Source organism: Streptomyces sp. NPDC055287 (assembly GCF_053646035.1).
On the sequence record NZ_JBSHNE010000008.1, the window covers coordinates 88,183 to 290,649 of the forward strand.

Annotated in this window: 184 protein-coding genes, 1 tRNA gene, 2 pseudogenes and 2 riboswitches; of the genes and pseudogenes, 114 read left to right on the forward strand and 73 right to left on the reverse strand. The window is 71.2% G+C overall.

Going from position 1 to position 202,467, the window contains the following annotated elements:
* The 3 genes from ACWIHY_RS15270 to ACWIHY_RS15280 all read left to right on the forward strand — a co-directional run.
* Positions 1-1,256, forward strand: a 1,256-nt coding sequence (locus ACWIHY_RS15270; protein WP_454376124.1) for an SUKH-4 family immunity protein, incomplete at its 5' end; no start/stop codon positions are given.
* A gap of 335 nt (positions 1,257-1,591) precedes the next feature.
* Positions 1,592-1,807, forward strand: a complete 216-nt coding sequence (locus ACWIHY_RS15275; RefSeq protein WP_454376125.1) for a hypothetical protein — start codon at positions 1,592-1,594, stop codon at positions 1,805-1,807.
* Positions 1,808-1,914: 107 nt separating this feature from the next.
* Entirely contained in the window at positions 1,915-2,808 is an 894-nt protein-coding gene (locus ACWIHY_RS15280; protein ID WP_454376126.1) for a cellulose-binding protein, read from the forward strand.
* A gap of 122 nt (positions 2,809-2,930) precedes the next feature.
* On the opposite strand, the gene ACWIHY_RS15285 is transcribed toward ACWIHY_RS15280, so the two are convergent.
* From ACWIHY_RS15285 to ACWIHY_RS15300, 4 genes are all read right to left on the reverse strand, one after another.
* Positions 2,931-3,320: a thiol-disulfide oxidoreductase DCC family protein gene (locus ACWIHY_RS15285; protein WP_454376127.1), complete on the reverse strand. Its 390-nt coding sequence runs from the start codon at positions 3,318-3,320 to the stop codon at positions 2,931-2,933.
* Positions 3,321-3,437: 117 nt separating this feature from the next.
* Positions 3,438-5,090 (reverse strand): sodium/solute symporter, encoded by a 1,653-nt coding sequence (locus ACWIHY_RS15290; protein WP_454376128.1) that lies wholly within the window; start codon positions 5,088-5,090, stop codon positions 3,438-3,440.
* Positions 5,087-5,473: a DUF485 domain-containing protein gene (locus ACWIHY_RS15295; protein ID WP_454376129.1), complete on the reverse strand. Its 387-nt coding sequence runs from the start codon at positions 5,471-5,473 to the stop codon at positions 5,087-5,089. The genes ACWIHY_RS15290 and ACWIHY_RS15295 overlap by 4 nt, the downstream gene beginning before the upstream one ends.
* Positions 5,474-5,696: 223 nt before the next feature.
* The gene (locus ACWIHY_RS15300; RefSeq protein WP_454376300.1) at positions 5,697-7,229 is read right to left on the reverse strand and encodes an MFS transporter; all 1,533 of its coding nucleotides are present in this window, start codon (positions 7,227-7,229) and stop codon (positions 5,697-5,699) included.
* A 467-nt stretch (positions 7,230-7,696) separates the two neighbouring features.
* On the opposite strand from ACWIHY_RS15300, the gene ACWIHY_RS15305 reads away from it, so the two are divergent.
* From ACWIHY_RS15305 to mfd, 3 genes are all read left to right on the forward strand, one after another.
* Positions 7,697-8,485, forward strand: a complete 789-nt coding sequence (locus ACWIHY_RS15305) for an ABC transporter ATP-binding protein (protein ID WP_454376130.1) — start codon at positions 7,697-7,699, stop codon at positions 8,483-8,485.
* On the forward strand, positions 8,482-11,064 hold the full coding sequence (locus ACWIHY_RS15310; protein WP_454376131.1) for an ABC transporter permease: 2,583 nt from the start codon (positions 8,482-8,484) through the stop codon (positions 11,062-11,064). The genes ACWIHY_RS15305 and ACWIHY_RS15310 overlap by 4 nt, the downstream gene beginning before the upstream one ends.
* A gap of 296 nt (positions 11,065-11,360) precedes the next feature.
* Entirely contained in the window at positions 11,361-14,891 is a 3,531-nt protein-coding gene (gene mfd, locus ACWIHY_RS15315) for a transcription-repair coupling factor (RefSeq protein ID WP_454376132.1), read from the forward strand.
* A 55-nt stretch (positions 14,892-14,946) separates the two neighbouring features.
* On the opposite strand, the gene ACWIHY_RS15320 is transcribed toward mfd, so the two are convergent.
* The gene (locus ACWIHY_RS15320) at positions 14,947-16,260 is read right to left on the reverse strand and encodes an SGNH/GDSL hydrolase family protein (protein WP_454376133.1); all 1,314 of its coding nucleotides are present in this window, start codon (positions 16,258-16,260) and stop codon (positions 14,947-14,949) included.
* 180 nt (positions 16,261-16,440) lie between these two features.
* Here ACWIHY_RS15320 and ACWIHY_RS15325 point away from each other — a divergent pair, with 180 nt between their 5' ends.
* Together ACWIHY_RS15325 and ACWIHY_RS15330 are read left to right on the forward strand one after the other, a co-directional pair.
* Positions 16,441-17,211, forward strand: a complete 771-nt coding sequence (locus ACWIHY_RS15325) for an HNH endonuclease family protein (protein WP_454376134.1) — start codon at positions 16,441-16,443, stop codon at positions 17,209-17,211.
* Positions 17,212-17,264: 53 nt separating this feature from the next.
* Complete coding sequence (locus ACWIHY_RS15330; RefSeq protein ID WP_454376135.1) at positions 17,265-18,011, forward strand: N-acetyltransferase; 747 nt, start codon at positions 17,265-17,267, stop codon at positions 18,009-18,011.
* A 148-nt stretch (positions 18,012-18,159) separates the two neighbouring features.
* Here the strand turns inward: ACWIHY_RS15330 and ACWIHY_RS15335 are convergent, their stop codons facing one another.
* Complete coding sequence (locus tag ACWIHY_RS15335; RefSeq protein ID WP_454376136.1) at positions 18,160-19,005, reverse strand: DUF4190 domain-containing protein; 846 nt, start codon at positions 19,003-19,005, stop codon at positions 18,160-18,162.
* Positions 19,006-19,205: 200 nt separating this feature from the next.
* On the opposite strand from ACWIHY_RS15335, the gene ACWIHY_RS15340 reads away from it, so the two are divergent.
* The 3 genes from ACWIHY_RS15340 (at position 19,206) to ACWIHY_RS15350 (ending at position 23,654) form a co-directional block, all read left to right on the forward strand.
* Positions 19,206-21,293 (forward strand): N-6 DNA methylase, encoded by a 2,088-nt coding sequence (locus ACWIHY_RS15340; RefSeq protein ID WP_454376137.1) that lies wholly within the window; start codon positions 19,206-19,208, stop codon positions 21,291-21,293.
* Positions 21,294-21,444: 151 nt separating this feature from the next.
* A complete protein-coding gene (locus ACWIHY_RS15345) occupies positions 21,445-22,131 on the forward strand; it encodes a hypothetical protein (protein WP_454376138.1) in 687 nt (228 codons plus the stop codon).
* Positions 22,128-23,654: a protein kinase domain-containing protein gene (locus ACWIHY_RS15350; protein WP_454376139.1), complete on the forward strand. Its 1,527-nt coding sequence runs from the start codon at positions 22,128-22,130 to the stop codon at positions 23,652-23,654. The genes ACWIHY_RS15345 and ACWIHY_RS15350 overlap by 4 nt, the downstream gene beginning before the upstream one ends.
* A 37-nt stretch (positions 23,655-23,691) precedes the next feature.
* Here the strand turns inward: ACWIHY_RS15350 and ACWIHY_RS15355 are convergent, their stop codons facing one another.
* The gene (locus ACWIHY_RS15355; protein WP_454376140.1) at positions 23,692-24,603 is read right to left on the reverse strand and encodes a class I SAM-dependent methyltransferase; all 912 of its coding nucleotides are present in this window, start codon (positions 24,601-24,603) and stop codon (positions 23,692-23,694) included.
* A 63-nt stretch (positions 24,604-24,666) separates the two neighbouring features.
* Positions 24,667-27,255 carry a YfhO family protein gene (locus tag ACWIHY_RS15360; protein WP_454376141.1) on the reverse strand — a complete coding sequence of 863 codons (2,589 nt, stop codon included), beginning with the start codon at positions 27,253-27,255 and terminating at the stop codon, positions 24,667-24,669.
* Positions 27,256-27,455: 200 nt separating this feature from the next.
* Here ACWIHY_RS15360 and ACWIHY_RS15365 point away from each other — a divergent pair, with 200 nt between their 5' ends.
* The 13 genes from ACWIHY_RS15365 (at position 27,456) to ACWIHY_RS15425 (ending at position 41,400) form a co-directional block, all read left to right on the forward strand.
* Positions 27,456-28,427 (forward strand): glycosyltransferase family 2 protein, encoded by a 972-nt coding sequence (locus tag ACWIHY_RS15365; RefSeq protein WP_454376142.1) that lies wholly within the window; start codon positions 27,456-27,458, stop codon positions 28,425-28,427.
* Positions 28,424-28,873, forward strand: coding sequence for a GtrA family protein (locus ACWIHY_RS15370; RefSeq protein WP_454376143.1), 450 nt, complete (start codon positions 28,424-28,426; stop codon positions 28,871-28,873). Before ACWIHY_RS15365 ends, ACWIHY_RS15370 begins: the two co-directional genes overlap by 4 nt.
* A 71-nt stretch (positions 28,874-28,944) precedes the next feature.
* Positions 28,945-29,601: a SurA N-terminal domain-containing protein gene (locus tag ACWIHY_RS15375; RefSeq protein ID WP_454376144.1), complete on the forward strand. Its 657-nt coding sequence runs from the start codon at positions 28,945-28,947 to the stop codon at positions 29,599-29,601.
* Between the two features lie 85 nt (positions 29,602-29,686).
* A complete protein-coding gene (locus tag ACWIHY_RS15380) occupies positions 29,687-30,685 on the forward strand; it encodes a nucleoside triphosphate pyrophosphohydrolase (RefSeq protein WP_454376145.1) in 999 nt (332 codons plus the stop codon).
* Positions 30,686-30,777: 92 nt separating this feature from the next.
* A complete protein-coding gene (locus ACWIHY_RS15385; RefSeq protein ID WP_454376146.1) occupies positions 30,778-32,049 on the forward strand; it encodes a cytochrome P450 family protein in 1,272 nt (423 codons plus the stop codon).
* Positions 32,050-32,161: 112 nt separating this feature from the next.
* Positions 32,162-33,127, forward strand: coding sequence for a transglycosylase family protein (locus ACWIHY_RS15390; RefSeq protein ID WP_454376147.1), 966 nt, complete (start codon positions 32,162-32,164; stop codon positions 33,125-33,127).
* Positions 33,128-33,395: 268 nt separating this feature from the next.
* A riboswitch (cyclic di-AMP (ydaO/yuaA leader) is annotated at positions 33,396-33,567 on the forward strand.
* 3 nt (positions 33,568-33,570) lie between these two features.
* Positions 33,571-34,269, forward strand: coding sequence for a transglycosylase family protein (locus ACWIHY_RS15395; RefSeq protein WP_454376148.1), 699 nt, complete (start codon positions 33,571-33,573; stop codon positions 34,267-34,269).
* Between the two features lie 394 nt (positions 34,270-34,663).
* The gene (gene eno / locus ACWIHY_RS15400) at positions 34,664-35,950 is read left to right on the forward strand and encodes a phosphopyruvate hydratase (protein WP_069928446.1); all 1,287 of its coding nucleotides are present in this window, start codon (positions 34,664-34,666) and stop codon (positions 35,948-35,950) included.
* Between the two features lie 113 nt (positions 35,951-36,063).
* The gene (locus ACWIHY_RS15405) at positions 36,064-36,540 is read left to right on the forward strand and encodes an FtsB family cell division protein (protein ID WP_454376149.1); all 477 of its coding nucleotides are present in this window, start codon (positions 36,064-36,066) and stop codon (positions 36,538-36,540) included.
* A 60-nt stretch (positions 36,541-36,600) separates the two neighbouring features.
* Positions 36,601-37,158, forward strand: coding sequence for a DUF501 domain-containing protein (locus tag ACWIHY_RS15410; protein ID WP_454376150.1), 558 nt, complete (start codon positions 36,601-36,603; stop codon positions 37,156-37,158).
* A complete protein-coding gene (locus tag ACWIHY_RS15415; protein ID WP_454376151.1) occupies positions 37,155-38,096 on the forward strand; it encodes a Ppx/GppA phosphatase family protein in 942 nt (313 codons plus the stop codon). The genes ACWIHY_RS15410 and ACWIHY_RS15415 overlap by 4 nt, the downstream gene beginning before the upstream one ends.
* A 347-nt stretch (positions 38,097-38,443) precedes the next feature.
* Complete coding sequence (locus ACWIHY_RS15420) at positions 38,444-39,838, forward strand: NAD(P)/FAD-dependent oxidoreductase (RefSeq protein ID WP_454376152.1); 1,395 nt, start codon at positions 38,444-38,446, stop codon at positions 39,836-39,838.
* A 251-nt stretch (positions 39,839-40,089) separates the two neighbouring features.
* Entirely contained in the window at positions 40,090-41,400 is a 1,311-nt protein-coding gene (locus ACWIHY_RS15425; protein WP_454376153.1) for a class I SAM-dependent methyltransferase, read from the forward strand.
* Between the two features lie 77 nt (positions 41,401-41,477).
* Here the strand turns inward: ACWIHY_RS15425 and ACWIHY_RS15430 are convergent, their stop codons facing one another.
* Positions 41,478-44,024, reverse strand: a complete 2,547-nt coding sequence (locus tag ACWIHY_RS15430) for an ABC transporter permease (RefSeq protein WP_454376154.1) — start codon at positions 44,022-44,024, stop codon at positions 41,478-41,480.
* A 59-nt stretch (positions 44,025-44,083) separates the two neighbouring features.
* On the reverse strand, positions 44,084-44,860 hold the full coding sequence (locus ACWIHY_RS15435; protein ID WP_454376155.1) for an ABC transporter ATP-binding protein: 777 nt from the start codon (positions 44,858-44,860) through the stop codon (positions 44,084-44,086).
* 390 nt (positions 44,861-45,250) lie between these two features.
* On the opposite strand from ACWIHY_RS15435, the gene ACWIHY_RS15440 reads away from it, so the two are divergent.
* A tRNA-Leu gene (locus ACWIHY_RS15440) sits at positions 45,251-45,335 on the forward strand.
* Positions 45,336-45,395: 60 nt separating this feature from the next.
* Here ACWIHY_RS15440 and ACWIHY_RS15445 read toward each other — a convergent pair.
* Positions 45,396-45,602 carry a hypothetical protein gene (locus tag ACWIHY_RS15445; RefSeq protein ID WP_454376156.1) on the reverse strand — a complete coding sequence of 69 codons (207 nt, stop codon included), beginning with the start codon at positions 45,600-45,602 and terminating at the stop codon, positions 45,396-45,398.
* A gap of 193 nt (positions 45,603-45,795) precedes the next feature.
* Here ACWIHY_RS15445 and ACWIHY_RS15450 point away from each other — a divergent pair, with 193 nt between their 5' ends.
* Positions 45,796-46,827, forward strand: a complete 1,032-nt coding sequence (locus ACWIHY_RS15450) for a LuxR C-terminal-related transcriptional regulator (protein ID WP_454376157.1) — start codon at positions 45,796-45,798, stop codon at positions 46,825-46,827.
* Positions 46,828-46,833: 6 nt separating this feature from the next.
* On the opposite strand, the gene ACWIHY_RS15455 is transcribed toward ACWIHY_RS15450, so the two are convergent.
* The 11 genes from ACWIHY_RS15455 to ACWIHY_RS15505 all read right to left on the reverse strand — a co-directional run bounded on the left by ACWIHY_RS15455 (position 46,834) and on the right by ACWIHY_RS15505 (position 58,478).
* Positions 46,834-47,397, reverse strand: coding sequence for a hypothetical protein (locus ACWIHY_RS15455; RefSeq protein ID WP_454376158.1), 564 nt, complete (start codon positions 47,395-47,397; stop codon positions 46,834-46,836).
* Complete coding sequence (locus tag ACWIHY_RS15460; RefSeq protein ID WP_454376159.1) at positions 47,394-47,621, reverse strand: chorismate mutase; 228 nt, start codon at positions 47,619-47,621, stop codon at positions 47,394-47,396. Before ACWIHY_RS15460 ends, ACWIHY_RS15455 begins: the two co-directional genes overlap by 4 nt.
* Before the next feature lie 74 nt (positions 47,622-47,695).
* On the reverse strand, positions 47,696-49,036 hold the full coding sequence (locus tag ACWIHY_RS15465) for an MFS transporter (RefSeq protein ID WP_454376160.1): 1,341 nt from the start codon (positions 49,034-49,036) through the stop codon (positions 47,696-47,698).
* Positions 49,037-49,081: 45 nt separating this feature from the next.
* On the reverse strand, positions 49,082-49,861 hold the full coding sequence (locus tag ACWIHY_RS15470; RefSeq protein ID WP_454376301.1) for a cyclase family protein: 780 nt from the start codon (positions 49,859-49,861) through the stop codon (positions 49,082-49,084).
* 13 nt (positions 49,862-49,874) lie between these two features.
* Positions 49,875-50,822 carry a branched-chain-amino-acid transaminase gene (gene ilvE / locus ACWIHY_RS15475; RefSeq protein WP_454376161.1) on the reverse strand — a complete coding sequence of 316 codons (948 nt, stop codon included), beginning with the start codon at positions 50,820-50,822 and terminating at the stop codon, positions 49,875-49,877.
* Positions 50,823-50,849: 27 nt separating this feature from the next.
* A complete protein-coding gene (locus ACWIHY_RS15480) occupies positions 50,850-52,511 on the reverse strand; it encodes an FAD-dependent monooxygenase (RefSeq protein ID WP_454376162.1) in 1,662 nt (553 codons plus the stop codon).
* A complete protein-coding gene (locus ACWIHY_RS15485; protein ID WP_454376163.1) occupies positions 52,508-53,818 on the reverse strand; it encodes a tryptophan 2,3-dioxygenase in 1,311 nt (436 codons plus the stop codon). Before ACWIHY_RS15485 ends, ACWIHY_RS15480 begins: the two co-directional genes overlap by 4 nt.
* Positions 53,815-55,053, reverse strand: a complete 1,239-nt coding sequence (locus ACWIHY_RS15490; RefSeq protein ID WP_454376164.1) for an aminotransferase class V-fold PLP-dependent enzyme — start codon at positions 55,051-55,053, stop codon at positions 53,815-53,817. Before ACWIHY_RS15490 ends, ACWIHY_RS15485 begins: the two co-directional genes overlap by 4 nt.
* Entirely contained in the window at positions 55,050-55,847 is a 798-nt protein-coding gene (locus tag ACWIHY_RS15495) for a tryptophan 2,3-dioxygenase family protein (protein WP_454376165.1), read from the reverse strand. The genes ACWIHY_RS15490 and ACWIHY_RS15495 overlap by 4 nt, the downstream gene beginning before the upstream one ends.
* Before the next feature lie 10 nt (positions 55,848-55,857).
* Positions 55,858-57,117, reverse strand: coding sequence for an ATP-grasp domain-containing protein (locus tag ACWIHY_RS15500; protein ID WP_454376166.1), 1,260 nt, complete (start codon positions 57,115-57,117; stop codon positions 55,858-55,860).
* Positions 57,114-58,478 carry a hypothetical protein gene (locus tag ACWIHY_RS15505; protein ID WP_454376167.1) on the reverse strand — a complete coding sequence of 455 codons (1,365 nt, stop codon included), beginning with the start codon at positions 58,476-58,478 and terminating at the stop codon, positions 57,114-57,116. Before ACWIHY_RS15505 ends, ACWIHY_RS15500 begins: the two co-directional genes overlap by 4 nt.
* 460 nt (positions 58,479-58,938) lie before the next feature.
* On the opposite strand from ACWIHY_RS15505, the gene ACWIHY_RS15510 reads away from it, so the two are divergent.
* The 9 genes from ACWIHY_RS15510 to ACWIHY_RS15550 all read left to right on the forward strand — a co-directional run bounded on the left by ACWIHY_RS15510 (position 58,939) and on the right by ACWIHY_RS15550 (position 67,885).
* A complete protein-coding gene (locus ACWIHY_RS15510) occupies positions 58,939-59,508 on the forward strand; it encodes an NADPH-dependent FMN reductase (RefSeq protein ID WP_454376168.1) in 570 nt (189 codons plus the stop codon).
* Between the two features lie 12 nt (positions 59,509-59,520).
* Positions 59,521-60,795: an ATP-grasp domain-containing protein gene (locus ACWIHY_RS15515; protein WP_454376169.1), complete on the forward strand. Its 1,275-nt coding sequence runs from the start codon at positions 59,521-59,523 to the stop codon at positions 60,793-60,795.
* Complete coding sequence (locus ACWIHY_RS15520) at positions 60,792-62,300, forward strand: anthranilate synthase component I family protein (RefSeq protein WP_454376170.1); 1,509 nt, start codon at positions 60,792-60,794, stop codon at positions 62,298-62,300. Before ACWIHY_RS15515 ends, ACWIHY_RS15520 begins: the two co-directional genes overlap by 4 nt.
* Positions 62,297-62,923 carry an anthranilate synthase component II gene (locus tag ACWIHY_RS15525; RefSeq protein ID WP_454376171.1) on the forward strand — a complete coding sequence of 209 codons (627 nt, stop codon included), beginning with the start codon at positions 62,297-62,299 and terminating at the stop codon, positions 62,921-62,923. The genes ACWIHY_RS15520 and ACWIHY_RS15525 overlap by 4 nt, the downstream gene beginning before the upstream one ends.
* Positions 62,920-63,945 (forward strand): anthranilate phosphoribosyltransferase, encoded by a 1,026-nt coding sequence (trpD, locus tag ACWIHY_RS15530; protein ID WP_454376172.1) that lies wholly within the window; start codon positions 62,920-62,922, stop codon positions 63,943-63,945. Before ACWIHY_RS15525 ends, trpD begins: the two co-directional genes overlap by 4 nt.
* 28 nt (positions 63,946-63,973) lie before the next feature.
* A complete protein-coding gene (gene trpC, locus ACWIHY_RS15535; protein WP_454376173.1) occupies positions 63,974-64,801 on the forward strand; it encodes an indole-3-glycerol phosphate synthase TrpC in 828 nt (275 codons plus the stop codon).
* Entirely contained in the window at positions 64,798-66,057 is a 1,260-nt protein-coding gene (gene trpB, locus ACWIHY_RS15540; protein ID WP_454376174.1) for a tryptophan synthase subunit beta, read from the forward strand. The genes trpC and trpB overlap by 4 nt, the downstream gene beginning before the upstream one ends.
* The gene (trpA, locus tag ACWIHY_RS15545) at positions 66,054-66,884 is read left to right on the forward strand and encodes a tryptophan synthase subunit alpha (protein WP_454376175.1); all 831 of its coding nucleotides are present in this window, start codon (positions 66,054-66,056) and stop codon (positions 66,882-66,884) included. The genes trpB and trpA overlap by 4 nt, the downstream gene beginning before the upstream one ends.
* Positions 66,885-67,012: 128 nt before the next feature.
* Complete coding sequence (locus ACWIHY_RS15550; RefSeq protein ID WP_454376176.1) at positions 67,013-67,885, forward strand: Bax inhibitor-1/YccA family protein; 873 nt, start codon at positions 67,013-67,015, stop codon at positions 67,883-67,885.
* 79 nt (positions 67,886-67,964) lie between these two features.
* Here ACWIHY_RS15550 and ACWIHY_RS15555 read toward each other — a convergent pair whose 3' ends face one another.
* Positions 67,965-68,195, reverse strand: a complete 231-nt coding sequence (locus ACWIHY_RS15555; RefSeq protein ID WP_454376177.1) for a DUF4287 domain-containing protein — start codon at positions 68,193-68,195, stop codon at positions 67,965-67,967.
* Positions 68,196-68,295: 100 nt separating this feature from the next.
* On the opposite strand from ACWIHY_RS15555, the gene ACWIHY_RS15560 reads away from it, so the two are divergent.
* Entirely contained in the window at positions 68,296-68,649 is a 354-nt protein-coding gene (locus tag ACWIHY_RS15560) for a hypothetical protein (RefSeq protein WP_454376178.1), read from the forward strand.
* Between the two features lie 80 nt (positions 68,650-68,729).
* Here ACWIHY_RS15560 and ACWIHY_RS15565 read toward each other — a convergent pair whose 3' ends face one another.
* The 3 genes from ACWIHY_RS15565 to ACWIHY_RS15575 all read right to left on the reverse strand — a co-directional run bounded on the left by ACWIHY_RS15565 (position 68,730) and on the right by ACWIHY_RS15575 (position 72,414).
* Positions 68,730-69,584 carry a hypothetical protein gene (locus ACWIHY_RS15565; protein WP_454376302.1) on the reverse strand — a complete coding sequence of 285 codons (855 nt, stop codon included), beginning with the start codon at positions 69,582-69,584 and terminating at the stop codon, positions 68,730-68,732.
* A 268-nt stretch (positions 69,585-69,852) separates the two neighbouring features.
* Entirely contained in the window at positions 69,853-71,073 is a 1,221-nt protein-coding gene (locus ACWIHY_RS15570) for an acetyl-CoA C-acetyltransferase (protein ID WP_454376179.1), read from the reverse strand.
* A 339-nt stretch (positions 71,074-71,412) separates the two neighbouring features.
* Positions 71,413-72,414 (reverse strand): SGNH/GDSL hydrolase family protein, encoded by a 1,002-nt coding sequence (locus ACWIHY_RS15575; RefSeq protein WP_454376303.1) that lies wholly within the window; start codon positions 72,412-72,414, stop codon positions 71,413-71,415.
* Between the two features lie 165 nt (positions 72,415-72,579).
* On the opposite strand from ACWIHY_RS15575, the gene ACWIHY_RS15580 reads away from it, so the two are divergent.
* Complete coding sequence (locus ACWIHY_RS15580; RefSeq protein ID WP_454376180.1) at positions 72,580-73,974, forward strand: cystathionine beta-synthase; 1,395 nt, start codon at positions 72,580-72,582, stop codon at positions 73,972-73,974.
* Positions 73,975-74,330: 356 nt separating this feature from the next.
* Here ACWIHY_RS15580 and ACWIHY_RS15585 read toward each other — a convergent pair whose 3' ends face one another.
* Positions 74,331-74,747 carry a hypothetical protein gene (locus ACWIHY_RS15585; protein ID WP_454376181.1) on the reverse strand — a complete coding sequence of 139 codons (417 nt, stop codon included), beginning with the start codon at positions 74,745-74,747 and terminating at the stop codon, positions 74,331-74,333.
* A 360-nt stretch (positions 74,748-75,107) separates the two neighbouring features.
* Between ACWIHY_RS15585 and ACWIHY_RS15590 the strand changes: the two genes are divergently transcribed.
* Positions 75,108-75,746, forward strand: a complete 639-nt coding sequence (locus ACWIHY_RS15590; protein WP_454376182.1) for a LysE family translocator — start codon at positions 75,108-75,110, stop codon at positions 75,744-75,746.
* 42 nt (positions 75,747-75,788) lie between these two features.
* On the opposite strand, the gene ACWIHY_RS15595 is transcribed toward ACWIHY_RS15590, so the two are convergent.
* Positions 75,789-76,268: a MarR family winged helix-turn-helix transcriptional regulator gene (locus ACWIHY_RS15595; protein ID WP_454376183.1), complete on the reverse strand. Its 480-nt coding sequence runs from the start codon at positions 76,266-76,268 to the stop codon at positions 75,789-75,791.
* Positions 76,269-76,319: 51 nt separating this feature from the next.
* Between ACWIHY_RS15595 and ACWIHY_RS15600 the strand changes: the two genes are divergently transcribed.
* The 12 genes from ACWIHY_RS15600 (at position 76,320) to ACWIHY_RS15655 (ending at position 89,590) form a co-directional block, all read left to right on the forward strand.
* A complete protein-coding gene (locus ACWIHY_RS15600) occupies positions 76,320-76,952 on the forward strand; it encodes a TIGR03086 family metal-binding protein (RefSeq protein ID WP_454376184.1) in 633 nt (210 codons plus the stop codon).
* 529 nt (positions 76,953-77,481) lie between these two features.
* On the forward strand, positions 77,482-77,727 hold the full coding sequence (locus ACWIHY_RS15605; protein ID WP_454376185.1) for a helix-turn-helix transcriptional regulator: 246 nt from the start codon (positions 77,482-77,484) through the stop codon (positions 77,725-77,727).
* On the forward strand, positions 77,727-78,290 hold the full coding sequence (locus ACWIHY_RS15610; RefSeq protein WP_454376186.1) for a hypothetical protein: 564 nt from the start codon (positions 77,727-77,729) through the stop codon (positions 78,288-78,290). The genes ACWIHY_RS15605 and ACWIHY_RS15610 overlap by 1 nt, the downstream gene beginning before the upstream one ends.
* Before the next feature lie 184 nt (positions 78,291-78,474).
* Positions 78,475-80,313, forward strand: coding sequence for a hypothetical protein (locus ACWIHY_RS15615; RefSeq protein WP_454376187.1), 1,839 nt, complete (start codon positions 78,475-78,477; stop codon positions 80,311-80,313).
* Positions 80,300-80,683, forward strand: coding sequence for a hypothetical protein (locus tag ACWIHY_RS15620; RefSeq protein ID WP_454376188.1), 384 nt, complete (start codon positions 80,300-80,302; stop codon positions 80,681-80,683). Before ACWIHY_RS15615 ends, ACWIHY_RS15620 begins: the two co-directional genes overlap by 14 nt.
* Before the next feature lie 3 nt (positions 80,684-80,686).
* A complete protein-coding gene (locus tag ACWIHY_RS15625; protein WP_454376189.1) occupies positions 80,687-81,628 on the forward strand; it encodes a serine/arginine repetitive matrix protein 2 in 942 nt (313 codons plus the stop codon).
* Positions 81,629-81,769: 141 nt separating this feature from the next.
* Positions 81,770-83,272, forward strand: coding sequence for an aldehyde dehydrogenase family protein (locus tag ACWIHY_RS15630; RefSeq protein WP_454376190.1), 1,503 nt, complete (start codon positions 81,770-81,772; stop codon positions 83,270-83,272).
* 129 nt (positions 83,273-83,401) lie between these two features.
* The gene (locus tag ACWIHY_RS15635) at positions 83,402-84,934 is read left to right on the forward strand and encodes a GMC family oxidoreductase (RefSeq protein WP_454376191.1); all 1,533 of its coding nucleotides are present in this window, start codon (positions 83,402-83,404) and stop codon (positions 84,932-84,934) included.
* A complete protein-coding gene (locus ACWIHY_RS15640; RefSeq protein ID WP_454376192.1) occupies positions 84,934-86,007 on the forward strand; it encodes a quaternary amine ABC transporter ATP-binding protein in 1,074 nt (357 codons plus the stop codon). Before ACWIHY_RS15635 ends, ACWIHY_RS15640 begins: the two co-directional genes overlap by 1 nt.
* The gene (locus ACWIHY_RS15645; protein ID WP_454376193.1) at positions 86,004-88,016 is read left to right on the forward strand and encodes an ABC transporter permease; all 2,013 of its coding nucleotides are present in this window, start codon (positions 86,004-86,006) and stop codon (positions 88,014-88,016) included. Before ACWIHY_RS15640 ends, ACWIHY_RS15645 begins: the two co-directional genes overlap by 4 nt.
* A gap of 51 nt (positions 88,017-88,067) precedes the next feature.
* Positions 88,068-89,042, forward strand: coding sequence for an ABC transporter substrate-binding protein (locus ACWIHY_RS15650; protein ID WP_454376194.1), 975 nt, complete (start codon positions 88,068-88,070; stop codon positions 89,040-89,042).
* A gap of 83 nt (positions 89,043-89,125) precedes the next feature.
* Positions 89,126-89,590: a hypothetical protein gene (locus ACWIHY_RS15655; protein ID WP_454376195.1), complete on the forward strand. Its 465-nt coding sequence runs from the start codon at positions 89,126-89,128 to the stop codon at positions 89,588-89,590.
* A gap of 13 nt (positions 89,591-89,603) precedes the next feature.
* Here ACWIHY_RS15655 and ACWIHY_RS15660 read toward each other — a convergent pair whose 3' ends face one another.
* Positions 89,604-90,128 carry a carboxymuconolactone decarboxylase family protein gene (locus ACWIHY_RS15660; RefSeq protein WP_454376196.1) on the reverse strand — a complete coding sequence of 175 codons (525 nt, stop codon included), beginning with the start codon at positions 90,126-90,128 and terminating at the stop codon, positions 89,604-89,606.
* A gap of 47 nt (positions 90,129-90,175) precedes the next feature.
* Between ACWIHY_RS15660 and pdxR the strand changes: the two genes are divergently transcribed.
* On the forward strand, positions 90,176-91,576 hold the full coding sequence (gene pdxR / locus ACWIHY_RS15665; protein ID WP_454376197.1) for a MocR-like pyridoxine biosynthesis transcription factor PdxR: 1,401 nt from the start codon (positions 90,176-90,178) through the stop codon (positions 91,574-91,576).
* 266 nt (positions 91,577-91,842) lie between these two features.
* Here the strand turns inward: pdxR and ACWIHY_RS15670 are convergent, their stop codons facing one another.
* Entirely contained in the window at positions 91,843-92,706 is an 864-nt protein-coding gene (locus tag ACWIHY_RS15670; RefSeq protein ID WP_454376198.1) for a DMT family transporter, read from the reverse strand.
* Positions 92,707-92,834: 128 nt separating this feature from the next.
* Here ACWIHY_RS15670 and ACWIHY_RS15675 point away from each other — a divergent pair, with 128 nt between their 5' ends.
* On the forward strand, positions 92,835-93,119 hold the full coding sequence (locus tag ACWIHY_RS15675) for a hypothetical protein (protein WP_454376199.1): 285 nt from the start codon (positions 92,835-92,837) through the stop codon (positions 93,117-93,119).
* Between the two features lie 37 nt (positions 93,120-93,156).
* The gene (locus tag ACWIHY_RS15680) at positions 93,157-94,350 is read left to right on the forward strand and encodes a glutathionylspermidine synthase family protein (protein ID WP_454376200.1); all 1,194 of its coding nucleotides are present in this window, start codon (positions 93,157-93,159) and stop codon (positions 94,348-94,350) included.
* Positions 94,351-94,469: 119 nt separating this feature from the next.
* Here the strand turns inward: ACWIHY_RS15680 and rocD are convergent, their stop codons facing one another.
* A complete protein-coding gene (gene rocD, locus ACWIHY_RS15685) occupies positions 94,470-95,675 on the reverse strand; it encodes an ornithine--oxo-acid transaminase (RefSeq protein ID WP_454376201.1) in 1,206 nt (401 codons plus the stop codon).
* Positions 95,676-95,794: 119 nt separating this feature from the next.
* A riboswitch (ZMP/ZTP riboswitch) is annotated at positions 95,795-95,883 on the forward strand.
* A 40-nt stretch (positions 95,884-95,923) separates the two neighbouring features.
* Between rocD and ACWIHY_RS15690 the strand changes: the two genes are divergently transcribed.
* On the forward strand, positions 95,924-97,210 hold the full coding sequence (locus ACWIHY_RS15690; protein ID WP_454376202.1) for a serine hydroxymethyltransferase: 1,287 nt from the start codon (positions 95,924-95,926) through the stop codon (positions 97,208-97,210).
* Between the two features lie 310 nt (positions 97,211-97,520).
* On the opposite strand, the gene ACWIHY_RS15695 is transcribed toward ACWIHY_RS15690, so the two are convergent.
* Together ACWIHY_RS15695 and ACWIHY_RS15700 are read right to left on the reverse strand one after the other, a co-directional pair.
* The gene (locus ACWIHY_RS15695; protein WP_454376203.1) at positions 97,521-98,456 is read right to left on the reverse strand and encodes a hypothetical protein; all 936 of its coding nucleotides are present in this window, start codon (positions 98,454-98,456) and stop codon (positions 97,521-97,523) included.
* Positions 98,449-99,060 carry an RNA polymerase sigma factor gene (locus ACWIHY_RS15700; RefSeq protein ID WP_454376204.1) on the reverse strand — a complete coding sequence of 204 codons (612 nt, stop codon included), beginning with the start codon at positions 99,058-99,060 and terminating at the stop codon, positions 98,449-98,451. Before ACWIHY_RS15700 ends, ACWIHY_RS15695 begins: the two co-directional genes overlap by 8 nt.
* Positions 99,061-99,114: 54 nt before the next feature.
* Between ACWIHY_RS15700 and trpS the strand changes: the two genes are divergently transcribed.
* Both trpS and ACWIHY_RS15710 read left to right on the forward strand, forming a co-directional pair.
* Complete coding sequence (trpS, locus tag ACWIHY_RS15705) at positions 99,115-100,128, forward strand: tryptophan--tRNA ligase (protein ID WP_454376205.1); 1,014 nt, start codon at positions 99,115-99,117, stop codon at positions 100,126-100,128.
* A 132-nt stretch (positions 100,129-100,260) separates the two neighbouring features.
* Positions 100,261-100,854, forward strand: a complete 594-nt coding sequence (locus ACWIHY_RS15710; protein ID WP_454376206.1) for a 2'-5' RNA ligase family protein — start codon at positions 100,261-100,263, stop codon at positions 100,852-100,854.
* Positions 100,855-100,996: 142 nt separating this feature from the next.
* On the opposite strand, the gene ACWIHY_RS15715 is transcribed toward ACWIHY_RS15710, so the two are convergent.
* A complete protein-coding gene (locus ACWIHY_RS15715; RefSeq protein WP_454376207.1) occupies positions 100,997-101,752 on the reverse strand; it encodes a decaprenylphospho-beta-D-erythro-pentofuranosid-2-ulose 2-reductase in 756 nt (251 codons plus the stop codon).
* Positions 101,753-101,799: 47 nt separating this feature from the next.
* A complete protein-coding gene (locus tag ACWIHY_RS15720; protein WP_454376208.1) occupies positions 101,800-103,167 on the reverse strand; it encodes an FAD-binding protein in 1,368 nt (455 codons plus the stop codon).
* Between the two features lie 183 nt (positions 103,168-103,350).
* On the opposite strand from ACWIHY_RS15720, the pseudogene ACWIHY_RS15725 reads away from it, so the two are divergent.
* The 3 genes and pseudogenes from ACWIHY_RS15725 to ACWIHY_RS15735 form a co-directional block, all read left to right on the forward strand.
* A pseudogene (locus ACWIHY_RS15725) lies at positions 103,351-103,860 on the forward strand (phosphatase PAP2 family protein); the annotation flags it as partial.
* A 94-nt stretch (positions 103,861-103,954) separates the two neighbouring features.
* Positions 103,955-104,968, forward strand: coding sequence for a decaprenyl-phosphate phosphoribosyltransferase (locus ACWIHY_RS15730; RefSeq protein WP_454376209.1), 1,014 nt, complete (start codon positions 103,955-103,957; stop codon positions 104,966-104,968).
* Positions 104,969-105,149: 181 nt separating this feature from the next.
* Positions 105,150-106,241, forward strand: coding sequence for a YihY/virulence factor BrkB family protein (locus tag ACWIHY_RS15735; RefSeq protein ID WP_454376210.1), 1,092 nt, complete (start codon positions 105,150-105,152; stop codon positions 106,239-106,241).
* On the opposite strand, the gene ACWIHY_RS15740 is transcribed toward ACWIHY_RS15735, so the two are convergent.
* Positions 106,189-107,511, reverse strand: coding sequence for a D-alanyl-D-alanine carboxypeptidase family protein (locus tag ACWIHY_RS15740; RefSeq protein ID WP_454376211.1), 1,323 nt, complete (start codon positions 107,509-107,511; stop codon positions 106,189-106,191). The genes ACWIHY_RS15735 and ACWIHY_RS15740 overlap by 53 nt on opposite strands.
* Before the next feature lie 133 nt (positions 107,512-107,644).
* On the opposite strand from ACWIHY_RS15740, the gene ACWIHY_RS15745 reads away from it, so the two are divergent.
* A complete protein-coding gene (locus ACWIHY_RS15745; protein WP_454376212.1) occupies positions 107,645-107,896 on the forward strand; it encodes an SCO4848 family membrane protein in 252 nt (83 codons plus the stop codon).
* Positions 107,897-107,898: 2 nt separating this feature from the next.
* Positions 107,899-109,281: a metallophosphoesterase gene (locus tag ACWIHY_RS15750; protein ID WP_454376213.1), complete on the forward strand. Its 1,383-nt coding sequence runs from the start codon at positions 107,899-107,901 to the stop codon at positions 109,279-109,281.
* 46 nt (positions 109,282-109,327) lie between these two features.
* On the opposite strand, the gene ACWIHY_RS15755 is transcribed toward ACWIHY_RS15750, so the two are convergent.
* Together ACWIHY_RS15755 and ACWIHY_RS15760 are read right to left on the reverse strand one after the other, a co-directional pair.
* A complete protein-coding gene (locus ACWIHY_RS15755; RefSeq protein WP_454376214.1) occupies positions 109,328-110,005 on the reverse strand; it encodes a response regulator in 678 nt (225 codons plus the stop codon).
* A gap of 1 nt (position 110,006) precedes the next feature.
* A complete protein-coding gene (locus ACWIHY_RS15760; protein ID WP_454376215.1) occupies positions 110,007-112,010 on the reverse strand; it encodes a sensor histidine kinase in 2,004 nt (667 codons plus the stop codon).
* Between the two features lie 120 nt (positions 112,011-112,130).
* Here ACWIHY_RS15760 and ACWIHY_RS15765 point away from each other — a divergent pair, with 120 nt between their 5' ends.
* The gene (locus ACWIHY_RS15765; protein ID WP_454376216.1) at positions 112,131-112,847 is read left to right on the forward strand and encodes a hypothetical protein; all 717 of its coding nucleotides are present in this window, start codon (positions 112,131-112,133) and stop codon (positions 112,845-112,847) included.
* Between the two features lie 206 nt (positions 112,848-113,053).
* Positions 113,054-114,610, forward strand: a complete 1,557-nt coding sequence (locus ACWIHY_RS15770) for an ABC transporter substrate-binding protein (RefSeq protein WP_454376217.1) — start codon at positions 113,054-113,056, stop codon at positions 114,608-114,610.
* Positions 114,611-114,663: 53 nt separating this feature from the next.
* On the opposite strand, the gene ACWIHY_RS15775 is transcribed toward ACWIHY_RS15770, so the two are convergent.
* Genes ACWIHY_RS15775 through ACWIHY_RS15785 form a run of 3 tightly spaced genes read right to left on the reverse strand, consistent with a single transcriptional unit; the run spans position 114,664 to position 116,227 of the window.
* Entirely contained in the window at positions 114,664-115,368 is a 705-nt protein-coding gene (locus tag ACWIHY_RS15775; RefSeq protein ID WP_454376218.1) for a TetR family transcriptional regulator, read from the reverse strand.
* Between the two features lie 11 nt (positions 115,369-115,379).
* Entirely contained in the window at positions 115,380-115,814 is a 435-nt protein-coding gene (locus ACWIHY_RS15780; protein ID WP_454376219.1) for a thiol-disulfide oxidoreductase DCC family protein, read from the reverse strand.
* 5 nt (positions 115,815-115,819) lie between these two features.
* Positions 115,820-116,227, reverse strand: a complete 408-nt coding sequence (locus ACWIHY_RS15785) for a hypothetical protein (RefSeq protein ID WP_454376220.1) — start codon at positions 116,225-116,227, stop codon at positions 115,820-115,822.
* Between the two features lie 144 nt (positions 116,228-116,371).
* Here ACWIHY_RS15785 and ACWIHY_RS15790 point away from each other — a divergent pair, with 144 nt between their 5' ends.
* The 3 genes from ACWIHY_RS15790 (at position 116,372) to ACWIHY_RS15800 (ending at position 118,922) form a co-directional block, all read left to right on the forward strand.
* Positions 116,372-116,860 (forward strand): MarR family winged helix-turn-helix transcriptional regulator, encoded by a 489-nt coding sequence (locus tag ACWIHY_RS15790; RefSeq protein ID WP_454376221.1) that lies wholly within the window; start codon positions 116,372-116,374, stop codon positions 116,858-116,860.
* A 75-nt stretch (positions 116,861-116,935) separates the two neighbouring features.
* Entirely contained in the window at positions 116,936-118,423 is a 1,488-nt protein-coding gene (locus ACWIHY_RS15795) for an MFS transporter (RefSeq protein WP_454376222.1), read from the forward strand.
* Between the two features lie 40 nt (positions 118,424-118,463).
* Positions 118,464-118,922 (forward strand): pyridoxamine 5'-phosphate oxidase family protein, encoded by a 459-nt coding sequence (locus tag ACWIHY_RS15800; RefSeq protein WP_454376223.1) that lies wholly within the window; start codon positions 118,464-118,466, stop codon positions 118,920-118,922.
* A gap of 43 nt (positions 118,923-118,965) precedes the next feature.
* On the opposite strand, the gene ACWIHY_RS15805 is transcribed toward ACWIHY_RS15800, so the two are convergent.
* The 6 genes from ACWIHY_RS15805 to ACWIHY_RS15830 form a co-directional block, all read right to left on the reverse strand.
* A complete protein-coding gene (locus ACWIHY_RS15805) occupies positions 118,966-119,469 on the reverse strand; it encodes a hypothetical protein (protein WP_454376224.1) in 504 nt (167 codons plus the stop codon).
* A gap of 169 nt (positions 119,470-119,638) precedes the next feature.
* Positions 119,639-120,406 carry a succinate dehydrogenase iron-sulfur subunit gene (locus tag ACWIHY_RS15810; RefSeq protein ID WP_454376225.1) on the reverse strand — a complete coding sequence of 256 codons (768 nt, stop codon included), beginning with the start codon at positions 120,404-120,406 and terminating at the stop codon, positions 119,639-119,641.
* Positions 120,406-122,160, reverse strand: a complete 1,755-nt coding sequence (gene sdhA, locus ACWIHY_RS15815; protein ID WP_454376226.1) for a succinate dehydrogenase flavoprotein subunit — start codon at positions 122,158-122,160, stop codon at positions 120,406-120,408. The genes ACWIHY_RS15810 and sdhA overlap by 1 nt, the downstream gene beginning before the upstream one ends.
* Before the next feature lie 24 nt (positions 122,161-122,184).
* Complete coding sequence (locus tag ACWIHY_RS15820) at positions 122,185-122,658, reverse strand: succinate dehydrogenase hydrophobic membrane anchor subunit (RefSeq protein WP_454376227.1); 474 nt, start codon at positions 122,656-122,658, stop codon at positions 122,185-122,187.
* 7 nt (positions 122,659-122,665) lie between these two features.
* Entirely contained in the window at positions 122,666-123,046 is a 381-nt protein-coding gene (gene sdhC / locus ACWIHY_RS15825) for a succinate dehydrogenase, cytochrome b556 subunit (RefSeq protein WP_454376228.1), read from the reverse strand.
* Positions 123,047-123,194: 148 nt separating this feature from the next.
* Positions 123,195-123,812, reverse strand: a complete 618-nt coding sequence (locus ACWIHY_RS15830; RefSeq protein ID WP_454376304.1) for a 2-oxo-4-hydroxy-4-carboxy-5-ureidoimidazoline decarboxylase — start codon at positions 123,810-123,812, stop codon at positions 123,195-123,197.
* A gap of 180 nt (positions 123,813-123,992) precedes the next feature.
* Here ACWIHY_RS15830 and ACWIHY_RS15835 point away from each other — a divergent pair, with 180 nt between their 5' ends.
* From ACWIHY_RS15835 to ACWIHY_RS15850, 4 genes and pseudogenes are all read left to right on the forward strand, one after another.
* Positions 123,993-125,624 carry a beta-N-acetylhexosaminidase gene (locus ACWIHY_RS15835; protein ID WP_454376305.1) on the forward strand — a complete coding sequence of 544 codons (1,632 nt, stop codon included), beginning with the start codon at positions 123,993-123,995 and terminating at the stop codon, positions 125,622-125,624.
* Between the two features lie 59 nt (positions 125,625-125,683).
* Positions 125,684-126,075: pseudogene (locus ACWIHY_RS15840) on the forward strand (DUF4328 domain-containing protein).
* A 34-nt stretch (positions 126,076-126,109) separates the two neighbouring features.
* Complete coding sequence (locus ACWIHY_RS15845; protein ID WP_454376229.1) at positions 126,110-126,616, forward strand: hypothetical protein; 507 nt, start codon at positions 126,110-126,112, stop codon at positions 126,614-126,616.
* Between the two features lie 97 nt (positions 126,617-126,713).
* Positions 126,714-127,301: a hypothetical protein gene (locus tag ACWIHY_RS15850; protein WP_454376230.1), complete on the forward strand. Its 588-nt coding sequence runs from the start codon at positions 126,714-126,716 to the stop codon at positions 127,299-127,301.
* Positions 127,302-127,409: 108 nt separating this feature from the next.
* On the opposite strand, the gene ACWIHY_RS15855 is transcribed toward ACWIHY_RS15850, so the two are convergent.
* Positions 127,410-130,124, reverse strand: a complete 2,715-nt coding sequence (locus ACWIHY_RS15855; protein WP_454376231.1) for an FG-GAP-like repeat-containing protein — start codon at positions 130,122-130,124, stop codon at positions 127,410-127,412.
* A 176-nt stretch (positions 130,125-130,300) separates the two neighbouring features.
* On the opposite strand from ACWIHY_RS15855, the gene ACWIHY_RS15860 reads away from it, so the two are divergent.
* From ACWIHY_RS15860 to ACWIHY_RS15890, 7 genes are all read left to right on the forward strand, one after another.
* On the forward strand, positions 130,301-130,816 hold the full coding sequence (locus ACWIHY_RS15860) for a GNAT family N-acetyltransferase (RefSeq protein ID WP_454376232.1): 516 nt from the start codon (positions 130,301-130,303) through the stop codon (positions 130,814-130,816).
* Between the two features lie 121 nt (positions 130,817-130,937).
* On the forward strand, positions 130,938-131,303 hold the full coding sequence (locus ACWIHY_RS15865) for a hypothetical protein (protein ID WP_454376233.1): 366 nt from the start codon (positions 130,938-130,940) through the stop codon (positions 131,301-131,303).
* A 94-nt stretch (positions 131,304-131,397) separates the two neighbouring features.
* Positions 131,398-131,886 (forward strand): hypothetical protein, encoded by a 489-nt coding sequence (locus ACWIHY_RS15870; RefSeq protein ID WP_454376234.1) that lies wholly within the window; start codon positions 131,398-131,400, stop codon positions 131,884-131,886.
* Positions 131,887-132,027: 141 nt separating this feature from the next.
* Positions 132,028-132,657, forward strand: coding sequence for an RNA polymerase sigma factor (locus ACWIHY_RS15875; protein WP_454376235.1), 630 nt, complete (start codon positions 132,028-132,030; stop codon positions 132,655-132,657).
* On the forward strand, positions 132,654-133,598 hold the full coding sequence (locus ACWIHY_RS15880) for a hypothetical protein (RefSeq protein ID WP_454376236.1): 945 nt from the start codon (positions 132,654-132,656) through the stop codon (positions 133,596-133,598). Before ACWIHY_RS15875 ends, ACWIHY_RS15880 begins: the two co-directional genes overlap by 4 nt.
* Before the next feature lie 315 nt (positions 133,599-133,913).
* Positions 133,914-134,657 (forward strand): RNA polymerase sigma factor, encoded by a 744-nt coding sequence (locus tag ACWIHY_RS15885; RefSeq protein WP_454376306.1) that lies wholly within the window; start codon positions 133,914-133,916, stop codon positions 134,655-134,657.
* Positions 134,657-135,724: a hypothetical protein gene (locus tag ACWIHY_RS15890; protein WP_454376237.1), complete on the forward strand. Its 1,068-nt coding sequence runs from the start codon at positions 134,657-134,659 to the stop codon at positions 135,722-135,724. Before ACWIHY_RS15885 ends, ACWIHY_RS15890 begins: the two co-directional genes overlap by 1 nt.
* Positions 135,725-135,943: 219 nt before the next feature.
* On the opposite strand, the gene ACWIHY_RS15895 is transcribed toward ACWIHY_RS15890, so the two are convergent.
* The gene (locus ACWIHY_RS15895) at positions 135,944-136,861 is read right to left on the reverse strand and encodes a L,D-transpeptidase family protein (RefSeq protein ID WP_454376238.1); all 918 of its coding nucleotides are present in this window, start codon (positions 136,859-136,861) and stop codon (positions 135,944-135,946) included.
* A 200-nt stretch (positions 136,862-137,061) separates the two neighbouring features.
* On the opposite strand from ACWIHY_RS15895, the gene ACWIHY_RS15900 reads away from it, so the two are divergent.
* The 5 genes from ACWIHY_RS15900 to ACWIHY_RS15920 all read left to right on the forward strand — a co-directional run bounded on the left by ACWIHY_RS15900 (position 137,062) and on the right by ACWIHY_RS15920 (position 143,973).
* Complete coding sequence (locus tag ACWIHY_RS15900) at positions 137,062-138,642, forward strand: acyl-CoA mutase large subunit family protein (protein ID WP_454376239.1); 1,581 nt, start codon at positions 137,062-137,064, stop codon at positions 138,640-138,642.
* Between the two features lie 182 nt (positions 138,643-138,824).
* A complete protein-coding gene (gene leuE / locus ACWIHY_RS15905) occupies positions 138,825-139,481 on the forward strand; it encodes a leucine efflux protein LeuE (protein WP_454376240.1) in 657 nt (218 codons plus the stop codon).
* A 63-nt stretch (positions 139,482-139,544) separates the two neighbouring features.
* Positions 139,545-139,964 (forward strand): dihydrofolate reductase family protein, encoded by a 420-nt coding sequence (locus ACWIHY_RS15910; RefSeq protein WP_454376241.1) that lies wholly within the window; start codon positions 139,545-139,547, stop codon positions 139,962-139,964.
* 218 nt (positions 139,965-140,182) lie between these two features.
* A complete protein-coding gene (locus tag ACWIHY_RS15915; RefSeq protein ID WP_454376242.1) occupies positions 140,183-141,658 on the forward strand; it encodes a hypothetical protein in 1,476 nt (491 codons plus the stop codon).
* A complete protein-coding gene (locus ACWIHY_RS15920; RefSeq protein WP_454376243.1) occupies positions 141,655-143,973 on the forward strand; it encodes a glycosyltransferase in 2,319 nt (772 codons plus the stop codon). Before ACWIHY_RS15915 ends, ACWIHY_RS15920 begins: the two co-directional genes overlap by 4 nt.
* A gap of 128 nt (positions 143,974-144,101) precedes the next feature.
* Here the strand turns inward: ACWIHY_RS15920 and ACWIHY_RS15925 are convergent, their stop codons facing one another.
* Both ACWIHY_RS15925 and ACWIHY_RS15930 read right to left on the reverse strand, forming a co-directional pair.
* Complete coding sequence (locus ACWIHY_RS15925; RefSeq protein ID WP_454376244.1) at positions 144,102-145,460, reverse strand: alpha-2,8-polysialyltransferase family protein; 1,359 nt, start codon at positions 145,458-145,460, stop codon at positions 144,102-144,104.
* Complete coding sequence (locus ACWIHY_RS15930) at positions 145,460-146,449, reverse strand: glycosyltransferase family 2 protein (protein ID WP_454376245.1); 990 nt, start codon at positions 146,447-146,449, stop codon at positions 145,460-145,462. The genes ACWIHY_RS15925 and ACWIHY_RS15930 overlap by 1 nt, the downstream gene beginning before the upstream one ends.
* Before the next feature lie 187 nt (positions 146,450-146,636).
* Between ACWIHY_RS15930 and ACWIHY_RS15935 the strand changes: the two genes are divergently transcribed.
* From ACWIHY_RS15935 to ACWIHY_RS15985, 11 genes are all read left to right on the forward strand, one after another.
* The gene (locus ACWIHY_RS15935) at positions 146,637-147,929 is read left to right on the forward strand and encodes a DUF6716 putative glycosyltransferase (RefSeq protein ID WP_454376246.1); all 1,293 of its coding nucleotides are present in this window, start codon (positions 146,637-146,639) and stop codon (positions 147,927-147,929) included.
* Positions 147,926-149,176 carry a cytidylyltransferase domain-containing protein gene (locus ACWIHY_RS15940; RefSeq protein ID WP_454376247.1) on the forward strand — a complete coding sequence of 417 codons (1,251 nt, stop codon included), beginning with the start codon at positions 147,926-147,928 and terminating at the stop codon, positions 149,174-149,176. The genes ACWIHY_RS15935 and ACWIHY_RS15940 overlap by 4 nt, the downstream gene beginning before the upstream one ends.
* 25 nt (positions 149,177-149,201) lie before the next feature.
* The gene (locus ACWIHY_RS15945; protein ID WP_069927283.1) at positions 149,202-150,128 is read left to right on the forward strand and encodes an N-acetylneuraminate synthase family protein; all 927 of its coding nucleotides are present in this window, start codon (positions 149,202-149,204) and stop codon (positions 150,126-150,128) included.
* Between the two features lie 41 nt (positions 150,129-150,169).
* The gene (locus ACWIHY_RS15950) at positions 150,170-151,249 is read left to right on the forward strand and encodes a hypothetical protein (RefSeq protein WP_454376307.1); all 1,080 of its coding nucleotides are present in this window, start codon (positions 150,170-150,172) and stop codon (positions 151,247-151,249) included.
* A 245-nt stretch (positions 151,250-151,494) separates the two neighbouring features.
* A complete protein-coding gene (locus tag ACWIHY_RS15955; RefSeq protein ID WP_454376248.1) occupies positions 151,495-152,733 on the forward strand; it encodes an amidohydrolase in 1,239 nt (412 codons plus the stop codon).
* Between the two features lie 137 nt (positions 152,734-152,870).
* Positions 152,871-153,914, forward strand: coding sequence for a BMP family lipoprotein (locus ACWIHY_RS15960; protein ID WP_454376249.1), 1,044 nt, complete (start codon positions 152,871-152,873; stop codon positions 153,912-153,914).
* A gap of 237 nt (positions 153,915-154,151) precedes the next feature.
* Complete coding sequence (locus tag ACWIHY_RS15965) at positions 154,152-155,678, forward strand: ABC transporter ATP-binding protein (protein ID WP_454376308.1); 1,527 nt, start codon at positions 154,152-154,154, stop codon at positions 155,676-155,678.
* Positions 155,678-156,790 carry an ABC transporter permease gene (locus ACWIHY_RS15970; RefSeq protein ID WP_454376250.1) on the forward strand — a complete coding sequence of 371 codons (1,113 nt, stop codon included), beginning with the start codon at positions 155,678-155,680 and terminating at the stop codon, positions 156,788-156,790. The genes ACWIHY_RS15965 and ACWIHY_RS15970 overlap by 1 nt, the downstream gene beginning before the upstream one ends.
* On the forward strand, positions 156,790-158,052 hold the full coding sequence (locus tag ACWIHY_RS15975; RefSeq protein WP_454376251.1) for an ABC transporter permease: 1,263 nt from the start codon (positions 156,790-156,792) through the stop codon (positions 158,050-158,052). Before ACWIHY_RS15970 ends, ACWIHY_RS15975 begins: the two co-directional genes overlap by 1 nt.
* A complete protein-coding gene (locus tag ACWIHY_RS15980) occupies positions 158,049-158,471 on the forward strand; it encodes a cytidine deaminase (RefSeq protein ID WP_454376252.1) in 423 nt (140 codons plus the stop codon). Before ACWIHY_RS15975 ends, ACWIHY_RS15980 begins: the two co-directional genes overlap by 4 nt.
* A 6-nt stretch (positions 158,472-158,477) precedes the next feature.
* Complete coding sequence (locus ACWIHY_RS15985; RefSeq protein ID WP_454376253.1) at positions 158,478-159,755, forward strand: thymidine phosphorylase; 1,278 nt, start codon at positions 158,478-158,480, stop codon at positions 159,753-159,755.
* Between the two features lie 61 nt (positions 159,756-159,816).
* Here the strand turns inward: ACWIHY_RS15985 and ACWIHY_RS15990 are convergent, their stop codons facing one another.
* Positions 159,817-160,383: a GDSL-type esterase/lipase family protein gene (locus ACWIHY_RS15990; protein ID WP_454376254.1), complete on the reverse strand. Its 567-nt coding sequence runs from the start codon at positions 160,381-160,383 to the stop codon at positions 159,817-159,819.
* Between the two features lie 114 nt (positions 160,384-160,497).
* Here ACWIHY_RS15990 and ACWIHY_RS15995 point away from each other — a divergent pair, with 114 nt between their 5' ends.
* From ACWIHY_RS15995 to ACWIHY_RS16035, 9 genes are all read left to right on the forward strand, one after another.
* Positions 160,498-160,767, forward strand: coding sequence for an STAS domain-containing protein (locus ACWIHY_RS15995; RefSeq protein WP_454376255.1), 270 nt, complete (start codon positions 160,498-160,500; stop codon positions 160,765-160,767).
* 334 nt (positions 160,768-161,101) lie between these two features.
* Positions 161,102-162,217 (forward strand): glycosyltransferase, encoded by a 1,116-nt coding sequence (locus tag ACWIHY_RS16000; RefSeq protein WP_454376256.1) that lies wholly within the window; start codon positions 161,102-161,104, stop codon positions 162,215-162,217.
* A complete protein-coding gene (locus ACWIHY_RS16005) occupies positions 162,214-163,650 on the forward strand; it encodes a sugar transferase (RefSeq protein ID WP_454376257.1) in 1,437 nt (478 codons plus the stop codon). The genes ACWIHY_RS16000 and ACWIHY_RS16005 overlap by 4 nt, the downstream gene beginning before the upstream one ends.
* 2 nt (positions 163,651-163,652) lie before the next feature.
* Entirely contained in the window at positions 163,653-164,975 is a 1,323-nt protein-coding gene (locus ACWIHY_RS16010; protein ID WP_454376258.1) for an O-antigen ligase family protein, read from the forward strand.
* Entirely contained in the window at positions 164,972-166,648 is a 1,677-nt protein-coding gene (locus ACWIHY_RS16015; protein ID WP_454376259.1) for a lipid II flippase MurJ, read from the forward strand. Before ACWIHY_RS16010 ends, ACWIHY_RS16015 begins: the two co-directional genes overlap by 4 nt.
* Positions 166,638-167,396, forward strand: a complete 759-nt coding sequence (locus ACWIHY_RS16020) for a polysaccharide deacetylase family protein (RefSeq protein WP_454376260.1) — start codon at positions 166,638-166,640, stop codon at positions 167,394-167,396. Before ACWIHY_RS16015 ends, ACWIHY_RS16020 begins: the two co-directional genes overlap by 11 nt.
* Positions 167,393-168,568, forward strand: a complete 1,176-nt coding sequence (locus ACWIHY_RS16025) for a glycosyltransferase (RefSeq protein WP_454376261.1) — start codon at positions 167,393-167,395, stop codon at positions 168,566-168,568. The genes ACWIHY_RS16020 and ACWIHY_RS16025 overlap by 4 nt, the downstream gene beginning before the upstream one ends.
* Positions 168,565-169,281, forward strand: coding sequence for a lipopolysaccharide biosynthesis protein (locus ACWIHY_RS16030; RefSeq protein ID WP_454376262.1), 717 nt, complete (start codon positions 168,565-168,567; stop codon positions 169,279-169,281). Before ACWIHY_RS16025 ends, ACWIHY_RS16030 begins: the two co-directional genes overlap by 4 nt.
* On the forward strand, positions 169,281-170,504 hold the full coding sequence (locus ACWIHY_RS16035; protein ID WP_454376263.1) for a GNAT family N-acetyltransferase: 1,224 nt from the start codon (positions 169,281-169,283) through the stop codon (positions 170,502-170,504). Before ACWIHY_RS16030 ends, ACWIHY_RS16035 begins: the two co-directional genes overlap by 1 nt.
* Here ACWIHY_RS16035 and ACWIHY_RS16040 read toward each other — a convergent pair.
* The gene (locus ACWIHY_RS16040; protein ID WP_454376264.1) at positions 170,458-171,852 is read right to left on the reverse strand and encodes a glycoside hydrolase family 26 protein; all 1,395 of its coding nucleotides are present in this window, start codon (positions 171,850-171,852) and stop codon (positions 170,458-170,460) included. The genes ACWIHY_RS16035 and ACWIHY_RS16040 overlap by 47 nt on opposite strands.
* A 268-nt stretch (positions 171,853-172,120) precedes the next feature.
* Positions 172,121-173,401, reverse strand: a complete 1,281-nt coding sequence (locus tag ACWIHY_RS16045) for a cytochrome P450 (RefSeq protein WP_454376265.1) — start codon at positions 173,399-173,401, stop codon at positions 172,121-172,123.
* A 142-nt stretch (positions 173,402-173,543) separates the two neighbouring features.
* On the opposite strand from ACWIHY_RS16045, the gene ACWIHY_RS16050 reads away from it, so the two are divergent.
* The 3 genes from ACWIHY_RS16050 to ACWIHY_RS16060 all read left to right on the forward strand — a co-directional run bounded on the left by ACWIHY_RS16050 (position 173,544) and on the right by ACWIHY_RS16060 (position 175,612).
* Positions 173,544-174,050 carry a hypothetical protein gene (locus ACWIHY_RS16050; protein ID WP_454376266.1) on the forward strand — a complete coding sequence of 169 codons (507 nt, stop codon included), beginning with the start codon at positions 173,544-173,546 and terminating at the stop codon, positions 174,048-174,050.
* A 141-nt stretch (positions 174,051-174,191) separates the two neighbouring features.
* The gene (locus ACWIHY_RS16055; protein WP_454376267.1) at positions 174,192-174,731 is read left to right on the forward strand and encodes a tyrosinase family oxidase copper chaperone; all 540 of its coding nucleotides are present in this window, start codon (positions 174,192-174,194) and stop codon (positions 174,729-174,731) included.
* 20 nt (positions 174,732-174,751) lie between these two features.
* Positions 174,752-175,612 carry a tyrosinase family protein gene (locus ACWIHY_RS16060; RefSeq protein WP_454376268.1) on the forward strand — a complete coding sequence of 287 codons (861 nt, stop codon included), beginning with the start codon at positions 174,752-174,754 and terminating at the stop codon, positions 175,610-175,612.
* Positions 175,613-175,724: 112 nt separating this feature from the next.
* Here the strand turns inward: ACWIHY_RS16060 and ACWIHY_RS16065 are convergent, their stop codons facing one another.
* The 3 genes from ACWIHY_RS16065 to ACWIHY_RS16075 all read right to left on the reverse strand — a co-directional run bounded on the left by ACWIHY_RS16065 (position 175,725) and on the right by ACWIHY_RS16075 (position 178,671).
* Entirely contained in the window at positions 175,725-175,988 is a 264-nt protein-coding gene (locus ACWIHY_RS16065; RefSeq protein WP_454376269.1) for a chaplin, read from the reverse strand.
* Between the two features lie 229 nt (positions 175,989-176,217).
* Entirely contained in the window at positions 176,218-177,201 is a 984-nt protein-coding gene (locus ACWIHY_RS16070) for a sigma-70 family RNA polymerase sigma factor (RefSeq protein WP_454376270.1), read from the reverse strand.
* 153 nt (positions 177,202-177,354) lie between these two features.
* Complete coding sequence (locus tag ACWIHY_RS16075) at positions 177,355-178,671, reverse strand: MFS transporter (RefSeq protein ID WP_454376271.1); 1,317 nt, start codon at positions 178,669-178,671, stop codon at positions 177,355-177,357.
* A gap of 62 nt (positions 178,672-178,733) precedes the next feature.
* Here ACWIHY_RS16075 and ACWIHY_RS16080 point away from each other — a divergent pair, with 62 nt between their 5' ends.
* On the forward strand, positions 178,734-179,687 hold the full coding sequence (locus tag ACWIHY_RS16080) for a LysR family transcriptional regulator (RefSeq protein ID WP_454376272.1): 954 nt from the start codon (positions 178,734-178,736) through the stop codon (positions 179,685-179,687).
* Between the two features lie 70 nt (positions 179,688-179,757).
* On the opposite strand, the gene ACWIHY_RS16085 is transcribed toward ACWIHY_RS16080, so the two are convergent.
* Positions 179,758-180,858 carry a calcium:proton antiporter gene (locus ACWIHY_RS16085; protein WP_454376273.1) on the reverse strand — a complete coding sequence of 367 codons (1,101 nt, stop codon included), beginning with the start codon at positions 180,856-180,858 and terminating at the stop codon, positions 179,758-179,760.
* A gap of 79 nt (positions 180,859-180,937) precedes the next feature.
* Between ACWIHY_RS16085 and ACWIHY_RS16090 the strand changes: the two genes are divergently transcribed.
* On the forward strand, positions 180,938-181,225 hold the full coding sequence (locus ACWIHY_RS16090) for a hypothetical protein (RefSeq protein ID WP_454376274.1): 288 nt from the start codon (positions 180,938-180,940) through the stop codon (positions 181,223-181,225).
* 174 nt (positions 181,226-181,399) lie between these two features.
* Here the strand turns inward: ACWIHY_RS16090 and ACWIHY_RS16095 are convergent, their stop codons facing one another.
* The gene (locus tag ACWIHY_RS16095; protein ID WP_454376275.1) at positions 181,400-182,170 is read right to left on the reverse strand and encodes an alpha/beta hydrolase; all 771 of its coding nucleotides are present in this window, start codon (positions 182,168-182,170) and stop codon (positions 181,400-181,402) included.
* A gap of 102 nt (positions 182,171-182,272) precedes the next feature.
* On the opposite strand from ACWIHY_RS16095, the gene ACWIHY_RS16100 reads away from it, so the two are divergent.
* Together ACWIHY_RS16100 and ACWIHY_RS16105 are read left to right on the forward strand one after the other, a co-directional pair.
* Complete coding sequence (locus tag ACWIHY_RS16100; protein WP_454376276.1) at positions 182,273-183,427, forward strand: adenosine deaminase; 1,155 nt, start codon at positions 182,273-182,275, stop codon at positions 183,425-183,427.
* A 126-nt stretch (positions 183,428-183,553) separates the two neighbouring features.
* Complete coding sequence (locus tag ACWIHY_RS16105; protein WP_454376277.1) at positions 183,554-183,910, forward strand: ATP-binding protein; 357 nt, start codon at positions 183,554-183,556, stop codon at positions 183,908-183,910.
* Between the two features lie 87 nt (positions 183,911-183,997).
* Here ACWIHY_RS16105 and ACWIHY_RS16110 read toward each other — a convergent pair whose 3' ends face one another.
* The 5 genes from ACWIHY_RS16110 to afsQ1 all read right to left on the reverse strand — a co-directional run bounded on the left by ACWIHY_RS16110 (position 183,998) and on the right by afsQ1 (position 187,733).
* Complete coding sequence (locus ACWIHY_RS16110; RefSeq protein ID WP_454376278.1) at positions 183,998-184,189, reverse strand: PspC domain-containing protein; 192 nt, start codon at positions 184,187-184,189, stop codon at positions 183,998-184,000.
* Between the two features lie 92 nt (positions 184,190-184,281).
* On the reverse strand, positions 184,282-184,836 hold the full coding sequence (locus tag ACWIHY_RS16115) for a VanZ family protein (RefSeq protein ID WP_454376279.1): 555 nt from the start codon (positions 184,834-184,836) through the stop codon (positions 184,282-184,284).
* Between the two features lie 85 nt (positions 184,837-184,921).
* Positions 184,922-185,521, reverse strand: a complete 600-nt coding sequence (locus tag ACWIHY_RS16120) for a hypothetical protein (RefSeq protein ID WP_454376280.1) — start codon at positions 185,519-185,521, stop codon at positions 184,922-184,924.
* A complete protein-coding gene (locus ACWIHY_RS16125; protein ID WP_454376281.1) occupies positions 185,518-187,059 on the reverse strand; it encodes a sensor histidine kinase in 1,542 nt (513 codons plus the stop codon). The genes ACWIHY_RS16120 and ACWIHY_RS16125 overlap by 4 nt, the downstream gene beginning before the upstream one ends.
* Positions 187,056-187,733, reverse strand: a complete 678-nt coding sequence (afsQ1, locus tag ACWIHY_RS16130; RefSeq protein ID WP_176733210.1) for a two-component system response regulator AfsQ1 — start codon at positions 187,731-187,733, stop codon at positions 187,056-187,058. Before afsQ1 ends, ACWIHY_RS16125 begins: the two co-directional genes overlap by 4 nt.
* 171 nt (positions 187,734-187,904) lie before the next feature.
* Here afsQ1 and ACWIHY_RS16135 point away from each other — a divergent pair, with 171 nt between their 5' ends.
* Entirely contained in the window at positions 187,905-188,657 is a 753-nt protein-coding gene (locus ACWIHY_RS16135; protein ID WP_454376282.1) for a SigE family RNA polymerase sigma factor, read from the forward strand.
* A gap of 137 nt (positions 188,658-188,794) precedes the next feature.
* On the opposite strand, the gene ACWIHY_RS16140 is transcribed toward ACWIHY_RS16135, so the two are convergent.
* Positions 188,795-189,472, reverse strand: coding sequence for a uridine kinase family protein (locus tag ACWIHY_RS16140; RefSeq protein WP_454376309.1), 678 nt, complete (start codon positions 189,470-189,472; stop codon positions 188,795-188,797).
* A gap of 72 nt (positions 189,473-189,544) precedes the next feature.
* On the opposite strand from ACWIHY_RS16140, the gene ACWIHY_RS16145 reads away from it, so the two are divergent.
* The gene (locus tag ACWIHY_RS16145) at positions 189,545-189,958 is read left to right on the forward strand and encodes a hypothetical protein (RefSeq protein WP_454376283.1); all 414 of its coding nucleotides are present in this window, start codon (positions 189,545-189,547) and stop codon (positions 189,956-189,958) included.
* A 114-nt stretch (positions 189,959-190,072) separates the two neighbouring features.
* On the opposite strand, the gene ACWIHY_RS16150 is transcribed toward ACWIHY_RS16145, so the two are convergent.
* From ACWIHY_RS16150 to deoC, 3 genes are read right to left on the reverse strand one after another with little or no spacing between them, the layout of a single operon-like run.
* A complete protein-coding gene (locus tag ACWIHY_RS16150; RefSeq protein WP_454376284.1) occupies positions 190,073-190,987 on the reverse strand; it encodes an aldehyde dehydrogenase family protein in 915 nt (304 codons plus the stop codon).
* Positions 190,980-192,416 carry an aldehyde dehydrogenase family protein gene (locus tag ACWIHY_RS16155; protein WP_454376285.1) on the reverse strand — a complete coding sequence of 479 codons (1,437 nt, stop codon included), beginning with the start codon at positions 192,414-192,416 and terminating at the stop codon, positions 190,980-190,982. The genes ACWIHY_RS16150 and ACWIHY_RS16155 overlap by 8 nt, the downstream gene beginning before the upstream one ends.
* 5 nt (positions 192,417-192,421) lie before the next feature.
* Positions 192,422-193,378, reverse strand: a complete 957-nt coding sequence (gene deoC / locus ACWIHY_RS16160; RefSeq protein ID WP_454376286.1) for a deoxyribose-phosphate aldolase — start codon at positions 193,376-193,378, stop codon at positions 192,422-192,424.
* Between the two features lie 89 nt (positions 193,379-193,467).
* Here deoC and ACWIHY_RS16165 point away from each other — a divergent pair, with 89 nt between their 5' ends.
* Positions 193,468-194,121, forward strand: a complete 654-nt coding sequence (locus ACWIHY_RS16165; protein ID WP_454376287.1) for a PH domain-containing protein — start codon at positions 193,468-193,470, stop codon at positions 194,119-194,121.
* 25 nt (positions 194,122-194,146) lie between these two features.
* On the opposite strand, the gene ACWIHY_RS16170 is transcribed toward ACWIHY_RS16165, so the two are convergent.
* The 4 genes from ACWIHY_RS16170 to ACWIHY_RS16185 form a co-directional block, all read right to left on the reverse strand.
* Positions 194,147-195,355, reverse strand: a complete 1,209-nt coding sequence (locus ACWIHY_RS16170; RefSeq protein WP_454376288.1) for a hypothetical protein — start codon at positions 195,353-195,355, stop codon at positions 194,147-194,149.
* Between the two features lie 152 nt (positions 195,356-195,507).
* Complete coding sequence (locus ACWIHY_RS16175) at positions 195,508-197,160, reverse strand: phospho-sugar mutase (protein WP_454376310.1); 1,653 nt, start codon at positions 197,158-197,160, stop codon at positions 195,508-195,510.
* Between the two features lie 332 nt (positions 197,161-197,492).
* On the reverse strand, positions 197,493-198,323 hold the full coding sequence (locus ACWIHY_RS16180) for a purine-nucleoside phosphorylase (RefSeq protein WP_454376289.1): 831 nt from the start codon (positions 198,321-198,323) through the stop codon (positions 197,493-197,495).
* 102 nt (positions 198,324-198,425) lie between these two features.
* Positions 198,426-198,863, reverse strand: coding sequence for a gamma-glutamylcyclotransferase (locus tag ACWIHY_RS16185; protein WP_214970098.1), 438 nt, complete (start codon positions 198,861-198,863; stop codon positions 198,426-198,428).
* Between the two features lie 192 nt (positions 198,864-199,055).
* Here ACWIHY_RS16185 and ACWIHY_RS16190 point away from each other — a divergent pair, with 192 nt between their 5' ends.
* Positions 199,056-200,495 carry an NAD(P)H-quinone dehydrogenase gene (locus tag ACWIHY_RS16190; RefSeq protein ID WP_454376290.1) on the forward strand — a complete coding sequence of 480 codons (1,440 nt, stop codon included), beginning with the start codon at positions 199,056-199,058 and terminating at the stop codon, positions 200,493-200,495.
* A gap of 168 nt (positions 200,496-200,663) precedes the next feature.
* On the forward strand, positions 200,664-201,644 hold the full coding sequence (locus tag ACWIHY_RS16195; RefSeq protein ID WP_454376291.1) for a DeoR/GlpR family DNA-binding transcription regulator: 981 nt from the start codon (positions 200,664-200,666) through the stop codon (positions 201,642-201,644).
* 13 nt (positions 201,645-201,657) lie between these two features.
* Here the strand turns inward: ACWIHY_RS16195 and ACWIHY_RS16200 are convergent, their stop codons facing one another.
* On the reverse strand, positions 201,658-202,215 hold the full coding sequence (locus ACWIHY_RS16200) for a TetR/AcrR family transcriptional regulator (RefSeq protein ID WP_454376311.1): 558 nt from the start codon (positions 202,213-202,215) through the stop codon (positions 201,658-201,660).
* Positions 202,216-202,467: the final 252 nt, after the last annotated feature.

Sequence of the window (202,467 nt, forward strand, 5' to 3'; positions counted from 1 at the left end):
GGGTCCCGCAGCCGCCCGGCCCGCCCGGTGCTCCCCAGCCCCCCGGCCCGCCCGGTGGTGGGGTGCACCACGCCGCGACCATGCTGGCCGGTCCCACCCCGGTCGGTCCGCCGCCCGCCGCCCCGCAGCCGCCCGGCCCGCCCGGTCCTCCCGGCGCGGCGCCGGGGATGCCGCCCGGCGCCGCGCCGATGGCGCAGCCCATGCCCATGCCGCAGGCACCGCAGCCGCAGGGGCAGGCGTACGGCTACCCGCAGCCGCAGCCGACCGGGCTGCCGACCGTCGGCCCCGGCTATCAGGCCGTACTGCGCTACCGGGCCCAGGACGGCAGCGAGCAGCAGCTCATCCGCCGCTCCGCGCCCGGCACTCCGCACCCGGAGTGGCAGATCCTGCACGAGCTGCGCGCGATGAACGTGCCGCCGCAGCAGGTGCTGGAGCTGCACACGGAGCTGGAGTCGTGCGAGCTGCCCGGCGGTTACTGCGCCCGCATGATCCGGGAGACCTGGCCGCAGGTGCGGATCACGAGTGTGGCGCCGTACGGCAAGGATCACGCGAGCCGTCAGCTGGGCATGCGGCATCTGCTCACCCACCAGGGCGAGTTGCACCAGGTCGCGGACGGCCCGGCGCGCCCCGCGCCGATGCGGGTGCCGTTGCCGCCGCCGGGTCAGCTGATGCAGGCGCCGCCGATCCCGCCCGAGGGCATCGCGCACGAGCTGATGGGGGCCTTCGGGCCGCAGGGCATCTTCCGGTTCGACCAGGGCGCGGTGTCGCGTCAGGGCGTACCGGAGATCGTGGCGCGGACGCTCGTCTGGGCCGGACTGCCCGTCGATTTCGGGCCGTTCTTCTGGGCGCAGGCCGTGCCGGGGCAGCCGGTGCCGACGCTCGCGGAACTCGCGGCACAGCGCGGCGTGCAGCCGGCGTCGGACGCGGGCTCGTACCTCGTCATGGGCAGCGACTTCGGCCGGGCGATCTGTGTGCAGTACGGCACGGCGAACATCGTGGCCGTGCCGGTGGAGGCGGGCCCCGGCGGTCAGCCCGTGCCGCCGCAGTTCGTCAATACCGGGCTGCCGGAGTTCACCCGTTCGCTGGCGCTCCTGGGGCACATGTGGCGGCTGCGCTTCGGTCTCACGCCTGAGCAGGCCGGTCGCTGGACGGTCGATTTCCAGGCGCAGTTGGCCGCGCTGGACCCGGCGGCGCTGGCGTCGCCGGAGAGCTGGTGGTCGGTGCTGCTGGAGCAGATGTGGGACGGCCTGCTCTGACGGCGTGACAGCGTGACGCCTTGAGGGCGTGAACGGGCGGATGTGCGGGGCGCTCGACCTGCGGGACGGGTCGGGCGCCCCGATCGTGCTCCTGTGGCGCGTCGCCGGACGGGCCGGACCGAGCGGATCGCGTCGACGAGAAGTCGGGGGGCGGACTTCGACGCGGGTGCAGGAGAGGGACTGCGTACGTGCGCTCGCGTATGTGCGGGCCCGTTACTCCGAAGCCGGAGGGTGACCTGGGGCGGGTGAGGCGGCGGCGGCAACTGGTCGGTGCGGTGGCGCGGGAGGCGACGAGCGGGTCCGTGGCGCTCGGTCCGTGGGCGCTGATCCCTTTCGTGCGCGCTGCTCTCTCGGCGGTCACGGTGGAGCGGGGCGCGGTCACGGTGGAGCGGTGCGCCGATGCCGGGGAGCCGGCCACGCCGGCCCGGAAGGGCGAGGGCCTGTCGGGCGGCAGCAGCCGCGGTACGACGGAGACTGTGCCGGTGGCGGCCGAAAAGCTCTTCGGCGCGCCGCGCGACGACCCGTCGATTCCGACTTCTGACAGCAATTGACGCATCCTTGGCCGGGCAGCCGGGGCGGAGTGTCGGGTTTTGAGCGCTTGAACCTGATCCGCCAAGATTGCGACGATTGTGTTGAGCGTCGGAGAGAGGCTTCAAGGATGAGTGCATCGGTTTCACCGTCACCTCACGGCTTCGTCGCCGGACGAGGCCGCGGCTACCGTCCGGATCAGGTGGAGCGGTACGCCGCAGGGCTCTCCCGGGACCGCGACGCCGCGTGGGAGCGCGCCGCGCGCCTCACCGTCCTCAGCAAGGAGATGGAGGCCGAGGCGGCGCGGATGCGCGCGCGGGCCGACGGGCTCGCTCCCCAGACGTACGAAACCCTCGGCATGCGGGCCCAGCACCTCCTCGCGATGGCCGAGGAGGAGGTCGCGGAAGTGGCGGCCACGGCACGCGACCGGGCCCAGGCGCTGCGCGACGAGTCGGCGACGGCCGCCGCCGCCACCCGGGACGCGGCCCGCGCCCACGCGGAGGAGGTCCTGGCGGACGCAGAGGCCCGCGCCCGGCAGATCCTCCTCGGCGCCCAGCGCGCCGCCGACGAGACCAGGACCGGGGCCCGCAGCGACGTGAAGGCGTGGCGGGGCGAGGCGATCGAGGCGCTGAAGGACATGCGCCGCCGCAGCGCCGCCCTGCTCGCGGACCAGGAGAAGGAGCACGCGGAGCGCTGGGAGGGCGCCGAGCGCGAATTCGCCGCGCGGGCAGCGGAGTTGGACGCCCGCCACGCCGAACTGGCAGCCCACGCCGAGGGCGGTCTCGCGGACGCGAAGCGGGCCCTGACCGAGGCGGAGGAGGCGGCCCGGCACGGCCAGGAGAACGCGGAGGCGCGCGCCGCCGAGCTGCTCGCGGAGGCGCGGGTGCGCGAGGAGCGCGTGGTGCGCGAGACGGAGCGCGTCCTGCGCGAGCACGACGACGTGCGCGAGGAGATGCAGGCCCACATGACCCACGTCCGTACCAGCCTGGCCACCCTGACGGGCCGCGCCCCAGCGGAGGGCTGAGTCCGGCCCGGGACCTCCCGGCGGAGGGTGGGGGCGCCGGACCCGGTGGGGCGGGCCGGACGCGTGGCAGGCCCCAGAGGCGACAGGCCCCAGTGTGGCGGGAGGCGCCGGCCCGAGTCCGCTCAGGCCGGTGGGCGCCGGTCGGCCGGCAGCGCGCAGGCAGGTGTGCCGCCCGGCAGGCGGCCACGGTTGTTCGCGATCAGCCGGTACGCGCCGTGGGCCGCCCAGCGCAGGGGCGGCAGCGTGAGCAGCGCCCCCAGCGCGGCCCAGCCCCGGCCCGCGCTCAGCAGCAGCCGGGCGACGGCCTGCGCGCCGCCGTGCACCGCGCCGGCCGGGGTGACCCACAGGGCTTCGTGCTCGGCCCGATGCCGGGTGACGCCGAGGGCGCCGAGGTCCGTGAACTGCCACGGAGTCATCTCGCATCGTGGCCGCAGCCACCGCTCGGCGAAGTTCACCGAGGTGGTGCAGAAGGCGCAGTCGCCGTCGTACACGAGCACAGGTCCGGTCCGCATGACTCCATGGTGCCTGAGGGGGCGACGGCGGATTCGTGTCTGCGCTGGTGACTGCGGTGGTGTCGCACCGCCGCGTGGGTGGCGGTCGCGCGCCGGTCTCCGGGGGCTCGGCCTTTCTCAGTGCGGCCGGGCCGGTGTACTCGACTGCTTCGCGGGCGCGTCGACGGTCTCGCCGCCCCCTGCCCCTGCCAGGATCCACGCCTCGACCGACTCGTACTGGCGGCGCTGGTGCTCGCCGGAGCGACGGTGGCTCAAAAAGGTACCGAGCCAGCCCATGAGGAAGCCGAAGGGGATCGACACCAGGCCCGTGGTGGTGAACGGGTACCAGTTGAAGTCCTGCGCCGGGAACACCGAGTGCGGTGCGCCCGAGACGAGGTTGGTGCCCGTCATCAGGACCATGACGCACAGCGTGCCGCCGATGAGGGTGCACATCAGGCCCGTGCGGGTGAAGCGGCGCCAGAAGAGGCTGTAGACGAGGGCCGGGGCCAGTGCGGAGGCTCCGATGCAGAAGGACAGGGTGACCAGCGGCTGTACGTTCCAGTGGCGGGCCAGTACCGCGAGGGCGATCGTGGGGATGCCGACGCCGATGGCCGCCGCTCTCGCCAGCGCCATCTCTGTCGCGTCGCGGGCCGGGGACGTGCGGATGCCGTGGGCGAAGACGTCGTGGGCGAGGGAGTTCGCGCAGGCCAGGATCATGCCGGCCACCGAGGCGAGCAGCGTCAGGAAGATCGCTGTCGTGACGGAGGTGAGGACGAGGGTTTCGAGCGCGGACGCGTCGCCGCCGACGAGCGCCTGGCTGACCAGCAGGATCGCCGTATTGCCCTGCGGGTCGGACCCGGTGATCGTCTCGCGGCCGACGAGCGCCGCCGCGCCGAAGCCGATCACCGCGATGAGCAGGCAGAAGGCGACCACGGTCGAGACCGCCCAGGACATGGAGCGGCGTACGGCGAGGGCGTCGCGCGAGCTGTACATGCGCATCGTGATGTGCGGCAGGCAGCCGGCGCCCAGGACGACCGTCAACTCGGAGCTGATCATGTCCAGTTCGCTGCCGCCGAACTGGAGGCCCGAGCGAAGGTAGGCGTCGCCCGCACCGCTGCCGGTTTTCGCCGCGCCGAGGAGCTGCGCGGTGCTCCAGTCGAAGCGGCTGAGGATCAGTACGGCGAGGATCACGCCCGTACCGAGCAGGAAGACGGTCTTGATGATCTGGATGAGGGCGGTGCCCTTCATGCCTCCGACGGCCGCGTAACTGATCATGAGTACGCCCAGTACGACGATGCAGCCGGTCCTGAAGCCCGAGCTTTCGAAGCCGAGGATGAAGGACAGGAGATGGCCCGCTCCCGACAGCTGTACGACCATCATCGGGACCAGCGCGGCGAGGGTGACGGCGCCCGCGGTGATGCGTACGGCGCGGCTCGGCGCGCGGCGGGCGAAGGCGTCACCCATGGTGAACCGGCCCGCGTTGCGCAGGGGTTCGGCGAGCAGGAACATCAGGAGGACGAGGGAGAGCGTGGTGCTCAGGGCCAGTACGACGCCGTCGTAGCCGGTGAGGGAGATGACGCCGATGGTGCCGAGGACGGTGGCGGCCGAGATGTAGTCGCCCGCTATGGCGAGGCCGTTGCGCAGGGGGGACAGCGAGCGGTAGCCGGTGTAGAACTCGGCGAGGTCGTCGCGGTCGGGGCCGGTCATGACGCACAGGAGGAGCGTCACCGTGGCCACCGCGATGAAGGCGACCAGGGAGATCTGCTGGGCGGAGTCGCTGAATCCGGTCATTGCGCCCGTCCTCCGCGGCCCTGTCGGCGCAGTTCCCCGGCGAGCGGGTCGACGCGGTGGCGGGCGGACTGCTCGTACACGGCGATGGCGACCAGGGTGACGGGGAGCTGGCACAGGCCCAGCAGGAGGCCGGTGTTGAGGCCGCCGGGCAGCTCGCTGCCCATCAGGCCGGGCGCGAAGCCGGAGAGGATGAGGAAGAGCGTGAAGTAGCCGAGGGCGGTGAGCGTGGCCACGCGGCGCAGCCGCCGGTACGCCGAGCGGAGTCTGCGCAGGTCGCCGTGGTGGCCGGGAACGCTCTGGTGGGTGGGGGCGGGCTGGGGGAGGGGCGGCGGGTCGGGCCGGGAACTCTGCCAGGGGTACAGGTATTCCGGGTAGGGCGACATGTGCGGGCTGCTCCTTGCGCGGCTGGGTCCGAGCGGACTGCAGGGAGAAGCGCGACCGTGGCCGGGGAGCGGCGGCGGGGCGCTGGTGGGTCGCGTACGTTACCCAGCGGTATCGGTGGCGGGGAGGCTTTCGTGCGAACTCGTGCAGGAGTTCCGTCATTTACCGCCGGTAATGCGACGCGCTCAGATCCTTACTTGCGGTAACCAGCCCAGTGGGTCGCTTTCACTCGGCAGGTGTTTCCTCGGTGAGGACGGGGAAGCGGCGCGGTGCCACGAAGACGAGGGCGAGCAGGGCCAGGGCGGCTGCCATGGCCGCGCCGATGTAGACGTGGTCGACGGCCGTGTCCACTGCCCGGCGGAGGTAGTCCGCTGCCTCCGTGGTGAGCGAGCCAGGGTCGGCCAGCGCGTGCGAGACGGAGTCGAGGTCGTCGGGGAGGCCCTCGCTCAGGGAGTCGGGGGCGGCGGCGAGCCGGGACGCGAGGGTGGCATTGGCGACCGCGCCGAAGAGGGCCGCGCCGACGGACTGGCCGACCTGGCGGCAGAAGAGTACGGACGCTGTCGTCGTACCGCGCTCCGCGTACCCGACCGTCGACTGCACGCCGACGATCAGGGGGAGCTGGAAGAGGCCGAGCGCCGCGCCGAGCAGCAGCATGATCAGCGCGGGCTGCCAGGCCGCTCCCGGGAACGGGAGGAGCGGGAAGGCGAGCAGGATCAGCATGGAGCACGCGATGCCGGTGATCGCGGTGAGGCGGAAGCCGATCCGGTTGTACGCGTGCTGGCTCAGCGCCGCCGAGAGCGGCCAGCTGAGCGTCATGACGGACATGACGAAGCCGGCGGCGATCGGGCCGAGTCCGAGGACCGCCTGGGCGTAGGTGGGCAGGAAGACCGTCGGGGCGACCATGAGCAGGCCCAGCGCGCCGAGGGCGAGGTTGACGGCGGCGATGGTGCGCCGGCGCCACACCCAGCCGGGGATGATCGGCTCGGCCGCGCGGCGTTCGACGACGACGGTGGCGGCGGCGAGCAGCGCGCTCGCGCCGAAGAGCACGAGCGAGGGCGGGGACAGCCACGGCCAGGCGACACCGCCCTGGACGAGGGCGAAGAGCAGCAGGCCGCCGCAGGCGAATACGGCGAGGGCGCCGGCCCAGTCGATACGGGGTGCCCTCCTGTTCTTCGGGCGGGACGGTTCGTGCAGGTGGCGGGCGATGAGCCAGAGGGCGATCGCGCCGACCGGCAGGTTGATGAGGAAGATCCAGCGCCAGTCGGCGTACGCGGCCAGCAGCCCGCCGACGGCCGGGCCCGCGATGGCCGACACCGCCCACACGGTCGACAGTTTCGCCTGGATCTTCGGGCGTTGCTTGAGGGGGTAGAGGTCGGCGGCGATCGTCTGGACCGTGCCCTGGATGGCGCCTCCGCCCAGACCCTGCACGATGCGGAAGGCGATCAGGCTGCCCATGTTCCAGGCGCAGGCGCACAGCAGTGAGCCGACGAGGAAGAGGGCGATGCCCGTGATCAGGACCGGCTTGCGGCCGAAGGTGTCGGAGAGCTTTCCGTACACGGGGAGGGTGACGGTGACGGCGAGGAGATAGCCGGAGAAGAGCCAGGAGAAGACGGCGAAGCCGCCGAGGTCGCCGACGATCTGGGGGACGGCGGTGGAGACGATGGTGCCGTCGAGCGCGGCGAGTGCCATGCCGAGCATGAGCGCGGCGACCACGGGGCCGCGGCGGGCGTCGGCTGCGGCGAGGGGGCCGCCGGATATCGCGCCGGTGCTTCCGGCGGTGGTGGCGGCGCTGCTGTCGTCGGGGCTGTCGCTGGTGCTGTCCGCGTTTCCGGTACTGCCCGCACTGCTTCCGGCGCCGCTCACCAAGATCCCTTCACCGTGCACGTATCTGGTCCTCGACACCTTCTCACTTGCAGGTCACGCAGGGGGAGGGTGCAGGCTGCCCGGAGTCGGCGTCCACCTGTGGGTGGACAGCCCCTAGGGGGTTCTCCTCATTTCTGGCCAGGGGCTGTTCGTCCCGGTGGAGGACGAGGAGAACACGCCTGTTCTTTAACTTGGTCCTACGGGCTGCCCGCACCTCGGGGGTGGGGCTGGCCCCAGGGCGAATACGGAGATGCGCACCAGTGTGCGGGGGGTTTCCGGCCGCCAGACTCGCAGTACTCGACCGCCGCCCGTCTCGCGATGTGCGCGGCTCATACGGGCTCATACGACTGAGGAGATTCACCGTGACAACGGCTATGACCATTCCCAGGCACGGGGGCACTGGAGGGCGTACCGCCGTTGCCGCGAGGGCGCGGCAGGTTGTGAAGGCGTACGGGTCGGGGGAGACCCGGGTCGTCGCGCTCGATCACGTCGATGTGGACATCAACCGGGGGCAGTTCACCGCCATCATGGGCCCGTCCGGCTCCGGCAAGTCCACGCTGATGCACTGCCTCGCCGGCCTGGACACGGTGACCTCGGGCGAGATCCACCTCGACGAAACCGAGATCACCAAACTCAAGGACAAGAAGCTCACGCAGCTGCGCAGGGACCGGATCGGCTTCATCTTCCAGGCCTTCAACCTGCTGCCCACGCTGAACGCCCTGGAAAACATCACGCTGCCGATGGACATCGCGGGCCGCAAGCCGGACGCGGCGTGGCTGAACCGCGTGGTGGAGACGGTGGGCCTCGCGGACCGACTCAAGCACCGTCCCACCCAGCTGTCCGGCGGCCAGCAGCAGCGCGTCGCGGTCGCACGGGCCCTTGCCGCACGCCCCGAGATCATCTTCGGTGACGAGCCGACCGGAAACCTCGACTCCCGTGCCGGGGCGGAGGTGCTGGACTTCCTGCGGAAGTCCGTCGACGAGCTGGGCCAGACCATCGTGATGGTCACCCACGACCCGGTCGCCGCCTCCTACGCGGACCGCGTGCTGTATCTCGCGGACGGCCGGATCGTCGACGAGATGTTCTCGCCCACCGCCGACCAGGTCCTCGACCGCATGAAGGACTTCGACGCGCGCGGGCGGACGTCATGACCGTCGTCAAGACCTCCATGCGCAACTTCCTGGCGCACAAGGGACGGATGGCGCTCTCCGCCGTCGCGGTCCTGCTCTCGGTGGCGTTCGTGTGCGGCACGCTCGTCTTCACCGACACCATGAACACGACCTTCGACAAGCTCTTCGCCGCCACCTCGGCCGACGTCACCGTCAGCCCCAAGGCGGCCGAGGACGACAACGGGCAGCGGACCGGCAGGCCCGAGGCGCTCCCCGCCTCCGTCGTCCAGCAGGTGACGAAGGCGGACGGCGTGAAGTCCGCCGAAGGCGGCGTCGTCAGCATGTCCGTGACGGTCGTCAACAGCGACAACAAGAACATGGGCTCCGACAGCGGCGCCCCGACGATCGCCGGCAACTGGACGCGCAACGAACTCAAGTCGATGGACATCACCTCCGGGCACGCGCCGCGCGGACCCACCGAGGTGATGGTCGACTCCGACACCGCCGACAAGCACGGCCTGAAGCTGGGTGACGAGCTGCGCACCATCGCCGTCACCGGCGACATCAACGCCAAGATCTCCGGCATCGCCTCCTTCAAGATGACCAATCCGGGCGCGACCGTCGTGTACTTCGACACCGCCACCTCGCAGCAGAAGCTGCTGGGCAAGCCGGACGCCTTCACGCACGTCGCCGTGACCGCCGAAGACGGCGTCAGCGACTCACAGCTGAAGCAGCGCGTCGCGGGAGTGCTCGACGGCGCGAACGGCGGCCCGTACAAGCTCCAGACCGCGAAGGAAGCGGCGGACTCCGGCCGCGAGGAAGTCGGCTCGTTCCTCAACGTGATGAAGTACGCGATGCTCGGCTTCGCCGGAATCGCCTTCCTCGTCGGCATCTTCCTCATCGTCAACACGTTCTCGATGCTGGTCACCCAGCGCACCCGCGAGATCGGCCTGATGCGGGCCATCGGCTCCAGCCGCCGGCAGGTCAACCGGGGCGTGCTGCTGGAGGCGCTGCTCCTCGGCGTCTTCGGCTCGATCCTCGGCGTGGGCGCCGGTGTCGGTCTCGCCGTCGGCCTGATGAAGCTCATGGGCTCCATGGGCATGGAGCTGTCCACCAAGGACCTCACCGTCGCCTGGACCACGCCGGCCGTCGGGCTCGCGCTCGGCATCGTCGTGACCGTCTTCGCCGCCTACATCCCGGCCCGGCGGGCCGGCAAGGTCTCCCCGATGGCCGCACTGCGCGACGCCGGGACCCCGGCGGACGGCAAGGCCGGCTGGATACGGGCCGGGATCGGCCTGGTCCTCACCGGTGGCGGCGGGGCGCTGCTCTACCTGACGACGCAGGCGGACAAGGCGAAGGAAGGCTCGCTGTTCCTCGGCGGCGGTGTCGTCCTCACCCTCATCGGCTTCATCGTCGTCGGCCCGCTCCTCGCGGGCGTCGTGGTCCGGGCCATCAGCGCCGTACTGCTGCGGATGTTCGGCCCCGTGGGCCGTCTGGCCGAGCGCAACGCGTTGCGCAACCCGCGGCGTACGGGAGCGACGGGCGCCGCACTGATGATCGGCCTCGCGCTGGTCGCCTGCCTCTCCGTCGTCGGGTCCTCCATGGTCGCCTCGGCCACGCAGGAACTCGACAAGTCGGTCGGTGCGGACTTCATCGTCCAGAGCGGTCCCAGCGGCCCGATCGTGCCCAAGGCCGAGAAGGCTCTGCGTGCGGCTCCCCACATCGAGCACTTCACGAGCTACAAGGCGATCGAGGCCGAGCTCACCTCGCCCGACGGCAAGTCGCAGAGCGAGGAGCTGGTCGCCGCCGAGCCGACGTACGTCGAGGACCTGCGGCGCGAGACCGTCGCCGGCGAGCTGGGCGCGGCGTACGGCAAGGACGCCATGTCCGTCGGCAGCGACTACGCGCAGGAGCACGGCGTCAAGGTCGGCGACAGGCTGACCGTCGCGTTCAAGGGCGGCGAGACCGTGAAGCTCAGGGTCGCGGCGATCACCTCGGACGAGTCGAACGTCGACAAGGGGGCGATGTACACCAACGTCACGACCGCCGCGCGCCACCTGCCGGCAGACAAGCTGCCGCCGAACCTGATCATGTTCGCGAAGGCGGTGGACGGCAAGGAGAAGGCCGCGTACGCGGGGCTCAAGAAGGTGCTGGACACGTACCCGGCGATCAAGGTGCAGGACCAGACCGACTTCAAGCAGGACCTCAAGGACGAGATCGGCCAGCTGCTCAACATCGTCTACGGCCTGCTGGCCCTCGCGATCATCGTCGCGGTGCTGGGCGTGGTGAACACCCTCGCCCTGTCGGTCGTCGAGCGGACCAGGGAAATCGGCCTGATGCGGGCCATCGGCCTCTCGCGCCGCCAGCTGCGCCGCATGATCCGGCTGGAGTCGGTGGTCATCGCCCTCTTCGGCGCCCTGCTGGGCCTCGGCCTGGGCATGGGCTGGGGAACCACGGCGCAGAAGCTGCTGGCCCTGGAGGGGCTCGGTGTCCTGGAGATCCCGTGGGCCACGATCGTCACGGTCTTCGTGGGCTCGGCCTTCGTCGGACTTTTCGCGGCGCTGGTCCCGGCGTTCCGGGCGGGCCGGATGAACGTACTGAACGCGATCGCCACGGAGTAAGGGGTGGCGGAAGCCGTACGGTGACGGGCCCGGCCCCGGGGTGTTCCTGCGAACACCCCGGGGCCGGACTGCTGTCCTGGCCGGGGATCCCGGTGCTGAGGGGGCCGGCCGGCCTGCTTGTAGACCGTGCCCAGCGCTTGCCCGGTCCGGCAGCGGGCGTAGCCTGCACTCCGCCTACCGGGCCACAGCGTTCCCTCGCGCGGGTGACGCACAGGCGTCGTAGGCTGGAGCCCCCGGCCCGTGAGACGTGTCGGGCCCTTCGCGTTGTCCCCTCGTCACCCGGACGGAAGCCCTTCATGAGCCTGCACGGTCTGCTGGATGCCGTAGTACGAGACCCGGCGCTCGCCGAAGCGGTGAAGACCGCCACCGACGGCAACCGCATGCACATCGACCTGGTCGGCCCGCCCGCCGCGCGCCCCTTCGCCGTCGCGGCGCTGGCCCGCGAGACGGGGCGTACCGTCCTCGCCGTGACCGCGACCGGCCGCGAGGCCGAGGACCTGGCCGCCGCGCTGCGCACGCTCCTGCCGGAGGAGGGGATCGTCGACTACCCGTCGTGGGAGACGCTGCCGCACGAGCGCCTGTCGCCGCGCAGCGACACGATGGGCCGGCGCCTCGCCGTCCTGCGCCGCCTCGCGCACCCCCGCGCCGACGACCCGTCCGCCGGCCCGGTGAGCGTGATCGTGGCCCCCGTAAGGTCGGTGCTCCAGCCGCAGGTCAAGGGCCTGGGCGACCTGGAGCCGGTCGCCCTGCGGACCGGGCGGAGCGCGGACCTGGGCGAGGTCACGGCGGCGCTGGCGGCAGCGGCGTACTCACGCGTCGAACTGGTCGAGAAGCGCGGCGAGTTCGCGGTGCGCGGCGGCATCCTCGACGTCTTCCCGCCGACCGAGGAGCACCCGCTGCGCGTGGAGTTCTGGGGCGACGACGTCGAGGAGATCCGGTACTTCAAGGTCGCCGACCAGCGTTCCCTGGAGGTCGCCGAGCACGGCCTGTGGGCGCCTCCCTGCCGCGAGCTGCTGCTGACCGACAGCGTGCGGGAGCGGGCCGCGGCCCTCGCCGAGGCCCACCCCGAGCTGGGGGAGCTGCTCGGCAAGCTCGCCGAGGGCATCGCCGTGGAGGGCATGGAGTCGCTGGCCCCGGTCCTCGTGGACGAGATGGAGCTGCTGCTCGACGTACTGCCCAAGGGCTCCATGGCGCTGGTCTGCGACCCGGAGCGGGTGCGGACCAGGGCGGCGGACCTGGTGGCGACCTCGCAGGAGTTCCTCCAGGCGTCCTGGGCGGCAACGGCGGGCGGCGGCGACGCCCCGATCGACGTGGGCGCGGCCTCGCTGCGCGGGATCGCGGACGTCCGGGACCGGGCCCGTGAACTGGACATGCTGTGGTGGTCCGTGGCGCCGTTCGCCGCCGACGAGGAGCTGTCCGAGGACACGCTCAAGCTGGGCATGCACGCCCCGGAGGCGTACCGGGGCGACACGGCGAGAGCGCTCGCCGACACCAAGGGCTGGCTGGCCGACGGCTGGCGCACCGTCTACATCACGGAGGGCCACGGCCCGGCGGCCCGCACCGCGGAGGTCCTCGGCGGCGAGGGCATCCCGGCCCGCCTGGAGGCGGACCTCGCCGAGATCACCCCGTCGGTCGTCCACGTCGCGTGCGGCTCGATCGACAACGGCTTCGTCGACCCCGGCCTGCGGCTGGCCGTACTGACCGAGACCGACCTGACCGGCCAGCGCACCGCCACCAAGGAACTGGGCCGCATGCCGGCCCGCCGCCGCAAGACCATCGACCCGCTGACGCTCCAGGCGGACGACTTCATCGTCCACGAGCAGCACGGCGTCGGCCGCTACATCGAGATGGTCCAGCGCACGGTCCAGGGCGCGACCCGCGAGTACCTGCTCGTCGAGTACGCCCCCGCCAAGCGCGGCCAGCCCGGCGACCGCCTCTACATCCCCACCGACCAGCTGGAACAGGTCACGAAGTACGTCGGCGGCGAGGCCCCGACCCTGCACCGGCTCGGTGGCGCCGACTGGACCAAGACGAAGGCGCGCGCGAAGAAGGCGGTCAAGGAGATCGCCGCCGACCTGATCAAGCTGTACTCGGCGCGCATGGCGGCCCCCGGCCACACCTTCGGCCCGGACACCCCGTGGCAGCGGGAGCTGGAGGACGCCTTCCCGTACGTCGAGACGCCCGACCAGCTGTCCACCATCGCCGAGGTCAAGGAGGACATGGAGAAGTCCGTTCCCATGGACCGCCTGGTCTGCGGCGATGTCGGTTACGGCAAGACGGAGATCGCGGTCCGCGCGGCCTTCAAGGCCGTCCAGGACGGCAAGCAGGTCGCGGTCCTCGTCCCCACGACGCTGCTGGTGCAGCAGCACTTCGGGACGTTCTCCGAGCGGTACGCCCAGTTCCCGGTCGTGGTGAAGGCGCTGAGCCGCTTCCAGTCCGACGCCGAGGCGAAGGCGACCCTGGAGGGCCTCAAGGAGGGCTCGGTCGACATCGTCATCGGCACGCACCGGCTCTTCTCCTCCGAGACGAAGTTCAAGGACCTGGGCCTGGTCATCGTCGACGAGGAGCAGCGGTTCGGTGTCGAGCACAAGGAGCAGCTCAAGAAGCTCCGCGCCAACGTCGACGTACTGACGATGTCCGCCACCCCCATCCCCCGTACGCTCGAAATGGCGGTCACCGGCATCCGCGAGATGTCGACGATCACGACGCCGCCGGAGGAGCGCCACCCGGTGCTGACCTTCGTCGGCCCGTACGAGCAGAAGCAGATCGGCGCCGCGATCCGCCGCGAACTCCTGCGCGAGGGACAGGTCTTCTACATCCACAACCGGGTCGAGTCGATCGACCGGGCGGCCGCGAAGCTCCGCGAGATCGTCCCGGAGGCGCGGATCGCCACGGCGCACGGCCAGATGGGCGAGAGCGCGCTGGAGCAGGTGGTCGTCGACTTCTGGGAGAAGAAGTTCGACGTACTGGTCTCGACGACGATCGTCGAGTCCGGCATCGACATCTCCAACGCCAACACCCTCATCGTCGAGCGCGGCGACAACTTCGGTCTCTCCCAGCTCCACCAGCTGCGCGGGCGCGTGGGCCGTGGCCGCGACCGCGGCTACGCCTACTTCCTCTACCCGCCGGAGAAGCCGCTGACGGAGACCGCGCACGAGCGGCTGGCGACGATCGCCCAGCACACCGAGATGGGCGCGGGCATGTACGTCGCCATGAAGGACCTCGAAATCCGTGGCGCGGGCAACCTGCTGGGCGGTGAGCAGTCCGGTCACATCGCGGGCGTCGGCTTCGACCTGTACATCCGCATGGTCGGCGAGGCCGTCGCGGACTACCGCGCGGCGGTCGACGGCCAGGTCGAGGAGGAGCCCGCGCTGGAGGTCAAGATCGAGCTCCCGGTGGACGCACACGTTCCGCACGACTACGCGCCGGGCGAGCGACTGCGTCTCCAGGCGTACCGGGCGATCGCCTCGGCGAACTCCGAGGACGACATCAGGGCCGTACGCGAGGAGCTCACCGATCGCTACGGCAAGCTCCCCGAGCCGGTGGAGAACCTGCTGCTGGTCGCCGGGCTGCGGATGCTGGCGCGTGCCTGCGGCGTCGCGGACATCACCCTGGCCGGGCCCAACATCCGCTTCGGCCCGGTGGAGCTGCGCGAGTCGCAGGAGCTGCGCCTCAAGCGGCTCTACCCCCGTACGGTGCTGAAGCCGGCGACGCACCAGATCCTGGTGCCGCGCCCGACCACCGGCCAGATCGGCGGCAAGCCGGTGGTCGGACGGGAACTGCTGGCCTGGACCGGGGAGTTCCTGACCACGATCCTGGGGTCGTAACGGGAGATGCGCCGGGCGGGGCTCCGGGTGCCTCGGCCCCGTCCCGGCCGGTCCGTCAGAGCGTGTCGAGGTCGAGCGCCTCGGCCATCGCGCGGTATCCGGCGTCGCCCGGGTGCAGGTGGTCGCCCGAGTCGTAGGCCGGGAGCAGGCGGTCCCCGTTGCCGGGGGACGGGTCGGCCAGGGTGCGGTCCAGGTCGACCACGGCGTCGTACTCACCGGACGTACGGATCCAGTGGTTGACCGCGTCGCGCTTCTTCTCGTTCGCATCGGTGTCGTAGATCGAGCCCCGGATGGGCGTCAGGGTCGCGCCGACCGCCTTGATGCCCTTGGCGTGCGCCTGGCGGATCAGTGAGCGGTGCCCGTCGATCAGCTGCGCGACGGACACCTCCGGGGTGGGGCCGCCAGGGAGGCCCGGGCCGCTGCCCCCGATGTCGTTGATGCCCTCCAGCACGATGACCGTGCCGACACCGGGCTCGCCGAGCACGTCCTCCTTGAAGCGGGCGATGCCCTTCTCCCCGGCCCAGGTGGTGTCGTTGACGACCTGGTTGCCGGCGATCCCGTGGTTGAGGACGCTGCGCGGCCTGCCGGTCGCGGCGAAGCGCTCCGCCAGCTCGTCGGGGTAGCGGTTGTCCGTGGCCGGGGTGGAGCCGACTCCGTCGGTGATGGAGTCGCCGAACGTCACCACCCCGTCCCGGCGTGCGGGCCTGTCGCCACCGCTGACCTCGAAGCCGGTCAGGTAGTACCAGGAGTCGCTGGTCTCCTTGAACGCGGCGCCGCCGCGGTCCGAGCGGTGGTCGCCGTCGGCGCGGTAACTGGTGGCCGCGGCGAACGTGTGGAAGGTGGCGGGGCCGGTCGGCGCCGCCAGATACAGCGTGACGGTCACCGACTCCAGTGCCCCGACCTTGAACGGGACGCCGTCGCTGTACGCCGTGCCGCCGAGCGGGATCGTCAGCGACCCCGCCTTGTCGAAGGTCAGCCGGCGGACCGAACCGGCCTTCACCGACGCGCCCTTGTCGGTGCGGGCCACGGTGGCCCCGGTGATGCGCAGCGGCGACTTGCCGTAGCGGTTGGAGAGTTCGATACGGGCCTTGGTGCCGCCCTTGGTGACGCGTACGACCTGCCGGACGGTGTGGTTCGAGAAGCCCTCCTCGGACCAGTTCGGTGCGAAAGGAGCGGTCGGCGCCTGCGGCGACGTCGCCCAGCCGCCCTGCCAGCCCCCCTTTCCGTGCCATGACGTGATGCTGTGTCCGGCCGCCACGGCACCGGCCGAACCGGTCAGTCCCTGGGCGCCGACGACGGGCAGTGCTGCCAGCGTGGTGGCAGACAGCAGAGCAACTGCCGTTCGCCGTATGGAAGTTGTGAATGTCATGGTCCCCACCCCTGTCGTGTTCCGATGTGCGTGCTGTCGGTCGTGCACACGAAACGATCAAGCGTGGGCCGCGTTCCGCTATTCCCGGACGCGGTCAGTCGCCGCTCTTGAGCATCGCGGCGGCCGACGCCCGGAAGACCTCCTCCGGAGGGTGCAGCACGTCCGTGGGACTCTGGGGACATGCATACCGACGCGCCCCGACGGACCGCCTCGACACGGATACGTACGCTCGGGGCGGCCCTCCCCGCAGCCGCCCTGTCCGCCGCTCTCGCCGTGACCGGCTGCACTCCGGAGGTGACGAGTGGCGGCAGCGGCGGGGGACGGGCGCCGGGCCCGGCCGGGTCGGCACTCGCCGCCGCCGAGACGCTCACCGTCAAGGGGCGCGCCCCGAGGACCGGTTACGAGCGCGAGGCCTTCGGGAGCGCCTGGGCCGACACCGACCAGAACGGGTGCGGCACCCGCGACGACATACTGAAGCGGGATCTGGCCGACGTGCGGCTCCGGGGCGGCGGCGGGGGCGAGGGCTGCAAGGTCGCCGCCGGGACGCTCACCAAGGACCCGTACACCGGGCAGCGCGTGACGTACGTGCGCGGACGCAGCAAGGTCGACATCGACCATGTCGTCGCGCTCTCCGATGCCTGGCAGAAGGGCGCCCAGAAGTGGCAGCCGCGCAAGCGCGTCGCGTTCGCCAACGACCCGCTGAACCTGCTCGCCGTCGACTCCTCCGCCAACCGCCGCAAGAGCGACGGCGACACGGCGACTTGGCTGCCCGGGAACAAGGCGTACCGCTGTGTGTACGTGGCCCGGCAGGTTGCCGTGAAGAAGAAGTACGAGCTGTGGGTCACCGGCGCCGAGCGGGACGCCATGGGGCGGGTGCTCTCGAAGTGCCCCGACGAGCGGCTGCCCGCGGGCGGCGCACCGACCGAGGCGCCCGCCCGCTTCGGCCGCTGAGAGTGCCGGAAAAGCCCTTGGACCGCCGGGAGCCGGCGATCTAGCGTGCCGGTGTGAAACTGACCGTCACCACCCTCGCGGAGCGGCCGCAGCTCCAGGACTCCATGTGGCACATGCCGGACAGCTGGCCCCGGTTCGTCCAGCACGATCCGGTGGGCTGGGCCAACATCGGGCGGATTGTCGCCGAGCTGCCCGAGTACGTACTGGTGGCCACCGGCGCCGACGGCGCCGTGGTGGCACGGGCGTTGAGTGTGCCGTTCGCGCTGCACACGCAGGGGCGCGAGGAACTGCCCGCACGGGGCTGGGACGAGGTGCTGATGTGGGCATTCTCGGACCGGCGGCACGGCCGTACCCCCGACACGGTGAGCGCCATCGAGGTAACCGTCGCGAACGGGTACAAGGGGCACGGCATTTCGGGGAAGATGCTCGCCGCGATGCGTGAGAACGCCCGGGGGCACGGGTTCGGCGAGGTCGTCGCACCGGTGCGGCCCAGTGCCAAGCACGAGGAACCGCTCGCGCCGATGGCCGAGTACGCCTTCCGTACCAGGCCGGTGGACGGCCTGCCGCACGACCCGTGGCTGCGCGTCCATGTCCGGACGGGCGGAGTCGTCGAGGCCGTGGCGCCTGCCTCCATGACAGTGTCCGGCTCACTCGCCCAGTGGCGGGAGTGGACCGGACTGCCCTTCGCCACGGAAGGGCCGGTGGAGGTGCCGGGGGCACTGGTCCCGGTTCACTGTGAACCGGTGGGCGGGTACGCCGTCTACGTCGAGCCCAATGTGTGGGTGCGCCACCGGCTGTGACGCGGGCGGGGAGGCCGTCCCCCTCCGACGGCCTCCCCGGTCCTGCGGTCCTGCGGTCCTGCGGTCCTGCGGTCCTGCGGTCCTGTTAGGCCTGCGGTATCGCGGCCTGCGGCAGTTCAGCGCTGCGGTGCTGCGGTGCTGCTCGTGGTCAGAGCTTCAGGTCCCACTGCGAGGCTTCGTGGGAGAAGTCGGGGGAGATTTCCACGACCAGGTTCTTGGCGGCGGCCGGGGTGTCGAAGCCGTACACCACGGTGGCCTTCTTGCCGGGCATGACCGTGCCGGTGAAGACCTCGCCCACCTTGTCGTCGAAGATCTGCTCGGCCTTCACGCCGTCCTTGCCGGCGCGGGCCTCGGCGGTGACGAGGGCGGCGTCGAACTTCTCCTTGCCGGCGTTGTCGATGACGACCGTGACCTTGTAGGCCTTGTTGCCCTTGGTGTGACCGATCGCGTACTCGCTGGGGGAGTAGGCCTCGGGGGCGGACGCGGTGACGGTCAGCTTGTCGTCGTAGACGGCCGAGTCGCCGGCTGCCAGCGTCTCGGAGTCCGCGTCCGTGCCGCCGGTCGTGCCCGAGCCCTTGCCGCTGCCCTTGCCCTTGTTCTTACCCTTGTTCTTCGTGGAGCCGTCGCCCGACTCCTTGGTCGCCGACGAGCCGCTGGTCGCCTTGTTGATGTCGTCCACCGCGTCGTCCACGGCCTTGAACAGGATCACCGCGCCGACCACCGACATGATCAGGGAGATCAGGCCCAGGACGGCGCCCGCCAGGGCGACACCCTTGTTGGTGGCTCCGCCGCGCTTGGCGCGGCCCCGGCCGGCCAGGCCCATGATCAGGGCGATGATGCCGAGGATGCCGGCGAGCCAGAAGAAGAACGGGATCAGACCCGACAGCGCGCCGATGATGCCGAGGATCAGGGCGGCAGTTCCCAAACCGTTGCGGGCCTGTGCGGCCGGCATCGGAGCCTGCGGGAACTGCGGCTGCTGCGTGTACTGAGACATGGATGTCCTCCGGACAAGGTGTGTGCGGGACTGCCTTGCCGCCCCGTTCTGCTGCGATGGGTCAATCACAACAGAGCTTGTGAACCGAGTCAACACGATTGGCGTGGGAAGTTGGATTCACGCCGTGAAATGGCCTCTCTTGCGTCCACCGCTATGCTCGGTGCCACAAGCAGGTGCAGGTGTACGAGGGGAGCCGGCCGGTGTCGGACAACGCAGCAGAGGTGACCGCCGCCGGAATCGCCCGGCTCGCCGGGGTCGGCCGGGCCGCGGTGAGCAACTGGCGCCGTCGGCACACCGACTTCCCCAAACCCGTCGGCGGCACCGAGACAAGCCCTTCCTTCGCCCTCGCCGAGGTCGAACAGTGGCTGCGCGACCAGGGGAAAATCGCCGAAGTACCCCTGCGTGAGCGTGTCTGGCAGCAGCTCGCAGGGCACCCGGCAGGCGCCGTCCAAGCCCTGATCCACGCGGGCTGCGCACTCCTGCTCGTACGCGACAGGCCGACCGCGTGGCTCCAGCTCTCCGCCGTCTCCGACGAGAAGCTAGCGTTCCTCCTGCCGCCTGCCCTGGAGGAGATCCTCGTCCCGCGCTTCGGCCCGCACCGGGTTGTTCACACGCCGGGCACGCCCGAGCTGGCCGCCTCCGTACTCCTGCTGCGCGCGACCGCCGAGCTCGCAGCCGAGTGCGGCGCCCGTCAGACGTACGAGTTCCTGCTCGGCCGCCACCTCGACGCGAACCCGCGCCAGTACACACTCACCCCGCCGGGCCCCGCCGCCCTGATGGCGGCCCTGACCGGCAGCCCCCGCACCGTCCTCGACCCGGCCTGCGGCACCGGCTCCCTGCTGCGCGCCGTCGCCCAGTCCACCGGGGCCAAGTCCGCCGGCGACCGGTCGTCCGGGGAGGGCGCCCAGGAGGAGCGGGCCGTCCACGGCCAGGAGGCCGACCCCGACCTGGCCGCCCTCGCCGCCCTGCGCCTCGCCCTCCAGACCGAGGCCGGCGCCACGGAAGTACGGGTGGCCGCCGCCGATTCGCTGCGCGCCGACGCCTTCCCGCACCTCGCCGCCGACGCCGTCCTCTGCCACCCGCCGTTCAACGAACGCAACTGGGGCCACGACGAGCTGGCGTACGACGCCCGCTGGGAGTACGGCTTCCCGGCCCGTACGGAGTCCGAACTCGCCTGGGTCCAGCACGCCCTCGCCCGCCTGCGCGAGGGCGGCACCGCCGTCCTCCTCATGCCTCCCGCCGCCGCCTCCCGCCGCTCCGGCCGCCGCATCCGCGCCGACCTCCTGCGCCGGGGCGCCCTGCGCGCCGTCGTCTCACTGCCCGCCGGCGCCGCCCCCCCGTACGGCATCCCGCTCCACCTGTGGGTACTGCGCAAGCCCGCGCCCGGGGGCCGGCCCTCCCACGAGCTGCTGCTCGTCGACACCGCCGACCTCTCCGCCGCAGGCCGCGACAAGCTCGACTGGCAGGCCCTGCACACCGCCGTCCTCGACACCTGGCAGACCTTCGACCGCCACGGCACCGTCGAGGAACGCCCCGGCGTCAGCCGCTCGGTGTCCGTCATCGAGCTGCTCGACGACGACGTGGACCTCGCCCCCGCCCGTCACCTGCCACCCCCGGCCGCGGGCGGAGGCGCCGCCGAACTCGCCCGCGTACGGGAGCGGCTGGCCGAGACGCTGCGGCAGACCACCGAACTCACTCCCCCCGCCGGGGAGTCCGCTCAGCCGGCGCACTGGCCCACCACCACGGTCGGCGAACTCGCCAGAGCGGGCGCCCTCGTACTGCGCGCGGGCGGCGCGGGCGCCGGTTCCGCGGTGCCGGTCCTCAGCGAGCAGGACGTGCTCGGCGGAACCGCACCCTCCGGCACCCTGCCCGAAGGCCCGGCGGAGGACCCCGTGCTCGTCGAGGCGGGCGACGTCGTCGTGCCCGTGCTCGGCGGCGGCTCGGTCGCCCGCGTGGTCGACGAGGCCACCGCGGGCGCCGCCCTCGGCCGCAGCCTCCAGTTGCTGCGCCCGGATCCGGCGGCCCTCGACCCGTGGTTCCTCGCCGGGTTCCTGCGCGGCACCGCGAACAACCGCCAGGCCAGCAGCTACGCCTCCACCTCGACCCGGCTCGACGTACGCCGCCTCCAGCTGCCCCGGCTGGCGCTCGAGGACCAGCGGCAGTACGGCGAACGCTTCCGCACGCTGGCGGACTTCGAGGGCGCGCTGCGGCGGGCGGCACGCCTCGGTGAACAGCTCGTGCAGGGGCTGTACGACGGCCTGACGGACGGGACCGTACGCCCGGAGTGAGACCGGCGCGAGACCGGAGTGCCGGCGAAGTGAGCCGCGCCACATCGATTCCGTACAACCCGTGGGCCGTTGTCGGTGTCGGTGTATACGCTCAAAGCTCATACCGCACCGAGTGTCCCCAGTACGTCTCACCAGGTCTTCAGGAGCAGCCATGCACGGCTCCGGCACCACGCCGCCAGTCCGCAGTGACGGCGTCGTCATCACCATGCGTGTGCTGTTCCCCGTCTGCGCGGTGTTCAGCTGCGGGCTTCTGTCCTGCGTTCCGCTGTTCCGGATCGCGATCCTGCGCGGTCGCTGGTTCGACTGGGTGGCGGCCTGGGCGAGCATCCCGGCGGCGATCGCGGCCTTCGCCGTCGTCGGAGCGCTGCCCGAGGCGGATGCCAGGACCGACGTAGCCCTGTCGTGCATCCTGCTCCTCGGTGCCGCGACCGCCGGGTACTTCCTGGTCTCCGACATCCGGTACTACGCCCGGCTCCAGGTCACCGGCGTCCCGCACGCCGCCACGGCGCCCCGCGCTCCCTACGGGCCGTACGCCGCACAGCCGCAGCAGGCCCCACAGGCCCCGCAGCCCCCGTACGTCCAGGCAGCCCCGCCGCAGTACGGCTACCCGAACCCGTACGCGAGCACCCCCGTGGTCAACCCGGCGCCGGTCCCGCTGCCCCAGCAGCAGAATCAGCCGCCCCAGCAACAGCCGCCCCAGCAACACCCCCACGAGAACCCTCATCCGCACCAGCACCCCCACCAGCACCCTCCCCACCGCATGGACCAGGTCCGTGCCGAGCTCGACGAGCTGAGCGACCTCCTGCGCAAGGACCAGCGGGGTGACCAGGACCGGTGAACGGACGGATCATCGCGGGCCGTTACGAGCTGTCCACCGTCATAGGCCAGGGCGGTATGGGCCAGGTCTGGACGGCGTACGACCAGCGCCTCGACCGCCGCGTCGCCGTGAAGCTGTTGCGGCCCGACCGGATGGCCGCCGCCACAGCGGCCGAAGAGATGCGCCGCCGCTTCGTGCGCGAGTGCCGCGTCACCGCCCAGGTCGACCACCCGGGCCTCGTCACGGTCCACGACGCGGGCAGCGACGACGACGACCTCTACCTGGTCATGCAGTACGTCAAGGGCGCCGACCTTGCCGACCACCTCGCCGAGCACGACCCGTACCCCTGGCAGTGGGCCGTCGCGGTCGCCGCCCAGCTCTGCGCGGTGCTGTCCGCCGTGCACGCCGTGCCGATCGTCCACCGCGACCTCAAGCCCCGCAACGTCATGGTCAAGCCCGAAGGCACCGTCACCGTCCTGGACCTCGGCGTCGCGTCCGTCCTCGACACCGACACCACTCGCCTCACCCACACCGGCTCGCCCATCGGCAGCCCCGCCTACATGGCGCCCGAGCAGGCGATGGGCGGCGCGGTCGGCCCGTACACCGACCTCTACGCGCTCGGTGTCCTGATGCACGAACTCCTCAGCGGCAACGTCCCCTTCGCCGGATCGACGGTCCTCGGGGTCCTGCACCGCCACCTGTACGAACCGCCGCTTCCCGTACGCCAGCTCCGCCAGGACATCCCCGAGCCGCTCGAAGCGCTGGTCCTTCGCCTGCTCGCCAAGGATCCGCAGCACCGCCCGTCCTCCGCCCAGGAGGTGTACGAGGCCCTCGTCCCGCTGTTGCCGGCGCACGGTGGCGTACCGTCGGGCCCGCTCGACCCCACGCGCCCCTTCCTGCGCCCGCACGCCCCCTGGCCAGACCGCGCCACCACCCCGCCCGTGGCCCAGCCCACCCCCGTCCAGGCGCAGCCCGACGTCGCGGGCGCCGTCGACGAGGTCAAGCAGCTGCTCGGCGAGGGCCGGATCACGCAGGCCGTCGACATCCTCGGCGGCATCCTCCCGGCGGCCGCCGCCCAGCACGGCGAGCGCTCCCCGGTCGTCCGCATCCTGCGCAAGCAGTACGCCGCGACGCTCCTGGACGACGGCCAGTACCGCCGCGCCCTGCCCGAGCTCCGCCGGCTCGCCGACGACCGCGCCGCCGAATCGGGTCTCGCCGACCCACAGGCGCTTCAGTTCCGGTACGACGCGGCACAGTGCCTGGAGCAGCTGGGCGAACCGGCCGCGGCACTCGCCGAGTACCGCGGCCTGCTTCCGTACTACGAGAACCAGTACGGGGGCGCCGCGGCCGATTCCGCCGCCCGCGCCTTCGACATCCGCCACCGGATGGCGAACCTGCTGCTCGCGATGGGCGACCACGCCGCCGCGCAAGCCCAGTTGCAGAGCCTGCTGTACGACGCCGAGCTCGTGTACGGCCCGTACCACCCGCTCCCGGCCGATGTGCGCCGCGCTCTCGACCGGCACCAGCGGATGCGCAACGCCTGAGAGGGACCGCCGGGGGGCAGGCTGCCGCGCTGGAAGGTCAGCCTGCCCGCAGGAAGGCGGACGTGGCGACCCGGCCCACCATCGTGAGCCGGCTGTCGCCGCCCGCCAGGTGCTTGTCCAGCGCGTCCTTGACCCCGGGCCAGCGCCCGTCACCGTAGTCGTCGAGGACGACGACCCCGCCCGGCGCCGCGATCAGTTCCACCCACTCCAGGTCGGCGAGGACGCCCTCGAAGGAGTGGTCGCCATCGACGACGATCACGCCGTACTTCCGGTCGGAGACCTCCGCCCGCACCTGCGGGTCCTCCGAGAACCCCCGCCGGATGCGGGCCTCGATGCCCGGACGGCCGCCGCCGAGTGCCAGGTTGGCCCGTACGACGTCCTCGCGCACCGGCGTCCCCGTCGGCTCCTCGTAGTCGGAGGTGCCCGGCTGGAGCTGCGAGCCCGCCAGCGGATCGACGATCGTCAACGTCGCCTCGATGCCCGTCCGGTGCAGCATCCGCATCAGAGCCGCCGCGAACAGCCCGTGCAGTGTGCCGATTTCCAGTACGTGGAGTACGGGCCGGTCGTTGCCCTCGGGGCGCGCGAGCAGCGGGACGGTGGCGAGCTTGCCGCACACGTTGGAGGTACCGCCGGCCATCCGGCCGACGCCCAGCGCCTCGAGAGCCACCACATTGCGGTAGGCGACGGTCACATTGCGGCGGGCGCGCTCGCCCGCGCCCGTCGTGGCGTCGACCTCACGTACCAGTGTGCCGATCTGGTCGGGCGTCGGCATGCGGTGCTGACCGCGACCGGTGCGGTCGAGCAGCATGGTGAGGCCGTGCTGTTTGCGCCGCAGCTCGGTGACTTCGCGGCGGAGCCCGGCGGTGTGACGTGAGATGCGCTGGTCGACGAGCGCGGCGACGGGGCGCAGGGCCCACTTCGTCAGCCGGTTGCTCAGCAGAGATGGCATGCGGTTTCGCCTCTGGCCTCGGTCCTGTGGGTGGGGGGCAGGCGGCCGACCGTACGCCGCAGCTCATGCCGTGCGGGCCACGAGCCGATGGTCGTGGGGTGAAGTCTTCGTGTGCCTCCTGCGACGCCGGGCCAGGGCCCGGGGCAGGACGCCCACGGCGATGAGTACGAGCAGTGACAGCCCGCCCACGAGTCCGCCGGCGCGCAGCCCCGGTGGGCTGAACGCGCAGGTCACGGTGGATGTGCTGCCGTCCAGGGGGACGGCGACCAGCCCCAGGTGGGAGTCGGCGGGCCGCGCCTGGGCAGCGTTCGTGCGACAGCTCCAGCCGGCGATGCCGGGCATGGCGAAGACGGCCGTACCCCGGCTGCCGGGCGGCAGCGCCGCCCGTACGCCGCTGTCGGTCACGCGCACCGACGTCGCGCCGCCCGCCCGGAGCCCGTCCACGGCGGTGGCCAGCCGGTCCCGGTCCAGGCAGCCGACGCTCTGGCGCGGCAGCTTGCCGGCCCCGGCGCCCTCGAGCGTGATCGTGACGCGGCCGTCGCGCGGGACGGCTCCGAGCGGCTGCATCGCCGCGCGCCGCGCGGGCACTCCGCCGCGCAGTTCGCTCTCGGTACCGGCGCCGCCGCCGAGCCGTGCCGTACCGGAGAAGCCGGGGGCCCAGAGGAAGACCTCGCTGCGGGCGGGACAGGTGGCCGTCAGCGAGCCGCCGCGCAGGGTGGTGGGCGGGAGGGTGTAGACGCGGGCGCCGAGGAGCTTCTCCTGGTTGCGGAAGGGGGACGCGACGAACCGCGGCTCGGGGCCGGGCGGCCGCACGGTGACCAGTTGCGGCACCGCGGCGCGCGTCACGGTCACCTTGCGGTCGTCGGGTCGTGACCAGCGCTGATGCGGATCACGCGGCATGTGCACGCGTGCGCCGACGGAGAAGAGGGCGTCGGTCACCGGGTTGTCGAGGCCCTGGACGGCGCGTCCGTTGGACGTCCAGCCGGCGCCGAGTGCGGCGAGGGTGCGGGTGAGGACGTCGGGGGTGTGGCTGCTGTAGTACGCCGCGCCCTGGCCGCCCACGGTCATCGGGTCGTTGGCGGTGGTCTGTTCACGGCCCGGCTCGGTCCGGTACGCGGGCCAGCCGTCGGCGTCGGCGACCGCGTCCGCCTGGGCCTGCTGGCGGCTGCCCCACGACGCGTAGTCGTCCAGATCGGCGAGACGCCGGCGGTCGGCGTAGGCGGTGGTGAGGGCCGCCTGTGCGATCTGGGCGCCGACGAGCAGGAGGGCGGCGGCCACGACCGGCGTCCGGCGCCGCAGGGCCCCGGACCCGGTCGCACGTGGCGCCCGGGTAGCGGGACGCCGGGTTGCGGGCCCGGTCGGCCGTCCCGCCGCGCGTCGGGCCAGCACCAGGGCGCCCACCGCCGCCGCCACCCCTGTCAGGGCGAGCGGGTACGTCCAGGTGGTGATCCGCGGGCTCGCGGCGGCGCCCACGGCGATGAGCGCGACCACGCCCGTGCCGCCCAGCAGGGCCCGCCGCCCCGGCCAGCCGTGGGAGAGCGACACCCAGGCCGTTGTCACCAGGACACCGGCGAGCACGAACGTCTGCCGGTACGGGCTGCCGTTCGGTGTGGCGAAGACATGCCACACCAGGTGCGTCGGCCCCCACTGCATCGACACCGCCACCCCGACCACGAGCAGCGTCCACGCCCGCCGCTCGCGCCGGGGCGCCGCCCGGTTGAACAGCAGCGTGCCCGCGAGCACCAGCCCACTCGTGCCGAGAAAACCGGCCGGTGTGAAGAAGCTGTACGTCGCAGGGAGCGCCCGAGCGAACACGTCCGCCCAGCCCGAGGGCGCGAACTCCCGCGTCCAGCCCGGGTACGCGTGCTTCGACCCGAGGAAGACGACGGCCAGCAGGGGCGCCGCGAGCCCGATGCCGAGCACCGTCGTGCCGGCCGCGCGCAGCAGTACGCGCAGGCGCTCCCGTGCCGGCGCGGAGGCGTCGTCGGTCAGCAGCCGCAGCAGCAGGACGAGCCCGGCGCCGAGCGTCGCCATGTACGCCGTGTAGAAGTTCGCCGCCCAGGCCAGGGCCACGATCACGGGGCCCAGAACGCGACGGCGGCCCGTACGCGCCCACTCGCCCACCAGGCACAGGAGAGGGAACGCGATCAGGCCGTCCATCCACATCGGGTTGTAGACGGCTTCGGTGACCGCCCACCCGCACAGCGCGTACGCCGAGCCGAGCACCCCGGCGGCCCACCAGAGCCCGCCGGCCCCGCGCCGCAGGGCGAGCAGCAGCACGGTCATGGCGGCCGCCGCGGCGGCCATCTTCAGCAGGGTGATCACGTACACGGCGAGGTCGATGCCGTCGCGCGGGAAGAGCCCGACCAGCAGCGCGAAGGGGCTGCTGACGTACGTACCGATGTCGGGCAGGAAGCTCGTGCCGTACCCGGACTGCCAGTTGACCAGGGCCCCGCCGTCCGCGCGCCCGTGCAGCAGGTCCCACAGGCGGGCGTGGTACGGCACGAACTGGTTGCCGAGGTCATTGACCGCGCGCGTGCGCGGCCCGAAGGGGAAGGAGCGGGCGAGCGCGTCGCCGGCGCACACCGAGACGACTGTGATCAGCGCGGACAGCATCGCCGCCCGGCCCCCGGCCGCTTCCGTATTCGACATGTTGATCCTTCTACTGCGCCCGATACCGAATAAGCCAGCATGGGACGGAAAAAGAGATCTGCTGACACTGTGGCCGTCTAAAAGCACACAAAGTGCGGCGAGTTCATGTATTCGTCGCCGACACGACATGTGGAGAGTCGGAATCCGCCATTTCTGGCGGCTGTCCTTCGCTGAGCTGTACCGACCCCTGGGGGAGAGCCGTGCTCATCTCGATTGTCGTCCCGTGCTTCAACGAAGAGGAGATCATTCGCCGCTTCCACGATCACGTGACGGAAGAGCTCGGCACTCTCGGTCACCCGGTCGAACTCGTCTATGTCGACGACGGAAGCAAGGACCGTACACTCGCGGTCCTCCAGGAGATCGCGGAATCCGATCCGCGCACGCGCTATCTCTCCTTCAGCCGCAACTTCGGCAAGGAGGCGGCGATGCTGGCCGGTCTGCGCAACGCCTCGGGCGAAGCCGTCGTCATCATGGACGCCGACCTCCAGCACCCGCCGGAGCTGGTCCGCCGCATGGTGGCGCTGCACGAGCAGGGCTTCGACCAGGTCGTGGCCCGGCGCGGCAGGAAAGGTGACAGGGTCACGCGTACGCTTGCCGCCCGTGCGTACTACCGGCTCATCAACCGTCTGGTCGACGTCGAACTCGTCGACGGCGTCGGCGACTTCCGCATGCTGTCGCGCCGCAGCGTCGACGCCGTACTCGAACTCACTGAGTACAACCGCTTCTCCAAAGGCCTGTTCGCCTGGGTCGGATTCAGTACCGTCACCTTCGAGTACGAGAACGCCGTACGCGAGGAAGGCCGCTCGAAATGGTCCTTCTCGAAGCTGCTCAACTACGGGCTCGACGGCCTTTTCTCCTTCAATGACAAGCCGCTGCGGGCCGCGCTCTATCTCGGTCTCTTACTGGTCGCCGTCGCGATGGCGTATTCGACATGGATTGTCGGTGACGCCCTCGTGAACGGTGTGGAAACCCCTGGCTTCGTCACGCTGCTCGTCGCCGTCACCGCGCTCGCCGGAGTCCAGATGCTGCTGATCGGCGTTGTCGGCGAATATGTCGGCCGCATCTATTACGAGGTGAAACGGCGGCCGCACTTCCTGGTCCGGGCGACCAATGTGGACCCGGCGCGTGCCGCCGCCCCCGGGCGGGAGAGCCGGGAGCTGGTACGCCGGTGATCCGTCGCCAGCTGGTCAGGTTCGCCCTGGTGGGAGTGGTGAACACCGGGACGTACTACGCCTGCTACCTGCTGCTTCTGACCTGGCTGCCGTACGTCGCCGCGCACGTCCTGGCCTTCGCCGTCAGCATGACCGGCTCCTTCTTCCTCAACTGCCGCTTCACCTACGGCACGCGCCCCACCTGGCGGAAGTTCCTGCTCTTCCCGCTCACCAACGCGGCGAATTTCGTGATCACCACAACCGGCGTCTATCTCCTCGTGGACGTCCTGCGGCTCGACAGCACGTACGCCCCGCTGATCGCCGCGACCGCGGCGATACCCATCACGTTCGTCGTCTCCCGCATGATCATGCTCGGCGGTCCCGCCCCGGACTCCCGGGACAGCGCATCCACGAACACGAACGAATCGTTGGGCGAATCAGTGGCCCGGACCACTCCGACTGCCTAACATCGATCACCGCAAGGTCGTTCGTCGCACTTTCGTTGCTATGCCGCACGATCACCGCCGGGAGGCACCCTTTGCACCGCCGCCGTCGCACCGCGCTCTCCGTGTCCGCCGCGCTCCTGGTCGCGGCGCCGTTCCTCGCCGCGTGCGGCAATGAGGCGCATCCAGGAGCCGCGGCCGTCGTGGGTGGCGGCCGTATCGAGGTCTCCGCCCTCCAGGCGCAGGTCAAGGACGTCCGCCAGGCCCAGCAGACCTCGCCGCAGTCCGCCCAGCTCATCGGCTCGACCGGGCAGCTCGGGCGCGCCAAGCTCTACGACCTCATCGTGGACAGGGTCGTCCAGCGGGCGGCGGACGACGCCGGGGCGAGCGCGAGCCGCAAGGACGTCCAGAAGGCGCGGGTGAACGCGGCCCAGCAGGCCGGGGGCGAGGAGCAGCTCGTCGCGATGTACCTCCAGCAGCGCGGTGTCGCCCCGGACCAGATCGACGGAGCCCTTCGCCGGGACGTCCTGGTCGGCAAGCTCGCCGCGAAGATCGGCGCGACGAACACCCCCGAGGGCCAGCAGAAGGTGAACGAGGCGTTCGTCGCCGCGTCGAAGGCCCTCGACATCGACGTGAACCCGCGTTACGGCACGTGGGACGACGAGAAGATGCAGCTCGGCGACTACAAAGCGCCGTGGATCACCCAGGTGACCAAGGAAGCGGCCGCGCCGGACGCGCAGGCGGGCGCGTAGCACCGAGCGGCGCCCGGTCTCTCGCCGCCGGACGGGGCCGGGGGCTGGGCCCCGGCGTGTCGGGCCGGCGAGGTACGTTCGACAGGTGACCAGCGAAGCATCCGCACCCGCGCCCGCCGCCCCCGGCCGCATCGTCCTCCTCACGGCCAGCCACCGCGTCGCGCCCGGGCTGCTGTCCTGGCCCGCCTGGCAGACGCTGGGCGCCGCCGACCGCGTGCTGTGCGCCGACGCGGGCCACCCGCAGCTGCCGTACCTGCGCGAGGCGGGTGTCACCGTCGAGCAGGCGGCGCCGACCGCCCAGGAGCTGGTCGACGCGTGCGAGGGCGGCCGCACCGTGGTCGTGCTCCCGTCCGGCGAGGGCGACCAGGCGCTGACCGACGGCCTGGCGCGGCTGGCGGGCTCGGGGCGGGTGCAGATGCCCGACCTGGAACTGCTGCCCGGCTCGTACGACCTGCCGGGCGCCCGCCTCCTGGATCTGGTGCAGGTCATGGACCGCATCCGTCTCGAGTGCCCGTGGTCCTCGCAGCAGACCCACGAGGGCCTCGCGAAGTACGGCATCGAGGAGGCGTACGAACTCGTCGAGGCCATCGAGGACGGCGACCGCGACGCACTGCGCGAGGAGCTCGGCGACGTACTCCTCCAGGTCGTCTTCCACGCGCGCATCGCCCAGGAAGGCCGTCCGGAGGACGGGTCCGAGCCCTTCTCGATCGACGACGTCGCCGGCACCATCGTCGAGAAGCTCATCCACCGCCACCCGCACGTCTTCGGCGACGACACCGCCGAGACCCCGGAGGACGTCAAGGAGCACTGGTTCCGTACGAAGGCGATCGAAAAGCAGCGCGACTCGACAACCGACGGCGTCCCTCTCGGCCAGCCGGGCCTGGCCCTCGTCGCCAAGCTCTCTTCACGCGTACGCCACGCGAACCTCGACGTCCCCCTCCCGACGGGCGAAGGCATCGGCTACGAACTGCTGGCCATGGCGGTACGGGCGGAGGCAGCCGGCGTCGACCCCGAGGCGGCGCTCCGCGCGGCGGCCCGCACATACCGCGACGCGATCCGCACGGCGGAGGGCCACACCGACTAGCTCCCGGCTGTGGCGCGGCCCGGCCCGTCACGGGCGCCTGCGGGGCAGTGTGGGCGGTCGGTGGTGGTGGGGGAAGGGATACGGTCGACCGCGTGCCGCACCACCAGAACCATCCCGCATCCCGGTCCGAAGGCCCCGTGCCCGAGCTCTTCACCTGGGAGTTCGCGACCGACCCCTATCCGGCGTACGCCTGGCTGCGCGAGAACTCGCCCGTGCACCGGACGTCGCTGCCCAGCGGGGTCGAGGCGTGGCTGGTGACGCGGTACGCCGACGCGCGGCAGGCGCTCGCCGACCAGCGGCTGTCCAAGGACCCGGCCCACCACGCAGGCTCCGCGCACGCCAGGGGCAGGACGGGCATCCCGGGCGAGCGCAAGGCCGAGCTCATGACGCATCTGCTGAACATCGATCCGCCGGACCACACGCGCCTGCGGCGCCTGGTGTCCAAGGCGTTCACACCGCGCACGGTGGCCGAGTTCGCGCCGCGGGTGCAGGAGCTCACGGACCAGCTCATCGACAGGTTCGCGGCGGAGGGGAGCGCCGACCTCATCCACGACTTCGCCTTCCCGCTGCCCATCTACGCGATCTGCGACCTGCTCGGCGTACCGCGCGAGGACCAGGACGACTTCCGCGACTGGGCGGGCATGATGATCCGGCACGGCGGCGGGCCGCGCGGGGGAGTCGCGCGGTCGGTCAAGAAGATGCGCAACTACCTCGCCGAACTCATCCACCGTAAAAGGGAGGAACCGGGCGACGACCTCATCTCGGGGCTCATCCGCGCCAGCGACCACGGCGAGCACCTCACCGAGAACGAGGCGGCGGCGATGGCGTTCATTCTGCTCTTCGCCGGATTCGAGACGACGGTCAACCTCATCGGCAACGGCGTGTACGCGCTCCTGCGCAACCCGGAGCAGCGCGAGCGCCTCCAGCGCGCGCTGGCCGAGGGGGACACGGAGCTGCTCGCCACCGGTGTCGAGGAACTCCTGCGCTACGACGGGCCCGTGGAGCTCGCGACGTGGCGGTACGCCACCGAGCCGCTGACCCTGGGCGGCCAGGACATCGCGGCCGGCGAGCCCGTACTCGTCGTGCTCGCCGCCGCCGACCGGGATCCCGAGCGCTTCAGCGAGCCGGACACACTCGACCTCTCGCGCCGCGACAACCAGCACCTCGGCTACGGGCACGGCATCCATTACTGCCTCGGCGCCCCGCTGGCCCGGCTCGAAGGGCAGACGGCGATCGCGACGCTGCTGCTGCGCCTGCCGGATCTGCGACTTGCGGGGGATCCTGACGATTTGCGGTGGCGTGGGGGCCTCATCATGCGCGGACTGCGCACCCTGCCCGTGGAGTTCGACGCCGAAAACAAGTGACGCTGCGTCAATTCGAGACCTTCACGTGATCTGCGCTGCATCGACTTGTGACAAACGTTCGAGTACCGCTACCTTCACCGTCAACCTCAGCCGTCACTCGAAAGGCAACCGCATGCGCTCCGGGAACGGTAGACACCGCCGCCCCCGTCAGGCTCCAGCTCTCGTCGTCGCGGCAGGAGTCGCCGGATCGGCCATCGCCATCCCGCTGCTCGGCGCGAGCGGCGCGTCCGCTGCCGAAGCCACGACCTGGGACCGGGTCGCCGATTGTGAGAGTGGCGGCATGTGGAGTGCCGACCTCGGCAACGGCTACTACGGCGGACTCCAGTTCTCCCCGGAGACCTGGCAGAAGTTCGGCGGTACGGCGTACGCGCCGCGCGCCGACCTCGCCAGTCGCTCCCAGCAGATCCAGGTGGCCGAGAAGGTGCTCGCCGAGGAGGGGCCGCAGGCGTGGCCGAGCTGCGCCCTCATCTCCGGCCTGACGGAGGGTGACGACGCGGCTCCCGGCGACGGCGCGAGCGCCGAGCCCACCGCGGAGTCCAAGGCCGACACGTCGGACACGGTGTCGGAGGGCTCCGGGAACCCGGAGTCGTCCGAGTCGACGGAAGACAAGCCCGCCGGGTCCGCCGGTGAGGGCGTCAAGGACGGCAAGGACGGCAAGAGCGGCTCGACGAAGTCCGCCGAGCCGACGTCGCCCCCGGCGTCCGGGACGTCCGAGGAGTCGGGCGGAGCCTCCAAGAGCCCCGCGCCGCCGGCCGCCGAGGAGGGTGCCTCCAAGGGCAAGCACCGCGGCGAGGTGGCCCGGGAGGGCGCTGACGCCGTATCCGGCGAATCGGGCATCGAGCGCGAATCGGGACGTCACGCCTCGCGGGGTGACGGGTCGACACGTGAGTCGGCCAAGACGGACGGCGCCGAGGCCGCCGACGGCCACTACACCGTCCGTACCGGCGACAACCTCTCGGCCATCGCCGCCGAGCACGACCTGCGCGGCGGCTGGACGGCTCTCTATGCGGCCAATGAGGAGACCGTCGGGTCCGACCCCGACCTCATCGTCCCTGGCCAGAACCTCGATCTGAGCTGATTTCGAAGGGCAGTTCGGGCCGCTATGTCCGGATTGAAGCAAGTGAGACAAGGGTCTCTTTGCCTCAACTCGCGTACGCGGCCCGGACGATCCCCTCGTGTCACCCCTGACCTGCGCAGATATGGACGAAGTGAAGGCAGGGAAGGGCGAAATCTCCCTGATGGGCCTTTTTGAACATCAAGGGCTCATGTGTTTACCGTCGGACCGCTCGCCACCGCGGGCCCCGTCGACCGTCACGCCGAATCCTGCCGTCGGTCGGGGGGAACTGACGCGTAAAGCGCCGTAGGCAGGAGCGGGGGACCCAGGTAGGTCGCCGGGCCCGTACGTCGAAAGACGAACGGAACCGGCTTGGGGTTAAGCCGCGCGACGCAGGTCGCGCGCCGGGCACTCACTTGGCCCGAACCCGACAGCTCACCTCGTAGGCGTCGGTGAGGAGATGTCGCATGCTGTTTTCCAGCAACGCCAAGCACCGTCGCCCGTCCAAGGCCACTCGGTTCGCCGCGCTCGCCGGTGTCGCCGGCGCCGCTGTAGCCGTCCCGCTGATGGGTGCGACTTCGGCCTCCGCCGCCTCCGTCGAGACCTGGGACGCTGTCGCCCAGTGCGAGTCCGGCGGCAACTGGTCCATCAACACGGGCAACGGCTACTACGGCGGCCTGCAGTTCTCCGCGTCCAGCTGGGCGGCGGCCGGTGGCACGCAGTACGCCCCGACCGCCGACAAGGCATCCAAGGCGCAGCAGATCGCCACGGCCGAGAAGCTTCTCGACATGCAGGGCCCCGGTGCCTGGGCCTGTGCGGGCGCCGGCGGCCTGACCAACGACGGTGTCGACCCGGGTGTCGACACCTCCGGTTCTTCGGCGAAGCAGGAGCAGCCGCAGCAGCAGGCCGCCCCGCGCGCCGCCGAGCAGCCGGCCTCGCGCAGCGAGGTCCGTTCCGCGCCCAAGGCCGAGACCGCGAAGCCCGCCGCCCCCGCCAAGATCGAGAAGGGTGACGGCGAGTACAAGGTCAAGGCCGGCGACACCCTCGGCAAGATCGCCGACGCCGAGAAGGTCAAGGGCGGCTGGGAGAAGCTCTTCAAGCTGAACAAGGACATCGTCGACGACGCCGATGTCATCTACCCCGGTCAGCAGCTGCACCTCAGCTGATCCGGCTCGCGGCGCCCAGGCCGCTCCGGCTCGCCGCGCCCCGCCGAGCGGGCGCGCGGCACTCCGCCGGGCAGGCCGCGGCACCCGCGGAGCAGTCCGCGGCATTCGGCCGATCGACCGTGCTTTTCCGGCCGATCCCCCGCGGAACCCAGAGCACCCCGGTCCGGCGCGCTTCCCCCGTACGCGCCGGGCCGGGGTTTCGCCGTCAGTTACTGCCCAGTAGTCCCAGTACGTGGCACGTCCCGCCCGGAGTTACGTCCGCTGTTGCGGGCATTCGCACCTCTTCTTGTCCCAGGGGGCGGGCGAACGGCCGATCGATGCCTCCGAGCCGGTTAGGCTCTTGTCGCAAGGCCAAAGTGACCCTGCACCCCATAGCGTCACATCCCAGAAGGAGATGCTCGTGCCGTCCATCGACGTCGTCGTAGCCCGGGAAATCCTGGACTCCCGAGGCAATCCCACGGTCGAGGTCGAGGTCGGCCTCGACGACGGCAGCACCGGTCGTGCTGCTGTTCCGTCCGGTGCCTCCACCGGAGCGTTCGAGGCCATCGAGCTTCGCGACGGTGACCCGAACCGCTACCAGGGCAAGGGTGTCGAGAAGGCCGTCCTCGCCGTCATCGAGCAGATCGGCCCGGAGCTCGTCGGTTACGACGCCACCGAGCAGCGCCTGATCGACCAGGCCATGTTCGACCTGGACGCCACCGAGAACAAGGCGTCCCTCGGCGCCAACGCCATCCTCGGCGTCTCGCTCGCCGTCGCGCACGCCGCCTCCGAGGCGTCGGACCTGCCGCTCTTCCGCTACCTCGGTGGCCCGAACGCGCACCTGCTGCCCGTTCCGATGATGAACATCCTCAACGGTGGGTCGCACGCCGACTCCAACGTCGACATCCAGGAGTTCATGATCGCGCCGATCGGCGCCGAGTCGTTCTCCGAGGCCCTGCGCTGGGGCACGGAGGTCTACCACACCCTCAAGTCCGTACTGAAGTCCAAGGGCCTGTCCACCGGCCTCGGCGACGAGGGCGGCTTCGCCCCGAACCTGGACTCCAACCGCGCCGCGCTCGACCTCATCCTCGAGGCCATCAAGCAGGCCGGTTACGTCCCCGGTGAGCAGATCGCGCTCGCGCTCGACGTCGCCGCGTCCGAGTTCTACAAGGACGGCTCGTACGAGTTCGAGGGCAAGTCCCGCTCGGCCGCCGAGATGACGGAGTACTACGAGGAGCTCGTGGCGGCGTACCCGCTCGTCTCCATCGAGGACCCGCTCTTCGAGGACGACTGGGCCGGCTGGAAGGTCCTCACCGACAAGCTGGGCACCAAGGTCCAGATCGTCGGCGACGACCTCTTCGTCACCAACCCGGAGCGCCTGGCGCGCGGCATCGAGGAAGGCGCCGCCAACTCGCTGCTCGTCAAGGTCAACCAGATCGGTTCGCTGACCGAGACCCTGGACGCCGTCGAGCTGGCGCAGCGCAACGGCTTCAAGTGCATGATGTCGCACCGCTCCGGTGAGACCGAGGACGTCACCATCGCCGACCTCGCCGTCGCCACCAACTGCGGCCAGATCAAGACCGGCGCCCCGGCCCGCTCCGAGCGCGTCGCCAAGTACAACCAGCTGCTGCGCATCGAGGAGATCCTCGACGACGCGGCCGTGTACGCCGGCCGCAGCGCGTTCCCCCGCTTCAAGGGTTAAGCGCGGCAAGGGTTAAGCACGGCAAGGGTTGAAGGCCCCAGCCTCCATACGTCCCCGCACGCGGTCCCGTACCGTGTGCGGGGACGTATGTGCGTACAAGGGGAGGCGGAGACATGGCCGGGAAGGACCGGGACCGGTTCTCCACTGCGACCAGGATTCGGCTGATCGGCGAGCAGACCGCCGCCCGTGTCTACCGCTCGCAGACCCGCCGTCAGGCCCGCCGCTCCCGGCTCACCGGCCGGGCCGCGCTGCTCGTCCTGGTCCTGTGCTCGCTGATCGTGGCGCTCGCCTATCCGATGCGGCAGTACGTGTCGCAGCGCGGCGAGATCGCCGATCAGCAGCGCAAGATGCGGGAGGCCGGCCGGCGCGTCGAGGAGCTGCGGGACGAGAAGGCCCGGCTCAAGGACGACGCCTACATCGAGCGCCTCGCCCGCGAACACCTCCACCTCGTACGGCCGGGGGAGACGGGCTTCACCGTCATCGACCCCGACGCCCGCGGCAAGCGCCGCGAGGACCAGGGCGGCGCCGACCGCCCCTGGTACACGAACCTCTGGGACGGCGTGGACCACGCCGACCGCCCGGACAAGTAACGACCCATCAGCACGTCATCGACCCGAAGTCACCCCCAACACGAAGGCACGAACGCACGCATGGACGCCGCACCCCCGACCACCCCGCGCACCGAGCCCACCGAGGCGGACATCGAAGCGTTCAAGCTGCAGCTGGGCCGCCCGCCGCGCGGTCTGCGCGCCATCGCGCACCGCTGCCCCTGCGGACAGCCGGACGTGGTCGAGACGGCCCCGCGTCTGGAGGACGGCACGCCGTTCCCGACGCTGTACTACTTGACCTGCCCCCGCGCGGCAGGCGCGATCGGCACCCTCGAGGGCTCCGGCCTGATGAAGGAGATGCAGGACCGCCTCGCCGAGGACCCGGAGCTGGCCGCCGCCTACCGCGCCGCCCACGAGGACTACATCGGGCGCCGCGACGCGATCGAGGTGCTCCAGGGCTTCCCGAGCGCCGGCGGCATGCCGGACCGCGTGAAGTGCCTGCACGTCCTGGTCGGCCACTCGCTGGTGGCCGGCCCCGGGGTGAACCCGTTCGGCGACGAGGCGCTCGCGTTGCTGCCCGAGTGGTGGGCGAAGGGCCCGTGCGTGACACCGTGCGCCGGGAGCAAGACGGACGGCACCGTCCAGGGGGAGGCCAAGTGACCCGGGTCGCCGCCGTCGACTGCGGTACGAACTCCATCCGCCTCCTTGTCGCCGACACGGACCCGGCAACCGGCGAGCTGGTCGAGATCGACCGCCGCATGACGATCGTGCGGCTCGGCCAGGACGTCGACCGCACCGGCCGGCTCGCCCCCGAGGCCCTGGAACGCACCTTCGCCGCCTGCCGCGAGTACGCCGAGGTCATCACGGCGCACGGCGCCGAGAGGACCAGGTTCGTCGCCACGTCCGCCTCCCGCGACGCCGAGAACCGTGACGATTTCGTACGCGGTGTCCTCGACATCCTGGGCGTGGAGCCCGAAGTCATCACCGGCGACCAGGAGGCCGAGTTCTCCTTCACCGGCGCCACCAAGGAGCTGACGGGCCGCGAGGACCTGACGGGGCCCTACCTCGTCGTGGACATCGGTGGCGGCTCCACGGAGTTCGTCGTCGGCGACGGCCACGTACGGGCCGCCCGCTCCGTCGACATGGGCTGTGTGCGGATGACCGAGCGCCACCTCGTACGGGACGGCGTCGTCTCCGACCCGCCCACCCAGGCCCAGATCGCCGCCATACGGGCCGACATCCGGGCAGCGCTGGACCTCGCCGAGGAGACGGTGCCGCTCCGCGAGGCGCACACCCTCGTCGGGCTCGCGGGATCCGTGACGACCGTGGCCGCGATCGCGCTGGGCCTGGAGGCGTACGACTCGGCGGCGATCCACCACTCCCGCATCCCGTACGAGCGGGTCGAGGAGATCACCGGTGACCTGCTCGCCGCGACCCACGACCAGCGGGCCGCGATCCCGGCCATACACCCGGGCCGCGTCGATGTGATCGGGGCCGGAGCGCTCGTACTGCTGGAGATCATGGAGCGGACCGGGGCCAGGGAAGTCGTGGTCAGCGAGCACGACATCCTCGACGGAATCAGTTGGTCCATCGCCTGACGGAGGAACTTCGTGAAGTTCTTCACAAGGAATTGGGGGCTCTGGGCCTACGAATGTGGGTCCGCAGCTCCTCTTGAGGCTCAACTTGGGTGTGCGGCTCGCATTTCGGGCGGTTCCCCGAGCGTTGCGCCGGTGTGAACCCGGTCCGCCGCGGACCGGTGGTACACCCCCTGAAACCCCTCGTGCGTCCAGCTCACGGGGGGTTTGCAACGTCCGGTCGTACACCGTGGTTCCCCCGCCGCGCCATGACCTGGGTCACGTGGGCGGCGGAGTGTAGCAGAGGTACTCAAGGAGCTTGTGAAGGGGCTCACGAGCCACCCCCGTCCGAGGGGTGGATACTCGATGGCATGAGCACCACGGAGCGTCCCAGGATCCTCGTAGTAGGCGGTGGGTACGTAGGCCTGTACGCAGCACGGCGCATTCTCAAGAAGATGCGCTATGCGGAAGCGACCGTCACGGTTGTCGACCCGCGCTCGTACATGACGTACCAGCCCTTCCTCCCCGAAGCTGCCGCCGGCAGCATCTCGCCGAGGCACGTCGTCGTCCCCCTGCGACGCGTCCTGCCCAAGGCCGAGGTGCTCACCGGGCGGGTCACGACCATCGATCAGGACCGCAAGGTCGCCACGGTCGCGCCGCTCGTCGGCGAGGCCTACGAGCTGCCCTTCGACTACCTCGTCGTCGCCCTCGGCGCGGTCTCCCGCACCTTCCCGATCCCCGGCCTGGCCGAGCAGGGCATCGGCATGAAGGGCGTGGAGGAGGCCATCGGCCTCCGCAACCACGTCCTGGAGCAGCTGGACAAGGCCGACTCGACGACCGACGAGGACGTCCGCCGCAAGGCGCTGACCTTCGTCTTCGTGGGTGGCGGCTTCGCCGGCGCCGAGACCATCGGCGAGGTGGAGGACATGGCCCGCGACGCGGCCAAGTACTACACCAGCGTCAAGCGCGAGGACATGCGCTTCCTGCTCGTCGACGTGGCCGACAAGATCCTCCCCGAGGTCGGGCCCGAGCTCGGCAAGTGGGGCAAGGAGCACCTCGAGAGCCGCGGCATCGAGGTCTACCTCAAGACCGGCATGGACTCCTGCGTGGACGGCCACGTGGTGCTGAACAACGGCCTCGAGGTCGACTCCAACACCATCGTGTGGACCGCCGGCGTGAAGCCGAACCCGGCGCTGGCCCGCTACGGCCTGCCGCTCGGCCCGCGCGGCCACGTGGACACCCAGACCACGCTCCAGGTCCAGGGCTCGGACTACATCTGGGCCGCGGGCGACAACGCCCAGGTCCCGGACGTCGCCGCCCGCAAGGCCGGCGTCGAGAACGCCTGGTGCCCGCCGAACGCCCAGCACGCGCTGCGTCAGGCCAAGGTCCTCGGCGACAACGTCGTCTCCGGCATGCGGGGCTTCCCGCAGAAGGAGTACAGCCACGCCAACAAGGGTGCGGTCGCCGGTCTCGGCCTGCACAAGGGCGTCGCGATGATCGTCATGGGCAAGATGAAGATCAAGCTCAAGGGCCGTCTCGCCTGGTACATGCACCGTGGCTACCACGGTCTGGCCGTGCCCACCTGGAACCGCAAGATCCGCGTCGTCGCCGACTGGACCCTCGCGATGTTCCTCAAGCGCGAGGTCGTCTCGCTCGGCGCCATGGAGACTCCGCGCGAGGAGTTCTACGAGGCCGCCAAGCCGGCGCCGGCGCCGGCCGCCAAGGCGAGCGCGCCCGCGGGCAGCGAGAAGGCCAAGGCGTCCTGACGCTCTTCCGCCGGTGAGCATCCACCGGTAAGCAGTACGCAGTGAAGCGCAGCCCGAAGGGGCCGCCCGCCATCCGTGGTGCGGGCGGCCCCTTCGGCGTTCCCGCCGGACCTCGCGTGCGGCCAGTGCGTGCAGTAGCCATTCACTTTGCTGATCCCTTGCCCGGCACCGGGATGCTGCGGGGTGTCCGGCGGTGTTATCTGGGGTGAACGCTCAGTGATCCGGGCAACACTGTCACGGAGGTGTGCACCATGGCCGACGCCGCCCTGCGGCTGACCACGATTGCCGAGGAACTCCTCGGAACCCCACTACCTGTACGTATCCGCGCCTGGGACGGCAGTGAGTCCGGCCCTTCCGACGCCCCGGTCCTCGTCGTCCGCAGCCGCCGCGCGCTGCGCCGCCTGCTGTGGAAGCCCGGGGAACTCGGCCTGGCACGCGCCTGGGTGGCCGGTGAGCTCGACATCGAGGGCGACGTGTACGAGGCCCTCGACCGCGTCGCCGGGCTGCTCTGGGAGCGCGGCGCCGAGACCAAGTCCATCGTCCACCCCGTGCGCGACCCCCGCCTGCGCGCCGCCGCCCGCGGCCTGATCGCTGTCGCGGGGCCCTGGCCGCCGCCGCCCCCGCCCGCCGAAGAGGTCAGACGCCGCACGGGACCGCTGCACACCAAACGCCGTGACAAGGAAGCGATCAGTCACCACTACGACGTGGGCAACGACTTCTACGCGCTGGTCCTCGGCCCCTCGATGGTCTACTCGTGCGCGTACTTCGACGATTCCGCCGAGGGGCTGACCCTCGAGGAGGCCCAGTACGCCAAGCTCGACCTGATCAGCCGCAAGCTGGCCCTGCGGGAAGGGACGCGGCTGCTGGACGTGGGCTGCGGCTGGGGCTCGATGGCGATCCACGCGGCGCGCGAGTACGGCGCCCACGTCACCGGCGTCACGCTGTCCAAGGAGCAGGCGGCGTACGCCCGCAAGCGGATCGCCGACGAGGGACTGACCGACCGCGTCGAGATCCGGGTGCAGGACTACCGGGACGTCAGGGACGGTCCGTACGACGCCATCTCGTCGATCGGGATGGCCGAGCACGTCGGGTCGGTCCAGTACGGGGAGTACGCCGACGACCTGTTCGCCCTGCTGAAGCCGGGCGGCCGGCTGCTGAACCATCAGATCGCGCGGCGCCCCGAGCCGAACGAAGAGGCTTACCACGTGGACGAGTTCATCGACGCGTACGTCTTCCCGGACGGCGAGCTCGCACCGGTCGGCCGGACCGTGGGGACGCTGGAGGACGCGGGCTTCGAGGTGCGCGACGTCGAGTCGATCCGCGAGCACTACGCCCTGACGCTGCGCCAGTGGGTGGCCAACCTGGAGGCGAACTGGGCGGCGGCGGTGCGGGCGACCTCGCGCGGGCGGGCCCGGGTCTGGAAGCTCTACATGGCGGCCTCCGCGCTCTCCTTCGAGCACAACAAGATCGGCGTCAATCAGGTCCTCGCCGTACGGCCGGGGGAGGGCGGTGCGTCGGGGATGCCACTGCGCGCCCGGACCTGGAATCCGGTGGTCCGGTAACGGCCACGGTGAAGGGCCGGCCCTCCGTGGGCCGGCCCTTCACCGTGTGCGTACCGCGTCTGTCGTGCCGGCCGGTTCTACTCGGCCTTGATCGCCGCCAGCGGGTTCAGCCGCGCGGCGCTGCGGGCGGGCCACATCGCGGCCAGCACACCGACCAGCGCGGCCAGCGCCAGGAAGACCGCGATCCGGCCGAACGGGATCTGCATGGTGTACGTCTTCACCGAGTCGCTGATGCCGCTGCCCGCCGCCCAGCCCAGGAAGATCCCGAGGCCGATGCCGAGCACCGCGCCGAACAGGGAGATGACGACCGATTCCAGCCGCACCATCTGCTTGACCTTCGACCGGTCCAGGCCGATGGCCCGCAGCATGCCGATCTCGTGCCTGCGCTCGAACACCGACATGGCCAGCGTGTTGATGACACCGAGCACCGCGATCAGGACGGCCATCGCCAGCAGCCCGTACAGCATGTTGAGGATCAGGTTGATGGCACCACCGACCTCGTCGCTGATGGACTGCTTGTCCTGGATCTTGATGGCGGGGTTCTCTCCGAGCGCCTTGACGATGGAGTCCTCGGCCCGGTCGGAGGGGCCGTCCTTCATCTTGAGCAGGACCTGCTCGTCGGCGGTCTTCTCCAGGTGCGGGTCGACCACGGCGGTCGGCGTGAACAGACCGTTGAGCATGTCGTTCTCGCGGTAGACACCCGCGACCTTCAGCCGGGCCGACTTGCCGTCGTCGAACTTGACCGTGGTGGTGTCACCCGCCGTCAGGCCTTCGCGGTCGGCGGTGTCGTGGTCCACGATCGTGGTGCCGGCGGTCAGGGCATCGAGCGAACCGCTGGTGAAGTCGAGGTTCAGCAGCCGGCCGATGTGCTTCTCGTCGACGCCGGCGATCCTCGTGAACGTACCGTCGACCTCTCCGTAGGCGACGCGCAGCGGGCTGCTCGCCTCGACGTCGGGGAGGGCGGCCAGCTTCTTGTTCACCTCGGGGGAGAGCGGCTGGTAGTTGGCCATGGAGACGGTGTAGTCGGACTTCAGGGAGTCCGCCGCCATCTTGTTGATGGCGCTCTGCATCGAGGTCGCGATCACCGTCATGGCCGTGATCAGGGTGAGCCCGATCATCAGCGCGGCGGCGGTGGAGGCCGTACGGCGCGGATTGCGCAGCGAGTTCTGGCGGGCCAGCTTCCCGGTGACGCCGAACGGCTTCAGGAGGGGCGTGGCGGCGGCGATCACGGGACGCGACAGCAGCGGCGTGAGCACGATGACGCCGATGAGGATCAGCCCGGCGCCCAGCGCCATGAACGGCATGCCGTCGGTGCCGCCGGTGGAGACGCCCATGAACAGGGCGCCGATCCCGAGTGCGGCGATGACCGAGCCGATGGTGTTGCGTACGACCAGACCGCGCACGGTGGGCGTGGCGTGCACGCTGTTCATCGCGGCGACCGGCGGGATCTTCGCGGCCCGGCGGCCGGGCAGCCAGGCGGCGAGCATGGTCACGACCACACCGATGACCAGCGCGACGAGGATCGTCGTCGGGGCGACGACCAGCGGACCGTCCGGCAGCGAGGCGCCGATCGAGTTGATCAGCGACCGCAGGCCGACCGCCACACCGATGCCCACGGCGAAGCCGGTCACCGCGGCGATCAGGCCGACGAGGAACGCCTCGGTCAGTACGGAACGGGTCACCTGGCGGCGCGAGGCACCGATGGCCCGCATCAGCGCCAGTTCCTTGGTGCGCTGGGCCACCAGCATCGTGAAGGTGTTGGCGATGATGAAGATGCCGACGAAGAGCGAGATGGCCGCGAAGTACAGCAGCGTCTGGCTCAGCGCGCTGGTCTGCTCGGCGATCATCCGGTCCTGCTCGTCGGCGAGGGTGTCACCGGTGACGGCGGTGGTGTTCTCCGGCAGGACCTTCTTCGCCGCGCTCTTGAGGTCCGCCTGGGACGTGCCGGCGGCCGCCTTGATGTCGATCTCGTCGTACTCGGTCTTGCCGAGCATCTTGCGCGCGCTGTGGTTGTCGAACAGCACCAGGCTGCCGCCGGCGACCACATTGCCGTTGGAGGTGTCGAAGATGCCGCTGACCGTCTGGCGCGACACGGGGCCGTCGGTGGACAGCCGGGCGGTGTCGCCGACCTTGTAGCCGGTGCGCTCGGCGGTGCGGCTGTCGAGCGCTATCTCGCCGGACTTCCGGGGCGCCGTTCCGTCGGTGAAGGTGTAGCGGGAGTCCTTGCCGTCGGCCCCCGGGAAGTGGTTGGCGCCGATGGTGCCCCAGTTCTGGCCGACGAGCTTGCCGTTCTTGTCGGCGAGCGCGGTGAAACCGGACATGTCGCCGATGACGGACGAGGCTCCGGGGAGCTCCCGCATCTTCTTCAGCAGGGCGTCGGTCAGCCGGGGCTGCTGCTTGGCGTTCTGGCCGTCCCCGCCGGAGGAGTCGGCGGAGTGGTCGGGCTGGACGGCGACCGACACATGGTCGAAGCTCTTCGCCGACTTGTTCTTGTAGGCGTTGCCGATGGTGTCGGAGAAGACGAGGGTGCCGGAGACGAAGGCCACGCCGAGCATGACGGCGAGCACCGTCATCAACAGCCGGGCCTTGTGCGCGAGCACATTGCGCAGGGCGGTACGGAACATGATTCTGTCAGTCCTGGGGTGGGGGCGGCCGGAGAGGTGAGGGCGGTCTGACCAGCGGATCAGCTGGTGCGGCCCTTGGAGTCGAACTCCTTCATCCGGTCGAGGACGCCGTCCGCGGTCGGGCTGAGCATCTCGTCGACGATCCGGCCGTCGGCCAGGAAGATCACACGGTCCGCGTACGACGCCGCTGCCGGGTCGTGCGTCACCATGACGACGGTCTGGCCCAGCTCGCGGACCGAGTTGCGCAGGAATCCGAGGACCTCGGCGCCGGAGCGCGAGTCGAGGTTTCCGGTCGGCTCGTCACCGAAGACGATGTCCGGCCGGCTCGCGAGGGCGCGCGCCACGGCCACTCGCTGCTGCTGGCCGCCGGAGAGCTCGGTGGGCCGGTGGCTGAGGCGGTCGGACAGACCGACCATGTCGATGACCGTCTTCAGCCAGTCCTTGTCGGGCTTGCGGCCGGCGATGTCCATCGGCAGCGTGATGTTCTCGGCGGCGGTCAGCGTCGGCAGCAGGTTGAACGCCTGGAAGATGAAGCCGATCTTGTCCCGGCGCAGCTGGGTGAGCTGCTTGTCCTTGAGGGTGCCCAGCTCGGTCTCGCCGATCCGTACGGAGCCGGAGCTGAAGGAGTCGAGCCCCGCGACGCAGTGCATCAGCGTCGACTTGCCGGAGCCGGAGGGGCCCATGATCGCGGTGAACTCGCCCTGCCGGAAATCGACCGTGACGCGGTCCAGGGCGACGACCTGGGTCTCGCCCTGCCCGTAGACCTTGGAAAGCTCCGTGGCGCGTGCGGCCACCGCGGTGGCGCGGTGGGCGGTGGCGGTGGGGGTGGTGGTCACGAGAGGGCACTCCTGTCGGGGACGTTTGAAGGGACCCCTTCATCGTCCCGTCCGGCCGGCGCCCGCGGATCAGCCCTCGTGCCCGTTCGTGTGGCCCTCTTGAGTCGCATCGCCGGGCACGCCCGTCCTCCTTTGGTATGACGTCGTCCCCGACGTGCTGCCAGGGGCCGTCCCGGACCCCGGCGAGGGCGCGCGCAGTCGAGTTTGCGCCTTTCCCGCAGGCGGCCCCTTGCGCCCGTCCACCGCGCCCGGCATGTGCCTACAGCGCATTACGCGTGCTGACACACCCTCAGGCATCAATAAAATAAGACAACATCGCCCGGGTGTTCCGCTGTTCGGGGGAAGCGTCCGGATAGGCTCTGACCCGCGAATTGCGGAGCCGCGCACCTTGCCCGGATGGTGGAATGCAGACACGGCGAGCTTAAACCTCGCTGCCCCTCGGGGCGTGCCGGTTCAAGTCCGGCTCCGGGCACCAGCCTTCGTACGGGCCCTTCTCGGGTACCGGAGCCGGTGACGATCGTCCGGAAGGACTGGTCTAGGACCAGCCGTTGTCGAGCAGCGTCGCGGGGCCGGTGGCGGACCAGCCGTTGTCAAGCAGGACCGCCGGGCCGGGGTTCGACCAGCCGTTGTCGGCAACGACCCGGTCAGGGGTGGACTCGACGGCGGAGTGACCGATAATGAGCGCCAGTGCCGCGGCGAAACCAGAGACGATCAGGGCGATTCGAGCAGAGAACGACTGCATGTGGAGTGTCCTTTGTGAGAATCCTGATGGGGTCAGACAGGGCGTCGCTGTGCGTCGTTGTGCCGCTGTTTCAGGTCTGGCCGTAGGTTCCGGCTGCCTTTGACGCCGTCAGCTTGCCGTGATTGACGGCAGCTCGGCAGAGCATCTGACCCGCTGTATTCACGCCTGTCGCAAACACGAAGGGTGGAAGGCGATGGAGTACTTGGAGGAGGGGGCCGCGGCCGCGGAGCTGACCCCCGACGGCCTGAGGCTCTACGAGTACGCGTCCGGGGTCGCCTCGTTCACGCCGTCGGAGGCCCGCTGCACGCTGGGCATGGACGAGACGGAACTTTTCTCGGCCGTGCAGCGGCTGGAGGGCATGCGGCTGCTGCGGCGGGACGCCGAACACCCGGACCGGCTGACCGTGGTCTCGCCGCAGTTCGCGGCCGGCCAGCTGCTGTGGCCGATGGAGCACGAGATACGCCAGCAGTCGGAGAGCGTCGAGCGCATACGGACGGCCCTGGCCGCGTTGGGCCCCTGCTACCAGAACGGCCGGCAGCGCCAGCAGTCCAGGGAAGTGGAACTGCTGACCGATCTCGCCGACGTACGGCGGCTGATCGACCAGCTGACGGACAGCTGCCGGACCGAGGCGCTCCACGTGCAGCCGGGCGGCGCCAGGGACCCGGAGGCGCTGCTCAAGGCGCGTGGCAGCATGGGCCGGCTGCTGGACCGCGGGGTCAGCAGCCGTTCGATCTACCAGCACCCGGCCCGCTACAGCCAGCACACGGTGGAGTTCGCCGAGTGGATGATGGAGCGCGGGGCCGAAGTGCGGACCCTTGCGGACGGCCCCGACCGGATGCTGATCTACGACCGCAAGGCGGCCGTGGTCAGCGTGCAGGGCGACTCCGCCCACGCTGTCGTCGTGTACGAGCCCAACCTCGTGGCGTTCATGGTGTCCTCCTTCGAGACCGCCTGGCGGGCGGCCGAACCCTTCCCGGTGGGCTTCGACCGCGAGTGGGCCAAACAGGTCTCCGACGATCTGCGCCAGTCGATCGTCCGGCTGCTCACCGAGGGGCTGGACGACAAGGTCATCTCCCGCCGCCTGGGCATGTCGGTGCGGACCGTGCAGCGCCACGTCGCCGAGATCATGCGGTCGCTCGACGCGAAGAGCCGTTTCCAGACGGGCTATCTGATCGGTCTGGACAAGGGGGGCGCCCCGCCCGTGGAGGCGGGCGCGGTCACCTAGGGCGGCTCACCACGGCGCGGCGGCCGCGCTCCGGGGCCGGCCGACGCCCCGGCGGCTGTGTCCGAGGGTCAGTGCGCGGACCACGCTCGGGGTGATCTGTCCTTCGAGCAGCGGCTCCAGGACCGTGCCGAGCGCCGTCGCGACGTGCAGGTTCTCGTCGTCCTCGGCGTGTGCCCGGGCGCGGGCGACGGCCAGTTCCAGCCAGTCCAGGCCGCCCGGCGGGGCGCCGGGCAGGGTCATCACGTACTCGTACTCGCTCTCGTAGGGGCCGCTGTGCGGCGCCCGGATCCACCACGGCGGGGGAAACACCGCCCCGGCCGCCCCGGGCTGCCCCAGCGGCGGCACCGGCGGGATGACCAGGCAAGGGGCCCGGCCGGTGAGCCGGGCCACGGCGCCCAGCGCCGCGTCGGCCGGGTCGGCGTCCCCGGGCAGGTGCTCGCTGGGCAGTTCGAGACCGCCGCCGGGCAGGACGCCGAGCAGCCAGGGCTGCCGGGCGTCCGGGCCGGGCGTACGGACGTACACGAAACAGCGCAGGCCCAGCACAGGGGCGGCGGCGTGGACGGGGGTCACCGGGTCGGCAGCCGGTCGGAGAGGCCGAGCACCAGAAGGGCCAGGTTGACCCCAGGCCGGCCGAGTTCCTCGCTGTAGCGGTCGATGACCACGTTCTCCTCGGCGAGCGAGGTCCGGGAGCTGCCGGAGCTCACGCGGGCGTGGGTCTGCTGCCGGGCGGCGGCCGCGCGGCGGCCGACGAGCTGGATGATCTGCTGATCGAGGGTGGCGATGTCGTCGGACATGGTGGGCTCCAGTTCCGTTTCGTGGTCGGCGCGTGGGGTCGGTGGGGTCGGTGGGGTCCGTGAGGTCGGTGGGGTCAGCCGGCGGGTACGAGATCCGGGTCCGCGGGGGCGGAGGCGGCGCCGCGCGTCTTGCGGCGCACGGTGGTGAGGGCGACGAGGCCGCAGAGCGCGGCGAGTGGCAGCCACACCCAGGCGGCGTGGTCGAGGGAGATCAGCGCGACGCCGATCGAGGGGCCGAAGAACATGCCGACGCCCATCATCGAGTTGCACAGGGCGCTGGCGCGGGTGAGTTCGCGGTCGGGAACTTTGGAGATCAGCCAGGGATGGAAGGAGCAGGAGTACGCGCACTCGCCGAGGGCGAAGAGGACGGCGTACGCGAGGAGTCCGGTGAGCCGCACCGGCCCCGGGCCGAAGGCGGTGAGGCCGGCCACCACGAGGCCGGCGGCCCACAGGGCGACCGCGAGGCGCAGCCCGTGTTCCTCGGGGCGCTTCTCCAGCAGCTTGGTGACCGGCCGCTGGACGGACACGATGACCACGACGTTGAGGGTGAGCATCACGGAGATCCAGCCGATGCCCGTGTCCATGAGGTGGTCGGCGACCAGAGGGGCGGTCGCCTCGAACTGGCTGTAGCCGATCAGGTAGGCGCCGAACTGGAAGAGCGCGGCGCCGAGCGCGACCTTGATGAGCATGCCGGTGCCGAGGGCGGAGACGGCCGCTCCGGTGGACTTGCCGGAGGCCTGCGCGTCCGTGGTCCCGGCGGACGCGGTGGTCTCCGCGGAGGCGGCGGTCCCGGCGGTCTCCGTTGTCTCCGTCGGCTCCGCGATCTCGGGGACCTTGCGGGCCAGCCCGAGGGCGAGAGCCACGGGCAGGTACCCGATCGCGTTCGCAACGAGCAGCCAGGTGATGGCCTCCCGGGAGAAGACGGTGAGGAGGAGGCCGGCCAGCAGTGAGCCGGCCGCCAGGGTGGCGTTGAGGATCTGGTAGCGGCGGGCGAAGACCTGACGGCGCTCCTCGGGCGGCACAAGGGAGTTGACGATCGGGATGATCGCGGCCATGAAGCAGCCCTGCCCGGCACCGCCCAGGACCGCCGCGGCCGCGGCGGTGGCCAGGTTGTCGCCCCGGGTCAGGAGGAGGAAGCAGCTGAGCCAGAGCAGCAGGCCGGCGATGCCGAGAGCGTGCCGGGGGAGCCGTACGGCCGCCGAGGCGAGCAGCAGCGAGACGGCCAGGTTGGCCAGACCGGAGACGCCGTAGTAGACGGCGACTCCGGCGGTGCCGATGTCCGGCTGGGCGGCCAGGTGGATGCCGATGAAGGGGAAGACCATGCCGTAGCAGAACGACGACAGGCCGTGCAGGACCAGGATGCGGTTGACCGACCTGCGGCGCAGCGCGGCCAGGCCGTCGGGCGTCCGGAGCATGGGCGTACGAACCTTCCGTGGGATCAGCGGGATCAGCGGCAGCGGTCAGCGGGACACGAGGGCGAGCACCCGCGCCGGGCTGCCGGAACCGCCGACGATGGGCAGCGGCGCGGCGATCAGGACGGCGCCCTGTGCGGGGAGCCGGTGCAGGTTGCGGAGCTGGGTGATGCCGTACTTGTCCGCGCCGTGGAAGTACCAGTGGCAGGGGTACGGCTGGTCCTGGAATTCCCCGGCCTGCCCGGCGTCGGTGCCGACCGTCTCCACGCCGACGCCGATGATCTCGGTCTCCTCGGCCAGCCACTGGGCGCAGGCGGGGGAGATGCCGGGCGTGTGCCGGTCGTTGAGGAAGGTCTCCTGAGAGACCTGCCGGGACTCCCAGCCGGTGCGGTAGAGCAGCCAGCCGCCGGCGGCGAGCGGACCGTGCCGCTCCTGCCAGCGCTCGACGTGATGGCGCTCCAGGAGGAAGTCGGGGTCGGCGGCCGCCTCCGCGGAGAAGTCGAGTACGGAGGCGGGGCCGACCAGGCGCTGCGGCGGGACCTGGGAGACGTCGTCGAGGTCTTTGCCGGTGAGCCAGTGGATGGGGGCGTCGAAGTGGGTGCCGGTGTGCTCGGAGAGGCGGATGTTGTTCCAGTAGACGGTGGGTCCCGCCTCGTCGTAGTGGCTGATGACCTCGCGTTCGAAGGCCCACGGCTGACCGCGCTCCGGCGGGAGCTGGATCAGGGGGGTCTCCTCGGACAGCGGCGAGGTGAGGTCGACGACCTCCACGGAGCCGTCGAGCAGGCCGGTCAGCAGGGGGGCGGTCGGGCTGGAGGGCTGGGTGTCCATGTCGGCGGGCATGTCACTTCCCCCCGGTGGTGCGGGCGATGGTGGACCAGTGCCGGTACTCGGGGTGCCGGCCCCTGACCACCGCGTCGTACAGGTCCTGGAGCTTGCGGACCATCACGCCCGGGCTCCCGTCGCCGACCGGTATGCGGTCGAGGCTGGTGACGGGGGCGATCTCGGCGAGGGTGCCGGCGACGAAGATCTCATCGGCGGTGTAGAGCTCGGTGCGGTCGATCTCCCGGCGCTCCATGGGGATGCCGAGTTCCCGCCGGGCGAGCTCGCCGATGGTGGCGACGGTGATGCCTTCGAGGACGCCGCTGGTCCCGGGCGGCGTGACGAGCTTGCCGTCGTGCAGCATCGCCACGCAGGAGCCGGGGGCCTCGGAGACGCTGCCTCGTTGGTTGAGCAGGAGCGTGGTGTCGTAGCCGTTGCGGATGGCCTCGTGGTGGGCGAGACGGCTGTTGTGGTAGTTGGCGCCCGCCTTGATGCGCGGCGGCATGGAGTCGTCGCTGATGCGGCGCCAGGAGGAGACGGTGGCGGCCAGGCCGTCTTCGAAGCCCCGGCCGCGCGGGGCGCGGGTGGAGGTGATGTGGACGCCGGCGTCCTCGGTGTGGCTGAGCGGGTCCGCGTTCGGACCCATGTTGAAGTACGAGACGACGCAGATGTGTACGTCCTCGTCGAAGCGGTTGGCCTCCAGGACGTCGAGTACGCCCTGCTTCAGCTGCTCGTCGGAGAAGTCGATCTCCATGCGCAGGCTCTTCATCGAGCGGCGCAGCCGGGCCAGGTGCTCGTCGATCCGGAAGACCGCGAGGCCGTCACCGTCGGGGCGGCGGTAGGCGCGCAGCCCCTCGAAGACGTTGGCGCCCCAGAAGGCTCCCTGGGAGCGGGCGTGGACGGTGCACTGGTCCCAGTCGACGACGGTGCCGTTGAGCCAGGCGTGGGTGGGCAGTTCGGGTGTGGTCACTTCGTGCTCCTGCGCGGGGTAGGGGGGTCAGACGGCGGCGGGCACGCGCGGCGCGGCGGCCGGGGCGGCGGCGGGAGCGGTGGCCGCGGCGCAGCGGGCGAGGGTGGCGCCGAACGTCTCGGGGCGGCCGGCGTCGGCCAGTGCGCCGATGTGTCCGTCGGGGCGGACGACCAGGCAGGTGCCCTCGTCGGCCCGGTACGCCTCGCGCAGCACGCTGTCGCGGTCGCGCAGCACGGTGACGCCGTCGGGCAGGTCCGCGGCGGGACCGGCGGCCGGTACGGCCAGTTCGCCCTCGCGCAGGACCACGATCAGGTTCGCGGTCAGACCGCGGGTGTCGGCGAGCGCCCGCTCGGCGAAGGCGCGCGCGGTGTCCCGGTCCGGGGCGAAGTACAGCCCGGTGAAGCCGGCGCCGTACAGCTCGCGGACGCGGGTGGCGCCGGGGGCGTCGATCCGTGCGTCGGGGGCGAAGGCGCCCATCAGCGGGTGGCGGCCGACGGGTTCGACGACGGGTGAGTCGACGTAGGTGTGGGGCTCGGCCATCCTGCCGCTGTTGACCTTGTCGCGGGCGCCCTGGAACGGCCGGGAGAGGGACAGCAGCACCTTGCGGGCGAGCCGGCGCACCAGGTTCGGCGGCACCATGAACTTGATGGTGGCCTCGGTGACGGCGAGGTTCTCCTTGGCGGCGGCGTAACGCTCGTCGTGGTAGGTGTCGAGGAGCGAGTCCTCAGCCTTGCCCTGCATGACCAGGGCCAGCTTCCAGGCGAGGTTGTCGGCGTCCTGGATGCCGCTGTTCATGCCCCGGGAGCCGTACGGCGGCAGGGAGTGGGCGGAGTCGCCGGCGAAGAAGATCCGGCCGATGCGGAACGCGTCGACCACGCGCTGGTGGAAGCGGTAGGTGGACAGCCAGTCGATCTCGTAGTCGACGTCGCCGATGACGGCGCGGACGCGGGCGTCGAAGCGGCCGTCGGCGCGCTCGGCCTCGATGTCGGTCTCGGGGGCGAGCTGCCAGTCGATGCGCCAGATGTCGTTGGGCTGCGGGTGCATGACGAGCTGGCGGCCCGGGTTGAAGGGCGGGTCGTAGTGGAAGTGGCGCTCCTTGGCGAGCGGCAGCCTGACCTTCAGATCGGTGATCAGGAAGCGGTCCTGGTGGCTGTAGCCGGTCCACTCGACGCCGGTGAGCTTGCGCATCGGGCTGCGGACACCGTCGCAGGCGACCACGTACTGGCAGCGGTAGTCGCGCGGGCCGTCCGGGGTGTCGGCGAGGACGGTGACCGTGTCGCCGTCCTGCTCGACGCCGGTGATCTCGTGGGCCCAGCGGACCTCGGTGAGCGGCTCGGCCTCGACCTTCTCCAGCAGGAGCTGCTCGATGCGGTACTGGGAGATGTTCACGAACGGGCCGTAGCCGATCCGGCGCGGGTACTCGGCGGCGCGGATCTCCTTGCCGCGCACATAGGTGCGGGCCGTGGTCCAGGTGACGCCCTCGGCGCCGATGGTCTCGGCGCAGCCGAACTTGTCGAGTACTTCGAGCACATCACCCTGGATGAGGCAGGCCTTGGAGCCCTGTCTGCGCAGCTCGGGGTCGCGCTCGAAGAGGACGCTCGGGATGCCGAAGGAGGCGAGGCGGGCGGCCAGGGCCATGCCGACGGGACCGGCACCGACGATGCCTACCGGGATCAGGTCGCTGTTCATGCTGCCTTTCCTCTCTCTGTACGGGGTGCGGTGTCGGTGGGGGTGTCGGTGGGAGCGTCGGTGTCCGTGGCGTCGGCGTCGGGCGTTTCGGTGACGCTGCGGAAGACAGGGATCTTCCGTACCGAGCTGAGGTACGGGGTGCCTTCGGTCGCGCCGGTGCCGGAGCGGGTGCCGAGCATCCGGACGGCGATCCGGTAGTGCGTCTGGCGCCAGCGGCGCAGGGCGCCGGCGAAGCCGAGCATGGAGGCGGTCAGCAGCTCGCGGTCGGCGGCGCTGAAGCGGGTGTCCGCGAGGGCCGCGCCGCACGCGTCGTCGAGGGTGGGCTGACCGGCCAGGATCCGCCCGCGCACCTCCGGGGTGGAGCGGTAGGCGGAGGAGTCCAGCCGGTCCTGGTCGGGGACCCGGCACAGGGACTCGACCAGCTTGTAGTTGCGTGACTGGATGGCGCTGGCGCCGTCGGTGAACTCGCGGAAGGTGCGGAACGATTCGACCTGCATGGTGGCCAGCAGCGAGAACAGCGGGGCCGACTCGGCGAGCACGGTCTCGGCGACCGCGAGGTGTCCGGTCGCGTCCGTGGTCCGGGCGCCGTCCAGGTCGCCGATGGCCGTACGGATGCTCAGGGCCAGCAGCGCGAAGGTGGTCTCGAAGGTCTGCAGCACCCGGATGAACATGTGCTCGTCGTGCGATATGTAGACCGGCAGCAGGCTGAGCTTCAGTACCTGGCGCTCGTGCGGGTCCAGCAGCTCGCCGTCGACGAACTCCCACAGCTGGGCGGCCTGCTGGGCCGGCTCGGCGGCGGTGAGCCGCTCGCCGTACCCGAGCCTGACCAGCGCGGGCTTCGCCACCCGGACGGCGAGCCGGCAGCGCTTCTCCACCAGCCGGGCGTCGGGCCGCATCTCCGGGAGCCACGCGGTGCGCCCCTCGGCGGCCGCCAGCTCGAACCGCAGCAGGTCGGCCAGGAGCTGCACCGTCAGCCGGTCCCGGGTGACCCGGGCGGCCGCGGTGGCGGCCGGTCCGTCGTCGGCGGTCGGCAGGCCGAGCACGCTGAGCGAGGTGTACGTGGGGTAGTCGTACCGGCCGTCCCACTTGTCGAGTGCCGTGTCCAGGAACCGGTCGAGCAGCAGCCGGGGGGCCGTGCCGGCGGGAGTGGGCGCCACGGGGGCGAGCCGCTCCCTGGCCAGGGCCAGGGACTTCAGGATCTCGTCCGGGACGAAGTGCTTGCCGACGCGGTGGAACTCGTGGATCACCGCGGGGTACGGAAACCGGCTGGGAATGGGATCGGCCAGCCAGTCGGTCAGCTCTTTCACGCTGCGGGTCTCACCTTCGGGAGCGGGACGGGGGCGGGGCCGGTCAGCGCGCGGAACTCGCGCATGGCCTGGCAGAGGGCCTCCACGTCGTCCGTGGAGTTGTAGTAGTGGAAGGACAGGCGGACGACGGGACCGCGTGGGCTGACGGCGATGCCCTGGCCCGCGAGCCAGCCGGTGAGGGCGCGCGGGTCGGCGTCGTACAGGCCGAGGTGGGCGCCCTGCAGTTCCGGTCTCTCGGCCTTGCGGACCCGTTCGCCCTGGGCGACGAGGGTGCGCGCGGTGCGGTCGATCAGGGCGCCGATGTGCCGCCGTACGTCGGCCGGGTCGACGTCCCGGAACAGGTCGAGCGCGGCATTGGCGGCGTACACGGCGGGCACCGCGGGGGTGCCGGTCTCGAAGCGCCGGGCGATGGCCGGGAAGTCGAGCCGCAACGGGTCGAACGCCATCGGTTCCACCCGCCCGAACCAGCCGGTGAGCTGCGGGTCCTGATCACTGGTCAGGCCGGAGCGGGCGTAGAGGAAGGCCAGGCCGGGGAGTCCGGCGAGGTACTTCATCGTCCCCGCCACGAGGTAGTCGCAGCCGATGTCGGCGACGTCCACCGGCATCACCCCGACGGCCTGGTAGGCGTCGACGAAGGTCAGCGCCCCGGCGGCCCGGCCGGCCTCGACGATCTCCGCGACCGGCGGCCGCTCGGCGAACTGGTAGGTGGACATCGGGACCGACACCAGCGCGGTGCCGTCGCCCAGGGCCGCCGTGTAGTCGGAGGGCCGGATGCGGCCGGTGTGCTGGTCGCCCGTGAAGATCACCCGGGCGCCGCGCGGCCGCTGGGCGAGCCAGACGTGCGCGACCGAAGGGAACTCCTCGACGGTGGTGACGATGTCGACCCGGGTCTCCAGGGAGAGCGTGGAGACCACTTGGTAGGCGCCGACGGAGGCGTTGGGCAGGATCGCGATCTGGTCCGGGCCGGCGCCGATGAGGGCCGCGAAGCGCTGCCGGGCCTCCTCGATCTCCTGCTCGAACCGGGCCCACGGGGCACCGTGGGCCGTGATGGCCTCCTGCATCCGCTCCAGCGCCTCGTCGACGGCGTCGGACCGGGCACCGAGGCTGCAGCTGGCCAGGTGGACCGTCCGCTCCAGCATCGGGAAGCCGCGGCGGAAGGCCGCGGCCGTGACGGGCGCGACGGCGGGGGCCATGGGGGCCGGGGCGGGCGCGGTGGCCGCGCTGCCGCGGCTCATGCCGTACTCGTCCCGACGGGGGGCGCGTTCCCGCCTCCCGTCACCGGGCAGACCGGCGGCGCGGCCTCCTCGGCGTACTCGGGAGCCGGTTCTGCGTCGCCCATGGGGCCGGACAGGGTCAGCTCGGTCCGCAGTTCCCACAGGTGCGGGAAGAACTTGTGGCCGATCAGCTTGGCCAGGAAGTCGACCGGCGCGCCCTTCGTGCCGACCACGGAGTGGCCGATGATCCGGGTGGCCATCTTGTAGTGCTGGGTGCGCCACAGCGAGATCCGCTCGTCCCAGTCGATCATCGCCTCGGCCAGCCGGTACTCGGGGGTGTCCTGACCGCTGTTGTAGACCTCCACGAGGTCGGTGCCGCGCGCCTCGATCAGCCGGCGGAAGGACTTGTCGAGGTCCTGGCTGACCACCCGGGCCGCCTTCCAGCCCGGCGACTCGAAACCCGAGCCGTGGCCGAGGATGGGGCGGATGATCTGGAAGTCCGCGGGGGCGAGATGCCGCATCATCTCCAGCTGGTCGGCCGTCATGCGTACGCCGAGAGAGGCGCGTCCCAGCAGCCGGGCCGCGGTGTCCATCTGCCCCGCGTCGAGCTGCCGGCCCGCCTCGGCGACCTCGTAGCAGGCGAGCTTCAGCCACAGCTCGGTCGACTGGTGCACGACCTGGAAGAGCATCTCGTCCCGGTGGATCATGTCCTCCGGGCGGCGCTGGAGCGAGAGCAGCGCGTCGGTGCGCATGTAGCGCGTGTAGTCGTTGTCCCCTTCTCCGTCGAGTACGGGAACTGAGTAGTCGTTGGACACGGTGCTCCTGTCAGGCGTTCGTGGTGGACAGCGCGAGCGGCTCGGCGCACACCCGGAAGTCCGTGGCGGTGGCGGTGATGGCGGCCTCGGTGGCGGCGCCGTCGGAGGCCCGGAACCGGAAGCGGCCGCCGACGTGCTCGTAGTAGGCGTCCGCGTCGGGCAGTACCTCGCCCGGGTGCAGCACGACCTCGGCGTACGGGCCTTCGGCGCGGCCGGTCATGGAGGTGGATTCGGTGATCCGGCAGGGCCGGTCGGCCGGAGCGGGCACGAGCATCCAGCCGGCCACCTCGCCGGCGGCGTACGGCGCGGCGGCCTTCCGCGGCACCGGCGGCAGCGGGCGGTCCAGCTGGAGCTGCCAGGCGGCGTGCATCAGGTCGTAGCCGTGCACCTCGCGCCAGAGGAAGGGGATCTCGGCGCCGCCGACGCGGGCGCCGCACTCCAGGAAGCGGCAGACCGTACGGCCGTTCTCGTCCCGGTCGAGGAAGAGCTCCAGGTGGAAGACGGTGGCGCGGCCCGGGGACAGCGCGCCGAGGTAGGCGGTGGCGGCCCGGTCGATCGCCTCGTTGACCTCCGGGTCGTCGATCTCGACGGAGCCGAGGAAGGTGCCGCCGCGAAAGCCCAGGCAGGTGTTGAGGTACCGGGAGGCACGCCAGGCCAGCAGCCGCTGCCCGTCGAAGACGCCGTCCACATGGGAAATGGCGGCCTCCACGAAGGCCTGTACCAACATCGGTTCGCTGTCCAGGTCCAGGCCGGTGACCTGTTCGGGGCCGTCCACCCGGACCACACCGGCGCTGGAGCTGCCCGTGCGCGGTTTGACGATGACCGGCCAGTCTGCGGCCGCGCCGAAGGCGAGTACCGCCGCGGTGTCGGTGGCGGCGGCGAAGGCCGGCACGTCGAGGCCGGCGTCCGCGACGGCCCTGCACATCACGTACTTGTCGCGGAAGACGATCTGCGACGGCTGGCGGGGGCCGGGTACGTCCCACTCCTCGCGGAGCGCGGCGCCGACCAGCAGGTCGTCCTCCTTGAGGGCGACGATCGCGGCGGGCGCGCCGTGCCGGGCGGCGAGCGCGCGGACCTCGGCGCGGACCCGCTCCAGGTCGTCGGTGGCGGGTACCAGTACGACCTCGTGGGCCTCGGCCGGTACGGAACCGGTGCCGACCTCGGTGGTCACATAACTGACCCGGTTCTCGATGTGGTCGACGTAGCTGGTGAATTCCGCGTATCGCTCGCGCCAGCGGTTGATCACGACAATGTGCGGACGGTCGGTCATATGCGGGACTCCTCGAATTCGGCTTCCGGGTAGGTGAATACGCAGGTGCCGCGGGTTCCGGGATTGGCGTACGTGATCACGGCGCCGTCCTGCGGTTGCAGGGCGCGGCAGAATGCGCCACCGAATCCCTGGGGCGTGACGAAAATCCCCCAGTTCGCGACCCATTCCCCGGTGCGCCCGGTCTCCGGGTCGACGACCGGTTCCAGGGCCGGTACGACCAACTCCTGTGCCACGTAGTCCCGTACGGCGGTCACCGCCAGGGCTTCCTCCCACTCGGCGTCGCTGACATCGCGGCCGATGACGACGCCGTCGGCGCTGTAGCCGATGCCCGGCTTGAGGACGAGCGAGGCGCGGTGCGCCCGGGCGTGGGCGAGAGCGTCCTCGGAGCCTTCGGTGCCGAGCACCCAGGTGCGCGGCAGCACCCGGTCGACCAGCTCCCGCTCTGCGTCGGCCAGTGCGGCGCGGACGGCCGGCCGGTACAGCAGGCCGAGCGCGGCCTTGCTGGTGAACAGGGCCCCTTCGAGCGGGGTGAACAGGGCGGTACGGCCGGCTGCGTGGGCGCGGTTGACCCGCGTCAGGGCGGCACGGGCGACCGGGTGGCCGGCGATCTGGCCGGCGGCGAAGTACCGCAGGACGACATCCACGGGGCGGCCGTGCAGGGCGAGTTTGCCGCTCGCGCCCTCGGCCAGCTCCTGGACCTCGCCGAGCAGCAGCTCGATGCCGTGCCCCCGCATGTCCTCCTGGATGGAGAGGAAGACACCGTCGTGGTCGCCGAGCGCGTCCGGGCCCTCGATCAGGGCCACCACCGGGCTCACCGGGTCGGCGCCCTCGACACCGGCGGCCGCCGCACGCAGCTCGGCCACGAGGTGGTCCATGGTGTCGGTGTGGCGCAGGCTGTTGGCCTCGGCGAACGCGCGGAAGGCGGGGACGTCGAGGAAGGCGCGGTTGAGCTGGGCGATGTCAACGCCGCCGAGCTCGCTGCCGACGTTGAGCTCCAGCAGCCGGAAGCCGTTGCCGTCGTGGAAGGCGTCGGCGCGGGCGTACAGCAGGGGGTCGCCGGTCGCGCCCTCGCTCATCACCTCGACCAGCTCCTCGGGCAGCCCGATGGCCGCGCCGTAGCGGTTCAGGTCGCCGTCGAAGCAGCGACGCGGCAGCGAGACGAGAATCCGGAAGACCGCCGCGAGGTCGTCGGCGAAGGCGCCGATCTCCCGCTCGGAGACGAAGATCGGGCGGGGCAGCAGGACGTGTCCGTAGGACTTCTCGTACTCCGCCGGGACAGCGGCCCGCGAGGTCAGGGTGCGCAGCCCGCTGTCCGGTTGCGCTGCTTCCGTGAGATAGCGGACGGTGGCTGAATTCTCCATGGGCGGTCTCCATTTCTTCCGGATCGGGGCGTGCCGGATCGCGGCGGCGCCGGAATGCCGGGGAAATCCGGGAACTTGAGGAAGGCGAAGAATCGAGATGCGAGATGCGAGATGCGAAGAAGCGAGGAGAGCCGGAGAGGTCTCGTAGGCAAAAGAGCTCGCACGCTCAAGAAGGTGTGGAATTCAGGCGGTGGAGCGATCCGCGGTGACGTGATTTCACTGTGGCACCGCCGTCGGCCGTCGGCGCCGCCGCCCGGGCTGCGCGTTTACGGCTGTCGTGAATACGCCAGGGGGGTCCCGGCGGTCAGAACGGGACGGAACCGGGCGAACGGCGGGGACGGAGGACGGCGCCGGTTGCGCTCCGCACGGGCTGCTGCTTATCTACTGCTCGTTCCAGGAGGCCCGTGACCCTCCGGACGATCCGCGGTGACACCGGACCGTCCGCAAGGGAGAACACGCCATGCCCCGCCTTCAGTTCATCATCGCCAGCACCCGCCCCGGCCGCGTCGGCCCCTCCGTCGCCGCCTGGGCCACGGGGGAAGCCCGCCGCCACGGCGGCTTCGACATCGAGACCGTCGACCTCGCCGAGATCGGCCTGCCCTTCTTCGACGAGCCGGAGCACCCCTCCGAAGCCGCGTACGTCCACCAGCACACCAAGGACTGGAGCGCCACGGTCTCCCGCGCCGACGCCTACGTCTTCGTGATGCCGATGTACAACGGCACGTTCACCGCCCCCCTGAAGAACGCCGTCGACTTCCTTCACCAGGAGTGGCAGGACAAGCCGGTCGCCCTCCTCAGCTACACCGCCGGCCCCTCCGGCGGCGTACCCGCCGTCGAGGCGCTCCGCCCGATCCTCGCCCGCATCGGCTTCCGCCCCGCCGAGCGCAGCATCTCCGTCCCCGGCATCGCGGAGCTGACCGGCCCCGACGGGTTCCGGGCCCCGGCCGGTCTCGACGGCGAACTGACCTGCGTGCTGGACGAACTGGCCAAGCTGCTCGCCGACACCGGCGCCGGCCCCGCCCAGGTCTGAGAGGAAGCAGCCATGACCGCACCGTCCCTGCAGTCCGTGCCTGTCCACGCCGAGCGCCTGGTCGTCGTCGGCAGCGGCGGCCGCCCGTACCGTGAGTACTCCTTCCAGTCCCTGCACGCGCACTACAGGCTCTCCGCGGTGCTCTCCGCCGAGCCCACCTGGCAGCGCGAGTACCTCGACTCGTACGTCGTCACCGACGTGTCCGACCCGGTCGCCATCGCCGACGCCGTTCTCTTCCTCGCCGGCCCCGTCGGCTCCTCGGTCGCCGTACTCACCTGGGACGAGACCGCCGTCGAGGCCACCGCCGAGGCCGCCGCCAAGCTCGGGCTGCCGCAACTGTCCGCCGAGGCGGCCCGCCACTGCCGCGACAAGTACGCGACCCGCTCGTTGATGTCCGAGGCCGGCCTCGCCGCCGTCCGCCACCGGCTCGTCACGACCGCGGACCAAGCCGTCGCCGCCGCGGACGAGTTCGGCTACCCCGTGGTCCTCAAGCCCCGGGCCCTCGCCGGCAGCATCGGGGTGACCCGTGCCGACGACGAGAGTCAGGTGCGGCAGGCCTTCGCGCTCGCCGACGGCGCCGCCTTCGCCACGCTCCCCACCGGCCACGGCATCCTCGTCGAGGAGTACCTCGACGGCCCCGAGATCAGCATCGACAGCGCCGTCCACGACGGCGAGGTCCACATCGTCCACATCGCCCGCAAGCGGCTCGGTTTCGCGCCGTACTTCGAGGAGATCGGCCACCTCGTCACCGCCACGTACGACGAACCGCGGGCGGACGAGGTCCGCGCGCTGGTGACCGCCGCCCACCAGGTACTCGGCGTCACCACGGGCGTGACCCACGCCGAGGTCCGCCTCACCTCCCGCGGCCCGCGTCTCATCGAGCTCAATGCCCGGCTCGGCGGCGACCTCATCCCCTTCATCAGCTCCTTCGCCACCGGCATCGACCTGGTCAGGGCCGCCGCCGAGCTGTCCTTCGGCCGGCTCCCCGACCTCACCCCGACCCGTGCGCGCACCGCCGAGGTCCGGTTCGTCTACTCCGACACCGACGGCCAGGCCCGCGCGCTCGACCTCGCCGATGCCGCGGCCGTACCCGGCATCGCGCACACCGCTGTCCTCGCCGAGCCCGGCGACCGGCTGCTGCTGCCGCCCCGTCAAGCCATCCCGAGGCTCGCCGCGCTGGTCGCCGTAGGACCGGACGAGGGCGCCTGCGGGCAGGCTTTGGACCGGGCCGCAGCCGTCGTGGACCGTACGACGGACCCGCTCCCGAGAGCGGAGGCCGGCGCGTGACCGCTCCCGTCGCCGTTTCCGCCCCTGCCGTCGCGGGTGTCGTTCCCGGCCCCGGCGCGGCACAGGTGCTGGCCGCCGCGCACGCCTACGTTCCGCTCTACATCGAGCTGCTCGCCGACACCCTCTCCCCGGTCACCGCGTTCGCCCGGCTGTGCGGCCCCGGCCTGGAAGGCCCCGGTCTGCTGCTGGAGAGCGTCATCGGGACCGACAACAGCATCGCGGTCGGCCGCTACTCGTACATCGCACACCGGACCCGCCCCGTCCCGCTCGGCGACGGCGACCCGCTCGTCGCGCTCCGGCCACTCGCCGACCGGGACGTCGCACGCGTCCCCGGGCTGCCGCCCTTCCACGGCGGCGCCGTCGGCTACCTCGGTTACGAGAGCGCCCGCCACTTCGAGAGCCTCCCCACGGCCGCCGGACCCGGCCCCGGCATGCCCGAATCGGTGTTCCTCCAGTCCGACGACCTGGTCGTGTTCGACCACGCCACCCGCCGGCTGCTGATCACCACGCTCCACGACACCGCCGCCGAGACGTACGAGGACGCCGTCGGCCGGCTCGCCGCCACCCGCGACCGGCTGTTCACCGACCAGCCGCACCCGCACCACGGTCCGGGCGGTCCCGGGGCGAGACCGCTCGCGCCCACTCGTACCGCCGAACAGCAGGACCGTTCGGCCTGGCGCACCCACACCAGCGAGGAACGCTTCCTCGACATGGTCGAAACCGCGCGCGAGTACATCCGGGCCGGCGACATCTTCCAGGTCGTGCTCTCCCAGCGGTTCAGCAAGCCGCTCGCCGCCGAACCCCTCGACGTCTACCGCCACCTGCGCGCCGTCAACCCGTCGCCGTACATGTTCCACCTCGCCCTGGGCGGCGGCCGGCACGTCATCGGTGCCTCCCCGGAACTGCTGGTGAAGGTCGAGGACGGCAGGGCGCAGACCCGCCCGCTCGCGGGCACCCGCTGGCGCGGCACCGACGCCGCGACCGACGCCGCCCTGGAGGCCGAACTCCTCGCCGACGAGAAGGAACGCGCCGAGCACGTCATGCTCGTGGACCTCGGCCGCAACGACATCGGCCGGATCGCCGCGCCCGGCACCGTACGCGTGGACCGGCTGATGGAGGTCGAGCGCTACTCGCACGTCATGCACCTGTCGTCGACCGTCAGCGGAGACCTCGCCGACGGCCTTACCCCGCTGGACGCGCTGCGCTCCACCTTCCCGGCCGGCACCGTCTCCGGCGCCCCCAAGATCCGTGCCATGGAGATCATCGCCGAGCTGGAGGACGAGCGGCGCGGCGTCTACGGCGGTGCGCTCGGCTTCATCGGCACCGGCGGCAGCCTGGACACGGCGATCGCCCTGCGCACCCTGGTCATCGCCGACGGGAACGCCTGGGTCCAGGCCGGGGCCGGGGTGGTCGCCGATTCCGACCCGGCCGCCGAGTACCGCGAGACCCTCAACAAGGCGCAGGCCCTCTTCGCCGCCGTGGAACGGGCGGAGGCCTCCGCATGAGCCGCCCGGCCCGTGTCCCGGCCCGTGTCCGGGTCGCCGTCGTCGACAACTACGACTCCTTCACGTACAACCTCGTCCAGTACCTCGCGCAGGCCGGTGCCGAACCCGTCGTCCACCGCAACGACAGCGTCACCACCGGCGAACTCGCCGCCCACGACGCCGTCCTGATCTCGCCCGGCCCCGGCACCCCGGGCCAGGCCGGCGTCAGCCTCGCCGCCGTCCGCGACCTCAGCGGCCGCCTGCCCCTGCTCGGCGTCTGCCTCGGTCACCAGTCCATCGCCGAGGCATTCGGCGCCGAAGTGGTCCGGGTCGGCCCGGTGCACGGCAAGACGGAGCGCGTACGGCACGACGGCACCGGCGTTCTGGCCGGCCTGCCCGACCCGTTCACCGCGACCCGCTACCACTCGCTCGCCGTCGACCGCGTGAGCATGCCCGACCAGCTCCTCGCCAACGCCTGGGCCGAGGACGGCACGGTCATGGGGCTGCGCCATCGCACCCACCCGACGTACGGGGTGCAGTTCCACCCCGAGTCCGTCCTCACCGAGCAGGGCATGCGCATCGTGGTCAATTTCGTCCAGTCCGTCGAACAGCTCCACTCACACCCACTCGAGGGGGTCCGGTGAAAACCGCACTGCGCACCCTGGCCGAAGGCCGCCGGCTGACCCGTGATCAGGCCGGCCGGGCCATGGCCGCCGTACTCGGCGGGGAAGCCACCCCCGGCCAGATAGCCGGCTTCGCCATGGCGCTGTCCGCCCGGAGTGCCGACATCGAGGAGATCGTCGGACTGGTCGCCACCGCCCGCGCCTTCGGAGCCCGTCTGACCGGCGACGGCCGGGTCCTGGACACCTGCGGCACCGGCGGCGACGGTCACGACACCTTCAACATCTCCACCACCGCGGCCGTCGTCGCCGCGGCCTGCGGGGTCCCGGTCGCGAAACACGGCAACCGCAGCGCCTCCTCCGCCTGCGGCAGCGCCGACGTCCTCGAAGCGCTGGGCGTACGCATCGACCTGGGCCCGGCGGAGGCCGCGGCCTGCCTGGCGGAGGTCGGCATCACCTTCCTGTTCGCGCCGGTCTTCCAGCCCGCCTTCCGGTACGCGGCCGGGCCCCGCCGGGAGCTGGGCGTACGGACCGTCTTCAACGTCCTGGGACCGCTCTGCAACCCGGCCGGCGCCCGCTACCAGACCCTCGGGGTGTCCGACCCGGCCCTGCTCGAAGTGATGGCCGAGGTCCTGCACCGGCTCGGCACCGAGCGCGCCCTGGTGTTCTGCGCCGACGACGGCCTGGACGAGCTGAGCACCTGCTCGCCTTCGCGCGTGGTCGAACTGACCGACGGCAGGACGACCTCCTACCGGCTCGACCCCGCCGAACTGGGCCTCGCCCGCGCCACCCTGGCGGACCTGCGGGGCGGCGGCGCCGCTGAGAACGCGGAGACGGTACGCCGCATTCTGGCGGGCGAACCAGGCCCGCGCCGGGACATCGTGCTGCTCAACACGGCCGCCGCACTGCGCGCGGCCGGACAGTGCGAGGACTGGCACGCGGGCATCGCCCGGGCCGCCGGGGCCATCGACAGCGGCTCCGCGGCCGGTGTCCTGGACAGCTGGGTGGCGGCGGGCGCCCGGCCGGCCGCCCGGGCAGCCGCATGACACCGCGACGCGAACAAGGAGCACCACGTTGACCAGTCCATCCGTCCTGCCCGGCCTGCTCGGGGAGCTGATCGGGGCCGCGCACCGCCAGACGGCGGCCCGCAGGGCCGAAGTCCCCCTGTCCGAGATGGAGAGCCGAGCCGAAACCGCGGCCGCCGTACGGGACTTCGGCGCGGCCCTGCGGGCCCCGGGCCTGGGCGTCATCGCCGAGCTCAAGCCCCGCAGCCCGCTGAAGGGCCCGCTCACCGACGACTACCGGCCCGCCGAGCTGGCCCGGCGGTACGAGGCCGGCGGTGCCTGTGCGCTCTCCGTCCTCGCGCACACCGAAGGCTTCGGCGGCCATCCGGCGGACATCGCGACCGTGCGGGAGGCGGTGGGACTGCCCGTGATGCGCAAGGACTTCATCGTCGACGAGTACCAGATCGCCGAGGCCCGCGCGTACGGCGCGGACGCGGTCCTGCTGGTGGTCGCGGCGCTCCCGGAGTCCCGGCTGATGGAGCTCTACGCGTACGCCGCCTCCCTGGGCCTGCACCTCCTCGTCGAGGTCCACACCGAGGCCGAGGCGCACACCGCCCTCGCCCTCGGCGCCCTCAACATCGGGGTCAACCACCGCGACCTGCGCGACTTCCGCATCGACCTGGGCCTCACCGGCCGGCTCCGGGCGCAGGTCCCGGCGGACCGGGTACTGGTCGCGGAGAGCGGCGTACGAAGCCCGGCGGACGCCCGGCGGCTGCGCGCCGACGGGGCGGACGCGGTGCTGGTGGGGGAGACCTTGATGCGCTCGGCCGACCCGGCGGCGGCGGTGGCGGAACTGAAGAACTCGCAGGCGCACGGAACCACTCAGGAGAGTTCATGACGACGACAACCGAGACGCCGGCGACCTCGTTCGCTCCCGGCCCGGAGGGGCTCGTCCCCAACGCCGAGGGGTACTTCGGTGACTTCGGCGGCAAGTTCATCCCGGAGGCGCTCGTCGCCGCGGTCGACGAGGTCGCCGTCGAGTACGACAAGGCCAAGTCCGACCCGGCCTTCGCGGCCGAGCTGAACGAGCTCATGGTCAACTACACCGGCCGGCCCAGCTCGCTCACCGAGGTGGCCCGGTTCGCCGAGCACGCGGGCGGTGCGCGCATCTTCCTCAAGCGCGAGGACCTCAACCACACCGGCTCACACAAGATCAACAACGTGCTGGGCCAGGTGCTGCTCACCAAGCGCATGGGCAAGACGCGGGTGATCGCGGAGACGGGCGCCGGCCAGCACGGTGTGGCCACCGCCACGGCGTGCGCCCTGTTCGGTCTCGAATGCACCATCTACATGGGCGAGATCGACACCCGGCGTCAGGCGCTGAACGTGGCCCGGATGAGGATGCTCGGCGCCGAGGTCGTCGCCGTGAAGTCCGGCAGCCGGACGCTCAAGGACGCCATCAACGAGGCGTTCCGTGACTGGGTCGCCAATGTCGACCGTACGCACTACCTCTTCGGCACGGTCGCCGGGCCGCACCCCTTCCCCGCCATGGTCCGCGACTTCCACCGCGTCATCGGCGTCGAGGCCCGCCGCCAGATCCTGGAACGGGCCGGACGCCTGCCGGACGCCGTCGCGGCCTGTGTCGGCGGCGGGTCCAATGCCATCGGGCTCTTCCACGCCTTCATCCCCGACACGGGCGTACGCCTGATCGGCTTCGAGCCCGCCGGGCACGGCATCGAGACGGGTGAGCACGCGGCGACCCTGTCGGCGGGCGAGCCCGGCATCCTGCACGGCTCGCGGTCGTACGTCCTCCAGGACGAGGAGGGCCAGATCACCGAGCCGTACTCGATCTCGGCGGGCCTCGACTACCCGGGCATCGGCCCGGAGCACGCGTACCTCAAGGACACGGGGCGCGGCGAGTACCGGGCGATCACCGACGCCCAGGCGATGGGGGCTCTGCGCCTGCTGTCGCGCACCGAGGGCATCATCCCGGCCATCGAGTCCGCGCATGCCCTGGCCGGCGCCCTCGGCCTCGGCAAGGAGCTGGGCGAGGACGGCCTGATCGTGGTCAACCTGTCCGGGCGTGGCGACAAGGACATGGACACGGCCGCCCGCTACTTCGGGCTGTACGACTCCGAGGGGGAGAACAAGTGAGCACGGCCACCGCCACGACCGGACGCATCCAGCTGCTGAGCGACACGCTCGCCAAGGCCCGGTCCGAGGACCGGGCAGCCCTCATCGCCTACCTTCCGGCCGGGTTCCCGACCGTCGACGCCGGCATCGAGGCGGTCAAGGCGGTCGTCGCGGGCGGCGCGGACGTCGTCGAGATCGGGCTGCCGCACAGCGACCCGGTGCTCGACGGCCCGGTCATCCAGACGGCCGACGACATCGCCCTGCGCGGCGGAGTGAAGATCGCCGACGTGATGCGCACGGTCCGCGAGGCGCACGAGGCGACCGGGGCCCCGGTCCTGGTGATGACGTACTGGAACCCGATCGACCGCTACGGCGTAGAGCGGTTCACCACCGAGCTGGCGGAGGCGGGCGGCGCGGGCTGCATCCTGCCCGACCTGCCCGTCCAGGAGTCCGCCCTGTGGCGTGCGTGCGCGGAGAAGCACGGTCTCGCGACCGTCTTCGTCGTGGCGCCCAGCAGCAAGGACGAACGCCTGGCGACCATCACCGAGGCCGGTTCGGGCTTTGTCTACGCCGCCTCCCTGATGGGCGTAACCGGCACCCGGGCTTCCGTGGGCGCTCAGGCCCAGGACCTCGTGCGCCGCACCCGGGTCACCACCGAGCTCCCGGTCTGCGTCGGGCTGGGCGTCTCCGACGCCGCTCAGGCGAAGGAGGTCGCGGCCTTCGCCGACGGGGTGATCGTCGGCTCGGCCTTCGTGAAGCTGCTGCTGGACGCGCCGGACCTGCCGGCCGGGCTGGCCGCCGTACGGTCGCTGGCGGGCGAGCTCGCGGAAGGGGTGCGCAGGACCTGACGTGGGCGTGCTTGCCACGGGCGGTGCAGCGGGGCGCCCGAAAGATCCTCCCCTGGCACTAGGGTGTTCCTTTTGCTTTCCCATTACTCTTGACGCAAGGCCACACACGGTGGCCATGGAGGAGTGAGATGAGGAGCAGCAACCCGGTCTTCTCGCGACGGGGCTTCAGCCGCGACAACGGCACCGCGGGCTTCACCGCGGCACCGCAGGCCGGGGGCCCCGCCGTCGGTACGGCGCAGGGCAACCCGTACGCCCAGGGCGCCCCCGCGAACCCGTACGCGACGAACCCGTACGCCCAGCAGGACACGCAGTACGGTGCCCCGCAGGCGCCCGTACGCGGCAACGTCATGACGATGGACGACGTCGTCGCGCGGACGGGCATCACGCTCGGCCTCGTGATCGCCGGCGCCACCGTCGCCTGGGTCATGAACATCGGCCTCGGCCTGGCCATCGGTGCCGCTCTCGTGGCGATGGTGCTCGGACTGGTCCAGTCCTTCAAGCAGAAGCCCGTTCCGGCGCTGATCCTCGCCTACGCGGCCTTCGAGGGCATCTTCCTCGGCGCCCTCAGCAACTACGTGAACACGTACGTGGCGCAGGGTGCGGCGATGCAGGCGGTGCTGGGCACGATGGCGGTCTTCGCCACCATGCTCGTGCTGTACAAGACCCGGATCATCAGGGTCACCCAGCGCTTCACGCGCTACCTGATGATCGCCACGATCAGCTTCCTCGTGCTGACCTCCGTGAACCTGCTGTTCATGGTGTTCGGCGGCGGCGACGGCCTCGGCTTCCGCAGCGGCGGGATGGGCATCCTCTTCGGTGTCGTCGGTGTGCTGCTCGGCGCGTTCTTCCTCGCCCTGGACTTCAAGCAGGTCGAGGACGGGGTCGCGTACGGCGCTCCGCGCGAGGAGTCCTGGATGGCGGCCTTCGGCCTCACCATGACCCTGGTCTGGATCTACCTGGAGATGCTGCGGCTGGTCTCCATCCTCAGCGGCGACGACTAGTCACCCCTGGGCACACATGCGGAAGGGCCCGTCCGGCGTTCGCCGGGCGGGCCCTTCCGCATGTCGACGGCCGGGGCGACTAGAGCAATCGCCGGGCGGCGCGCCTCAGGTCGTACTCGTGGATGATCGCTTTCGCGTGGCCGTAGGCGAGATTGTGTTCACTCCGGAGCCAGCTGACCTTCTCCTCGAAGCGGAAGAGAGCTGGGCCGTCGTCTACGGCGCGGAGCCAGTCGGAGACTTCACGACCGGTGCACTGGGGGATTCGGGAGAGCAGGTTCTGATGGGTCTCTTCGGAGAAGACTTGGGACATTCGGCGCCTCCGGACGCATTGCGCGAGTGCTCCTTCATGTCACCGTGCCTGAGTGTTCGCCCGTTGGCAACAGCCCCGGGTGGGCGCGTAGGGTCGCGGCGTGCTCGATACAACGCTCCTGACGGCCGCCGTGGACCGATTCGCCGACCGGCTGCGAGCCGCTCCGCAGAGCCGCCTCCAGCGCGGCGCCGCCGCCGAAGGCCTGGCTCTGGCCAGGGAATTGTCCGTACGGGCGCAACGGATCGAAGAGCCGGTGGGGGAGCCGCGGATCATGCCGGACGCGGGCGCGTTCGTGGTGGCCGATCAATTGGCCGTGGCGGGTCGTGATTTGGCGGGGGCACTGGAGAAGGCGTGCGCGGCGGAACGGGAAACGGGAACGGCCCCGTCCGTCGTGGCCGAACTGGACGAGGCCGTGCGTCTGGTGAAGGCGGCGGCGGCGCGGGCCGCGCTCTGAGGGCCCAGGGCCCAGGGGCCAGCGCCCAGCGGCCCCAGCTGTCCGCCGTCCAGCCGTCCCGCCGCCCGCCGTCCAGCCGTCTAGATCGAAGCGATGACGCGGTCGGCAAGGATGTAGACGCTCTCCTGGCCGCAGGCGAAGGTCAGGGCGTACGCGCCGGAGATGCCGGAGCCACCGAGCAGGACCGGGGACTCGCCGACGCGCAGCGACTCGGCGAGGCGCTCGGCGGTCTCGCGGTGGCCGGGGGTCATACAGAGCGTCGTGCCGTCCGTGAAGACGTACACGTCAAGGGTGCCGAGCGGTCCCGGGCGTACGTCGGCGAGCGCGGTGCGGGCGGCCGCGAGCTCTTCCAGACGCGTCACGGTGCGCTCGTGGTCGGCCACGACGGGTGTCTGGACCGGAACGAAGTCGGGGTGCGAAGGGTGGCGGCGACGGGCCGCCGCGAGCTCGGCGGAGTCCTCGGGGAACGCGTCTGCCGGCTCGAGTTCGTCCAGGCCCTCCATGGCGTCCATGGCGTCGGGGCCGTCGAGGGCTTCGAGAGCGTCGTACGCGTCCAGTGACTCCAGACCCGTGAAGTCCGCCTGGCGCGGGACGAAGAACGGAGGCGTCTCGTCGCCGAGGCCGGGCAGGCCGCCCAGCAGCGACGGGGCGTCGGCGGCGTCGCGTGCCTCCTGGGCGGCCCAGAAGGCCCGTGCCTCGGCCAGCTCTCGCTCACGCTCCTCGGCGAGGGCTTCGGCTACTGCGGCCCGTATCCCGTCCGCGTCGGCGGCGCGGGTCTGCTGGGGGACCGCGGCCCCGGAACGGCTGAGCGCGGCCGCGGCCGTCAGCTCGGTACGCAGGGCGGTGACCTGCTTGCGCAGTCCGTGGACTGCGTGCAGGGCAGCGGCGCCCACGGCCGTGGCGGCGGCGGTGGTCAGCAACAGGGCAAGAGGCATGGCGCTCACTGACTTACTCCCGGTTTCATCGATCCCCCGACTTCCTACATCAGCTTGAGGGGAGTGCGCGCCATCTGTCAGTGCATTACGTCACGAAATGGACAGCTCTTTTGGTCGGTGGTTTAGTGCGTAACCATCTTTGACCTGGGGGTATGCCTCTCCCCCAGGAGATAGATCACATCCTGGGGGAGATTGGGTTACGAACCGGGTTACGAACCGGGCTGCGTACCGGGCGCGACGGGCCGGGCCGGCGTGGTCCCGGGCGGGGTCAGCTGAGGCGCTCGATGACCATGGCCATGCCCTGGCCGCCGCCCACGCACATCGTCTCCAGGCCGAACTGCTTGTCGTGGAACTGGAGGCTGTTGATCAGCGTGCCGGTGATACGGGCGCCGGTCATGCCGAAGGGGTGGCCGACGGCGATGGCGCCACCGTTGATGTTGACCTTGTCCAGGTCCAGGCCGAGGTCCTGGTAGGACGGGATGACCTGGGCGGCGAAGGCCTCGTTGATCTCGGCGAGGTCGATGTCGCCGATGCTCAGCCCGGCGCGCTTCAGCGCCTGCTTGCTGGCCTCGACCGGGCCGTATCCCATGATCTCGGGCGAGAGGCCGGAGACGCCGGTGGAAACGATCCGGGCCAGCGGCGTCAGGCCCAGCTCGCGGGCCTTGGTGTCGCTCATGATCACGAGGGCGGCGGCGCCGTCGTTGAGCGGGCAGCAGTTGGCGGCGGTGACGCGGCCGTCGGGGCGGAAGACCGGCTTGAGGCCCTGGACACCCTCGAGGGTGACGCCGGCGCGGGGACCGTCGTCCTGCGACACGACGGTGCCGTCGGGCGTGGTCACCGGGGTGATCTCGCGCTCCCAGAAGCCGTTCTTGACGGCCTGCTCGGCGAGGTTCTGCGACCGTACGCCGAACTCGTCCATCTCGGCGCGGGAGATGCCCTTGAGGCGGGCGAGGTTCTCGGCGGTCTGGCCCATGGCGATGTACGCGTCGGGGACGAGACCGTCCTCGCGCGGGTCGTGCCAGTCCGCGCCCTCGCTCTGGGCGACGGTGACGGTACGGGCCTCCGCGTCGGCGAACAGCGGGTTGTGGGTGTCGGGCATGCCGTCGGAGCTGCCCTTGACGGAGCGGGACACCATCTCGACGCCGGCGGAGATGAAGACGTCGCCCTCGCCGGCCTTGATGGCGTGCAGCGCCATGCGGGAGGTCTGGAGGGAGGAGGAACAGTACCGGGTGATGGTGCAGCCCGGGAGGTGGTCCATCCCCATCTGTACGGCGACGATGCGGCCCAGGTTGTGTCCCTGCTCGCCGCCGGGGAGGCCGCAGCCGAGCATGAGGTCGTCGATGTCGCGGGGATCGAGCTCGGGCACCTTGGCGAGGGCGGCCTGAACGATGGTGGCGGTCAGGTCGTCGGGCCGCAGGTCCTTCAGCGAGCCCTTGAAGGCGCGGCCGATGGGCGAACGGGCAGTGGAAACGATCACGGCTTCGGGCATGACGGCTCCATGAGGGCGAGAAGGCGAGTAGGCACGGCTGAATGGGAAGTTACCCGCACGTATGGCTCGGGTCATCGTGCGAGCGATGTGATGCGGGCCTCTTTTCTAAGCGCTCGCTCAGTGGGGGTGTGGTTTGTTTCCCCACCTGGGCCTTCCCGAAACTGGGGTCGGGCCTTCAGGGCTGGGGGCGGCGGCGTGTCCGCTTCCATGCTGTCGGCACCGACAGGCCTGTCCGGCTCCAGCCAGGCCTGTCGGCTTGTGCCGCACCCCGTACCCGCACCGCACCCGTACTCCGTACCCGTACCCGTCCCGCACGCGCACCGCGCCCCCGCCGCCCCCTCAAAGCGCCCGGCGTGTCTCCGAGTGCTGCTGGGCGGGCTCCGTCGTGGCCGGAAGGCGCCGCCGCCGACGATGCTTCAGCAGGGCCCACGGCGCACGTGCGCCCGTCACCTCCGTACCGGCGGCCGAAGCCGCCTCCGCCGCCGCCTTGGCGACCGGCAGAATGTCCTCGTCGCGCGTCGCGTCCAGGCGGTCCGACTCCGGCCACAGCCCGAGCGCCGCGCACAACGTCGGCAGCACCGCCATCGCGGCCGTCGCGTATCCCTCCGCGGACGGGTGGTAGTTGTCCGGCCCGAACAGCTCGCGGGGATTCGCGAGAAACTCCGGCCCCAGCAGGTCGCCCAGCGACACCGTGCGCCCGCCCTGCTCCACCGTTCCGATCGTCTGCGCCGCCGCCAGCTGCCGCGAGACGCGCCGGGCCAGCCAGCGCAGCGGCTGGTAGACCGGCTCGATCGTGCCGAGGTCGGGGCACGTGCCGACGACCACCTCCGCTCCCGCCGTACGGAGGCGGCGTACCGCCGAAGCGAGGTGACGGACCGACTGTGTGGGTGGCATCCGGTGCGTGACGTCGTTCGCACCGATCATGATCACGCACACGTCGGGCAGCCGCTCCCGGTCCGCCAGTGCGACCGTGACCTGGCGCTCCAGGTCGTCCGACTGCGCCCCCGGCTGCGCCACATTGCGCAGCACGACCGGACGCTCTGCCACCGCGGCGAGACCGGACGCCAGGAGCGCCCCCGGCGTATGACCGGCCCGCCGTACGCCCTGGCCCGCCGCCGTCGAGTCGCCGAGCATGGCGAGCCGCAGCGGGGTGTCCATGGGATACCCGGCCAGGGGCATCCCGTACAGCCCGTCCGCCAGGGGAGGGACCGGAGCCCGGCCCCCGCCCACCGACCGCTTGGCCAGCTGCATCTCGGCGAGGAAGATCCCCACCGCGGCCGCGCCGACCAGACCGATCCCGCCCCCTCCGTACGCCGCGCCAGCGGCGATCCGCCGTGCCACCCTTGCTCTCGACACAGTCGCAGCCACCTCCTCCAGGCCTCGCAGTCTCGCGCTCAAGTGCTTACTGCCCGGTAGTGGGCGCTCTTCAATCGCGCCCGAACGTGAACGCACCGTTGTCGGCCCTTTACGCTGGGCGGCACCATTACGGAGACCCCGGAGCGCATCGTGCAATTTCACGACTCGATGATCACCCTCGTCGGCAACACCCCGCTTGTGAGGCTGGGCAGCGTAACGGCCGGAATCCAGGCAACAGTCCTGGCCAAGGTCGAATACTTCAATCCCGGCGGATCCGTGAAGGACCGGATCGCCCTGCGCATGATCGAGGCGGCGGAGGAGAGCGGCGCGCTCAAGCCCGGCGGCACGATTGTCGAACCGACGTCCGGAAACACCGGCGTCGGCCTTGCCATCGTGGCCCAGCAGAAGGGCTACAAGTGCATCTTCGTCTGCCCCGACAAGGTGTCCACGGACAAGATCAATGTGCTGCGCGCGTACGGCGCCGAGGTTGTCGTATGCCCCACGGCCGTCGACCCCGAGCACCCCGACTCGTACTACAACGTCTCCGACCGTCTGGTCACCGAGACGCCGGGCGCCTGGAAGCCCGACCAGTACAGCAACCCGAACAATCCGCGCTCGCACTACGAGACGACGGGTCCCGAGCTGTGGACGCAGACGGACGGGAAGATCACGCACTTCGTCGCGGGTGTCGGCACCGGCGGCACGATCACCGGCACCGGCCGCTACCTGAAGGAAGTCAGCGGCGGCAAGGTCAAGATCATCGGCGCGGACCCCGAGGGATCGGTGTACTCGGGCGGATCGGGCCGGCCGTACCTCGTCGAGGGCGTCGGTGAGGACTTCTGGCCGTCGGCGTACGACGCGACCGTCACGGACGAGATCGTCGCGGTGTCGGACAAGGACTCCTTCCAGATGACGCGCCGCCTCGCCAAGGAGGAGGGCCTCCTGGTCGGCGGATCCTGTGGCATGGCGGTCGTCGGCGCGCTGCGCGTGGCGGAGCGTCTCGGCCCCGACGATGTGGTCGTCGTACTGCTGCCGGACAGCGGCCGCGGCTACCTCAGTAAGATCTTCAACGACGAGTGGATGGCGGACTACGGCTTCCTGGAGGAGTCGGGGACGCACGCGAGCGTCGGTGACGTCCTGCGGCACAAGGAGGGCGACATGCCGAACCTGGTGCACATGCACCCGGAGGAGACCGTGGGGCAGGCCATCGACGTACTGCGGGAGTACGGCGTCTCGCAGATGCCGATCGTGAAGCCGGGGGCGGGACACCCGGACGTCATGGCCGCGGAGGTCATCGGCTCGGTCGTCGAACGGGAGCTGCTGGACGCCCTGTTCGCACAGCGCGCGCAGCTGGGAGACCGGCTGGAGAAGCACATGAGCGCGCCGCTGCCGCAGGTCGGTTCGGGGGAGCCCGTGGAGGACCTGATGGCCGTGCTGGGCAGCAAGGGGCAGCACGACGCGGCCATCGTTCTGGTCGAAGGGAAGCCGACGGGTGTGGTGAGCAGGCAGGACCTGCTGGCGTTCCTGGCGAAGCCGCAGGTGTAGGTGCAGGTGTAGCGGTGGCTGCGGTTTTCTGGCATTCCGGCATCCAGGTTCCTGGCCTGCTGAAGGAAAGCCGCAGCTTCGCAAAAGTGGTACGAGCGCGACACGTCCGCGCAGCACCGGCTTAACACGCCTCGTGCACATTGGTGTTGTCGGCGTCACGGACAACCGGAGCGGCTCCCGGACCTCCATGGACGCCTGGACGCGAGGCCGGCCCTGACCCGGACCGCGTCCCTCGCGGGGACCGCTGTCGTCCCGGCCCTCGGGCAACCGAGGGTGCGGCGGTCCCCGCGACATCTCTTCGCCGTCTGTGTCTGTTCGAGGCCTTTCGCTGGCTTGGCCGACTCGGCTGTCTTCGCTCAGCCTTCCCAGTCGGACTTCTCGCGCCTCCTGCGAAGCCAGGACAGGCCGCGCGTCGCGTGAACGGCGTTGACGCCGACGATGCCGAGCCAGGCGACGACCAAGCCGTCGATCCCCGCGTTGGCGACGCCGATCGCCGACAGCGGGATGGCGAGTACGAGCGAGATCGCGCCGAAGCCGAACCGCTCGCCGAAGCTCGTCTCGCTGTGCGGCGGCTTGCTGCTCCCTCTGGCGACGACCATCTGTTGCTCGGCCAGCTGGCGCCGGACGCGACGGTCGACCGTACTGTCGAGGCGCTGCTCGACTTTCTCCAGGAACGACTCGACGAGCGCGGACTCGTAGTCGTCCCCGAGCTCCTTGCGCGCATGCAAGGTAGCGTCGAGTTCCTTTTTCAGCTCAGGGTCGCGGGCTTCCATGGTGACAACGCTACGGAGCGGGAACGGCCTGTGGCAGTGGGGGTAACCCCCCTTTTTTCTCGGCTCACCCCTAACGCTTGTAGGGGGACGGCCCAAAGAAAAACGCCCTGCACGGCAGGTGGGGGAGCGGCGCGGGTGGGATGGTGCCCGTCGGGCGAGTGGGTGGGGCGCGAGAGTTGCATGGGGGACTCGGGCCGGTTCGGCGTCCGCCCCCGCCGGTGGTCGGTCGGGCCACAAGCGCGTTCGGTGGCTGCAAGCCACGTCATGTGCCGGGTTCGGTTCGCGCGGAGGCCCCAACGCTGAATTTCGTCGGGCAAAAAGGGGCTGCAGGTCTGAACGGTCTCCGTGTTACATGGCTTCATGGTGTCCACCGACCGACTTCTGGCCTTCGCGGCCATGTCGTTCCTGCTGATCGTGATTCCCGGCCCCAGCGTTCTGTTCGTGATCGGGCGGGCGTTGGCGCAGGGGCGCCGTGCCGCCCTGACCACGGTCGTGGGGAACACGCTCGGAGCGTATGCGCTCGTCGTGGCCGTCGCGCTCGGCGTCGGATCGATCGTGGAGCGCTCGGTCGTCGCCTTCACGGTGCTGAAGCTGGTGGGTGCCGCGTACCTGGTGTACCTAGGCGTCAAGGCGGTACGGCAGCGCGGGTCGTTGCACGCTTCGTTCACCGGTGACGGTCCCGCGTACGGCAGCGCCCGTACGTTGTGGGAAGGGTTCGCGGTCGGCGTGGCCAACCCCAAGACCATCGTGTTCTTCGCCGCCGTACTGCCTCAGTTCGTCGACCGCAGTCAGGGGAATGTGCCGGTTCAAATGCTGGTGCTGGGCTTGGTCTTCAATGCCATCGCGCTGGTTTCCGACAGTGTGTGGGGGCTGGTCGCGGCGACCACGCGGAGCTGGTTCGCCCGCTCGCCGCAGCGGCTCGCCATGGTGGGAGGGGTCGGTGGGCTCACGATGATCGGCCTCGGCGTCACCGTGGCCGCCGCTGGCCGCAAGGATTAGTTCTGCCGCGGATCACGGACTGCTCTGACGAACGAGCGGTGGTCACGTGGCCTCCAGTGTCAGGTCACGCAGTGCCGACAAGGCCCGCAGGCCTCTGAGGAAACCGTCTCGGTCTGCCGCCGGCAGTCGAGCGAGCAGGCGTTCCTCGCCCTCCTGGATGGCGGATTGAACGGCGTCCCGCAGGTGCCGGCCTTCGGCGGTGAGCGACAGGAGGCGTACCCGCCGGTCCTTGGGATCGGGCCGGCGGCGAATCAGCTCGCGAGTCTCCAGGTCGTCGAGGACGGCGATGATGCGGGTCTTGTCCGCACGGATCGCCTCGGCCAGTGCGGCCTGGGTGCGGATCGGCTTCTCGTCGAGGTGGAGCAGTACCGCATACGCCCACATGCTCAGACCGTGGGCGTCGAGGATCGGCTGCTCCGCAGACATCAGGGAGCGCCCCAACGGCACGACCATCGCCGCGAGATCGGGACGGACCGGCGTTCCCTCTGGTGCGGTGTCCCCGTGAGTCACCTTCTCAGCCATGGCATGAAAATACCCGTTGACAATCCATAGGCGCACGCTGATCGTAAGCGCATGCGTATCAATGTCGAGGACTTCGACCGGCTGCGACAGCTGCATGCGGAGGCTGTCGGGGGCAGCGTGAGCCTGGTGCGGCGGGTGACGCCCGACGATCTGCCCCGGCCGACGCCCTGCGCGGCATGGGCACTGGCCGACCTGCTCGCCCACATGACGGCTCAGCACCGGGGGTTCACGGCCGCCGCGTCGGGGCGCGGTCGGGACTTGAGGCGCTGGGCCGTTCGCCCGCTCGGAGAGGACGCTGTCGCCGAGTACGGCGAGGCGGCCGGCCAGGTCATTGCCGCATTCGCGACGGTGGACACGCCGGACCGTGCCTTTGCCCTGCCGGAATTCACCACCGCCCGCACGTTCGCCGCCACGCAAGCCGTCGCCTTCCACCTGGTCGACTGTGTGGTGCACAGCTGGGACGTGGCACGAAGCCTGGGGCTCGCGTACGCCCCGAGTCCCGAGCTCCTGCGAGCCGCCCTGCCCGTGGCCCGTGCCGTACCGGACGACGCCTCCCGGCTTGCGCCGAACGGCCCCTTCGGGCCGGGGCTGGCTGTGTATCCCGACGCGAGCACAATGGAGCGGATCCTCGCGGCTCTGGGCAGGTCGTCGACCTGGCGGGCAGCCGGTGAGACGGCATGCTGAGGTCTTCGTGGGTGCCGGGCGAGAGCCGCGGCAGCGGCCCGGTACTGGTGAGCGTCACCGACTTCAGGCTCGAAAGGATCACGGACCTGCCGGGCGTCTACCGAGCGGCCCGCCGGCTCGCAGCGGGCTGGTCGGAGCTGGAGGGAGCGCACGGGTTGTGGCTGTGGGCGATGCCCACGGCGCGTCGGTGCGGTGCGGTTGCCGTCTGGCGCGACGCAGCCGCCCTGCGGCACTTCGTCGCCTGGCCGCTTCACGTCGCGATCATGCGCCAGTACCAAGGGCGCGGGACGTTGACCTCGACAACGTGGGAGGCGAACGCATTCGATCCGACGGAAACCTGGACCCGCGCTCAAGTCGCTCTCCATTCCCCGGTCTCGTCCCCTTGAGTGCGACCAACCCGGCACTTGAACCAGCCTGTGGTTCACCCGCGCACGAGCAACTACTTGCCGGAGCTTCCCCGTGGGCTCCCCGACCCCAACTCCCCCTCCCCGCCTTGCAGTCCTGCACCGCAATGTAGTACTTCTTATACATGAGCGAGCAGGTGCACAACAGGCTGGCGATGGTTCGGGCTGAGCGTGGCGTGTCGCGGCAGGCGTTGGCCGAGGCTGTCGGGGCGCACTACCAGACCGTCGGGTACATCGAACGCGGGCAGTACAACCCGAGTCTCGATCTGGCCCTGAAAATCGCCGAGTTCTTCGAGTTGCCGGTGGAGGCGCTGTTCTCCCTCCGGCCGTTCCGGCCGCTCACCGACGAGGTCTACGGGAGGAAGAAGTAATGACCGCAGGACATGGGCACGCGAAGGCACGCGTACAGCAAGTCGCACCCACAGTCACCAGGCACGACCGGCGCATGTTCGCGCTGATGAACCGCGAGGAAGGCTCCGCCCTTCACGCCACAGCCGCCCGTCGGCAGCTCTTCGTCGCCGCCCACGTCCTCATGACGGTCGCCTCCGTCGCCTGCTGGAACGTCGTGGTGTTCGGCGAGCGCCAAGTCTGGGCGCTCGTCGCCACGCTGGTCCTGCTGCTTCCCTGGTGCTTCGCGACCGGCGTCATCAACAGCGCCACCCGTGGGCTGCTCGAACTGCGTGGTCGCGTCCTCGACGAGCGGCAGCTCGCCGACCGGGACCGAGCTCGCGCCCGTGCGCACCGATTGACCTCCGGGCTCCTGCTGGCAGCGGTCCTCGGGGTCGGTGTGGCCGGCTGGATCGGTGACGTACAGGTCGAAGGGCTGATCGCGCCCGTCCTGACCGCCATGCTGGCCGTGCACTGGCTGATGCCCCTGTGGGTGGCCGGGCTGATGGTGCAGGACGAGCCCAGCGAGGAGCTCATGGGGGTCTGACGCGCCCGCCCCAGATGCACGCCTCCCGACGCCCCGCGCCCCTTCGCGGCCCGACGTGTCCGCGCCCCGAGGCGCCCGCGCCCGGCGTGCATCGCCACACCTTCCCCAGTGGGTTTAGAATGTCACCCCTTTCCATCCGAACTCGCCCCTTTCGAAGGCCTGTTCGCACAGTGAAAGGGGAACGGTGTCTCAAACCGCCTTACCCACGCAGCCCGGTGGCCCGGACGATCTGCGCGGGCGGGATCCCGTGGCGCCCGCCGCCAGTGAGGCGACCCGGCTGCTCTGTGCGGGGGTCTACCTCGACGACGGCTATCGGGACGCGGTCATCGACGAGCTGTACGTCCACGAGGAGCGCATCGCCGCCCCCTCGTACGGCTTCGACGCCGCCCGCGTCCTCGCACACGCGTTGCGCGCCCGGCGTACCGAACTCGCCTGGGCCGCCGTGGTGGTGGCACTGTGGGTGTGCGCCGTCCTGCTGACCGGTGGCATGTTCGTCGTACTCGTCGGCCCGTGCCTCATGCTCAGCCTCTCCGGATGGCTCAGGGGGAGCACCCCGCAGCCGCCGCTCTACCGCCGGATCCCCGCCTTCCTGTTGCGCTGGTACGGGCGCATCCTGCTGGCCTTCGTCCTCGTGGCTCTCGTCGCCACCGCCTTCGACCCCGAGGAGGCCGAGGACTCCGGCGGTTACGAGTACAGCGGGAGCAGCGGCAGCAGCGGACTCGGTGTGTTCGGCGGTTCGGACGGCTACGGGGACTCCAGCGCGTTCGGGTCGGACTCCTTCGGCGCCGAGGACCTCTTCGGACCCGTGTCCGGGTCGGAGCTCCCCTTCGGCGGTGCCGGCACCGCCTGGGGCATCCTCGCTCTGCTCGCCTCGCTCACCGCCGTCGTCGCGCTCCAGCGCGGGCAGTTCGCCCGGATCCTGACCGGCGAACTCGCGCCCCAGCAGTTCCCCAACCACGCGGCCGACCCCGCCGAGCGCGGCACGGGAGTGCGCTACGGCCGGCTCGCGCAGCACATCCGGGTCGAGCAGCACGCGCCACTGGTCATGTACAACGACGCGCAGCCCTTCTGCGGCGCCGGCAGCCCGTACCAGCCGTGGAATCTCTCCGTAGAGCTCCGTCCGCGCAAGGACAGCACTCCGGAGGCCATCGACAACGCCAAGATCATCGACCGCATCGTCCCGCTGGTCGAGGCGCTGCGCATCCCCTCGCCCCACGGGTCGCCGCAGCTCGCGGCCGCTGTGCGCGACCGGCTGCGGGAGCTCCGGACCGACGAGTGCGTCTTCCTGCCGGTCACCGGGCTCACCCGGCGCGACCAGGCGCCGTACGACTCCGTGGGCTTCGAGTCCCACCGCAGTGGTTCGGTGGAGGAAGGCGGCGAGAGCCGTCGGCACTTCCTGCGGATCCGGGTGGGCGGCTGGAGCGAAGAGGTCGTGGTCACGGTCTTCGTACGGGTCCACACCCAGGGCGGCATGCTGATGCTGGAGGTGGCGCCCCACGTGCTGCTGCCCGTACGGCAGATGTTCCAGGACGCCGACCGGACCGCTCACCGGCACCGCAACAACAACTGGTTCGGCAAGGCCGTCTGGGCCCTGACCCACACGCCCCGCTCGCTCGGACGCGCCCTCGGGTCGCTGGGCCGTGGCGCCATCAGCGGTTGGAAGATGCTCACCAGCGGCAACGGCGGCGCGCTGCCGGACGGACCCGCGCGGTCCGTGCGGGAACTCGGCTCCGACCGGGACGCGTCGCTCTTCCAGGACATGGACATCAACCGCTACCTGAAGAGCATTCAGGACCGTGTGACCGGCGGGGTGCGGCTGGCGCTGTACGAAGCGGGCTGGCAGACCGACGAGTTCGAGCAGAAGATCGTGAACGTCGGTGCCGGTGGGGTCTTCATCGAGTCCGCGGACGGAAGCGCCATCGGCATTGGTGACAAGAACACCGTCACCACCAACAACAACGGCAGCAGCAAGAGCAGCAACAGCGCAGGTAACGATGGGGGAGCCCGCAGTGGGAAAGCCTGATGAGCAGCCGTCGGTCCACGTAGGGACCGCCAACAACAGCGCCATTGGTATCGGGAACAGCAACACAGTCACCACCACCAACACCACCAACAACAGTGCCGCGCCGCCCCGCGATCCCGCCCACGAAGAGCTTCTCCTCGCCGTACGGGAACTCCGGGCGGACCTGGACCGGCTCGTCGCCACCGACACCACCACCGTCCTCGACGCCGAACTCGTGTCCACCGAGGAGGAGATCGAGGAGGCGGGCCGGGCCACCCCCGGGCGCCTCGCCCGGCTGCGCGACGCGCTCACGGCGGCTGGTCCGAGCGTCGAGGTCCTGGCGTCGGGCGCCGCCGCCGTGGCCGCGGTCGGATCGCTGCTGGGGGGCTGACCGATGGCCGGGCCGTATTGGAACGACGAGGCGCAGCGCTGGGAGAGTGGTGACGAGGGGCCGCCCGCCCCCCACACCCCGCCGCCTCCCCCGCTGCCGCCCCTGCCGTCGTCGATACCGACGCCGGTGGACCCGCTCGCCCCGGTGTATGTGGCTCCGTCGTACTACCCCGCCCCTGCCCCCGTGGGCGCGGTGGGCTCCGGCACCCGTTCCTTACGGGGCTGGTTTTCGCCGTTTGCCGCCGGGGCCGCCGTTGTCGTACTGGCGCTGGGAGCGGTGACCGTGTGGTTCACGGTGGGCAGCCGCGGCGCGGAAGGGGAGCGTACGGGGGCGAAAGGGGCGTCGGCCGTTCGGTCGGCCGGCACCTCGCAGCGCGTTGCCCCCGCGACGACCGTGCCGGACGGCACCACCGCAGAGGACGGGACCACCCCGCCGGGCGGGACCACGACGGAGGAGTCGCTTTCGCCGGACGCGACGGGCAGTCCCGAGGTGCCTGCCGGATACCGTCTGGTGGCCGACTCCGAAGGCTTCACCATCGCCGTCCCCGAGGACTGGGAGCGCAGCCTGGAGAACGACCGCGTCTTCTACCGGACGGCCGACCGAGCCTCCCTCGTACAGATCTTCCAGGTCACCGAGCAGGGAATGACCCCAGGTGAGGCCGTCCGTCTCGCCTCCACGGGGCTGCGGGACGGCACCGAGGGCTACGAAGAGATCCGGGTGGGCCCGGTGGACGGGGCGGTCGACGAGGGGATGTCCGCCGAGCTGGTCTACGAGTACGACAGCGAGGAGAGCGGCGGACGCAGGCGGGGCGTCGAGCGCGTCTTCCGCGTGTCGAGCGGCGACCTGTGGGCCGTGCTGGTCGCGGCACCGGCCGGAGAGTGGCCGTTACAGGAGAAAGTTCTCGATACGGCTGCCGAATACTTCCAACCGAATGACACGCTTTGACCGTATTTGACTCACAACGTTCGTGATGCAGGGCACTTTCAGCCACGTATTACGCATGGTTCCTGGCGTCGGGGGGAGGGCTCCCGGTTGCCGGTCTTCTTTACTGGCGGAACATATCGGGAACGGAAGGCGAAACGCGACGTGTCGGGACAACAGACCATCCATGTGGGCGGGAAGTGGCAGGCAGCCGCTTCCGGTGCCACGCGCGAGATCATCGACCCCGCGGACGCCAAGCCCTTCGCCGTCGTCGCCGAGGGTGGTGCCGCCGACGTCGATTCCGCGGTGGCGGCGGCCCGTACGGCATTCGACACGGGCGAATGGCCCCGCACCCCGGTGGCCGAGCGGGCCGCGCTGCTGCGCCGCGTCGGTGAGCTGCTCCAGAGGGACCGCGAGGAGATCGCGCTGCTCGAGAGCCGCGACGCGGGCAAGACCCTGGAGGAGGGCCGGGTCGACGTCGACTGCGTGACCGACGCCTTCCGGTACTTCGCCGACCTCGTCGTCAACGAGAGCGGCGGCCGGGTCGTCGACGCGGGTTCCCCTGAGATCCACAGCGTCGTCGTGCACGAGCCGGTCGGTGTCTGCGCGCTCATCGCGCCGTGGAACTACCCGCTGCTGCAGGCGAGCTGGAAGATCGCTCCGGCCCTGGCCGCGGGCAACACCTTCGTGATCAAGCCGAGTGAGATCACTCCGCTGACGACCGTCGCGCTGATCGAGCTGCTGGTGGAGGCCGGGCTTCCGGCCGGTGTCGCCAACCTCGTGACCGGCGCCGGCGACCCCGTCGGCGCGCGGATGTCCGAGCACCCCGACGTCGACCTCGTGTCGTTCACGGGCGGCCTCGCCAGCGGTACGAAGGTCATGCAGGCCGCGGCCGTCACCGTGAAAAAGGTGGCGCTGGAGCTGGGCGGCAAGAACCCCAACGTCGTCTTCGCCGACGCCTGCGCGACCGAAGAGGGCTTCGACACCGCCGTCGACCAGGCGCTGAACGCCGCGTTCATCCACAGCGGCCAGGTCTGCTCGGCCGGCTCCCGGCTCATCGTCGAGGAGTCGGTGCGCGAGCGCTTCGTCGCCGAGCTCGCCCGCCGGGCCGCGAAGATCCGCCTCGGGCGTGGCACGGCCGACGGTGTGGAGTGCGGACCGCTCGTCTCCGCCCAGCAGCTCGCGAAGACCGAGATGTACGTCGCCTCCGCCCTGGAGGAGGGCGCGGTGCTGTGCTCCGGCGGCGCCCGCCCCGAACCGTCCGACGTTCGGCCGGCCGACGGGTACTTCTACGCGCCGACCGTCCTCGACCAGTGCCACCGCGAGATGCGCGTCGTACGGGAAGAGGTCTTCGGGCCCGTCCTGACGGTGGAGACCTTCCGTACCGAGGACGAGGCCGTCGCCCTGGCCAACGACACCGATTACGGCCTGGCCGGCGGGGTGTGGACGGCCGACGCGGGGCGCGCCCGGCGCGTCGCGGGACGGCTGCGGCACGGCACGGTGTGGATCAACGACTTCCATCCCTACCTGCCGCAGGCGGAGTGGGGTGGGTTCGGCAAGTCGGGCATCGGGCGCGAGCTCGGGCCCTCCGGTCTTGCCGAGTACCGCGAGGCGAAGCACGTCTACCAGAACCTGGACCCGCGCCCGGTGCGCTGGTTCGCGGGCTGAGGGATCAACCCCCTGCCCACGCCTTCCCAACCCTGGGGCTCCGCCCCAGACCCCGGTCCTCAGACGCCGGACGGGCCGATTTCCCGGCCGGTGAGGACACGTGGCCGCACGAAAGAGGAGCAGCAACCCATGCCTGTATACGACTACGTCGTTGTCGGCGGCGGCACCGCGGGTTCGGTGATCGCGTCCCGGCTCACCGAGGACCCGTCCGTCCGCGTCGCCGTGATCGAGGGTGGCCCCTCCGACGTCGACCGCCCCGAAGTGCTGACGCTGCGCCGCTGGATGGGCCTGCTCGGCGGTGAGCTCGACTACGACTACCCCACCACCGAGCAGCCACGCGGAAACTCCCACATCCGGCACAGCCGCGCCCGTGTCCTGGGCGGCTGCTCCTCGCACAACACCCTCATCGCCTTCCAGCCCCTGCCGTCCGACTGGGACGAGTGGGCGGCCGCCGGGGCCGAGGGCTGGGACGCGGCCGCCATGGGGCCGTACTTCCACAAGCTCCGCAACAACATCGTGCCGGTCGACGAGAAGGACCGGAACGCCATCGCCCGCGACTTCGTCGACGCGGCGCAGGAAGCCATCGGCGTACCGCGCGTCGAGGGCTTCAACAAAGCGCCCTTCCACGAGGGGGCCGGCTTCTTCGACCTCGCCTATCACCCCGAGAACAACAAGCGCTCGTCCGCCTCGGTCGCGTACCTGCACCCGTTCCTCGACCGGCCGAACCTCCACATCATGCTGGAGACCTGGGCGTACAAGCTGGAGCTCGACGGGACGAGGGCGACCGGCGTGCGGGTGCGGACGAAGGACGGCGAGGAGATCCTCGTCGAGGCGAGCCGTGAAGTGCTCGTCTGCGCGGGCGCCGTGGACACCCCCCGCCTGCTGATGCACTCCGGCATCGGCCCGAAGGCCGACCTCGAGGCGCTCGGGATTCCGGTCGTGCTCGACCTGCCGGGCGTCGGCGAGAACCTGCTCGACCACCCCGAGTCGGTCATCGTCTGGGAGACCCACGGGCCGATCCCCGAGAACTCGGCGATGGACTCCGACGCGGGTCTGTTCGTACGGAGGGACCCGGAGAGCCCGGGGCCCGACCTGATGTTCCACTTCTACCAAATCCCGTTCACCGACAACCCGGAGCGGCTCGGCTACGAGCGCCCCGGGCACGGCGTGTCGATGACCCCGAACATCCCCAAGCCCCGCAGCCGCGGCCGCCTCTTCCTGACCAGCGCCGATCCGTCCGTGAAGCCCTCGCTGGACTTCCGTTACTTCACGGACGAGGACGACTACGACGGCCGGACGCTCGTCGACGGCATCCGCATCGCCCGCGAGATCGCCAAGGCCGAACCGCTGGCGAAGTGGCTCAAGCGCGAGGTCTGCCCCGGGCCCGACGTCACCACCGACGAGGACATCAGCGAGTACGCCCGCAAGGTCGCGCACACGGTGTACCACCCGGCGGGGACCTGCCGGATGGGTGCCTCCTCCGACGCACTTGCCGTAGTGTCACCGGACTTGAAAATCCGTGGGCTCGAAGGCATCCGCATCGCCGACGCATCCGTCTTCCCTACGATGCCCGCCGTGAACCCGATGCTCGGGGTCCTGATGGTCGGGGAGAAGTGCGCCGAACTGCTTGGCTCAACAACTGCACCGGGAGGTGATGCGTGATGACCGCCACTGAACAGACGAACGCCGCCGAACCGGTCTTCTCCGTACAGAACCTGTGGAAGGTATTCGGACCGAAGGCCGACCGAATACCGGCGAACAAGGAGTGCGCCGAACTGTCCGCAGACGAACTGCGGGCCCGCACCGGCTGTACCGCCGCTGTCCGTGACGTCTCCTTCGACGTGCACAAGGGCGAGGTCTTCGTCGTCATGGGGCTCTCGGGCTCCGGAAAGTCCACCCTCGTACGCTGCCTGACCCGGCTCATCGAGCCGACCTCCGGCGCCATCGCCATCGACGGCGAGGACGTCCTGTCCATGGACAAGTCGCGGCTGCGCGAACTGCGCCGGCACCGCGCCTCCATGGTCTTCCAGCACTTCGGCCTGCTGCCGCACCGCTCCGTCGTCGACAACGTCGCCTACGGCCTGGAGATCCAGGGCATGGGCAGGGCCGAGCGCCGCGCCAAGGCCGCCGAGGTCGTCGAGAAGGTCGGCCTCGCGGGGATGGAGGAGCGCCGCCCCGGGCAGCTCTCCGGCGGGCAGCAGCAGCGCGTGGGCCTCGCCCGCGCCCTCGCCGTCGACCCCGAAGTGCTCCTCTTCGACGAGCCGTTCAGCGCGCTCGACCCGCTGATCCGCCGCGACATGCAGGAAGAAGTCATCCGCCTGCACCGCGAAGAGGGCCGCACCATGGTCTTCATCACCCACGACCTCAGCGAGGCGCTGCGGCTCGGCGACCGGATCGCGCTGATGCGCGACGGCCGGATCGTGCAGCTCGGCACCCCCGAGGAGATCGTCGGCTCGCCCGCCGACGACTACGTGCGCGACTTCGTCCGTGACGTGGCGCGCGAGCAGGTCATGACCGTACGGACGGCCATGCGGCCCGCCGACGACGTGAGCGAGACCGAAAGCGGAGCCTCCGTCTCTCCCGATGCCACTGTCTCGGCCGCCATCGAGGCCGTCGCCCGCACCGGTGAGCCCGCCCGCGTGATGGAGAACGGCCGCTGCATCGGCATCGTCGACCAGCAGGCGCTGCTCGCGGTCGTCGCGGGCATCGATACGGCTGAGGCGGTCGCCGCATGACGGCGGCCGTCACCGTACCCGTGAAGGACGAGGCGACGACACAGGGCGCCACCGGCCGGTTCGCCGCCGTCGTACGTCACCGCGCCGGGCGCAAGCTGCTCGCGCTCGCCGTCGCCGCGTTCGTGCTCGTGCCGCTCGGGGCGGTTCTGTGGGGCGGTGGCAGCTGGCCCGCCGGTCTGACCGTCGACGTGTCGGGTCCGCTCGACGACGTCAACGAGTGGGTCATCGACAACCGCGAGACGCACCCCCTCTTCCTGTACTTCCTGCTGCACCTCTCCAACACCGCCACCGACGCCGTCGACGCCGTCTACAACGGCCTCGACGCCCTCGGCTGGGCCGGGTTCGGAGCCATGGCCGTGCTCTTCGCGTGGCGCGCCGCCGGACTCGACCGGCGCGGCGCGAAGACGGCGGGCATCGCGGCCGTCGTGTTCGCCGTGTGCGGGGTGCTCGGCATGTGGGACGCGACGCTCCTCACCATCGCGCTGATGGTCGTGGCCGTGGCGCTCGCCTCCGTACTGGGCATCCTGCTCGGTCTCGCGGCCGGACTCTCCGACCGCTTCCACCGGATGCTGCGCCCGGTGCTCGACACCATGCAGGTGATGCCGGCCTTCGCGTACCTGCTGCCGTTCGTACTCGTCTTCGGCACCGGCACGCCCGCCGCGCTCTTCTGCACGGTCATCTACGCCGCCCCGCCGATGGCCCGCCTCACCGCGCTCGGCCTGCGCGGTGCCGACGCCGGGGTCCTGGAGGCCTCGGCCTCGCTCGGCGCGAGCGGCCCGCAGCGGCTGTGGACGGCGCGGCTGCCGCTCGCCCGCAAGGAAATGCTGCTCGGCCTCAACCAGACGATCATGATGGCGCTGTCGATGGTCGTCATCGCGGCGCTCGTCGGCGCCGGCGGTCTCGGCGAAGAGGTCTACTCGGCGCTGTCGACGGTCGACGTCGGCAAGGCGCTCGCGGCCGGCATCCCGATCGTGCTGATCGCGGTCTGGCTCGACCGTACGACCGCGGCGGCGGGCGAGCGTCTCGGCACCTCCGTGCCGGGCGGCTCGCGGCTGCTGCACGGGTGGCGCGCCTGGGCGCTGGTCGCCGTTGTCACCGCGGCTGCCGCCGCCGTCAACCGCGCGCTGCTCACGCCGACGTGGCCGGAGGCCTGGACGTACGGCATCTCCACGCCCGTCAACAAGGCCCAGGACTGGATCACCGAGCACCTCGCCTCGGGCATCCCGGTCCTCGGCGGCACCGAGGTGTGGTCGGAGAACTTCACGCTGTGGGTGCTCAACCCGCTGCGCGACGGTCTGGTCTGGCTGCCCTGGTGGGCCCTGCTGCTGATCGTGGCCGCGCTGGCGTGGCTGGTCGGATCGTGGGCGACCGCGCTCACCTCGACGCTCGCTATGGGTGCCATCGGCGTACTCGGCGTATGGACCAAGTCCCTCGACACGCTGTCCCAGGTGATCGCGGCGCTGTTCGTGACGCTGCTGCTGGGCTTCGCGCTCGGCATCGCGGCGGCGCGGGCGGGCCGGTTCGAACGGTGGATGCGACCGGTGCTCGACGCGATGCAGACGATGCCGCAGTTCGTGTACCTGATCCCGGTGGTCGCCCTGTTCGGCGTGACGCGCGCGTCCGCGATCATCGCGGCCGTCGTGTACGCGCTGCCCGCCGTCGTCCGCATCACCACCCAGGGCATCAGGGAGGTCGACCCCTCGGCCCTGGAGGCCGCGCGCTCCCTGGGCGCCGGCTCCCGGCAGCAACTCCTCCAGGTGCAGCTGCCGCTGGCCCGCCCGGCGCTCCAGCTCGCCGTCAACCAGGGCGTGGTGCTGGTGCTCGCCGTGGTCGTCGTCGGTGGCCTCGTCGGCGGTGGCGCGCTCGGTTACGACGTGGTCAAGGGCCTCTCACGCGGCGAGATGGGTGTCGGCATGACGGCCGGCGCCGCGATCGTCTGCCTCGGACTCGTACTGGACCGCCTCACCCAGCCCGGCGCGGGGCGTTCCCGTCGTCGTCAGGACAGCTGACCAGCCCCCGCTTTTTGCTTCATTCCTGCCTAGAAGAGAGTCACCCTCACCATGCGCACGAATACGCGAAATTCCCGCACAGCCCGCACGGCCATCGCTACCGCCGCCGCCCTCGGCCTGCTCGCCCTCAGCGGGTGCGGCGCCGCCGAGACCGGCAAGAGCGACGAGGCCGGTGACAAGAAGACCGTGAAGCTGACCGTCCCCTCGTGGGTCGGCGCGCAGGCCAACACCGCCGTCGCGGCGTATCTCCTGGAGAAGGAGCTCGGCTACACCGTCAAGACCCAGCAGATGGGCGAGGTCCTCGCGTGGGACGCGCTGTCGAAGGGCGACATCGACGGGATCCTGGAGGACTGGGGCCACCCCAAGGAGGAAAAGCAGTACGTCGACACCAAGAAGACCGTCGTCGGGGGCGGCGACCTCGGTGTCACCGGGCACATCGGCTGGTTCGTGCCGAAGTACTTCGCGGACAAGCACCCGGACGTCACGGACTGGAAGAACCTCAACAAGTACGCCAAGGAGTTCAAGACCGCGGAGAGCGGTGACAAGGGCGAGATCCTCGAAGGGTCGCCCGACTACGTCACCAACGACGACGCGATCATCAAGAACCTGAAGCTGAACCTGAAGACGAACTACTCGGGTTCCGAGGCCAGCCAGATCACGGCCATGAAGAAGTACGCCAAGGCGAAGAAGCCGTTCCTGACGTACTGGTGGACCCCGCAGTGGCTGAACGCCGAGATCGACATGGTCGAGGTCAAGCTGCCGGAGTACAAGGAAGGCTGCGACGCCGACCCGAAGAAGATCGCCTGCGCCTACCCGAACACGCCGCTCCAGAAGTTCTTCAACGCGGACTTCGCGAAGAACGGCGGCAAGGCGGCGGAGTTCCTGAAGAACTTCAAGTGGACGACCGAGCAGCAGAACGAGGTCGCCCTGATGATCGCGGACGAGAAGCTGTCGCCCGAGGCCGCGGCCGAGAAGTGGGTCAAGGCGAACGAGTCGACGTGGAAGGCCTGGATGCCCAAGAAGTAGGCTTTCAGCCAGTTGAGTTCGAGGGGCCTGTTACTGGTAACAGGCCCTTCGGCGTACAACCAGGACTCACGGGGGAATCACAGATGGACTTCATGTTCTATGCCGTGCCCGCACTGATCGCGACGGTCGCCGTGCTCATGGCCGCCAAGACGGTCCTCTCGCTGGTGCGGCTGCGTGCGGCCTGGCGCAGTGGGCTGACCGCGGAGGCGCGCTGCCTTCGCACGTACACGACGACGAGCAGCCGGGGCGAGAGCGGCGGGGTCCGCACCACCCTGCACCACGTGTACGAGTTCACCGTCCCCGGCGGGCCCGGCACCGTCCGCTTCGAGGAGACCGGCGGACCGGGCACCACTGTCGAGGGCGACATCGTCGCCGTCCACTACCCGGCGGGCATGCCCGGGCGGGCCACCGCGCACCCGCCGTCGAGCGCGGTGCGGGCGACCGCCGGTGCGGTGTTCGTCGTGATGTTCTGCGCCGTGATGGTCGCCTTCTGCGTGTACTTCGTGACGTCGTACGCGACGATGTCCGACCTCTGGAGCGACTTCTGAGCGCGGTCGCCGCTCAGTGCTTGAAGGCGCCCGGGGTGTAGTGGCCGGGGACCATGCGGGTGCTCACGCCGAAGCGGTTCCAGGCGTTGATGACCGTGATCAGGGAGATCAGCCGGGTCAGTTCGGGCTCCTCGAAGTGCTTGGCGGCCCTCGCGTACACCTCGTCGGAGACGAATCCGTCGGTCAGCACGGTCACGGCCTCGGTGAGCGCGAGGGCCGCGGCCTCCTTCTCCGTGTAGAAGTGCAGGGACTCCTCCCAGGCGCTGAGCTGGACGATCCGCTCGACCGACTCGCCCGCCGCGAGTGCGTCCTTGGAGTGCATGTCGATGCAGAAGGCGCAGCGGTTGAGCTGTGAGGCGCGGATCTTGACCAGCTCGACCAGAAGCGGGTCGAGCCCCTTCTTCGCCGCCGCGTCGAGCGTGATCATGGCCTTGTAGACGTCGGGGGCGAGCTTGGCCCACTCCAGCCGGGGCGGGTGCTCGTGGGCGTACTCGGGCGTCGTCGTGGTCGTGGTCGTGGTGTTCGTGTCTGTCGTCATGGGGACGACGCTACGGGGCCGTTGGCGCACCGGTATGGTCCATTTCCGTGACAGATTCATGGGCCACTCATGGAGTCGACCTGCATGTGGAGCTGGGCGGTTCCGGGCTGCGTTCGGGCCTGATGAACGCCCTGCGCGAAGCTGTCCGTACGGGCAGGCTGGCCCCCGGAACGCGGCTGCCGTCCTCGCGTTCGCTCGCCGTCGACCTGGGCGTCGCCCGCAACACCGTCGCCGACGCGTACGCCGAACTGGTCGCCGAGGGCTGGCTCACCGCCCGCCAGGGCTCGGGCACCCGGGTCGCGCAGCGGGCCGCGCCGCGCCGGGCCGCGCCCGCCGTCGTGACGCGCAACGGCGCGCGGCGCGAACCGGCGTACAGCCTCATGCCCGGCGCGCCCGACCTCGCGTCCTTTCCGCGCGCCGAGTGGCTGAAGGCGGCCCGGCGCGCCCTGACCGCCGCGCCGCACGAGGCGTTCGGGTGCGGCGATCCGCGCGGGCGTGTCGAACTGCGTACCGCCGTCGCCGAGTACCTGGCGCGGGCGCGCGGCGTGCGGGCCACGCCGGACCGTGTCGTCGTCAGCTCCGGGGTCGTGCACGGGCTGATGCTCGTCGCGAAGGTGCTGAGGCAGCGGCGCGTGCGTGAGGTGGCGGTCGAGTCGTACGGTCTCCCCTTCCACCGGGACGTCTTCACCGAGGCCGGGCTGCGCACGCCGGCGCTGGGGTTCGACGCGCACGGATCGCGCACCGGGGAGCTGGGAGGGCTACGGGGCGCGGGGGCGGTGCTGTTGACGCCGGCCCACCAGTTCCCGATCGGGGTCGCCCTGCGTCCGGACCGGCGCGCGGCGGCGGTCGACTGGGCGCGCGCTACGGGCGGACTGATCCTGGAGGACGACTACGACGGGGAGTTCCGCTACGACCGCCAGCCGGTCGGCGCCCTTCAGGGACTCGATCCGGAGCGGGTCGTCTACCTGGGCACGGCGAGCAAGTCGCTCGCGCCGGGGCTGCGGCTGGCCTGGATGGTGCTGCCCGAGGCGCTGGCGGCGGAGGTGGCGGCGGCCAAGGGGGTGGTGGACTGGGTGTCGAGTGCCATGGACCAGCTCACCCTCGCGGAATTCATGGCCTCGGGCGCGTACGACCGCCACGTGCGTTCCATGCGGCTGCGATACCGGCGGCGGCGCGACCAGCTGGTGGCGGCGCTGGCGGAGCGGGCGCCGGAGGTACGGGTGACGGGGATCGCGGCGGGGCTGCACGCGGTGCTGGAACTGCCGGCGGACACCGAACGGTCCGTGGTGCAAGCGGCGGCGTGGCAGGGGCTGGCGCTGAACGGCGTGGGGAGCTTCCGTCACCCGTCGGTGCGGCGGGACCGGGACGCGCTGGTCGTCGGGTACGCGACGCCTCCGGACAGCGCGTGGACGGGGGCGCTGGACGCGCTGTGCCGGGCACTGCCGTGACGGCTCGCGGTGGTGACGGCTCGCGGCCGGCTTCGGCGGGGCGGCTCGGGTGCGCGGGCCCGCGTGGCTCCGGGCGTGTCCCGGGCGCGCGGCTGAGCTCGGGCGCGGGTTCTACGGGGAGGAGGGGGAGCCCCGGCCGGACGGGGGAGGCCGACCGGGGCTGTACGGGGAGGGGCGCGCGATCGCCTTTCGGCGGTGCGTTCTCTCCTCGTAAAGATGAACGATAAACCATCCTTGAGGGTTCCCCGGCCGGGACCTTCCGCCCTTCAGTCCTGCGCCGAAGAGGCCGGGGACGACTCGTCCGTCACCACGTCGGCCGCCGCCTCACCGAACCGGGCGAGGGCCAGCGCGCCCGCCACCGCCACCGCGAAGCCCACGGCCGCCGGCACCGCCAGGCCCTCCCGCGTACGGTCGCCGAGCCATACGACGCCCACGACGGCCGGGCCGATCGTCTCGCCGACCACCATGCCCGCCGTCGCCGTGGTCACCGAGCCGCGCTGGAAGGCCGAGGTCAGCAGCAGGAACGCCGTACCGCCGGCCAGCAGAAGGGCGTACACGGCCGGATTGGCGACGAGCGCCGACGGCGCCAGGTCGTCGATCAGCCGCACCGAGACCGACACCACCCCGAAGCCGGTGCCCGCGCCGAAGCCGAGCACCAGGGCGCGGGCCCGCCCCGGCAGGCGGCCCGCCACCGCGCCCGCGAGCAGCACGGCGAAGGCGACGCCGAGCAGGGCGTACGGCAGTGCGGGCGGCCCGTCGCTGTCACCCTCCGCACCGACGGAGAGCCCGATCATGGCCAGACCGGCGGAGACGACGGCCACCGCGGCCCACTCCACGCCCCTGAGGCGGACCTTCAGCACGCGCGCGGCGACCACCGCGGTGACCGCGAGGCTCCCGGCCTGGGTGGCCTCGACGGCGTAGATCGGGATGGTGAGCAGCGCGACGATCTGGAGCGCGAAACTGAGGAAGTCGAGCGCGAGACCGACCAGGTACCGCCACTGACGCAGGGCGCGCAGCAGCAGCGTTACGTCGACCCCGCTCCCGGTGCCGGGCTGCGCGGCCCGGGCCGCGACGGCCTGGAGCACCGAGGCCGTACCGATGCAGACCGCAGAACAGAGTGCGCAGATCATCCCAAGGAGCACAAAACGACTCTAGAGGGGGTGGAGATCGCGCACCGGGTTCCGGGGGCGGGAGCGGGCCAACTAGTCTGTCGGACGGTCTGGAGAATCTGTTCGAACGACGGGGGAGGGGCCGCGACATGGCGGCACGACGGCGCAAACTGAGGTCGGGCACAGTCCTGCTCGGCGGCATGGGCGTACTCGCGGCGACGCTCACCGCATGCGGCTCGGAGCCGGACCGGCGGTGCGTGGACCCGGTCACCCAGGAAGTGCTGCCCGACTACGAGTGCGACGACGACGGCACCAGCAACGGCAGGTACTACTACGGCGGCCACGTCAACAGCGGCAAGGTCACCGACGGCAGCTTCGACAAGTCCGCGGTCGACCGGGGCGGCTTCGGCTCCTCCGGCTCCGGCGGCGGCTGACAGGGCCTTCGGGCTCAGGCATCCAGGCACTCAAGCGATGAAGCGACACACGATCGAACCCCGCCCCGGCTGGCAGCAGACCGTCGAGGAGCAGGGCCTCATCTATCCGCTGACCCGTTTCCCCGACGGGTCGCTGCGCCCGTACTGGGACGAGAGCGCGTACTACGAGTTCTCGCTGCCCGAGGTCGAGGCGATGGAGGAGGTCGTCGAGGAACTGCACACCATGTGCCTGGCCGCCGCCGCGCACATCGTCGAGCACGACCGGTTCGCCGACCTCGGCATCACGGACCCGCGCCTGGCATCGCGCGTCGCCGATGCGTGGCGAAGGCGCGCCGAACTTCCTTCCGTCTACGGACGGTTCGACCTCCGGTACGACGGCACGGGCCCCGCCAAGATGCTGGAGTACAACGCCGACACGCCCACCTCGCTGGTGGAGGCGGCCAGCCCGCAGTGGTTCTGGATGGAGGAGCGCTTCCCCGGCGCCGACCAGTGGAACTCCCTGCACGAGCGGCTCGTCGACGCCTGGAAGCGCCAGGCGCACCTCCTGCCGCCCGGGCCCGTCCACTTCGTCCACTCGGACGGCGACGAGCTCGGCGAGGACCTGATGACGGTCGCCTACCTGCGCGAGACCGCCCAGCAGGCCGGGCTCGCCACGGAGGCGCTGTCGGTCGAACAGATCGGCTGGGACCGGCTCTCGGGCCGCTTCGTCGACGGCCGGCTGCGCTTCATCCGCAGCTGCTTCAAGCTCTACCCGTGGGAATGGCTGACGACCGACCGCTTCGGGCCGCACGTACTGAACACTCTCGACAACGGCGGCGGCACCGGCACCACCTGCTGGATCGAGCCGGCCTGGAAGATGCTGCTCTCCAACAAGGCGCTGCTGGCGATTCTCTGGGAGCTCTATCCCGGCCACCCGAACCTGCTCGCCGCGTACCTCGACGGCCCGCGCGAGCTGGCCGCCCCGGACGGCCCCGGTTACGTCGCCAAGCCGCTGCTGGGACGCGAGGGCGCCGGCGTCACGATCCACGAGCCGGGGGACACCTCCCCGCCGGCCCCGGGGGGCCAGCCCGTCTGCTACCAGGAGCTGGCGCACCTCCCCGATTTCGACGGCAACCGTGTGGTGCTGGGCGCGTGGGTGGTCGAGAACGAGGCGGCGGGACTCGGCATCCGGGAGTCCTCGGGCCTGATCACGGACGAGTACGCCCGCTTCCTGCCGCACGTCATCCTCTGACGGCCGCACCGCCCGGTGCCGGACCGCCCGGTGCCGCGAGCGCCGCGTCGTGCCACTCCGTGGGTGGTCTCCGTTGCTCGACGGAGACCACCCACGGCGCGGCCGCAGGGCGCCTCCGCCTAGCTCGCCAGCACCGCGCCGAGCTGGTCGAGGCCCCAGTCCAGGTCCTCCTTGCTGATCACCAGCGGCGGGGCGATCCGGATCGTCGATCCGTGGGTGTCCTTGACCAGGACGCCCCGTTCCATCAGCTTCTCCGAGATCTCCCGGCCGGTGCCGCGCGACGGGGCGATGTCGATGCCCGCCCACAGCCCGCGGCCGCGCACCGCCTCCACCGCTCCGCCGCCCACCATGAGGCCCAGCTGCTGGTGGAGGTGGTCGCCGAGCTCGGTGGCACGCTGCTGGTACTCGCCGGTGCGCAGCATCGCGATGACCTCCAGCCCGACCGCGCAGGCCAGCGGGTTCCCGCCGAACGTCGAACCGTGCTCGCCCGGCCCGTACACCCCGAGCACCTCGGCCGACGACACGACGGCGGACACCGGCACGACACCGCCGCCCAGTGCCTTGCCCAGGACGTACATGTCGGGGACGACGCCCTCGTGCTCGCACGCGAAGGTCTTGCCCGTACGCCCGAGGCCGGACTGGATCTCGTCCGCGATGAAGAGGACGTTCCGCTCACGGGTCAGCGCCCGCACGCCCGCCAGGTACCCGGGCGGCGGCACCAGGACCCCCGCCTCACCCTGGATGGGCTCCAGCAGCACGGCCACGGTGTTCTCGGTCACCGCGGCCTCGATCGCCGTGAGGTCGCCGTACGGAACGATCTCGAAGCCCGGTGTGTAGGGGCCGAAGTCCGCGCGGGCCTCGTGGTCGGTGGAGAAGCTGACGATCGTCGTCGTACGGCCGTGGAAGTTGTTCGCCGCGACGACGATCTTCGCCGTGCCGTCCATCACGCCCTTGACCTTGTAGCCCCACTTGCGGGCCGTCTTCACCGCGGTCTCCACGGCCTCGGCCCCGGTGTTCATCGGCAGCACCATGTCCATGCCGCACAGCTCGGCGAGCCGCGCGCAGAACTCGGCGAACCGGTCGTGGTGGAAGGCCCGGGAGGTCAGCGTCACTCTGTCGAGCTGCGCCTTGGCGGCATCGATGAGCCGGCGGTTTCCGTGCCCGAAGTTGAGCGCGGAGTACCCGGCGAGCATGTCGAGGTAGCGGCGCCCCTCGATGTCGGTCATCCAGGCGCCGTCCGCCGAGGAGACGACGATGGGGAGAGGGTGGTAGTTGTGCGCGCTGTGGGCCTCGGCTGAGGCGATGGCGGCTTGGGTGGTCGACACGGGGTCTCCGATCGTCGAAACAAATCCATCCGGCGAGGGGCATGGATGGTGCCCCTTTCTATCGTCGCTCGCATGCCGGACGAAGAAACCATGCTTGGCGGTGCGGCGCTAGGGTGGCCGGTAAGCACGGCGACTGGCGTACGCGGAACAGACCGCGGGGAAGCCGTGCGGGGAACAGCACGAGGTGCCGCCCGCCTGGGCACCCCGGGATCACGACCGGACACTGACCGCTCGCCCCGGAGGACACGATGACTCTCCCGCTCAGCCACCCCGCCCTCTCCGCCACGGACCCCGAACTGGCCGCACTGGTCGGAGCCGAGGAACAGCTCCAGGCCGACACCCTGCGCCTGATCCCCAGCGAGAACTACGTCTCGCAGGCCGTACTGGAAGCCTCCGGCACCGTTCTGCAGAACAAGTACAGCGAGGGCTACGCGGGCCGGCGCTACTACGAGGGCCAGCAGAACATCGACCAGGTCGAGCGCCTCGCCACCGCCCGCGCCAAGGCCCTGTTCGGCGTAGACCACGCCAACGTCCAGCCCTACTCCGGCTCGCCCGCCAACCTCGCCGTCTATCTCGCCTTCGCCGAGCCAGGCGACACCGTGATGGGCATGGCCCTTCCGATGGGCGGCCACCTCACCCACGGCTGGGGTGTCTCGGCCACCGGCACGTGGTTCCGCGGCGTCCAGTACGGCGTACGCCGCACCGCGGATCCCGACACGAATGGCCGCATCGACTTCGACGAGGTCCGCGACCTCGCGCTCAAGGAGCGCCCGAAGCTGATCTTCTGCGGCGGCACGGCCCTGCCCCGCACCATCGACTTCGCGGCGTTCGCGGAGATCGCCCGCGAGTCCGGCGCCGTACTCGTCGCGGACGTCGCCCACATCGCCGGACTGATCGCGGGCGGCGCCCACCCGTCCCCGGTCCCGCACGCGGACGTCATCTCCACGACCACCCACAAGACCCTGCGCGGCCCGCGCGGCGCGATGCTGATGTCCCGCGAGGAGCACGCGAAGGCCATCGACAAGGCCGTCTTCCCCGGCCTCCAGGGCGGCCCGCACAACCAGACCACCGCCGCCATCGCCGTCGCCCTCCACGAGGCGGCCCAGCCCTCCTTCCGTGACTACGCGCACGCCGTCGTCGCCAACGCCGGGGCACTCGCAGAGGCGCTGCTCGCCCGCGGCTTCGACCTGGTCTCGGGCGGTACCGACAACCACCTGATCCTGATGGACCTCACCGCCAAGGACGTGCCCGGCAAGGTCGCGGCGAAGGCCCTGGACCGGGCCGGGATCGTCGTGAACTACAACACCGTCCCGTACGACCCGCGGAAGCCGTTCGACCCCTCCGGCGTCCGTATCGGCACCCCCTCCCTCACCTCCCGCGGTCTGGCCGCTGAACACATGCCGGCGGTCGCCGACTGGATCGACCGGGGCGTCACCGCCGCGCGCACCGGCGACGAGGAAGCACTCGCCGCGATCCGCGCCGAGGTCGCCGACCTCATGGCCGCCTTCCCGGCACCGGGCCTCCCGACGGACTGACGTCCTTTACGCGTCGACGAGTTGACGGCGCGGCCCCCGCGGGCCCGGGTCCTGTGGGCCCGGATTCCGCCGGGCCGTGCCGCGCCGGACCAGGGCAACCCCGGCGAAGCCGACCAGGGTCCCGGCCGCCAGCCCCGGTATCGGCCACCACCAGGCCGCGGAGCCGGTGTTGCCGGCGCATGGCGAGCGCCACCCCGGCCAGGGCGGCAAGTCGTCGTAGCAGTCGCATGGTTCGTCCTCCCCCGTTGATGCATCGCTTCCCATCGCGGTGTCACTTCTCATACACCGCTCGGCCCCCGCGGGTTCCGCCTCAGCCGGGTCGGTCCGCGGACTCCGCGATGTCCACCGCCCGGTCCATGGAGGTCACGCCCTCGAGCCGCAGCGTCAGGCCCTCGGAGCGCTGCCAGAGCAGCGTCGGCCCCGCAGACCTGACCTCGCGCGCGTACGGACCGCTCGCCTCGTCCAGGAGCCTCAGCGTCAACCGGTGGCGCTCCGGGAACCACAGGGCCGTCCGCCCGTCCACCTCGGTGTAGACGGCGGGCACGGGCGTCGCCTTGTGGAAGAGCGGATCGATGGTCGCCCTGAACTCGTCGAGCCGGACCTCCCCCCAGCACACCGACAGGACGCGTCGGTCGGCCGAGACCGAAGCCGCCGTCGGCTCCCTCAGGCCGGCCGGCAGCACCGGGTCGAAACCTGCCCGCAGCGCCGCCTCCGCCACCGTCAGCCCCTGCCGGCAACCGGGCGGCCCGTCGCCGGGCCGCCCGGGCGGCGCCGAGGCCGTCGGGTCGTACCGCACCTCCACGCCCCCGAAGTCGAACCACTCCGCGACCGCCGCGCGCACCGGGGGCGTGAGCACCAGCGCGACCAGCAGCCCGGACAGCGCGGCGGTCAGCAGCCGCCACCTGCGCCGCGCCCAGGCCCGCAGCCGCTCACCGTGCCCCGGCGGCTCCGCCACCGGCACGGGCACCGCCTCCGCGATGATCTGCGCCAGCACCCGCTCGGCCATAGTGGCCCCGTCGACGTCCGGGACCCGCATCCCCCGCCCCACCCCACGCAAGACGTCGGCCAGGCACACCTCGGCCGCCCCGTCGGACGGAACCCCGCCCCGCTCGCTGCTCGCCTCCCCGCCCGTGCGGCCGCCCCGGGCAGGAAGGCGTTCCCCCTCCTCGGGCAGGTCGCCGGCCCGCTCCCCGGGAAGGCGTCCGGCCCGCTCCTCCGCCCCCTCCTCCCGTCGGCCCTCACTCATGCTCGTCACCCCCTTCCCCCGCTCCCGGCAGAATCCGGCCCAGCTTGCGCAGCCCACGGTTCAGGCGGGATTTCACCGTCCCCCGCGGCCATCCCAGGGCCTCCGCCGTCTCCGCCTCGTCCATTTCCAGCAGATAGCGGTACGTCACGACCCGGCGCTGGTCGTCGTTCAGCTCGTCCAGTGCGGCCAGCAGCTGCTGCCGGCGCTCCTCCGCCAGTGCCGCCACTGCCGGATCGGCCGATTCCGGTATCACCGGCGGCGCCCCGAGCAGCGCCGCCTCCCGACCCGTCGCGGCCCGCAGCCGACCCGCTGAGCGCACTGTGTTTCTCGTCTCATTTGCGACAATTCGCAGCAACCACGGCCGGAAGGCCGAGCCGTCCCTGAAGTGCCCCAGCGACTGGTACGCCTTGAAGAACGCCGCCTGCACCACGTCTTCCGCTTCCGTGCCCGCACCCAGCGCCACAGCCGCCCTGAGCGCGATTCCTGTGTAGGCGCGCACCAGTTCCGCGTACGCCTCGGGCTCCCCTGCCCGCACGCGCGCGATCACCGCATCATCGTCGATGCCGATGCGGCCCCCCTCCAGGGTCCCCTCCCGCGTCCTCACACTCTTGATACACCGGAGAACCGAGTTGGGTTCCACACCTGAGAGAATGAGTTCATGGCCTCTGATCGTCCTCGCGTGCTCTCCGGCATCCAGCCCACCGCAGGCTCGTTCCACCTCGGCAACTACCTTGGCGCCGTACGCCAATGGGTCGCCCTGCAGGAATCGCACGACGCCTTCTACATGGTCGTCGACCTGCATGCGATCACCGTTCCGCAGGACCCCGCCGAACTGCGCGCCAACACCCGGCTCGCCGCGGCCCAGCTGCTGGCCGCCGGCCTCGACCCGGACCGCTGCACACTCTTCGTGCAGAGCCACGTGCCCGAGCACGCCCAGCTCGGCTGGGTCATGAACTGCCTCACCGGCTTCGGTGAGGCCTCCCGCATGACGCAGTTCAAGGACAAGTCCGCCAAGCAGGGCTCCGACCGCGCGACCGTGGGCCTCTTCACGTACCCGATCCTCCAGGTCGCGGACATCCTGCTCTACCAGGCCCATCAGGTCCCGGTCGGCGAGGACCAGCGCCAGCACATCGAGCTGACCCGCGACCTCGCCGAGCGCTTCAACGGCCGTTTCGGCGACACGTTCACCGTCCCGGCGCCGTACATCCTCAAGGAGACGGCGAAGATCTTCGATCTCCAGGACCCGATGATCAAGATGAGCAAGTCGGCGTCGACGCCGAAGGGCCTGATCAACCTGCTCGACGAGCCCAAGGTGACCGCGAAGAAGATCAAGAGCGCGGTCACGGACACGGACACGGTGATCCGTTACGACGCCGTGGAGAAGCCGGGCGTCAGCAACCTCCTGACCATCTACTCCACGCTCACCGGCGAGACCGTGGCGGAGCTGGAGAAGAAGTACGAGGGCAAGATGTACGGCGCGCTCAAGACGGACCTCGCCGAGGTGATGGTGGAGTTCGTCACGCCGTTCCGCACCCGCACCCAGGAATTTCTGGACGACCCGGAGACGCTGGACTCGATTCTGGCCAAGGGCGCCGAGAAGGCCCGTGCGGTCGCCGCGGAGACCCTCGCGCAGGCGTACGAGAAGGTCGGTCTGCTGCCCGCCAAGCACTGAGCGCGCAAGCGTGACCAAAGTCCGGACCAAGGACTCTGGTCACGGGGGCGGCGAGGCCGCCACACTGCACACTGGCAGCAGCACACGCAGAGCACCGCACAGGACTACCGGACGACGACGGAGGAGAACGACGTGGGGACCGTAACGCTCGGCGTTTCGCTCGCGGTCCCGGAGCCGTACGGCAGCCTGCTCCAGGAGCGGCGCGTGAGCTTCGGGGATCCGGCCGCGCACGGCATCCCCACGCATGTCACCCTCCTCCCGCCCACCGAGGTCGACGCCGCGCTGCTGCCGGCTGTCGAGGCTCACCTCGCGCAGGTCGCGTCGTCCGGGCGCTCCTTCCCGATGCGCCTGTCGGGCACGGGTACGTTCCGCCCGCTGTCTCCGGTCGTGTTCGTGCAGGTCGTCGAGGGTGCGTCGGCCTGCTCCTGGCTCCAGAAGCGGGTCAGGGACGCGTCGGGACCGCTGGTGCGCGAGCTCCAGTTCCCGTACCACCCGCATGTCACCGTCGCCCACGGCATCTCCGAAGAGGGCATGGACCGGGCGTACGAAGAGCTCTCCGAGTACGAGGCGCAGTGGGCCTGCACCGGCTTCGCGCTGTACGAGCAGGGGGCGGACGGCGTGTGGCGCAAGCTCCGCGAGTACGCGTTCGGCGGCGGTGCGGCAGGGGTCGTGCCGGCCCAGAATTCCCCGATGGACCAGCCTGCGGCACCTTCGCTGCGCTTCTGAGCGCCGGGGAGCCCCTGCTCCTCGAGCGCCGGAGCGGCCAGATGGTGACGCGCGCGGGTGAAAAGTGGGTGCGTCCCGGCCGTCCGGCGTTCGAGGACACGCCCGGAGGGACCCCGGGAGCCCCGGAGGCAGCCCCCCGCGCTCAGACCGGCAGGCGCCGGAACAGCGGCCGCGGCACATGGCGCAGCGCCGACATCACCGCACGCAGCGTCCCCGGCACCCACACCGTCTCGGAGCGCCGCCGCAGACCTGCCTCGATCGCCGTGGCCACTGCCTCCGGCGTGGTCGCCAGGGGTGCCTCCGGCAGCCCCGCCGTCATCTTCGAGCGGACGAATCCGGGGCGTACGACCATCACGTGCACGCCCGTCCCGTGCAGCGCGTCGCCGAGGCCCTGGGCGAAGGCGTCCAGGCCGGCCTTGCTCGACCCGTAGATGAAATTCGCGCGGCGGGCGCGCTCGCCCGCCACCGACGACAGCACGACCAGGGAGCCGTGCCCCTGTCCCTGGAGTGCCTTCGCGCAGACCAGGCCGGCCGAGACGGCGCCCGTGTAGTTCGTCTGGGCGACCCTGACCGCCGACAGCGGCTGCTCCTCGTCGTGCGCCTGGTCGCCGAGGACCCCGAAGGCCAGCAACACCATGTCGATGTCGCCCTCGGCGAAGACCTTGCCGAGCTTCTGCTCGTGCGTCACGGGGTCGAGCGCGTCGAAGGCGACGGTCCGGACCTCCGCGCCCAGCGCGCGCAGCCCGGCCGCCGCAGCTTCGAGGGCGGGGGAGGGGCGGCCGGCCAGCCAGACCGTGCGGGTGCGGCGGGTGACCAGGCGGCGTGCCGTCGCGAGGCCGATCTCGGACGTGCCGCCGAGGACGAGCAGGGACTGGGGGGTGCCGAAGGCGTCCTTCATGAATGCGCTCCTGGAGGCTGGAATGCGACAGCGGGGAAATCCGCAGCTCAGAGGGAGAGGCGGCGGGAGAGGTCCGACGTGAAGACGCCGCGCGGGTCGAGCTCCGCGCGCAGCGCCCGGAATTCCGCCAGTCGCGGGTACATCGCGGCCAGCAGCTCCGGCCGCAGCCGTGAATCCTTCGCCAGGTAGACGCGGCCACCGGCCGCCACGACCTCCTCGTCGAGTTCGTCCAGGAACGCGCCGAGCCCCGGCAGTCCGGCCGGGATGTCCAGCGCGAGCGTCCAGCCGGGCACCGGGAAGGACAGCCAGCCCGGATCGCCGTCCCCGAACCGTTTCAGTACGGCGAGGAACGACGGACAGCCCCGCCCCGAGATGCGTCCGACGATCCGGCGCAGGGCCTCCTCCCGCCCGTGCCCGACGACGAACTGGTACTGGACGAATCCGCCGCGTCCGTAGATCCGGTTCCAGTGCGGGACACCGTCCAGGGGATGGAAGAAGGCGGACAGCTTCTGGATCTCGCCGGTCCGCGTGCGGGGCGCCTTGCGGTACCAGAGCGCGTTGAACAGGCCCACTGACGCCCGGCCGAGCAGCCCTTCCGGTACGAAGCCGGGCGCGGCCGGGAGCCTGCCCGGCCGGAACGCGAGCGGCGCCCGGCGGGCGTGCGCCGGGAGCGCGTCCAATGGGGCGTGATCCCCCCGGGTGAGCACCGAGCGTCCCATGGCCGCACCGCGCGCCAGCAGGTCGATCCAGGCGACCGAGTAGCGGTAGCGGTGGTCGGTGGCGGTGAGACGGGCCATCAGGTCGTCGAGGTCGGTGGCGCGTTCCGTGTCGACGCTCATCAAGGAGGTTTCGACCGGGAGGAGTTGGATGCTCGCGGAGAGGATGACGCCGGTCAGGCCCATGCCGCCCGCCGTGGCGTCGAAGAGGCCCGTACCGGAAAGCACGGTACGTACCTCGCCGTCGGCGGTGAGCAGTTCGAGCGAGACGACGTGACGGGAGAAGGACCCCGAGCCGTGGTGGTTCTTGCCGTGGATGTCGGCGCCGATCGCGCCGCCCACGGTGACGTACCGCGTCCCGGGCGTCACCGGCACGAACCAGCCAAGCGGAAGCAGTACTTCCATCAGGCGGTGCAGGCTCACTCCCGCCTCGCACACCACGACGCCCGTCCGGGCGTCGATCGTACGGATGCGGTCCATGCGGGTCATGTCGAGTACGGAGCCGCCCGCGTTCTGCGCCGCGTCGCCGTACGCCCGGCCGAGCCCGCGCGCGATGCCGCCGCGCGCACTGTGCGCCGCGCAATCGAGGACCGCGGCCGCCACCTCCTCGTAGGAACGCGGCCGGACCAGGCGGGCGGCGGTGGTCGGGGCGGTCCGGCCCCAACCGGTCACTTCCACTGAGGCGGTGTCGACAGGCATGTCGGTGACCGTATCGCCCCTAAACGTCAGGGTTCAGTAAATCGCCTGGTGTTCTGGGCGAATGGGTGATTGGTGGGGTGTCGTACCCAATTAACATGACTAGTCTGCTTAATCCGAGCAGAGTCGCCCCTGGCCTGCGCCCGGCCGAACGGCCGGGTCGCCGCTACGGAAGAGGGGTGACAGATGCGAGAGGTTGATCGCCGTCTGCTGTCGGCAATGCGGGACTGCGGCACGGACCCACGGGTGGCGGCCGCCGCCCGTGGGCTCTCCTGGTGCGGCGAGCACGGCGCCGTCTGGATCGCCGCCGGCCTCCTGGGGGCGGGAGCCGACCACGAGCGCCGCCACGCCTGGCTGCGCGGTACGGCGCTGATCGGCGCGGCGCACCTCGCGAGCATGGCGGTCAAGCTGGCGGTACGCCGCGCCCGCCCCCAACTCGCCGCCCTGGAGCCCCTGGTGAGCACGGCCGGGCGGCACTCCTTCCCCAGCTCCCACGCGGCGTCGGCGGCCGCGGCGGCGGTGGCCTTCGGCGCGCTGCGCCCCGTCGGGCACCACCTCGTGCCGCCGCTGGCCGCCGCGATGTGCGTGTCCCGGCTGGTGGTCGGCGTCCATTACCCGACCGATGTGGTGGCCGGCGTCCTGCTCGGCGGGATCACCGCTGGGCTCGGCGCGGCCTGGATGACCGGGCCGGCCGCCAAGGCCACGGCGGCCGCCGCCTCCGTGGCCGCTACCTCCTCCGTGGGTGTGACCGCCTCCGTGGGTGGGACAGCGACCGAGGGAGGCGGCGCGCATGCCTGAGCGCAGTAGCGGCGCCACCGGCACCAGGAGAACCGCCCCCCAGGTCACCGCCCCCGCCGCCGTCATCGGGCAGCCCCGCCGTGCCGCGCCACCGCGCGCGCCGAGGCGGCGGCCGCTGAGCCTGCCCGCCGGGCTGCTGCGCACCGCGCGCCCCCGCCAGTGGCTCAAGAACGTACTGGTCCTGGCCGCACCCGCCGCCGCGGGCGAGCTGGGGTCCTACCGTGCCGTCGCCGAACTCGTCGTCGTCTTCCTGCTCTTCACCGCCGCCGCGTCCGCCGTCTACCTGATCAACGACGCGCGCGACGCCGACGCCGACCGCGCGCACCCCGTCAAATGCCGCCGCCCGGTCGCCGCCGGGCACGTCCCCGTCCGCGTCGCGTACGCGGCCGGCGGCCTGCTCGCCGTCCTCGCGCCGACCGTGGCGGCCCTGCTCTGCAACGCGATGACGGCCGCTCTCCTCACGGCGTACGTCCTCATGCAGCTCGCTTACTGCGTGCGGCTCAAGCACGTCCTCGTCGTCGATCTGGCCGTCGTCACCACCGGCTTCCTGATGCGCGCGATGATCGGCGGCGTGGCGCTGCACATCCCGCTCTCCCGCTGGTTCCTGATCACGGCGGGATTCGGGGCGCTCTTCATGGTCGCGGCGAAACGTTACTCCGAGGCCGTGCAGATGGCCGGCCGCCCGGAGAAGCGCGGTGCCACCCGCGCTCTCCTCGGTGAGTACACCACGGGCTACCTCCGCTTCGTCTGGCAGCTCGCGGCCGGAGTCGCCGTACTGGGGTACTGCCTGTGGGCCCTGGAGAGCGGCGGCACGGCCAACGGCAGCCTGCTGCCGTGGCGCCAGCTGTCGATGGTGGCGTTCATCCTCTCCGTGCTGCGGTACGCCGTCTTCGCCGACCGGGGCACGGCCGGAGCCCCGGAGGACGTCGTCCTGCGCGACCGGGGGCTCGCCGTCATCGGCCTGGTGTGGGTGGCGATGTACGGCCTCGCGGTGGCCGATCTGTGAGTCCGGCCGCGAAGGGCGTCACCTGGGCGGAGCTGCGCGGCTTCGCGCCGGCCCCCGGCTGTGCGTGCGCCGTCCGCGCCGACACCGTCTCCGGAGCGGTCGTCTGCATGGTCCTCGCGACCGGCCTGCGATTCCGGGGCACCCGGACGCTGGTTTTCGCCCCGGCGGGTAGGCGCACGTCATGGACTGGCTGAAGAACCTGCCTGTCGTCGGCCCGTTCGTGACGCGGCTGGCGGTCACTCACGCATGGCGTACGTACGAAACACTCGATCGCGTCCACTGGACCCGGCTGGCCGCCGCGATCACCTTCATCAGCTTCCTCGCGCTCTTCCCGCTGATCACGGTCGCCGCCGCGATCGGTGCGGCCCTGCTCTCCGACGATCAGCTGCAGCGCATGGAGAGCAAGATCGCCGAACAGGTGCCCGGCATCTCGGGGCAACTCGACCTCGCGTCCCTCGTGGACAACGCGGGCACCGTCGGAATCGTCGCCGGAGCCCTGCTGCTCTTCACCGGCATCGGGTGGGTCGGCTCGATGAGGGAGTGCCTGCGGGCCGTCTGGGAAATGGACGACACCGACGAGGGCAACCCCTTCCTGCGCAGACTCAAGGACGCCGGAGTGCTGGCCGGTCTCGGCCTGATCGGGCTGTCCTCCTGGGCCGCCTCCTCGATCGGCTCGACAGCCGTCGACTGGACCGCCGAGCAGGTCGGCATGTCCGAAAGCGGCGCGGGCGGCGTGCTGTTGCAGATCGCCGCGCTCGCCCTGGCGGTCGGCGCGGACTTCCTGATCCTGCTGTACGTCCTGACTCTGCTGCCGGGGGTGCAGCCGGTCAGGCACCGGCTGATCACCGCGTCGCTCATCGGCGCGATCGGCTTCGAGCTGCTCAAGGTGCTGCTGGGCAGCTATATGAAGGGCGTCGCGGCGAAGAGCATGTACGGGGCGTTCGGCGTTCCCGTCGCCCTGCTGCTGTGGATCAACCTCACGGCGAAGCTGCTGCTGTGCTGCGCGGCATGGACGGCGACGCGGCACGACAGCGAGCGGGCCGCGGAGCGCGAGGCGTCCGACGCGGAGGCAGAGGAAGGGGAAGCGGAGGCGAAGGACGCGGAGGAAGCGGGCGGGGCCAGTGGGACCGGCGGGGCAGGGGAGGCAGGGCAGCCCTCGTCCAGTGGCCCCTCGCCCACCCGCCCCCCGTCCAGCGGCCCCCGGCCCGCCGGCGGGCCCCCTAGCGGCGCGGGCGGCGACGCGACAGGGCGGGCAGCGGCCAGCGCCGGTTGACCAGGAAGATCCCGGCGGCCAGTACCACCAGTACACCGCCCGTGACCGCGAGCGCGGTGCCCGCGCCGCTGGTGCCGTCGCCCGTCGGCGCGGCCCGGGTCGGCCCGTCCTTCGAGGCGGCGGTGTCACCGGTGTTCGCGCCGCCGGCCTTCCCGGCCTTGCCGCCCTTGCCCTTGCCGGACGGCGCGCCCTGACCCGTCGCGGCGGACTTCGGCGGCACCAGTTCACCGACCGGCGTGACCTTCCCGGACGCCTCGAAGCCCCAGTCGAGCAGGCGGGCCGTCTCCTTGTAGACCGCGTTGCTCTCGCCCGCGGACGGGTTCATGACGGTCACGAGCAGCACCTTGTCGCCGCGCTGGGCGACCCCCGTGAACGTCGCTCCCGCATGCGTCGTGTTGCCGTTCTTGACACCCGCCAGACCCTTGTACGGCTCGACGCCCCAGGCTCCGGTGAGCAGGCGGTTGGTGTTCTGGATCTGGAAGCTCTCGCGCTTCTTCCCCTTCTTCTTCTCGCCGGGGAACTTGGCGGTCGCCGTCGCGCTGTACTCGCGGAAGTCCTTCTTCTGCATGCCGCTGCGGGCGATGAGCGTCAGGTCGTACGCGCTGCTGACCTGGCCCTTGGCGTCGTAACCGTCGGGCGAGACGACGGTGGTGTCGAGGGCCTGGAGCTCTTCGGCGTGCGCCTGCATGTCCACGACGGTCTCGTCCCACCCCCCGTTCATCTCCGACAGGACGTGCACGGCGTCGTTGCCGGAGCGCAGGAACACACCGAGCCACATGTCGTGGACGGAGTAGGTGTGGTCCTCCTTGATGCCGACGAGGCTACTGCCCGCGCCGATCCCCGCGAGGTCGCTGTCCTTCACCTTGTAGACCTGCGACTTGGACAGCCGCGGCAGGACGGTGTCCGCGAACAGCATCTTCATGGTGGACGCGGGAGGCAGCCGCCAGTGGGAGTTGTGCGAGGCGAGTACGTCGCCCGATTCGGCATCGGCGACGATCCACGACCGGCCGCTCAGCTCCTTGGGGAGGACCGGCGCGCCCTGCCCGAGCTCCACCTGTGTACCGGGCAGCCCGAGTTGTGTGCCGCCGACCGTCGACATCGCGGCGGGAGGTTGTGGCTGCTTGGCGCCGGGCTTGTCGTCCGCCGGCGCCGCGTGCGCGGGCAGTGCGGTGAGTGCGGGCAGCAGCGCGGCGGAGAGGACCGTCAGGGCGGTCCTTTTAACGGCAGACACGATCAAGAAAGTACAGGGCGCGGATGTGGTTGCGGACATGGCAGGGGTGAACGGCCTTGAGTCGCTCCGCCCCGGCTCCGTACCGGTGTCCGAAAGTGCGGCCGCGCTCGGGCCCGGGCCGGTGTCCCCACCCCGGCGGCGGGAGCAGGGGGCCGGTGGCGATACTGGGCCCATGAAGCTCAGCCGCTCCGTCTCCTGGTTCCTGCTCGCCTTCGGGGTGTGGAGCTGGTTCATCTGGATCACTTTCGTCAAGAATCTGTGGAAGGACGGCAGCGGGCTCGCCTTCGACGACGCGGGTGACCCGACCACGTACTTCTGGGTGCATCTGCTGCTCGCCGTAACGTCCTTTCTTCTGGGGACGGCCGTTGGGGTGATCGGGTTCCGTGGTGTGCGGGCCCTGCGACGTGAGCGGAGCCAGGGATAACTGTGGTCGTCGTCTTCGTTCTCATCGCGCTCTCGGTCGCCGCCCTCCTGGCCGGGGCGCACTGGTACCTCTGGCGCAGGCTGGTCCGCGACACCACCGCGCCCGGCGGCATCGCCCGGCGGGCCGGGACGGTGGCGGCCTTCGTGCTGCCGCTGCTGGCGGTCGGGGCGCTGGTCGCGGGGCGGGCCGGAGCGCCGTTCCGGCTGCAGCAGGTACTGGCGTGGCCGGGGTACATGTGGCTTGCGGTGCTGATGTACCTGGTGATGGCGCTGTTGGCCGGGGAGGCCGTGCGGCCGCTGCTGCGCCGCGTGCTGCGGCGGCGGGAGTCCGCGGCGAACGCCGGAGGCGCTTCGCCCACCGCGCCCGCCGCCGAGCCCCTTGCCCCGGCACCGGCTCGCGGCTCCGGTACGGGTGGTGGCCAGGCCCCCTCGCGGCGCGGCGCGGCTGCGACGCCGGCTCCCGGCGACACGGACACGGTGACGGAGCCCGAGCCGCCCGCGCCTGCCGCACCCGCCACGAACGCCACCGACGGGCCCGGCGGCTCCACGGCCTCCGGGGACTTCTCGCGGCGGCTGTTCGTCTCGCGGGTGGTCGGGGCGGGTGCTGCCGTGGCCGCGCTGGGGACCGTGGGATACGGGACGTACGGCGTGCTCCGGGGCCCGCGGCTGAAGCGGGTGCGGGTGCCGCTGGCCAAGCTGCCACGTGGCGCGCACGGTTTCCGGATCGCCGTCGTCAGCGACATACACCTCGGGCCGATCCTCGGGCGCGCCCACACCCAGCGGATCGTCGACACGATCAACTCCGCACAGCCCGATCTGGTGGCGGTCGTGGGTGACCTGGTCGACGGGACCGTGGCCGACCTGGGCCGTGCCGCCGAGCCGCTGGCGCAGATCAAGGCCCGGCACGGAGCGTTCTTCGTGACCGGCAACCACGAGTACTACTCCGGCGCCGAGCAGTGGATCGACCATGTGCGGGAGCTCGGCCTGCGGCCGCTGGAGAACGACCGCGCCGAGATCGCCGGCTTCGACCTCGCGGGGGTCAACGACCTCGAGGGCGAGTCGCAGGGGCAGGGGCCCGACTTCGTCAGGGCGCTGGGGGACCGGGACCGTACCCGCGCGTCGGTCCTGCTGGCCCACCAGCCGGTGGTCATCCACGACGCGGTACGCCACGGGGTGGACCTCCAGCTGTCCGGGCACACGCACGGCGGACAGCTCTGGCCCGGCAACTTCATCGCCGCACAGGCGAATCCGACGGTGGCCGGCCTGGAGCGGTACGGCGACACGCAGCTGTTCGTCTCGCGGGGGGCGGGGGCGTGGGGCCCGCCGGTGCGGGTGGGCGCGGACTCCGACATCACGGTGGTGGAACTGGCTTCCCGCCAGGCGTAGCCGCCGACGGCGAGCGTTCCCGCCCTTTCCGAACCGGGGCGGGACGTCACAGCCCCGCGTCCCGTGCCAGTGCCACCGCCTCCGCCCGGGTGCGGGCCCGGAGTTTGCACAGGACGTCGCTGACCCGGTTGCGCACGGTCTTCTCGGAGAGCGTCAGGCGGCGCGCGATCGACGCGTTGTCCAGCCCCTGCGACACCAGCGTGAGGACATCCCGCTCCCGGTCCGTCAGCTGCGGGAACGCCGGCGCCGCCCGCCCGGCGGCCCGCGGCGACGCGAAATGCGCCAGCACCCGCTCGGCGATGCGCGGCCCGAACACCGCCTCCCCGCGCGCCACCCCCAGCAGGGCCCGGTGCACGTCCGACCCGTCCGCCTCCTTCAGCAGGTAGCCGCGCGCCCCCGCCCGCAGCGCCGCGAAGAGCGAGTCGTCGTCCTCGTCCATCGTCAGGACGACCACCGCCACATCCGGGTACGCCGTCGTGATCCGGGCCGTCGCCTCCAGCCCGCCCACCCCCGGCATCCGCAGGTCCATCAGCACGATGCGGGGCCGCAGTCGCCGCGTCTCGGTCACCGCCGCCGCGCCGTCGGCAGCCTCGCCGACGACCTCCACGCCCGGCAGCTGGGCCAGTACGCTCGCCATCCCCGCCCGGAACACGGGATGGTCGTCCACCACGAGCACGGTGACGGACACCGGGGCGGGGACGGGCACAGCGTCGGGCTCCGGCATGTCACGCCACCGTCCCTGTAGGCATCCGTACCGATACGATCGTCCCGCCGCCCGGCGCCGCCGACAGCGTGAGACGGCCGCCGACCTCCGCCGCACGTTCGCTCATGCTGCGCAGCCCGACGCCCGCGCGGTACCGGGGCGGGATGCCACAGCCGTTGTCCCGCACCGCGAGCAGCAGTGCGCCGTCCTCCACCCGGGCGGTCAGCGCCAGGCGGCCGGCCGCGCTGTGTCTGAGCGCGTTGCCGACGGCCTCCGCCGCGATCGCGTACGCGGCCACCTCGACGGCGGCCGGCAGCTCGCCGCATCCGGGGCCCACCGTGCACCGGCACACCGGGACGTCGTATCCCGAGACCAGTTCGCGCAGGGCCCCGGGCAGGCCGAGCTGGTCCAGGACGGCCGGGCGAAGGCCGTTCACCACCCCCCGCAGGTCGCCCACCGTGGCCCGCATCCGGTCCCGTACGACTCTGATGGCTTCGGCCAGTTCGGGGTCCGCCGCGCGCCGGGCGAGCGCGTCGAGCTGGTGCGCTGTCCCGGCCAGCGACGGGCCCACCCCGTCGTGCAGATCGGCCCGCAGCCGCCGGCGCTCCTCCTCCCTGACGGCGACGATGCGCGCCCGGCTGCGGGCCACGTCCTCGACGAGACCCGCCGCGTACGCGAGGGTCGCCGCCCGCGCCGCGACCTCCTCCGCGGCCGCCCGCTCCTGCGCCGTCCACGGTTCGCCCGCCCGCCGCCGCCCCAGGTGCAGTTCCCCGACCTCGCGGCCGAGCGCCAGGCACGGCACGGTCCGCCAGCCGGCGCCCGGCACGGCGGTGCCCGACACGGCGTACACCGCGGGGCCGTCGAACGCCGCGTACGGCAGCCGAAGAGCCCGCCGGACGCCGTCGACCAGGCGCTGCATCGCCTCCACCGGTTCGGCGGCGGGCGCGATGTGGCGCCCGACGCGGGACACGACGGCGTACGGGTCGTGGCGGTGCCCGAACAGCAGCCGGTCCACGGCCTGCTGGACCGCGCCGCGCCCGCCCGCCGCGAGCAGCGCGGCCACCGCGACCGCCGCCGTGCCGGCCGCCGACCCGGGAGCGAGCGCTCCCGCCCCCGCGACGACGGCCGAGTAGACCGTTAGGACCAGGCCGCTGAGCAGGCTGAAGACGATGGCGCGTCCCAGCACCACCTCGACGTCGAAGAGCCGGTGGCGCAGCATCGCCACCGCGACCCCTCCGGGCGGACCGAGCAGTCCGGCCGTCATCAGCGCGTCGCCGGGCCAGTCCGCGTTCATGCTGTCGGTGATCGCCATGCCGACGAAGCAGACGGTCATCAGGAGCCCGCCGAGCATCAGCCACTGGAGCCGCGCGCGTTCCACACCGCGCGCCGAACGGGTCCGCAGGACGAGGAAGACGGCTGCCACGACCGTGCCGCCGACCATGCAGGCGATCGCACTGCTGTACGTGACGGCCTTCCACCAGTCCCAGCCCTCCACCCCCAGCGGGTTGTTCACGCCGGGCACGGGGTCGGTCGCCCCGGGGCGCAGCATGGTGGCGACGGTGCCCGCGGTGGCGACGGCGACGACCGTACCCGCGAAGATCCTGCGCGGTCGCGTACGGAGCCGGCCGTCGGGGAAGAGCAGCGGCACGAGCGGAGTGGCGAACCAGTACCCGGCGAAGCCCCAGCAGCCGATCCAGGCGCCGAACGGGGCGCCGGGCAGCGGATGCCGGGCAACGAACTCGGAGTACCCCGCATAGAACGACAGCAGGAAGTACGGGCCCATCAGCGCGGGCGCCATCATCGCCCACACCAGCGGACTGCGTGGCCGGCTGCGCGCAACGACGGCCCCCAGCAGCGGCCACACCGACCCGAGCACGAGGTCGCTCCAGTACATCGGCGACAGCTCGACGCGCCGGCCCAGCCAGAAGTACGCGGGCACCGTCGCCGCGCAGGCGGCCGTGCCCACCGCCGCCATGGCGTACGCGGTGCGGCGCAGCGCCCGGTCCCGCCGGTCCCCCCGGTCCATGGACTTCATGGTGACGTACGGAATTCCCGGGCGACAGGGACCGGGGTCCCTGTCGCCCGGGACCTCGTCACCCCGATATTCGTCACGCAAACAGCAGTACGACCAGGGGAGTTGGGGATCATGACCGCACTGAATCCGGCATCGGAGGCATCGCGGGACGAGGGGATGGGGGGCTCGGGCGACGGGAACGGCGCGGGGCGCGCCAGGTGGCCGCTGTACGGCGTCGCGGCGGGCCTCCTCGGGGGCTGCGCCACGCTGGTCGCCGACGTGCGGGCAGGTGGCGTCACCGAGCGGGACCTGATCGACGCGAAGACCGTCGAGGAGGTCTCCGGGGGGTACGCCCACCTGGGTCTGGTGACCGGTTTCGTCACCGTGGCCCTGCTGTTGGTACTGGCCGCGGCCTGGCGGCGGCACGTCGAGCCGCGGGTGCCCGGGAGCACCGCCGCCCACGTGGTGAGCGGAGGGCTGCTGGCTTCGGCGGCGGGTCTGACGTACGGCTACGGCTGGAAGGGCGCGCTCGCCATCTACCTGCCGATGGGCATGGACAAGAACTCCTTCGGCGAGGACGGGCTCTTCTTCTACTTCATGCTCAACGACTTCGGCGGCTACATCGGCTGGCTCGGCGTGGTCGTCGCGGCGGGCGCCGTCGCCTGGATGGCACTGCGCGAGCGCACGGTCTCGCGGTGGATCGGGGTGTTCAGCCTGCTGCCGGTGCTCGCGGTGGTGCTCTTCGCGGGGCTGACCGGACTGCCCGGCTTCCAGGGGCTGATGGGGCCGCTGTGGCTCGTGGTCGCGTTCGCGGGACTCGGCTTCGGGCGGAGCGCCGTCGTCCGCTGACGGCGGCACGGGGAGCGGGAGAGGGCGGCCGGCGCCGTGCGGGACAAGGCGCCGGTCGCCCGCCGTCTCATGCCTCGAAAGGATGACCGAGCCATTCAACTAGGCCTTCCGCAGGTGTAGTTACTGTGATTGGCTGGGTCGGATCTCCGGGGGGAAGTGCGGATTTTCCGCATGCCGGCAGGTGAGGCGATGAGGAGAGCGCGGCGATGCGGTCGGCCCGGCTACGGATTCTTGCGACCTGTACGGTCCTGCTCGCCGCCGGGTTCGGTGGCTGGCAGCTGCTCTCTCCCGGCGACGGGAGCAACGCCCCGATCAAGGTCGGTACGACGGACGACGTCACCGGACTCGATCCCGCGGGGGCGTACGACGCCGGATCGTGGGCGCTCTACAGCAACGTGTACCAGTCGCTGATGACCTTCAAGCCGGGCTCCGCCACGCCGGTTCCCGACGCCGCGAGCCGCTGCGGCTTCGTCGGCGACGAGCTCCGTACCTACGAGTGCGAGTTACGCGAGGACCTGACCTTCTCCAACGGCCGCCCGATCACCGCAGAGGACGTCAAGTACTCCTTCGACCGGGTCATGAACATCAGGTCCGAGGTCGGGCCCAAGTCCCTCTTCGGGTCGCTGAAGTCCGTCAGGGGCGAAGGTCTGACGGTCACCTTCGAACTCTCCACCCCCGACGCCACCTTCCCGTACAAGGTCGCCACGGGCGCGGCCGTCATCGTCGACCGCGACAGGTACCCCGCGCGGAGGCTGCGGGAGGGCGACGCGGTGGACGGCTCGGGACCGTACGTGCTCAAGGCGTACGAGAAGGGCGTCAGCGCCCGCCTCGAACCGAACCCGGACTACCGGGGAGCCGTCGAACGGGTCGGCAACGCGATCAGCATCCGGTACTTCAAGGAGTCCGAGGAGCTCGACAAGGCGTGGAAGGCGAAGAAGGTCGACGTCACCCACCGCCAGATGCCGCCCTCGATGGTGGCCCGGCTCGCGCCGGGCGACCCGGATGTGCGGATCAACGAGACGGGCAGCTCGGAGATCCGCAACCTCGTCTTCAACGTCCGCAAGGGGTCGCCGCCGGCCGAGCGCGCCGTGCGGCAGGCCGCCGCCGCGCTGATCGACCGCTCTGCCCTCGCCTCTTCCATCTACTACGGCACGGTCGAGCCGCTGTACTCGCTGATCCCGCAGGGCTTCACCGGGCACAGCACGCCCTTCTTCGACCGGGACTCCGCCCCTGACGCGGCGCGGGCCAGGCAGTTGCTGCTGAACGCCGGCGTGCAGACCCCGGTCAGGATCAGGCTGGGGTACGCGCTGGGCGGTGCGGCCAGGCAGGAAGCGGCCGAGCTGAAGCGGCAGCTCGAAGCCGACGGCCTGTTCGAGGTGCGGGTCGTGGAGAAGGCCGAGTGGGAGGACTTCCAGGCCGACTACACGGCGGGCGAGTTCGACGCGTACACCGTCGGCTGGGTCATGGACTTCCCCGACCCCGACAACTTCAGCCAGCCGCTCGTCGGCAGCGGGAACAGCCTCAGCAACGGTTACGCGAACCGCGAGATCGACAAGCTGATCCTGGACACGCAGCGGGTGAGCGAGCGCGGCCGTACGGCGGACGACTTCAGGAAGCTCCAGCTGATCGTGGCGCGGGACGTGCCGCTGGTGCCGCTGTGGCAGAAGAAGGACTACGTGCTGAGCGGCAAGGACATCTCCGGCGGGCAGTACTTGTCGGACGGCACGGGCGTGTGGCGCCTGTGGGCCCTGGACCGGCTGTAGGAGCAGGTGCAAGGGGGGCGGGGCAGGGTGGGGAGGCCCGGCGGCGGGCGGACTCAGCCCGTCTTGCGGCCCGCCGCCGCCTCGGCCATCCCCGGCAGGAAGTCCGTGAACAGCTCGTGCACTTCGCGTACGAGCGGACGCAGCACCCGGAAGCGGGCGAGCGCGACCCCGCGCGTGGTCAGGCGTGCACCGCGTTCGGCGAGGCGCCGGCTGCGCTCCCGGTCCTCGGAGCGGTCGAAGACCCAGTACAGGACGAGTCCCATCTGGGACAGCCACATCAACTCGGGGAGCACGTCCCGCAGTTCCTCGGGGACCTTGGCCTTGGAGCCGGCCAGGACCTCCCGGTGGACGGCGATGGCAGCCTCACGGGCATGCTCCGACTCCGGCGAGAAGGGGCTCAGCGGGCTCTCGGGATCCGCCGCGTTCTTGAAGAACTGGGCCGCGAACTCGTGATACGGCGCGGCGATGTCCAGCCAGGCCTTCAGTACCCCGGCCAGGCGCGTCTCCAGGTCGGTCTCCCGGTCCAGTACGGGACGGACCGCCGCCTGGTGCTCGGCGGCGATCCGGTCGTAGAAGCCCTGGACGAGGTGTTCCTTGGAGCCGAAGTAGTAGTACGCGTTCCCTACCGAGACCCCCGCTTCCTTGGCGATGGCCCGCATGGTCGTCTTGTCGTAACCACGGTCCTGGAAGAGCTGGAGGGCGGTTTCGAGGATGAGCGTGCGGGTCTGCTCGCTCTTGGGGGCCTTGTCTTCTTTCACGGTGACCGAGCCTAACCGGGTGCGGAGCACCGGTCGTCGCAGGGCGCCGCGACCGCCGGCCCGCCCGCCGCTGCGGTGCCCGCCCCGGCCCCCGTCGCCTCGCGGTACTTGGCCGCCGCGAGCATCGTCATGCGTACGAAGGGGGCACCCGCCGGGGTGGCGAGCCAGTGGGCTTTGGGCCGGTACTCGGCCAGGGCCCAGAGGCAGACCACCCAGGCGGCGGGGCCGGCGTAGATCTGGCCCTTGTCGCCGATGACGGTGATCTCCCGCAGGGTCAGGTCGTGGTCCAGGCGCGGAAACCTGCGCCGCGCCTCGTCGGACCCCGCCGGGACCAGGTCCAGCGGTACGAGCTGCCGCTGGCGCATCAGCCAGCTCCGCAGGTGGACGCAGAGGGAGCACTGGGCGTCGTACAGGACCGTCAGTCTGCTGACCGGGATGACGCGCATCGCGGTCACACTCCGGTGGGAGCGGCGGTCCAGCCCTGCGGCGGGACCGGCGGGAGCTGCTCGCGCTCCATGAGGGAGCGCCGGCGGATCTTGTTGAGGACCCAGACGTTGCCGAGGTGCATGATCCCGAGGACCAGCAGGACGACGCCGAGCTTCACCGAGAGCGCCTCGAAGAGCCCGCGGGCGTTCTCGACGGCGTCCGCCGCCTTGAGGTAGAGGGCCACGAAGCCGAGGTTGACGAGGTAGAAGCCGACCACCAGGAGGCGGTTGACCGCGTCGGCGAGCTTCTCGTCCCCTTGCAGGACGCTCGCGATGAAGATGCGTCCGTTGCTGCTCAGGGTGCGCGCCACCCAGATGGTGAGCGCGACGCTGATCAGCAGGTAGACGGCGTAGGCGACAACAGTGAGGTCCATACCCCACCCCTTCTTGAACGTGTTCAAAAGGCTGGCAGGAATGAATCTAGGCCTCTTTTTGAACATGTTCAAGTCAGCTGGCGCCGCTTCCTTGAAGATCTCTTCCGGATAATCCGCCACGGATCGAATTGCTACGCTGGCGGCATGACCGCCATGACGCCCGCCCGCACCGAACCGGACCTGTCCTTCCTCCTCGATCACACCAGCCACGTCCTGCGCACCCAGATGTCCGCCGCCCTGGCCGAGATCGGACTGACCGCACGAATGCACTGCGTCCTCGTCCACGCGCTGGAGGGGGAGCGCACGCAGATCCAGCTCGCCGAGATCGGCGACATGGACAAGACCACGATGGTGGTGACGGTGGACGCCCTGGAGAAGGCCGGTCTCGCTGAGCGCCGCCCCTCCAGTACGGACCGGCGGGCCCGGATCATCGCCGTCACCGAGGAGGGCGCGCAGGTCGCCGGGCAGAGTCAGAAGATCGTCGACCGCGTGCACCGGGAAGCCTTGGCCGCGCTTCCCGAGGGGGATCGGACGGTGTTGCTGCGCGCCCTGAAGTTCCTGGTCGGTGACGGTTTGTCGGTCCCCGCCGAGAACCCGCGCCCCGCCCGCCGCGCACGCCAGCCCCAGAAGTAGGCCCGAGAAAGATAGTCTGCAACAAAACTATCTGCTACGGTCTCTCCTGTCGTCCTCGCTGACAGGAGAGACCGCATGTCTGCCGCATCCGCCCCATCTTCCACATCTCCCGCCGACCAGCGCTCACGCCGGCTCGCCCTCGGGGTCATCGCCACCGGGATGCTGATGATCATCCTCGACGGCTCCATCGTGACCGTGGCGATGCCCGCCATCCAGAGCGACCTGGACTTCACCCCCGCCGGCCTCAGCTGGGTGGTCAACGCCTACCTGATCGCCTTCGGCAGCCTGCTCCTGCTCGCGGGACGGCTCGGTGACCTCATCGGCCGCAAGCGCGTGTTCCTGGCCGGCACCGCGGTCTTCACGGCCGCCTCGCTGCTGGCCGGCGTGGCCACGTCCCCCGCCGTGCTGATCGCCGCGCGCTTCCTCCAGGGGATCGGCAGCGCGATGGCTTCCGCGGTCAGCCTGGGCATCCTCGTGACGCTGTTCACCAAGCCCAGGGAGCGCGCCAGGGCGATCGCCGTCTTCAGCTTCACCGGTGCGGCGGGTGCCTCCATCGGGCAGGTGCTCGGCGGTGTACTCACCGACGCTCTCAACTGGCACTGGATCTTCTTCATCAACCTGCCGATCGGCCTTGCCGTCCTCGCGCTCGCCGTCCCCGTCCTGCCCGCCGACCGCGGCCTGGGCCTGCGGGCCGGAGCGGACGTCATCGGCGCGGTCCTGGTCACCGCCGGACTGATGCTCGGCATCTACACCGTCGTCAAGGTCGAGGAGTACGGCTGGACCTCGGCCCGCACCCTCGGCTTCGGCGCCCTCGCCGCCGTACTGCTCGCCGCGTTCCTGGTCCGTCAGGCCACCGCGAGGAACCCCCTCATGCCACTGCGGATCTTCCGCTCGCGCAGCGTCTCCGGCGCCAACCTGGTCCAGATCCTGATGGTCGCCGCGCTCTTCTCCTTCCAGATCCTCGTTGCCCTCTATCTCCAGAAGGTGCTCGGTTACGGCGCCGCGGAGACCGGTCTCGCGATGCTCCCGGCGGCAGCGGTCATCGGCGCCGTCTCGCTGGGCGTGTCCGCCCGCCTCAACGCACGCTTCGGCGAGCGCAACGTCCTGCTGGCGGGCCTCGTCCTCCTGATCGGCGTACTGGGACTCCTCACCCGCGTCCCCGTGCACGCCGACTACGCCGTGGACCTGCTCCCCGTGATGCTGCTCGCGGCCGGCTTCGGACTGGCCCTCCCGGCGCTGACCACGCTCGGCATGTCCGACGCGAGCGGTGAGGACGCGGGCCTCGCCTCCGGTCTGTTCAACACCACCCAGCAGATCGGCATGGCCTTGGGCGTCGCGGTCCTCTCCACCCTGGCGGCCTCCCGCACCGAAACCCTCGCGGCGGACGGCCACACCCGGGCCGAGGCGCTGACCGGCGGCTACCACCTCGCCTTCGCCGTCGGCGCCGGGCTCCTGGTCGCCGCCCTCGCCGTCGCCCTCACGATGCTGCGCCGCCCGGAGCGGCAGCCCGCCGGGCAGCCGGAGACCACCACGCCGGCCGCCGTGCACACCACGGCCGCCTGACAGCCCCCAACCCACCGCAACCAGCGGAAGGCTGATCCCCATGAGCACGAACGCCACCACCCCGAACGACACCGCCACCACCCCGAACGACGGCCCCACCCCCCGCGTACTGACGGACGCCGAACTCTCCCGGCTGCTGGGGCAGCAGCAGTTCGGGGTGCTCGCGAGCGTCAGAGGCACCGGTCATCCCCACCTGTCGACCGTGCTCTACGACTGGAACCCCGAGGAGCGCGTCCTGCGGATCTCCTCCACCGCCGACCGCCTCAAGGTGCGCCAACTGCGCCGCGACCCGCACACCTCGCTGCACGTCGGCGGCCCGGACGTCTGGTCGTTCGCCGTAGCCGAGGGCGAGGCGGAGATCGTCGACCCGGCTGCCGTGGCGGCCCCGGCCGACGGAAGGGCCACCGTCAATCAGCCGGCGCCCGACCGGCGCGTGGTCATACGGATCCAGGTGTCCCGCCTGTACGGAACGGCCCTGGACGTCCCCGCCGGGGAATGAGGTCAGTGCGTACGGCGAGCGGCCCGTGGGCGCCGTAAGAGCCTCAGGCGCTCAGAGAGCGGGCGTAGTTGATCTGGCCCATGACCAGGGGGAAGGTGTGCGGGCCGAGGGCCGGCACCACCGTGGAGTGGTGCCGGCCGCCGCTGGTCACCGTGACCTGGATGTAGCCGGTCGTCACCTTCTCCTTCATCAGGAGGAAGAGCAGACCGAGAAAGCAGAAGACGAAGAAGACGACGGCCAGCACGACCGCGGCCGTCGGCATCCTCTCCTCCGTCCGGGACATGTCGGCGACCGTCCACACCGCGCCCTTGAGCGGCATCGTGCCGGACGGCGTGACGATGGAGTCGCCCATGACGGTGATGTCACCGATCGACATGAGCGGCGCGCCCGCGGCCCCCGCGTACGGCCCGGAGTACGGCATGGGGTGCTGCGGGTAGCCGTAGCCCGGCGCGGTACTGGGATATCCGTAGCCGGGGACCGGGCCCCACTGATAGTTCCCGTTGGGGTCGCCGTCCGCCGCGTACGGATTCGGATTCTGATCGCTCATGGTTTCCGGTGCTCCCGTCGGCCCGCCTGCGATGCCCCCGATCCTGGCACAACGGGGCGGCCGGGCGAGGCCGGTGCGGGGCGCGTCCCCCGGCCGGCGGGTACGGCGAAGGCCCCGCCCCCGGGGAGAACCGGGGTGCGGGGCCTTCGCTCAGGTACAGCCGGAAGGACTAGAAGCGGCGCGTGATCAGCGCGCGCTTCACTTCCTGGATGGCCTTCGTGACCTCGATACCGCGCGGGCACGCGTCCGTGCAGTTGAACGTCGTGCGGCAACGCCACACGCCGTCCTTGTCGTTCAGGATCTCCAGGCGCTGCTCGCCGCCCTCGTCGCGCGAGTCGAAGATGAAGCGGTGCGCGTTGACGATCGCCGCCGGGCCGAAGTACTGGCCGTCGTTCCAGAAGACCGGGCACGAGGACGTGCACGCGGCGCACAGGATGCACTTGGTGGTGTCGTCGAAGCGCTCGCGGTCCTCGGCGGACTGCAGACGCTCACGCGTCGGCTCGTTGCCCTTCGTGATGAGGAAGGGCATGACATCGCGGTAGGCCTGGAAGAACGGGTCCATGTCGACCACGAGGTCCTTGAGGACCGTGAGGCCCTTTATGGCCTCGATCGTGATCGGCTTCTCCGGGTTGATGTCCTTGATCAGCGTCTTGCAGGCGAGCCTGTTCTTGCCGTTGATCCGCATCGCGTCGGAGCCGCAGATGCCGTGCGCGCACGAGCGACGGAACGTCAGCGTGCCGTCGGTCTCCCACTTGATCTTGTGGAGACCGTCGAGCACACGCTCCTTCGGGTCGATCTCGATCGGGAAGTCCTGCCACTCCGCCTCGGCCGAGACCTCGGGGTTGAAGCGGCGGATCCGGAAGGTGACCGTGATGTACGGGGAGGGCGCGGACGCGGGCTTCGCGTCCTCGACCTTGTCCAGGGTCGGAGTAGCCATCAGTACTTACGCTCCATCGGCTGGTAGCGGGTCTGGACGACCGGCTTGTAGTCGAGGCGGATCGACTCGGTGCCGTCGTCGCCGACCTCGCGGTACGCCATGGTGTGGCGCATGAAGTTGACGTCGTCGCGGTTCGGGAAGTCCTCGCGGTAGTGACCGCCGCGGGACTCCTTGCGCGCCAGGGCGGACACGGCCATGACCTCGGCCAGGTCGAGCAGGTTGCCCAGCTCGATGGCCTCCAGCAGGTCGGTGTTGAACCGCTTGCCCTTGTCCTGGATCGAGACGTTGAGGTAACGCTCGCGCAGCTCGCCGATCTTCGCGACCGCCGTCTTGATCGTCTGCTCGGTACGGAACACCATCACGTTGGCGTCCATCGTCTCCTGCAGCTCCCGGCGGATGTCGTGGACCCGCTCGGTGCCGGTGTTGCTGCGCAGGCGCTCGACCTGCGCGACGACGAGCGACGCCGGGTCCTCGGGGAGCTCGACGTAATCGTGCCCGGCCGAGTACTCGGCGGCGGCGATGCCGGCGCGCTTGCCGAAGACGTTGATGTCGAGCAGCGAGTTGGTGCCCAGGCGGTTCGCGCCGTGCACCGAGACGCAGGCGACCTCACCGGCGGCGTACAGACCCGGAACGACCGTGGTGTTGTCCGCGAGGACCTCACCCTTGACGTTCGTGGGGATGCCGCCCATGGCGTAGTGCGCGGTCGGCTGGATCGGGATCGGGTCCGTGTACGGCTCGATGCCCAGGTACGTACGCGCGAACTCGGTGATGTCCGGGAGCTTGGCGTCGAGCTGCTCCGGCGGCAGGTGCGTGAGGTCGAGGAAGACGTGGTCGCCCTCGGGGCCGCAGCCGCGACCCTCACGGATCTCCGTGTAGATGGAGCGCGAGACGACGTCACGGGACGCGAGGTCCTTCATGACCGGCGCGTACTTCTCCATGAAGCGCTCGCCGTCCTTGTTGCGGAGGATGCCGCCCTCACCACGGGCGCCCTCCGTCAGCAGGATGCCCATGCGCCAGATGCCCGTCGGGTGGAACTGGAAGAACTCCATGTCCTCCAGCGGCAGACCACGGCGGTACGCCGCCGCCTGGCCGTCACCGGTCAGGGTGTGCGCGTTCGACGTCACCTTGAAGAACTTGCCGGTGCCGCCGGAGGCGAAGATGACGGCCTTCGCCTGGAAGACGTGGATCTCGCCCGTCGCCAGCTCGTAGGCGACGACGCCCGCGGACTTGCGGACCCCGTCGACCTCCTGCATCAGCAGGTCGAGGACGTAGAACTCGTTGAAGAACTCCACACCCTCCTTGACGCAGTTCTGGTACAGCGTCTGGAGGATCATGTGGCCGGTGCGGTCCGAGGCGTAGCAGGACCGGCGGACCGGGGCCTCACCGTGGTTGCGGGAGTGACCGCCGAAGCGGCGCTGGTCGATCGTGCCGTCCGGCGTGCGGTTGAACGGCAGGCCCATCTTCTCCAGGTCGAGAACGGAGTCGATGGCCTCCTTCGCCAGGATCTCGGCGGCGTCCTGGTCGACCAGGTAGTCGCCGCCCTTGATCGTGTCGAAGGTGTGCCACTCCCAGTTGTCCTCTTCCACGTTCGCCAGCGCGGCGGCCATGCCGCCCTGCGCGGCGCCCGTGTGGGACCGGGTGGGGTAGAGCTTCGTCAGCACGGCGGTGCGGCTGCGCTTCGTCGACTCGATGGCCGCGCGCATGCCCGCGCCACCGGCGCCGACGATGACGGTGTCGTACTTGTGAATCTTCATGGGTGGATTACCTCAGCCCCGGGCCTAGCGGATGTTCGGGTCGAAGGTGAAGATCACCAGCGTGCCCAGAAGGACGGTGAACACCGTGGCGGTGTACAGCAGGTTCTTCAGCCAGAAGCGGGTGGTGGGCCGCTCCGCGTAGTCGTTGATGACGGTACGCAGGCCGTTGGCGCCGTGCAGCATCGCCAGCCACAGCATGAGCAGGTCCCAGGTCTGCCAGAACGGCGAGGCCCAGCGGCCGGCCACGAAGGCGAAGCCGATCTTGGACACGCCGCCGTCCAGCACGAGCTGGATCAGCAGGTGGCCGAGGACGAGGACGACCAGCACGATGCCGGACAGCCGCATGAACAGCCAGCCGTACAGCTCGAAGTTCGTGCGGGTCGACTTGGGCGTCTTCTTGGTACGAGCGCGGGGGGCCTCGATCAGGGGAGCCGGGTTGTCCACGTCGTACAGGCTCGCGCCTTCGACGGGGCCGACTGCGGAAGTGGTCTCAGACATCTCTGCGTCAGCTCCCGAAGACTTCGCGTACGGCGTGGCCGAGCACGGGGTAGAGGGCGCCTGCCATCAGCACGATCCAGATGCCCATGACGGTCCAGAGCATCTGCTTCTGGTACCGGGGGCCCTTGGACCAGAAGTCCACGGCGATGACCCGCAGGCCGTTCAGCGCGTGGAAGAGGATGGCGGCGACAAGGCCGTACTCGAGCAGGGCGACGAGAGGGGTCTTGTAGGTGGCCACGACATCGTCGTACGCCTCGGGAGAGACGCGGACGAGAGCGGTGTCGAGGACATGCACGAACAGGAAGAAGAAAATGAGGACGCCGGTGACTCGATGAGCCACCCAGGACCACATACCTTCCCGGCCGCGGTACAGCGTTCCAGCCGGCACGGAAAAACCCTCCGGGAGCGGGGATAGGGGCCATGCCGGCTTCAGTGTCGGTCTGGCCCGGCCGGGTACGGTCCACCGGCCCCGGCCATCGTAGCGACGAGTTGTCGGTTCGCTCGCGCGGGGTCCACACGTGTGATCAAAGTGGCACTCAAACGGGCACGGACGGGCTATCGGGCCGGTCCGCACATCCGGTGTGGCCTGCGAGATCACCATTTGTCAGACAAGCGTCCGCTTTCCGAGGATCGGAAATGAGATGGGCGAGCCGTCCCCTCGCCAGCCTGCGCAGCTCGTCGGCGGCGACCGCCCGCTCCTCGTCCGGTTCGTTGCCCAGTCGTGACCGGATGCCCGCCAGCACCTGGTCGAGGCGCTCCTCCGGCCGGAAGCCGTCCAGGCAGATCACGAAGGCGTGGCCGAAGCTGCTCTCGTACGCCGCGTGCGCGGCGCGCAGCGCGGTGTGCGCGACGGCGGGGGCGCCCTCGCCCAGGGCCGCGGAGGACTCGCCGGTCAGCGCGTCGGAGATCTCGTCGTGGGACAGGTCGTACGCCGCCTCGTCGGCCGCGGCGAGCAGCGCACCCAGGTCGGGGTACGGGCGGTGGGCGGCGACGCGCCGTGCCCAGCGCAGGCTGGCGCAGCAGCCGAGCAGGGCGGCCTCGGTGGCGTCGGCGGGCGCGGTGTTGAAGCGGTCGAGACCGGCGGCGACGGCAGCGGTGGCGGGGTCGCGGCTCTGCGCGGGTACAGCCGTACGTCCCGGCGATTCGCTGGACAGCGGGAGCTCCTCGGGAGGGGGCCGACGGGAAGGATGAGGCGGATGGGACGCAACGCTATCGACGCTTCAGGACGGCTGTCCGACGGATGCGCGAACCTCACTCGAACGGGAGAGGTTGGCCACACATAATGGCTGATTGGTGGACGTTTGGGGGGTTGATTGGGCATCGTTCGCCCAATGATGTCGCAATTTCGGGTGCCGCTGGCCGTGGCCGCTGTGTCCCTGACCGTCCCGCTCATCGCCACCGTCGCGCAGTCTGCGCCGTCCGAGCCCTCGGCGGCACCGACGCCCCCGGCAGCGCAGCCGAAGCAGGCGGCGCCACCCGCACCGGCCGCCCCGCCGAAGCCGGCGGCGCCGTCCCCGAAGGCCGCGCCGGCCGTGAAGGCAGGACCGACCAAGGCGCCCAGCGCCGTCCCCTCGGTGCAGCAGTACGACGCCGCCACCGGCCCCGGCTGGAAGCCCGGGAGCTCCACGCGTGTCGTCGTGGCGCCGGACGACAGCGGCGCGCTCGGCGACGAGGGCAGGCTCCTGGCCCAGGAACTGAAGCGCGGATACGCGGGCGCCGGGTCCGGCCGCGCGGGTGACATCGAGCTGGCGCTGGTGCCGGGCGGCGCGCCCGAGTCGTACACCCTCTCGGTGCGTGACGGGCGGGTGCGGATCACCGGTGCCGACGAGGCCGGCGTGTTCTACGGGACCCGCACCGTCAAGCAGGCCCTGGCCGCCGACGGCCGCCTGTCCGAAGGCGTCGTACGCGACAAGCCTGCCAAGCCGCAGCGCGGAGTGATGCTCGACACCGCGCGCAAGCACTTCACCGCCGACTGGATCGAGGACACCGTCCGCGAGATGGGCGACCTCAAGCTCAACCAGCTCGGTCTGCACTTCTCCGACGACCAGGGCTTCCGGATCGAGTCCGCCAGCCACCCCGAGATCGTCTCCGAGCAGCACCTCACCAAGGCCGAGGTCCGCCGGATCGTGAAGCTCGCCGAGAGCCGCCACATCACGGTGATCCCGGAGATCGACTCGCCGGGCCACCTCGGCGCGGTCATGCGCGCGCACCCCGACCTCCAGCTGCGCGACGTGCGGGGCGTGGCCACGCCCGGCGCGGTGGACATCGCCAACCCGAAGTCGGCGCGGATCGTGGACGACCTGCTGAGCGAGTACGCCGATGTCTTCCCCGGCAAGTACGTGCACCTCGGCGGCGACGAGTACGCGGCCCTGCTCAAGCGGAACCCGGAGGTCTCGTACCCGGGTCTCGCCCGCGAGGCGGTCCGCAAGTACGGCCCGAACGCGAAGGTCCAGGACCTCGCCACCGGCTGGCTCAACGACCGCGCCGCGACCCTGCGCCCGCACGGCAAGAGCCTGAAGGCGTGGAACGACGGGCTGCACGCCGGCGGCGTCGTCAAGTCCGACCAGGACCGCGAGGTCGAGTACTGGACCGGCAAGGAGATCGGCGCGCGGCAGCCGCAGGAGTACCTGAGCGAGGGCCGCAAGGTGGTCAACGCCAACGACGAGTACCTCTACTACGTCCTCGGCGAGCCCAACACCTTCGTCTACCCGACGGGCCGTCGCATCTACGAGTCCTGGACCCCGCAGGTCCTGCGCGGCACCACCCCGGTTCCCGCGCGCTACGCGGACCAGATCCTCGGCGGCCGCCTGGCCATCTGGTGCGACCTGTCGAACGCGCAGACGCAGGAGCAGGTCGCGCACGGCATCCACCTGCCGATGCGCGCGCTGGCCCAGAAGACCTGGGACACGGACAAGCCCGCCCTCAGCTGGGACGGCTTCAAGGCGCTGGCTGAGCGCACGGGCTGACCTGCGGGAACGCCGACGCCTTCGCGCCGGACCTCCAGCGCAGGGGACGCGGCTGGGCGATCGGCTCCTGGTTCGTCCCGCGCGGCAACCTCTGGCTGCCGCGCGGGACAGCCGTGGACGTCTGGGCGGCCAGCAGGCAGGACCCCTACGGCCTGGGCGCGCGCGCAAGGAGGAGCCGCACACCGCCGTCACCGTGTGGTGGGCGATGTGGGTCGCGTCGGCGCTCTTCGGCAGGTTCGCCATCAGGCGCTACGCGGACGCCCAGGAGCCGGCCGCGATCCGCGACGCCCTCGACCACCTGATCGGCGCCGACCTGCTCGACATCGCGGCCGCCGTGCTCGCGATCCTCTTCGTGCGCGCCCTGACCCGCGTGCAGCACCTGAAGGCCACGGCCGGGCCCGCAGGTTCTGTGGACCCGGCCCCGGAGCGACCTGTCGTGGGCAGAATGTGACAGGAACTGTTGGGGGCCGTGGGGGGAGCGGGGCATGGGTTTCTGGGGTTACTTCGTGGTGGGACGCAGCGAACGGCCGCTCGCTGAGCTGGCCGCGCTCGCGGACGTACGGGAAGGGCTGACGCTCCACGAGACGCGGGGCGACGGCTGGCAGGTGTGGGCGCGGCCCAGTGAGCCGCAGGTCGGTGACATGGGAGCGCTGGCCCGGGGGGTGTGCGGGGAGACGGGGACGCCCGCGTTGTTCGCGTTCGTCATGGACAGCGCGTGCGTGGTGGTGGAGGCCGCGACCTCCGCCGAGGCGGCCGGGTCCTGGTTCGGCTGCCTCGGGCGCGAGGCGATGGCCGGGTACCTGAGCGCCGACGGACTGGTGCTGGAGGACCTGTTCCTCCCGCCCGGGAAAGCAGCCGCGAAAGCGGTGGAGTGGGCGGCCGCGACCGGGCGGACGGTGGCCCCGGGCGCACTGGCCGACGTACTGCGCGAAGAGGCCGATCCGACGGCCGAAGAGCTCTTCGCGCGCTTCCTGGACCGGCTCGGCCTGTGAGCGGCGTTGAGCGCACTGTGACGTAATCGCGGCTCGGTACGCAGTCGGAAGGAGAAGGTCCGCACCGAGCGGGCCCTGCAGTGCCGAGGGAGGCACCGTGACCCTGGTGGAACTGATCGACCGCGCCGACGAACGGACCCTGGCGGCGAGCGCGGTGGCCTGCCTGGACCGCTGCCTGCCCCTGCTGGAGTACGTAGAGGGCGCCGAGCGCATCGGCCTCGACACGGACGAGGCGCTCAGACCGCTGTGGGTCGCGGTGGAGGGCGGCGACGCCTGGCTCGGCCGGCTGCGCAGGGTCGCCGCCGTGGTGGAGCGCGTCGCGGGGGCGGCGCCCGGCGAGCTGGCCGGCTTCGCCATCAGGATGGCCGGCGCCGTCCCCGCCGCCTACGACCTGCCCGCGCTGCGCACCTGGGCCGAGGACTGCTCGGCCGCGGTGCTGGAAGTCCATCTGCGGCTCGACGGGGTGGCGCCGGGCGGCCACGAGGAGCGGGTGAAGGCGTTCCGCGACGGCGACACCGACGGCATCAGCCCGCTCACGTCCGGCGAACTGCGCCGCCAGTGCCAGCTCCTCGACATGCTCTCGGAAGACTCCGGTGGCGGCCTGAACCACGCCCTCCAGCTCTCGAACGAGGGCAAGCGCGTCCTGCGGGCCGCGGCTTCCCGCCGGGCGCGCATCAGCGGCTGATCCGCACGGCGTCGTGATCCGCACGGCGTCGTGGTCCGCGCGGCGACCGCACTGTGCCGGGGCCCCTCCCGGTCGGAGGGGTCCCGGCACAGTCGGCGTGGAGCGGGGTTACGGGCTGAGCACCTTGCCGATGCCGACGCCCGCCGGGGCGCCCAGCGCCGTACGGCCGTAGTAGACGCCGGAGCCGGTGATGATGCCCGACGCACTGCTGTTGTCGAGCTGGAGCACGGTGCCGGTGTTGGTGTCCTCGCCGTCGGCGCCGATCGCGATGTCCGCCCGGCTGTACCCCGACAGGTCGGTCAGCGAGACCGCCGAGCCGAAGCGGTCGTTGGCCTCGGCCGCGCCCGGGACGCCCGAGGTGTCCTGGGAGTAGGCGACGGAGACCGTGCCGGTCGGCCCGGTGGAGGAGCCGCGCAGCAGGAGGGTCTGGCCGGCGTTGGCGTACGAGACGCCGCTGCGGGTGAGGTCCTCGCCCGGCAGGCCGGCGAGGATGTCGCCGTACCCGTCGAGGTCGACGTCACCGATGGACACGGACGCGCCGAGGTCGTCACCGGTCTCGCCGCTGCCCGGCACGCTCGCGGTGTCCTGGTGGACGGTCTTGACACCGGTGGAGGTCAGGCCGGCCGAGGAACCGAACACGGCGCTGACCGCGCCGCCCTTGGCGGTGTGACCCGACTCGGTCGCCGACGGCTTGCCGACGGCGAGGTCGGTGTAGCCGTCTCCGTTGAGGTCGCCGGAGGCCAGTGAACGGCCACCGCGCGTGGTGAGGATGCCGACCCGCTGGAGGCCGCCCGTCGTGCCCTTCAGCCACAGCAGGCGCCCGGCGCCCGCCGGGTCGCGGTAGGAGACCGCCACGTCGGCGAAGCCGTCGCGGTTGAAGTCGCCGCTCGCGGCGGAGGCGTAGGAGACCGCGCCGGTGTACGCCGCCGTGTTCAGGTAACCGTTCTTCGCGGCGCCCGACTTGGAGTCCCAGGCCCACCAGCGGCCCGGCTTGCCCGGCGCCACGGAGAAGACGTCGGAGCGCCCGTCGGCGTTGAAGTCGCCGGTGGCGACGGTCGCGCCGAGCGCCTCGTTCGCGGTGCGGGTGGCCGTGTTGGTCCAGTACGACTTTCCGGAGGTGAGTCCGGGGCCGTACATGACGGTGACGGAGCCGGTGTTGGTCTGCGTGGACGTGCCGTTCTCGCCGGGCGCGCCGACGACCAGGTCGGCGAAGCCGTCACCGTTCACGTCGCCGCGGTCGTCGCTCTCGGAGCTGCCGGGCACGCCGGGGCTGTCCTGGTTCAGGGTGCGGCGGCCTGCGGCGACCGGGCCCTCCGTGGAGCCGGGCAGGACGGTGATGGTGCCGTCGCCGCTCGCGACCTTCGGCGTACCGACGGCGAGATCGGTGATGCCGTCGCGGTTGAAGTCGGCCGTCGGGATCGCGGAGCCGCGCCCCGCACCGGCGGCGAACTTCCGGATCGCCGGCAGCTTGCTGTGGAGGTTCGCGCCGGGGCACACGGTGGCGAAACCGTCGCGGTGACCGGAGACGGTGTTCAGCGTGGCCTTCTGGCCCTTGGTGTACTTGCCGGTGTCGGCGGCCGCTTCGAGCGTGACCGTGCCGGTGGGGCTGACGCCGTACTGGCCGAGCTTCCAGGCGGCGACGCGCGCGGCCGAGTCGAGGGCGGTCTGGGTGGGCCGGCCCGTCTCGAAGTTGCCGAGCAGCGCGATGCCGGTGGAGTAGGAGTTGAAGCCGAAGGTGTGCGCGCCGAGGACGGGCAGGTCGGCGCCGCCCTCACGGCCCTCGAAGATCTGGCCGCACTTGTCGACGAGGAAGTTGTAGCCGATGTCCTTCCAGCCCTCGTAGCCGGCGTCGGGGCGCGGTGTCACGTGGTAGGCGTAGATCGCCCGGATCATGGCGGGGGACTCGGTGCAACTGTAGTTGTTCGAGTCGACCGTGTGGTGGACGAAGACGGCCTGGACCTTGTCGATGTACTCCGGGTCGCTGTAGTTCGTGGCGAGCGACTTGTCCGGGCCCCAGCCCGCCCGCAGGGTCATCGGCGGCCGGGTCACGGTGGACGGCGGCGCGGTGGGGACGGTCGGCGTCGGGGAGGGGGTGGCGGTGGTCGGCGTGACCGTGGGGGCCGCCGTGTCCGTCGGAGTGGCGGTGCCGGACGGCGTGGGGTCCGCGGCCCCCGTCTCCGTGGCGGTGTCCGTCGGCGTGGCGGTGACGGCGGCGGTCTCCGTGGCCGCGCCGGGCGGCGTGCCGGTCTCCGTGTCCACCGGCGCCGGCGGCAGCGTTTCCTCGGCGGCGTAGGCCGCGGTCTGCGCGTCGGCGCCCGGCGCCTTGGCTTCCTTGGCCGTCACGCCCGGGTCCACGAGGGTCAGTTCGAGCCCCTTGGGCAGACCGGCGGTCGCGGTGCCGTCGGCGCGCACTATGCGTGCCTCGACGGCGTCGGAGGGGCCGACCCAGAGCGGCTCGGACATACCGGGCAGCTTGGCCTTGGCGTCGCGCTTCTCGGCCAGGTGCTGGTCGAGATGCACCTCCAGCCACTTGCCCCACTCGCCGGTCTCGCGGTCGCGCGTACGCACCTCCGCCTCGCCGTCGATCTCCGCGTCCGGGTCGGCCCACGTGACACCGACCAGTGAGAACGGCTCGGTGCCGGTGCGCGGCAGGTCGCGCTTCTCGCTGCCGGCGCCCTTGAAGGTGAGGGAGTGCACCTCTGCCCTGCGCGGCTGCAGTCCGTCCCGCGCCGGGCCGGTTTCGGGATGGGCGATGGCGACGGTTACGGCCCCCGCACCGCCGAGTACGACCGCGCCGACGGTCAGCCAGGCTCGGCGTTTCATGCTCAGCGGTCTGTAGGCGTGCGACTTGCGCGGACTCAAATCCCTTACCCCTCATATGAGTTCACTTGCGGCACGCCTCTCACAGAGGCCGCCTGCTCTACCCAGCGAGCCCTGCCGCGCAAACGTCACGCCTGTGCGTCGAGTTGTGGCGCAGATCACTGGTGGGCAGTGGTGTCATGAATCCGATCCGCGCCGAAGTCATCACCACCGCGCGGCTGGACCTCCTGCCGCTGCGCGTCTCGCACGCCGGGGAGATGGCCGCCGTACGGTCCGACCCCCGCCTGCACACCTTCATCGGCGGCGCTCCGGCGACGCCGCACGAGCTCCGGGAGCGGTACGCGCGCCTGGTCGCCGGGTCTCCCCGCCCCGGCGTCTCCTGGTGCAACTCGGTCGTCAGCCTCCGTGACGAGGAGTGCCTGGTGGGCACGGTCCAGGCCACCGTCGCCGCCGACGGCCGGAAGTCTGCCGCTGAGATCGCCTGGGTCGTCGGAACCCCCTGGCAGGGGTGCGGCATCGCGCCCGAGGCCGCGTCCGGGCTGGTGGCGTGGCTGGTGCGGGACGCGACCGTAGGTACCGTCGCCGCCCATGTGCACCCTGACCACCACGCGTCCGCCGCCGTGGCCGCGGCGGCCGGACTGGCGCGCACCGGGCGGCGGCACGAGGGGGAGGTCGCGTGGGAGTTGCGCCTGTGACCGCCGGACGCTGCCCGGCCGCCGCCGCGCCCCGGGCCGTGTCGCACGGCCGCGTGGTCGGGGACAGACTGGGAGAAGGCGGGCTTCCGAGCCTCGCAAAGGTCCCGCCGTGGAGGGAATCATGCAGGCTACGACCCGGAATGACGCTCGTGTCGCCATCGAAGGCGGCGGAGTGGAGCTGCGCATGCAGGAAATCGGGGGAGACATGACCGTCGCGTTCGCGCGGTTTCCCCAAGGCACGGACATGGGGCCGCTGGCCAAAGGCCTGCCCGACGACCTGTGCCAGTGCCCTCACTGGGGATACCTGTTCAAGGGGCGGCTGAAGATGCGGACCAAGGACGGCGAGGAGATCTACGAGGCGGGGCAGGCCTTCTACTGGGCGCCCGGCCACGTGCCGGAGGCCCTCGAGGACTGCGAGTACGTCGACTTCTCGCCGACCGGGGCGTTCAACGAGGTGGTCGGCCACATCAAGTCCCGGATGGGCTGAGGCCGGACCCCCGCCGCCCCGCGTGATGTTCCCACGGCTCTTGACGCTTGGTCAGTGACAGGCGTGATCGGCTGAGCGGAGGGGCGTGGACAACATGGCTGAGGGCGAGGGGAAGGGGGAGCTGCCCGGCGCGTCCGGCATGCGCGGATACGCCGCCGGGTTCGTCGAGCAGCTCGCCGGACGGAACCGGCTGCCGCTCGACTACTCGGTGGGCAGCCTCCGGCTCGTGGACCTCGTCGTCGACGGGCTGCGGCGCGACGCGCCCGAGCGCGCCCGGGTCGAAGCGGTGCTCCGCGGACTCGGCGCGTACACGGGCGAGGTCGTCGTCCGTAGAGCCGGGGGGCAGTGGGTGGACTTCGGTGCCGAACAGCGCGAGTTGTTCCGGCAGCCGGTCGGGGTGCGGATGCCCGACGGGAGGGTCTGGAACCCGCTCGGGAAGGTCGTCAACCGGTTCGAGGCCGGGGCGGAGGAGTCGGTGCAGCGCTTCTATCTGCTGCTGCACGGCAGGGCCCGCAAGCCCGTATGCCGCTGGCGGCAGACAGGCGGCGCGGACCGCCGGCCGGCGTCGGCGAATCCGCCGTGACGCTCCGGTGGAAGCCCTCGCCGGGCCCGGCGGAGAAGCTGTGACGTTTTCGTGCCGCCGGGCGCAGAGCATTGGGGGACCTGGTGTCCCCAGGGGGCATGGGCACGGTGACCAGTGCCGAGTCGGCACGAAGAGGGACGTGTGACCAGGGGCGGGGAGCGGCGTCGTACACAGGCGTACGACGCGGAGCTGGGCGCTGCCGTCGAGCGGGCCCAGCAGGGGGACGAGGACGGGTTCGCCACGGCGTACCGGCTCGTGCATCCGGGGCTGCTCGGATACGTGCGGGGGCTCGTGGGTGAAGACGCCGAGGACGTCACGTCCGAGGCATGGCTGGAGATCGCGCGGGACCTGGGGCGGTTTCGCGGCGACGGGGCGGGGTTCCGCGGCTGGACGGCGACGATCGCCCGCCACCGCGCGCTGGACCACTTGCGGAGGCAGAAGCGAAGACCCCGTACGTCGCTGATCGAACAGGACGTACTGGACCTTCCCGGTCGGCAGGACACGGCCGACGACGCGATCGAGGCGCTGTCGACCGGGCAGGCGCTCGGCATGATCGCCGCACTGCCGCGTGAACAGGCGGAGGCAGTGCTGCTGCGCGTGGTCGTCGGGCTGGACGGGCCCGCGGCGGCCCGGGTGCTGGGCAAGCGCAGCGGGTCCGTGCGGACGTCGGCGTACCGCGGGCTCAAGCGGCTGGCCGAGCAGCTGGCCGGCGGCGGCCGGGTGGGCGCTGTGACGTCTGTGGCGCCGCGCACGCTGAAGGATGAGACATGAGACGGGTATGGGAACAGGCGCGGGCACGGATACGACGACGGGCCGGGGCGCGGGAACGGGAAGCGGTGGGTGAGGAGCCGGTCACGCCGGAGGTCGAGGCGTTGCTGACCGCCGTACGCCGGTCCGCGCCCGGCCCCGGCGAGGCGGACGCCGACGCCGGTGCGCGGGCGGCGCTCGCCGCGTTCCGCGAGGCGCGCGACTCCGGCGTGCACGCCGGCCCGGGGCGCTGGTGGCAGGCGCGCAGGCGCGACGACTGGCGGCCGTCGGGACGGTGGCGCGGCGCACTGCCGGTCAGGGCGGCGTTCGCCTCGGCAGCGGTGACGGTGACCCTGGGCGGGGTGGCGCTGGCGGCGGGCACGGGGGTGATCCCGGCGCCGTTCGGGACGCGCGAGGGCGGTTCGGGGGCGGACGCGACCAGCAGCAGCGCTCCGGCGACACCTGGCGCGGCGCGGGCGAGTGACACGGCGGGGGAGCGCCTGCCTTCTGCCGGTGCCACGGGCCCCGGGTCCGCCCCTCCGTTGCGGGCGCGGGACGAGGTGGCGCACTGCGTCGCGCATCTCGTGTCCCACGGGCGCTCGGCCCCCGGCCGCGGGGCGCCTTCGAAGCGGCTGACGACCGCCGCCGACGACGCGGGGCTGACGGTGAAGGCGTACTGCGAGAGCGTGCTGACGGCCGACGAACGTCGGCGGGGTCCGGCAACCGGCGGCAAGGGCTCCACCAAGGCGCCGAAGAGCTCCAGAGCCCCGGAGCCGGGCACGGCACCCGGGAGGCCCGGGCGCCCGGCGAAGCCGGACGACGGCGCGACCACGGCCCCTCCCGCTGATCCCGCCGACCCCTCGAAGACCTCGGGCAAGGGAGCGGAAGAGGCCGGCAACGGCGGTCGGTCGGCCGGGCGGGAACGGCACCCGGGGAACGGGGACGGCGCATCCCGCACGCAGTGACGGCACGCGGGGCCCCGGGGTGACGACACCGGGAGCGATCACGGGCCGGACAAGGTGGGGCCGCCGCCGGCCGGAAGGACGACCGGGGCCGCCACCCCCCACAGGAGAGGCCCCGGTCGTCGTCCGCGGACCGTGCGGCGGCCCGTACTACTCTCAGCGCCGGGGATGCGTTTTCTGTCACACCGCTCTCTGTCAGTAAAAGGTTGCGCGTTGTACAAGACGTGGACGCAACCCCTTCCCACGTCGTAGCGTGCAGACTCGCGCGGTGCTTGCGCGGCAGTGGTGACCAGCTGCGACGTGGAACAGGTTGAGGGAGTGCTGGGGGACGACGCGGAGCTGACCACCGCGGTGCTCGCGGCACAGGACGGGGACGAAGACGCCTTCCGTACTGTGTACCGCGCCGTGCACCCGCGGCTGTTGGGATACATACGAACGCTGGTGGGCGACCCGGAGGCCGAGGACGTCGCCTCCGAGTCGTGGCTCCAGATAGCCCGTGACCTCGACCGGTTCAGCGGCGACGCCGACCGGTTCCGGGGCTGGGCGGCGCGCATAGCGCGCAACCGTGCCCTCGATCACATCCGGATGCGGGGCAGGCGCCCCGTCGTCGGCGGCGACGAGACGGAACTCGCCACGAAGCCCGGGGCCTCCGACACCGCGGGCGAGGCGATGGAAGCCCTGGCCACCGGCACCACCCTCGCTCTCATAGCCCAGCTCCCGCAGGACCAGGCCGAGGCCGTCGTCCTGCGCGTCGTCGTCGGACTGGACGCGAAGAGCGCCGCCCAGACCCTGGGCAAGCGCCCCGGCGCCGTACGGACCGCCGCTCACCGCGGCCTGAAGCGGCTGGCCGAGCTGCTGAACGCGGCGGACGCCGCCCGCGGCCGGGCAGGCGGTGACCACGGCCGCGGCGGGAGCGACGAAGGCGACAGCGGTACGGTTGCGGGCGCGGCCGGCGGGCGGCCGGAGCTCGGCGGAGTACCGCCCCAGCGAGGTCCGCGACCGGACCAGGTGACGTCCGCCGGTGTGACGGATTCTTGCGTGCGGACGCAGAAGGACATGTGATGGCCGACGAGCGTTACGAGTGGCTCGACAAGGAGACGGCGGAGCGACTGCTTCGCGGAGAACCCGTCGGGCCTGTCGGCGACCACGCACGCGCCCAGGCCGAGCGCCTCTCCGCCGCCCTGGACGGCGTGGCCCGGGCCGGCGGCCGTGACGCCGGTGAACTGCCCGGCGAGGCGGCGGCGCTGGCGGCGTTCCGCAAGGTCAGGGCCGCGTCCCCGGAAGACTTCGCCACGGTACGGATCGGACGCCGGGCGGCCGTGCCCGTGCGCTGGGCCCGCCCCGTACGCCTGGGGCTGGCCGGAGCGATCGCCGGTGTCGCGCTCGGCGGCGTCGCGGTGGCCGCGGGCACCGGCGTACTTCCGAGCCCCTTCGGCCCCAGCACCGACCCCGCCCCCGCGACCTCCGTGTCCGCCGCCGCCACACCACCGCCGGTCACCCCCGGGGCCACCACCCCGGAACCGGGCGCCACCGGCGGGCCCACCCCGGAAAGCACCGGCACGCCCGGCGACGCGCACGAGACCCCGGGCGGCGGGGACGACACCGCCGGCGCTACGCAGCAGCCCACTCCCGGGTCGGAGACCGGCGTACCCCCCGACTACCCGGGCTGGACGGGCGAGGGCACACCGGGCACCGGCGATGGCGGCACCGCTGCCGGCGACTGGTACCGCAAGACGGCCAAGGCCTGCCAGGACTACCGGTCCGGCAGCCTCGCCCCCGACCACGAACGACGCCTGGAAGCGGCGGCCGAGGGCGCCGACCGGGTGGCGCGCTTCTGCGACCGCCTGCTGGACGGCTCCGGGGACCGGGACGACACGGACGGCGGCGCCGACGAAGGCCGCAGCGGCGGCCACGGCGGCGCGAACGGTGACGACGCGGACGGCGAGAGCCGTGACGGCGACGGCGACGGCGGCAAGAACGGCGGAAGCGACCGAAGCGAGGCGACCGACGGGAGCGAGGGTGCGCCGGGCGGAATCCGCCGCCCCGCACCCCCCGTCTCGTACACCCTGACGTCCTCGCCGACGGGCGAGCCGTCCGCCGTCGCGGGCGCGGCGACGCTGTCGGGCTGACCGCCTCCCCGGTACCCGCACGGCTCTGACCTGCTGTTTTGATCACTCGCTCACGCAGGTGTGACGTTTTTCGAGCGGGTGACGCAGTAGAGAGTGAGCCGACTGGTCATCGGCCGCGCGACGAGCCGGGGTTCCCCCCGTACCTTCGGCTCCGCGCAACTGGCGCGGGCGGGACACGTTCCCCCGGTCCCGCCCGCGCCCCTTCTTCTCCGTCGTCGCCTACCAGTGGATGACGACCTTGTCGCCGTTGCGCACCTGCGCGAACAGGCTCGCGATCTTCCCCTCGTCCCGGACGTTGACGCAGCCGTGCGAGGCGCCGTTGTAGCCGCGGGCCGCGAAGTCCGACGAGTAGTGGACAGCCTGCCCGCCGCTGAAGAACAGGGCGTACGGCATGGGGCTGTCGTACAGCGTCGAGACGTGGTGCCGGGACTTCCAGTACACGCTGAACGTCCCCTCGCGGGTGGGCGTGTACTGCGATCCGAACCGCACGTCCATCGCCGAGACGACCTGTCCCCCGACCATCCACGACAGCGTGCGGCTGCTCTTGCTGATGCACAGGACGCGGCCCGTCATGCACCGCGGGTCGGGTTCGGCGACGGGGGCGGCGGTCGCCGGACGCAGTTCGGCGTGCGTCGGCTTCCTGGTCATCCCGAGGAGCCTGGCCCAGGTGACGGTGTCGGTCGCGCCCGTGCGGGGCAGTTCGCGCTTGCCCTGGAAGGACGAGACGGCGGCGGCGGTGACGGAGCCGTAGTGGCCGGTGGGGGTGCGGTTGAAGTGGGCGATCTGGCGCAGTCTCGCCTGGAGTTCGCGCACTTGGGCGCCCGCGGCTCCACGCGCCAGCAGGATCCTCGGCGCGGGCGGCCGGCTCCCGGGCTCCGCCCTCGGCGGCGAGGGCGCGGCCGTCGACGCGCTCGCGGCCGGAGCGGTGCCGGGGGACGGATTCCCGGACGACCCGTTCGAGGGAGCGTTCGCGCGCCCGTGCGCCGCGCCCGAGGCCGCCGGTTCCGTCCCGCCCGCCGCCGTGCCCGGCTCGTTCGCCTGCACCCTGCACCCCGCCGTGACGGCCACGAGGGCGCCGGCCGCGGCCACCGCCACCGCTGCGCGTACGGCCCTGGTGCACCGCTGCTGCTCGTCCATCCCCGCCCCCCGGGCATCTCGTCCGTCCTCAGGAGTGTTTCCCGCTCTGCCCGGTCGCGAAAGCCCGAGCATGATGGGAAGAGCGACGTTGTGAGCAAGGTCCCAGCCTGCGGCTCTCCACCCGCCGCACGCCCGCCGCTACAGTCCGTCGCGAGGGTCGGTTCATTACCAGCCAGTACGTTCAGCGGGAGGCACAGCAGATGGCGCGCGAGTCGGAGTCGGGACTGCCTATTGAGCCGGTGTACGGGCCGGACGCCCAGGAGGGCTGGGACCCCAGTGAAAAGCTGGGCGAGCCCGGCTCGTACCCCTTCACGCGCGGCGTGTACCCGTCGATGTACACCGGCCGGCCGTGGACGATGCGCCAGTACGCGGGCTTCGGCACCGCCACCGAGTCCAACGCCCGCTACAAGCAGCTGATCGCCAACGGCACGATGGGTCTGTCGGTCGCCTTCGACCTGCCGACCCAGATGGGCCACGACAGCGACGCGGCGATCGCGAGCGGCGAGGTCGGCAAGGTCGGCGTGGCGATCGACTCGGTCGACGACATGCGCGTCCTGTTCGGCGGCATCCCGCTGGACAAGGTCTCGACGTCCATGACGATCAACGCGCCCGCCGCGCTCCTCCTGCTGATGTACCAGCTGGTGGGCGAGGAGCAGGGCGTACCGGCCGACAAGCTGACCGGCACGATCCAGAACGACGTGCTGAAGGAGTACATCGCGCGCGGGACGTACATCTTCCCGCCCAAGCCGTCCCTGCGGCTGATCGCGGACATCTTCAAGTACTGCAAGGCCGAGATCCCGAAGTGGAACACGATCTCGATCTCCGGCTACCACATGGCGGAGGCCGGTGCCTCGCCCGCGCAGGAGATCGCGTTCACGCTCGCCGACGGCATCGAGTACGTCCGTACCGCCGTCGCGGCGGGCATGGACGTCGACGACTTCGCGCCGCGCCTCTCCTTCTTCTTCGTCTCCCGCACCACGATCCTCGAAGAGGTCGCCAAGTTCCGCGCCGCGCGCCGGATCTGGGCGAAGGTCATGCGCGACGAGTTCGGCGCGAAGAACCCCAAGTCGCTGATGCTGCGCTTCCACACGCAGACGGCGGGCGTGCAGCTCACCGCGCAGCAGCCCGAGGTCAACCTGGTGCGCGTCGCCGTACAGGGCCTCGCGGCCGTGCTCGGCGGCACCCAGTCGCTGCACACCAACTCCTTCGACGAGGCGATCGCCCTCCCCACCGACAAGAGCGCCCGCCTGGCGCTGCGCACGCAGCAGGTCCTCGCCTACGAGACAGACGTCACGGCCACCGTCGACCCCTTCGCGGGCTCGTACGTCGTCGAGAAGATGACCGACGAGGTCGAGGCCGCGGCGCTGGAGCTGATGGAGAAGGTCGAGGACATGGGCGGCGCGGTCAACGCGATCGAGCGCGGCTTCCAGAAGAACGAGATCGAGCGCAGCGCGTACCGCATCGCGCTGGAGACGGACAGCGGCGAGCGTGTCGTGGTCGGCGTGAACCGTTTCCAGCTGGAGACGGAAGAGCCGTACGAGCCGCTGCGGGTCGACCCGGCGATCGAGGCCCAGCAGGCCGAGCGCCTCGCGAAGCTGCGTGCGGACCGCGACCAGGCGGCGGTGGACGCGGCGCTGGCGGAGCTGAAGAAGGCGGCGGAGGGCACGGACAACGTCCTGTACCCGATGAAGGACGCGCTGCGCGCCCGGGCCACCGTCGGAGAGGTCTGCAACGCGCTGCGGGAGGTCTGGGGGACGTACGTCCCGACCAACGCGTTCTGAGGCGTGGCCTGCCCCGGTACCCCGGACGAGTGATCCCGGGCGGACTGTCGTTGGTGGCGGATACGCTCGTGAGCTGTCCGTGGACCGCCTTCTCGACGGCGACGAGGACTGACGGGCGCACCCGCCTCCTGGCATGTGAAACGCGGAGGCGGAGTGTCGTACGTACATGCGACACTCCGCCCATGCTGGGTGTAACCGATCTGCCGACCTACCTCGTCGGCCTTGTCCTGATCATTCTTCTGCCGGGTCCGAACTCCCTCTACGTCCTGTCCGTCGCCGCGCGACGCGGCATACGCACGGGCTACACGGCCGCCGCGGGCGTGTGGTGCGGCGACGCGGTCCTGATGGTCCTGTCCGCCGCCGGTGTGGCCTCGCTTCTCCAGGCGAACGCACTGCTCTTCGGGATCGTGAAGTACGCGGGCGCGGGCTATCTGACCTGGCTGGCCATCGGGATGATGCGGGCGGCGTGGTCGATGTGGCGCAGCCGCCACGAGCTGACGGACGCCGGTACTCCGGTCGTCGACGCGGCGCCGGCCGCCGAGCGCCCGTACCGCCGTGCCCTCGTGATCAGCCTGCTCAACCCGAAGGCGATCCTCTTCTTCATCTCCTTCTTCGTGCAGTTCGTCGACCCGGCGTACGCCCACCCCGCCCTTTCCTTCGTCCTGCTGGGCACCTTCGCCCAGGTCGCGAGCGTGCTCTACCTCTCCGCCCTGATCTTCGGCGGCACGCACCTGGCCGCAGCCTTCCGGCGCCGCAAGCGCCTGTCGGCGGGCGCGACCTCGGCGGCGGGGGTCCTGTTCCTGGGGTTCGCGGCGAAGCTGTCGGTCAGCAGCGTCTGACGGCAGCCGCTGAGCGAGGCGTCCGGCTGTGGCGTCCGGCTCAAAAACTCCGGGAACGGGCGCGTGGTGTGGGACATGATGTCGGGCTTCTGGCCGCAGGCGGAGAAGTACTCCACCGACGAGCACGACCTCGCCTTCGCTCCGATCTGGCGCGAGGCACCCAAGATCGTGGTCTCCCGCACGCTGGAGAAGACCGACTGGAAGACCCGGGTGATCGGCGAGAACGTCGTCGAGGAGCTGACCGCCCTGAAGGAGTCGGGCACCACGCTGCTGCTGTTCGGCGGGTCCGAGCTGGCTTCCTTCCTCACCGGGCACGGCGTGATCGACGAGTACCAGATCTTCGTCCACCCCGTGGTCCTCGGCGGAGGCAAGCCGGTCTTCCGGAAGCAGAGCCACCGGGTGGGCGTCGAACTCGTCGAGTCGCGGACCTTCGACTCCCAGGTCGTACTGCTCCGCCACCGGCGCACCGCCGCGCACGGGTGACCCCTGCCCGCCGGAGTCGGGCGTCGCGCATGTTTCCCGGGCCGACGAGGGGAGTTCACCCGGGGGTCGTGCTGGGTTCCTAGGGTGACGCGGACCCGCAACCTGTCAGCGGGGCGGAAAGACCTTGGAGCATCATGACGAAGGCCCGCAACCGATGGCCGAGACCGCGCGACGGGGAAACCCCCACCGGCGCACCGGACGGCCAGGTGTCATCTCACGTGTCATCTGCCGGGATCAAGGGGACCAACGGGACCTACGGGATCACGTCCACCGGACTGGACGAGTGCCTGCGCGCGTGCGCCGTGCACAGCGGCAAGCTGGTCGCCGGGATCGACCGCCGGCGCACCGAACTCGCCGAGAAGCTGCGGCAGTTGCTCGCCACCCAGGCCATGGCCCCGGAGCCGGGGCCCGCGCCGGCCGCCTCCGGCGCCACGGCCCTGATCCGGCGTGCCGCCAAAGCCACCGCCGGGCCCGCCGACGCACTGAGCGGTGAGCTGCTCGACGCGCTGCTGGCCGTCGGCAGCAAGTCTCTGGAGTGCGGTTACGACGACGAGCTGAGGCTGGCCCTGCTCATCAGCGACACCGTGCTGACCCGGCGCAAGAACTCGCGGGCCGGCTGGCGGCTGCGCGCCCGGACGCTGGAGGCGATCGGGGACGAGGCCGCCACCATCGAGGCGTACGAGCGCTACCTCGCGCTGACGGACGACGACGGCTTCGGAGTGGCCCCCAGGATCGCCGGCATGCGGGAGGGCGGGCGCCGGCAGGGTGAGCTGCTGAGGCTGCTGGAGCGCGAGTGCCCCGGGGCCGCCGCGTACGCCGCCGGACCGGCCACCGACGTCTGGGCCGAGGGACTAGCGCTGCACGCGCGCGGCAGCCGCGAGGAGGCCGAACCCCGGCTGGTCGGCGCGCTGCTCGCGATGGAGCGCGCGGTCAGCCCGGTGCAGGACATCCAGGCGGCCGTGAGCCAGTACCTCGACCTGCGGATCGGGGCGAACGGCGGCGAGGCCGCGGAGCTGCGCGAACTGATCACGCTCTACGCCGAGCAGCGCAGGAACCGTATGCGGGGGCCCGTCGCCGACCCCACCTTCGGCGGCGTCGACTGGATCAGCCTCGGGGAGTTCCGCAACCAGATAGCGGGCAAGTCCATCTGCCTGATAGCCAACTCCCAGCGGGTCGGGCGCGGCACGCTTGGCGCCGAGATCGACGCGTACGACCTCGTCGTCCGCTTCAACTCGTACAAGATCGACGCGGCCGCGACCGGCAGCCGCACCGACATCCACGCCACCATCCACAAGCACGGCTTCAACTGGGACCAGCCGGTGCTGACCAGGCTGGTCTTCGGCGGCGTCTCCGGCGACTGGAAGCACTCGCTGCGCAACCGGCTCGTGCCGGGAGCCCAGAAGTACCTCGGCGACGAGTCGCTCCGCTGGCCGCTGCGCAACGTCGGCAAGGTCGGGGCGGATGTGTGGTCGTCCATCCCCACCAGCGGCTTCAACATGCTGTGGCTGCTGGACTTCCTCGATGTCAGCCCGACGCTCGACCTCATCGGCTTCGACTTCTACGAGAGCGGCGCCTACCGCCTCCAGGAGGCGATGCGGATGCCCATCACCTCCGTCCACGAATACACCAGCGAAAAGGCGTGGGTCATGGAACGCGCCCAGAGCGTCAGTGACATGAGGATCTCCCTGCGATGACCACCACGACCCAGGCCGCCGGACCTGCCAACGCGCTCACCGGCAAGCGCCGCATCGCCTTCGCCAGCTTCGTCGACGAGAACTACCTGCCCGGCTTCCTCGCGCTGCTGCGCAGTCTCGCCCTGTCCAACCCGGGCCTGTGCGAGGACTTCATCGTCCTGCACGACGACCTGAAGCCGTCCTCCGTCGCCCGCATCCGGGCGCTGCACCCGCGCATCGAGCTGCGGCGGGTGGACGCCGCCCACTACGACTCGTACGCCAAGGGCGACCAGGACAACTACCTGGTCCGCAAGGCGTACTTCATCCTCGACGTCTTCCGTATCCGCGACTACGACACCGTGATCACCCTGGACACCGACATGGTGGTGCTGGGGGACCTCGGCGAGCTGCTCAAGCTGCGCGAAGGGCTGGCCGCCGTACCGCAGTTCTTCTACGGGCAGCACAAGCTCAACAGCGGTCTGCTCGTCATCCAGCGCGAGTACCTCACCGACGAGTTCTGCGCGCGCATCGACGCCACCGGGCGCAGTGGCGCGTACGAACTCGACAAGCACGACCAGGGCATCCTCAACGCCGTACTCGACGGCGACTTCGTCCAGCTCGACGCCCGCTACAACTTCGTCAAGCGGCGCCTGTCCGGCGACCTGCCGGTGCCCGACGACACCGCGATCCTGCATTTCACCGGGCGGCACAAGCCCTGGCAGGGCGGCGAGGCGGGGTACGGCAACGCCGAGGACCGCTGGCGCGAGTTCGAGCTGTCCGACGCGCAGTTCCATGCCGCATTCCTGGCGCAGGGCAAGGGCACGCACCACGACCTGCTCGTGCACTTCGGCACCCCGCACGTCCGGCGCACCGGCGACGTGGAGAGCGCCCGCAAGGTCGCCGCGGCCCACATCGCGGCGGGCGAGTACCAGGAAGCGGTGGACCTGCTCGGGCGCGTACAGATCCCGCTGGACTCGGCATGGCCGCACGAGGTGCTGGGCCACGCGCTGATGAGCGTGTCGCGGTACGAAGAGGCCCGGGCGCAGCTGCTGCTCGCCACGGCCGCCCCGAACCGGGCCGCCACCGCCTTCGGCCGGCTGGCCCAGATCGCCTGGATCCACGGCGACGACGAAGCGGCGCGGCAGTACGCGCTGGACGGACTGCGGGTGGACCCGACCCACCGCGCGAGCCGGCTGATGCAGCGGCGTACGCAGAGCCCGCAGACTCCGCGGGAGGGGGTCGCCGGAGAGCAGCTGGCGCACGTCGCCTTCTACATGGAGCGGCAGGGCAACGCGGGCGACAAGCTGCTGCCCGAGAGCGTACGGCTGGCCTTCGACGCAGAGACCGGCCCGCGCAAGTGGCACTCCGTCCACGCGCACCGGCTCTTCGACGAGGCCGCCCTGGAGCGTGTCAACGCCCGGCGCGGGCTGGTCATCGGCGGCGGCGGGCTCTTCATCCCGGACACCGCGCCCAACGGCAACAGTGCCTGGCAGTGGAACGTCCCCGACGCGCTGCTGAACCGCATCGACGTGCCCGTCATGGTGTACGCCGTCGGATTCAACGCCTTCGACGGCCAGTCCTACCGGGCCGGGCGCTTCAACACCGCCCTGCGGGCCCTCGTCGAGCGCGCCTCCTTCTTCGGCCTCCGCAACCACGGCTCGATCGAGAAGGTACGGTCGCTGCTCCCCGCCGAGCTGCACGAAAAGGTGCGCTTCCAGCCCTGCCCGACGACCGTCACCCGTCAGCTGGTGGACGGCTGGACCGACCCGCAGCACCGTGAGAACACCGTGCTGGTCAACGCGGCGTACGACCGGGCGGGTCTGCGCTTCGGGCACGACTACGGCCACTTCCTCGCCGAGATGGCGAAGGCGGTACGGGCGCTCGGCGCGCACGCCGAGGTGAAGTGCGTGGCGCACTCGCTCGACGACGAGAAGATCGCGTTCGACCTGCGGCGCGAGCACGGCGTCTCCCTGCCGGTGATCCCCATGTACGACTTCGACAACGAAGCCATCAGGGACACGTACGCCCGCACCAAGCTCGTGATCGGGATGCGCGGCCATGCGGGGATGATCCCGTTCGGCTGCGGTACGCCGATCATCAGCCTGATCTCGCACCCGAAGATGGCGTACTTCCTGTCCGACATCGACCGGCCCGAATGGGGCATCTCCGTCCACGACAAGAACCTCGGCGCGGTGCTCACCGAGCGGGCGCTGGGGCTGCTGGACGACCACGCGGCGTCGGTGGCCGATGTGCACGGCCGCCAGCAGGAGCTGTGGAAGGTGACCGAGGCGAACGCCGCGGATCTGCGGGTGATCCTGGGGCGCCCGGCGTTCTGACGCACGGGACGGACGGACACGGGGGAGGGCGGGCCACTGATCAGCAGTGGCCCGCCCTCCCCGTTGTACGGGATCCGCTCGTACGAGATCCGCCTCGCACGGGATCCGCCGCCCTCACGCCCCCACCGTCACCCCAGCGCGGCCTTCTTGAACGCGGCCTTCTTGAACGTCTTGAGGGCGGCCCGCTTGACCGACCGGGCCCTGCGGACCACACGCCGGAGCGTCGCGTTGCGCGGGATGAAGGCGAACTGCTTCGGGATCGCGCCCGGCAGCGCGAGCGTGGTCAGCCGTCGGCGCTTGAAGTAGCGCCATGTGCTGCCCTTCAGGTGCTGGGCGAGGAACCGCTCGGCCGCCGGCCGCAGGTCCGCCCGGATCTGCGGCTGCATCGCGAAGCCGACCGTCTGGAGGAGACCGGCCAGGTCGGCAGGAGCGGGCTGCGCGGTGTCCTCCGCCAGGTCGGGGACCAGCGCGTCGACGATCGTGACGGGGACGCGGTTGCTGTTCTGGTACGGGGAGAGGCGTTCCAGCAGTATGTCCGTGCCCGTACGGGCCACCGGGACCGAGTAGAAGGTGCTCGCCGTCAGCAGCGCCGTCGAGAAGCACCCGACCACCAGCGCCGGCCGGAACCGCTGGTACAGCACCTCGGCCAGCACCGGGCTGTCCAGGACGGTGAGTTCGACGCCCAGGGTCCGCGCCTCGCCTTCCAGCAGGCGCGACCAGCGGGCCGGGGCGGTGGGGTGCGGCTTGAAGACGATCTGCCGGTGGCCGCGGGCGACCGCCCCGCGCAACATCGTGACGTGGAGGTTCTCCTCCTCCTCGGCGGTGAGGATCGACAGCGCGGACAGGTACTGGCCGAGGAGCAGGGCCGAATCCGTGGGCACGGCCAGCCCGTTCTCGTCATCGGCCAGTTCGGAGAGCACCTTCAGGAAGGCGTCCGTCGGTACGAGCTCCGGCGGTACGCCGAACTCGCCCAGCAGGAGCGGAGTCAGCCCCGGCACCAGGTCCAGGTGGAGCAGGCGGCGCACGCGCGTACCGACGAGCGGCTCGATCTTGTTGCGGGTCGGGCCGTAGCTCATCAGCCCGTCGGCGTACACCTCCACCGGCGCGTCCGTGAACAGCTGGGTGAGCGCCAGCGCCGGATTGACCTGGATGGACTCGACGACCAGCTCCACGGTGTCCTCGCCGAGGCCCCACAGCAGCCGCAAGTGGCGTTCCCACAGCGGGATGTCGTCCACACGCGGCGACCAGGCGCCGGGGTGGAAGGGCGCGATGGTCTCGTTCCAGGACAGTACGTCGTCGAAGCGGTCCCGCAGCCGGTCGAAGCCCGGCATCTCGTCGAGGGCGGGCGTCGTCTCGGGCGTCGTGGCGTTGTTGCTGACGAGGAGCAGACGCCGGCCGGCCGGAGCGAAGCAGTCGCTGTCGATCGCGGCGGCGAGCGTGGCAGCGCCGTACAGCGTGGAGGCGAAGAAGATCTGCGTCGTGGGCATCAGGCTGCGACCTCCGGCGCGGCGGACGCGGCGACGGGCCGGCGGCGCAGCCGCCGCAGCCGTCCGGAACGCTCCATGTCCATGGAATCCAGCGCGTCCTGAAGAAAGTCCTGCGGCATCCGTTTGAGCGCCGCCGTGCTCATCGCCCTCAATTTCCGTGCCACAGCCGGTTCGAACCTTTCGATGCTTCCCAGATGGTGGGAAATGATGGCGCAGTACGTGCGAACGGCTTTCGGCAGAAGCCGGTCCGCGTCCGGGTCCTTCGCCGTTTCCTCGATGACCTGGTCGAACGCCCGGATGAAATCGAGCTGCCGTACGTCGCCGATCTGCGTGAGCGAGGACGAGACGCCCCGCCGGTAGAAGACGCCCAGCGTGCCGAGCGCCGCGAAACTCTCGGCCTCCCGGTGCAGCCGCCAGATCCACGGCCGGTCCTCGGCCGTGCGCAGGCCGTCGGTGAAGTGCAGCAGTCCCCGGTCGGCCAGCCTGCGGTGGTACATGCCGGCCCACGCGTACGCGTAGTCGACGGACGTGGAGCGGCTGGCGGGCAGGATCGCCTCGCGCGGGGACATGACGACGCCGCGCCTGCCGTGCGGGACGCGGTGGACCGTACGGGCGCGCCCGGTGCACTGCACATGGTCCGTACGGACGAAGTCGCAGCCCAGCTCCTCCATGGCGGCGAGGAGACGTGCGTAGTGGCCGGGGGCCAGCCAGTCGTCGCCGTCGAGGAACGTCAGGTACTCGCCGCGCGCCGCGTCGAGCCCGGTGTTGCGGGCGGTGGCCAGGCCGCCGTTGGTCTCGTGTCTGACCAGGACCGACCCCGGGAGGTCGCGCTCGGCGCGCTGGAGGATCTCCGGCGTTCCGTCGGTCGAACAGTCGTCGACGAGGATGAACTCGAAGTCCTCGCGGGCGTTCGCGCGGAGGCTTCGAAGGGTGTCTGGGGCGTATGTCTGCACGTTGAAGAACGGCACGACGACAGAGAGCTTGACCACCTCCGCGACGCTAGGGCGTGCCACGGCATTCGTTGCGTCCCCCGGAGAGATGCCGGGTGAACGAAGAATGGCGGAATGGTTAACCTGCCTGCTTTTCTGGCGCCGACGCCGATCGTCGATGTGCTGTTAACCGTTTGTTGCGGCTGAGTTGGGCCGTCAATCGAAATGGCTCCCTAGTTTCATCGATGTGCCAGCAAGTACCAGCAAAACCCTGCGGATCGCCGTGATCGCCGATTCCGATACGCGATGGAAATGGGGCGCTCTCACCGCCCGCCGTATCGCGCCGGAAGCCGGAATCGACGGATTCCTGCTGCGCGGCCGGGCCACCCCCACACCCCGCCAGCTCGCCGAGGTCGGCGTGCCGGTCGACGGTGTGCGCGAGGTGACCGCCGCGGAATTCATCGGAGAGGTCGAGCACGAGCCGTACGACGTCATCCTGCTCGCCCTCGTCGGAGGAGCCGTCCAGGCGATGCTGCACGGTCTCGCGCCGCTGTGGCCGGACACCGAGCGCCGGCCCGTCATCGGCACCGGCTATGTCGGCGTCGTCTACGAGAAGCTGGCCGACGGACTGCTGCTGCGCCACGGCGCCGACATCGTCATCGCGAACTCCCGCCACGACGCGGAGCGCTTCCGCGCCGTGTACGAGGGAGTGGGCGCCGACGCCTCCGCCGTGACGGAGGCAGCGCTGCCGTTCCTCGGGGGCGCGCCCTACGAGGGCACCGGCACCGGCACCGTCGTCTTCGCCGCCCAGCCCTCCGTCCCGCAGTCCCGCGCCGACCGCGCCTACCTGCTGCGCCGCCTCGTCCAGCACGCCCGGCTGCACCCCGGCCGCGAGGTCCTGCTCAAGCTCCGCAGCAAGCCCGGCGAGCACACCACGCACATCGAGGAACTGCCCTACCAGAAGCTCGCGGCCCGGACGGAGGGCGGGACGCCGCCCAACTTCCGGCTCGTGTACGGGCACATGGGCGAGGTCCTGGACCGCACCGACCTCCTCGTCACGGTCAGCTCGACCGCCGCCCTGGAGTCCCTGCACCGCCGGATCCCGACCGCCGTCCTCACCGACCTGGGCGTGCGCGAGGTCCTCGGCAACCACCACTTCCTCGGCTCCGGGTGCCTCGCCTCCTGGGACCAGCTCGACGCCGGTCACCGGCCGCGGCCCGACGAAGAGTGGCTGGCACGCCAGGGCGTGGCCGCGGACGGCTCGTACGACACCGCCTTCGACGCCGTACGCAAGCGCGTCACCGCACTCCTGGAGCGCCCCGGCCTCCCGCCGGTCGCCCCCTACTACACGTCCGCCACCGCGCCGGGCTACCTCCCCGGCATCCTCGCCCGCCACCGCCTCGACGGCCCCCGGACCACCACCGACGTCACCGGCGTACGCCGCGTCCTGCGCGACGCCGTACGGGAGGCGGCGCGCGGCGCGTACCGCCACGGGGTGCAGCGCGTGGCCCCCGTCATCCGCCGCATGGGAGAACTATGAGCAGCCAGTCGCAGCAGCCCCAGTCCAGTACGGCCGAGACCCGGCCCCGCGTCCTGGCCGTCATCCCCGCCCGCGGCGGATCGAAGGGCGTACCGGCGAAGAACCTCGCCCCGGTCGGAGGCGTGCCGCTCGTGGCGCGCGCCGTCCGGGCGTGCCTGGGCGCCGGCCGTGTCACGCACGTCGTGGTCTCCACGGACGACCCCGCCATCGCGGCGGCGGCGCGCGGCGCCGGAGCCGAAGTGGCCCTGCGCCCGGCCGACATCGCGGGGGACACGGCGACCAGCGAGGCGGCCGTACTGCACGCCCTGGACACCCACGAGGCACTGCACAGCGCGGCGGTGGACGTGGTCCTGCTGGTGCAGTGCACGAGTCCGTTCCTGACCAGCGAGGACGTCGACGGCGTCTGCGCCGCGGTCGTCGAGGACGGCGCGGACACGGCCCACACGGTGGCCCCCTTCCACGGCTTCGTCTGGCGGGAAGAGGACACAGCTGCCGGGGTCAATCACGACAAGAGCTTCCGCCCCCGCCGCCAGGACCGTCCGCAGGACTTCCTGGAGACCGGTGCGGCGTACGCCATGGACGCCGCCGGATTCCGGAAGGCCGGGCACCGCTTCTTCGGGCGCACCGCGCTCGTCGCCACGGACCCGGCTCGCGTCCTGGAGATCGACGACCCGCACGACCTGGCCCGCGCCCGCGCCCTCGCGCCGCTCCTCGACCCGGGAGAGACGCCGGGCGCCCTTCCCCGCCGCGACGACATCGACGCGGTCGTCATCGACTTCGACGGCACCCAGACCGACGACAGGGTGCTGATCGACTCCGAAGGACGCGAACTCGTCGCCGTGCACCGCGGCGACGGGCTCGGCATCGCGGCCCTGCGCAACGCCGGGCTCAAGATGCTGATCCTGTCCACGGAACAGAACGCGGTCGTCGCCGCACGGGCCCGCAAGCTGCGCATCCCCGTGCTCCACGGCATCGACCGCAAGGACGTCGCCCTCAAGCAGTGGTGCGAGGAGCACGGCGTAGCGCCCGAGCGGGTGCTCTACGCCGGCAACGACGTCAACGACCTGTCCTGCCTGGCCCTCGTGGGCTGGCCGGTGGCAGTCGCCAACGCCCACGACACGGTCCGCGGCGCCGCCCGCGCCGTCACGACCGTCCCGGGCGGAGAGGGCGCGATCCGCGAGATCGCCACCTGGATCCTCGGCCCGTCTCTCACCCACACCCCCACCCCCGTAACTCACCTCCCGTAACTCCCCCCGTAAGGAAAAGAACCACATGAGCACCAACTCGCGCCTCCGCACCCTCGGTTCCAAGACCGCGGGCCCCGGCCACCCCGTCTACGTCACCGGCGAGATCGGGATCAACCACAACGGCGACATCGAGAACGCGTTCGCGCTCATCGACGCCGCCGCCGACGCCGGCTGCGACGCGGTCAAGTTCCAGAAGCGCACCCCGGAGATCTGCACGCCGCGCGACCAGTGGGACATCGAGCGCGACACCCCCTGGGGCCGGATGACGTACATCGACTACCGCCACCGCGTCGAGTTCGGCGAGGATGAGTACCGCGCCATCGACGAGTACTGCAAGAAGCGCGGCATCGACTGGTTCGCCTCCCCGTGGGACACCGAGGCCGTCGCCTTCCTGGAGAAGTTCGACGTACCGGCCCACAAGGTCGCCTCCGCGTCGCTGACCGACGACGAGCTGCTGCGCTCCCTGCGCGCGACCGGCCGCACGGTCATCCTCTCCACCGGCATGTCGACGCCGCGCCAGATCCGCCACGCCGTGGAGGTCCTCGGCAGCGACAACATCCTGCTCTGCCACGCCACGTCGACGTACCCGGCGAAGGCCGAGGAGCTCAACCTGCGGGTGATCAACACCCTCCAGGCCGAGTACCCGAACGTCCCGATCGGCTACAGCGGCCACGAGACCGGCCTCCAGACGACGCTCGCCGCCGTCGCCCTCGGCGCCGCGTTCGTCGAGCGCCACATCACCCTCGACCGCGCCATGTGGGGCTCCGACCAGGCCGCCTCCGTCGAGCCCGGCGGCCTGACCCGCCTGGTCCGCGACATCCGCACCATCGAGGCGTCCCTCGGTGACGGCGTGAAGAAGGTGTACGAGTCCGAGCTCGGCCCGATGAAGAAGCTGCGCCGCGTCGCGGGCGTCGTCGCCGAGGGCGCCGACCGCGAGCCCGTCGCGGTCTGACCGGAAAGACGGTCGAACTCGCCGTGAACGGCACCCCCGGCATCCCCGCCACAGCGGCCTCGGACGCATCCGAGGCGTCCGAGGCCTCCGGGACCCTCGCCTTCGTCGAGAGCCCGGTCCAGCTCCTGAACGTCCTGGAGTGGGCCCACGCGAAGGCGGATCTCGACACGCGCGACCTCACGGTCGTCGTGCTGTCGCCCACCGACCCCATGACCCGCGGCCAGCTGCGGCGCATGGCGGAGCTCGCACGCCACGAAGGCATGCGGGTGCGGTGGGAGGAGGCCCGTGGCGGGGCGGGGGCGCCGTTCCAGACCATCGGCGGGCTGGCGTCCGCGCTGCGCCGGGCGCGGCGGATAGTGATCGGCGACCCGTTCTCGCGGTACGTGCAGCTGCTGCTGACGATCACGCGCGCCCGTGACCTGGTCGTCGTCGACGACGGCACGGCCACCATGGAGTTCATCGCCCAGCTCACGGGCGGCGAGCGCCTGGTGCGCTGGCACCGGCGCGGCGGCCGCAGGGGACCGCGCGACCTGGTCTTCGGCCCGGTCTCGGCGGTCGCGCGCCGCCGCCTCACCCCGTCCCGGAACCGCACCGTCGAGGTCTTCACCTCGATGCCGGTGGAGGAGGCCCCGGGGGTCACCGTCACCGCCAACGACTTCGGCTGGACGCGGGCACGCTTCGGTCCGCCCCGTGTCTCGCGCGGCGCCGACCTCGTCGGGACCTCACTGGTCGAGACGGGCGTCGTCGACCCCGACCGGTACGTCGAGGCGGTCACCGCACTGGCCCGCGCCCACGGCGCCACCCGCTACTTCGCCCACCGCCGCGAGAGCGCGGACAAGCTGCACCGGCTGGCCGTCGAGACGGGCCTGGAGATCGTCCGCCCCGATCTGCCGCTGGAGCTCATCGCCCGGCGCGGACCGATCGGCCGGCTGATCCTGAGCTTCCCCTCCACCGTGGTCCACACCCTCCCGCTGGCCCTGGTGGGCACGGGTGTGCGGGTGGCGGTCTGCGACGTGGATCCGCTGTGGCTGAGGGACACGGCCTCGCCCCGCGCCCAGGGCTTCCTGTCGGGCGTCACGACCACGGCCCGGGACGTCCAGCGACTGCCCGCCCTGGGGTGAATGTCTACTTCACCACATATGTGACCTTGCCCACGGAACCGCGGAGCCGGCCAGGGGCGGCACGGGCCGCGGACCCGGCCAGGCGGAAGGGAAAAACACCAGGCCGACGTGGGGGCGAGAGCGGCGGAGCTTACCCGCCGGGACCAGCGCCCAAGCATCCGGCGGCCAGTTTTCTTTCCCCTATGCGGCTGAAGTTTTGTTGATCGCTGGTCGGTTACCCCGTAAAGACGCCTACTCTTTCAGAGATGAGCCAGCTGATCTGCGAGTCCGAAGAAGCAGCACTGCCAGGGATGGTTCCCCTCCCCGGCACGCTGCCCGATTCCCTGCGCCTCGAGCTGATCGCCTTCCGTCGCGACCTGCACATGCACCCCGAGCTCGGGAACCAGGAATTCCGCACCACCGCCGCGATCAAGGCCCGCCTCGAGCAGGCAGGCCTCGCGCCGCGCGTGCTGCCCACGGGCACCGGACTCATCTGCGACATCGGCACGGCCCGCGACGGCGCACGGCCGGTTCTGGCCTTCCGCGCGGACATCGACGCGCTGCCCATCCCGGACACGAAGGCGGGCGTCCCGTACCGCTCGACCGTCCCGGACCGCGCGCACGCCTGCGGTCACGACGTGCACACCGCGGTGGTGCTCGGCGCGGGCCTGGTCCTCGCCGAGCTGGACCGCCAGGGCCTGCTGCCGCAGCCCGTACGGCTGATCTTCCAGCCCGCGGAGGAGATGATGCCCGGCGGCGCGCTCGGCGTGATCGAGGCCGGCGGGCTGGCCGGCGTAGGCAAGATCATCGCTGTGCACTGCGACCCGAAGGTCGACGCGGGACGTATCGGCCTGCGTACGGGCCCGATCACCTCGGCCTGCGACCGGCTGGAAGTCTCGCTGGACGGTCCCGGCGGCCACACCGCCCGCCCGCACCTCACCACCGACCTGGTGACCGCCGTCGCCCGGGTCGCCACCGACGTCCCCGCGCTCGTCGCCCGCCGCGTCGACGCGCGCGCCGGACTCGCGGTCACCTGGGGTCGTATCGAATCCGGCCACGCCTGCAACGTCATCCCGCAGCGCGCCGAGCTGGCCGGTACGGTCCGCTGCCTGGACCTCGAGGCCTGGCACGAGGCGCCGGACCTGATCCATGCCGCGATCGACGAGATCGCGACCCTGCACGGCGCCAAGTCGGAGATCAACTACGTCCGGGGCGTCCCCCCGGTCGTCAACGAGCACGGCGTCACCGAGCTGCTCACCGACGCCATGGCCGCCCGGCGCGGACTGCACGCGGTCGAGGACACCGAGCAGAGCCTGGGCGGCGAGGACTTCTCCTGGTACCTGGAGCAGGTTCCCGGCGCGATGGCCCGTCTCGGCGTACGTACTCCGGGTGATGCGGCCCGGCGTGACCTGCATCGTGGTGATTTCGACGTGGATGAGGCCGCGATCGAGGCCGGTGTGGAGCTCTTCACCGCTGCCGCGCTACTTGACGGACACCGTTCGTAATCAGCCACGGCGCCTCTCGTTCACGACGATCCGATAACAGCTGTCGTACGGTCGCTTATCCGGCATCTACGCGCGTTACGATCGCCGCGAAACCAGCGCCGGCAGAGGCGCTTCGGTCAGGTCGAAGGAGCCCTCCCTTGCGCCGCGTAACCAGGCTTGCCACTGTGGCCATCGCGTCCACAGCCCTCGCACTCTCCGCCACCGCGTGTGGCAAGACGTCGGACTCCGGTTCCGACTCCAAGGAAGCCAGCGCCGCCATCGCGTACGACATCGGCGGCCGTGGCGACCAGTCCTTCAACGACGCCGCCTACGCCGGTCTGGCGAAGGCCGAGAAGGACCTGGACATCAAGGGCAACGACCAGGAGCCCTCCGAGGGCGAGTCGGACGCCGACAAGGTCCAGCGCCTCACGGAGCTGGCCCGCTCGGGCAACAACCCGGTGATCGGTGTCGGTTTCGCCTACGCCCCGGCCATCAAGAAGGTCGCGCCGAAGTTCCCGAAGACCACCTTCGGCATCATCGACGACACCTCGGTGACCGGTAAGAACATCGCGAACATGGTGTTCAACGAGGAGCAGGGCTCCTACCTCGCCGGCGTCGCCGCCGCCAAGGCCACCAAGACCAACAAGGTCGGCTTCATCGGCGGTGTCGAGGTCCCGCTGATCAAGAAGTTCGAGGCGGGCTACGCCCAGGGCGTCAAGGACACCAACCCCAAGGTCCAGGTGCTCAAGCAGTACCTGACGCAGCCGCCGAACTTCGACGGCTTCTCCAAGCCCGACCTCGGCAAGGCCGCTGCCCAGGGCCAGCTCGACGAGGGCGCCGACGTGATCTACCACGCCGCCGGTCTCGCGGGCTCCGGCTCGATCGAGGCGGCCGCCACGGATGGCAAGTGGGCCATTGGCGTCGACTCGGACCAGTACAACCAGGCCGGTCTGGCGAAGTACAAGGCCAAGATCCTCACGTCGGTCACCAAGGACGTCTCCGACGCGGTCTACAACCTGATCAAGTCGGTCGTGGACGGCAAGCCGCAGTCCGGTGAGATCCGCTACGGCCTCGACAAGGACGGCGTCGGCCTCTCCGACTCCAACCCGGAGTACAAGAAGATGACGGACCTCACCGCCGCCGTCGACAAGGCGAAGGCCGACATCATCGCCGGCAAGATCAAGGTCCAGACCGCGCCGTAAGGCCGCTCAGGACGTGATCCCGGGGGCCCAGTGAGGCGGTTTCCGCCGCCTCTCCGGCCCCCGGGGCGCATTCCGTCCTCGGTCTTTTCTTCATTTGGCATCGCTACGCGCGTAGACATTCCTTCAGCACGATAGTTTCGCCGCGCCCTGCCTCCTGCCCTCCGCTTCCGCCCTCCCGCTCCTTTCCGCCAAGGAGAGTGCGTCATCAACGCGTCCAGCCCGCCCCCCGCCGTAGAACTGCACGGCATCACCAAGCGCTTCCCCGGCGTCGTCGCCAACCACGACATCGACATCACCATCCGCAAGGGCACCGTGCACGCCCTCGTCGGTGAGAACGGTGCCGGCAAGTCGACCCTGATGAAGATCCTTTACGGCATGCAGAAGCCGGACGAGGGCACCATCACCATCGACGGGGAGCAGGCCACCTTCCACAGCCCCGCCGACGCCATCGCGCGCGGCATCGGCATGGTGCACCAGCACTTCATGCTGGCCGACAACCTCACCGTCCTGGAGAACGTCGTTCTCGGCGGCGAGAAGCTGTACGGCATCGGCAACAAGGCCCGCGACAAGATCAAGGAGATCTCGGACGCGTACGGCCTGAACGTGCGCCCCGACGCCCTGGTCGAGAACCTCGGTGTGGCCGACCGCCAGCGCGTGGAGATCCTCAAGGTCCTCTATCGCGGCGCCCGCATCCTCATCCTCGACGAGCCGACCGCCGTACTGGTCCCGCAGGAGGTCGACGCGCTCTTCGCCAACCTCCGCGAGCTCAAGTCCGAGGGCCTGACGGTCATCTTCATCTCGCACAAGCTGGGCGAGGTCCTGTCGGTCGCCGACGACATCACCGTCATCAGGCGCGGCACGACCGTGGGCACCGCCGACCCGGCGAACACCACCACCAAGCAGCTCGCCGAGCTGATGGTCGGCAGCGAGCTCCCGTCGCCCGAGACCCGCGAGTCGACGGTCACCGACGTACCGATGCTCAACATCGAGAACCTCCAGCTGAACGCCACCGACCCGGACGGCGCCGTACGCGAGGTGCTTGCCGGGATCACCTTCACCATCCACAAGGGTGAGGTCCTCGGCATCGCCGGCGTCGAGGGCAACGGCCAGGCGGAACTCGTCGAGGCGATCATGGGCCTGCGCAACCCGGACGGCGGTGTCATCACGCTCGGCACCGCCGACATCTCGCACGCGCCCACCCGCAAACGCCGCGAGAGCGGCATCGGCTACATCCCCGAGGACCGCCACCGCCACGGCCTGCTCCTCGAAGCGCCGCTGTGGGAGAACCGCATCCTCGGCCACGTCACCGAGGAGCCCAACTCCAAGCGCGGACTGCTCGACCTGAAGGCGGCCCGTACCGACACCGAGCGGATCGTGCGCGAGTACGACGTCCGTACGCCCGGTATCGAGGTCACCGCCGCCTCCCTGTCCGGCGGCAACCAGCAGAAGCTGATCGTCGGCCGCGAGATGAGCCACGCCCCCAAGCTGCTCATCGCCGCTCACCCCACGCGGGGCGTGGACGTCGGCGCGCAGGTGCAGATCTGGGACCAGATCCGCGAAGCACGCCGCGAGGGACTGGCCGTACTGCTGATCTCCGCCGACCTGGACGAGCTCATCGGGCTCTCCGACAACCTGCGGGTCATGTACCGCGGCCGCCTGGTCGCGGACGCCGACCCGGCGACCATCACCCCGGAGGAACTGGGCTCGGCCATGACCGGCGCCGCCACCGGTCACCTCGAGGCAGCCCCGGAGGACGAGGCCTGATGAAGAAATTCGACAAGGACCGGCTGATTCTGGGCCTCGCCGGCCCGGTACTCGCGCTGGCCGTCGCCATCGCGCTCACCTCGGTGGTGCTGCTCGCCTCGGGCCGCGACCCGTTCGAGCCGTACAAGCTGATGGTCGAGAGCGCGCAGTACGCCGACATCCAGGTCCTCATCCTGAACCAGGCCGGCACGTACTACCTCGCGGCGCTCGCCGTGGCCGTCGGCTTCCGGATGAACCTGTTCAACATCGGTGTCGACGGGCAGTACCGGCTCGCCGCGATGATGGCGGCGCTCGTCGGCGCCGCCGTCGAGCTGCCCGGCCCGCTCCACATCGCGCTGATCGTGATCGTCGCGATGCTGACCGGTGCCTTCTGGGCCGGCATCGCCGGTGTGCTCAAGACCCTGCGCGGCGTGAGCGAGGTCGTTTCCACGATCATGCTCAACGCGATCGCGACCAGCCTGATCGCCTGGCTGATCCTCACCGACAACTTCGGCGTGCAGCTGGAGGGCTCCAACGACCTCACCACCGGTGAGATCGCGGAGTCCGGCTGGTTCCCGAGCCTCAGCATGGGTGACGGCGGCGAGATCTACGGCTTCACGTTCGTCGCCTTCGCGCTCGGCATCGTCTACTGGTTCATCCTCAACCGCACCCGCTTCGGCTTCGACCTGCGCGCCACCGGCGCCAGCGAGAGCGCCGCCGCGGCCTCCGGTGTCGACGCCAAGAAGATGATCCTCACCGCGATGCTCATCTCGGGCGGTGTGGCCGGTCTCGCCGGTATGCCGACGCTGCTGGGCGACACCCACACGTACAGCCTCAGCTTCCCGACCGGAATCGGCTTCACGGGCATCACCATCGCCCTCCTCGGCCGCAACAACCCGGTCGGCATCTTCTTCAGCGCACTGCTGATCGCGTTCCTGGACAAGTCGTCCGCCGCGCTCGACCAGTTCGGCTACGAGAAGGAGATCGCCACGATCATGCAGGGCCTGATCGTGATCGCGGTCGTCGTCAGTTACGAACTCGTCCGTCGCTACGGGCTCCGCCGCCAGCAGCAGAAGGTGGGCGAGGAGCTCGCCGCAGCCGCCCGCAAGAACCGTGAGGAGGTGGCGGCGTAATGAGTACCAGCACTGTCTCCGCCGTGAGCGCGGCGCCCAAGAAGAGCGCCCGCCGCAAGCTGTCCGTCCCCGTCATCCTGCTGATCGTCGCGGGTGCGCTCGCCCTGGTGTCGCTGGTCCGCATCATCAGCGGCGCCGACGACCTGACCTCCGTCGGCCAGGTCTCCGGCGCGCTCCAGCTCGCCATCCCGATCGGCCTCGCCGGCCTGGGCGGCCTGTGGGCCGAGCGTGCGGGCGTCGTCAACATCGGCCTCGAAGGCATGATGATCCTGGGTACCTGGTTCGGCGCGTACGCCGGCTACCAGTGGGGCCCGTGGTCGGGTGTCCTCCTGGGCATCGTCGGCGGCGCGCTCGGCGGTCTGCTGCACGCGGTCATCACGGTCACCTTCGGCGTGAACCACATCGTCTCCGGTGTGGCGATCAACATCCTGGCCGTGGGGGTCACCCGCTACCTGTCCAACTTCACGTTCGACAGGGCCGAGGGCGGCTCCTCCAAGCAGTCCCCGCGCATCGACGAGATCACCAAGGTCACCATTCCAGGGCTCTCCGACTGGCTACGGGACATCCAGGGCAAACACTGGTTCTTCATCTCCGACGTCGCCGGAGTCCTCGGCGGACTGGTCACCAACCTGTCCCTGCTGACCATCGTCGCGCTGCTGCTGATCCCGGCCACCATCTGGATCCTGTGGCACACGGCGTTCGGCCTGCGGCTGCGCTCCTGCGGTGAGAACCCGGTGGCCGCCGAGTCCCTCGGCGTCAACGTCTACAAGTACAAGTACATCGCCGTCGTCGTCTCCGGCGGGCTGGCCGGTCTCGCGGGCGCGTTCCTCGCCATCGTCGCGACGGGCATCTACCAGGAGGGCCAGACCGGCGGCCGCGGCTACATCGGTCTCGCCGCGATGATCTTCGGCAACTGGATGCCGGGCGGAATGGCGCTGGGCGCGGGCCTGTTCGGCTTCACCGACAGCCTCAAGCTGCGCGGTGGCGCCGAGAACGTCCACGCGATGCTGCTCCTGCTGGCGATCCTGCTGCTGCTCGTCGTGGTCTGGCAGCTGTACAAGAAGAAGTACCTGCCCGCGGCGATCTCCGCCGTCATGTCGGCCGGGCTGTTCACCTGGTACGCGACGACCGACGAGGTCCCGAGCCAGTTCGTGGACGCCGCGCCGTACATCACCACGCTGCTCGTCCTGGCGCTCTCCGCGCAACGGCTGCGGATGCCCAAGGCGGACGGCATGCCGTACCGGAAGGGCCAGGGCAAATGACGGACGCCGCGGCACCGGCCGACTGGGAAGCCCTGCGGGAGGCGGCGCGCAAGGCCATGTCCCTTGCGTACGCACCGTATTCAGGCTTCCCGGTCGGCGCCGCGGCCCTCGTCGACGACGGCCGCACGGTCACCGGCTGCAACGTGGAGAACGCCTCCTACGGCCTCTCCCTGTGCGCCGAGTGCGGCCTCGTCTCGCAGCTCAACGCCACCGGCGGCGGCCGCCTGACGCACTTCACGTGCGTCGACGGCCGGGGCGAGAACCTGATGCCGTGCGGCCGTTGCCGACAGCTGCTGTACGAATTCGGCGGCCCCGCGCTGCTGCTCGACACGTCGGCGGGTATCCGTACGCTCGCCGACCTGCTCCCCGATGCCTTCGGCCCCCAGCACCTGGCGCCCGGCACCACGGAAGGAACCTGAAACTCCATGGACGTCATCTCCGTCATCCGGACCAAGCGCGACAAGGGCGAACTGAGCCCCGAGCAGATCGACTGGGTCATCGACGCCTACACGCGCGGTGAGGTCGCCGACGAGCAGATGTCCGCCCTCGCGATGGCGATCCTGCTCAACGGGATGAACCGCGTCGAGATCGCCCGCTGGACCGCGGCGATGATCAACTCGGGCGAGCGCATGAACTTCGCCCAGCTCTCCCGCCCCACCGCCGACAAGCACTCCACCGGCGGCGTGGGCGACAAGATCACGCTTCCCCTCGCGCCCCTGGTCGCCGCCTGCGGCGCGGCCGTGCCCCAGCTCTCGGGCCGGGGCCTCGGCCACACCGGCGGCACGCTCGACAAGCTGGAGTCCATCCCCGGCTGGCGCGCGCTGCTCTCCAACGAGGAGATGCTGAACGTCCTCGAGTCCACCGGCGCGGTCATCTGCGCGGCGGGCGACGGCCTGGCCCCGGCGGACAAGAAGCTGTACGCGCTGCGGGACGTCACCGGCACCGTCGAGGCGATCCCGCTGATCGCCTCCTCCATCATGTCCAAGAAGATCGCCGAGGGTACGGGCTCGCTCGTCCTGGACGTCAAGGTCGGCTCCGGCGCCTTCATGAAGAACATCGAGGACGCCCGCGAGCTCGCCGCCACCATGGTGGGCCTGGGCACCGACCACGGCGTACGCACGGTCGCCCTGCTCACCGACATGACGACGCCACTCGGTCTGACGGCGGGCAACGCCCTCGAAGTCCGCGAATCCGTCGAGGTACTGGCGGGCGGCGGCCCGTCCGACGTCGTCGAGCTCACCCTCGCGCTCGCCCGCGAGATGCTCGACGCGGCGGGCCTGAAGGACGCCGACCCGGCCAAGGCGCTCGCCGACGGCTCGGCGATGGACGTCTGGCGCCGCATGATCGCGGCCCAGGGCGGCGACCCGGACGCGACCCTGCCGGTCGCCCGCGAGCAGCACGTCGTCCACGCGTCGGAGAGCGGTGTCCTCACCACCATGGACGCGTACGCGATCGGCGTCGCGGCCTGGCGCCTCGGCGCCGGCCGTGCCCGCAAGGAGGACCAGGTCCAGGCGGGCGCGGGCATCGAACTCCACGCCAAGCCGGGCGACAAGGTCACCGCGGGCCAGCGCCTGATGACCCTGCACACGGACACCCCGGAGAAGTTCGAGTACGCCCTCGAAGCCCTGAACGGCGGGGTCCTTACGGCTCCCGAGGGCACCGAATTCACGCCCAACCCGATCGTCCTGGGCCGCATCGCGTAACGACGTCGCACGACGTCGCACGACCGAGCGGGGCCGGTGGATTCCACCGGCCCCGCTTTCGTCAGTCCCGTATCACCGCGTCGAGATCCAGCATGTCGGGATCCAGCGCCGCGGCGACCGCGTGGTAGCCGGCGTCGTTCGGGTGCAGACCGTCCTCGAAGACGTAGCCGGGGCGCGGCATGTCGGGATCGGCCGGGTCGGCCAGCGCCCGGTCCGCGTCGAGCACGGAGTCGTACGCCCCGCTCGTACGGATCCAGTGGTTGACGGCATCGCGTACTTTCTCGCCCTCCTCGCTCCACACCGGGAACAGAGCACCCCTGAGCGGCAGGATCGTGGCTCCGACGGCCATGACGCCACGGGCGTGGGCGGCCCGGATCAACCGCTTGTGCCCGTCGATGAGTTCCCGGGCGGTCACCTTCCGACCGGGCCGCATGCACGGGTCGTGGGTGGCGAGCCGCGGGGCGCCGATGTCGTTGGCGCCGAGATGCACGACGACCGCGCGGACACCGGGCCGGCCGAGTACGTCCCTCTCGAAGCGCTCGAGAGCCTGCTCGCCGTAGCAGGGGGAGTCGCCGAGCCATGAAAGATCTCCTCGGTGTGAGTCCGTCGAGGACAATCCCACTGTCATCGCGCCCCGGGATCAGTGGTGCTGTCCCCCGGATCAGGGGTGGTGCGGCCCACAGGAGGACGGCCACCGATGAGTTGCGGCCGCCAGCGGGGTCTCCCTGATGTGGATGCCGCGATGCCGACTGTTCTCGTCGTCGTCGGCCGGGTGACCCCGGCCGACGTCCCCCTTCTGTGCGCCGAACTGGACGGCCTGCTGTACGGCGCGGTCGCCACCGAGGTGATCTGCGACGTCGCCCGGCTGGCCGACCCGGACCTCACCGCCGTCGACGCACTGGCCCGCCTGCGGCTCACCGCCCGCCGGGCCGGATGCCGCATGCGGCTGCGCGGCGCCCGCCAGGACCTGCTGGTACTGCTGCGGCTCGTCGGCCTCACCGACGTCGCCTGATATCGCCGCGCATTTCTACCGGACAGTAATCCTTGCGACACGATCACCCGATGGGTTGTTTTCGCACGTGTGGGCAGCGGCCTTTGACGCATGTCTTTACCGGTCGACGGCCGTACCGCTCAAAGGCGCCAAATGGCGGAATGGGCGAGTTCAAGCGTGATTTTCCAACTGGCTTTTGACAAAGTTCACTCCTGCTTTTGTCGCCTTGTTTCACAGCCGAAATACGCGGTTGTTCTCGGTCAGTTCTACGGTCCACGGACGAAGAGAGCGGCACTTGCTGCAACAAAATTGGGCTGAGCGGGGCCAACTGACGGTTTTTCATCTGGTTCAGCCGGTGGAAGGGGGAGTCGCGCGTGTTGTCACCGATCTCGTCAGGGCGCAGACGAGCGAAGGTCTGCGTACCGTTGTGGCCTGCCCGCCGGGCGGCGCACTGGCATCGGCAGCAGCTGAGGCCGGAGCGCTCGTGCGCCCCTGGCCCGCCGTACGCGCTCCCGGACCCGGCCTGCCCGGCGAAGTGGTGACCGCCGCCCGGCTGATCCGACAGATCCGCCCCCATGTCGTGCACGCCCACAGCGCCAAGGCCGGGCTGGCGGGCAGGCTGGCCGTGCGCGGCCGGATTCCCACGGTCTACCAGCCCCACGCCTGGTCCTTCGAGGCCGTACGGGGTCGCGAGGCCGCCCTCGCCCTCACCTGGGAGCGGTACGGAACCCGGTGGACCGCGAGGACCCTGTGCGTCAGCGACACCGAGCGCAGGACAGGGGAGGAAGCCGGTATCGCCGCCCGCTGGTCGGTGATCCGCAACGGCGTGGACCTGAGCCACTTCGCCCCCGGCGAGGGCGTGAGCCGCTCCGCCGCCCGCGCCGCCCTGCCCCTCCTCTCCGGGATGCCCGCCGGAACGCTCCTGGTGGTCTGCGTGGGCCGCCTGTGCCGCCAGAAGGGTCAGGACGTCCTGCTGCGTGCCTGGCAGCGCGTGGCGGTGCCCGGCGCCAGGCTGGCCCTGGTGGGCGACGGTCCGGACCGCGACCGGCTGACGGCGGACGCCCCGCCGGACGTGCTGTTCGCCGGCCCGAGCCGGGACGTCCGCCCCTGGCTCCGCGCGGCCGACCTCGTCGTACTGCCGTCCCGCTGGGAGGGCATGGCCCTCGCCCCGCTCGAAGCCATGGCGTGCGGCAGGCCCGTCGTGCTGTCCGACGTCAGCGGCGCCCGGGAGAGCCTGCCGCCCGGCCACGAAGCCCACTGCCTCGTGCCGCCCGAGGACCCCGCGGCCCTCGGCGCGGCACTCACGGCGCTGCTGATCGACCCGGGACTCCGCGAGTCCCTAGGACGCGCCGCCCAGATCCACACCCGGTCGACCTGCGACGTACGCAACACCGCCGCAGCCGTCTCCGGCCTCTATCGGGAACTTCTCAGCCTGCACCGATCCATGACGAGGAAGCGCACCGAGCGATGACGACGGAGAGTGCATTCGCCCAGGCCACGGCCGTACCGCTCACGGCCCCATCGGTCCACCCGCCCCGCAGCGCCACCGGCCGCCGCTCCGCGCCCCTCGCCCCCCGGAGCATCCGCCGGCGCGGCCCGGTGGCGGGACTGTTCGCGGCCGACGCACTGGCGGTGGCTCTCACCCTGGCGCTGATGCCGCTGCCGGCAGCGGTGTTCGCCCCCCTCGCGACCCTCATGCTGGCGCTGCACACCTACCGCGGCCTCTACCGCCCCCGTCTGACCCCCTCGGCGTTCGGCGAGCTCCCCGCCCTTCTCCTCCTCGCCCTGATCCAGTGGTACGCCACGGCGGAAGCGCTCACGGCGTACGCCCCGGCGCACGCCGTCCCCTGGGGCACCCTCGCGCTCGCCGTCGCCACGCAGACGCTCCTCACCTGCGCCTCCCGCGCCGTCGTCTACCGGACCCGCCGCCGGACGGCCGCGCGGCGCCCGCAGTCGGCGCTGATCGTGGGTCACGGCCAGGTCGCCCACCAGGTCACAGCGGCACTGCACGAGAGAGCCGAGTACGGACTGCGCGCGGTCGGCAGGGTCGACCAGGCGCAGCCCTCGCCCTCGGACGACAAGCTGCCGGTGCTGGCCACCCTGGAGGACGTGAGCCGTGCCGTCATCCAGAACTCCGTACGCCACGCCGTCTTCACGCACTCACCCGACGAGAGCCCGGACACGGCCGCGCTCGTCGCGCTCCTCTCCCAGCACGACTGCCGGCTGTGGCAAGTGGACGCGGCCCCCACGCCCCACCGCTCCCAGAACCCCGACCACCTCTGGGGATTCCCCGTACGCCCCCTCGACCCCGGCCTCCGCAGAACGCTGTCACACGCGGTCAAGCGCGCGATGGACGCCTTCTTCGCCGCCGTCGCGCTCCTCGTGGCAGCGCCGGTCATGGCCGCGTGCGCCCTCGCCGTACGCCTCTCCGACGGCCCGGGCGTGATCTTCCGCCAGGAGCGCATCGGCCGTGACGGCCGCCCCTTCACGCTCCTGAAGTTCCGCACGCTCTGCCCGGCCGACGAGCACGAGTCCGCGACCCGCTGGAGCGTGGCCATGGACCAGCGCATGAGCGTTACGGGCAATGTCCTGCGTCGCACGTCCCTCGACGAACTTCCCCAGCTGTGGAACGTTCTGCGCGGCGACATGAGCCTGGTGGGTCCCCGCCCGGAACGCCCGTACTTCGTCGCGAAATTCAGCAACGCCTACCCCGGCTACCAGGCACGCCACCGGATGCCCGTCGGCATCACCGGCCTGGCCCAGGTGAACGGACTGCGCGGCGACACCTCGATCGAGGACCGCGCCCGCTTCGACAACCACTACATCGAGACCTGGTCGCTCTGGCAGGACGTGTGCATCCTCACGCGCACCGCCGCTTCCCTGTTCCGGCTCGGAGGCAGCTGAGCATGACCGCCCTGTGGACCACACCGGTACCGCACCCGCGCGTGGCCCGACTGCCGCTGCTGCCCCTGATCGCGACGGTGCTGCTGCTGGCGGTACCGATCCAGACCGCGGGCGCGGGCACATCCGCCAACATCACACCGGCGGACCTGGCATCCTGCGCCCTGGTGCTCGCGGCTCTCGCCCGTGCACTGCACCTGCGCCAACGCCCGCTCACGCCCGCCGCCGCGCTGGTCCTGGGCCTGACCACTGTCGGCATCGCCGTGGCCACGGCAACCGCCACGGACCCCACGGCCGCCCTCACCGGATTCGTCCGCTACCTCCAGGTCTTCGTCCTGGTCCCCGCGGCGGTGGTTCTGCTCCTCCGCACGCCCCACCACTTCCGCGTCATCACCGGCGCTCTGATCGTCCTGGCACTCGTCCAGGGCGCTACGGGGGCCTACCAGTACGCCACCGGCACAGGCGCGTCGTACATGGGCGAGGACATCCGAGCGGTGGGCACCTTCGGCCCCACCGACGTCATGGGAATGGCCACGGTGGTCTCCTACGGCCTGCTGGCGGCCCTGGCCCTGGCACTGCGTACACCCGAGAACGCGCCGTCCTGGCTGCGCCCCTGCGCGATCGCCACGGCGACAGCGCTGGTGATCCCGCTGGCGCTCTCGTTCAGCCGGGGAGCCTGGATCGCGACACTGATCGCGGCAGTGGCGATGATCCTCCTCACCGGCCCCCGCCAGGCAGCCAAAGCCCTGGGCGCCCTGACGGCAGTCGCGGTCATCCTCGTGGGCGGCTTCGGCGTCGGCTCGGAAATGATCTCCCAACGCCTCACCAGCATCACCGAGGTGACCGAAGCCCCCGACCGCTCGGTCAACGACCGGTACACGATGTGGGCGGCCGCGGCGAGCATGTGGCAGGAGCGCCCCGCCACCGGAGTGGGCCTCAAGGGCTTCCCCGCCCACCGCGACGGCCACGCGTCGATCGGTCTGTCCTCGGGCAGCGACACCGCGGGCGCGGGCCAGACGTTCCACAAGCAGCCATTGCTGTCGCCGCACAACATGTACCTCCTGGTCCTCAGCGAACAAGGACTGATCGGCCTCACGGCCTTCGTCGGCACCTGGGCGGCGGTCCTGGCAGCCGGCCTGCGCAGACTGACCGTGGGCCGCCCCGCAGGCGCGGCGGACTGCGGACTGGCAGCAGTGGGCCTGACGCTCTGGCAGACGGTCGACTTCCTGTACGCCGACATCGGCGGCCCCTCGACCGTCCTCACCGGAATCATCCTGGGCCTGGCCGCGTGGTGGGCCCTGGCGCCGTCCAAGGAGACGGCCGCATGACCGACGCCCCCGTACACCCGACGCAGCCCCACCCCAACCCCCCGGAGACACTGCTCGCCGCCCGGGCAACCCGCCCCGCCCCGCCGAAACTTGGCCGCTTTCTGGCGCGGGCCGCCGCGGTCACCGCCGCCCTGACCGCGGCCGGGGCACTGCTGGGCCTGGTGCGGGACCAGGCCGTCGCCCACCTCTTCGGCGCGAGCGTGGACAGCGATGCCTTCCTGATCGCGTGGACCGTCCCCGAGATGGCGTCCACGCTGCTGATCGAGGACGCGATGGCGCTGCTCCTGGTCCCCGCGTTCAGCCACGCCCTGGCCCACCGCGCGGCCCAGCGCACCCGGGACCCCGCACTGCCGGACGACGCCGTAAGGGCGCTGGTCCTGGCCACGCTGCCCCGTCTCTCCGCCGTACTGGCCTGCGTGGCCGGGCTCCTGGTCCTGGGCGCGCCCTGGCTGGTGCGGGTCCTCGCACCGGGGTTCAGCGACCCCGCCCTGGCCATCGAGTGCACCCGCCTGACGGCCGTCACCGTACTGACCTTCGGCATCACCGGTTACTTCAGCGCCGCCCTGCGCGCGCACGGCAGGTTCCTGCAACCGGCCGGCGTCTACGCCGCGTACAACCTCGGCATCATCGTCACGACGCTGACCCTGCACTCCTTCTGGGGCGTACGAGCCGCCGCGGCAGGCGTAGCGGCAGGCAGCCTCTTGATGATCCTGACCCAACTCCCCACGTTCCTGAAGCTGACGGCACGTCAGAAGGCAGCCGCCACAATCCACCCCGCCACAACGCCCCCCACCACCGTCACCACTACCGCCCCCCTCCTGGCCACGGCGCTCCTGGCCCCCGTGGTCCTCTTCGCGGTGAGCCGCCAGGCGCAGGTACTGGTGGAACGCTTCCTGGCGTCCTCGCTCCCCGGCGGAGCCATCTCGCACCTGAACTACGCGCAGAAGGTCGCGCAGATGCCGATGGTCCTGTCCCTGATGATCTGCACGGTGACGTACCCGGTGGTCGCGAGAGCCATGGCCGAAGGGGACGAGGAGGGAGCGCGCCTCCGGGTCGAACGGGACCTGGCTCTGGCGGGCATGGTCGTACTGCTGGGCACGGCGATGGTCCTGGGCTACGCGCCGCAGATCATCGAAGTCCTCTTCGAGCGCGGCGCGTTCGACGCCGAGGACACAGCCACCACGGCGACCGTCATGCGCGTATACGCGGCGGGCCTGCTGGGCCACTGCCTGGTGGGCGCCCTGAGCAGGCCGTTCTTCTCGGCCGGCCGCCCCACCTGGTACCCGGCCGCCGCGATGGCCGCAGGCCTGGTCGTCACCACCGCGGCCGGCGCGGCCGCGGCCGACCACTTCGGCGTACACGGCATCGCGGCGGCCAACGCCATCGGCATCAGCACGACGGCGCTGCTCCTCCTCGGCGGCCTGGGCTCGCGCGTGGTCCCCATCCGGGTACGGGCCGTCGCCGCCTCCCTGGCCCGCCTGACGACCGCGGCGGGGGCGGCGGGCGCGGCGGGCTGGGTGGCGGCACCGATGATCGCCGGCCCGGCGCTCAGCGTGGCGGCCGGCTGCGTGCTGGTCCCCGCCGTATTCGTCCTCACGGGGCTCGCCGTACGAGCTCCGGAGGTCGTCCACCTGCTGGCTCTCACCCGACAGAGGTTCCGTCATGGCCGCTGAAACAGCGACCCGCAGCACCCAACGCCCCGTCCACGGAGGCCACGGCCGTCCGTGGATCCTGATGTACCACTCGGTGGGCGACCCGACAGACGATCCCTACGGCATCACCGTCGCCCGCGACCGGCTGGACCGCCAACTGGGCTGGCTGCGCCGCAGAGGACTCACCGGCGTCGACACAGGCACACTTCTCCGCGCCCACCGGGCGGGCCGCGCCGCCCACCTGGTCGGGCTGACCTTCGACGACGGATACGCCGACTTCCTGCACGAGGCGCTGCCGGTGCTGCGCCGGCACGGGTTCACGGCGACGGTGTTCGTGCTGCCCGGCCGGTGCGGCGGCTCCAACGAGTGGGACCCGCTGGGCCCGCGCAAGCGACTGCTGACCGAAGAGGAGATCCGTGAGGCGGCTGATACGGGCATGGAGATCGGCTCCCACGGCCTGTACCACCGGCGCCTGACGGACCTGCCCGACGACGTACTGCGCCAGGAGACCCGCGACAGCCGCGAGTCGATCCGCGAGATCACCGGCACCGCCCCCGACAGCTTCTGCTACCCGTACGGCGCGGTCGATCCCAGAACGGCCGAGGCGGTACGGGCCGCCGGCTACACGCACGGCTTCGCGATCACCCCCGGCCCCCTCCTCGGCCCGTACGCCCTGTCCCGCACGCACATCAGCCACGCCGACCGGGACCTCCGCCTGTGGGCGAAGCGCCTGCGGCACCGCTTCCCGCTGCCCGGTGCCGCCCGGTGAAGGCGCTGCACATCATCACCGGACTCGGCATCGGGGGCGCCGAGCAGCAACTGCGGCTGCTGCTGCGCCACCTGCCGGTCCCGTGCGACGTCGTCACGCTGACGAACCCGGGGCCGGTGGCCGAGGGACTGCGTGCGGACGGCGTACGGGTCACGCACCTGGGGATAGGGGGCAACCGGGACCTCAAGGCGCTGCCCGCGCTGACCCGGCTGGTCCGCCGCGGGAAGTACGACCTGGTCCACACGCACCTGTACCGCGCCTGCGTCTACGGGCGGATCGCCGCACGGCTGGCCGGGGTCACGGCCACGGTCGCCACGGAGCACTCCCTCGGACAGACGGAGATCGAGGGCCGCCCGCTGACCCACGGCGCCCGCGCGCTGTACCTGGGGACGGAACGCCTCGGATCGGCGACGGTCGCGGTCTCCGGGACCGTGGCCGGGCGGCTGCGCGACTGGGGCGTGCCGGCGGCGCGGATCCACGTGGTCCCCAACGGCATCGACGCGGCGAGCTTCCGCTTCGACCCCGCGCGGCGCAGCGCCACGCGCGCACGACTGGGCGTCCCCGAAGAGGCGTTCGTGGTCGGCGGCGTCGGCAGGATCGTCCCGGGCAAACGATTCGACGTGCTGGTCCGCGCGGTGGCGGCACTGCCCGGCGCGTGGCTCCTGCTGGCGGGCGACGGCCCGGACACGGACGCACTGCGCACGCTGACGGCACGCCTGGGAGCCACGGACCGCATCCGCTTCCTGGGTGAATGCGACAGCACGAGCCCCGACGCGAAGGCGGGCACCACACCCGCCACCTCCACCGCTCCCCGCACCGGCATCCCCGCGTTGCTCTCCGCCATCGACGTCTTCGTGTCGACGTCGCGCGAGGAAGCCTTCGGCCTGGCCGTGGTCGAGGCGCTGGCCGCCGGTCTGCCCGTACTCCACCGCACCTGCCCCGCCATCGACGACCTGCCCCCGGGCCACTCACCCGGCGCCCGGCGCATCAGCGGCAGTGTCGGCGAGCTGACGGCGGCTCTGCGGCAGCAGAGGGAGGGCGCAGTGCGCCGACTGCCCCCGCCACCCGCCGTCAGCCACTACGACATCGCGCGCAGCAGCGCACGCCTCATGGACGTGTACGGACACGCCCTCGCCTCAGCTCCCTCGACCAGGAGAAAAGCACTCCAATGACCGATTCACCCGACCAGCAGCCGCAGCCCACCACCCCCGGACGGATCAGCCGGCTCCTCGCGCACACGAAGCGGAGGACCAGGACCACCCGTGGGCCGCTCTGGTGGCCCGTCCCCGTATGCGCCCTCCTCGGCACGGTGTGCGGAGTCTCCTACGGCGCCCTCAAGGCACCGGAGTACGCCGCGACCAGCTACGTCGTGGCCGTCCCCGCCAAGGGCGTCGAGCCCACGGCGGCTCTCGGCTACGCCCAGGCGTACGGCCGGATCACCACCAGCGACTCCACCCTCGCGTACGCGCGCGTGGCGGCGGGAGTGCCGCCGAAGGAGCTCCGTACCCGGGTCAGCACCGAGACGTCCCCCGACTCACCGATGATCGCGATCACCGGCACCGCCACAAGGCCCGCCGCTGCGGCGGACATCGCCAACGCCGTCGCCGAGGCCGTGTTCGTCAGCAGCAACCACGTCTCCAAGAACACCGGCGTGAAGCTGCTCGTCTTCTCCCATGCGATCGCGCCGACGGAGCCGGCCTCTCCGTCCGTCCCGATCAGCGCGGCCGTGGGCGGCTGCACCGGCGGCCTCATCGGCGGACTGGTCCTCCTGGTACGGCCGAAGCGGCCCCGCAGGACCACGTCGGCCTCGGTGCCGGCACCCTCCACGGCCCACACGGATCCCACGCCCAACCCCACCACCAACGCCGAGCGGGAGCTGGTGTGATGGCGGCCGCGCGGGGTCTCACCGTCACGCTCTGCCGCGATCCGGGCCGGTTCGCGCAGCTCCAGCCCGAGTGGGACGCACTCCACCGCCGCTGCGCCGCCGCCACCCCGTTCCAGAGCCACGCCTGGCTCCACTCGTGGTGGCTCTCGTACGGTACGAACAGCCGCCTGCGCGTCGTACTCGCCCGCCGGGACGGCCGGCTCATCGGCGCCGCGCCACTCATGCTCGTCCACCGCCCGATGCCGCTGCTCGTGCCCATCGGCGGCGCGATCTCCGACTTCTCCGACGTTCTGGTCGACGACGACGAGGTGAGCGGCGCCGTCACCGCTCTCGAACGCGGACTCGACCGTGCCGCCCGCCAGGCGGTCATCGACCTGCGCGAGGTGCGGCCCGGGGCGGCGGCCGAGCTGCTGTACGAGCGATGGACCGGCGCCCGGGGCCGGCTCACGGACTCGACGTGCATGGAACTTCCCGCCGAGCCGATCGACGACCTGGTCAAGCGGATGCACAGCAGCCGCGCCCAGCGCGTACGGGCGAAGCTGCGCAAGATCGACGCGCTGAGGATCGAGAGCCACGTGGTCTCCGAACACGAGGTGCCCGCCGCCGTCGGCCGCCTGCTGCGCCTGCACGAACTCCAGTGGCGGGGCCGCGGTGTCAACGTCGAGCACCTCAGGCCGCGCTTCGCCGAGCACCTGGTCCGCGCCGCGCGGCGGATGCTGAGGGACGGCGACGCCGCGGTCACGGAGTTCCGGCTGGACGGCGACGTGGTGGCCGTGAGCATGACCCTCCAGTCCGGCCTCCTGTCCGGCGGCTACCTGTTCGGCGCCGACCCGGGACTCCGGGACAAGAAGGTGGACGTGACGACGATGCTGCTGCGCCACGAGGCGCACCTGGCGGCGGGCTCGGGGCGTGGCGTACTGAGCCTGCTGCGCGGATCGGAACCGTACAAGAACCACTGGAGCCCGGAGACGGTCACCAACCAGCGGCTGCTGCTGGCCCGGTCCGGCCTGGAGCCCCTGCTGCGCATGCGCGAGTCGCAGGTGACCATGCGGGACCGGGCCGCCGAGACCGTCACCACGCGCTTTCCCGCGGCGCGTGACTGGCGTGACCGGGTGAACAGCTGGCGGGCGGACGGGGCGGTCAGGGCGACTGCCGCCGCCGGTACCCCAGGCGGCGTCAGGACTTCCAGTGCTTCGGGAGGTGGGGCCTCACACAGACCGTGAAGTCCCGCATCCACTGGTTGATCCACTCGCCCATCTCCATCGGCATGCACCACTCCGGGGAGTCGGGCCTCCGGTGCGGCTCGGTCGGCGTGGGCTCGACCGGCTTGATCTCGGCGGGCTTCGTCGCGGAGGGCGTGGGTGCCACGGGCGGTGTCGGCACCGGGGGCGCGGACGGCGGTGCGGAAGGGGGCGTCTGCGTCTCGGGCGCCGTCTGCCACCCGAACAGCTTCGAGCGGAAGACCTCCGACGACTCGGGGTTCTCTTCGCACTGCCAGACGCCGTGCGGACAGTAGTCGGTGATGGTCTGGTAGAGCGGCTTGTGCCGGGCCATCCACTCGAGCATCCCGGTCATGTACTCGGGATTGTCGCCGTTGCGGAAGAGCCCCCACTCCGGGTAGGAGATCGCCTTGCCGTGCTCGGCCGCGAAGTCGACCTGCTTCTGCAGTCCGTAGGGGTCGGACACCTGCTGGTCGAAGGTGTCGCCGGGAGGCTGGTCGTACGAGTCCATGCCGATGATGTCCACGACATCGTCGCCCGGATAGCACTCGGTCCACGGAATGGCGTCGATGCCCCGGTTCGGCGCGAAGTCGAAGCGGAACTGCTGGCCGGGAACGGAACGCATCGCCCTGACGATGCGGTTCCAGTACCGCTTCCAGGAGTCGGGGTCGGGGGAGCACCGGTGCGAGTACGTGGTGCCGTTCATCTCCCAGCCGAGGACGATCACGGTGTCCGGCGCGCCGAGCTCCACCAGGTGCTTGGCCAGCTTCCGGTAGTGGCGGTCGAAGCTGCCCGCCGCGCCCTCCTGGAGCAGGTCGCGGACCTCGTCGTCGGAGAGGCGCTCCTCGTTCCGCTCCAGCATGGGCACGTTGAGAACGAACATCCGGTCGTCCGCGCCGCGCCGCCACGCCGCCCAGGGGCGCAGGAACTCGGGGCGGCCCTCGATGTTCTGCCAGAGATCGCCCGGCAGGTAGGTGTGCCCGACGGACAGGTCCGCACCGCCCAGCCATTCCGACAGCTCAGCCATGCGGATCACGCCGTCGGCCCCGTAGTCGAGGTACGCGCCGATGGCGGGCGAGGGCTTCTCCCACGGACCCGGGGCCGCAGGCGGAGCGGGGGCATCGGCCGGAGCGGGGGCCTGGGCCGGAGCCGGAGTGGGACCCGGAGTCGGACCGGCACCGGCCCCCGCATCCGTGTCGCTGCCCGCGGCGGTACCCGCTGCCGCGGCCGGCGGAGGTGGCTCGGAGGGTGCTGCTTTCGCCGCCCCGCCGCCGAGAACACCACCGGCCACGGCGAGACTTATGGCAACCGCCCCGAAACAGGTGCCGGTGAGACGGCGCCTCTCGGTCATGACTCCTCCTACGGTCCGGTCCGTCGTTCTTACCGACGGGTCCGACAGTAGGCAGGAAGTCGTACTAATGGGCTGTCTGCATGCCCATTAATGGGCCATTGGTGATACGCGCCCCCTCGAACTCGCCCACTCGGGTGAAATTCGTGCGCAGTGATACGGGAGTGACGCGGACCGCCGTTGATCGGTTGAATGAGGGTCGCGCGGGAGTAAGCCTTCCCAGCCTGCAGCCCAGGGCCAGCCAGGCCCTGGGCTGCGCGGTTTTGTGCGATCAGAACGGTTCGAATGCGAAACGCAGTGCGCGGACGCGGTTGTCGAAATTCGAGTCGACGAGTTCCGGAATGCCCACCGCCCGCAGACCCCGTGGCCTGGTGAGCAACTCGTGGAACAGCGCCTTCATTTCCTGCCGCGCCAGATGCGCTCCCAGGCAGTAATGCGGCCCGCCCCCGCCGTACCCCAGATGCGGATTCGGATTCCGCGTGATGTCGAAGACATCGGGGCGCGCGAACACCGCTTCGTCGCGATTCGCCGACGCGTAGAAAAGCACCACCTTCTCGCCGGGCCGGAACTCCCGCCCCCCGAGCTCACATTCGGCCGTGACCGTCCGGCGGAACTGGATGATCGGCGTCGAGTGACGGACGATCTCGTCCACCGCCCCGTCGGCGTACCGGTCGAAGCCGGACTCCAGCAGGGCGCGCTGCTCGGGGTGTTCGGTCAGCAGGGCCAGCCCGTGCGCGATCGCGTTTCGCGTGGTCTCCACCCCGGCCACCAGCAGCAGGGAGAAGAAGGCGCCGAGCTGACGGGAGGAGAGCGACTGGCCGTCGATGTCCGCACGCACCAGCGCCGAGATCAGGTCGTCGGTGGGACGGCGGCGGCGCTCACGGGCGAGCTTCGCCATGACGAGCTGCATCTGCGCCAGCGCGCGCAGGCCGCGCCCGGGCACCCGCAGCCTGGCGCGCTTCACACCGACGTTCTCCGACGCGTGGTTGACGCGGTCGGCGATCTCCGGCCGGTAGCGCTCGGGGATTCCCATCAGGTTGCAGATGACCTCGAACGGCATCCGGGAGGCGACCGACGGCACGAAGTCACCCGGCCGCTGAGCGATCATCTCGTCCACCACGCGCCTGGCGACGTCACGGATGTCCTCCTCGGCGGCGGCGAGCAGGCGCGGTGTGAAGGCGCGGGCGACGATCTTGCGCATCGTGGCGTGCTCGGCACCGTCCATGTTGACCATGGAGTTCCCGAACACGGCCTTCGCCCAGGCGGCCGGCTCCGGGGTGGTGACGCCCGGAGCGCTCGCGAACTGCCGTGGCTGCCGGCTCGCCTCCATCACGTCCGCGTGCTTCACCAGCGCGTAGAAGCCCTTGCCGGCCGCGGCCCCGCCGGAGGAGCCGGCGCTCTCCCCGAACCGCACCGGGGCGTCGAGCCCCCGCAGCAGCGCGAAAGCTTTCAGCCGTTCGGAGCGCGGCAGTTGCCAGAACACCGGATCGGCGAGATCGGCGTTGTGCGCCCGCAGCATCTGCTGCGTGGACGCCTGTGTCGGGATCTTCATACCCACATCCTTCGAGAGCTCGGACGGCCGTTCTGGCCGAAGCCGGTTGCTGCGGACGGGGGAACTATGCACTGGTTCGGGCGTTTGGCTCGTTCTTGCAGAACAACAGCGTGTCTGCGAATCAGAGGGGACGTACGTATCAATGAAGGTGACCACCCGAGGTTCTGTCGCGGCGGCTTTCATGGCTTGCCTGGCGACCGCTGCGGCGGTCTCACCCGCCGCCGCCGGTACGTCGGTGCCCGTCGACCTGCCGCTGGAGAGCCTGCAGACGGTCCTTCCGGTCCAGGCCCCCGAGCTGCGCACCGGAGTGCCGGTGCCCGTGGCCGGCGTGCCGGACGGGCCGCGTCACGTCACCGGCCGGCTGCTGCCGGAGAACGCTCTGCCCGCCGTACCCTTCACGGCCGAGCTGCCGGACACCAAGCTCGTACTCCCCGTGGAGGACCCGCTGGGAGAGGGACGGCTGGGTGCGCTGGGTGCCGTCTCCGAAGCCTCGGACCTGGCGCTGACGGCGCCGGGTGCCTCCGTGGGCGCGCCGGTGTCCGCGCCCCGCGAGCACCTCCTGGGCCGGCCCGAGCCGGTCCTGCCGCAGGTCGCGCTGATCACGCCGGTCCTGCAGGGCACGCCGGCCGCCGCCCTGTTGATGGACTGAGATCCCGCATCCGGTGACCGGCGTCCCGCACGGGCGCCGGTCACCCGCGTACGAGAACTGATTCGCCGACGGGTCGTTGTCAACACCGAGGCATGTGGACATCGGAAGAGTGGACCAACGCGAGGGGCAAGGGGTATCGGCATGGGCCTGATCACGCGCAGGAGCGCAGCGACCGTGCGAGGGCGTTCCCTGACGCGCCGCATCCTGCTGCGCGGCGCCTTCGCGATGGGCGTGATCGCGGGCACGGCGGGGGCGCTCGCCCCGATCCTGGCCAAGAAGCCGGGAGCTGGCACCCGTGCGGCGAGCCGCCCGGAGGCGGCCGCGGGGGCACCGAAAGCGAAGGTGCCGGAGGCGGAGCCGGAGCGGTTCGCAGAGCGGTTCGCGGAGACCTACCGCGGCCGGCACATCCAGGGCACCGCGAGGGGCACGCTGCCCGCGCGGGCGAGCGGCGGAGCCCGCCGGGCGGGAGCCGTCGGCGACGCGATGACCGTTGCCGCCGTACGGGGCGTGGAGGTACGCATCGACGGCCGGCCGCTGCACGTCATGCGGCGAGCCGACGGCAGCTACCTCAGCCTCGTGAACCACTACGAGTCGTTCCCGACGCTGCTCGACGCGGCACGTGCCGCCGTCGACGAGCTGGGCGACGCCCAGCTGTCGGCGCACCCACTGCACAGTCTCTGAGGACGGGAGGGCCGATCGCGGTGTACACCCGGAAGAACCAGCGGGATCTCACCCGTACGGAGAAGAAGCGCTTGGTCAGCGCGCTCCTCGAGCTCAAGCGGTCGGGGCGTTACGACGAGTTCGTCACGCTGCACGGCCGGTATTACGTCACCGACGACGAGGAGGGGCCGCGCGCCAGTCACATGACTCCTTCGTTCCTCCCGTGGCACCGCCGCTTCCTCCTGGAGTTCGAGCGAGCCCTGCGGGCCGTCGATCCCGGGGTGTCGGTTCCGTACTGGGACTGGACGAAGGACAACACCCCGGCCTCGTCGCTGTGGGCGGAGGACTTCCTCGGCGGCACCGGGCGGGCCGGCGACGGGAAAGTGATGACGGGGGCGTTCGCCCACGCCAGAGGGAACTGGAACATCCGCGCCCGGGTCGGCGGCGGCTCCTTCCTCACCCGCAACCTCGGCCGGCCCTCCGACCCCGTCTCGCTGCCCACCCGGCAGGACGTGGCCAGGGCATTGAGCGATCCGCTGTACGACGCCGCGCCGTGGAACTCCACCGTGACCAGGGGCTTCCGGAACAGGATCGAGGGATGGGGGCACGGCGGCACGGTCAGGACGTTCAATCACAACCGGGTCCACCGCTGGGTCGGCGGTGCGATGCTGGGCGCCACCTCGCCCAACGACCCGGTCTTCTGGCTCCACCACGCCTTCATGGACCTGCTCTGGGACCGCTGGCAGAAGGCGCACCCGCGCTCGGGATATCTGCCGCGCAAGAAATTGTCCGCGTCCGATCCGCAACGCGGGCGGGTATTCAGCCTCGACGAGCCGATGCCGCCATGGAATGTGACGCCCGCGCAACTACTCGACCACAGCCGGCTATACCGCTACGCCTAGCGTCTGCCGCGTCGCCCTGGAGTCGGCCGCGTGCTCGGCGTCGCTCCACACGACGACTGCGGCCTCCCCCCGTACCTGAAGGGGAGGCCGCAGTCGTTGTGAAACCGGGGGCTCAGTGGCCGTAGGCGCCGTGCTCCGAGATGTTCGCGCAGGCGTTGCCGAAGGCCGGGTTGAGCAGGCCGATCACGTTCACGGTGTTCCCGCAGACGTTGAGCGGGATGTGGACGGGCACCTGGACCGCGTTGCCCGAGATGACACCCGGGCTCTTGATGGTCTCACCATGCGCTCCGGCGTCGGCGGTGGCCATGCCGGCCCCGCCGGCCAGGATCGCACCGGTGCCCGCGATGACGGCAGCTGCCTTCGCGATATGCGACATCAGTTCTCCTTGCGAGATGAAGAGGTCGACCGCAGGGCTTGCGGCCTTTACCTTCCTCCAACGCGGCAATGTGAGGGCAGTAACGGATCGAAAGGAAAATCCGCCGTATCGCCGGTGTTCCGACGCGAATTCGGCTCCCGCCCGGATGGTAAACGGAAAGGCATGTGGTCACAGGAATCGGAAAGGGATCCCGCGTGCACCTGCCGGAATCCCCGGCCGCCCCGCGTTCCTAGTCCTTCTCAAGACGCCCGGGCAGGTCGAACAGCGGGAACCAGCGCTTCGTGTCCAGGAAGGACGTGATCCCGCTGACCTTGCCGTCCACGATCTCGATGACCATGAGCGCCCACGGCTCGTACCCGTCGCCCGACTCGCTCGGGTGGTAGTGGGCGAAGGCCGGCGTGCCGTTGGCGACGGCCGGGACCAGCTTCGAGCCCCGGCAGATCTCGCCGACGCCCAGCATCCAGCCGACGATGTTGTCGTGGCCCTGGAGCCACAGGTCGTACGGCGGCATGGACAGGGTGGCGTCCTCGTGGAGCAGCGTGGTCAGGGCGGTCATGTCGTACCCCTCGAAGGCCGCGACGTACCGCTCCAGCAGCTTCTGCTGTTCCTCGTCGAGCGGATCGGCGGTGTCCGTCTCCTTCGAGCCGTGCTCGGCGATCGTCGCGCGGGCCCGCTGGAGCGCGCTGTTCACCGAGGCGACCGTGGTCTCCAGCAGCTCCGCGACCTCGCTCGCCTTCCAGGCCAGCACCTCGCGCAGGATCAGCACCGCCCGCTGCTTCGGCGGCAGGTGCTGGAGCGCGGCGACGAACGCGAGCCGCACGCTCTCGCGCGCGACGGCCGTCTCCGCCGGGTCCGCCACCGAGGGCAGCACCCGCCCGTCCGGCACCGGCTCCAGCCAGGTGATCTCGGGGCGGGAGTTGAGCGCGGCCTGCGCCACCGGGGTCGCGGCCGTCAGGTCCATGGGGCGGGCCCTGCGGTTGCCCGCGTTGAGCATGTCGAGGCAGACGTTCGTCGCGATGCGGTACAGCCACGAGCGCAGCGACGACCGTCCCTCGAACTTGTCGAAGTTCCGCCACGCCCGGACCATCGTGTCCTGCACGGCGTCGTCCGCCTCGAAGGCGGATCCCAGCATTCGGTAGCAGTACCCGGTCAGCTCGGTCCGGTGCTTCTCCAGCCGGGAATCCAGGTCCTGCGTCGCCATGACATCACTCATCGGTCCACCCCACTCGCCGCCTTCTGCACCAGCTCTTCGGAAGTTACCGGACCCCACTGACAATCAGGGCCGGGCCGGGAAAAGCGGGCGGCGAAAAGGGGCGGGACCGCGTGTGAGCTTCGAGGCGGTATGGGCCTCAGACTCGTATGGACCTCAGGCCCGTACGGCCCCACTGGTCAGCCGCGTCCGGCTCTCCCGCCGGGCCACGAGCTGCCGCTGTTCGACCCTGGCCACCCGGGTCCCGTACAGCGTGATCGACACGACCCCGAGCACCGCGACCAGACCGAGGAGCACGGTCCCCGCCCAGCCGCCGGCGTGGAAGGCCACCGCGCCGAGCGTGCCGCCGACGCTGCTGCCCAGGTAGTACGCCGACTGGTAGAGCGCGGAAGCCTGCGCCCGCCCCGTCTTCGCCGTACGGCTGACCGAGGACGACGCCACCGCGTGCCCCGCGAAGAAACCGGCGGTGATCAGCACCAGGCCCGTCAGCACGGCGGCCAGAGCGTCGGCCACCGAGAGCAGCAGGCCGGCCGCGGTCGTCGACACCGCGAGATACAGCGCGCCCCGGCGGCCCAGGCGGGCGACCAGCCTTCCGGCCGCCGCGGAGGAGACCGTACCGACGAGGTAGACCAGGAAGACGGAACCGACGACGCCCTGCGGGAGGCTGAAGGGAGCCTCGACCAGCCGGTAGCCGATCACTGTGTACACCGCCCCGAAGACCGTCATGAACAGCGCGCCGATGGCGTACAGCCGCAGCAGCAGCGGATCGGCCAAGTGGCCGCGGACCGTCTTCGCCAGCGCCCTCGGGTTCAGCGAACCGGGAGCGAAGTGGCGGGCCTTCGGCAGCATCAGGCGGAAGACCACCACGCACACCACGGACATCAGGCCGACGGCGGCGAGCGCCGCGCGCCAGTCCCACAGCTGGGCCGCCCAGCCGGTGACGATGCGGCCGCTCATCCCGCCGATGGAGTTGCCCGCCACGAACAGTCCGATCGCCGCGACCAGCGCCTTCGGCCGCACCTCCTCCGCGAGAAAGGCCATCGCGGAGGCCGGCACACCGGCCAGTGCGGCGCCCTGTACCGCGCGCAGCGCCACCAGCCACTCCAGCGAGGGCGCGAACGGCACCAGCAGGCCGACCGCGACGGCCACCGTGAGCGAGACCGTCATCATGCGGCTGCGCCCGAAGCGCTCCGAGAGGGCGCTCATCGGCAGTACGAACAGGGCCAGCGCACCCGTGGCGGCCGAGACCGTCCAGCTGGCGGCGCTCGCGCTCGCGCCGAAGTCGGCGGAGATGAGCGGCAGCAGCGCCTGGGTGGAGTAGAGGAGGGCGAAGGTCGCCACCCCGGCGGCGAAGAGCGCGAAACTCATGCGGCGGTAGCCGGGGGAGGAGGGGGCGAGACGGGAGTCGGCGTCGGCAACAACGGCGTCGGCGTCCACGTGGGTGGTGGACGCCTTGGTACTGGCAGGAGGCATGCATCGAACGTAGCCAGAGCAGGTTCATGCGTCCAATGCACAAAGCCGCGATAATCAATCCCATGGTGCATAACCCGAGCTCACGGCCCCGCCTGTCACCGAGCAGTTACGAAGAAGACATCCAGCAGGTACTCGCCCCGCGCCTCGCGTACTTCGCGGCCGTCGCCCGCCACGAGCACGTCACGCGCGCGGCCCACGAGTTGGCGGTCCCCCAGTCGACGCTCTCCCGGGCCATGGTCAGACTGGAGGAGGACCTGGGCGTCGCCCTCTTCGCCCGCAAGGGCCGCACGGTCTCGCTGACCCCCGCCGGCCGCACCTTCCTCACCACCGTCGACCGCGCGCTGGCCGAGGTCGAACGGGCGGCGGACTCGGTACGGGCCGACGCCGACCCCGCGACCGGCAAGGTGGCCTTCGGCTTCCTGCACACCATGGGCTCGGAAACCGTCCCCGGGCTGATCCGCGCCTTCCGCGCCGACCACCCGCGCGTACGGTTCCAGCTCGTCCAGAACTACGGCGAAGCCATGATCGAGCGGCTGCGCGCCGGTGACCTCGACCTCTGCCTGACCTCCCCGGTCCCGGACGCCCCCGACCTCGTCGCCCGCCGCCTCGACGAACAGCGGCTGCGGCTGGTCGTACCCGACGACCACCGCCTGGCCACGCGAAAGCGGGTGCGTCTGGCGGAGGCGGCCGACGAAGCCTTCGTGACCCTCGAACCCGGCTACGGGCTGCGCCGTATCACCGACGACCTGTGCGCCGAGGCGGGCTTCAAGCCGCGCGTCGCGTTCGAGGGCGAGGAAGCGGAGACCTTGCGCGGTCTGGTGGCCGCCGGTCTCGGCGTCGCCCTGCTGCCGCCGCCGGCGGTGGCCCGCCCCGGCGTCAGGGAGCTGACGGTGACGGCTCCTCGCGCCGTACGCGAGATCGGAGTCGCGTGGCTGGACGGCCACCCGGACACGCCTCCGGTGGCGGCCTTCAAGCGCTTCCTGCTGTCGCGCAGGGGCCACTTGCTTCCCGAGTGAAGGGCCGGATCACGGGGCTTACGGGCTCATGGGGTCTGGACTGATGGGCTCACGGACTCATGGGCTGGGCTCACGGACTGACGGCGAGCACCATGTAGGCCGCCAGCAGCGTCAGGTGAACGCCGCCCTGGAGGGGCGTCGCGCGCCCCGGCACGATGGTCAGCGTGCCGACGGCCACTGTGAGCGCGAGCAGCACCATGTGCGAGGCGCCGAGCCCCAGCAGCAGCGGACCTTTCATCCAGATCGAGGCGAGCGCGACCGCCGGAATCGTCAGCCCGATGCTGGCCATGGCCGACCCGAGCGCCAGGTTCAGGCTGGTTTGCACCCGGTCGCGGCGGGCAGCCCGTACGGCGGCGATCGACTCCGGCAGCAGCACGAGCAGCGCGATGACGACCCCCACCACCGAGGCGGGCAGCCCGGCTGCCTCGACACCCGACTCGATCGTCGGGGACACACCCTTCGCCAGCCCCACGACCGCGATCAGTGACACGGAGAGCAGCCCGAGACTGATGAGCGCGACCCGCTTCGACGGGGGGTCGGCGTGCTCCTCGATGTCGATCACCTTGCCCTGTGTGGTCATGGGCAGGAAGTAGTCCCGGTGCCGCCAGGTCTGGGTCATCACGAACAGCCCGTAGAGCACCACGGCCGCGAACGCCGCGAAGACGAGCTGGGCGGGGCTGAACTCGGGGCCGGCGGCGCTGGTGGTGAACGTCGGCAGGGCCAGGCTCAGGCCCGCCAGGGTCGCCACGGTCGCGAACGCCGCGCCGGTGCCCTCGGCGTTGAACACCGCGACCTTCCGCTTCAGCGAGCCGACGAGGAGGGAGAGCCCGACGATGCCGTTGCAGGTGATCATCACGGCGGCGAAGACGGTGTCCCTGGCCAGGGAGCTGTTCTTGTCGCCCGAGTCGGCCATGAGCGTGACGATCAGAGCGACCTCGATGATCGTGACGGCCACGGCGAGGACGAGCGAGCCGAACGGCTCGCCCACGCGGTGGGCGACGACCTCGGCGTGGTGCACGGCGGCGAGCACGGCGCCGGCCAGGAAGCAGGCCAGCAGCGTGACCACCGGTCCCGACAGGTCCCGTCCCCAGGCGAAGACCAGCAGCACGACGGCCAGCACGGGCACGGTGGTCGACCAGTGCGCGGCGCGGGCGCGGACCAGACGGATCATGCCCTCGACCCTGACAGAGGGGTACGCGGGGCGCGCGTCGTACGGCGCGGACGGCCGTGGCGGCGCTAGCGTCGAAGCCATGCCTACGCCCACCACGCCGCAGTCGCGTCCGCAGCCCGCCCGCTACACGGTGGAGATCAAGCCCCGGGCGGCCGATGCCGCAGGTCATCCCGACCACGGGTCCACGCTGCGGACAGCGGTCGTCGAAGCGACCGGGGGGACGGGGGCGTCCGGGTACCCGCGCTACGAGGGCGACGGGGTGGCGGCCGACATCGATCCGCGTACGCACGCGGTGGAAGCGATCACCCTGGACGGCGGGGAGCTTCCGTACGGCTGGGTCGCGGAGGTGGCGTCGCCGGAGGCCTGAGTCGTGCCGAGGCCTTCCCGAACCGGGGAACTGCCCCGGACCCCGCGCCCCGCTGAGGGGAAGAGCCCCGGCTCAGGGGGCCAATCCAGCCCGTCCCCCCGGTCCGGGAAGGGGAAGGCGGCGGGCGCGGGAAGGCAACGGAGGGCCCCGCGCAGCAGGACAGTCGCGGCTGCGCTACCGGCGCAGTGAGCGGCCGAAGCCGGAGGCCAGGGGCATGCGCAGGCCCAGGGGCGGCGGCGCGGCCAGCGCGTCGGCCACCGGGCGCGCGTACCCGCGTCCGAGGAGCGCGCCCATGACGAAATCCGCCGCCAGGGCCAGCACTTCCGGCCGGTGCTGGCGCAGCGAGTGCCCGTCCGAGTGGACCTCGAAGCGGCACGTGTCGCGATTGGCCTTCTTGGCCCGCGCCGCCAGCCGGTACGACAACTCCGGATCGGTACGTTCGTCGTTCGTGCCGTGCACGATCAGCACATGCCGCCCGGCCAGCTGCTTCACCGGCTCCTCCGCCGCCGCGACGTCGTCGTCCGGCAGCCACGGCGCGACCGCGAGCACCGAGTTGACGGCCGGGTGGTCCGCCGCGTGCAGCGCCGCCCGCCCGCCCATGTCGATCCCGGCCAGACACACCGGCACGTCGCCGTAGCGGCGTACGACTTCGTCCGCCGCCCACGCCGCGTCGGCCGCGAGCCGCGCGTCCGCACCGTTCCAGCCGCGGCCGCGGTACCGCACGACGTGCGCGACGAGCCCGTCGCCCCGCCCCGCCGCCGCCAGAGTCCGTGCCAGCGGCCGCACACCGGCGTACGCCAGTGGGGACGGTCCGCGCGCCGACAGCGGCTCACCGGCGGGAAGCAGTAGTACGACGCCGCTGACGCACGCCGTCCGGTCGCCCGCGGCCGCTCCGACCGCCCGGCCCAACCGGGCCCCGGAAACGGGGATTGCTTGCTGTGCCATGACAGAACAGTCTCAGAAGCGCAGATGTACTCCACCCGTCCGCACGGTCACTGTTACGTATCGACAGAGGTGATCTACGCGCGTAGGCGCTAGAGTGCGCAGATGACGAGCGAGACCCCCAACACGCCCACCGCGGACCAGATCCGCCGCGCCCCGAAGGTGCTGCTCCACGACCACCTCGACGGTGGTCTGCGGCCCGGCACGATCATCGATCTCGCCCGCGAGGCGGGTTACGAGTCCCTCCCGGAGACCGACGCCGACAAGCTCGGCATCTGGTTCCGCGAGGCCGCCGACTCCGGCTCGCTGGAGCGCTACCTGGAGACCTTCGCGCACACCTGCGCCGTCATGCAGACGCGTGACGCGCTCTTTCGCGTGGCCGCCGAATGCGCCGAGGACCTCGCCGAGGACGGCGTCGTCTACGCCGAGGTCCGGTACGCCCCCGAGCAGCACCTGGAGAAGGGGCTGACCCTCGAAGAGGTCGTCGAGGCCGTCACCGACGGCTTCCGCGAGGGCGAGCGCCGTGCGAAGGCCAACGGTCACCGCATCCGCGTCGGCGCGCTGCTGACCGCGATGCGGCACGCCGCCCGCGCCCTGGAGATCGCCGAGCTCGCCAACCGCTACCGCGGCAACGGCGTCGTCGGCTTCGACATCGCCGGCGCCGAGGCGGGCTTCCCGCCCACCCGCCACCTCGACGCCTTCGAGTACCTCAAGCGCGAGAACAACCACTTCACGATCCACGCCGGCGAGGCCTTCGGCCTGCCGTCGATCTGGCAGGCCCTCCAGTGGTGCGGCGCCGACCGGCTCGGTCACGGCGTACGCATCATCGACGACATCGAGGTCGCGGCCGACGGCAGCGTGAAGCTGGGCCGCCTCGCCGCATACGTGCGCGACAAGCGCATCCCCCTGGAGATGTGCCCGACGTCCAACCTCCAGACGGGCGCGGCCGACTCGTACGCCGCACACCCCATCGGGCTGCTGCGCAAGCTGCACTTCAGGGCCACGGTCAACACCGACAACCGGCTCATGAGCGGCACCAGCATGAGCCGCGAGTTCGAGCACCTGGTCGAGGCTTTCGGCTACACGCTCGACGACATGCAGTGGTTCACAGTCAATGCGATGAAATCAGCATTCATTCCTTTCGACGAACGCCTCGCTATGATCAATGACGTGATCAAGCCCGGTTACGCCGAGCTGAAATCCGAATGGCTGTTCCGGCAGACCGCCACGACCAGCGGTTCCTCCTCCCACGGAGGCTGAGCACCCCGCATCGGATGCGGCCGGGATGTCAATTCCCGGCCGCAGCCGTGTGTTTGCGGCGGACTCGGGGCGTGGCTAGCTTGCAGAGCCGCTCCCCATCCCCCGTTCTGCGAGGACGTTCTTTTCATGAAGCAGTCTGCTGCCAAGACCCTCGGTGCCGCCGCCCTCGGTGCCGCCTTCGCCGCTGCCGCCGCCGGCAGCGCCTCCGCGGCGCCGGCCGCTCCGGCCGTGCCCGGCCTGACGGGCGCGCTGAGCTCTGCCACCACGACGCTGCCCGTGCAGGATCTGGCCGGCAAGCTCCCCGCCGGTGCCCCCGAGGCTCTGACGAGCGGCGTGAGCACCCTCACCGGAAGCGCCACGACGGTGCCCACGACCGCCGGCGAGGCGCTGTCCAAGGCGCAGCCGTCCGGTGGCAGCGCCGACCCGGTCAAGGGCATGCTCGGCGGCCTGCCGGCCGGTACGCTGCCCGGCCTCGGTCGCTGACGCACCCGCGCAGCCCGGCGCCCGCACGCGGAAGGGGCGCGTACCGGAACGGATCCGGTACGCGCCCCTTCCCGTGCGTACGGCGAACTACCAGGCGGTCTTCTCTTCGGGCAGGAACACCCACAGCGCCAGGTACAGCAGGAACTGCGGCCCGGGCAGCAGACACGAGACCACGAAGATCACTCGCATCGTGGTCGCCGAGGTACCGAAGCGCCGTGCCAGCGCAGCGCACACTCCGCCGATCACTCGGCCGTTACGGGGGCGGACAAGGGCGGTCATGGCGGGCTCCTCGTGAGCTGGTCCGGGGGTCACTTCCGGTGTGCCTCCCGATATCTCCATACTGCTCGCGGAGACCCGTCCAAAGCGTCGCTCTACGGGGCGATCCCGACCCTGGGAATCGTAGGGGTAGGCCCCTGAGACACCTCGTCCCGGCGCAGGACACCGCCCCGCTCCGGTACCCGCTGCTGACCGCGGCGCAGCCGCGCCCGCCCCATCGGTACGACCGCAAGGTGCGCCAGAGCCACCCCGGCCGTGTTCAGCAGCAGCGAGTCGACATCGACGACCCGGCCGGGCACCCCGGTCTGGAGCAGCTCGATCCCCAGCGAGAACAGCGTCCCCGCCAGGGCCGTACGCGCCAGCGAGACCACCGGCGAGACGTACAGCCGGCCCCCCGCCATCGGCAGCAGTATCCCCAGCGGCGCCAGCAGCAGAAGCCCCTCGCAGATCCGCCGCGCCGCCCGGGCGGGACCGAGCGCGAGGTCCGCCTCGATGCCGGCCAGCGGCTGGAAGTTCGGTGCGGTCACCCAGGGGACGTCCAGGGGGCGCAGCGTCAGCAACGCGACGAGCAGCAGGTGCGCGACGAGGAGTAATCCTCCCGCCGCGCGGAAGCGGTTGATGACGGCGCTGCCGTCCGAGCCATGACGCACGCCCCCCAAGACGCGGGCACCGGCGGGATCGGTTCCGCCCCGAGCGACAGTGTGACGGGCCGCGCAGATTCGCCCGTCCGGCGGGTCAGCGCGTAGGACGGATCTCACCCAGCGTCGGCAGCACCGATTCGGGGCGGGCCTTGAGCGCCGCCGTGCACTGGTATCCGCGCACCGGGTCGTCGGAAGGGCCGCCGAGCACCACGGACCGGTCGGCGCCGGCCGCCGTGCTGTCCGCGTACGTGCAGACGATCTGCGCCAGCGCGTGGGTGGGCAGGTCCTCAGGCTGGCTGCTCAGTCGCAGCGCGTCCCGGGGGTCACCCGTGCGCGCCCCGGAAACGGCCAGTGTCTCCCGTACATCCGTGGTGAAACCAGCCTGCCTCTCCTCGTCCGAGGGATCCTTCTTCAGCTCGTCGAGGAGCGTCTGCGCGACCCGTACCCGGTCGGACAGCTTCTCCTCGGGGATCCGCACCGCCCGGTCGACCGAGACCAGCTGAGCGCCGCAGACCAGGTACACCTGCACCCCGGGTGCCGGCTCTCCCGGGGAGTCGTCCGGCGACAGTTCGCACGGCACCCGGGACGGCGCGGCGCCCGCGTCGACCGGTACCGACGTGGTGCGGATCCCGCAGCCCGCGAGCGCGGCGCAGAGCGCGGCGAGGGCCGCGAGGCGCGTCAGCCTGGACTTCACTGGTCCTCGCACTCCTGTCCTTCCCTCGCGCCGTCGTCGCCGTCGTCGTCCCCGTCCGCCGTCCGCGACACGTCGAGCGGCAGCCGCAGTACGAAGACGGCGCCGCCCTCCGGCGAGTTGGACGCGGTGATGTCGCCTCCGTGGATGTGCGCGTTCTCCATGGCGATGGACAGGCCGAGCCCGCTGCCCTCGGAGCGCGGGCGCGACGCGCTCGCCTTGTAGAAGCGGTCGAAGACGTGCGGCAGTACGTCCTCGGGGATGCCCGGGCCGTGGTCCCGTACCTCGATGAGCAGCTCGTGGTCGACGGGCCGCACGGACACCCGCACCGGGGAGCCGCCGTGTTTGAGGGCGTTCCCGATCAGGTTCGCCAGGATCACGTCCAGCCGACGCGGGTCGAGACGGGCCACGATGCCGCGCTCGGCGTCGAGATCCACCGCGTCCAGCCACGCGCGGGCGTCGATGCAGGCGGTCACCTGGTCGGCCACGTCGACGTCGTCGAGGACCAGACGGGCCGTACCCGCGTCGAAGCGGGTCACCTCCATCAGGTTCTCCACCAGGTCGTTCAGCCGCCTCGTCTCGCTCACCACCAGGTGCACGGCGGGCGCGATCATCGGGTCGAGGTTGTCCGCCTCGTCCTCCAGGACCTCCGCCACCGCCGTGATCGCGGTCAGCGGCGTCCGCAGTTCGTGCGACATGTCGGCGACGAACCGGCGGCTCGACTCCTCCCGCGCGCTCATGTCCGCGACCTTCTTCTCCAGCGACTCGGCGGTCCGGTTGAACGTGCGTGACAGATCGGCCAGTTCGTCCGTTCCCGACACCCGCAGCCGGGTGTCGAGCTTGCCCTCGCCCAGCCTGCGCGCCGCGTCCCCGAGCCGCTGCACGGGCTTGAGCACGGTCGTCGCGGCCGCCTGCGCGAGCAGCGCGGAGCCCAGCAGCGCGAGCGCGGTGGCGATCGCGAGGGACCAGGCCAGCGAGTTGAGGTCGTCGCGCTCCTGCTCCAGGGACGTCAGCATGTAGCCGGTGGGCCCGCCGCCGATCACCTTCGTGCCCGCCACCAGGAACGGCTTGTTCTTCGGGCTGATCCGCACCCAGTAGAGGTGGTACGGAAACTCGTTGGCATCCGTGACCTTCTGCCGCCGGTTCACCGCGTCCTGAAGTTCCCGGGGTACGTCCTCCAGCGTCAGGACATCGATGTCCGACGTGCCCGCTATCGGCTTCCCGGGCTCCCGCTCGTCCACCAGCAGCACGCTGTAGCCGGGGCTGCCGCCGGACGCCATCTGCGTCGCCGCGGCCTGGAGTTCGGCCTGCGTCGGCCGCAGCGGAAGCGTCGCCGCGCGGTTCTGCATCTCCTGGCGGAAGCTGTTCAGCGCCGCGTCCTGGGTGCGGGTGAGCACGGCCTCGCGGTTGAGCCAGTACGCGATGCCCGACGCCGAGACGGCGGCCGTCAGCGCCACCAGTGCGAAGACGACGACGAGTCGCAGCCGCAGACTGGTCCAGCGCGGTCCCGCCTGCGGGGACTTACCGGGGGCAGCGCTCACGAAGGCGAGTCCAGCCGGTAGCCGACGCCACGGACCGTACGGATGAGAGTCGGGGACGACGGTACGTCCTCGACCTTGGCCCGCAGCCGCTGCACGCACGCGTCGACCAGCCGCGAGTCACCGAGGTAGTCGTGCTCCCACACGAGCCGCAGCAACTGCTGCCGCGACAGGGCCTGGCCGGGGCGGCGGCTCAGCTCCAGGAGCAGCCGCAGCTCGGTCGGCGTCAGCTGCAGGTCCTCACCGTTCTTGGTGACCGTCATCGCGGACCGGTCGATGGTCACATTGCCGAAGACGGCGGCGTCGTTGGCCTCCCGCTCCCCCCGCCGCAGCACCGCGCGGATACGGGCGTCGAGGACCCGTCCCTGCACCGGCTTGACGACGTAGTCGTCGGCGCCCGACTCCAGGCCGACCACCACGTCGATGTCGTCGCTGCGCGCGGTCAGCAGGATGATGGGCAGCTGGTCCGTGCGCCTGATGCGCCGGCACACCTCGAATCCGTCGATGCCGGGCAGCATGACGTCCAGCACGATCAGATCCGGCCGCTGCTCGCGCAGCAGTTTCAGGCCGTCCTCTCCCGTCGCCGCGGTGGCCACTCGGTGGCCCTGGCGTGACAGGGAGAGTTCGAGGGCCGTGCGGATGGCGTCGTCGTCCTCGATCAGCAACAGGAAAGGCACGGGGGTCATTCTGACCCATGGGGGAGGGCTAGTTCGACAGTTGGAGCGCTCCCTTCCCCGCTCCCTTGCCTGTGACACGGCTGTGACAGTCGGCGGACACCCCGATGAAACTGCCCCGGCAAGCTCATTGGCACACGGACAGCAACGGACTCCACCGACGGGGGGCGCGAGATGAACGCACTGCACAGCACCACCTCCAGCGCAGTTGTCACGCGTCTCCACGACGTCACGCGGAGCACCGAGAAGTCCGGTGCCGTGAGCCAGCGGGGGTGCGCTCGTGGCATCGGGCGCCAGCGCACGCAGTCGTTGCACGTGGCTGCGGTGCCGGGCGCTTCTGTGGGGGGTATCGGGGGATACGGGGGAGCGGCGTACCGGGAGGCGACGGGGGAAGGCACTTCGGTGTCGGAGGCGGAGTTCACCGCCTACGTCCAGGAGCGCCGCGCCTCCCTGTACGCGACCGCCTACCACCTGACCGGCGACCGGTACGAGGCCGAGGACCTGCTGCAGAGCGCCCTCTTCTCGACGTACCGCGCCTGGGACAGGATCAGCGACAAGGCCGCGGTCGGCGGCTATCTGCGCCGCACCATGACGAACCTGCACATCAGTGCATGGCGCAGGCGCAAGCTCAACGAATACCCGACCGAGGAACTGCCGGAGACGGCGAACGACACGGACGCGATGCGCGGCACCGAGCTGCGCGCCGTGCTCTGGCAGGCGCTCGCCCGGCTGCCCGAACTCCAGCGCACGATGCTGGTCCTGCGGTACTACGAGGGCCGCACCGACCCGGAGATCGCGGACATCCTCGACATCAGTGTCGGCACGGTCAAGAGCAGCATCTGGCGGTCACTGCGCCGGCTGCGCGAGGACGAGGTCCTCAGCTTCGGCCGTGACGAGGAAGAGTCCTTCGGCGAGCTGGTGGCCTGAGGGGACGGGGGGCACGGGGGCCGCTGTTTCGGGGGAGACGGCGGAAAGCACGGGGGAAGTGCGGCGGGGCCGTACAGGCGGGGGAGCCTGTACGACCCCGCCGCACTGTGTCGTGCGGGTGCGGGTGCCTTCGCCTGCTAGGGCGTGGCCGGGGTGCGGTGGCGGCCCGCGGCGGCGGCCGCCAGGCGGCCCAGGGCCTCGTCCTTCGCGCACGGGTACGCCCCGAGCGCGGTCTGGCGGCCCACGATCGCCCGCTCGGCCCGCATCAGCCGCCACCCCCTGCGCAGCAGGAACGGCACCGACTTGCGCCCCTCACGCAGATCGCGCAGGAGTCGTCGGCGGAACGTCGTCGAGGGCCGCCCGCGCAGGCAGAGCGCGTCGGCGAGCAGATCCAGGTCCTGGCAGCGCGCCACGATGTCCGCCGCGAAGATCCCCTCCGCCACGAACAGGGGCGTGCGCTCGATGTCCAGCGCTTCCCTGCCCACGATGGAACTGGTGGCGATGGAGTACACCGGAACGTTCGTACGCCCCGTACGGCACAGTTCCTCGATCGCCGCGACGGCGGCGTCCGCGTCCCACGACAGCGGGGAGTCCCAGTCGATGTCCGTACCCCCCTCGACCTGCGGGAGCGTCGGGTCGTCGCCCTCTTTGTAGAAGTCGTCGAGGCGCAGCACGGGCAGGCCGGTACGGGCGGCCAGCGACGACTTCCCGGAACCGGAAGGGCCCGCGAGCAGGACGACGCGCGTGGGAATGGGGGATGAACTCACGGGGAACCATTGTGCGGCATTGACCCGGTCGGGGGACCCCACGGGCAGGACGTTGGTATCGAGCGTCACACCTCAACTACGCTGCGTGCGCTCATGATTACTCACTCAGGCGGGAACCCCATGGCACGTCACACAGGTCCGAAGTCCCAGCGGAGCGCTCTCCTGCGCGCAGGTCTGGCCGTCACCGCGGCCGGTGCGGCCCTCGCCGCGGGCTGCGCCGCGGCGCAGGCCGCGCCGGTGCCGAAGGAGGCCGGGATCGACGTACCGCTGGAGAATTTCGATCCGGCGGCGACCGGCCGGGCCCTGGCCGGCGGCCTCGGAGCCGCCACGGCCGGCAGCGTCGGCCCGGTCAAGGATTTCCAACCGAACCCGCTCGCGGGCACCGGGGTGGACCCCCTGGACAACGGACTGGGTACGCAGGTCGCGGACTTCCAGCCGCTCAGCACGGCGGCGGTCACCGCCCCGCTCTCGCAGGGCGACGCGCTGCGTGAACTGCCGCTGGTGGGGCCGGTGACGGGCCTGCTCCCGGGCTGATCCGGCCGGGGCATGCGGGCCCGGGCGTCCTGTTGGGCGTGCGCCGGGCACACGGCTGGGCACGCGACTGGGCCCCGTACCGGCGAAAGCGGTACGGGGCCCAGTCGCATGGGGTCAGTACGCCGAGCCGGAGGCGCCCAGAGTGCCCGTCGGGTGCCAGACCGTCTTCATCTCGAGGAAGGCCGTCAGGCGGTGCGTGCCGGGGTCGGCCGACCAGTCGCCGTCCACAGCCTGTGGACGGAGAACGCGCTTGAGGTTGTCCGCGGCGGCGATCTCCAGATCGCGCGCCAGGTCCGCGTCCGCGCCCGACAGGTCGATCGCGTTGACGTCCTGGTGCGAGGCGAGCGGGACCGCGATCTCGCGCGTACGCCCGGTCAGGATGTTGACCACACCGCCCGGCAGGTCGGAAGTGGCCAGGACCTCGCCGAGGGCGAGCGCGGGCAGCGGGGACTTCTCCGACGCGACGACGACGGCCGTGTTGCCCGTCGCGATCACCGGGGCGATCACCGAGACCAGCCCCAGGAAGGACGATTCCTGGGGAGCCACGACAGTGACGACGCCCGTGGGCTCGGGGGTGGAGAGGTTGAAGAACGGACCCGCGACCGGGTTCGCGCCGCCCACGATCTGGGCGATCTTGTCGGTCCAGCCCGCGTACCAGACCAGGCGGTCGATCGCCGCCTCGACGACCTCCGCCGCCTTGGACTTGGACAGGCCCTCCGCGTGTGTCACCTCGTGGACGAACTGGCTCTTGCGGCCCTCGAGCATCTCGGCGACGCGGTAGAGGACCTGGCCGCGGTTGTACGCCGTCGCACCCGACCACGCGCCGAAGGCCTTGCGGGCCGCCACGACGGCGTCACGGGCGTCCTTGCGGGACGCGAGGGGGGCGTTGGCCAGCCACTTGCCCTTGCCCGCCGCGTCGGCGGCTGATCGAGCTGTCGTCACTTCGTACACCCGGCCGCTCTCGGAACGGGGGAACTTGCCCCCGACGTACAGCTTGTAGGTCTTGAGGACACTGAGGCGATCAGACATCGAGGTAGGCCTCCAGACCGTGGCGGCCGCCTTCGCGGCCGAAGCCCGACTCCTTGTAGCCGCCGAAGGGCGAGGTCGGGTCGAACTTGTTGAAGGTGTTGGCCCAGACCACGCCCGCGCGGAGCTTGTTCGCGACCGCGAGGATCCGCGATCCCTTCTCCGTCCAGATGCCGGCGGACAGGCCGTACTGGCTGTTGTTGGCCTTCGCGACGGCCTCGTCGGGCGTACGGAACGACAGCACCGAGAGCACCGGGCCGAAGATCTCGTCGCGCGCGACGGTGTGCGCCTGCGTGACGCCCGTGAACAGCGTCGGCGCGAACCAGTAACCGGAGGACGGAAGGTCGCAGGGCGCGGACCAGCGCTCGGCGCCCTCCGCCTCGCCGGTCTCGGCGAGAGCGGTGATACGGGCGAGCTGCTCGGCGGAGTTGATCGCCCCGATGTCGGTGTTCTTGTCCAGCGGGTCGCCCAGGCGCAGCGTGGACAGCCTGCGCTTGAGGGAGTCGAGCAGCTCGTCCTGGACCGACTCCTGGACCAGCAGGCGCGAGCCCGCGCAGCAGACCTGCCCCTGGTTGAAGAAGATGCCGGTGACGATGCCCTCGACGGCCTGGTCGATGGGGGCGTCGTCGAAGACGATGTTGGCGCCCTTGCCGCCCAGCTCCAGGGTGACCTTCTTCTTCGAACCCGCGACCTGGCGGGCGATCGCCTTGCCGACGGCCGTGGAGCCGGTGAAGGCGACCTTGTTGACGTCCGGGTGCTCGACGAGCGCGGCGCCGGCCTCCCCGTAACCGGGAAGGATGTTGACGACGCCCTTGGGCAGGCCCGCCTGGCGGCAGATGTCCGCGAAGAAGAGCGCGGAGAGAGGTGTCGTCTCGGCCGGCTTCAGGACGACCGTGTTGCCCGTCGCGAGGGCCGGGGCGATCTTCCACGCGAGCATGAGGAGCGGGAAGTTCCACGGGATGACCTGGCCCGCGACGCCGAGGGGGCGCGGGTTGGCGCCGTACCCCGCGTGATCCAGCTTGTCGGCCCAGCCCGCGTAGTAGAAGAAGTGCGCGGCGACGAGGGGGAGGTCCGCGTCGCGGGTCTCCTTGATCGGCTTGCCGTTGTCGAGGGTCTCCAGGACGGCCAGCTCGCGCGAGCGCTCCTGGATGATCCGCGCGATGCGGAAGAGGTACTTGGCGCGCTCGGAGCCCGGCAGCGCGGACCACTTCTCGAACGCCTTGCGGGCCGCCCTGACGGCGCGGTCGACGTCCTCGGTGCCCGCCCTGGCGACCTCGGAGAGGACCTCCTCGGTGGACGGGGAGACGGTCTTGAAGACCTTGCCGTCGGCCGCCTCGGTGAACTCGCCGTCGATGAACAGGCCGTACGACGGGGCGATGTCCACCACCGAGCGGGACTCGGGGGCGGGTGCGTACTCGAATACAGATGCCATGGTGATCAGTCCACCGTCACGTAGTCGGGACCGGAGTAACGGCCGGTGCTCAGCTTCTGCCGCTGCATCAGCAGGTCGTTCAGCAGCGAGGACGCGCCGAAGCGGAACCATTCGTTCGTGAGCCAGTCCTCGCCGACCGTCTCGTTGACCAGCACCAGGAACTTGATCGCGTCCTTGGTGGTGCGGATGCCGCCGGCCGGCTTCACGCCGATCTGAATTCCAGTCTGCGCCTTGAAGTCGCGTACGGCCTCAAGCATCAGCAGGGTGTTCGGCGGGGTGGCGTTCACGCCGACCTTGCCGGTGGAGGTCTTGATGAAGTCCGCGCCCGCCAGCATCCCGAGCCACGAGGCGCGGCGGATGTTGTCGTACGTCGAGAGCTCGCCGGTCTCGAAGATGACCTTGAGGCGGGCCTTGTCGCCGCACTCGGCCTTCACGGCCACGATCTCCTCGTAGACCTTCAGGTAGTGACCGGACAGGAACGCGCCCCGGTCGATCACCATGTCGATCTCGTCGGCGCCCGCGGCGACCGCGTCACGCACGTCCGCGAGCTTGACGGGAAGCGCGGCACGCCCTGCGGGGAATGCGGTGGCGACCGAGGCGACCTTGATGCCCGTGCCGGACAGGGCCTCCTTGGCGGTGGCCGCCATGTCGGGATAGACGCAGATCGCCGCGACGCGGGGAGTCGTGCGGTCGGTCGGATCGGGATTGGCGCCCTTGGCGCAGAGCGCCCGGACCTTGCCCGGGGTGTCCGCGCCTTCGAGCGTGGTCAGGTCGATCATGGAGATGGCCAGGTCAATGGCGTACGCCTTGGACGTGGTCTTGATCGAACGGGTACCGAGGGACGCGGCGCGCGCTTCGAGGCCGACGGTGTCTACGCCGGGGAGCCCGTGCAGGAAGCGGCGCAGCGCAGCGTCGGACGTGGTCACGTCGGCGAACGCGGATGCGGGTGCAGTGGTGGGCATGGTCACCACTGCAGCATATCTACGCGCGTAGCGACCTGTACACCCCCGGGCCCCGCCGACCCGGTGTGACGTGAGGCAGAATCGGCCGCATGACTAGCAGCCCCGGCCACCCGAACAACTCCGGCGGCCCCGCCGAGCCCACGTACGCCGACCGGGTGTTCCGGTCGCCCTCCGCCCTCGTCGGCGGAGTCCTGGTGCTTCTGCTGGCCGCGTGGGTCGGCGGCGACGCACTGGTGCGCGGAGAGGGCCGTACGCCGTGGGCGGCCGTGGCGGGGCTGCTGTTCGCCGTGCCGCTGGTGGTGGCGTTCACCCTGCGGCCCGCCGTCTTCGCCAACGACGACCGGCTGCGGATCCGCAATCCCTTCCGGACGATCACGCTCCCCTGGGGGGCGGTCGAGGGCGTACGGGCCGGCTACTCCAGCGAGGTGTTCGCGGGCGGCAGGAAGTACCAGCTGTGGGCCGTCCCCGTGTCGCTGCGCCAGCGCAAGCGCGTCGCCCGCCAGCAGGCCAAGCAGGCGACGGACGACCCGTACGGCAGGACGTCCGCGACCGCCGACGTCACCGACGCACGAGCGCGCCGGGCACCCGCCGACCAGACCGTCGACGACCTGCGCGAGCAGGCCGAGCGGTGCGCTTCGCGGCCGGCCGCGCAGGGCGAGCCGGCCGTCCGGTGGGCTTACGAGATCATCGTGCCGTGCGTCGTGGGCGCCATCGCGATCGTCGTCCTTTTCGCCACGGGGTGACGCCGGTGCGGCGGGTCGGGGCGGCCTACGGCGGGCCCGGCCAGATCAGGTGCATGTAAGCCCCGAACCACAGGGATGACAGTGCCGCCCCGCCCATCACCAGCGCGCAGGTGAGCCGCCGGGCCCGTGCCACCGCCAGCGCGACCGGCAGCAGCAGCGGGAAGCCGGGGACCAGGAAGCGGGCGCGCGGGAAGTAGACGCCACCGCTGCCCAGGACGACCAGGAGCAGTAGGCCGGTGAACACCAGCAGCGGCAGCGGCTGGCGCTCGGCGGCGCAGAGCGCGAACAGGGCGACGGAGAGGAACAGCACCAGCGTCACCACCACCAGGAAAAGGTGCGGTTTCGACTGGTAGAGCAGGAACCGCCGCATCTCGCGCAGTGTGTCGGCCCCGCCGTCCCACTCGTTCAGCCACAGCCTCTGTACGGCGAGGTAGCCGTCCCAGCGGCCGAGTCGCAGGCCCACCCAGGCGACGTATCCGAGCCACCCCAGCGGCGCGGTCAGCCCGGCGGCGAGCACGGCGGGGCTCAGCTCCCTCCCGCTCTGCCAGGACCGCCACAGCGCCATCGCCGCCGCCACCGAAACGGCCGCGGCGACCGCGACGCCGGTGGGGCGGGTCAGGCCGGCGAGCGCGGCGAGGGAACCGGCCCACAGCCACCGGCCGGCCAGGACGGCGTACAGCGACCAGGCCGTCAGCGCCGTGAACAGCGACTCCGTGTAGCCCATCCACTGGACGGCCGCGACCGGCATGCAGCCCCAGAGCACGGCCAGCACAGTGCCGACCCGGCGCCCGTACAGCCGGTCGCCCACGGCGAAGATCCCCCCGGCCGCCACGAGCGAGAAGGCGACGGCGACCAGGACGCCGACGCTGGCGCGCGATCCCGGCGTCACGCCCGCGACGGCCTTGATCAGTACCGGGTAGAGCGGGAAGAACGCCAGATTGTTGCTGTTGCGGGCGGTGCCGAGCGTGGCGTCGTACCCGCTGTCGGCGATCTCCAGGTACCAGCGGGAGTCCCAGGACGTGGCGAGGGCGGGCCACAGGCCGTGGCCCTTGAGGTGGGCCCAGTGCGCGAGCAGCAGTACGCCGGCGAGGCGCACGGCGACGTATCCGGCCAGGGCGGGCGCGGCCCGCCGCAGGGCCTTGGTGAACCGGTCCCGCGTTCCTTCGTACGGGCGCCTGGTGGCGGGGACGGCCGTACGGGGCCGGCCGGTCACCGGGGATGCGGTCGGGGGCACTGCGGCAGCTCCTGGGACTCGGCGGGGGATACCGGGTCACCCTTCCTCGCACGCTCGGGAGAGGGCACGGAGCGCTGCGTCAGCTGCCGTATGTAAACCACTCGTCCGGGCGGTCGGCCCCGGGCAGGGAACCGGCCGCCCGGACGGGATGGTCAAATGCCGGCGGCCGCCGACAGGTCGCGCTTGATCGCGGCGAGGATGCCCTCGGCCCGCTCCTTGGCGCTCGCCAGCTCACTCGCGCCGGCGACCGGGACGACGGTCTCCAGGTAGCACTTGAGCTTGGGCTCGGTGCCGCTGGGCCGGACGATCACGCGGGCCTTCACCTCACCGTCCAGGTAGTAGCGCAGACCGTCGGTCGGCGGCAGCTTGTCGGTGCCGCGCGTCAGGTCCTCGGCGGCGGTGACGGTCAGTCCGGCGAGGGAGACCGGCGGCCGGTCGCGCAGGCGGCGCATCGCGTCGGCGATCACCGTGAGGTCCTCGACGCGGACCGACAGCTGGTCGGTGGCGTGCAGACCGTGCTCGACGGCGAGGTCGTCGAGGAGGTCGAGGAGCGTACGGCCCTGGGACTTCAGGACGGAGGCCAGCTCGGTGACGAGGAGGGCCGCCGTGATGCCGTCCTTGTCGCGTACGCCCTCGGGGTCGACGCAGTAGCCGAGGGCCTCCTCGTAGCCGTAGCGCAGGCCGTCGACGCGGGCGATCCACTTGAAGCCGGTCAGGGTCTCCTCGTACGGCAGACCCGCGGCGGCGGCGATCCGGCCGAGGAGGGACGACGACACGATCGACTCGGCGAAGGTGCCGGTCGCGCCCTTGTGGACCAGGTGCGCCGCGAGCAGCGCCCCGACCTCGTCGCCGCGCAGCATCCGCCACTCGTCCGTGCCGGGCAGGGGCACGGCGACGGCGCAGCGGTCCGCGTCCGGGTCGTTCGCGACGATCAGGTCGGGCTGCGCGCGGCGCGCGGTGGCGAAGGCCAGGTCCATGGCCCCCGGCTCCTCCGGGTTGGGGAAGGCGACCGTGGGGAAGTCCGGGTCCGGCTCGGCCTGCTCGGCGACGAGCACGGGCTCGGGGAACCCGGCGCGGGCGAAGGCGGCCGTCAGGACCTCCTTGCCGACGCCGTGCATGGCCGTGTAGACGACGCGTGCGGTGCGGGGGGACCCGGCGGTGAGGACCTCGTCCGTACGGGCGAGATAGGCCTCCAGGACCTCCTCGTCGAGGGTGAACCAGCCCGTCTCGGGGCGCGGCACGTCCGCGAGGGCCGCCACGGCGGCGATCTCGGCGGCGATCTCCGCGTCGGCGGGCGGCACGATCTGCGAGCCGTCGCCGAGGTAGACCTTGTAGCCGTTGTCGCGGGGCGGGTTGTGGCTCGCGGTGACCTCGACGCCGGCGACGGCGCCCAGGTGCCTTATGGCGTAGGCCAGTACGGGAGTGGGCAGCGGGCGGGGCAGGAGGGCGGCACGCAGGCCGGCTCCGGTCATGACGGCGGCGGTGTCGCGGGCGAAGTCGGCGCTCTTGTGCCGGGCGTCGTAGCCGATGACGACAAGGCCCTCGGTCTCGCCCTTCGCCTTCAGGTACGAGGCGAGGCCGGCGGCGGCGCGGACGACCACGGCGCGGTTCATCCGCATGGGGCCCGCGCCGAGCTCTCCGCGCAGGCCGGCCGTGCCGAACTGGAGCGTGCCGGCGAACCGGGCGGCGATCTCGTCCAGATCCTCGGCCTCGATGAGCTTGGCGAGCTCGTCGCGGGTCTCGCTGTCCGGGTCCTCGGCCAGCCAGGCCTGCGCCCGCGCGATGAGCTCCTGCTCCTGCTGCACGATGTGGTCCACCTCTCGTGTGTGGTGCGTTGCGATGCGCCCGCGGCGAGCTTGTTCCCCTGCCCGCCCCTTCCCGAACCGGGGCCGGCCCCAGACGCCGGACGCCCTCCGGGCGTGTCCTCGAACGCCGGACGGGCTGGATTCGGCGCGGACGGTTCTGCCGCGTGCGGCTACCTTCGGCGGACGGGCCGGAGGTAGCCGCACGGACATTCCGCGGGCACCATCCAGCCCGTCCGGCGTTCGAGGAACGGGTCTGGGGCGGAGCCCCGGTTGTGGGAAGGGGCGGGCAGGGGGACAGCCCCGCAGGGCCGGGGGCCCGGCCGGGCCGGGGGTCAGATGCGTTCGAGGACCTGGGCCAGGAGTGCGCCCATGCGGGTGGCCGAGTCGCGGCCGGCCTGGAGGACTTCCTCGTGGTTCAGCGGCTCGCCGGTCAGGCCCGCCGCCAGGTTGGTGACCAGCGAGATGCCGAGCACCTCGGCGCCGGCCTCGCGCGCGGCGATGGCCTCGAGGACCGTCGACATGCCGACGAGGTCGCCGCCCATCACGCGGACCATGTTGATCTCGGCGGGCGTCTCGTAGTGCGGGCCGGGGAACTGGACGTACACGCCCTCCTCGAGGGTGGCGTCCACCTCCTTGCACAGCGCGCGCAGCCGCGGCGAGTACAGGTCCGTCAGGTCCACGAAGTTCGCCCCGATGATCGGCGAGGTGGCCGTCAGGTTGATGTGGTCGCTGATCAGGACCGGCTGGCCGGGGCGCATGCCCGGGCGCAGACCGCCGCAGCCGTTCGTCAGGACGACGGTCTTGCAGCCGGCGGCGACGGCGGTGCGCACGCCGTGCGAGACGGCGGCGACACCGCGGCCCTCGTAGTAGTGCGTACGGCCGAGGAAGACCAGCGCGCGCTTGTCGCCGATCTTGTACGAGCGGACCGTGCCCGCGTGTCCGGCGACGGCCGGCGGCGGGAAGCCGGGCAGCTCGGTGACGGCGAACTCGTGCTCGGGCGCGCCCAGCGCCTCGGCGGCCGGCACCCAGCCCGACCCCATCACGAGGGCGACGTCGTGGGTCTCGGCGCCGGTCAGCTCACGCAGGCGGGCGGCGGCGGCGTCGGCTGCCGCGTGGGGGTCGGCGAAGCCGTCGGTGGGGGCGGGGGTAACAGATGCGTTCACGCCGACGAGGGTAACCGGTGAATCCCTACGCGCGTAGATGTCGCTGCCGACGGTGTTGCGATCGTTGCCTTGTCGGATCGGACGAAGGCAGGCTCACAGTCCTCAGCAGGGGCGCTTGCGCAGCTCCATGACGTAGTCGTGCGGCGCGCCCGCGGACTCCGCCGCGTCGGCGAGTTCCCCCAGGTAGCGGGCGGAGGGAAGTCCGCCCTCGTACCCGTTCAGGACGTACAGCCAGGTCGGCTCCTCGCCCTCCAGGGTGTGCACCCGCACCCGCATCCGGCGGTAGATGTCGAGTCCGACACCTTCCCAGCGGTCCATGGAGTCCTCGTCCATGGGGGCGATGTCGTAGAGCGCGACGAAGACCTGCGAGCGGGGGGCTTCCACGATGGTGGCGAGCGCGCCCTCCCAGCCCATCGACTCCCCGCCGAAGGTCAGCCGCCAGCCGTTGAGCCAGCCGGTCCCGCGCAGCGGTGAGTGCGGTGCGCGGCGCGTCATCAGCCGCGCGTCGAGGTTGCCGGCGTACGCGGCGTAGAGCGACATGTGATCGAGGGTACGGGAGGGGGTGGAGCGGCGGGGGCCGACGAGCACTGCGGCCGGATGGAGCCCCCGGGGCGAAGCACCTTGAAGCGTGCGGGACAATGGAGTACGTACTGCATTCCCCCCGGGCGATCCCCGGATCCCCGGCCGAGCGGGCAGGCGGGCCGGGATTGACAATGCGAGGCGGACTTTTTCGTGACCCGGATCGTGATCATCGGTGGCGGACCCGGCGGATACGAGGCGGCCCTGGTGGGCGCCCAGCTCGGCGCGGAGGTGACGGTCGTCGACAGCGACGGTCTGGGCGGGGCGTCGGTGCTCACCGACTGCGTACCGTCCAAGACTCTGATCGCGACGGCCGAGGTGATGACCACCTTCGACTCTTCGTACGAGGAGTTGGGCATCATCGTCGCCGACGACACGCCGCACGTCGAGCAGGCGGCCCGGGTGGTCGGCGTGGACCTGGGCAAGGTCAACCGCCGTGTGAAGCGCCTCGCGCTCGCCCAGTCCCATGACATCACCGCGTCCGTCACGCGGGCGGGCGCGCGCGTGCTGCGCGGTCGCGGCCGCCTGGAGGGCCAGCAGGGCCTCGACGGCTCGCGCACGGTCGTCGTGACGTACAGCGACGGCAACGAGGAGCGCCTCACCGCCGACGCCGTACTGATCGCGACGGGCGGGCACCCGCGCGAGATCCCCGACGCGCTCCCGGACGGCGAGCGGATCCTGAACTGGACACAGGTGTACGACCTGGACGAGCTCCCCGAGGAGCTCATCGTGGTCGGCTCCGGTGTCACCGGCGCGGAGTTCGCCGGCGCCTACCAGGCGCTCGGCTCGCGCGTCACCCTCGTCTCCTCGCGCGACCGCGTGCTGCCGGGCGAGGACCCGGACGCCGCCGCCGTGCTGGAGGACGTCTTCCGGCGCCGGGGCATGAACGTCATGGCGCGCTCGCGCGCCGAGTCCGCCAAGCGGGTCGGCGACCGGGTCGAGGTGACCCTGTCCGACGGGCGTGTCATCAGCGGTACGCACTGCCTGATGGCGGTCGGAGCCATCCCGAACTCGGCGGGCATGGGCCTGGAGGAGTCGGGGGTCCGGCTGAAGGACTCGGGGCACATCTGGACCGACAAGGTCTCGCGTACGAGCGCTCCCGGCGTGTACGCGGCGGGCGACGTCACCGGAGTGTTCGCGCTCGCGTCGGTCGCCGCCATGCAGGGCCGGATCGCGATGTACCACTTCCTCGGCGACGCGGTGACTCCGCTGAACCTCAAGACCGTCTCGTCGAACGTCTTCACCGACCCCGAGATCGCGACGGTCGGCTACACCCAGGCCGACGTCGACGCCGGCAAGATCGACGCGCGCTCGGTGAAGCTGCCGCTGCTGCGCAACCCGCGCGCCAAGATGCAGGGCATCCGCGACGGCTTCGTCAAGATCTTCTGCCGTCCGGGTACGGGCATCGTGGTCGGCGGCTGTGTCGTCGCGCCGCGCGCGAGTGAGCTGATCCATCCGATTTCGATCGCCGTCGACAACAACCTGACCGTGGAACAGATCGCGAACGCCTTCACGGTCTACCCGTCCCTGTCGGGATCGATCGCCGAGGTCGCACGGCAGTTGCACACCCGCAAGACGTCGGCCGAGGCGTAGCGGCGGGGCGTCGGCCGAGGCGGCCGACGGACGTCCGGCGGGCAGGCAGGAGGCATACGCATCCGGCGTACGCCGCCTATACCACTCGGCGCCCCAGTTTGGGCACAACTTCTGTTATTCGGCGCAAACTGCTGAAAACTATCGGCCGCCCAGGTTACTGTCAGTTTCGTGTTCGCTGCAGAACGTCGCCAATTGATCCTCGAAATGGTGCGCGCCAACGGGGCTGTATCGCTCCGTGAGCTCGCCCGCGTCGTCCAGACCTCCGAAGTGACCGTACGGCGGGACGTGCGGGCACTGGAGGCAGAAGGACTCCTCGACCGCCGGCACGGCGGTGCGGTACTGCCGGGCGGTTTCACGCGGGAGTCCGGCTTTCCGCAGAAATCCCATCTCGCGACCGCGGAGAAGACGGCCATCGCCGACCTCGCCGCGGGACTCGTCGAAGAGGGCGAAGCCATCGTCGTCGGCGCCGGGACAACCACGCAGGAGCTGGCCAGACGGCTCGCCCGGGTGCCCGGGCTCACCGTCGTCACCAACTCCCTGCTGGTGGCCCAGGCGTTGGCGCACGCCAACCGCGTCGAGGTCGTCATGACCGGCGGCACGCTGCGTGGCTCGAACTACGCGCTGGTCGGCAGCGGTGCCGAGCAGTCGCTCCAGGGGCTGAGGGTCTCCCGGGCCTTCCTCTCCGGCAGTGGACTGACCGCCGAGCGCGGCCTGTCCACCTCCAACATGCTGTCGGCGAGCGTCGACAGGGCATTGGTGCAGGCGGCCGCCGAGGTGGTGGTCCTCGCGGACCACACCAAGCTCGGCACGGACACCATGTTCCAGACCGTGCCGACCGACGTCATCACGCGCCTGGTCACCGACGAGCCGCCGCAGCACGACGATCGTGCGGCGACGGAGCTGCAGGCCTTGGCCGATCAGGGAGTGCAGATCGCCGTCGCGGGGCCGGGGGCGGCAGGCACGGGGGGTGACGGCGCCCCCTCGGGGCGCCAGCCCCGCCGGGACATGCCTCTGCCGGGCCAGCGGCGTACGCACCCGGGCGGTCCCGGGGCCGGCGCGCAACTGCGCAGCGCCGGATCGCTCGCGGAGCAGCAGGCGGGACCGGCCGAGCGGGAGCGGGCGCGCGTCGCCGATCTGCGCCGCCGCTGAGGAGCGCCCCCGGTTACGCCGCGGCCTCGGGGCGCAGGCCCTTCAGTGTCAGTGTCAGCAGCCGGTCGGCCAGCTCCGGGTCGTCCGGTGCCTGTTCGGCGGCCAGCGCGATGGCGTTCGTCAGCTGCATCAGGTCACCGATCGAAACGTCGGGCCTGACGGCGCCGCTCTCCTGGGCCCGTACGAGCAGCCGCTCACCCGCCGCGTTCATCGGCGTACTGCATCGCGCGAGCGCCGAACTCTTGTCGTGCGAGGCCGACATGAGCTCCCGGGCGAGACCCCGGTACTCACCGGCGTGCGTGACGATGTCGCGCAGCCAGGTGACGAGCGCCGAGCAGGGCGCCTCGCTGTCGGCGAGCTTCCGTGAGTGCGCGAGGAGTTCGTCGACGGCGCCCTGGAAGACCGCGCTCATGAGGGCGTGCCGGGTGGGGAAGTGCCGGTAGAGCGTGCCGATGCCCACTCCGGCGCGCCGCGCCACGTCTTCGAGTGATGCGTCGGTGCCGTGCTCGGCGAAGGCGGTACGGGCCTCGGCCAGTACGCGTTCGTAGTTGCGCCGGGCATCGGCCCGCATGGGCCGCACAGCCGCCGCGGACATCTGCCGCGACTCCGGGGCGGGCGCCCGCGTGCCCGGCGCACCCGGCGTCTGTGGTCTGCTCGTCGCCATGGCCCTGCCCTTCTCCTGCTCCGGTCTCCAGGATGCCATTGCGAGCTGAGGGCCCCGCCGATTTCGGACGCTGTTGGTTAATTCGGCCCTTGCTGTGCCCCGCCGAGCGTCAGCTCGGCGGGGCACAGCGCTGCGAAGTGGCTGGTGCGGGTGAGGGCA

Bases quoted from the DNA above. Each gene is read 5' to 3' on its own strand.
- ACWIHY_RS15695 (WP_454376203.1), bottom strand. From the start codon at position 98,456: ATGAGTGAGGGCCGACGGGAGGAGGGGGCGGAGGAGCGGGCCGGACGC.
- ACWIHY_RS15430 (WP_454376154.1), bottom strand. From the start codon at position 44,024: ATGTTCCGTACCGCCCTGCGCAATGTGCTCGCGCACAAGGCCCGGCTG.
- ACWIHY_RS15735 (WP_454376210.1), top strand. From the start codon at position 105,150: ATGGACTGGCTGAAGAACCTGCCTGTCGTCGGCCCGTTCGTGACGCGG.
- ACWIHY_RS16145 (WP_454376283.1), top strand. From the start codon at position 189,545: ATGGCACGTCACACAGGTCCGAAGTCCCAGCGGAGCGCTCTCCTGCGC.
- mfd (WP_454376132.1), top strand. From the start codon at position 11,361: ATGAGCCTGCACGGTCTGCTGGATGCCGTAGTACGAGACCCGGCGCTC.
- ACWIHY_RS16155 (WP_454376285.1), bottom strand. From the start codon at position 192,416: ATGGCATCTGTATTCGAGTACGCACCCGCCCCCGAGTCCCGCTCGGTG.
- ACWIHY_RS15445 (WP_454376156.1), bottom strand. From the start codon at position 45,602: ATGCAGTCGTTCTCTGCTCGAATCGCCCTGATCGTCTCTGGTTTCGCC.
- ACWIHY_RS15510 (WP_454376168.1), top strand. From the start codon at position 58,939: ATGCCCCGCCTTCAGTTCATCATCGCCAGCACCCGCCCCGGCCGCGTC.
- ACWIHY_RS15805 (WP_454376224.1), bottom strand. From the start codon at position 119,469: ATGAGCGATCAGAATCCGAATCCGTACGCGGCGGACGGCGACCCCAAC.
- ACWIHY_RS16065 (WP_454376269.1), bottom strand. From the start codon at position 175,988: ATGTCGCATATCGCGAAGGCAGCTGCCGTCATCGCGGGCACCGGTGCG.
- ACWIHY_RS15635 (WP_454376191.1), top strand. From the start codon at position 83,402: ATGCCTGTATACGACTACGTCGTTGTCGGCGGCGGCACCGCGGGTTCG.
- ACWIHY_RS15990 (WP_454376254.1), bottom strand. From the start codon at position 160,383: ATGACAGTGGGATTGTCCTCGACGGACTCACACCGAGGAGATCTTTCA.
- ACWIHY_RS15650 (WP_454376194.1), top strand. From the start codon at position 88,068: ATGCGCACGAATACGCGAAATTCCCGCACAGCCCGCACGGCCATCGCT.
- ACWIHY_RS16080 (WP_454376272.1), top strand. From the start codon at position 178,734: ATGGTGCATAACCCGAGCTCACGGCCCCGCCTGTCACCGAGCAGTTAC.
- ACWIHY_RS15490 (WP_454376164.1), bottom strand. From the start codon at position 55,053: ATGAGCCGCGGCAGCGCGGCCACCGCGCCCGCCCCGGCCCCCATGGCC.
- ACWIHY_RS15860 (WP_454376232.1), top strand. From the start codon at position 130,301: ATGAATCCGATCCGCGCCGAAGTCATCACCACCGCGCGGCTGGACCTC.
- ACWIHY_RS15460 (WP_454376159.1), bottom strand. From the start codon at position 47,621: ATGTCCGACGACATCGCCACCCTCGATCAGCAGATCATCCAGCTCGTC.
- ACWIHY_RS15770 (WP_454376217.1), top strand. From the start codon at position 113,054: ATGCGGTCGGCCCGGCTACGGATTCTTGCGACCTGTACGGTCCTGCTC.
- ACWIHY_RS15480 (WP_454376162.1), bottom strand. From the start codon at position 52,511: ATGAACAGCGACCTGATCCCGGTAGGCATCGTCGGTGCCGGTCCCGTC.
- ACWIHY_RS15945 (WP_069927283.1), top strand. From the start codon at position 149,202: ATGAGCACCAACTCGCGCCTCCGCACCCTCGGTTCCAAGACCGCGGGC.
- ACWIHY_RS16100 (WP_454376276.1), top strand. From the start codon at position 182,273: ATGACGAGCGAGACCCCCAACACGCCCACCGCGGACCAGATCCGCCGC.
- ACWIHY_RS16085 (WP_454376273.1), bottom strand. From the start codon at position 180,858: ATGATCCGTCTGGTCCGCGCCCGCGCCGCGCACTGGTCGACCACCGTG.
- ACWIHY_RS16035 (WP_454376263.1), top strand. From the start codon at position 169,281: ATGGCGGCCGCGCGGGGTCTCACCGTCACGCTCTGCCGCGATCCGGGC.
- ACWIHY_RS15730 (WP_454376209.1), top strand. From the start codon at position 103,955: ATGCCTGAGCGCAGTAGCGGCGCCACCGGCACCAGGAGAACCGCCCCC.
- ACWIHY_RS16105 (WP_454376277.1), top strand. From the start codon at position 183,554: ATGAAGCAGTCTGCTGCCAAGACCCTCGGTGCCGCCGCCCTCGGTGCC.
- ACWIHY_RS15670 (WP_454376198.1), bottom strand. From the start codon at position 92,706: ATGATCTGCGCACTCTGTTCTGCGGTCTGCATCGGTACGGCCTCGGTG.
- ACWIHY_RS15940 (WP_454376247.1), top strand. From the start codon at position 147,926: ATGAGCAGCCAGTCGCAGCAGCCCCAGTCCAGTACGGCCGAGACCCGG.
- ACWIHY_RS16135 (WP_454376282.1), top strand. From the start codon at position 187,905: ATGAACGCACTGCACAGCACCACCTCCAGCGCAGTTGTCACGCGTCTC.
- ACWIHY_RS15795 (WP_454376222.1), top strand. From the start codon at position 116,936: ATGTCTGCCGCATCCGCCCCATCTTCCACATCTCCCGCCGACCAGCGC.
- ACWIHY_RS15345 (WP_454376138.1), top strand. From the start codon at position 21,445: ATGCACGGCTCCGGCACCACGCCGCCAGTCCGCAGTGACGGCGTCGTC.
- ACWIHY_RS15570 (WP_454376179.1), bottom strand. From the start codon at position 71,073: ATGCCCGAAGCCGTGATCGTTTCCACTGCCCGTTCGCCCATCGGCCGC.
- ACWIHY_RS15765 (WP_454376216.1), top strand. From the start codon at position 112,131: ATGACCGCACTGAATCCGGCATCGGAGGCATCGCGGGACGAGGGGATG.
- ACWIHY_RS16015 (WP_454376259.1), top strand. From the start codon at position 164,972: ATGACCGACGCCCCCGTACACCCGACGCAGCCCCACCCCAACCCCCCG.
- ACWIHY_RS15600 (WP_454376184.1), top strand. From the start codon at position 76,320: ATGCGTATCAATGTCGAGGACTTCGACCGGCTGCGACAGCTGCATGCG.
- deoC (WP_454376286.1), bottom strand. From the start codon at position 193,378: ATGCCCACCACTGCACCCGCATCCGCGTTCGCCGACGTGACCACGTCC.
- ACWIHY_RS15410 (WP_454376150.1), top strand. From the start codon at position 36,601: ATGGACGCCGCACCCCCGACCACCCCGCGCACCGAGCCCACCGAGGCG.
- ACWIHY_RS15660 (WP_454376196.1), bottom strand. From the start codon at position 90,128: ATGACGACAGACACGAACACCACGACCACGACCACGACGACGCCCGAG.
- ACWIHY_RS15585 (WP_454376181.1), bottom strand. From the start codon at position 74,747: ATGGAAGCCCGCGACCCTGAGCTGAAAAAGGAACTCGACGCTACCTTG.
- ACWIHY_RS16110 (WP_454376278.1), bottom strand. From the start codon at position 184,189: ATGACCGCCCTTGTCCGCCCCCGTAACGGCCGAGTGATCGGCGGAGTG.
- ACWIHY_RS15515 (WP_454376169.1), top strand. From the start codon at position 59,521: ATGACCGCACCGTCCCTGCAGTCCGTGCCTGTCCACGCCGAGCGCCTG.
- ACWIHY_RS15675 (WP_454376199.1), top strand. From the start codon at position 92,835: ATGGCGGCACGACGGCGCAAACTGAGGTCGGGCACAGTCCTGCTCGGC.
- ACWIHY_RS15405 (WP_454376149.1), top strand. From the start codon at position 36,064: ATGGCCGGGAAGGACCGGGACCGGTTCTCCACTGCGACCAGGATTCGG.
- ACWIHY_RS15955 (WP_454376248.1), top strand. From the start codon at position 151,495: ATGAGCCAGCTGATCTGCGAGTCCGAAGAAGCAGCACTGCCAGGGATG.
- ACWIHY_RS15550 (WP_454376176.1), top strand. From the start codon at position 67,013: ATGAGGAGCAGCAACCCGGTCTTCTCGCGACGGGGCTTCAGCCGCGAC.
- ACWIHY_RS15285 (WP_454376127.1), bottom strand. From the start codon at position 3,320: ATGCGGACCGGACCTGTGCTCGTGTACGACGGCGACTGCGCCTTCTGC.
- ACWIHY_RS15835 (WP_454376305.1), top strand. From the start codon at position 123,993: ATGTCGCAATTTCGGGTGCCGCTGGCCGTGGCCGCTGTGTCCCTGACC.
- ACWIHY_RS16075 (WP_454376271.1), bottom strand. From the start codon at position 178,671: ATGCCTCCTGCCAGTACCAAGGCGTCCACCACCCACGTGGACGCCGAC.
- ACWIHY_RS15610 (WP_454376186.1), top strand. From the start codon at position 77,727: ATGACCGCAGGACATGGGCACGCGAAGGCACGCGTACAGCAAGTCGCA.
- ACWIHY_RS15595 (WP_454376183.1), bottom strand. From the start codon at position 76,268: ATGGCTGAGAAGGTGACTCACGGGGACACCGCACCAGAGGGAACGCCG.
- ACWIHY_RS15565 (WP_454376302.1), bottom strand. From the start codon at position 69,584: ATGCCTCTTGCCCTGTTGCTGACCACCGCCGCCGCCACGGCCGTGGGC.
- ACWIHY_RS16030 (WP_454376262.1), top strand. From the start codon at position 168,565: ATGACCGATTCACCCGACCAGCAGCCGCAGCCCACCACCCCCGGACGG.
- ACWIHY_RS16150 (WP_454376284.1), bottom strand. From the start codon at position 190,987: ATGTCTGATCGCCTCAGTGTCCTCAAGACCTACAAGCTGTACGTCGGG.
- ACWIHY_RS15395 (WP_454376148.1), top strand. From the start codon at position 33,571: ATGCTGTTTTCCAGCAACGCCAAGCACCGTCGCCCGTCCAAGGCCACT.
- ACWIHY_RS15690 (WP_454376202.1), top strand. From the start codon at position 95,924: ATGACTCTCCCGCTCAGCCACCCCGCCCTCTCCGCCACGGACCCCGAA.
- ACWIHY_RS15900 (WP_454376239.1), top strand. From the start codon at position 137,062: ATGGCGCGCGAGTCGGAGTCGGGACTGCCTATTGAGCCGGTGTACGGG.
- ACWIHY_RS15785 (WP_454376220.1), bottom strand. From the start codon at position 116,227: ATGGACCTCACTGTTGTCGCCTACGCCGTCTACCTGCTGATCAGCGTC.
- ACWIHY_RS15450 (WP_454376157.1), top strand. From the start codon at position 45,796: ATGGAGTACTTGGAGGAGGGGGCCGCGGCCGCGGAGCTGACCCCCGAC.
- ACWIHY_RS15980 (WP_454376252.1), top strand. From the start codon at position 158,049: ATGACGGACGCCGCGGCACCGGCCGACTGGGAAGCCCTGCGGGAGGCG.
- ACWIHY_RS15970 (WP_454376250.1), top strand. From the start codon at position 155,678: ATGAAGAAATTCGACAAGGACCGGCTGATTCTGGGCCTCGCCGGCCCG.
- ACWIHY_RS15525 (WP_454376171.1), top strand. From the start codon at position 62,297: ATGAGCCGCCCGGCCCGTGTCCCGGCCCGTGTCCGGGTCGCCGTCGTC.
- trpB (WP_454376174.1), top strand. From the start codon at position 64,798: ATGACGACGACAACCGAGACGCCGGCGACCTCGTTCGCTCCCGGCCCG.
- ACWIHY_RS15355 (WP_454376140.1), bottom strand. From the start codon at position 24,603: ATGCCATCTCTGCTGAGCAACCGGCTGACGAAGTGGGCCCTGCGCCCC.
- ACWIHY_RS15360 (WP_454376141.1), bottom strand. From the start codon at position 27,255: ATGTCGAATACGGAAGCGGCCGGGGGCCGGGCGGCGATGCTGTCCGCG.
- ACWIHY_RS15290 (WP_454376128.1), bottom strand. From the start codon at position 5,090: ATGACCGGATTCAGCGACTCCGCCCAGCAGATCTCCCTGGTCGCCTTC.
- ACWIHY_RS15925 (WP_454376244.1), bottom strand. From the start codon at position 145,460: ATGCCCACGACGCAGATCTTCTTCGCCTCCACGCTGTACGGCGCTGCC.
- ACWIHY_RS15790 (WP_454376221.1), top strand. From the start codon at position 116,372: ATGACCGCCATGACGCCCGCCCGCACCGAACCGGACCTGTCCTTCCTC.
- ACWIHY_RS15870 (WP_454376234.1), top strand. From the start codon at position 131,398: ATGGCTGAGGGCGAGGGGAAGGGGGAGCTGCCCGGCGCGTCCGGCATG.
- ACWIHY_RS15325 (WP_454376134.1), top strand. From the start codon at position 16,441: ATGCATACCGACGCGCCCCGACGGACCGCCTCGACACGGATACGTACG.
- ACWIHY_RS16200 (WP_454376311.1), bottom strand. From the start codon at position 202,215: ATGCGGGCCGATGCCCGGCGCAACTACGAACGCGTACTGGCCGAGGCC.
- ACWIHY_RS15800 (WP_454376223.1), top strand. From the start codon at position 118,464: ATGAGCACGAACGCCACCACCCCGAACGACACCGCCACCACCCCGAAC.
- ACWIHY_RS15760 (WP_454376215.1), bottom strand. From the start codon at position 112,010: ATGGACCGGGGGGACCGGCGGGACCGGGCGCTGCGCCGCACCGCGTAC.
- ACWIHY_RS16040 (WP_454376264.1), bottom strand. From the start codon at position 171,852: ATGACCGAGAGGCGCCGTCTCACCGGCACCTGTTTCGGGGCGGTTGCC.
- ACWIHY_RS15390 (WP_454376147.1), top strand. From the start codon at position 32,162: ATGCGCTCCGGGAACGGTAGACACCGCCGCCCCCGTCAGGCTCCAGCT.
- ACWIHY_RS15425 (WP_454376153.1), top strand. From the start codon at position 40,090: ATGGCCGACGCCGCCCTGCGGCTGACCACGATTGCCGAGGAACTCCTC.
- ACWIHY_RS15470 (WP_454376301.1), bottom strand. From the start codon at position 49,861: ATGGACACCCAGCCCTCCAGCCCGACCGCCCCCCTGCTGACCGGCCTG.
- ACWIHY_RS15500 (WP_454376166.1), bottom strand. From the start codon at position 57,117: ATGACCGACCGTCCGCACATTGTCGTGATCAACCGCTGGCGCGAGCGA.
- trpS (WP_454376205.1), top strand. From the start codon at position 99,115: ATGGCCTCTGATCGTCCTCGCGTGCTCTCCGGCATCCAGCCCACCGCA.
- ACWIHY_RS15655 (WP_454376195.1), top strand. From the start codon at position 89,126: ATGGACTTCATGTTCTATGCCGTGCCCGCACTGATCGCGACGGTCGCC.
- ACWIHY_RS15975 (WP_454376251.1), top strand. From the start codon at position 156,790: ATGAGTACCAGCACTGTCTCCGCCGTGAGCGCGGCGCCCAAGAAGAGC.
- ACWIHY_RS15880 (WP_454376236.1), top strand. From the start codon at position 132,654: ATGAGACGGGTATGGGAACAGGCGCGGGCACGGATACGACGACGGGCC.
- ACWIHY_RS15505 (WP_454376167.1), bottom strand. From the start codon at position 58,478: ATGGAGAATTCAGCCACCGTCCGCTATCTCACGGAAGCAGCGCAACCG.
- ACWIHY_RS15420 (WP_454376152.1), top strand. From the start codon at position 38,444: ATGAGCACCACGGAGCGTCCCAGGATCCTCGTAGTAGGCGGTGGGTAC.
- ACWIHY_RS15890 (WP_454376237.1), top strand. From the start codon at position 134,657: ATGGCCGACGAGCGTTACGAGTGGCTCGACAAGGAGACGGCGGAGCGA.
- ACWIHY_RS15280 (WP_454376126.1), top strand. From the start codon at position 1,915: ATGAGTGCATCGGTTTCACCGTCACCTCACGGCTTCGTCGCCGGACGA.
- ACWIHY_RS16055 (WP_454376267.1), top strand. From the start codon at position 174,192: ATGGGCCTGATCACGCGCAGGAGCGCAGCGACCGTGCGAGGGCGTTCC.
- ACWIHY_RS15780 (WP_454376219.1), bottom strand. From the start codon at position 115,814: ATGCGCGTCATCCCGGTCAGCAGACTGACGGTCCTGTACGACGCCCAG.
- ACWIHY_RS15720 (WP_454376208.1), bottom strand. From the start codon at position 103,167: ATGCCTGTCGACACCGCCTCAGTGGAAGTGACCGGTTGGGGCCGGACC.
- ACWIHY_RS15810 (WP_454376225.1), bottom strand. From the start codon at position 120,406: ATGGCTACTCCGACCCTGGACAAGGTCGAGGACGCGAAGCCCGCGTCC.
- ACWIHY_RS15865 (WP_454376233.1), top strand. From the start codon at position 130,938: ATGCAGGCTACGACCCGGAATGACGCTCGTGTCGCCATCGAAGGCGGC.
- ACWIHY_RS15645 (WP_454376193.1), top strand. From the start codon at position 86,004: ATGACGGCGGCCGTCACCGTACCCGTGAAGGACGAGGCGACGACACAG.
- ACWIHY_RS16095 (WP_454376275.1), bottom strand. From the start codon at position 182,170: ATGGCACAGCAAGCAATCCCCGTTTCCGGGGCCCGGTTGGGCCGGGCG.
- ACWIHY_RS15855 (WP_454376231.1), bottom strand. From the start codon at position 130,124: ATGAAACGCCGAGCCTGGCTGACCGTCGGCGCGGTCGTACTCGGCGGT.
- ACWIHY_RS15680 (WP_454376200.1), top strand. From the start codon at position 93,157: ATGAAGCGACACACGATCGAACCCCGCCCCGGCTGGCAGCAGACCGTC.
- ACWIHY_RS16185 (WP_214970098.1), bottom strand. From the start codon at position 198,863: ATGTCGCTCTACGCCGCGTACGCCGGCAACCTCGACGCGCGGCTGATG.
- ACWIHY_RS15320 (WP_454376133.1), bottom strand. From the start codon at position 16,260: ATGACATTCACAACTTCCATACGGCGAACGGCAGTTGCTCTGCTGTCT.
- ACWIHY_RS16045 (WP_454376265.1), bottom strand. From the start codon at position 173,401: ATGAAGATCCCGACACAGGCGTCCACGCAGCAGATGCTGCGGGCGCAC.
- ACWIHY_RS15920 (WP_454376243.1), top strand. From the start codon at position 141,655: ATGACCACCACGACCCAGGCCGCCGGACCTGCCAACGCGCTCACCGGC.
- ACWIHY_RS16090 (WP_454376274.1), top strand. From the start codon at position 180,938: ATGCCTACGCCCACCACGCCGCAGTCGCGTCCGCAGCCCGCCCGCTAC.
- ACWIHY_RS15820 (WP_454376227.1), bottom strand. From the start codon at position 122,658: ATGTCTGAGACCACTTCCGCAGTCGGCCCCGTCGAAGGCGCGAGCCTG.
- ACWIHY_RS15985 (WP_454376253.1), top strand. From the start codon at position 158,478: ATGGACGTCATCTCCGTCATCCGGACCAAGCGCGACAAGGGCGAACTG.
- ACWIHY_RS15605 (WP_454376185.1), top strand. From the start codon at position 77,482: ATGAGCGAGCAGGTGCACAACAGGCTGGCGATGGTTCGGGCTGAGCGT.
- ACWIHY_RS15555 (WP_454376177.1), bottom strand. From the start codon at position 68,195: ATGTCCCAAGTCTTCTCCGAAGAGACCCATCAGAACCTGCTCTCCCGA.
- ACWIHY_RS15845 (WP_454376229.1), top strand. From the start codon at position 126,110: ATGGGTTTCTGGGGTTACTTCGTGGTGGGACGCAGCGAACGGCCGCTC.
- ACWIHY_RS15335 (WP_454376136.1), bottom strand. From the start codon at position 19,005: ATGTCTCAGTACACGCAGCAGCCGCAGTTCCCGCAGGCTCCGATGCCG.
- ACWIHY_RS16010 (WP_454376258.1), top strand. From the start codon at position 163,653: ATGACCGCCCTGTGGACCACACCGGTACCGCACCCGCGCGTGGCCCGA.
- ACWIHY_RS15895 (WP_454376238.1), bottom strand. From the start codon at position 136,861: ATGGACGAGCAGCAGCGGTGCACCAGGGCCGTACGCGCAGCGGTGGCG.
- sdhA (WP_454376226.1), bottom strand. From the start codon at position 122,160: ATGAAGATTCACAAGTACGACACCGTCATCGTCGGCGCCGGTGGCGCG.
- ACWIHY_RS15740 (WP_454376211.1), bottom strand. From the start codon at position 107,511: ATGTCCGCAACCACATCCGCGCCCTGTACTTTCTTGATCGTGTCTGCC.
- ACWIHY_RS15715 (WP_454376207.1), bottom strand. From the start codon at position 101,752: ATGAAGGACGCCTTCGGCACCCCCCAGTCCCTGCTCGTCCTCGGCGGC.
- ACWIHY_RS15625 (WP_454376189.1), top strand. From the start codon at position 80,687: ATGGCCGGGCCGTATTGGAACGACGAGGCGCAGCGCTGGGAGAGTGGT.
- leuE (WP_454376240.1), top strand. From the start codon at position 138,825: ATGCTGGGTGTAACCGATCTGCCGACCTACCTCGTCGGCCTTGTCCTG.
- ACWIHY_RS15310 (WP_454376131.1), top strand. From the start codon at position 8,482: ATGACCGTCGTCAAGACCTCCATGCGCAACTTCCTGGCGCACAAGGGA.
- ACWIHY_RS15640 (WP_454376192.1), top strand. From the start codon at position 84,934: ATGACCGCCACTGAACAGACGAACGCCGCCGAACCGGTCTTCTCCGTA.
- ACWIHY_RS15995 (WP_454376255.1), top strand. From the start codon at position 160,498: ATGCCGACTGTTCTCGTCGTCGTCGGCCGGGTGACCCCGGCCGACGTC.
- ACWIHY_RS15590 (WP_454376182.1), top strand. From the start codon at position 75,108: ATGGTGTCCACCGACCGACTTCTGGCCTTCGCGGCCATGTCGTTCCTG.
- ACWIHY_RS15755 (WP_454376214.1), bottom strand. From the start codon at position 110,005: ATGCCGGAGCCCGACGCTGTGCCCGTCCCCGCCCCGGTGTCCGTCACC.
- ACWIHY_RS16020 (WP_454376260.1), top strand. From the start codon at position 166,638: ATGGCCGCTGAAACAGCGACCCGCAGCACCCAACGCCCCGTCCACGGA.
- ACWIHY_RS15465 (WP_454376160.1), bottom strand. From the start codon at position 49,036: ATGCTCCGGACGCCCGACGGCCTGGCCGCGCTGCGCCGCAGGTCGGTC.
- ACWIHY_RS16050 (WP_454376266.1), top strand. From the start codon at position 173,544: ATGAAGGTGACCACCCGAGGTTCTGTCGCGGCGGCTTTCATGGCTTGC.
- eno (WP_069928446.1), top strand. From the start codon at position 34,664: ATGCTCGTGCCGTCCATCGACGTCGTCGTAGCCCGGGAAATCCTGGAC.
- ACWIHY_RS16070 (WP_454376270.1), bottom strand. From the start codon at position 177,201: ATGAGTGATGTCATGGCGACGCAGGACCTGGATTCCCGGCTGGAGAAG.
- ACWIHY_RS15745 (WP_454376212.1), top strand. From the start codon at position 107,645: ATGAAGCTCAGCCGCTCCGTCTCCTGGTTCCTGCTCGCCTTCGGGGTG.
- ACWIHY_RS16165 (WP_454376287.1), top strand. From the start codon at position 193,468: ATGACTAGCAGCCCCGGCCACCCGAACAACTCCGGCGGCCCCGCCGAG.
- ACWIHY_RS16005 (WP_454376257.1), top strand. From the start codon at position 162,214: ATGACGACGGAGAGTGCATTCGCCCAGGCCACGGCCGTACCGCTCACG.
- ACWIHY_RS15295 (WP_454376129.1), bottom strand. From the start codon at position 5,473: ATGTCGCCCTACCCGGAATACCTGTACCCCTGGCAGAGTTCCCGGCCC.